Origin of the sequence: Thermomicrobium sp. 4228-Ro, assembly GCF_026241205.1 — a bacterium.
Taxonomy (GTDB): Bacteria; Chloroflexota; Chloroflexia; order Thermomicrobiales; family Thermomicrobiaceae; genus Thermomicrobium.
The window spans coordinates 912248-1142933 of the sequence record NZ_JAPFQM010000001.1; the positions used below are offsets into that span (position 1 = coordinate 912248).

Below are 230686 nucleotides of genomic sequence, written 5' to 3' on the forward strand. Positions count from 1 at the left end.
CGAGCCGCATTCGGCAGGCGCTGATCGAGGGGCGCCAGAACGAAGTGATGTATCACGTGGGACGGCCCGGCGAAGACGGCTTCATGGAGCGCGTGCTCTGGTCGTGGGGTGTCGATGGGCACAACTCCCATACCAACGTCTGCTCCTCCGGAGGGCGGTTCGGCTACGCCGTCTGGATGGGAGCAGACCGCCCATCGCCCGATCACGCCAATGCGCGCTTCATCTTCTTGGTGAGCGCGCATCTGGAGAGCGGTCACTACTTCAACCCGCATGCCCAACGCATCATGGAGGCGAAGCAGCGCGGGGCCAAGCTCGCCGTGATGGATCCGCGGCTCTCCAATACTGCAGCCATGGCGGACTACTGGCTCCCGGCTGCACCGGGAACCGAGGCTTTCGTGCTCCTGGCCATTGCCAACGTCCTCATCCAGGAAGACTGGTTCGACCGGGAGTTCGTACGCCGGTGGACGAACTGGGACGAGTATCTGCGCGTGGTCCATCCGGGTTGTCCCGTTACCTTCGAGGAGTTCGTGACTCGCTTGAAGGAACTCTACGCACGCTACACGCCCGAGGCCGCCGAGCAACTCAGCGGCATACCGGCAACGACGATCGTCGAGCTGGCGCGGGAGCTGGCACGTGCTGCACCGGCTGTCTCGACCCACAACTGGCGCGCAGCTGCGGCAGCGCACCTCGGTGGTTGGACAGTCCCCCGGGCGCTCTTCTTCCTCAACGTCCTGACCGGCAGCGTCGGGACGCCGGGCGGTACACAACCCAATATTTGGGATAAGCACGTACCGCGACCGTTCGCTGAACCGCCACGCCAGAAGGTCTGGAACGAGCTGACCTGGCCCAAGGAGTACCCACTCGCTCACCACGAGATGAGTTTTCTCCTGCCCCACTTCTTGAAAGAGGGGCGAGGGAAACTCGCGGTCTACTTCACGCGGGTCTACAACCCGGTCTGGACGAACCCTGACGGCTTTACCTGGCTCGAAGTGCTGCAGGACGAGTCGCTCATCGAACTGCACGCCTGCCTCACCCCGATCTGGAGCGAGACGGCATGGTACGCGGACTACGTGTTACCGATGGGCCACGCGCCGGAGCGGCACGACACGCATTCCTACGAGACGCACGCCGCCCGCTGGATCGGCTTCCGTCAGCCCGTTCTGCGAGTCGCGCGGGAGAAGCTCGGTCAGCCGGTGCGGACGACCTACGAAGCGAACCCCGGTGAGGTGTGGGAGGAGAACGAGTTTTGGATCGAGCTCTCCTGGCGCATCGATCCGGACGGCTCGCTCGGCATCCGGCGGTTCTACGAGTCACCCTACCGGCCAGGTGAGCGAATCACCGTGGACGAATACTACCGATGGATCTTCGAACATTCCGTGCCGGGGCTGCCGGAAGCAGCGGCAGCGGAAGGGCTCACGCCCCTCCAGTACATGCGCCGGTACGGCGCGTTCGAACTCGAGAAGCAGCGGTATCGGCAATACGAGGACCCGGTTCCGGCGGAGGAGATGGCGCAATCGTGGGTGGATCCCGAAAGTGGACGAATCTGGACGACAGCCCCCGCGCCACCGACCAGCAACATCGTTCCCGTACCAGGGGTGCCACCGGGTCCGCAGGGACGTTGGGCAGGCGTCATGGTCGATGGCGAGCCGAAGCGCGGATTCCCGACCCCCTCGGGGAAGCTCGAATTCTTCTCCCGGACGCTGTGGGAGTGGGGCTGGCCGGAGTACGCTGTTCCCTGCACCATCGAGAGCCATGTCGGCCCCAGTCAGCTCGATCACGCAGCGGGTGAGATGGTGCTCCTCCCGAACTTCCGCGTGCCCACGCTGATCCATACCCGCTCCGGCAACGCCAAGTGGCTCAACGAACTCACCCACTCCAACCCCTTGTGGCTGCATCCGAGCGATGCCGAGCGGATCGGCGTGCAGACCGGCGACCTGGTGCGGGTGGAAACGGAGATCGGCTACTTCGTCGATCGGGTATGGGTGACAGAAGCGATCCGACCAGGGGTGGCAGCCTGTTCGCATCACCTGGGACGCTGGCGCCTCGCCGAGGGGACGGGCGGCGAGCGATGGTCGACAGCATTGGTCGACATCGAACGCTTGCCGGACGGCCGCTACCGCTTGCGACAGCGAGCGGGAGTGCGTCCGTTCGCGAGCGAGGATCCCGACTCGCAACTCGTCTTCTGGAGCGATGCGGGTGTGCACCAGAACTTGACCTTTCCGGTGCAGCCTGATCCGATCAGCGGACAGCACTGTTGGCACCAGAAAGTCCGCGTGGTCAAGGCCGGTCCGGACGACCGGTACGGCGACGTCGTCGTCGACACCAGGAAATCGATGGAAGTCTACCGGCGCTGGCTGGCCCTGACGCGTCCAGCGCCGGGGCCAGACGGGACACGTCGCCCCATCTGGATGCTGCGCCCGTACAAGCCGGACCCGAGCGCGTACCGGATCGATAGCCCGACGGGTCGGGGCGACGGCCCGCGCCCCCTGTCGAGTGGCTAGGAATCGTCCGCTGCATGCCGGCCGTCTGGGATGAGGGTGCTGTGAGACTGTCTTCGCATCATGGATCTCAACATCGCCAAAGCGTGGCGGAAGGCGAGGAGCGCACGGCGCGCGAAAGTCGGCCGATGCAGCTGCCGTTCGGTGACGACTGGACCGACGGCGCGTGACCACTCGAGCCGGAGCGGGGCGCGAGTGCACGGCACGAGTGGTCGGATCAAGAGGAAACCCGTTGACGGTTGACCAGTCAGCTGATATACTGAGGGCGAATCCCACTGTTGGGTTTGGGGCAGATGAGGGGTACTGTACCCGAGTAGGGTGCAAGCAGAGGAGACGACGGCATGGCGGACGTGTTGCAGCCGGACCGGGTGCTCGATTGCAGCGGTCTACTCTGTCCGCTTCCGGTCATCCGGACTTCCAAAGCGATCAAGGAGATCGCGATCGGTCAGGTGCTGAAAGTGATCGCGACCGATCCCGGTGCGCCTGCCGACATGGAAGCGTGGGCACGCCAGACTGGGAATGAGCTCCTCGATGCCCACGAGGAAGATGGCAAATATGTCTTCTTCTTCCGACGCGTGCGCTAGTGGCGAGAGGAGGGAACCATGGCCCGCCGCGATCCAGAAGCACCCCGACGTCTCGCCATCATCGCGAGCAAGGGAACGCTCGACTTCGCCTATCCCCCCTTCATTCTCGGGTCGACCGCTGCCGCGATGGGCTGGGAGGTCGGGATCTTCTTCACCTTTTATGGGTTACCGCTGCTCCTCCGCAATTACGAGCCGAAGGTGAGCCCGCTCGGGAACCCGGCCATGCCGCTCAAGATGCCCTTCGGCCCGCCAGCCTTGCGCGAGGTCTCCTGGCCGATCCCCGCGCTCGTCGAAGCGCTGCCCGGTTTTTCGCATCTGGCAACGACGCTCATGCAGCAAACCTTCAAGGAAAAGGGAGTGCCGTCGCTCCTCGAGTTACGGCAGTTGTGCATCGACGCTGGCGTCAACCTGATCGCTTGTCAGATGACGATGGACGTTTTCGGCTTCAAAAAGGAGGACTTCATCCCCGAATGCACCGTCGGCGGTGCAGCGACGTTCCTCGAGTTCGCCGCCGACGCCGATGTGTCGCTCTTCATCTGACGGCCGGTGGAGGAGCCAGGCATGAGCGAGGAGACCAAGAAGATCCTCTACGTCCAGACCCACGGCGTGGATACACCGGAGCGGAGTGCCACCCCCTTCTTTCTGGCAGCGGCTGCCGCAGCCATGGAAATCGAGGCTGCCATCTACTTCACGATGAACGGACCGACGCTCCTCAAGAAGGGTGTGCCGGAAACGTTGGTCGTCCCGAAAGCCGGGGGCGGAGGGGCGAAGCTCAAGCACTTCATCGACCAGGCGCTCGATCTCGGTGTCAAGCTCTACGTGTGCCAACCCTCTCTCGACCTCCACGGCCTCACCATGGACGACCTGATCGACGGCGTGCAGATGATCGGTGGCGCAGCCTTCAACCTGATGGCGCTCGAAGCGGATGCAGTGGTGGCGTTCTGATGTCGCGCGGTACGCCCGCTTACGCGATCGTGCACAGCTGCATCCTCCCGCTCGACCTCTTCTACCGCGTCGAGCACCACCAGTGGGTGCGGGTGGAGACTGATGGCGTCGTCACGCTCGGTTACACCGATGTCGCGCAGACGGTCGCAGGACGGATCCTCCACGTTACGTTTCGCCCCGCCGGTCGCTCGTATGCCCGCGACGCGACCGTCGCTGTTGTCGAGAGCGCTAAGTGGCTCGGTGCCTTTCGCACGCCGATCGCTGGCGAACTCGTGGAGACGAATGCCGCTCTCCTCGCCGATCCGGAGTTAGTCAACCGCAGCCCCTATCGGCGCGGCTGGCTCGTCCGGATGGTACCGGAGCAGCTGGAACGTGACCTGGCCGGGCTGCTCACCGGGCAGGACGCTGTCGTGGCCTACGATGCCTTGATGACCCGTCGTCACCTCGATGACTGTGTCCACTGTGAGGGGTACGAGTTGCCATGACGCGCTTGCGGCTCTTCACGCACCCGATCTGTCACGGCTGCACCGAGGCTGTGGCGGTCATCCAGCAGCTAGCGAGCGAGGAGCCGTCGCTCGTCGTCGAAGTGGTCAGCCTGGCAACGCCCGCGGGCCGGGCAGCAGCACAGGAAGCCGGAGTCGTCGTCGTGCCGACGGTGGTGATCGACGGCGAGCGGATCGAGGGTGTCCCGGACCTCGAGGAACTCCGGGCTCGTCTCCGCGCGACCAGTCGAACAGGAGGTCGACCGTGAGTGCCGTGACCTGGAGCCCGACCAAGAGCGGACAGCGATACGCGGACGTTCCGGAAGCGGAAAAGCGGGCGCTCTTCGAGGAAGTGAAGAGCGATCCCCGGTATCCGGACTTTTTGTACGGCTGCTACGAGTGTGGCATCTGCGTGTCCGCTTGCCCGTCGGCTCGTTTCTACGACTTCAGCCCCCGGGTCATCGCCCAAGCCCTCGCGCGCGAGGACGTCGATCGCTTCTATGAGATTCTCATGGAAGATATCTGGAACTGTGCGCAGTGTTTCTCCTGCGTCCGTTGTCCACGCGGCAACAATCCGGGTGGGCTCGTCACCCTCATGCGCGAGGTCGCTGTCCGGCATGGGCTGGAGCGTGCCCAGCAAGCGCTCCAGGGGTATAGCCGGGTGATCTACAAGATCATGCTCAAAGGCAACCAGGTCTCTCCCGACATGCTGCAGCCGGACTTCTTCCCCGACTGGGGTCCCTGGGTGCGCGAGTTCAGCCGCAACATGGCCGCTTGGCGCAAGGCGATCCCGGTCGACACCTTGCGCAACGTCACCGACGCCGCCTGGCGGACCGACGACAAGACCCTCCGTGAACTCTACAGGATCTGGTTCGAGACCGGGAACATGGAGGTGATCCGCGAGGTCGACGAAGGCCTCTACGAACTGCTGGTCGAGATCATGGAAGAAGAACTGGAGGCAGGGTCATGAGCGAGCAGATGATCCCCCTCACGGAAATCCGCGAGAAGAAGGCACGTGGCGTCCGTCCGAGCCCCGAGGAGGCACCACATCCCGACCTCCGCGAGGAACTGTTCGAGCTGGAGGCCCGCGGCGAGCTGATCGTCCAGCGCGTTCCCGAACCGTACGTGGAAGTCACGACCAAGTTCGGGCGGACGAAGAAGGTCCCGATCGATCATTTGTGGCATCATAAGTCGTGCGGTCAGTGTGGTCACATTCCAGGCTATACGACATCGATCCTCTGGCTCAACCGGCAGTTCGGGATCGACTACCTCGATCCGACCGATCAGACGTCCTGCACCGGTTGGAACTACTACGCCTCGGCGACCTCCAATGCGGTGGCGCAGCTCTTGGTGATGTGCCGCAATTTCGCCGCAGCCTACGAGACCGGCTACTATCCGTTGATCCACTGTGGAACGAGTTACGGCCACTACAAGGAACTGCGCGAGCAGCTGGTGCACCACAAGGAGTTGCGCGACCAGGTGCGTCGCGTCCTCGACAAGCTCGGGAAGCCGCTCGTCGTCCCGGAGGAGATCGTCCACTACAGCGAATGGGTGCACGTGATGCGGCACCGGATCGCCGAGCGGCAGGTCATCGACATGCGCGGGATCACGGCCTGCGTCCATCCAGCCTGCCATTACTACAAGATCGTCGCCGAGGACGCGATCTACGACCCGGATATCTACGGCGGCCAACGGACCGCCACGGTCACGGCGCTCCTGCAAGCGCTCGGGATTACCGTCGCTGACTACTCGACCTGGTTCGATTGCTGCGGCTTCGGTTTCCGCCACATCCTCGTCCAGCGTGACTTCACGCGCTCCTTCGCTGTCCTCCGCAAGATCGAGGTCATGAAGGACGAGGCGAACCCGGACATGACTGTCACGCACGATACCGGTTGCGTGACGACGCTCGACAAGAGCCAGTTCGCAGCCCGAGCCCATCAGCGCCGAGTCGGCGTGCCAGTTCTGGCGGACTCCCAAGTCGCGGCACTTGCCATGGGTGCCCATCCTTTCCGGGTCCTCCAACTGCACTGGCACTCCACCGACTGGCGTCCGCTTCTCGAGAAGCTGGGCATCGATTGGCAGAAGTACTGGGCCGAGTTCGAGGAGGACCTGGCTGCGATCGAACGCGGCGAGAAACCCGGCCTGACCTGGGAAGATGCCGAACAGCCGATCGCGATGCGGTGAGGAGGGAAGGCTGTGCAGGACACGATGCGACCGATCCTGGTCATCGGCGGTGGCCCGGGAGGGCTCGAAGCGGCACGCACGGTCGCCGCGCTCGGTCACCCCGTCGTTCTGGTCGAGCGCCGGCAGCGCCTCGGCGGCACGCCGGATGCCGAGCGCTACGCGAAGCTCACCCATCACTTCCGCGATGCCGAGGAGGCGATCGGCGAACTGGTCGCCAGTGTGACGGAAAATCCGCTCGTCGAGATACTGACCAGAAGCGAAGTCACCGGTTGCGAAGGAGAACCGGGTCATTTCCGCGTCACACTCACCACACCCTCGGGGGCACAGGAGCGAGTGTTCGGTGCGATCATCGTCGCTACGGGCTTCCAGCACTTCGACCCCGGTCGCGAGACGCAGCTCTATAACTACTACTCGTTTCCCGACGTCGTGACCCTGAGCGATATGGAAGCGATGCTCAAGGCGCACCAGGTCGTGCGCCCCTCCAATGGGCAGCCTCCGGAGCGCGTCGCCTTCATCCAGTGCGTCGGCTCGCGCGACCGGCAGATCGGGAACGAGTTCTGTTCGAAGGTCTGTTGTGGTATCGCCTCGAAGCAGGCGATCGAAATCAAGCAACAGCTGCCGGATGCGCGTGTCTTCATCTTCTATATCGACATGCGCATGTACGGCTACTGGGAAAACGAGCTGTATTGGCCCGCGCAAGAGCAATACAAGGTCAATTACGTGAAAGGGATCGTCAGCGAGATCCTGCCCAAAGGGGATCGGCTCCTCATCCGTGGTGAGGACACGACGATGGGCCGGCCGATGGAGGTCACTGTTGACCTCGTCGTCCTCTCGGTCGGTATGGAACCGAGCAGTGGCACGCGCCAGATGGCCAAGTTGCTCGGGCTGGCGCAGAACAAGTACGGCTACATCGAGGCTGGGGGTCCGACAGGGCTCGACCCGGTCGCGACTTCCCGACCCGGCATCTTCGTCGTCGGTGCCGCGGCACGGCCCGCTGATCTGGACGATACCTTCGCGACGGCAGGGCTGGCCGCGGCACGGGCCATCGCGACCGTTCGACAGGCAGCGGTGGTCCGATGAAGCTGGACAGTCACGACACCCGGGTGAGGACGGACCATCGACGAGGGAGGTGGGACAGCATGGCTACACCGAAGAGTCAGAATCCGTTCGTCGCCTTCATGGCGAGCGGTGCCGGTCGCCTGCTCCGCGCTGTCGCCGGAGTCGTGCTCATCCTCATCGGGCTCCTCGTCGTGAAAGGGACGTGGGGCTGGGTCCTGACAGTTGTCGGGCTCGTTCCGCTCGCGGCCGGGCTGTTCGACTTCTGCTTGCTCGGACCCCTGTTCGGAGCCGGTTTCTGGGGGCGGGATATCCGGCGCGCCCGGTAGGAGGGAGCCGATGAAACAGCCGAGTCGCCCCAGCCATCTCATCAAGCCGAAGACCGGTCCGGAGGATCCGGAGTTGCAGGAGACCCTGCTCGAGGGTCTCGGGCAGGTCGCGCCGGACGACGTGGAAGCGATCGCCACCGAACTCGCGGCGCGGCGCGAGCGATTGGCCCCACTCGTGGATGCCGTGACCAGCGGCGGAGCAGGAGAACCCGACTTCTGGCATGAGCTGACCCGGGCAGTGACCGCAACAGCACGCCAGGCGGAGGCACTGTGCGATCCAGCAGCAAGCGAGCGCACACGTGCAGCTCTGCCATTGCTCGTCGCGGAAGGAATGCCCGTGGAGGAGCGCCTCGAAGCGTTCATCGCGCGTTGTGGCCTCGATACTCGGTTGGCTCTCGAACTCGCCACGGGCGTGCTTCACCTCCGAGCCCCCTGGCATTACTGGCTGTGGACCCGCTGGCTTTGGGACGCCCGCTATGGCACCGGTATCCTGCCGCTGCTGGCCTCATCGAGTCATGCCCTGGAGGGGCAGAGCATCGGTGTCCAGTATCGTCAGTTGCGTCCGCTCATTGCCTTAGGGGCCGAGTTGGGGCGCAACAGTGGGCTGATCTGCGCCGACCTCGCTGACGATCCCCATATCGGTCCCTTCGCGACAGATGCATTCCTCGCTATCGCCTACAGCGTCTATCTGTACGGGATCACCAACTGGCGCTTGAGTCGGGAGTTCAACCGGTTGCTGCCATCGGTGCCGCAGCTGGCACGACGCTTGCTCGGTTTACCCAAGCTCGCTGAGTCTCGGCCATGAGAGGAGTCAGCGATGGACCCCAGCCTGGAGAAGGTGCAAGAAGTCTGGGAACGTGAAACAGCGATCGTCGAAGGGGTCGATATTTCCGGCCCCTGGAACCGGATGTTCGGACAGCGGGTGATCTGGGACTACACCCCTGACCTCATCGAGGAGATCGCCCAGCTTCCCGGCGGCGAGTCGTTCGCCTGGTGCTACCAATGCGGCAAGTGCGTCCCGGTCTGTCCGGTCGATGTCGTGGGCGACTATGGCCCGCGCAAGTTGTACCGTCGGGCACAGACAGGGATCAGTCTCCTCGATTCGCCCGATCTCTGGCTGTGCACGACCTGCGCCAACTGCCTGCGGGTCTGCCCGAAGCAAGTCGATATGATCCAGATCATGCCGGCGGCGCGCGAACAGGCGATGCTGAGCGGTCGATCGATTCCCGCCGAGCTCCAGGAGGCGCTCGAGAACACCGCGAAGTACGGGAACCCGCTCGGCCAGCCGGCACGAAAGCGCGAAGCGTGGGTCAAGGACGCCGGCGTGCCGGTGCCGATCCTGCACCAGATTCAGCGCCCGGTGGAGTGGTTGTGGTGGGTCGAATGTTACCCCTCGTATCACCCGCGCGGGATCGACGCCTCCATCGCGCTCGCTCGCATCTTCCACGCTCTCGGTCTCGATTTCGCCATCCTCGGTCGTGAGGAGAAGTGCGCGGGCGATTCTCAGCGGCTGGCTGGTGAGCGCGGTCTCTTCGAAATGCTGGCGGAGGAGAACATCCGCACGCTGTCCAAGTATGAGTTCCAGCACATCGTCGTGACTGACCCGCATGCGCTCAATGCCTTCCGCAAGCACTATCCGAAGTTCGGTGGTCACTACGACGTCTGGCACTATACGACGCTCCTGGCCCGGGAACTGCCGCGTTTGCGACCGCTGTTGACGCGAGCGCTCCCGTACCGTGTGACCTTCCACGACCCCTGTTATCTCGGACGGCACAACGGTGAGTACGATGCGCCGCGCCAGCTCATCCAAGCGCTGCCGGGTGTGGAATTCGTCGAAATGCTGCGCTGTCGTGAGAACTCCTACTGCTGCGGTGGCGGTGGTGGCGGGATGTGGCTGGACAGCTTCGCAGCCGGTCGCCAGCGGCGGCGCCTCTCCGAAGAGCGCGTTCTCGAAGCGGTGAGCACCGGTGCCGACACGCTGGTGGTGTGCTGTCCGTACGAAGTCTCACGCTTCGAGGATGCTGTCAAGGCCACCGGCAACGAGGGACGGCTTCAGGTGCGCGATATCGCTGAACTACTCGCCGAGGCGATGGGGCTGAGCGGGGAGGCAGCAGAATGACCATCGCAGTCATTCTCGAGCAGGTTCCGGACGTTGTCGAGGAACTGGAGATCGCACCCTCGGGAACCGATCTCGACCGGGATACCGTGACCTACGTGCTGAACGAGTACGACGATCATGCGCTCGAGGAGGCTCTCCTGCTGGCCGAAGCGAGCGGGGACACCGTCGTCGCGATCGGTATCGAGACGACAGGCGAGATCGACCAGGCCCTCTATACCGCGCTGGCCAAAGGCGCACACCGTGCCATCAAGCTGGTGGGCGACTTCGAGGGAAGCTGGCTGAGCACGCGGGCGACCGCCGAACTGCTCGTCCCGGTGCTGCGCGACCTCGCGCCGCAGCTCGTCCTGACCGGCGTGCAAGCGCCTGACGACCTCGACGGTCAGCTGGCACCAACGCTCGCTGCCCTGCTCGACTGGCCGCACGCCAGCGTGGTGATCGGTACCGAGTTCGCCAACGGGCACGTGCGGGCACGCAAGGAACTGTGGGGCGGCATGACACTCACCGTTGAGTTCGTACCGCCCGCAGTTCTCGGTATCCAGGCTGCTCGCCAAGCACCGCGCTACGTACCGGTGAGCCGTGTTCGGCAGGTCATGCGGGAGGCGACGATCGAAGAAATCGAGGTCGCGTTGCCACCCCATGCCTCCATCACGGTCGAACGCCTTTATGTGCCGGAAGCATCAGGCCAAGCTGAGCTCCTCACGGGAAGCCCAGCCGAGATCGCCGATCGCATCCTCGAACTCTTGCGTACGCGCGGACTGCTGTGAGCGAGGAGGGAGACGATGGGCCAGCGAATCGTCGTTCTCGTCGAACACCTGGCAGGCGAAGCGACCGACGTCACCTATGAGCTGCTGGGCCTTGCGCGTCGCATCGCCAATGCCGACGGTGCGGTGGTCGAGGCGGTGGTCCTCGGCGAAGCGGTCGGCCACTTGGCGGAGCGTCTGCCAGCCGATCGCGTTCTCCTCCTCGAGCACCCATCGCTCCACTTCCTGGCCCCGGAGCCGGCTGCACGAGCGCTGGCTCACGTACTCGGGAGTACCCCACCGCGGTTGACCATCGTCCCCAACACCTCACTGGGGATGGACGTCGCAGCCTGGGTCGCCACACGCCTGGGGTGGCCGCTCATCAGCTACTGCCGAGCACTGGAGCACCGGGATGGCCGCTGGGTAGCGACCGCGCAGCTCTTCGGTGGAAAGATCCTGGCTGACGTCCCGCTCGGTGATGAGCCGAGCGTCGTGGCCATACTCGCCGGAGCCTTCTCGGCTGACGCGGTCGAGCCCGGATCCCCGGGAACGATCGAACGGGTCGCTGCACCTGCAGAACTCGAGCAGCTCCGGAGCCGGGTCGTCGCGCTCGAGCGCCCGGAAGCAGCCGACGTCGATATCACACGGGCGGAAAAGATCGTCGCGGTCGGGCGAGGTATCGAGAGCAAAGACAACGTGGAACTAGCCGAACAGCTGGCGCAGGCACTCGGTGCCGTCCTCGCTGCCTCGCGCCCGCTCGTCGATGCTGGTTGGTTGCCGCGCTCACGCCAAGTAGGGAAATCGGGACTCAAGGTCAAACCGAAGCTGTACATGGCGCTCGGTATCAGCGGCGCTCCCGAACATCTCGAGGGGATGAAGGACGCTGAACTCATCATCGCGGTCAACAAGGATCCGAAGGCACCGATCTTCACGGTCGCCGACTATGGAGCGGTCGCTGACCTGTTCGACGTTGCCGAGGCGCTGCTCGAGCGACTGGAGGGTTGAACCTGTGCTGAGTACACCGGAACGGCTGGCGTTCGTTCTCCTCGCCCTGACCTCGCTCCTGCTGGCGGCCCACGGGGTCTCTCGCATCGTGCGTGCGATCGGACGCGGGTATGGGCGACCGCGCTGGTCGCTGTTCGTGCGGCGGGTGGTTCCGGTGAGCATCGACATCCTGCTGCAGCGGCCGATCTTCCGAACTCGTCCGCTCGTGAGCCTGCTCCATGCTGGCGTCTTCTTCGCATTTGTCTTTTACGGTCTCGTGAACGTGCTCGATCTCCTGGAGGGGTTCACGGGATTCACCACGCTCCATCGTGGCGGTCTGTTCGCGGCCTATAACCTGGTCGCCGATCTCCTGAGTGTCGCTGCTCTCGCCGGCATGCTCGGTCTCCTGTTTCGCCGGTTCGGCCTACGACCGTTCCGCTTCAACGAGCGCGTGCTGCTCCTGCCGAGCGTTCGCTTCGGGATCGCGCGTGACTCCGCCATTGTCGGCGGTTTCATCCTGCTCCATGTGGGATCGCGCTGGATCGGTCAGGCGGTGCGCATCGCCGAGAGTGGTCAGCCTGACTGGAGCCAGCCGACAGCGAGTGTCGTCGCGACACTGTTCGACCGGTGGTCACCGGAATCGTTGACGGTGGCGAGCCATGTGACCTGGTGGCTCGCGCTCGGGCTCATCTTGGCATTCCTCCCCTATTTCCCGTACTCGAAACACATCCACCTCTTCATGGCACCGATCAACTTGATCCTCCGGGAAGAGCGCCCGCTCGGCCAACTCGAGCCACCGGTTGCCCGCGATGGTCAGCTGGGAGGCGAACGCCTCGAGCAGTTACGCTGGTTCCAGCTCCTCGATGCCTACGCCTGCATCATGTGCAACCGGTGCCAGGATGTCTGCCCGGCACACGGTACTGGTCGGTCACTCAGCCCAGCGGCACTGGAAATCAACAAGCGCTACTACTTGAACCGGAACCTCGCAACCTTCGCTGGCGGTACGAGTTCTCCCCCTCTGCTCGAGATCGTGACCTCGAAAGATGCGGTCTGGTCTTGCACTACGTGTGCTGCCTGCGTTCGCATCTGCCCGGTCGGCAACCGTCCCATGCTCGACCTCATCGATATCCGGCGAGCACTGATCAGCCAAGGGGATCCGCTCGATCCGAACCTGCAGGCAGCACTCGAGAGCTTGGCACGCTACGGGAACTCGTTCGGCAGGCCGGCTCGTCAGCGAGCCCGCTGGGCTAAGGAACTATCCTTCCCGATCAAGGATGCGCGGAAGGAGCCGGTCGAGTATCTCTGGTTCGTGGGCGACTTCGCCTCGTTCGACCCCCGCATGCAGGAGAATACGAAGACGGTCGCCCAACTTTTCCACGTAGCCGGACTCGACTTCGGCTTACTCTACGAGGACGAACGGAACGCGGGGAACGATGTCCGCCGGGTCGGCGAGGAAGGACTGTTCGAACTCCTCGCCGAACAGAACCTCCGCGCGTTCGAGAAAGCGCAGTTCCGCGCCATCGTCACGACCGATCCGCACAGCTACAACGCGCTCAAGAACGAGTATGCGGCCTTCGGCTTCTCGGTACCGGTCTACCACTACACGGAACTCTTGGCTGAGCTGTTGGAGTCCGGCCGCTTACCGCTTCGGCGAGCGGTCGATGCTGCCGTGACCTATCACGATCCTTGCTATCTCGGCCGCTACAACCGGATCACTGCCGCGCCGCGGCGCATCCTGCGTGCGCTCGGTGCCGATCTGCGGGAGATGCCGCGCCATGGTGAGAATACCTACTGCTGTGGTGCCGGTGGTGGGCAGATCTGGATGGACAGTGGCGGGCAGGAGCGACCGAGCGAGCAACGGATCCGCGAAGCGGTGAGCCTGGGTGAGGACGTCCGTTACTTCGTCGTCGCCTGTCCCAAGGACATGGCCATGTACAGCGATGCGGTCAAGACGACCGGCTACGAGGGACGCCTCGTCGTCACCGATATCGCGCGCCTGGTGGCGGCCGCCGTCGGACTCGAAGGAGCGACGACCCCAACAGTGGCGCAGGAGGTCTCGTGAACAGCAGCGCACGGTTGGCTCACGAATTGGCGATGCGCTTCCGCGTCGTGGCTCGCGCCCTCGATCGGCTCGATCGCTTGGAAGGCGAGCGTACATTTGCGGGCTGGCTCCAACAGGTGGGAGAGCGCCCGGATGTGCTTCGGGCAATCAGCGAGGCCTTGCTCCGCCAGACACTGCACGCCGCGAGCGGTGACGTGAACCTCGCGCTGTTGCGCCAGCTCCGACTCGATGAGGCGGCACCCCTCGCGACGCTTGCCGGAGCGGTCGGCCTCGACCGGCTCGCGCTCTACCTTCGCTTGGGGGAACTGGCGCATGCGGGCCTGGTGACGCTGGAGCTGGAGCGGGAGGCGGCACGCCTCACCTCGCTCGGCGAAGCGACGCTGGCTTGGCTCGACGAAGTCCTGCGCTGCACGGAGGAACGGATCGCGGAGTGGTTGGAGCTGGTACGGAGCACTCAACCATGAGCACGCAGTGCCCATATTGCGACCTGTGCACCGATCGCAGCACGCTCCATGCCCATCTCGCCGAGGAACATGGCGATCGGCTCGCCTTCAGCTGGCACGAGCGTTCCGGTTATGCCATCGCGACGGTGACGTGTCCGATCTGTGGCGCGAGCTGGGATCAGCCGTTGCGCAAGGCCCGACGCGATCCACGCTTTCTCGACGAGTTCGCGTACGAGATCAGGCTCGTCCTGTTCGATTTGCTTCTCCATCACATCCGCGGGGAACACGAAAAGGGAAGGTGAGGCGGAGGATGACGGAGATCCGTGGCTGCTCGATTCCCGAGGATCGCTATTACTGGCCCGAGAAACACGTCTGGGCTCGCCCAGAGCCCGACGGGACAGTGACGATCGGCATCACCGATGTCGCGCAGCACCTGGCGAAGACGATCATCAGTGTGACACCGCGCGGGGTTGGACGCAAGGTGCAGCGCGGCAAGAGTGCCGGGACGCTCGAGAGTGGTAAATGGGTGGGGCCAGTCACCTCGCCCATTTCTGGGGAGATCGTCGCCGTCAATGAGGCAGCGATCGCCGATCCGAAACTCCTGAACGAAGACCCGTACGGGGCAGGCTGGTTCGCGCGCCTGCGCCCGGACGATTGGGAAAACGAGTCGAAGCTACTCCTGACCGGCCAAGAGGCCGTCGAAGCCTATCGTCAGGTGCTCGAGCAAGAGGGGATCTCGTGCACGTGAGCCTCATCGAGTCGACCCGTGTCTACCGCGGCTGTGTCATTCCACTCGACCTCCTCTACGATGTCGACCGCGACGTTTGGGTCCGTCTCGAGGGCGAGGTAGCGACGCTCGGCATGACCGACCCGGCCCAAACGAGAGCCGGCAAGCTGGTCGCGATTCGTTTCCGGCGCCCTGGTACCGTCGTCGAGCAGGGACGCGCGCTGGCGACGATCGAAAGCGGCAAATGGGTTGGCCCGTTCCCCGCACCGTTTCGTTGCGAAATCGTCGAGACCAACCAGGCTGCATTCGAGCGCGATATGCTCATCGCCAATCGCGATCCGTATGGCGATGGATGGTTAGTACGGGTACGCCCGCTCGCTCCCGAACAGCTCCAAGAGCTCGTCACCGGGGAGGAAGCGTTCGCGCGCTATCAGAAGCGGATCGATCAGCTCGACCTCCATTGCTTCCGGTGCGCAGAGTGAGAAGGAGCGTCGCATGCGTCTCCGTGTGGTCGATCTCGGCCTGGTCAGTCCTGTCCGCTCGCAGAGCGTGTACCATGCGGTCGGGTACGCCTTCCACCGGGAGACCCCTCCGACGATCCTGCTCGTTTCGACGACGTCACCGTACGTCTCGATCGGGTTCCATCAGGATGCCGAGCGGGAAGTCGATCTCACCTACTGTCAGCGCGAGGGACTGCCGGTGATCCGACGTGAGGTCGGCGGGGGTGCCGTGTATCTCGACCACAATCAAGTCTTCACCCAATGGATCTTTCCCCGTGACCTCGTACCACTGCGGCTGGAAGAGCGTTTCGCCTGGTACGTGCGTCCACTGATCGAGACCTACCGGCAGTGGGGCATCGACGCCACCTGGCGACCGATCAACGACATCCACGTGCGCGGGCGCAAGATCGGTGGAACGGGAGCAGCCAGCATCGGTGAGGCAGAAATCCTCGTCGGTAGTTTGATGCTCGACTTCGATACGCAGCGCATGTCGCGTGTCCTCAAGGTCGCGTCCGAGAAGATGCGCGACAAGCTGTTCGAAAGTCTCGAGGAATACATGACGACCATGCGTCGGGAACTCGGCACGCTCCCGGATCGCGATGCGGTCGTGCACACCTATCTGGAGTGCTGCGCGGCCTGGCTCGGAGCTGAACTCGAGGTCGGATCGCTGACGCCGGACGAAGAAGCGATAGCAGCGGAACTCGATGAGCGTTTCGCCTCCGAGGAATGGCTGTATCAGAAGGGTGGACTCCGTCAGCCAGGAATCACGATCCAGGCTGACGTCCGCCTGCACGAAGCAGCCCTCAAGGTGCCAGGCGGTCTCATTCGCGTCATCGTGCGCACGCACCGCGGTCGCATCGACGACGTCAGCATCAGCGGCGACTTCACGCTGCTTCCCGCGCTCGGGCTGGCCGCGATCGAACAGGCACTCCGTGGTTTGCGTGCGCGGCGCGAGGAGCTGGCCGCTCGGGTCCGCGAAGTCTATCGCGCGCTCGGTCTCCAGTCCCCCGGTGTGAGTGCGGACGATTTCGCAGCTGCCGTCATGCTCGCGCTGGAGAGCAGGAGCTGAACAACCGGCCGTGACACGGCAGGTGGAATCGGCCGGCCACTCCGGTCGTGCACGACCACGGCCATTCGGTTCTCCCCTTTCCGGCAGCCCCATGCACCAGTGAGCAAGCGCTGACGAAAGACTGATCATGTACTGGGAGCGCTTCCTCGACATACTCGAGGAAGAGGCTCCATGCGGCAGGTGCACAGTGTCGTTCTCTCCGCAGCGCACCGTCCCATCGAGCTGATACCCGATAGGGTTTCTGGAAGGAAAGCCTCATGACGGATGCGCGCGAACCTCGATCGCCCCGCCCTGTGCACCGGTTCAGACGGAACGTGATAGCGAGCCTGCTCACCGTCACCCTGCTCGTCGTCATGCTCGGCATCTCGCCTGTGCCAGTGGCTGCGGCAAGCTGTGCGACCAGTGGTCCGGCGAGCGGCACCTACATCGTCACCGTTTGCTTGACGCAACCGGTGAGCGGTGCGCTCGTGTCCGGCGACGTGACGGTGACAGCCAGTGTCACGACGAGCGGTGCCGCGCCCCTCGTCCAGCGGATGATCTACACCCTGGACGGGCAGTACCTCCTCACGGAGTTCTCCGCACCCTACCGCTTCACGTTGCCGACCGCGCAGTTCGTCGACGGACAGCATACCCTCTCCGTCGCTGCGCTGATGAGCGACGGTTTCACGACCGGCTCGACCAGTAGCACGCTCTTCTTCCAAAACGGCATCACGGCACCACCACCCATTCCGAGCGGCTTCCAACCTACGAGCGGATCGGCACCGCCGAGTGGGCAACCGTTCCGTGTCGTCGCGGTCGGTGACGGCGGTGACGATGGCACGTACTCGGCACAAGTCGCCCAACTGATCGGTTCGCAGGCACCGAACCTGGTCCTCTATCTCGGTGATCTCTATGAAGAGGGGAGTTACACCGAGTTTCTGAACTACTACGGTAGTGCTGGCCAGCTCTTCGCTGCCTACCGCTCGATCACCAATCCAGTCGTCGGGAATCACGAGTACGAAGGCGGGATCGCCGCAGGCTACCTCCGCTACTGGCAGTCACCGCCTGACTACTATAGCGTCGATGCCGGCGGCTGGCACGTCATCGTGCTCAATTCCAACAGCCGGTTCGGACAATACGGACCGGGCTCACCACAATACGAGTGGCTCCTGCGTGACCTCCAGACGCACCGAGATGCTTGCACGATCGTCGCTTTCCATCACCCACGCTTCAGCATCGGCCCGCAAGGGGACACGCCAGCGCTCCAAGCGATGTGGGAACTCTTGTACCAGTTCGGCGTGGAACTCGTCGTCGTCGGGCATGACCACAACTACCAGCGCTGGGTTCCGCTCGACCGCAACGGGCAGCCGGACCCGAACGGCATCGTCCAGATCGTTTCCGGTACGGGCGGACACGGCATCCGTGCCTTCGTACGGAGCGACGCACGGGTCGCTGCGGGGTACGACCAGCCACCCGATGGGTTCGGAGTCCTTGTCGCGTCCCTCGCTACCGGCCGAGCTGACCTCTCTTTCGTCGACCTGAGCGGCCGCGTCCGCGACACGACCAGTCTTACCTGCCACGGCCCAAACGATACGACTCCGCCGACTGCGCCGACCGGCGTGACCGCGAGCCTGATCTCGAGCCAGGAAGTGGCAGTGTTTTGGGCACCAGGAACCGACGATTACGCAGTCACCGCGTACGAAGTCCTGCGTGACGGGTCCACCGTGGCCACGGTCTCGGGTACCCAGCGTACGTTCGTAGACCGGAGCCTACAGCCTGCCCGCACCTATACCTACCAAGTGGTCGCACTCGATGCGGTCGGCAACCGCTCGGCAGCGAGTGCGCCCGTGACGATCTCGACGGACACCACCGTCTTCCTCGACGATTTCGAGAGCGGGTCACTCGGACGCTGGAGTACCGTGAACGGCCTCACCGTGACGAACCTCCAACCCCGAAGTGGACAATACGCCGCGCAGGCACAATCGACGCAACGGACGGCCGCTTATGGAGTGGCACACTGGCCCTCGGCACTGACTGACGGCACGGTGGAGAGCTGGGTGTTCATCGCCGCGCGCGGCAACCATCAGCTGACTCTCCTCCGCATGCGTGCGCCCGATGGGACAGGACTCGGTAGCGTCCAAATCAACACGAACGGGCTCCTCGCGTTTCGCAACGAAGTGGCGGGCACAACGACGACGACATCCGTATCGGTGGCCATGAATTCGTGGCATCGGATCGTGCTCCATCTCAGCACTGGCACGAACGGTCGCGTCGACCTCTGGTACGACGGAACACAGCTCATCGGTCGGGCGCAGAGCTTCGGGTCCTCCGCGATCGGCCAGCTCCAGATCGGGGACCACGTGACCGGTCGAACGTTCGACGTCCGCTTCGACGACGTGCGTGTCACCGCGGGAGCTACCTCTCCACCGGACACCTCGCCTCCTGAGACGACCCTCACCAGCACACCACCGGCTTCGACGGACCAGACGTCCGCGACCTTCGCCTTCACGGCGAGCGAGCCCGCGACCTTCCGCTGCAGTCTCGACGGGGCACCAGGGCAGCCGTGCACGAGTCCGGTCAACTTTAGCGGGCTGGCAATCGGGACACACACGTTCAGCGTGGTAGCAGTCGACGCCGCAGGGAATGTCGACCCCACGCCCGCCTCGTACGCGTGGGACGTCATCGCACCTGCGACACCCGAAACGACCCTGCTCTCGACTCCGCCGGCACTCACGAACCTCGCCAGTGCGACCTTTACATTCAGCTCGAGTGATGCAGCGGCAACCTTCGAATGCCAGCTCGACAGCACGTCGAGTGTCGTCTGCTCGACTCCCTGGACCGTCAACGGCCTCGCTGAGGGGACACATACCTTCACCGTCCGGGCGATCGACGGTGAGGGCAATCCGGATCCGACACCAGCGAGCTGGTCGTGGACGGTCGACCTCACCCCTCCGACGCCGCCTCCGAGCCTCACTGCCACGCCATTGAACGGCACGCAAGTGAGTCTCTCCTGGTCCAGCGTCAGCGATGCGAACGGTATCGCCGGGTACGACGTCCTCCGTGATGGCAACCTGCTCTTCCGCCTTGGGCCCGTCACGAGCGCCACCGACGCGACCGTCCAACCGGCGTCGACGTACCGGTACACGGTCCGTGCCCGCGACAACGCTGGGAACCTTTCGGGCGAGTCACCCGTCGCGACCGTGACCACTCCGAGTCTCCGCTTGTTCGAGGACGACTTCGAGAGCGGCACGCTCGTCCGCTGGTCGAGCGTCAATGGGCTCACCGTGACGACCGAAGCGCCGTTCTCTGGCAATTACGCGGCCCGTGCGTTCTCGACAGCCGGAACTGCCTCCTACGCGCTCGCGACACTGCCGCGCTCGGTGAGCGACTTCTCCGTTCGTATCCGGTTCCAGGTTGTCAGCCAAGGTGCCAACACGGTGTATCTCGTCAAATGGCGCAGTGGCACCAGTTCGCTCGGTGGCGTCTATCTCACGAGTACCGGACAGCTCGCTGTCCGCAACGATATTGCAGCGCAGGGATCGTCAACGACGACCTCGATCACGTCCGGCACCTGGCATACGCTGGAAGTGCACGTGCGCACAGGAAGCGACGGTTTCGTCGAAATCTGGTACGACGGGACACGCATCCACCAGAGCTTCCAGAATTTCGGCACTAACCAGGTGACGGGGATCCAGCTCGGGGAGAACAGCACTGGCCGGCTCTTCGACGTACGGTTCGACGAGGTCGTCGCCGATACCGGACCGATCGACGCGCCAGCCGATACGACTCCGCCCGAGACGACCCTCACCAGCACCCCTCCAGCTTCGACAGCTGTCTTCGCCTTTTCGGCGAACGAACTCGCGACCTTCCGCTGCAGTCTGGACGGCACAGCAGCCCAACCGTGCACGAGTCCAGTCTCGTATACGGGACTCACGGCGGGCATCCACACGTTCAGCGTTACAGCCGTGGACCTGGCCGGCAACGTCGATCCCACACCCGCAACCTTCAGCTGGGAGATCACGGCGGCACCGGCAGCTCCGGACACGGTACTCACCACGACACCGTCCGCGCTGACCAATAGCAGTACGGCGACGTTCGCGTTCGCCTCGGACGATCCGAACGCCACGTTCCGCTGCCAGTTGGACGGCGCGACGCCGAGCACCTGCACCAGCCCGCTCACACTCGAAAACCTCACCGAAGGCGCGCACACGTTTACCGTCGCAGCGGTGAACTCGGCAGGCGTAGCCGATCCTTCCCCGGCGAGCTGGACTTGGACGATCGACCTGACCCCACCGCCAGCACCGAGTAGTCTGACCGCCGTCGCTGGCAATGGCCGCGTCACGATCACCTGGCAGGCGTCGAGCGACCCCAATGGCATCGCCGGGTACGACGTCTATCGCGACGGCACGCTCCTCGTCTCGCTCGGCGATACGACGAGCTACGTCGACACCACGGTACAACCGAACTCTACGTACTCGTATGCTGTCGCGACACGCGACCAGGCCGGGAATGCATCGCCACCCAGCACACCGGTTACCGTCACGACCACCAGCTTCGCCCTCTTCGCTGACGACTTCGAATCGGGAACGCTCGCCGACTGGTCGACGGTCAGTGGCCTCACGCTGACGAACGAACAGCCGTACAGCGGCCAGTACGCTGCCCGCGCACTCTCGACCAGCGGCACAGCCGCCTCTGCCTCCGCGATTCTCCCCAGCACGACGAGCGACGTTTACGTCCGCGTCCGCTTCTTCGTCTCCTCGCAAGGAGCGAACACCGTCTACCTCCTGAAGTTACGGACTGCGACGGGTGGTTCGCTCGGTGGCATCTTCCTCTCGAGCACGGGTAAGCTCGGTTTCCGGAACGACGTGGCTGGGCAAAGCACGACGACGACAACCGGCGTGACACCCGGTACCTGGCACACGCTCCTGCTCCACGTCGTCGTCGGCACGAACGGAAGCGTGGAGATCTGGTACGACGGAAACCAGATCGCGACGATCAGTGGGAACCTGGGAACTGACCCCGTCGGACGCTTCCAGCTGGGCGAGAACAGTACCGGTCGGACCTTCGATATTCGCTTCGACGAGGTCGTCGTCGATACGCAGCTCATCGCAGGCTGAAGGAAGGCAGCGTCGCTCCGATGCGAGGAACAGGTCGCCTGGGGCTCATGCTTCTCGTGCTCGCGCTCTTCGCTGCGTGCACGGCCAGCCACGCGAACTCGTTGCCCCCGACATCCCCAGTCGAGTCAGCAACTCCCGCACCGACAGTAGACGTGCCAGCGATCCTTTGGGCCGTCGGCGACGCCGCGACGTGCCGGTCGCAGAACGACGATGCAGTCGCCGCTTTCCTCGCGCAACAGCCGGGAACCATCGCCCTGCTCGGTGACGTCGTCTACGAGCGCGGGACGGCCGAGGAGTTCCGGAATTGTTTCGATCCGCTCTTCGGCTCCGTGAAGGAGCGGATCCACCCTGCGATCGGGAACCACGAGTACGGATCGCGCGATGCCAGACCGTACTTCGACTACTTCGGCGCGAGCGCTGGCCTTCCCGGTCAGGGCTGGTACTCCTACGATCTCGGCGCTTGGCACGTCGTCGTCCTGAACTCGAACTGCAAGCCCGCCGGGGGCTGCGACGAGACCTCACCGCAGTATCAGTGGCTCCGTGCCGACCTCGCGGCGCACCCCACCCGGTGCACGCTGGCGTACTGGCACCATCCGCGGTGGAGTTCCGGTGAGCATGGGAACTTCGAGTCCATGCAACCGATCTGGGAACTGCTCAGCCGCACAGGTGTAGACCTCGTTCTCAGTGGGCATGACCACGACTACGAGCGGTTCCAGCCGCTGGATGCCAACGGTCATCCCGATCCGGAGCAGGGCATCGTCCAGTTCGTGGTCGGTACCGGCGGGCGCAGCCTCCGTCCGATCCAACACCGGTTACCGACGAGCGCCACCGCGACGGATCAGGCGTACGGCGTGCTCCGGCTCGAACTGTTCTCCGATCACTACACGTGGCAGTTCGTCACAGTTTCCGGTATCCCCTTCACCGACAGCGGGCGCGCTGCCTGCCACTAACGCCCGAAAGCAGGAAGTCACACTGAACAGAACTTGAACACTCTCTGCTCAAGGTTCAACGTCAGCCGTCCGGTATCGTTACCGGGTCGTGCCGTGAAGAGCGAACGAGGTTCGCGATGTATGCGACGTATGTACTTCGAACGATGGACCCAGCGACTCGTGTCTCGACGCTCGAGCGTGCAGCGGAGGAATTCTGGCCGAAGCTGCAAGAGGCACCAGACTTCCGGCACTTTTTCCTCCGTCCAGCAAGCCGACGACCAGACGCTCGGCATCATTCTGTGGGAAAGCGAAGAGATGGCGCATGCCTTCATGCCGGTACTCGACGACTGGCAGATGACGCTGGACAGTCTCGGCCATCGTCGGATCGCATAGGGTCGTGGTCAGGTGCTCGAGATGTGAGCGGTACCGGAGGGAGGGCGGATGCGTTTTGCTCGACGCTCGTGATCCGTCCATCCGGGGCGCCGGGTACGAGCACACTCGTTTCGTCGAAGACCGCCAGTGTGCGGAGCGAGGTCGGCGAGGCGACCACGCGAAGGGAGCCGGTTCATGGACGGAACGATCGTTCATCTGCAGGCGAAGCCCGGTCGAGAGGCTGCGATCCGCCAGCTGTTCGAACTCTGGAATCGCGAGCGATCGCCCCGGGTACAGGGTTTCCGCGCCAGCTAGCTCTTCAAGCCGGACCGGACGAGCGACGAACTGATCGGCGTGGCGACCTTCGACGATCGGGAGAGCTATCGCCGGAACGCGGACGATCCTGAGCAGGATCGCTGGTACCGTGCACTACGGGCATTGCTCAGCGAGGACCCGTACTGGGAAGATGGCGAGGTCATGCAGGCGATCCTGGCGACGGAGTGACCGTCGTCCGTACCGCACCAGTCGACCTTCGGTGGTTCCACTGGGCCATGAGGGTCGGTTGGTGCGTGCTGCGTTCGGAGTGAACTCCCAAGAGCCCGAGGGTCGGAGCTGGCTGAGCTACTGTGCCTGAGGATCGCCCGTCAGCCCGAGACTGGAGCGGCCTCCTCGGTTCGTCCTCGCGTGCAGGCGCGACACCGTGCGCTCGACGCGCTACAATCCGCTGCGGGAACGGAAGGGGCGGACGATGGGCTTCATTGGGATGCAGCCAGAACCATTGACACCACGTGGCAAGGCGATCGTCCTCACCGCGGTGGTCCTCGCGCTCCTCTTCATCGTCGTCTGGGGTGCCGGGATTGTGCTGATGCTCCACAATCCGGGGCAGGGATCGGTGTGCCTGAGCGGCCGGTGCTGGTAGCTGTGTTCATTCGTGCCAGGATGCACGTTCGCCACGGCGCTTCTGCATGAGGACGCCGTGGCGGTTGCGTCCATAATAGTGCCGGATCTCCGCGACGGGTACGTAGCCGAAGCGACGGTAGAGTGCGAACGCGGGTGCGTTCTTGTCCTCGACCATGAGCGTGTAGAGATCGGCAGCGAGCTCCTGCTCGAGCGCTGCCAACAAGACCGTACCGATGCCTCGCCGCCGCCAGGCCGGACTGACGCAGAGATTCAGCACCCGGGCATGTCGCCCCCGGCGATCCCCGACAATACTCCCGACCAGCTCGTCCCCAACTCGCGCCACGAGCACACGCACGCCGGGCCACAACCACAGGACGAGAAAGGCGAAAAAGCTATAGGCCTGGCGCGGCTCAAAGCACGCGCGCTGCAAGCGAGCGAGCGCCCACAGATCGCGGAACGTCGCCGGGAGAACCCAGAGATCCCGACCGGCGAGACGCTGGATCGCGACGAGACGTACCGTGTGCCCGGCCACTGTCCCTCCTCTGCTGGATGATGATACCGTGCCCAACGGGCACGATCACCGGTGCTCCAACGACGGCTCCACGGGCGATCGCGCTCTCTGCATGGTTTCCCGTTCGTTCCCGACGAGCGAGACGCCGTACTGCTCGACCAGCCGTTCCAGTGCCGCCACGCACTCGACATCCAATCGGGTGCCAGCCTCTTGGCGCAGGAGCGCGAGCGCTTCTTCGACGCTCAACGCCGCACGATACGGCCGCACCGAAGTGAGCGCATCGAACACATCAGCGACAGCCAAAATGCGCGCATCGAGCGGGATCTCTTCCCCGCGGAGACCGTCCGGATGGCCGCTGCCATCGAGCCGCTCGTGATGCCAGCGGATGGCGGGGAGCATCGGCGCGAAGGAGCGGATCTGGCGAGCGATCTCCCAGCTCCGCACCGGGTGCTCGCGCACCAGTGCGAACTCCTCGGCAGTGAGCCGGCCCGGCTTCTGGAGGATCGCATCGGGAATACCGATCTTCCCGATATCGTGGAGGATCCCCGCCTGGTACAGGATACGCTCGCGCTCGGGTGGCAGCCCGAGTTCCTGCGCGATCGAGGCGGCGAGCCGCGCGACGCGCACGCTGTGCTCCTTGGTGTAGCTATCCTCGGCTTCGACCGCTGCCGCCAGGGCCGCGACGACCTCGGTGGAGCCACGTTCGAGGTGCTCGAGCGCATCGCGCAGGAGTAACCCTTCCAGTACGCCGCGCCAGGAGCCTGACCGCGCGTACTCGCGGACGAGCCCGCTGAGTGCGGCCAGGGAGCCAGCGAGCAACAGAACGTGATACTCCCACCAGCTCAGGTGCCACACCGGCGCGAGCAGCAGCGCGATCCCCGCCTGCACGAGAAACGGGCAGGCTCCCAGGAGTCCCCAGACGAGCGGAGTCGCCCAGCGTCGCGCCACACGCCAGTAGTGGGCGAAGGCGAGCAGCGAAAGGGCGAGACTCGCCAGGCCGAGCACCAGTGCGGTGCGTCCACCGCCGATCGTGGTGGCGAGCTGCTCGAGCGTCCGCAGCCCGCTGAGCCGCGCACCGGCTTCAGTTGCGGCTGCACGCTGGAGAACGAGATCGCTCACCGCCACGCTTCCGTAGGCGACGAGCAGGAGCGCCGTCCCCAACGCGATCCACCCGCGATAGCGCAGGAGCGTCCGGTGTACTGCGATAGGCGACTCGAGCGCGCTGGCGGCCAGGAACCAGGAGCCCCCGAACAGGGCGAGACGAGCCGAAGCACCGACCCACCCATTCACCCCCGGCGCGATGACGCCCGGGGTCGCCAGGCCGTGGATCGCGAAAAGCCCGCTCAGTGACACGATCGCGAGCGCCAGCGCGAGGACACGCACATCGGCGATCTGGACCGCTGCCGCGAGTACCAGCGCAGCGATCACAAACGACAGGACAGAGATGAGGGTGACGACGATGAAATGCCCGCGCGGCACGACCAGTGCATGATCAGGAAGGATGTCCAGAAGGAAAGCGAAGAGGACGAACAGCGGAACGGCCGCACCGAGGAACCACCACCCCTGTCGCTGTCGTCGCTCGTCCATCGCCGACCGCTTCGCTCATCCGCTGGTCGCGTCCCCCTGGGCACTGAGCACGACGAGTTCGGCGCAACACTTGCCGCACCGCTTCGCCCGATAGAGCGCTTGGTCGGCAGCGAGGAGCAGCGTGCCGCTGTCCGGTAACGGCGAGCCAACCCCGAGCGCTGCACCGACCGAGACGCTGACCCGTGCAGCTGCGACCTCGAAAGCGATCGGTTCGGCCAGCGTCGCGATCAACCGCTCAGCCACACCGCGCACCTCGTCAGGATCGGAAACACCTTCGAGCAGCACGGTGAACTCATCGCCAGCGAACCGGGCTACCGTGTCACCGGCCCGCACACTCCGGGCCAACCGGTGAGCCACCTCCTGCAGCACGAGGTCACCGGCTCCATGTCCCCACGTGTCGTTGATCCGCTTGAAGTCGTCCAGGTCGACGAACAGGACAGCGATGCCTCCGTCCCGCTCGGCCCGCGCCAGCGCGTGTTCGAGCCGGTCGAGAAAGAGCAACCGGTTCGGCAGACCGGTCAGCGGGTCGTGGAACGCACGGTGACGGAGCTCTTCCGTTTCGCGCCAATGCTCGAGCGCCAGCGCAGCGATCTGCGTGGCCAGCTCGAGCAGCCGCTCCTCCTCCGGCCGCGGCGCGCGTGCCTCGCTCGCATAGAGCGCCACCGTACCGAGGACGTTGCCGTGTGCATCACGGATCGGCGTCGACCAGCAGGCACCGAGATCGAACCGCTCGGCGAGGTGGCGCCAGTCCGCCCAGCGGGGGTCCGTGCGCGTATCGCTCACGTAGACCGGCTGGTTCAGGTAGGCAGCCGTCCCACAGCTTCCGGCCAGCGGTCCGATCGCGAGACCGTCGATCGACCGGACCGCTTCCGGCGGTAGGCTCGGCGCAGCACCGTGGCGCAACCGGCCGTCCGAACCGAGCAGCAACACGGAACAGCGGAGGCCTGGTGCCTGGTCCTCGACGAGACGGCACAGGAGCTCCAGAACACCGCTCAGCGGTGCTCCCTCGGCGATGAGTCGCAGGAGCGTCGTCTGGGTGACCAAGAGCTGTTCGGCGCGCTTCTGTTCGGTCACGTCGATCAGGAGACCGTGCCAGAAGAGCGGCTGGCCCTGCGCGTCCCGCAACATCACTGCCCGGTTCTCGAGCCAGACCCAGCGACCGTCCTTGCGCTGCCAGCGGAAGGTCACCTGGAACGGCTCACCCGTCTCGTCGGTCTGCTGCGCTTCCACGAAGACACGCGGCTGGTCCTCGGGATGCATGCGACTGAACCAGAGACCGGGCACCGTTTCGAACTCCTCCGGTGTGAAGCCGGTCACCTCTTCGATCCGTGGGCTCACATAGGTAATGGGATAGTGGAGGGTCCCGTCCGGGAGCAAGACTGGCTGCGCCGCCGTCACGATCACCGCGGCCGGAATCTGCTCGACCAGCGAACGGTAGCGTTCCTCGGCGACCCGCAGTTCGTTCTCGATGCGCTTGCGCTCGGTGACGTCGAGCATCACCCCTTGCCAGGCGACCGGCTTCCCGTCCGCGTCGCGGATCAGGCGCGCGGTGCTTTCCAGCCAGCGGACGCTCCCGTCGCGGTGCGCGATCCGGAACTCGCTGTGGAAACGGCCGGTCGCCCAAGCCTCCCGCGTCTCCTGCCGCACCCGCTGGTAGTCATCCGGATGGATCGCCCGCTTCCAGAGCGAGCGGTCACGCTGGTGCGCCTCAGCCGAGTGACCCGTGAGTTCCTCGATCCGCGGGCTCACGTAGAGGAGCGGCCGATCGAGCCGGCCGTTCGGATGGCGGACCGGTGTGACCCCCTCGACGTAGACGACGGCTGGCAACTGCTCGACGAGGTTCCGGTAGCGTTCCTCCGCCTCGCGCAGCGCTCGCTCGGCTTCCTTTTGACGCGTGATATCGAGCATGAGGAGGTGCCACTGCAGCACCGATCCGTCGGCCCCGCGGATCGGCCAGATGTCGAGCCGATGCCAGACGACCCGCCCGTCTTTGCAGACGAACCGGTACTCGAGACTCGCCGGCTCGCCGGTCGCCTCGACCCGTTGCATGAACTCCAGCAGCGCTGGCCGGTCGTCCGGATGAGTCGATCGGGCAAGGATGCCGAGTTGCGCCCACTCCTCCGGCGTATAGCCGGTGAGGTCGAAGATGCGCGGGCTGGCATAGAGTGTCCGATACCCGGGTAGTCCGTCCGGGAGCCAGTGTGGATGCGGATCCAGAATAACCAATGCAGCAGGGATCTGTTCGACGAGCATGCGGAACCGCTCTTCGGCCGCCCGCAACGCTTCTTCTATCCGCTTCCGTTCGGTCACGTCCAAGAGAACGGCCTGCCGGGCTTCGATCGCCCCATCCGGGCCGCGGATCGCACGTACCTCGTGCCAGAGCCAGACCGTCTCACCGTCCTTGCGCAGGAAGCGGTACTCGAGACGCAGTGGTTCACCGGTCTCCTCGTGCTGCCAGAACTGCTCCAGCACCCAGTCGCGATCCTCCGGATGGAGCTGACGCGCCCAGATACCTGGTTGCTTCCATTCTTCTGGGCTGAAGCCCGTGACCGCCTCGATCTGTGGACTGACGTAGCTCGTCTCGTAGCCCGGTAGACCGTCCGGCAGCCGCTGGGCATGCGCTGCGACACGGACGACTGCTGCTGGCAGCTGCTCGACGAGCGTGCGGTAGTGCGCCTCGGCAGCCCGCAGGGCTTCCTCGGCTCGCTTTCGCTCCGTGACGTCGGTGAGCAGGACTTGCCGGTAGAGTGGCGTCCCGTCAGCCGCCCGGATGACATGCGAGATGCTCCAGACCCAGACGACCAAGCCGTCCTTCCGGAACAGCCGGTACTCGATCGAAATCGGTGCGAGTTGCCGATCCGCATCCAGGATGCTGGTGAGGACGCGCTCCCGATCCTCGGGATGGAGTTGCTGCACGAACCGTTCCGGTGTCCATTCCTCGGGCGAGAAGCCGGTCAGGCGTTCGATCGCCGGACTGACATACCAGTTCGACGGCATCTGCTCATGCGTCGCTCGATCCAATGCGAGAGGCCGTATCAGTACGGCACCCGGTAGTTGCTCGACGAGCGTCCGGTAACGCTCCTCAGCCAGGCGGAGCTGCTCGAGGAGCTCGCGCTGCTCGGTGATATCGAGCGTGATGAGGTAGAGATAACGCGGCTTCCCGTTCGCATCGCGGACGAGTGCGCCGTCCTGCCGGAACCAGACGAGCCGCCCGTCTTTCCGACGGAAACGGTATTCGAGCGGCTCGGACGGCCCGACTGTGTACCAGCGACGGGCTTCGGCCAGGACACGCTCTCGGTCCTCCGGATGGATATTGCGCATCCAGACACCGAGCTCGCTCCACTCCTCGGCGGTATACCCGGTGAAATCGACGATGCGCGGGCTCGCATACTGAGTCCGCCAGCCGAGCGTCCCGTCCGGTAGCGGCACGGGCTCCGGTTCGACGATCGTGACAGCAGCGGGATGGTGCTCGGCGAGCAAGCGAAACCGCTCCTCCGCCTCCCGGAGCGCCTCTTCGGCCTGCTTCTCGGCCGTTCGATCGAGGAGCAGCGACTGCCAGTAGAGCGGTTCGCCCGCCTCGTCCATGATCAGGGTCGCCTCGTGGCGAATCCAGATCGTCTGTCCATCGGCACGGATCAATCGGTACTCGACGCCGTGGCTCTGCCGGCTTTCGAGACAGCGTTCCAGACAGCGCAGGACGTGCTGCCGGTCGTCCGGGTGCACGACGCGGAGCCAGAGCCCGGGCTCGTACCAGGCAGCGGCGGGATAACCGGTCAGTCGCTCGATCTGCGGGCTGGCATAGAGGAACTCGAACGCCGGGGTACCGTCGTCGAGCCACGTCGGCACGGCACGAGCCACCAGCAGGGCCCCCGGTAGTTGCTCGACCAGCCGCCGGTAGCGCTCTTCGGCTTCCCGTAAGGCCTGCTCGGTTTCCTTTTGCTGCGTGACGTCGACGATCAGCCCCTGCCAGACGGCCGGCTTTCCCTGCTCGTCGCGGAGGAGCACGGCGCGCTCGCGCACCCAGATCACCCGGCCGTCGCGCCGGACCAGCCGGTACTCGAGGTCGAACAGTTCGCCCGTCTCGTCGGTACGCAGCGCCTCTTGCGCGTAGCGCGCACGATCCTCGGGGTGAACGAGTTCCGCGTAGAGGCCTGGCTGCTCGTACAGCGCCGACGCTGGATAGCCGGTCAGTGTCTCGAAATACTCGTTGACGTAGCGGACTGAGTAGGTCGGCACACCGTCCTCGCGCACGACCGGCACCGCATCGACGACGAAGACGACCGCCGGCATCGCGGTGACCAGCGCAGCCAATCGCCTCTCGGCCTCGGCGCGGGCCAGCTCGGCCTGCTTGCGCTCGGTGATGTCGAGCATCACCCCGTGGATGAACCGGCCACCGCGATCGTCTCGTTGGACGCGACCCCAGTCCTGTACCCAGACGACCGAGCCGTCGCGCCGCACCATCCGGTATTCGAGCGAGAACTCTCGACCGCCGGCGACCGCCTGCTCGATCGCTGCGACGACCCGATCGCGGTCGTCCGGGTGGAGGTGGCGGTACCACATACCCGACTGGGCAAGCCACTCCTCGACGGTGTAGCCGAGCAGCTGCTCGATCTGCGGGCTCACGTAGCTCGTCTCGGCGATCGCATCGGCCGGCGCACGGTAGACGACGACAGGGAGGAGCTCGACCAGCTCGCGGTAGCGTGCCTCGAAGGTGGCGGCCCGTCGCTCAGCTGCTCGACGCTGGGTGATATCGCGCAGCCGGATCACGTGGGCGACAACTCGCTCTTCTTCGCGCACCGGTACATAGTCGATTTCGACGACAAGGCCGTCGCGACGCTCCAGCTCGAGCTGGCGCACCGGCTGACCATGTTCGATCGTCTCCCGGAGCGCGCTGGCAGCGATCGGGCCCTCGACGAAGGTCGCCGCCATGACCTGCTCGAGGGCCTCGAGCCTACTCCCGACCGGTAGAGCGACGGTGTCTCCGGCCAGCAACCGTAGAGCGACCGTGTTCCGGTACCGGAGGTAGCCTGCACGGTCAAAGATCAGCGACCCGATCTCCACCTGCTCGACGATGAAGGCACCCAGCCAGCGCTCGAGCTCCCGCTCGTCCTCCCAGGGCACCTCGGCCGGCTCTGGGAGTGGATGGAGAAGCCACGCACTGGTTCCGAAATCGCCCGGAACCGCGCCGCACTGGTAGCGACGCGCCCGGCCATCGAGGGCGAGCGTGACCTCGCTCCACACTGGCTGGCCGGCGCGCAGCGTGGCCAGGAGCGCTTCGACGTGCGCTCGCTCGGCCGGTACGACGAGATCGAACACCGTGCGCCCGGCTGGCACAGCACCGTCCGGAGAGACGGCCACGATGCGGCCGAGCCCATCCAGGCGAAGCAGTACCTTCTCGGTAGTGATCGCGAGATTCCTCACGTCGTTGACCCCGTCGTCGTTCGAGAAACCGACCAGCAAGTATACCCGGCCACTGATCCGTCCCTCTGTGAAGTGTCGACGGAATCCTGTGCCAGCCAGGTCACCGATTCGTACCAAATCGACGAGCCACCGAGGGGCCGTATCAGCACAGCTGAGAACGAGGAGGGAAAACAACCGAACGGACCCCCGACACGTCTCTCTCCTACTCCCGAGATGCCCATGCAGCGACCACGACCGGTCCTGCAAAGACGAGGCGCCCACCTCGGGTACAATGGCAGGGTGTGTCGGGAGCGTGTGGGATGACCGAACGGCGTCCGACGAGTCTGGAGACCGAGCTCGACCGTTCCGTCCTCGAGCGGTTACCACCCGCCTTGCGGGATATCAACGACCGTCTGGCGCGCGTATTCACCGCAGCCGGGCACGAGCTGTATCTCGTCGGCGGTGTGGTGCGCGACCTGTTGCTCGGGCGCCCGGTTACCGATCTCGACTACACGACTTCGGCGCATCCTGAAGAGACGAAACGGCTTGGTCAAGAAGCTGGAGCCGACAGTCTCTACACGGTCGGCGAAGCGTTCGGGACGATCGGTCTGGTCTTCGCCGGGGTGACGGTCGAGATCACCACCTACCGGACCGAGTGGTATCCGACAGCCGACCGTCGTCCGAGCGTCCGCTTCGGCGAGAGCCTCCTCGAGGATCTGGCGCGCCGCGACTTCACGGTGAACGCCATGGCCGTCCACGCAGTGACCGGCGACCTGGTCGACCCCTTCGGGGGACTCCGGGACCTGGAACGCCGCCTCATCCGGGCAGTCGGTGACCCACGTGAGCGGTTCGGTGAGGACCCGCTGCGGATGTTGCGCGCCGCTCGCTTCGCGGCCCAGCTGGGCTTCGACGTCGAGGCCGAAACGCGTGCCGCGATGCGCGAGCTGGCCGCCGAACTCCAGCGCGTGAGCGTCGAGCGGATCGCGATGGAACTCAACCGGCTGCTGATCGCGCCGGAACCCGATCGGGGGCTGGAGCTCTTGCGCGAGACTGGGCTGCTCGCCTTCGTGCTCCCCGAACTCGTCCCGCTCGCCGAGGACGTAACCGACCGGCGGCACAAGGACATCTGGCGGCACACGCTCCAGGTGGTCCGGCAGAGCCCACCGCGGCTCGCGGTACGCTGGGCTGCCCTCCTGCACGATGCCGCCAAGCCGATGACGCGGACGATCGACGAGCACGGCGAGGTGCACTTCTTCGGCCACGAGGTGAAAGGGGCAGAACTCGCACGCAAGGCGCTCCGCCGCCTGCGGCAAGAGAAAGCGCTGACCGAGCGCGTCGCCCGGCTGGTCGAACTGCACCTGCGTCCGGCAGCCTACGACGAGACGTGGACCGATTCGGCTGTCCGCCGCTTGATGGTCGAAGCGGGCGACCTCCTCGAGGACCTCCTCGATCTGGTCGCGGCCGACGTGACGAGCGCGCGTGCCTGGCGACGCCGCGAGGCCCGCGAGCGGATGGAACGGCTCCGTGCGCATATCCGCCGGCTGGAAGAGGAAGCGGCGCTCGCTCAGATCAAGAGCCCGCTGGACGGCAACGAGCTGATGGCGATCTTCGGCCTACCGCCAGGCCGCTGGATCGCCGAAGTCAAGAACTATCTCCGCGACCTGGTGATCGAAGGCCAGCTTGCCCCGGGAGACAAGGAGACAGCACGCCTTCTGGCCGAGCGCTGGGTCGCCGAGCATCCGGAGGTCATCGCTGCGGCGCGAGAACGCCCTGGCCGACGTTGACTCCGGCCGTCTGGTCCGTCGAACCTGTGTTGTCGAGAGGGCGAAAGGCCTGGGCGACACGGGTAAGTTGTCCAGCGGCATCGGCAAGCGTTTCCGCCACATCTCGGACACTCTCGGTTTCAGCCTGGAGCTGTGCGATGAGCGTGCCGAGACTCTCGGCCGCCGCGCTCGTATCACGGCTCGCTGCCGCCACCTCATGGACTTGTCGTGTGACCCGCTCCAGGGTGACCGCGACTTCTTCCGTCGCTGCGGTGTGACTTTCAATAACCCGGGTGACGCGCTCGAGCTCGGCAACCAGTTCGTCTTTGGCACGCGTCATCGTCGTGCTCGCATGGCCGACCGCTTGCATACGCTCACCGATCTCCCGCATGCCGGTCATCAAGCGCTGGAGTGCCATCTCGGCAGAACCGGCGAGCGTCACACCTTCCTCCACCTCCTGCACCCCAGACGTGGTCACGGCAACGACCTCGTCCAGCTTTGTCAAGACGTCATCGACAAGCCCGCGAATCTCCTGGGTCGTCGTACTGGAACGTTCAGCGAGCTTGCGCACTTCTTCGGCGACGACGGCGAAACCCTTTCCAGCTTCCCCAGCTCGCGCTGCCTCGATCGCGGCGTTCAGGGCCAAAAGATTGGTCTGGCGAGCGATGTCGTCGACTGCTTCGACCATTTGCGTGATCCGCCGCGAGAGGGTCGCCATCTCGGTCACCCTCGTGCCGATCTGCTGCATAGCCTCGCCGGATCGGCGGAGCGAGCTGATCGCTCGCCGGACTGTCTCGGAGCCTGACGCTGCCTCTTCGCTGTTCCGCTGAGTCGCGCACGCTCCTTCGTGGGCAGTCGTCGCGACTGCCTGGATGGCCGCCGCGAGCGTCTGCGCGAGTTCGGTCAAGCGCTGTACCGCGCGCTGCTGCTCCGCTGCGCCGCCAGCGATAGCAGCGACGGCACGCTGCACCTCGTCGATCGCCCGCGTCGCTTGTTCGAGCAGTTCGCTCTGCCGGACAGAGCCGCCAGCGACGACCTGAACGGCCTGTGCCGCCTCGGTCGCAGCCTGAGCGAGGTCCTGGCTCACGGCATCGAGCCGTGCACTGGCACTGCCGGCGAGTGCCGTGACCAGCTGCAAACCGCGGATAGCCGAAAGTACCCCTTCTTTGAGTTCCCGGTATCGGTCGGAGAGGTCGTCCTCCGGTCGCTCCGGCACGACGGCAGCGAGATCGAAACCGACCGAGTCGAGGTACTCGAAGAAGAAAGCATCGACGACCGCCTGCTGGTCGAGATTGAAAACCTTGGTGAGTGCACGCTCAACCCGCCACACGCGCCACGGCTGGAGAGGATACCTGCGGCGGAGTTCAGCACGCACGAAGTCGAGATAGCGTCCGTAACTGCCCAGATACCACTTCATCGGCAAGTCGATCACGTTGTGGCGCACGCCGATGCGCAGGCGCTGTCGAAAGTAGGCGAGATCGTAGCCCTGCTGGGCAGCTCGGAAGATCTCGCGAAAGTAGGCTGCTTGTGACTGCTCGAGCCGGCGACGCACTTCGGCGAGCGGCATCCCGTGCGCCTGCGCATAGCGCTCGAAGAAGCGGCGAGTCGGCTCGAAGGCGAACTGAAAATCGTAGAAGCGCTTGGCTATGGAGTCCGCCACCCGCTCGGCCCAAGGCAGCAGGCGCGCGAGTTCGCGACGCTCTCGGTCAGTGAGGCCGAGGAAAGAGAGTCTCAGGCGGAGTCCCTCTTCCGTCAGTCGCATCGTCTGAGCGAGCGAATCGGCCCGCTGATCCTGTGGTGTGCGCATCTCGCCTGACCTCCTCCGGTAGATCCCCCGATCGCATGATTCACAGTGCGTTTCTATATTAAAATGGTGAACAAGTGACCCATCCAGCCGTTTTGCCTCGCTTTCCCAGATCGCTCAGGATGGAAATATCGCAAGAACGCAGCGTTCCCTGAAGGTTTCTCTCCTAGGACAAAAGTCGGATCGCGCCGGTACGGCCGTCTATTAGACTGGGACACGAGGGAGACGGTGCAGGAAGAGTTTTCGCTCACCAGAACGATCGACGAGTGGCTCGCCGGTCGTCCCGCTGCAACGCGTCGCGCGTATCGCCACGACGTTCAAGAGTTCCTGGCTGCGCTCGGAGGAGACCTGGGTCGTTTGGACGAGCCGGCGATCCGTCGCTGGCTGGCGACGTTCGATCACCGGCGTCTCGCCCAGGCGACCGCCCGGCGCAAGCTGGCCGCTGTCCGGTCGTTTCTCCGCTTTCTCCATCAACGCGGACTCGTCGCTCACGATCTCACTCGCGCCGTGCCGACAACGCTGCAGGTCACCGAGTCTCCCGTACCGATCGTGCGTTCGACCGAACGCGGGCGGCTGCTCGCCGCCTCGCTCCGCGTCGCCGATCCACGCCTGCAGCTCCTGCTCTGGCTCGCCGGCTGCGGCTGCCCACTTCCGGTCGTCGCTCGTCTCCGCTGGCGCGATCTCCATCCCTACGATGGGGAAGGGATCGCCGTCTGCTCGGACGAGCAGAATCGGCTACTCCGGTGTGTCATTCCAGGCATGATCTGGCGCTCGCTCCAGCCGTTGCTCGCCAAAGAGCACCCTGACGCTCCCGTATTCCAGAGCAGCGACGGTAGCGCGGCGCGGCCGGAAGATCTGGCCGAGGCGATCGGCTGGGTGCTCGACGAGACGGCAGACAGTCGCCTCGGTGCGGAACGCGATCGCGACCGACTGCTCACGCTGACCGAGATCGCGCGCCGGCTCGGCCTACCAGAAACGACGGTTCGGTACTACCGCGACCGGTTCGCTCCCTACCTCCCGGCTGTCGGCAGCGGCCGTGCGCGCCGCTATCCACAGCAGACCGTCGAGCGGTTGCGCTGGATCGTCGAACAGCTTCGGGCTGGCGCCTCGCCGCACGAGATCGAGGCACAGCTGCGCTCCGCCCCGCCTGACCTCGCGACACACGCCCCTGCTGCTGACGCGCAATTGACCGATTCTGTCGGCCGCTTGAGCCAGCGGATTCGAGAACTGACTGAAAGCTTGCAGCGACTGTCCCAGATTCTCAGCGAGCTGCGTTCCATTGCACCGGACAAGTGAGTTCGCTGGCGCTGTCATGCCTCACCACGAACGCCCCGGTCACCCCACGGCCAGTAGCGTGGTGACTCCCGGCAGACAGCTGCGGCTCAGTCGGACACCGCCCGGGCCGCCCAGATGGAGCCAGGGAAGCGCTCGCGTAGCCTAGCCCAGACCCGATCGAGTTCGGTGCGCGACCGCGTCACCAGGTACACCGCAACACCCCACCAGTAGTGTGCCTCGGGTGCCCAAGGACTCACCGGGTCCCGCATCGCGACGTGCCCGAACAGGCGCAAAGCATCGGTGAAGCGTGCCCAGTGGAGGGCGACGTGCCCTTCACCCAGATCCAGCAGATCGAGGAACAGCTCCGGCGGCAGGAAGTCCGGGCTCTGGTAGCGCACGGCACCGCGCCGGTCGAGGAAGAGCACAGTCGGCGTCCAGATGACCCCGAGCGGGCGCAGCCACTCCCGCGGATCCCGGAACAGGTCGAGCGAGAGCGGAACGAAGCGCTGCTCGACCGCTGCGCGGACACGCTCGTCGCTGAAGGTCACGGCTTCCAGCCGTGCGCACCCGCGTCAGCCGTCTTTCCAGACATAGGTCAGCACGGGCTTGCGCTCGTGTTGCGCGCGTTCGAGAGCATCCGGCAGCGAACGACGCCAGGCGATCATGCGGGCCTCCTCCAGTCTATGCGCAGTATCGTCTCCTTCAGCAGAACAGGCAACTGAAGCAGCGACCTGTCGCTTTTAGCGGTGCTGTTGCTCCCGCAAGAGTTCGACGATCGCCTCGGGTGGGCGCGGCCGAGCGATCGCGAATCCCTGGCCATAGTCGCACCCGAGCGAGCGGAGGAGCACGAGCTGACGCTCGTTCTCGATTCCCTCGGCGGTGACCGAAAGCCGCAGGGAACGCGCGAGTTCGAGGACCGACCGGACAACTGCCTCGCTCGTTGCATTCTCGTGGATGTCCGCAATGAGCTGACGGTCAAGCTTGATGCCGTGCACCGGTAAGCGCTTGAGGTACCCGAGCGACGAGTACCCTGCGCCGAAATCGTCGATAACGACAGCGATACCGAGCGCACGCAGGCGTTCGAGACGTTCGCGCGACACTGCAGGATCCAGCATCGCCGATTCGGTCATTTCCAGCGTCAACCGTTCGGGCGGGAGACCGATGACGTGGAGAATGTCCTCGGCGAGCTGTGGGACGTCGATGTGCAGGAAGTCGGTCGGGCTAAGATTCACGCTGACGGTCAGGTCCGGAGCGAGACCGAGGCGCAGCCAGCTGCGCAGCTGCCGGCAGGCCTGCAAGAGCACCCACTGGGTGAGATGCGAGATGAGTCCAGTTACCTCCGCGAGTGGAACGAAGACCGCAGGAGAGACAGCACCGCGAGTCGGGTGGTACCAGCGGACGAGCGCTTCCACACTGACGATGCGACCAGTCGCGAGGTCCACGACGGGCTGGTAATGGAGATGGAGATCCCCTTGCTCGAGCGCTCGTCGCAGGTCACGCTCGAGCGCCTGTCGGTCGACACTCGCCTGGTAGAGCTCCGCGTCGAAGACAGCCAGGCGCTCGCGTTGCTGGCGCTTACTGGCCTGGAACGCGATCTCCGCACGCCGGAGCGCCTGGACCGGGCTATCGTCCGGCTCGACGAAGGCGAGACCACCACGCATGCTGAGGTACACTTCCTCACCACCGACGTCGTACCAGTCGCTCGAGTGCTCGAGCAGCGCGGTCGCCAGCCGAACGAGGTGCTGGCGGTCGTCGGCACGCAAGAGGACCGCGAAGCGATCTGCCTCCAGGCGGGCAGCGATCAGCGCTTCCGGAACGCCGCGCAAGCGATCCGCCACAGACCGGAGGGCAGCGTCACCGGCCTCCCAGCTGATCGCATCGTTCAAGGCTGAGAACCGCTCGAGATCGCAACAGAGGACACCGAGCACACCGTCCTCGGCGGACGAGCGGAACGCTTCGAGTGCCTCGAGAAAGCCGAAGCGATTCGCGAGACCGGTCAGCGGATCGCGCGTGGCTCGCTCGCGCAACAGCTGTTGCGCACGGTGCCGCTCCGTCACGTCCCGGATCGAGAGCACGACCCCGCCGATATGCGGGTCGTCCACGAGGTCGACACCAGAGATCTCGACGATCCGTGACGGTCTGTCCTTGAGACTGAGCTCGATCCGGGTCGTCCGATCGGGCACGAGTTCCTCCGCGAGCCAGCGCTGCAACCGCTCGGGATCAGCGATGAACTCGGTAAGCCGGTGTCCCACGGCTGCGCCCGCCTCGATCCCCAGGACCCGTCCACTGGCCGGCGAGGCGAAGCGGACGATTCCCTCGCCATCCAGTACCAGGAGCGCATCCGGGGAAGCGAGCACGGTCGCACGCAGCCAGGCGTGGTGCTGGGCTTCGACCTGCTCGGCCCGGCGCTGGAGGACGGCTGCCATGATCAGCTGACCGACGAGCGTCAGCAGATCGATCTCCTCCTCGCTCCACAACCGTTGCTCCCGCTGTTGCGCGGCGACGAGGCAGCCGAGCAGCTGACCGGAGGTGGAGAGCGGCACAGCGACCAGCGAGCGGACACCCAGGTGTTGGAAGACGGTGCGCTCAGCTTTCGCTTCTTCGGGTAGTTGTTCGAGCCTAGTCAGCAGGACGAGCTGCCGCTGCTCCAATCGCTGGCGCAGCCAGGTCAGTTCGGCGACCGTCCGGTCGTCCGGCCACTGTGCAGAAAGCGACTGACCACTGGCCTGCCAGCGAGCGAGCAGCGTCACACTCTCGTTCTGGAAACAGAAGAGCACGAGCGCATCGACGGCGAGAAACTGTCCGACATCGGCCAGGATCGTGGAGAGCGCCGTTTCGAGTCCCTCGCTCGTGACCGCGACCAGGTTGCTCGCGATCCCGAGCAGTACATTATGGAATGCGAGTTCGCGTTGGAGGCGTGCCTCGATCCGCTTCTGCTGCGTGACGTCCGTCAAGATCCCGTGCCAGATCCAGGGGCGACCACCCTCGTCCGTCACCAGGATCGCTTCGTCGCGCAGCCAGACGACTCGCCCATCGCCGGTGCGGAAACGATACTCGACGCGGAACGGCTCGCCCGAGCGATCGGTCTGCTCCTCCTGGTGGAGGACCCACACGCGGTCCTCGGGGAGGACAAAGCGCTCGTACCAAGTCGCCCGATCGACCTGTAACTGCTCCGGCGACCAGCCGAGCAGGCGCTCGGCAGCGGGGCTGACGTAGACCTTCCGGTGTGGCGGCGCGACTTCCTCCGCGTACACGACAGCTGGGAGTTGCTCGATGAGCGCCTGGTAGCGCCGCGCTATTGCCTCGAAATCGGGAAGACGCGCGAGGACCTCTCCGAGATCGTGGACAGTCGAGCGCAGAAACGTACGCCCCCCGACCTGGACCGGCGCCGTCACGACTTCGACCAGCCGGATCTGGTGGTCAGCGAACCGGTGCAGGAACACGAACCGCCCGGTACTTCGCTGGAGCACTTCGCGCATGCGGGCGACGATCTCCGGCCACGGCAGTACGTTCAGCCGATCGATCCGGAAGGTCCGGAGCGTCGCCCGCGGCCAACCGTAGAAGCGGGCTGCTGCCTCGTTGGCGTCGACGATCCGACCGTGCTCCGGATCGATGAGGAGCTGGGGCTCGTCCGGCCCATGGAAGCCAGCCAGCGAAGAACCGATTGACTCCCCGTCATCCGGTCGCGCGGCGCACTCCCCTCGGAGCGAGGAAGATGCGGCACTGCGTTGTGCCGGTTGACGCTCGCGCCCCTCCACCCTGTCCCCCTGTTCCAGCGAGGACATGCTCAGTGTTCTGTAATCGGCAAACAGACGAAGAATCTGAAGGGGAGTTGCCTTCTCGCTGCGTTCTCGGATGGCGACTGACTGCACTCGGGCAGGCACGTGCGCCGGACGTACCTCGCGTGCCAGCACGCGTACAAGGTCCGGTCGCTGCCCGGCTGCGGTAGCCCGCTGCGCGACCACCCGGAGGTTGGGCCGGCGGTGCTCGACCGTCCACAGATCCGCTTACCCGAACGAGCCCCGTACCGACGAAAGCCGCCCGGGATCTTCCCGGGCGGCGCATAGTACACGGGTCACGCGCCAGTGCAGATGCAGGACTCGGTCCTGGCGATCACTGCGGCCCTTCCCACTCGAAGAGTGGCGCGTAGTCGGGGCCAAGCTGGTGCTTGACATCGTCGAGCTCGCCAGCGCTGACCGCTTCCTGGATCACGCTCATCACGGCGCGCGCCCAAAAGGCTGCTTCCGGCATCGGCGCATGCAACCGCTCGGCGATCCGCTCGTAGAACTGCTTGAGCGACATGTGCCGGCCTTCGCCAGCATGCGGGTATTCGAGGATATAGTCCTTGACGATCATCGGCAGCTGGGCAGCGAGATCCTTCGCTTCCCCGCCAGCGAGCCGCTCGGCGAGCGTTTCCAGCACGGCCCGCGTCACCCGCTCGGCCTCGCCACGCGAAGCCAACCGCGCTCGATGCTGCACCTTGCCGATGAACTCATCGAACTGCATGACACTCCCTCCCCGTCTCGATCGAAACCGACGACCATACTATGCGACAGAACGTGCGACCGCGCAAGAGTCGCGCCGCGCGGGCGGGGTGCGGCGGCTGCCTCCAGCAGCGAGAAGCACGCTGGAACGGCTTGCCCTGGTCACTCCGCTCGCACCCGTGGGGAAGGATGGTGGACAAAGCGCGAGCCGTGGCAAGACCAGGGACGGCGATACCTTTGTACACGGCAGCAGCCGTCGCGTGGCTCCTCATCGACGCCTCAACCGGCGGGACGATCGTCGACCGGACGATCCCCGCGCCTGGCAGCGCGGCCGGGCGAGGCGCGCAGAGCCGACCTGCACCTAATCGACCACCGTTGTCGCTGTAGGGATCAGGCGTGCCTGAGCCGCCCGGCCTGATCGGGCCGGAAAACCACCGTTCCCGCGCCTACGGTGCGGACGGGCGAGGCACGCCTCGCCCCTACAGGGGAAAACGCGGACGGGGGAACTACGCGTGGCGAGGCGAGGATGCGGGTATTCAGATGGGCACCGCTGCACCTTCGGTGGTGCCCGCGCCATCCGGCGCGGCCGGGCGAGGCACGCCTCGCCCCTACCGGGGCAACGTGGACGGGGTGCCGGGCGTGTGCCCGGCGGGGATCAGGGATGCCCCACCCGGCGCTATACTGCTGGCCGGACGCGACGCGCGAAAGGGGCGACCATGCGGATCGGGCTCGTCTTCCCGCAGACCGAGATCGGTAGCGACCCGGCGGTCATCCGCGAATATGCTCAGGTAGCCGAGGGGCTCGGCTACACCCACCTCCTCACCTACGAACACGTCGTCGGTGTCGACCTCGCCCGCTACCCGGGCTGGCGGGGACCCTACCACGCTGGCCACCAGTTCCACGAGCCGTTCGTCCTCTTCGGTTACCTCGCGGCGGTGACGGAGCGGATCGAGCTGGTCACCGGCGTCGTCATCCTGCCGCAGCGGCAGACGGTGCTGGCAGCCAAACAGGCAGCCGAGGTGGACGTCCTCTCCGGCGGGCGGCTGCGGCTCGGGGTCGGTGTCGGTTGGAACGAGGCGGAGTACGTCGCGCTCGGGATGGACTTCCACACGCGCGGTCGGCGCGAGGAGGAGCAGATCGAGGTGCTGCGCCTGCTCTGGACGCAGCCGGTGGTGACTTACGAGGGGCGCTGGCACCGCCTGCCAGCCGTCGGGATCAACCCGCTGCCGGTGCAGCGCCCGATCCCGATCTGGCTGGGCGGCATGTCGGAGGCGGCACGCCGCCGGGCGGCCCGGCTGGCCGACGGCTGGATGCCGCAGTGGCGGCCGACCGCCGAGCTGCGGGCGATGGTCGAGGAGCTGCGCGAGTGGGTGGCGGCAGCCGGCCGCGATCCAGCGTCGTTCGGGATCGAGGGGCGGCTCACGCTCGCCCAGGTGCCGACGTCCGAATGGGAAAAAGACGTCCAGGCCTGGCGCGGCCTCGGTGCGACGCACCTGTGTATCAACACGATGGGGATGGGACTGGCCGGGCCGCGCGAGCACATCCGCCTGATCCGCGAGCTGGCCGGCGTCTTCGGCGTGGAGCCGGATGCGTGAGCGAGGCGCCGCTCGCGCAGCCGCCGCGGGCCGAGGCGGTGGGAAGCACCTGGGCGTGAGGAGAAGCGCAGTGCGAGCTGGGTGTTGGTGGGTACTCCTGGTAGCCATCGTGCTCGCCGGCTGTGCGGGCACCCCGGCCTCGACGGCGACCGGGCCGGCGGCGAGCGCGCCCGTCGTCCAGCCGACCGCGGCGGCCACGGCGACCGCAGAACGGCTGCCGACCGCAGTACCGGGCCAGGAGACGGTGTTCCTGGCGACGACGACGAGCGTGCAGGACAGCGGGCTCCTCGACGCGCTCCTGCCGCGCTTCCAGGAGGAGACCGGCTACGTGGTGCGGGTCACCGCGGTCGGGACGGGGCAGGCGCTGGAGCTCGGGCGTCGCGGCGAAGCGGACGTCCTGCTCGTCCATGCGCCGGATGCCGAGGAGCGCTTCATGGCCGAAGGGAACGGGAAGCTCCGCTGGCTGGTTGCGACCAATGATTTCGTGGTCGTCGGGCCGGCGGACGACCCGGCTGGTGTGCGCGGCACGACGTCGGTGCTGGCATGCCTGCAGCGGATCGCCGCCGCGGGCGCGACCTGGGTCAGCCGGGACGACCGCTCGGGGACCGACCTCCTGGAGAAGCGGTTGTGGAAGGAAGCGGGGATCGACCCGTCCGGGCAGCCCTGGTACGTCACCTCCGGCCAGGGGATGGGGCGGACGCTCGTCCTCACCGACCAGAAGCGGGCCTACACGCTGAGCGATCGCTCGACCTATCTGGCCTTTCGGTCCAGGCTCCAGCTCGAGGTCCTGTGTGCCGGTGACCCGAAGCTGGTCAACCAGTATCACGTCATCACGGTCAATCCGGAGAAGTTCCCGCACGTCAACGCGGCTGGCGCCGAGGCGTTCGCGCGCTTCCTGGTCTCACCGGAGGCACAGCAGATCATCGCGCGCTTCGGTGCTGACCGGTACGGTGAGCCGCTGTTCCGACCGGCGATCGAGCCGAGGGCGACACCGGCGCCCTGAGCGAGGAGCGCGATGGAACTCTTCTGGGACGGGCTGGTCGGTGCAGTCCAGCTGATCCTGCGCGGGGACCCGCAGCTGCGCGAGGTCGTTTGGCGGACGCTGGTCGTCTCCGGCTGCGCGACACTGCTGGCCGTGGTCGCTGGGGTGCCGCTCGGTGTGGCGCTGGCGGTCGGGCGCTTTCCGGGCCGGGAAGCGCTCAGCCTGGCGGTGAACACCGGTATGGGCTTGCCACCCGTGCTGGTCGGGCTGGTGGTCACGATCTTGCTCTGGCGGAGCGGGCCCTTCGGCTTTCTGGGGCTGCTCTACACTCCGGCCGCGATGATACTCGCCCAGTGGATCGTCGCCTGGCCGATCGCGGCCGGTGTCACGCGCACTGCGATCGAGGTGCTCGACCAGGAGCTGGTGGACGCGCTGCGGGTCTTCGGTGCCGGGCCGTTCCGGACCGGCTGGGAGCTGGTGCGGGCGGCGTTGCCACAGGTGGGATTCGCCGCAGCCGCCGCCTTCGGGCGGGCCATTTCAGAGGTCGGCGCCTCGATCATGGTCGGTGGGAACATCCTGGGACAGACGCGGATCCTGACGACGGCGATCGTTTTGGAGACGAACCGCGGCGAGTTCGCGCTGGCGCTCGCGCTCGGTTTCGTCCTGCTCGCGCTCGCGCTGGTGGTCAATATCGGGGCGCGGGCGCTCGTGCTCCCGGCACGCTGAACAGTGACGCCAGCAGGTAGCGTGGTCAGCACGGCATCCGGTGGCGCGTGTCGAATTCTCCGGCTCACCGGAGCCAGCGGGTGATTGCACTCCGTCCGAGCATGCCCCTGCTCCACCGCACTGCGACCGGCCGACTTCGCTGCGGAGGAAAGGGCGGTGCCACCTTGGCAACGACTTCTGTCGAGTGGTATCCTTTGTCTTGGCGGGCGGGAGCACCCCCGCTACCCGGCCCGCACCCCAATCCCTTCCCTTCCCTTGGCGCGCGGAGCGCTCCGTCCCCCAGTGCTCCGCGCGTTTTTCTTTAGGCGCACTCGGTGTACCATGCCCGCGAACACACTGACCGGCGAGGAAAATCGGATACCCCGCCGGTCAGTGACCCCCTTTTGCCGCGACGGGCACGAGCGACCATCCGGGCGCGATTCGGCGGGCGGCCCGCGCGAGAGGGCAAGAGGACGGCCGGCCAGCTCGCCCGCTCTGGCGGCTGCCCGGCGGTACTCGCTCCCGCTGCGCTCGCCGTCCGTGAAACCGGCGGCCCGTCTCGCTTCCATCGCCCGCCTCTCCGCCGGCCATGTCGTGCACCGACGCGTCCGTGCACTGGCTATGTACGACTTCCAGAGTGCAGTGTCTGTCCGTCGTTCGGGGGATGGAGGGAGCTGGACGTATCCGCAATTCGGGGGACAGCGGTCGAGCGGTCCGATCGGGCGGACGGCCAGTGTCCGTCGTTTGACGGACACGGTCGGCTGGAGAAAGAATAGGGTCGTATCGGTCGGCTCTCCGGCACGTGAAGGGGCAGGCTGGAGTGCGGGAGCCGGGTCGGGCAGCTCTCGGGCTCGGGTTGGTCTTCGCGTGGCTGCTCTTGGTGCCGCTCGGTCCGGCCGCTGGTGCCGCGACCGGCTGGGTGAGCGGGGCCGCGGTCGCCCACGGTCTGGGGTTGCTCGTCGCTGGTTGGACTCTCCGGCGCTGGGGGACACGACTCTGGCCGGTCATTGCGGTGTTCGGTGCCGCCGCGCTGGTGCAGGCGCTCTGGCCAGCTGGGCGGGGTGCGTTCCTGGTGGTCGCTGGGGCGCTCGCGGCCGTGCCGGTGCTGGCCTGTGCCGGCGCGCTCGCCGCCTTGTCACCGCGCCAGCGCCCGTGGGCAGTGGCCGCCGGTGCCGCGTTGGCCAACCTGCCGCTCCTGGTGCTGCACGCGGGGAGTTCGCCGCTGCTGCTCCGGGCTGGTGCCGTCGCGGCGGCGCTGATCGCCGTGCTCGGCGGGTGGCTCGTGCGCCCTGCCACCGGCGCGCCGGTCGGGCCGCTGCCTCCGCGGCTCGTGGCGGCCGTCGGTGCCACCTACCTGGTCGGGGGCATCACCTATGGCCTGGTTCTGCCCGGACTCGGTGGCAACCCGCTCGGGGTGGTGCCGTACCTCGTGCTGCTCGGTGTTGCTGCCTGGCTGGCTGACCGGTTGGGGCGCGGGACGACCATCCGGATAGGGCTGGCGGCGCTCGGGCTGGCAGCCCTGGGCTGGGGACTCGGTTGGTCGCTGCTCGGCCCGCTCCTGGCGGCGCTCCTGGTCGGTTGCTGGGCGTTCGTCGACGTCGGCTGGTGGGCCCGGCTGGGTGACGAGCCGGACTGGCCGACGAGTTACGGCGCGGGGCTGGCGGCGATGGCCGCTGCGATCGGTCTGGGTCTCGTGGTCACGCCGCTCTTGGGCGGTGTCCATCCGCCCTCCGGTGCGGCTCTGGCGCTGGCAGCGCTGCTGGGCGCAGCGTTGCTCTTGCCGGGCGAGGTGTACGCGCAGCCGAGTGTACCGGTGTCAGCGGAACCACGGCAGCCAGTACCCGGAGCAGCCGAGCCGGAACGACCAGCAGATCCCGCACCGGTGGTGCGCTTGAGCCCGCGCGAGCGGCGGGTGCTGGAGCTGGTCGCCCGTGGCGCGAGCAACAAGGAGATCGCCCAGGAGCTGGGGGTAAGCGAGGCAACGGTCCGTACGCACCTGGAGCGGCTCTACCGCAAGCTGGGGGTACGCTCACGGACCGAGGCGGCTGCCTGGTACTGGCGGATGCTGGCCCGGGAGATGCCGGAGGCGGAGCGCGAGCGACAGCCGCGGGGTGGCGCGCGCGAGTGAGAAACGCGCCCGGTCGGGGTCGGGCAGGCCCGACCCGCAGTCTCCTCATCCCCCGGCCCCTGCCCCGCGATCGTGGGAACGGAGCCGAAACCCCGTAGGGAGCCAGGCGTGCCTGACCCGCCAAGCCCCCCGTCCCCCTCTCCCGCACCGCGCGGGAGAGGGGGTGCCGAGCGGAGCGAGACGGGAGTGAGGAGTGTCCGACCGGGCGACGCACGCGTCGCCCATCCAACGAACGTTGGGCGCCGCACGCCGCGCCCCTACGATGTGTGGCGGTCAGGGCCGGTGGCACACGCACTGCCCACCGGCCCGCATCGACGACCGCCATCCCATAGGGGTCACGCGTGCGTGACCCGTCGGGTCGGGTGTGCCCGACCTGTCCGGGCCGTCAGGCCCGGGAAACCCGCCACGTTCCCGCACCTCGCGGCGCGACACGCCGCGAGCCCCCTCACCCTCGGCCCCTCTCCCGCGGTGTGCGGGAGAGGGGTGCCGCACCAGCGGCGGGGGTGAGGGGTGTCCAACCGGGCGACGCACGCGTCGCCCCGACGAAAATGGGTCATTCGGCCACGGTCGCCTGCCGATCGCCCACCGGCCCCCATCGACCACCGCCATCCCGTAGGGGTCACGCGTGCGTGACCCTCCGGGTCAGGCGTGCCTGACCCGGCCGGGCCGTCAGGCCCGGTACGGCCGGGGCAGGCGAACGTTCGGGCGCGGCGTGCCGCGCCCCGACAGGGGGAGCGGGCCGGCGTGCCGAGCGCCGGCGCCGGGGTCAGGGATGTGCCTCCAGGTGCGGCATGCGTCGACCCGACCGGGGAATCGGCCAGGCGGACGACTGCGGTTCGCCGCATCGCTGCGCGGCAACGGCCTGGCCGCCGGTATACTGCTCCTCAGACGCGACGCGCGAAAGGGGAGGATCGCGGATGCATACCGCCTGGCGCGACCCGGAAGCAGAGCAGCGGATCCTGTCGGCGATCAGCCTGGAGGAGCCGTGGGCGGCGGTCGAGACGTTCGCTCAGCTGGTACGCCTTTCGGGGAGTCCGGAGGAACGCGAAGCGCTCGACTACCTCATCGAGCGGCTGGACCGCTGGGGCGTGCCCTACCGGGTCTTCTGGCCCGTCTGTCTGGTTTCGACGCCGGTCTACGCGACGTTGCGGGTCGTGTCGCCGGAGCCGCGACCGATCCGGGCCAAGACGCTCGCCTTCTCTCCCTCGACGGACGGGGCGGAAGTGGTCGGTGAACTCGTCCCGGTCACGGCCGAGCAGGCGGCTGGGCTGGAGGGGATCTTCGGCGGCGCGGTGCCTGGTGCGTTGCCCGACTTGCGGGGCAAGGTGGTGCTGGTCGATGGCTTCGGCTTCGCCGCGCAAGCGGTGCGCTGGGCGGCGACCGGGGCAGTCGGGGCGGTCTTCGTCCATCCGGGCGAGGCCATCCACGAGGGGATCGCGACGACCTCCTGGGGCTCGCCTGACCTCGATGCCGAGGAGACGGTGCCAGCAGTGCCAGTGGTGACGATCGCCCGGCCGGACGGGGAAGCGCTGCGGGAACTGGCCGCTCGCGGCCCGGTGACGGTCGCCTTCTCGACCGCCGTCGAGACCGGCTGGCGGCCGATTCCGGTGCTGGTCGCCGAGATCCCGGGCACGCAGGCGGCCGACGAGTTCGTGCTCCTGCACGCGCACCTCGATTCCTGGCACGTCGGGGTGGGCGACAACGCAACCGGTGACGCGACGCTGCTCGAGCTGGCCCGCGTCTTCTGGCAGCACCGGGACCAGCTGGTGCGGACGCTGCGCATCGCCTGGTGGTCAGGGCACTCGCACGGTCGCTACGCCGGATCGACCTGGTACGCCGATGCGCACGCGCAGGATCTCGTGCCCAACTGCGTGGCACACGTCAACTGCGACTCGCCCGGTTGCCGGGGGGCGACCGAGTACCGCGACGTGGCGGCGATGGCCGAGGCGGCGGCGCTGGTGCGCACGGTGATCCGCGACGTGACCGGACTGGAGGCGACGATGGCCCGGCCACCGCGAGCTGGCGACTATTCGTTCACCAACCTCGGGATCACTGGCTGCCTGATGCTCTCCTCCACCATGCCGGAGGAGGTGCGGCGGGCCAAGGGGTACTACCCGGTCGGGGGATGCGGCGGCAATATCGTCTGGCATACCGAGGAGGACACGCTGGAGGTCGCCGATCCGGACGTCCTCTTGCGCGATATGCGCGTCTACGCGGCGGTCGTGCTGCGCCTGCTCAACGCGCCGGTGCACCCGTTCGATTTCCGCGCGACGGTGCGCGAGATCGAGGCGCACGTGCACCGATACCAGGAGGCGGCCGGGGAGGCGTTCGATCTCCGCCCGGCCCTGCAGGCGGCTGGGATGCTCCTCACGGCGCTCGACCGTTTCTACGAGCATACGGCGACGTTGCTCGACCGACCGGCCGACGATCCCGAGGTGCGGCGGGTGAACGCGATGCAGCGGGGACTGGCGCGGCATCTGGTGCCGGTCGACTATGTGCGGCGCGGTCGGTTCCGGCACGATCCAGCCGAGCCGATCCCGCCGGTGCCGGAACTGGCCCCAGCGCTGGAATTGCCGCACCTCCAGCCGGAAAGCGACCGCTGGCACCGGGTGCGGACGCACCTCGTACGCGGGCAGAATCAGGTGGTCTGGTCGCTGCGCCAGGCCCACCGCCGCATCGCCGAGCTACTGGCGTGAGCGACGCTGGGGGAGCGACCAGGCGCCCTGTGGCGGCAGGCCGGTCGGGTGTTCGGGCTGCAGAGACGGTGCGCGCCAGCTCTCCTCGTGGCTGACCCATGGAGCAGACGCATCGCCCAGGACACGTGCCCGTTTGGGCGTTGCGGGCAGTAAATCGCGGAAGATCACCGTGCTCGCCTGCTGCATCCGAGCGGCACGGCGGAACGGATATGACCAGCTCGGTTTCAAAGGCGCACGGCCGTTCCGGAGACGGTAACCATGAGCATGTTGCTGCCACCCATGTCGATCGTCTCGTAGTCGATATCGACACCGATCACCGCGTTGGCGCCGAGCTGGCGGGCGGCCTCGGCCATCTCCTGGAAGGCGATCTCGCGTGCCTTGCGCAGCTCCTTCTCGTAGGCGCCGGAGCGGCCGCCGACGATGTCGCGGATACTGGCGAAGAGGTCGCGGAAGATATTGGCACCGAGGATCGCCTCGCCGGTCACCACCCCGAGATACTGCTTGACCGGCCGGCCCTCGACGACCGGCGTCGTGGTGATCAGGAGATCGGTCGTCGTCATCTCCGGTCCCCCTTTCCCGATCCTCGTGCTCACCTGTCGTATGGTAGCAGGTCGGCGGTCGGGACAGCGCTGTCCCGGTTCCGGGGCAGCGTGTTCGGGACGAGTGACCACGGCCGATCCCCGTCGGCGCGACGCCTGCGTGACCTGCGAAGCCCCCTCACCCGAGGCGTGCGGGAGAGGGAACGCCGAAACGTCCCGTCGGGGTCGGGCGTGTCCGAACCGCTCGGGCCGCCAGGCCCGGTGAACCTGGCCCTGTTTCCGCGCCTGCGGCGCGGACGGGCGAGGCACGCCTCGCCCCTACCGGGTCTGGTCGGCTGGCGACGGTCGCCGATCGCACGGCTACCGGCGCCCCTGCGATCCACCGTCGCCCCTGTAGGGGTCACGCGTGCGTGACCCAGCCGGCCCATCAGGGCCGGGAACAGGACCACCGACCCGGGACGCATGCCCACGCGCGGCAGGCATGCACCCCTCACCCCCCCGGCCCCCTCTCCCGCACACCGCGGGAGAGGGGGTGGCGAGCGCCAGCGAGCCGGGGGTGAGGGGTGTCTCCTCGGGCGCGGCACGCCTCGCCCCGACGAGGAACACGCGGCGAGGGTGCCGCGGAAGCGGCGGGGGTGAGGAGGGTCTTCGGCCGGGCGCGCTGTGTCCCGGCTGGTGCAGGGCCTGTCGCCTCAGCTCGTGACCCAGGCGTTGAACCGCTGGACGACCTCGTCCAGGTGGTCGGCCCACCACTGGTAGTCCGGGTAGACCTGCAGCTTCTTGTTCTCCGGCGCGCTCGGCAGCACCGCGACGCCGTCGGGTGGCAGCGCCTCGAACGCCCGCTGGTTGGCTGGGCCGTCCGGATAGATCATGGCGAAGGCACGCTGCACCTCCGGCCGCAGCGCGAAGTTGATGAAGTCGTGCGCCACGTCGACGTTCTTGGAGCCGCGTGGGATGACGAGCGAGTCGCTGGAGAGCCGCCCCTGGTTCCAGGTGTACCCGAGCTGGGTGTTCCCCTGCTCGATGAGGAACTGAATGCGGGCGATCCAGGCATCGGTCAGGTCGACCTCGCCGTCCGTCAGGAGCTGGGCAGGTTGTGCACCGGATTCCCACCAGACGGTGATGTGCGGCTTGATCCGGTCGAGCGAGCGGAAGGCACGGTCGATATCCAGCGGGTAGAGCTGGTCGATCGGGACGCCGTCGGCCAGGAGCGCCGCCTCGATCGGCCCCCATTGCGCGTACTTCTGGAAGGCGCGCACGCCGGGAAAGCCCTGGACGTCCCAGAAGTCGGCCCAGCTGTTGGGCGGCTTGTTCGGGAACTTGTCCTTCCGGTAGCCAAGACAGGTGGAATAGTAGTAATACCCCACGCCGTGCTCGAGGACCAGTTCGGGGAAGATGTCTTTGGTGTCGATCTTGCTGTAGTCGAGTGGTTCGAGGAGGTTGAGGCGCCCCATCGGGATGACCGACTCGGTCCCCACGTCGACGACGTCCCACTGGACGTTCCCCGACTCGACCATGGTGCGCAGCTTGGCCTCGTCGGTCGTATCTTCGACGATCTGGCAGCCGGTCAGCCGGGCGAACGGCTGGTAGATCGCCTTGCGCAGGGCGTCCTGGAGCGCACCGCCCCAGGAGGTGACGACCAACGTCCGTCCCTTCCAGCGGTTGGGGTCGTCGTAGCCGGGGACGGTGAGCTCGCCGGATGCCGCGGTCGCCGGCGTCGGCGTCGCTGCTGCGCCAGCAGTCGGCGTGGTGACGCTCGGTGTCGGGGTCGCTTGGGACTGTCGGCAAGCAGCGAGAGTGGTGGCGGCGAGCACACCACCGAGGAAGGCACGTCGGCGCAGCCGGTGTTGCTGGCTGAAGAAGCGGAGCAGTGCATCGGAGCGGTCGGGCATGAAAGCACCTCCTCTCGCCGGTCGGGAGCTGTCGTCGCTACCGGCTTCGTGGTCTGTATCGGTTCGCGCGTCGCCCGCTACCGCGTCGGGAAGGGCAGCGCGATCGCGTCGCGCACCTTGCCGGGCTCGCGGAAGCGATCGAGCCGGATCTCCTCGGCCGGGAGCTCGCTGACGCGCTCGTCGAGGACGAGCTCGGCCATCTTCATCCCCAGTGCTGGGCCCCACATCATCCCGTGACCACCGGCAGCCAGGACGTAGAAGCCGTGCCGCGGCTCGTCGATGATGGGGAGGTGGTCCGGCGTGTAGTCGATCGAACCGGTCCAGGCGCGACCGACCGGGAGCCCTTTCAGGGCCGGGATCGTCGCTTCCCAGTCCGGCTTGAGGCGCTCGAAGTAGTCCCAGTCGAACTCGAGCAGGAACCGTTCGGTCGGATCGGGCTGCTCCTCCGGATTGCTCATGCCGAGCAGCACGCCCTGCTCGTCAGGCCGGAGGTAGTATCCCTTGGCCAGCACGAAGAGCATCGGAAAGTTCGCTGGCAGCTCGGCAGGGCGAGTAGGGAAGCTGACGATCTGGTGACGGGCGGCCGAGACCGGTACCTCGATGCCGAGGAGCTCGCCGATGCGGCGTGCACCGCGCGGTCCGGCCGCGTTGACCACGCGCTCGGCCTCGAAGGTGCCGCGCGTGGTACGGACGCGATAGCCGCTAGGGAGCGGCTCGATCTCCTGCACCTCGCACTCCTCGAAGAGCGCGACGCCAGCGCGCAGGACCGCGTAGGTGATGTTGCGCGCAACGATGTGCGGGTAGACGAAGCCGTCGTCCGGTGTGTAGGTCGCACCCAGGTAGCGGCTCCAATCGACGAAGGGAAGTCGCTGGGCCAGCTCGTCCGGTTCCAGCCAGACGTTCTCGATACCGCAGCGCCGGCGCAGCTCGACGAGGTCGAGGAAGGCGGCACGTTCCTCGGGTGTCGAGGCGAGGACATAATAGCCGACCTCGACGAAACCGCTGCCGAGGCCGAGCTCGCGCCCGAGCTCCTGGTAGAGCTGGCGCGACCACTTGCCGAGCTTGACGGCCGTCTCCGAACCACCTTGCTGGCGCACGATGCCAGCCGAGCGCGTGGTGGCGCCGAAGCCGGCCCAGTAGCGCTCGCAGACCGCGATCCGCTGCACGCCGCGCTTGGCGAGGTGATAGGCGGTCCAGAGGCCGAGGTTCCCGCCACCGATGATGAGGACATCAGAGGAAGGCATCAGCCACTGCTCCTTTCACTGTTCCCGAACCCGGCGGAGTCCACCAGACCATTCCTCACGCGTCCTCGCCCAGCTGCGCCAGCACCCAGTCGTTGAAGCGCCGGATGTGCGACTCGATCGGCGCGAAGATGCCGCCCTCCGCGTAGGCCCGTGAGTGCATGCTCGCCTGGCAGCGCTCGCACATCGCCCAGTCCTGGCGGTTCACGAGGTCCCAGAAGTCGACCGCATCGCTGGGGTCGAAATCGGGTGATTCGACGACATCGGGCGCGAAGAGCCAGTCGCAGACGATGCGCGTGCGCCCGACGTCGAGCGGCTCCAACCGGTGGATGAGGACGTAGTCCGGGTGGAGGTTGACGAAGACGTTCGGCAGGAGGACCATGCCGTAGTAGGTCCGGTCGTCCTCCGGCCGGAGACCGGGCAAGAGCGGCCGGGTGCGCTTGCCGGTGAGCGTCAGTGTTTCCACTCCCTCGGCAAAGGTCGCGCCGACGCCGTGCTGGTAGGCATAGCCAGCGCGGAAGCTCGGGACCAGCTGGCTCAGTTCCGGGTGGACGACGGCGCAGTGGTAGCACTCCATGAAGTTCTCGACGACGAGCTTCCAGTTCGCGGCCACGTCGTAGGTGACGGTCGCGCCGATCCGCAGCTCGCCGATACCGTAGCGCCGGAAGATCGCCGGGTCGCCGAGCCGCTCGACGACACGCGGCAGGAGCTGGGACTCGACCGGGGGCGGGTCGCTCGCGAGGTTGACCCAGATCATCCCTTCCCAGACGGCGAGCGCGACCGGAAGCAAGCCGTAGGCACTTGGCGAGAATCCTTCAGCGTCGCGCATGTTCGGCGCACCGATCAGACGCCCGTCGAGCGCGTAGCTCCAGGCGTGATACGGGCACTGGATCACCCGCGATTCCAAGCGCCCGCACGGCTCGGTGCACAGCCGGGCACCGCGATGCCGGCAAACGTTCAGGAAGGCGCGGAGCTGGCCGTCCTGCCCGCGGACGACCAGGATCGGCTCGCCGGCCACTTCGGTGGTGAGGTAGTCACCGGCTTGCGGGAGTGCTGCTGCCAGGCCGACACAGGTCCACAGCTGGGCGAAAATGCGCTCCTGCTCGCGCCGGTAGAGTTCCGGGCTCGCGTAGAAGCGACCTGGTAGGGTGGGGACGATCGGGGATGCCTGAACGTTCATCGACGGCTCCTCTCGCGAGTGATCGGACCGGTTCCGATCGATCCCTTCGTCGAACTGACCGTTTCGGGTATCCTTTGTCACGTATACCCGGTCGATCGGTGACATGCAATACGTCGAGCGTCTAGCCTCTGCTGTGCGCGTTCAGACAACTGTATGAAGCCCCAACGACGGATGTCCGGTGAGGTGCAGCGATGCCGATCACGGTGCGGGAATTGCTCGAGCGGCCCGATCTCAAGACGCGCCTGATCGCTGGCGCAGGTGGGGTCGATCGTGTCGTGACGTGGGCGCACGTCTGCGAGCTGGAGGACCCGACAGTCTGGCTCTGCGGAGGCGAGCTGGTCATGACCGTCGGGATCGGGCTGCCGCGCGATCCAGCGGGGCAGGTCGCCTATGTGGAGCGGCTGGCACGAGCGCAACTAGCTGGCCTGATGATCTGCGAGGGAATGAAGGCGCCACCGCTCTCACCGGAGATGCTTTCTGCTGCCGACCGGCTGGCGTTGCCGGTCATGCTGACGGCCTACGAAGTGCCGTTCGTCGCTGTCTCGCGGGTAGTCGCCGACGCTAACCTCGAGGAAGAGCACCGGCGGCTGCGCCAAACGGTACAGGTGTATGATGTGGCGCGCCTCGTCGTGCACGGCGAGTTAGACGAGACCGAGCTGATCGGCCGGCTGGAACGGATCGTCGGTGCCCGCCTGGCGGTCGTCGACCCGGCCTCGGGTCGCGTCCTGATGCCGAGCGACCGGGCCGGTGATGCGGCGTTCGTCCAGCCGCTGCGGCGGGTCATCGAGCGGTATCCCCCCGGACAGCTGCCCGCTGTGCTGCAAGTGAGCGAGGCGGGCGCAGGGACAGTGGCACTGGCCGTGCCGACGCACCGGCCAGTGTTCCTCGTCGTCCCACAGCGCATGCCGGTGCAGCGCGATATCGTCACGCTCCGGCACGTCGCGACGGTGCTGGCGCTCGCCCTGGAGCGCGAGCGCGCCGAACGAGAGCGGCAGTATCGTTTCGGAAGTGAACTGTTCGCGCACCTCGCGGACGGGCGCTTGCCGAGCGAGTTGGCACTGGAGCTTCTCCGGCGCGAGCACGGATTCCCCGAGCCACCCTACGTCGTCGTCGCGGTGACGGCTTCCGATCGCGTGCTGCCGGAACTCCAGGACGAGCTGGCGGCGCTCGGTATACCGCATGTGGCGTTGCGCCGCGACAGCCTGGCATATCTGCTCCTCCCCGAGCCTGCGCTCGTCGCCATCGAGCGAGTGGGTACGGCGGCAGGGATGGGGGCCAGTCAACCGGTGCGGACACTGGCGCGCGTTCCCGAAGCGATGGTCGAGGCGCGCTGGGCGCTCGAGCGTCTCGCAGACGGGCAGCGGCTCGCACGCTTCGGCGAGGGGGTGCTCGGTGCCGGACACTGGCCACTCAGCGTGGAGGCAGCCCGCGAGCTGGTCGACCGGGTACTCGGCCCGCTCGAGGCGCACGATGCGCGACAGGGGACGCAGCTGGTGCGGACACTCGCGACCTTCCTGGCACACGATGGATCGTGGAGCGCGACGGCACGGGCACTCGGTATCCACCGGCAGACGCTGGTCTACCGGGTGCGGCGGATCGAGCAGCTGACCGGCTGCCGGGTCGATCGGGTGAGCGAGCTGGCCACGCTCTACCTGGCGCTGGAAGCGGCGCGGGCCCTGGGCCGGCTTTCGCCGGACAGCAGTGGCCAAGGGTTGGCTGCGTCCGAGGACACGGCAGCAGTGTCCGGGAGCGAGGCCAGGCGGGGCGCCGAGGCGAGGGAGCTGGTCGGACGGGCGCGCGCCTGAGGGGCACCAGAAAGGCGGAACGGATCGAGGAGTCTCGTCCGCCTGGGGTGGTCAGCGCAGCGAGCGTCGGCGGGTCGGTGCGCGGCTGGATCTCGGTGTACCGGCAGGGAGGTGGTGACTACACGGAGCGGAGTCGAGGGAGCTGGTGCGGAAGCGACGAGCGGGAGCAGCGTCGGCGGTTGCGGCGGTGCGGGCGGTGGGCAGAGGGGGGCTTGCCGCCGGTCGACGCGACAGGATCGGTGCGGCACAGCAGCGAGATCCTGACGGGCGCGCGAGCGGTCGATCGGGAGCGGAATATCGGGAAAATCGGGTATACTTGGAAGAGGCTCGCCCGAGCCTCGTGAGCCGGCGTGGCGGAACGGCAGACGCGGCGGTCTCAAAAACCGCTGGGGGCAACCCCGTGTGGGTTCGAGTCCCTCCGCCGGCACCGCCAGGACGAGGAAACTGACCGGGAAGGGCACCGCTCTCCCGCACGCCCCGGAGCGAGAACCGGGGGTCGAACGGTGGTCAGACACCCGTTCGAACCGAACCCCCCGCCGGCGACACGGCCAGCGGACGCCGCCAGCCCTGGGCGCGTGCGTCGAGTTCGCGATCGAGTTCGCAACCAGCGCGTGGAGGCGTGCGGCCGCCTCGCGTGCCAGCGTCGGCTCGACGGGTGAGTCCGTGTCGCGGGTGGTCTGCCCGATGCTGCGCATCGAGCAGCTGGCCAGCGAATCGGGGGAGACCCGGCCGAGGACGAGAGCACCAACGCCTCGCGGGAGCGGCTGTGCGACGCCCGAACCGCTCTCCACCGAGACTCCCAGCGGAGCGAGCGGAGCCGCGCTCGCGATCGGCTGTTTCGGCGCGTAGCGGACCGTCTGGGGGCCCGAGCCTCGACCTGGGGAGTGAGGCTCTCGTCTCAGGGACCAGCGCTTCGGGTATCCGACGACTGCCCTCCATTCTCGACCACCGCCGCTTCGGTCGTTTCCGACTGGAAGGTCTCGTGTGAGCTGCTTGCGCTCGCGCGGAGCGTCTCCGGTCTCTTTCCCGTGTAGCGTCGAATGATGCACCGAGTCCGTCGATCCCGCTGTCGCTGGACGGACCGGCGGTGGTTCCCGTGCTGCCCGCGACGAGCTGGCGATCGCGGCCCCCGGCTGGATACAGCACTCGATCGGCTTCGAGTCGCCCCTCGCTGCAGGACAGCCGACGTTGCTTCCCCGTTGCCCGGGTGAGTCGTTGTCTGCCCGGAGCGTGCCGCGACGACTGGGGGTAGGTTTCGCCGCGCAGGGGCACACGACCGTCGTGCGCTCGACCGCTCTGCCGGCATCGCATCGCTGGCCGGCTGGTCGCTGATCGGATGGAGCTGCCATGCACGATCCGGCCCTGCACGCTCGATCGGAAGCGCCGGTGAGCCTCGAGCGGGCAGCACCCGGCACTGGTCGCACAGCCCTGCATATGGCTATAACCAGATGCCGGCGAGGAGAGACATCGACGCGCGCCGCCTCGCCGTTGAAACAGCTGCTCGAGGGGTCACGAGGTGGAAGCGCGTGCGCAGGGAGGAACTCGGGTCGTGTGTTGCCAGGAGGCAGACTGCCGGTTCCGGTGAACGCCTGGCTACAGGAAGGGAGTTCATAGTGGCGGACGAGCGATTTCCTGCCGCCTGCCGAGCACGTCTCGCACACACTCTCCCCTTCTGGCGCTCGGGGCGCTGGGCACGACTTTCCCCTCTCGGCATGGCCATTGCGGTCGGTGTCATCGCTGCGGTCATCAGTGCCGCCGGTTTGCACCAGCGAGGCGGCTACGCCGGTGATTTCACCTGGGCCTGGCGCGCCGCTCGCTTGCTCGCCCAGGGACAGAATCCCTATCGCGATCCAGGGCTCGACCCGATCTTCCCCTACCCGTTCGATGCGCCGCTGCTCTATCCGTTGACGGCAGTCGTCATCGCCGCTCCGTTCGCACTGTTCCCAGCCTGGCTCGCCGGATCGCTCTTCTTCGGCTGCAGTGCAGCGCTCCTCGCCTACGGCATCGCACGTTCGCGGCGCTGGTACCTCCTACCGCTCTTCCTGAGTGCCCCGTTCTACGTCGCCGCGACGGTCGCCCAGTGGTCACCGCTCGTCGTGGCCAGCGCGCTCGCTCCGGGTCTCGCCTTTCTCGCTGTGTGCAAGCCGAGTATCGGCCTACCGGTTCTCCTGACGCACGGTGACCGCCGGAGCTGGCAACAGGCTGCGCTCTTCGTGCTCCTCACGCTGGCGCTCTTTCCGCTCTGGCCGCTCGGCTGGCTGCACAACCTCCGCACCGAGCACGGCTATCCCGTGCCGCTGACTGTCTTCCCGGGCGTGTTCCTCCTGCTCGCGCTCCTCCGCTGGCGCGACCCGCGTGCCCGGTTGCTCGTGCTGATGGCGTGCTTCCCGCAGCGCCTGTGGTTCTACGACCAGTTGCCGCTCTGGCTGGTCGTGCGGAACGGGCGGGAATCGCTCCTCCTCACGGTCGCGAGCTGGATCGGTTACTGGGGATGGCGGCTGGCGTCCGAGTCGCCCGTCCGGAACGGCTCGAATCCGGCCGACGCGCCGGTATGGGTCGTGACGTGCATCTATCTCGTGGCGCTCGGTATCGTGCTCTGGCCGAGCGTCCGCCGTGGGTGGGAGGGCGTCCGAGCGTGGTGGCAAGACCGCATCCCTGTCACGGGATCGACGATCCTCCCGCGTGCTGAAAGATGATCGCCCCCGGCCCGTCGTACACCAGGCGGTAGTCCGGACTCCGGAGCAACTCGCTGATCAGCGCCCCGAAGCGCTCGAAGCGACGCCCGTCGATCCAGTACGGCTGCCGGGCAATGTAGACGAAGTCGTAGGTCATGCCCCGGCTCTCCGCCCAGTGCTCCAGACAGGCACGCCCGGCGCTCGCGCAGAGCTGCAGCGCCGTTGCCGCTTCGATCCGCTCCGAGAAGTCGCCGAGCCATTCGTATCCCTGCACGACAGCGAGGTTCACTCGCCCGGTGAGGGCGGGGAACCATTCGGCGACGCGGTCTTGCCCGAACCAGGTCTCGCCCGTCAGGACGAGGAAGCGTGCTCCCGACGGCGTGTGCTCGGCGACCCAGGCCATGGCTGCGCGGTCGTCCGGCGTCAGCCCAGTGAGCAGCGGCCGGTAGGCTGGCGCCGTCGCGACCGTCGACTGGAGGATGACGGCGAGGAGCGCGAGCTGGACGACCCACCACGGTACTGGATGCAGGCTGCCCCCGTCCGGCAGAGCGTGCGTGCGCAGCCGGTGATTCGGGCGGAGCCGGTCGAGTGGCAGCCGTGCCTGCCCCACGAGCGGCAACAGGACCTCGCTCAGCCCGATACCGGCCAGGAGCGCGAGCGGGATCACTGCACGCTGGTCGAAGGCACGGGCTTGCAGCGCTGGGATCACGACGAGCCACAGCGGCAAGAGATACCGCCGCTGCCCGAACTCGTGCAGCACGCCGAGGAGCGCGAGCATCCCCAGCACCGGAAAGACCGGCTCGCGCGTGACGTCGAACAGGGCGAGACGGCCGAGCCCGCTCAGGAAAGACCAGCCGGAGTCGTGCAGCGGCCGGAAGACCGCTGTGCCGTGACGCGCCACGACCGTCACCAGCCACGGGCTGACGAGAACGACCGCGCCGAGCGCCGCCAGGAGCGAGGACAGGAACGTGTCGCGTCGCCGGCTCAGGACGAGCCAGAAGAACGGCACGCTGTAGGCCAGGAACCAGCTCGCTTCCGGATGGCTCAGTACGGTGGCTGCTGCGCTGAGGGCGAGGCCGAACACCGGCCAGCGACCGCCACCGGTGTACAGCCGGTAAGCGCAGAGGAGTGCCAGGATGGAGAACAGCTGCCCGAACGCCCGGGTGACACCGCCGCCCATGATCGGCCAGGCGAAACTCATCGGCAAGAGCGCGAAGGCCACCGTCGCCGCCGCACTCGCCCGCCGCGAGCTGAGGATCCGATGCGCGAGCGCGGCGAAGGCGGCGACGCTGCCCACGGTTACCAGGGTCGGTAGATACCGGAACAGATCGAGCCGAGCGAATCCAAGTTTTTCGAGGAAGGCCACGACGTAGAGCCCGAGCGGCGGGTAAACGAACGGGATGCGCGCCTGGTTGTAGCTCGTGAAGACCGGTAACCGGAACTGCGCGCGCTCGAGGTCGTCGACCATCGCCCAGAAGAGCCCACCGTCGTTCAAGGGGAAGGAGGTCTGGTGGACGAACCAGAGGCGGAAGACGAGCGCGAGGAGCAGCGCTTGTGCCAGGATCACCGGATGCCAGAGCGAGCGACGCACTCGTTCTGGAGCGGGATCGGTGCGCGTTTCCGGCGCTCGTTCGGGAGCGAGTACCATGTCGCGTCCTACCCCTCGAAGCGCACTGGCTCGCTCCATACCCAGTCGTCGAGCGTCGCGTCGCGGCGAGGCGGTCGCTCGGCTCGATCCGCTCGAAGCCGGCACGCTGGCTGCCTGGAAGGCTCTCGGCCGCCCGCGCCAGCCGGCCAGCAATCCTACGTCGCGGGGAGGTGCACTGCACAGAGACCGCACCGCGAGACATCCGCGAGCGGTGGTGTCGAGCGACCAGCCGCGTGGCGAGCCCATCCGGAACACAGAGCGACTCGGCTACCTCCTCGTGCAGTGCACGAGAACGAGGGGTTCGCGGAGCGACTCTGGATGCTGCGCGTCGGCTCCGCGCTCAGTTGCTCACCGGGCGGGTGCCGATATCCCGCTGGATCGCCCGCAGGGCGACGGCGAGGAAGAGCACGCTGTACACGGCGAGGACGAGCGTGGCTCGCCAGGGGTGGAGGTCGGGGGCGGCCGCTTGCCCGCTCAGGTCAGCCGGCAGGAAAGCCCGCGAGTTGAGCGACTGGAGCGCCGAGGCGTTCTGGCCGAGCAACGTCCAGTCCAGGACAGTGAAGATCCAGGAGAGGCTCGTCCCCTCGACCGAGGGGCGCAGCAGCTGCAGGATACTGAACCCCACCTGCTCCACGAAGACGTAAGCCAGCACGATCCCCATCGCCAGTGCGGAAGAGCGGAAGAGGAGAGCCAGGGCGATCGCGCCCAGGATGTAGGGGACGGTAGCCCAGAAGGAGCGCAACAGCGACAGGAGGACGTCGCCCCACTGCTCGGTGAGCCAGCCGAGCGGCACATGTCCCAGGTGCAGCTGCGACGCGACGGCTCCGAGGAGGATGCCGACGAGCACCGTCACGAGGAGGTAGGCGACCGTCATGACCAGGAGCGCGATCACCTTCGCGGCGACGAGTTGCGACCGCGAGGCACCGCGCGAGAGGAGCGGGACGATGGTGCCCCAGGCGAACTCGGTACCGGCATTGCTCGCTGCCACGACGAGCACGCCGAAGATACCGATGCTGGGGATGAAATTGAACGTATCGGCGAGCGCACCCGGCAGCGTGACCAGATTTTCGAAGAGGTCGCTCGCCATCGCCTGGTCCTGCCCAGCGGTCGGCAGGGAGACGAAGGAGAGGGCGATCAGCAGGCCGCGCAGCGTCACCATGATCGCCACCAGGATCACCAGCGTGATCCAGGTCATCGGCCGGCGCAGGAGCTTGAAGAACTCGGCGGCCAGCAGGTCTCCCACCCCTCACTCCCCCGTTCTTGGCGCCGCGCGGCTGGTCAACTCGACGAAGGTCGAGACGAGGTCCCCCTCGACCGGCCGCAGCTCGCGGAGGTAGAGCTCGTGCTGGACGAGGAAGGCGCTCAGCTCCGGCACCCGTTCGGCCGGCAGGTGGACGACCAGGTGGTCGTCGTGCCGGTCGACGCCGGTGATCCAGTCCGGACGCGCCGGCCCGCTCAGCAGGACGAGTGCCCGGTCGTCAGCGACGGTGCGGACGAGGACGCGCAATTCGCCTGGTCGGAGCAGCCGCTCGACCGGACTGTCCTCCAGAACCTTGCCGCGATGGATGATGATCACCCGCTGACAGAGTTCCTGGACGTCGTGCAGGAGGTGGCTCGAGAGGACCACCGTCTTGCCGCGGGCAGCCAGGTCCCTGAGCAACTGGTGCACCCGCTGCTGGCCGAAGGGATCGAGCCCGTTGGTCGGCTCGTCGAGGAGCAGCAGATCGGGGTCGCCCAGCAAGGCGTTGGCGAGCGAGAGCATCTGGCGCATCCCCTGCGAGTAGGTCCGGAACGGGCGGTTCGCGTGCTCGGTGAGTCCGACCTGCTCGATCAGGGGATCGATCTGGCGGTGGTCGGCACCGTAGACGTGCGCCATCACCCGCAGGTTCTGCCGGGCATCGAGATAGGGGTAGAAACTGGCGACTTCCGGCATCAGGCCGACCCGGCGGAGCACGCGCCGGTCCGCATCGAGTGGGCGCCCGAACAAGACGATCCGGCCCGCGGTGGGCCGGACCAGTCCTGCGATCATCGAGAGCGTCGTCGTCTTCCCTGCGCCGTTGGGGCCGAGGAGCCCGACGAGTTCACCGGGGCCGAGCGTGAAGGAGATTCCATCGACTGCCGTTCGCTCACCGAACCGCTTCGTTAACTCATGAACTTCGAGGACGCTCGCATCCCCCATCCCCCCGTCCTCTCGTTCGAGCTACCACCGGTCTGGGCGCCTCACACGTCGAAGAGCGAGGTGGCTGCGGCCTCGGGCTCGCTCTCTTCGCCGGTGCTGCCGTCGTAGTGGATGCGCCCGCGTAGCTCCGGGGCAGCCTGCCGGATCCGCTGCTCGATCTCCCGCATGAGGTCCGGATTGGCTTTCAGGAACGCCTTGGCGTTCTCGCGGCCTTGCCCGAGCCGCTCCTCGCCCAGGTAGTACCAGGCACCGCTCTTGCGGATGATGCCGAGGTCGGTCGCCACGTCCAACAAGTTGCCAGCCACCGAGATCCCCTCGTTGTACATGATGTCGAACTCGGCCTGGCGGAACGGTGGGGCCACCTTGTTCTTGACCACCTTGACGCGGACGCGCGTGCCGACCGTCTCGTTCCCTTCCTTGATCGCATCGACCTTGCGGATATCGAGGCGGACCGAGGCGTAGAACTTCAGCGCGTTTCCGCCCGTCGTCGTCTCCGGATTCCCGTACATCACGCCGATCTTCATGCGCAGCTGGTTGATGAAGATCACCGCCGTCTTCGAGCGGCTGATCGCACCAGTGAGCTTCCGGAGTGCCTGGCTCATCAGGCGCGCTTGCAGCCCCACGTGCGCATCCCCCATCTCGCCTTCGATCTCGGCACGGGGGACGAGCGCGGCGACCGAGTCGATCACGACCACGTCGACCGCGCCGGAGCGGACCAGCGTCTCGGTGATCTCCAGCGCCTGCTCGCCGGTATCCGGCTGGGAGATCAGGAGGTTGTCGAGATCGACACCGAGACGCTCAGCGTACACCGGGTCGAAGGCATGCTCGGCATCGATGTAGGCCGCAATGCCGCCCATCTTCTGCGCCTGAGCGATGACGTGCAGCGCCAGGGTCGTCTTTCCGCTCGATTCGGGGCCGAAGATCTCGGTGATCCGGCCACGCGGGATGCCGCCGACGCCGAGCGCCAGGTCGAGCGCGATCGCCCCCGTCGGGATCACGTCGACCTGGAGCTTCGAGGCGTCCTCCCCCATGCGCATGATGGCGCCCTTGCCGAAGGTGCGCTCGATCTGTGAGATCGCCAGTTCCAGTGCTTTCTGCCGGTCCATCCGTCTCGCCGCCTTCCTGATATGCTCAGGGTAGAACCCATGTTCGAGTCTCGCTCAATCGTACCCGGCGAGGTCCGTCCTGTCAATCGTCCCCGATCCGCTCGAGTCGTTCGACCGGTAAGACGAAGACGGTGGCGCCGCCGATCTCGACCTCGAAGTTCTCCGGCATCCAGAGCAGACCGGGCTCCATCGCTGGTGCGTACGGGACCACGACCTCCTTGCGCCGGCGACAGGTCCGTCGGATGACGGAGAGGACCCGCAGGACGTCGCGATCGTCGACTCCCACGAGCAGGCTGACGTTCTCGCGACGCAGGAGCGCCCCACTGCTCGCGATCCGCGTGACGCCAAACCCCTCGTCGACCAGTTCGCTGACCAGGCGGTCAGCATCGTCGCTCTGAACGATCGCGATGACGAGTTTCACTGGCCCATCCGTTCGATCGTTTCGACGTCGTCAGTATACCCGATCGCGCCCAGCAACGGCCCGCGACGCGTACCGGGGGCCGGGATCGACCGCTGCCGCAGCGCGGCCGGGCGCGGCACACCTCGCCCCTCCACCGGGAGAACCCGGAGGGGGCGCCGAGCGGAGCGAGGCGGGGTGAGGGGTATTCGACCGGGCATCCTGGCACCACGGTGCGATCCCCGCGCCTGGCGGCGAGGCGGGGCGACGCACGCGTCGCCCCGACCGGGTGTGGTCGATCGCCGACGGTCGCCTGCCTCATCGTCCACCCGCAGCCGATCGACCACCGTCGATCCCTGTAGGGGTCGGGCGTGCCCGACCCGCCCGGCCCGCCAGGCCCGGGAATCCGACCCTGTTCCCACACATTGCGGCGTGGATGGGCGAGGCACGCGCTGGAGCCCCCCTCACCCCCCGGCCCCCTCTCCCGCACGGTGCGGGAGAGGGGGTGCCGCGGTAGCGCCGGGGGTGAGGGGTGTCCCATAGGCGATACACGCCTCACTCCTACAGGCGAAGCGAGGAGAGGGGGTGGCGAGCACTCGCGAGCCGGGGGTGAGGGGTGTGCGACCGCGTGCGGAAACGTGGGCGGTCGACTGCCGTGCCTGTGGCGCGGCCAGGCGCGGCACGCCTCGCCCCTACCGGGGAATCCGGACGAGGCCAATCGACGACGGTCGCCGATCGCACGTCCACCGACGGGCAAGACCACAGCCGCCCGGCCCGGAAGAGCGGTGCTCGAACGGGCCCAGCAGGCTCCGTTCGTCTCCGGAACGCTGGGGATATTGACACCGAGTGAACGGCGCAGTAGGATGGGGGTAGTTCGAGACCCGGAACAGCGTTCGCGATAACGAACGACACGACGAGGAGCGGTCGGATGCCTGCACGTTCGCCAGCTGTTTTCCGGGCGGTCGCTACACTCGATGCACTGGCACGCGCGAGCGAAGGGCTGACGCTCAGCGAACTCGCCCGCGAGACCAGCGAGCCGAAAAGCACGCTCCATGCGGTCCTGGCCACGCTGGTCGAGGCGGGCTTGCTGGTGCGGGACGGAGCGACGAAGCGGTATCGCCTGGGACCGCATCTCCTCGCGCTGGCCGGCGCCTATGCGCGGCAGAGCGACCTCCTGCGGGCGTTCGGCGAGGTCGCCCGACCGCTGGCCCGCGAGCTCGGCGAGACGGTCCAGCTCGCGATCCTGCAGGGCCGCGACGTGCTCTATATCGGGAAGCAAGAAGGCACGCAGTGGGTGCGGCTGGCGTCGGAGGTCGGGACGCGGCTCCCGGCACACGCGACGTCCCTGGGGAAGTGTCTCCTCGCCTGGCTTCCGCCGGAGGAGCTGGAACGCTTGCTCGCTGCCGGACCGCTCGTCGCGCTGACACCGCGCACCATCACCGATCCTGACACGTTGCGAAGCGAGCTCGCCCAGGTGCGCCAGCGCGGCTATGCGATCGACCGTGGGGAAACACTCCCCGATGTCTGGTGTTTCGGTGCGCCGGTGCGGGACGCCCAGGGAACCGTCGTCGCGGCGCTCAGTATCTCGGTGCCGGTCACGCGGATCGCGCCGGAGCGGATCGACGAGCTGACCGCCGCAGCCCGGCGGGCGGCCACGGAGCTGTCGCTTCGCCTCGGGTACTATGACATGGTAACGGCAGAGGGCGCTGAGGTGATCGAGGATCTCGAGAGGAGGAGGGTCGCGCCATGAGGATGCTCTCGCGTCGACGGTTTCTGGGTGTCTCTGCTCTCGCCGGGTCGGCGTTGCTCGCCGCCTGTCGCGGCGGCCAGCAGGCGACGCCGACTCCCGCGACGACCGGTGGAACAGCCGGCACCGGGCAGCGTTTCGACGGCGTCGAGGTCAACGTGATCACCTTCACCGGACCACAGATCGCTGAGCCGCTGCAGCGACGGGCTCCGGAGTTCCAGAAACTGACAGGGGCCAAGATCAACGTGATCACGGTACCCTTCGCCGACCTCTACCAGAAGATCCTCACCGACTTCACGACCGGCACGAACAGCTACCACGTGATCGTCTTCGCACCGCAGTGGATGGCTGACTACGTCGAGCCAGGGTATCTGGAAGACCTCACGCCGCGCGTCGAGGCCGATCCCGCGTTGCAGTGGGACGACATCGCGCCCTTCTTCCGCAACTTCAGTGCGACGTACGGTGGGCGCATCTACACCATTCCGCTCGACGGCGACTTCCAGATGGCCTACTACCGCTCCGACCTCCTGGAAGCCGAAGGGCTCAAGCCGCCCGAAACCTGGGAGGACTACCTGGCGATCGCCCAGCACTTCCACGGCAAGGACCTCAACGGTGACGGCGTCCCCGACTTCGGCTCCGGGATCGCCAAGCGGCGCGGTGCCCAGAGCTACTGGATGTTCTGGTCGATCGCCGCCTCCTTCCTCCAGAGCCAGGGGACGCAGCAAGGCGCGTTCTTCGACGTCGACACCATGGAGCCCTTGACCAACAACCAGGCGCTGGAACGCGCACTGGAAATCTACAAAGAGACCGGGAAGTACGGCCCGCCGGACGAGCTGAACTGGGACGTCGGCGACAGCCGCTCCGCCTTCGTCACTGGTCGTTGCGCGCTGACGATCGACTGGGGCGATATCGGTACGCTGGCGATCGATCCCGAGCAGTCGAAAGTCAAGGACAAGGTCGGCGCGATCATCCTGCCCGGTACCAAGGAAGTGCTCGACCGCAAGACCGGCAAGCTCGTCGCCTGTGACCAGAACACCTGCCCGCACGCGATCAACGGCGTGAACCACGCACCCTACGCAGCCTTCGGCGGTTGGTCGGGTGCGATCAACAAGAACGCGCCCGCCAAGGTGAAGGACGCCGGCTACGCGTTCCTCTCCTACATGAGCCAGCCGGCTCAGGCCAACGTCGACGTCACGATCGGGAAGACTGGCTTCAACCCCTACCGGATCTCGCAGTTCGAGAACCTCGACCTCTGGATCAAGGCGGGTATGAGCGAGGCGGCTGCGAAGAACTATCTCGGAGCGATCAAGGAGAGTCTGAACAGCCCGAACATGGTGCTCGACCTCCGGATTCCTGGCGCACAACGGTACCAGGGCGTGGTGCTGGACACGGTCCTCTCGCGTTACCTCGCTGGCGAGCTGACGACGAAGCAGGCCATGGAAGAGCTGACCAAGGGGTGGAACGAGATCACCGACGAACTCGGTCGCGAGAAGCAGAAGCAGGCCTACCGGGCGAGCTTGAGCATCCGTTAGGAAAGGCTCGGCCGTGCGCGACACGCGACCTATCGAGACGACGCCTGCGCGTGGGGATGCGGCGGTGCAGGCAGCCCGCCGCGTCCCCCTCACCCGTGACCGCCTGGTGACCTGGGCGGACCGCCAGGCTGGGGCAGTCCTCGTGCTTCCGGCTGTCCTGGTCATCCTGGCGCTCTCGGTTTTCCCCTTGCTCTTCTCCCTATACCTCTCGCTGGCGCGCTTCCAGCCGGTCGCCGGCGGTTTCCGTTTCCGGTTCGTGGGGCTGCTCAACTACCGCAAGTTGTTCGTCGGTTCGGAACAGGAGCACTTTCTCGGCCGGCTCGGGAACCTGGGCCTGGCCGGCTGGCTCGTCTTCCTCGCGCTGGCTACGGTCTTCGTCTTCCTGCTCTGGCGTTCGCTCCGGGCCGAGCCGGTCACGCCCCTCCGTCTCCTCGGGCACAGCATCGTCGCGGTCGCCGGACTGCTCGCGCTCTGGCTCGTCGTGCGGACGACCGCCACCGGTGGGCGTCCGGGGACGCTGGTCGTGACCTGGGTCTACGTCTTCGGCGGTGTCGCGCTCCAGTTCCTGGTCGGGCTCCTCCTGGCTGTCCTCTGTGCCCAGCAACTCCCGGGACGACGCTTCTTCCGCGTCGTCTTCCTCTTGCCGATGATGATCACCCCGGTCGGCGTCGCCTACACCTTCCGGATGCTCACCGATACCGGCAAGGGGCCGTTCGCGCCGGTCGCCAACTGGCTCGGCTATGCGAACGTGAGTTGGGTGAACGATCCCTGGGGGGCGCGGATCGCGGTGATGATCGGCGATCTCTGGCAGTGGACGCCGTTCATGTTCATCGTGCTCCTGGCTGCGCTCGAGAGCCAGTCGCCCGAGCCGATCGAGGCCGCGATCGTCGACGGTGCCAGCCCCTGGCAGATCTTCTGGCACATCACGCTGCCGCAGATCGCGCCGGTGGCCAGCACGGTCGTCCTGATCCGCCTCATCGAGGCGTTCAAGATTTTCGACATGCCGCAAGTGTTGACCGGTGGCGGACCTGGTACGGCGACGGAGTCGCTGACGCTGCATGCCTACGTGCTCTGGCGCTCGCTCGACTACGGCACCTCCGCAGCGGTCGCCTATTCGCTCCTGTTCGTCGTCACCTTCATCGGCATCGCCTACGTGCGCGTGCTCCACCGGCGCTTGACGACACTGGGTTGAGGGAGGACCGGCATGGCACTGCGCTGGCGCACCACCCCGACTCGACCAGGGCCACTGGCACTCGTCGTCTCCTATACGGTCTTGCTCCTCTGGGCCCTCGTCGTCCTGTTCCCCCTCTACTGGCTGGCGATCACCGCCTTCAAGCTGCCGATCCACGTCAACGAGGGACCGAGGTACGTGCCCTTCCTCGACTTCCAGCCGTCGCTCCACGCCTGGCGCTATATCCTGGTCGATCTCGGCAACGACACCTTGCGACCCTATCTCAACACCGTGATCGTCGGTGTCACGAGTTCCGTCCTCACGCTCCTCCTCGGTGCTGCCGCCACCTACGGCCTGAGCCGGTTCACCTACCGGGTCCGGCTGGCGAGCGTGCTCGCCTTCCTGGCTGGGGCGGTGCTCGCCGCGGTCGCCATCGAGTTCGGCATCCCGTGGCAACTGGCCGTCGCCGGTGGGCTCGGCGCGTTCGCGCTGGCCTGGGCGACGGCACTGCGGCGAGTCGGTGGGCCGAGGTTGGGGAACGCCGACATCGCCTTCTGGATGATCTCCCAGCGCATGCTCCCGCCCGTCGCGGTCGTGATCCCGATCTACATCCTGTTCCAACGACTAGCCCTGCTGGACACGCGGACGGCGCTCGTCATCGCCTATGTCGCGGCCAACCTGCCGATCGCCGTCTGGTTGCTCCGCGACTATTTCCAGACGATCCCGGTCGAGCTCGAGGAGAGTGCGGCGATCGATGGCGCCAACCGCTACCAGATCCTCTGGCGGATCGTCCTGCCGCTGGCGCTCCCCGGGCTCGTCGCGACCTTTCTCTTCATCTTCGTGCTCGCCTGGAACGAGTACCTCCTGGCGCTCTTCCTGAGCAGCGCCAAGGCCCAGACGATGCCGCTGCTGGTGGCGGCCCAGAACGCGACGCGCGGTCCGCAGTGGTGGTACATGTCGGTGCTCATCCTGCTCATGATCGGGCCGGTGATCGCGCTCGCCATCGTGCTCGAGCGGTACATCGCCCGCGGGCTGTTGCTCGGAGCCGTCCGCGGCTGAAGGAAGGGGTTTTCGCGTATGGAACTCCACGACCGGGTCGCCGTCGTGACCGGTGCCGGCTCGGGGATCGGTCGAGCGATCGCCCACCGCTTCGCGCGAGCGGGCGCGCTCGTGGTCGCAGCCGACCTCGATCTCGAGGCAGCGGAGGCGACGGCGCAGCTCGTACCGGAACGGATCGTCCCGCACGGAGTCGATGTCCGCGACGAGGCGAGTGTGCGGGCACTCATGGCGGCGACGCTCGACCGCTTCGGCCGCATCGACATCCTGGTCAACAACGCCGGCATCGGGACGACGAAAGACCTGGTCGAGACCGACCTCGAGGAGTGGGAGAACGTCTTCGCCGTCAACGTGCGCGGGGTGTTCCTCTGCTGCAAGTACGCCCTGCCCAGCATGCTGGAACGCCGGTCGGGTGTGATCGTCAACATCGGGTCGGTCGCTGGCCTCATCGGCATCCCGAAACGGGCCGCCTACTGCGCGAGCAAGGGGGCAGTCGTCACGCTCACCAAACAGATCGCGATCGCCTACGTCCGCCACGGCATCCGCTGCAACTGCATCTGCCCCGGTACGGTCGATTCCCCTTGGGTCGAACGGCTGGTCGCGCAGGAACCCGACCCGGTCGCTGCGCGCCGCGCCCTCGAAGCGCGCCAGCCGATGGGCCGGCTGGTCAGGCCGGAAGAAGTGGCTGCGGCAGCGCTCTACCTGGCCTCCGACGAAGCAGCGGCCGTCACCGGGAGCGTCTTCGTCATCGACGGTGGCTGGCTGGCCCAGTGAGGAGGCGCAGCGGTGAAGTGCTACGGTCTCACGCTCTGCCTGCGCGACGATCCGGCTGCCATCGAGGCCTACGTCCGCTACCACCAGGCTGTCTGGCCGCAGGTCTGTGCCCGCCTCCGGGAGGTCGGTATCCACACGATGCGCATCTTCCTGCGCGGGCGGCGCCTCTTCATGTACATCGAAACGGACGATACCTTCGACCTCGCGCGGGATTTCCCACGGGTGAACGAGGATCCGGTCTCGGCGGAGTGGAACCGGCTCATGGCGACGCTGCAGGAACGCGCTCCGGAAGCGGACCCGGACGAATGGTGGGCCCCGATGGAGCTGGTCTTCGACCTCGACTGGCCACAGCACCGGCACCAGCCTGGTACCGTACCGGAGGTGACGCCGTGACGACGCTCCCGCGCCGCACGCTCGGCCGGACCGGTCTCGAGGTCAGCATCGTCTGCGCTGGTTGCGCGCCGCTCGGCGACATGCCGGAAGCCTTCGGCTATCGCGTCCCGGAAGAGCAGGCGCTGGCGACGCTGCGCGAGCTCTTCCGGAGCCCGATCACGTTCCTCGATACTGCCGCGGCATACGGGGACGGCGAGAGCGAGCGCCGGATCGGCCTGGTCCTGCGCGAGCTCGGCGGGCTCCCACCGGGTTACGTCCTGGCGACCAAGGCCGACCGCGACCTGGCGACTGGCCGGTTCGATGCCGACCAGGTACGCCGTTCGGTCGAGCGCAGCCTCCGACTCCTCGGTCTGGAGCGGCTGCAACTGGTCTACTTCCACGATCCGGAGCATGCCGGGCTCTCGGTGGCCGAGGCGATGGCGCCGGGTGGCCCGGTGGAGGCGCTCCTCGCTCTCCGTGACCAGGGGGTGATCGAGCACGTCGGTATCGCCGCCGGGCCGATCGACATGCTGATCGAATACGTGGAGACCGGCGTCTTCGAGGTCGTCATCACGCACAACCGCTACACGCTGCTCAACCGGACCGCTGAGCCGCTCGTCCGCCGCGCGCACGAGCTCGGTGTCGCCGTCGTGAACGCGGCACCGTACGGCAGTGGCCTCCTGGCCAAGGGACCGTCGGCTTTCCCACGCTATGCCTACCGGGCGGCGCATGCCGAGGAACTGGAGCGGGCACGACAACTCGAGGCGATCTGCACGCGCTACGGAGTCCCGCTCGCCGCGGTCGCACTCCAGTTCTCGCTGCGCGAACCGCGCATCACCGCGACGATCGTCGGGATGAGTCGTCCAGAGCGCGTGGCGGAGACCGTGCGGCTGGCGACCTGGCCGATTCCCGAGGCGCTCTGGGACGAGGTCGCGACGGTTGCGCCGCTGCCGTACGATCCTCAGACCGGGCAGGTGCTGAGGCTGGAGTGAGGACGGGGAGAACGCGATGCCGATCGGAACGGTACCGATCACCGATACGCACGTCCACTTCTGGGACATCGAGCGTTCGGACCTCTACTGGATGACGCCCGAACTGGCCGAGCAGCTGAAACCGCTGCGCCGGAGCTTCGGCCCCGAAGACCTCGACCCCGAGCGGCGCGCGGTCGGTGTGGACCGGATCGTCATCGTCCAGGCAGCCCGCTCCGACTGGGACCACGCGTGGTGGTTCTCGCTCTGCGACCGGTATCCCTGGATCGTGGCTGTCGTCGGCTGGGTCGATCTGGCAGCGCCGGACGTGGGCGAGCGGCTCGACCGTTCGGCTCGCCATCGCGCTTTCCGTGGGGTGCGAGCCACCGCCGAGAACGAGCCGGACCCCGACTGGCTCGTGCGCCCTGAGGTCTGGCGGGGTATCGCAGCGGTGGCGGAACGGGGTCTGACGCTCGATCTCCTCGTGCGGGTCGAGCATCTCCCCCACGTGCCGCGACTCGCCGAGCGGTTCCCGGAGCTGACCCTGGTCGTCGATCACCTGGCCAAGCCTCCGATCGCCAGCGGCGACCTCGCGCGCTGGCGCGACCGCATGGCCGCGCTGGTTCCATATCCGAACGTCTGGTGCAAGCTGTCGGGGCTCCTCACCGAGGCAGGGCCCCAACCGACTGTCGAGGCGTTGCGACCCGTGGTCGCGTTCGCGCTCGAGCGCTTCGGCCCGGCCCGCCTCCTCTGGGGCAGCGACTGGCCGGTCGCGACCCTGGCTGCCGATTACCGGACGACCTTCGGTGTCTACCAGCAGCTCACGAGCGACCTGAGCGAAGCCGAGCGCGCTGCCGTGTTCGGGGAGAACGCGGCGCGGGTCTACCGGCTCCCCGGCTGACGACCGCTCGGCAGGCCGCGCCCGGTCGGACACCCCGCACCCCCGGCTCGCTGGCGCTCACCACCCCACGTCCGCGTCTTCCATTGTCGGGGCGCGGCGTGCCGCGCCCGAACGTCCGTCCGTTCCCGGGCCTGACGGCCCGGCCGGGTCGGGCACGCCCGACCCGATCGGGTCACGCACGCGTGACCCCTACAGGGATGTCGGTGGTCTTGCACGCCGGTGGGCGATGGGCAGGCGACCGTCGACGATCGGCCGCGCCCGGACGTCCGTTGTAGGGGCGACGCGTGCGTCGCCCGTCCGCGCCGCAGGCGCGGGAACGTGGCGGGTTTCCCGGGCCTCGCGGCCCGGCCGGGTCAGGCACGCCTGACCCGAAGGGTCACGCACGCGTGACCCCTACGGGGATGACGGTGGTCTTGCACGCCGGTGGACGTGCCATCGGCGACCGTCGCCAACCGACCATACCCGGTAGGGGCGACGCGTGCGTCGCACGTTCGGACACCCCTCACCCCGCCTCGCTGGCGCTCGGCACCCCCTCTCCCGCACGGTGCGGGCGAGGGGGCCGGGGCGCGGGTGGTCTCACCGCCCGCGGGCGACGCGCGGGCGCCAGTCCTCCTCGTCCAGCAGCGCCGCCAGCGCCGCGCTCACCGCCAGGTCGTCGTGCGGCTCGCCCCACCAGCGCAGCAGCCGGCCCGGCCCCGGCGCGACCACCGACCGCAGGCTGGCCAGCTCGGCCAGGAACGCCTCGCCGAGCGCCGCCAGGTCTCCCGGCGTCGCCGCGTCGACCGCGTAGTCCCGGTACCGCCCGCTCTCGACCAGCCCGACGAACGCCCAGCCCAGCTCCGACTTCACCCGCGGCGAGAAGACGACCCGCCGCACCCGCTCCCCCAGCGTGTGCTCGAGGAAGGCGGCCAGTCCCGCCCCCACCCCGCTCGCGTCGACGACCACCCGCTCGGCCCGCCAGGCGCGCGCCAGCTGCACCAGCGCCTCGTGCTGCCGCACCTGCCGCGCTCCCACCCAGCGGGCCCGCCAGACCGCTTCGTAGCGCGGCAGCGTTCCCGGCACCACCCGCACCACGGTCAGCGCGGTCGCGTCGCGCCGGGCACCGGGATCGTCGCGCAGCTCCCCGGCGCTCGCCTCGTCCTCCCCCGCCACGTCGACCGTGAGCGCGTAGCGCTCGCCGGCGCGCGGCGCCAGGAGCGCCGGGTGGTCGCCGCGCACCAGCGCCAGCCGCTCCGGCGGGAAGAGCCGACCCTCCCCGGCCAGCTCCTCCAGCCCGTACTCGGTGCGGACGAACGGGTGCCCGGCCCCCAGCTGCGCCACCCGCTCGCGCACGTGGTCGCCGTAGGCCGGGAGCTCGGCCGCCACCGCCGTCCAGGGCACCCGCCAGACGCGCCGCTGCCCGTCCTCCCGCTCGAGCGCGGTGAGGTACCGCAGCTCGCGGGCCAGGAGCGAGTCGCTCCCCCAGGGCGTCCCCAGGTAGAGCGCCGGTGCACCGGTCGAGGCGGCCATCGGCGCGAAGGCGCTGTCCCAGCGGTCGGGCGCGATGTCCTGCGCCTCGTTGGCGACCAGGAGCAGCGAGGCGGTCAGCCCCCGCACGTTGGCGCTCGGCCCGGCCGACGCGTAGCGCACCACCGCGCGCCCCAGCGCCACCCGCGCGCCCGCCACCTCCGGCGCGAGCCCCAGCCCGGCCAGGAGCGTCGCCAGCCGCGGCGCAGCCAGCACCGCCAGCAGCCGCTCGCGGGCCAGCGTACCCTGCGGCCGCCAGGAGGGGAGCGCCACCACCACCTCGCCGCCCCGGCGGTGGAAGCGCAGGAGGAGCCAGGCCAGGAGCTGGGCCAGCGCCTCGTCCTTGCCCGACTGCCGGCTGAAGAGCCAGAGCTGGGCGTGCGGCCCGCTGCGGTCACCGCGGGCGCGGGCCAGCACCATCGCGGCAGCCGCGGCGACCGGCCCCGCCTGGTAGCCGCGCAGCGCGCGCTCGGGCAGGAGCAGGCGCGAGAAGCCGAGCGGGTCGCCGAGCACCCGGCGCAGGAGCGCCCGGGCCGTCATCCCCGCTGCGTCGAGAGCTCGCGCCGCAGGAAGCGGGCGGTCTCGTAGGCGCCGCTCGCCCCCAGGCCCAGCAGCAGCGTGGCCACCGCCCAGCGGGCGAACGGCGCGAGCTGCGGCAGCACCGGCGCCGCCTCGGCCAGCGCCGCGACCAGCCCGGCCGCGACCAGGGTCGCCAGCGGCGCGTAGCGCACCGGCATCCCGGCCCGCTTGGCCGCCTCGACCAGGAGCGGCACCAGCACCACGGCGGGCACCCCGCCACGGCCAGTGTCTCGACGAACGTCCCTCCGACCATCGCGACCTCCTTCCGTCGTGGAAAACCGCAGGACGGCAGCCCCTGCGCGCCCGCGGCCCGCGCCCGTTCCGTCGGGGTCACGCGGGCGTGACCCGCTGAGCCCCCCCTCGCACCCCCGCCTCCCTCTCCCGCGCGGTGCGGGAGGGGGTGCCCGAACGTCCCGGAGGGGTCAGGCGTGCCTGACCCGTCCGGCCCGGGAGGGCCCGGGAACGGACGTTCGGGCGCGGCACGCGTCGCCCCTACACGGAAAAACGGGCGACGCACGCGTCGCCCCTACTACGGACGTTCGGGCGCGGCCAATCGTCGACGGTCGCCGGCCCATCGCCGACTCCCACCCCGAGATCACGGTCGTCCCCGTAGGGGTCGGGCGTGCCGACCCGTCCGGCCCGACAGGGCCGGGAACGTGGCCACCGTCCCGCGCCTGACGGCGCGGACGGGCGACGCACGCGTCGCCCCTACAGTGTTACAGGGCGCGGGACGGTGTGCCGACCGTGAACGATCGTCGGTCGCGGTCGCCGTCTTAACCGGCCGTTTTCCCGTAGGGGTCAGGCGTGCCTGACCCAGCCGGCCCGACAGGGCCGGGGAACGTGGCCACCGTGCCGCGCCTGACGGCGCGGACGGGCGACGCACGCGTCGCCCCTACAGGGTTACAGGGCGGGGACGGTGTGCCGACCGTGAACGATCGTCGGTCGCGGTCGCCGTCGGTACCCGCCGTTTTCCCCGTAGGGGTCAGGCGTGCCTGACCCGCTGAGCCCCCCTCACCCCCCGACCCCCTCTCCCGCGGTGTGCGGGAGAGGGGGTGCCGAGCGCCAGCGCGGCGGGGGTGAGGGGTGTCCAGCCGGGCGACGCACGCGTCGCCCCTACTACGGACGTTCGGGCGCGGCCAGGGCCGCCTGCTCGGCCGCCACCCGCGCCAGCTCCGCCTCGGGGTCGAGCGCCCCCAGCTCGCGCGCCGCCGTCAGGCGCGAGCGGATCCCGGCGCCGACCAGCGCCACCTGCACCCGGGCCGCCCGCTCCTCGTCGACCGGCAGCACCGGCCCCCACACCACCTCCACGCCGCGCGCCCCGCCGAAATCGGCCCCGCCGAACCGCTCCAGGAGGTCGAGCACCCGCCAGGCGCGCTGCCGGAGCGCCCGCTCCCAGCTGCGCCGCTTGCGCTCCACCTTGTGCACCAGCGGCTGCAGCTCCAGCTCGAGCGCCGCGCCGGAGAGGTCGCGCCCCTGGTCGCCGAAGGCGGCCCGCGGCACCTCGGCCAGGTCGTGCAGCACCTGGAAGAGCAGCCGCACGTACTCCAGGTGCAGCGCCACGCCGCCCCCGCTCAGCATGTCCAGGAGGTAGGCCCGGCTCCCCTCCGGCAGCTCCCAGACCGCCCCCTCCTCGGCCCGGATCCCCTCGCTGGCCGTCACGTTCTCCAAGACCACGATCGGGTTGCCGGAGACCTGCAGGATGCGCGAGAGCACCGTCAGCCGCCGGTTCAGCTCGCGGCAGACGTCCAGGAGGTCGGCCAGGTCGCTCTCGCCCCACACCCCGCCGGGCGACGGGGTGTTCGGCACCAGGACGTAGGGGATCCAGCCGTAGGGGTTCTCCCCCGCGTGGAGCGTCTCCCCCGCCACCACCAGCCGGTAGGTGGCGTCCGTCCACTCCTCGCGCACCGTCACCCGACCGTCGGGGCCGAGCCCCGGCAGCGCCACGCCGTAGACCTGCTCGACCGCCCCGGCGGCCAGCGGGTACTCGTGGGCCAGGGCCACCAGCTCGCGCGGGTCGTCGGGGCGCGCCGCCACCACCAGCTGGGCCGGGTCGACCGTGGTCAGGCGGGGGCGCCGGCGGGCGGCGTCCCAGGTCACCTTGAAGGCGGCGTCGCCCAGCACCGCGGTGTCGAGGGCGGCGGCGTAGTCCAGCCCGTGCCAGTCGTCCTCGGTCGCCAGCTGGGCCAGCGCCCGCTCGGCGGCCGGCGAGTCCGGCACGCTGTAGCGCACCGGGCGGGAGAAGAGGACGCTGGTGACCTTGCGCACCAGGGCGCGGGCGTAGTTGAGGGTGAGGCGCGTCTCGCCCGGCCGGGGGCGCGCGTCCCACTGGCGGCCGTCCCAGAAGGCCAGGTAGTCGCGGTAGCGCGCCCAGCGGGCGCGGTCGGCAGCGGTCGGCTCGAGTCGCGTCGCCAGCTCCACGGTCACCCCCTCGCGGCCTCCGGCACGTGTCCCCTTCCACGGAAGGACACGCCGCGCGACCGGCGGAGGCGGACAGCGCCCGGCGGCTCGAGCAGGGGGCCGGGGCGGGCCAGCGCCCGCATGTCCGTCGAACGTCGGACATGCCGGAGCCGCATGTCCGTCATTCGTCGGATACCGGCGAGCCGTGCCGATCACTAGAATGGGGTCGACGACCGAACGAGCGGGACGGTTCCTCCGCGGGAGGAGGTGAAGCCGACCGATCGGTGTCGCCCTGGCTGCCCAGGGATGGAGCGCGACGTCCGCAGTATCCGCGCGGGGCGGCCCAGGGAGGGAGTGGGCACATTCCGTCGGGTGTGGACCGCACCGGGGGTCGTGGGGTGCGGAGGCACTGGTGCGTACTCCGGTCGGCTCCGTGCGGTGCGGGACGATTTCGTGCACGGTCGTGCGGTGCGAAACGAAAGGAGGGTCTCCGTGGCTGAACGGTTTCGCAGTCGGGCACGCCTCGTCCGGTAGTTGGTCGCGCTCGCGCTCGTGGTGAGCGGCCTGGCCGGGCTCGCCGTCACCCCAGCCAGCGCGGCGTCGACGATCACCGTCGGACCGGATGTCCGGAACGGGTACGACACGAACGATGGCTGCTCGCTCGAGGAGGCGTTCGTCCTGATCCTCGTCCTCCAGGTAGGTGGTTCGGAGACGAACGATTGCGGGAGCACGAGCAGTCTTTCCTGGCCGGTCACGGTCTCGCTCGCGCCGAATTACACCTATACGATTAGCGACGTGGACGAGCTCCCCTGGAGCCGGACCGACACTGCGTTCCCCGAGTTGAGCGGGAGTTCGACCGACGTCACCATCCAGGGCAATGGGGCGACGATCGAACGGGCGTCCTCGGCCACGGACGACTTCCGCTTCTTCTACGTGTCGAACGGCGCGCGGCTCGCGCTGAGCGGCCTCACCCTGGTGAACGGTGACGTGCGCTTAGAGCTAACGTCGCGCGGTGGGGCTATCTACGCGGACGATGCCCGACTCTCGATCGCGAGCAGCACGTTCAGCGACAACTTCGCCGACGAGGGCGGGGCGGTCTACACCGAGTTCGGCACCCAACTCTCGATCGCCAACAGCACGTTCAGCAACAACTACGCCGGCGAGGGCGGGGCGGTCTACGCCGGGTCCGGCACCCAACTCTCGATCGCCAACAGCACGTTCAGCCGGAACGTTGCGAACAACGGGGGCTGGGGTGGAGCGATCTACACCTACGGGCAGCTGTCCATCGTGGACAGCACCTTTGCCGACAACTGGGCCGACGAGGGCGGTGCGATCTACGTCAGCGCTTCCGCCCCGCAGGTCACGATTTCCGGGAGCACCTTCACCGGCAACACTGCCCTCGAGGGCGGGGCCGTCTACGCGGCGAGCGACTTCTCTGTCACCAACACGACCTTCAGCGGGAACAGCACGACGAGTCCGGACAGCGGCAGCGCCATCTATCTGGCCAACAACGCGACCGCTGACCTCGCCTTCGTCACCTTCGCCGACCACACCGGTTCTGCAACGCTCGCGGTCGGGTACAGTGAAGCCGGTACGTTCCGCCTCAAGAACGTCGTCCTGGCCGACCCGGACGTGGACGAATGCGAGAACGACCCCGCTCTCACCGTCCAGACCGCCGGTGTCGTCCTGGCCGACGACAGCTCCTGCTCCGGCGCGACGGTCGTCCCCACCCTCCGCTCGACGCTCGGGCCGCTCGCCAGTAACGGCGGGCCGACACAGACGCACGCGCTCCTTCCTTCCTCCCCGGCCATCGGTGCCGTCCCGAGCGGTGCCTGCACCGACTGGGACGGCAACGCCGTCACGAGCGACCAGCGCGGCCAGCCGCGCCCCAACCCCAGCGGTTCCCCCTGCGACGCCGGCGCCTACGAGAGCGACCTGGGCCCGCCGAGCGGCGGCATCGACCTCCTGGTGACCGGCCTCACTGTCCGCAAGCAAGGACGCCTCACCTGCGCGACGGCCACCGTCAAGAACCAGGGGAGCGCCCCCGCGCCCAGCACCAGCCTCCGCCTGGCCCTCTCCTTCACCGCGAGCGGCGGCACCCCGGTGGCCACCAGCAGCGTCCCCGCCCTCGGCCCGGGCAGCACGGCGACGCTCACCCGCTGCCTGAGCCTGCCCAACGACACCCGCCAGTGGCTGGTCGCCACCGTCGATCCCTCCAACACGGTCGCCGAGACGGACGAGACGAACAATACCCGCGCTGTCCGCTTCCGCTTCCGCTGAGCGCGTCGGCGCCCGGGGAGCCCGCTCCCCGGGCGCGCTCAGGTCATGCGAAGAGAGGAGAGGGTGCGATGATCGACGACACCACGGTGCGAACGGTGGAGCAGGCGCTCCCCACGCTGGTGCGCGCCACCCTGGAGCAGCCGGTTCCCCCGGACGTCGCCGAGCGCCGGTTGGGATAGGCGCTCGCCCTGGCGCGCCTGGAGGCGCAGCTCGCGACCGAGCCGCCCGAGCGCGGGCTCGGGCTCCTGGACGAGGGCCTCCCAGCCGTCACCCGCGGAGAGCGGATCGGCGACCGGCCGGCGGTGCGCGAGCTGCTCGAGCGTCTGCTGGAGCGCGTCTGCGCCCTCCTCCGGGCCGGCCAGCCGCTGGCCAGCGCGGTCGAGACGGCGCTCCGCGAGTTCTTCGACGAGATCCGGCGGCTCCTCGGCGCCCTGGCTGCCGGCGCGGTGGCTGCTGCGGTGGCCCCGGGGCTGGCCAAAGTGCTGCTCGCGGCGCTGGTCGCCTACCTCGTGGCCGTGGTCTACCGGGCGGTCACTGCTGGCCTGTGCGGCCCGCTGCCGGTGCCACCCGACCCGCTGCCGCCGCGGCCTGAACCGGCACCGGGCGCCTGAGCGGAGGCGCGCGGAGCCCCGCGTCCGCGGACCGGACCGAACTCGTCGGGGGTGCGGACTTGTCGGCACGGACGGTTCTTGAGGGAAGGAGGAACAGTGTGCGGACCCGAACGCTGACTTTCGTGCTCGTGCTCGTCCTCGCCTTGCCCGCTTTTCCGCTGCTGGCCCGTCCCGCCTGGGAGCGGGCAGCCCAGCCGCTACTCGACCGCCTCACCGCAGCCCCTGCGCCCGTCCTCCCCTTCGAGCTCGCTCCACCGGGCGCGCCGGACGGTGTCGTCGCGACGCTCAGCGGGACCGGTGATGCCGCGCGCCTGTGGGTACGGGACGACGGCGGACTCGTCCTGCAGGCCGGGCCAGGCACCGTGCGCATCCGACCGGTCGCCGGAAGCGGCACCGTCGTCGCCGGGCCACCCAGCCCGACCGTAGTCCGCCGCTACACCGGCCCGCCCGACCAGTGGCGCGATCCGGTGCCGACCGCCCAGTGGCTGGAGCTGCGGCAGCTCTGGCCCGGCGTCGACCTGCGGCTCGTCCCGCGGCCCGGCGGGTTCGAGAAACTCCTCACGCTGGCGCCCGGCAGGGGAGCGGAGGGGGTCGCCTTCGAGGTGGCCGGAGCCACGCCCCAGCTGGACGCCGACGGGACGCTGGCCCTGACGACCGAGGAGGGGACGGTGTTCCGGGTGGCCCCGCCCCAGGCCTTCCAGCCGCGGGCGGACGGCGGGCGCGACCCGCTCCCGGCCGCCTACTGGGTGGCGGGGCAGCGCTACGGCGTGCAGCTGCTGGCCCCGCCCGACCCGACCCGGCCCCTCGTGATCGACCCGCTGGTCAGCGCGACCTTCCTCGGGGGAAGCGGGTTGGACACCGTGGGTGATGTCCGCCGCCTGAGCCGGCTACCGGACGGCCGGCTGGTCGTGGCCGTCTACACGCAGTCGCCGACCTTCCCGGGCGCCGGTGGGCCACGGCCGGGTGGGCCGGGCGACGCCGTGCTGGTCGCGCTCGACCCGGCACTGACGACGGTCAGCTGGGCGACCTACCTCGGCGGCAGCGGGGACGACATCGTCTGGACTGTCGATGCCACGAGCGGCGACGTCTTCGTCGTCGGCTCGACCACCTCCTTCACCGACTTTCCCGGCACGCTGATCGGGCCGGGCGGCGGCTCCCAGGACGCCTTCATCGCCCGCCTCGCGGCCGACGGCGCGCTCCAGTGGGCACGCCGCATCGGTGGTGCAGCGAACGTCTACTTGGAAGAGTTTGCCGGCGTGCGGGTAGCCAGCGGGGCGGTCTATGCCGTCGGTTCTACCGACTCCGACTGGCAGGCGGCCAGCATCCCCAACGGGGCGTACGACACCTCGTTCGACCGCTCCGGCACCACGCCGCCGCTCGGGGCCGCGGTCGTCGCCCGCTTCGACCTGGACGGCAACCTGACCGCCTGGACGTACGACTCCGTGCCAGGAAACAACTCCTACGCCTTCGACCTCGTCGTCTGGGACAGCGGGCTCGCGGTCGTGGGTAATGCGTGCGGCATCCACACGACGTCCGGCGCCTTCCAGCCGAACTGCCAGGGCGGTGGAGATTTCGGCGACGGCTGGCTGGCCGTCTTCAGCCTCGACCTGCAGACCCTGCAGTACGGCACCTACCTCGGCTCGCCCGGCAGCGATGTGGCTTTGACTGTCGTCCGCGACCCTGCGAGAAGCTTGCTCTGGGTCAGTGGCTACACCGACGGCGCCGCGTTCCCCACGACGGCGGACCGCCTGCAGGGCTGCGGGAACGGCGGCTACGACGCCTTCCTGGTCGCGATCGCCCCGGTCGGTGCCGGCGCGAGCGACCTGCGGTACGGCACCTGCCTCGGCTCCTCCGGCGACGATCGGGGGATAGCGCTCACCCTCGACTTCCCGGTGCTGGGGCTCGCCGCGACGGTGTCAGGGCCGGTCGGGCCAGGCTGGACGCCCGCGGGCAGCGCCTTCTTCGACGAGACCTACAACGGCGCCAGCGGCACGGTCAACGACTACCTCGCCCTGCTCGAGCTGGGCGGCACCGCCACCGCGCCGACCGTCACCCTGCGGGCCTGGAGCTACCTCGGCAGCGACCGGAACGGCAACCCATCTGCCAGCGGGCTCGTGCTGTGGGACGAGTCGGTGTGCGAGGGTGACACCTGTGTCGACCGCTACTTCCTCGCCCGGTCGAACCGCCAGGACGGGCAGCTGCTCGACGGGCTGCCGCGCAACCTGCCGGTCGGCCCCGCGGTCATCCTCCAGCCCGAACCGGCCGGTGACCAGGACGCCTACCTGGCAGTCTGGGAGGCGGGGTCACGGATCGAGTACCCCAGCTCGGTCTGGCAGGTACCGGCGGCGCGAGCCTCGAGCGCGCAGCTGACGGTGGTGGGGCAGGGGAGCGTCGTCTCGAGCGTCTGGGACTGGGACGGGACGACCGCCCTCCGCTTCGCCCAGGCAGGGCCGGGCACCCAGTCGATCACGACTGCGAGCCAGCGGCCGTTCCTGAACCAGCTCGTCTGGCTCGCCGCCACCCCCAGCCCGGGCTGGACGTTCCAGGGCTGGTCGGGCGACTGCACCGGCACCACCCCGACGGTCCAGGTCACCGTCGACCAGGACTTCGCCTGCACCGCCACCTTCGTCCCGAGCGGCGGTGGCGCCGACCTCGTGGTCGCGAGCCTGCAGGCGACACCGCAGGGCGGCTCGACCTACGCGGTCATGGCCCGCGTGGCCAACCAGGGTACCGCCGCCAGCCCGGCGACCAGGATCCGCTTCGTCCTCAACGCCACCGGTGCACCGGCCGGGCGGTACGCCGCGGAAGTCCCTGTCGCGGCCCTCAACGCGGGGCAGTCGCTGACCGTCACCGTCCGGGTCACGCTCCAGGGTAGCGAGCGGTTCGTCGTCGCCATCGTCGATCCACTCGACCAGGTGCCGGAGACGAACGAGGCGAACAACCACCGCTTCCTCCGCCTGCGTTGATCGCTCGCGGGGGTGACCGGGCTCGCTCGTCCGGTCACCCCCGCCGTGCTCCCACCGGGCGCCAAAACCACTGAGCCGCGGTCGAGTGGTGACGGGGGTTTCCGCCGCCGAGGGGAAACCCTGACCGCCCCGGCCAGCGGCGTCGGTCGCCCGGGTATGCTCGCGCTCGCCCGACCCGCCTGCGGGTGGCCGCAGCTGGCACGCCAGGGGCTGCTGGACGCGGGACACGCCTCGCGAGTCGCCGCCCAGGAACCGGCCCGGTCCACCCGCCTCTCCGCCGCAGCGCGTCGCGGCGCGCGGGCGCCGCCGCGTGCCCCGCCCCACTCGCAGCTGGCACCGCAGCCGCGCCTCGGCCGACCGTGCGCGGCGCGCCGCGCTCGGCAGCTGCGGTGGCGCGCGCAGGACGTTGGCAGCGGGCGCGCCCCACGAACCCTTCCGTAATGTGCCGGAGGCGCGGCGCCGACCGGAACCGTCCGTCGCGCCGCGCACCCCGGCCACTGCAACCAAAGACCGGGGCCGGGCCCCTGGGCCCGGCCCCGGTAACCCGCTCAGTCGAGCTTCATCAGCTCTCGCTGAGCGTCAAGGTGAGGGAGTCGATGAGCGGCTCACCGGCATCGTGGACGCCGTTGCCGTTCTGGTCCCAGTACAGCTCCACGACGACCGTGTCGTCCGTGCCGTCGTCGTTGTAGTCGCAGGCGTAGACGTCGAACGGCGTGCTCGCGGCGTTCACGGTCGCGTCCGTGCTGTTCTGGTCAGGCTGGTTGCACGGTGCGAACGAGGCGTCCACCGGGTTCGGCGTGGCCTCGTTCAGCACCAGCACCACCGGCACCGACGCTGCGGACACAGTGCGGTTCACCGCCACCGTCCAGTCGCGGATCGTGTTCCCGACGCCGGTCTCCGGCGCGTTACCATTATTAGCCGGGAACGTCTGCGCGAGCGTCAGGCCCACCCAGTCCTTCGACACCACCGCGTACGGCTCGGTCGCCTTGTCGCAGACGCCGTTGTCGTTGAGGTCGGCGCAGACCAGCACGTCGTCGTGATGCGTGTCCGTGCCTGTGTCTGTGCCTTCGATGATGAACTGGGCCTGACCGTCGGCATCGGTCGCCTCGATGGCGTCATCGTCGCCGGAGAGCTGGAACGTCAGGTCGGCCGGGCCGCCGTCGACATCGGCTCCGTCATGCAACGACCCGTCGAGGATCTCGAACAGGATGTTCGTGCCCTCGACCGGCTCGCCACCGAACGTCAGCGTCGCGGTGATGGTGTGGTCCGGGCAGTCAAACGTCAGGTTGCCGTTCTGGTCGCGCACCGGCTCGCAGACGTTCACCGCGCTCATCGGGTCGACCGCGAGGTTGTAGGTCGGCGCGGGCACATCGATCGGTGGCGTGAGGAAGCAGTTGTAGGTGGCCGAGCCGTCGTACTGGACATCGTAGTTCACGTTGTTCGAGACACAAGCCACCGGTCCACCCTGGACCACCTGCATCAACACCGAGCCACGGAAGCCGTTGGGCATCTCACTGTACCACGGCGCGTAGAGGATCGCCCCACCCTTCGGCTGGAGGTCGATGACGATCGGCGTGCTCAGGGTCGGCGCGACCAGGAAGCCGGCACCGTCGTAGAACCAGGCCTCTACCCGCGCACCGCTGTTGCGGTTCGCATTGAAGATGGCGATCCCGCTGTTGTCGTTCTGCTGCGTCAGCCCATGCTGCTTCTGGAAGAGCGCGACGGACAGCGTGCCCGGGATGTCCTCTGGGCCGTTCACCTGGGCGAACGTTCCTTGCTGCGCGAGGTACCCGGAGGCCTGCCCGACGTCCCGGTCAGCGCCAGTGTACTTCACGTAGTCGACAGCGGCCGCCAGGTTGCGCCCGTTCGTCGAGCGGATCACCGCTTGCGCGAGCGAGTTGGTGCCGATGTCGGTGTTCGCCGGCAGGTAGATGTACTCCATGCCGCGCGGCTCGATCGACAGGCTGTCGGCGAAAACGATCGACCCGTCCTTGTTGTAGAAGGTGATATCCACTTCATTGTTGGCCGACGGATCGAGGTTCGCGACGCTGATGCCTGTGTTCCAGCCGTTGTACGCCTGGTAGACGAGTGGCGCGTAGACCTCGAACCAGTTCCCCACAGTCGGCTGGGCGACGTTCGTGATTGCCATGTTCACCGGCGTACCCCAGGGCTGGGTTGGCTTCAGGCGCTCGGCAGTCGCGCCGATCGGGCAGTCGGCCGTCACGAAGGCCGTGCCGACCCAGCCAGTCGGCCAGTTATACTCGTGGACGAGATCGATCTGCCAGGTCTCGCCCACGCCCAGCAACTTGGAGAAGTGGCCGTCCGATCCGTGGGACGAACCTTCGGTCGCCGCGTAGAGGTCGACGTTCACCGAGCAGTTGCCCGGGCCGGGATTGAAGTTGGTGATGAAGAGCACCGTGTTCCAGCCGTTGTTCGTCTGGACGATCGGGAAGCTCCAGCTCCAAGCGGGCAGCAGCACCACGTCCGAAGCCGGCAGCGAGGTGTAGCCCGTCACCGACTCGTGCGCCTTCGAGGTCCACACGGCATCGTGGAGGTCGGCCGGCGACGCTTCCTTGACCACACCGCCGATGCGTGGGTGCACCGCGTTCCCGCACGTGACGGAGACCGTGTAGGTCGAAGCCGGTCCCGGCTCGTCAGCCAACGGACCAGCCGGGGCCCAGCTGATCGTCAAGATCGACCCGGTCTGGAACCAGAAATAGTCCTCAAGACTCTGGAACGTCGTGGCGCCCTGCGTCACGGTCACGCTCGCAACGGTGCAGGAACCGACGTCGATATCGTCGCTCCCGTTCGGTGTCGCTCCACGCGTGACCGTGAACACAATCGGACCGTTGATCGTCCGCGCGACCGCGTAGACCCCACCGCCCGACTTGTCACCGAAGAGCTGTGCAGCCGACCAACTCTTCGAGGCGTGGGGCTGGAAGTTCACACCCGAAGAGGGCGTTATCCGGGTTCCATCCGCCTTGTAGATATCGACTACGATGCGGAACGGCTCGATGTTTTGGATGGTCAAGGAACCGTACCACGGCCCCATGTTCCCGTATTCCTCGCCGTTGGGGAGGAACGGGAAGTAGATCTCGTTGCCGAGGTCCTCGACCACCGCCCCCGCCGGCGCGACGGCGAGCGAGGCGAACGCGCTCACGGCCAGCGCCAGCGCTGTGAGCAGGCTGATCAACCGCTTACCCATACCGAAAAACCCTCCTCGCGTCATCGGCGTGTCCACACGTCGACGACACATCCGCACCGGCCGGACCGCCCGGCCGGCCGCCGCGCTTCCGCCCCTCCCGGGGCGCGGGGGCGGCTCCCCGTCTCGTCCGCTGCCGCGCGTCGCGGCGCACTGCCCTTCCCCTGGCGCTTGCCCCCTTCCCAGTCCGGCTTCCCTTCCCTCGACGCGCCGCCGGGTCTCGGCCCGGCGCCCGCGCGCTCCGTCGGAGGCAGCCTTCCGGGCGCGCCGCTCCCGGAAGGCCGCCGGGCGCAGTCTACCAGCCGCTGGGCTGTCGCGTCCACTCCCGCCGGGAACGCCACCCGACGGGCAGCCCCACCGGGGACTGCACCCATAGGGAATAACGAACGAAGGGGGCCAGCGGTTGCGCGGGTGACGCGGGTTCGCCCTGAACCCCGTACCGTCTCCCGCGGCGTGCGGGAGAGGGGTGCCCCAGCGTCCCGTAGGGGTCAGGCGTGCCTGACCCGCCGAGCCCCCCTCACCCCCGGCCCCCTCTCCCGCGACGTGCGGGAGAGGGGGTGCCGCGCCAGCGGCGGGGTGAGGGTGTCCCCGCGGGCGACGCACGCGCCGCCCCGACCGGGTGTGGGCGGTTACCGGCGGCGGCCTGCCTGTCGACCACCGTCGTCCGATCGACCACCGCCGTCTTCGTAGGGGTCAGGCGTGCCTGACCCGTCCGGCCCGAGAGGGCCGGCAACCGTGGCCACCGTCCCGCGCCTGACGGCGCGGACGGGCGCGGCACGCCGCGCCCCTACAGGGAAAAACGCGGACAGGGGTGCCGCGCCAGCGAGGCGGGGGTGAGGGGTGTGCAGACGGACGACGCACGCGTCGCCCCGACCGGGTGAAACGGGCCGGGGGCACCGCGCCAGCGAGGCGGGGGTGAGGGGTGTCCCGCGGGCAGACCCGGCCCTCACCCCCACAACCGCACCAGCAGCTCCAGCAGGATCGCCCCGACGACGGTGGTGAACAGCTGGTCGACCCGCCGCCGCACGTCGGCCACGTCGCGCGCTAGCTGCTCGACCATCTGTCGCGTGAGGAGCTCGTAGGCGCTCCCCGGCTCGGCGCGCAGCCCACCGCGCCGGGCCACCACCTGCCGCAGCCGGGCGGCGCCGGGTCGCGAGACGTCCACGCTCCACCTCCTTCCGGTAGCCGGATGGCGGCCGTCGCCCCGCCCGCCCCCGGGCAGGGGCGAGCGGGGAGGACGCCGCCGCGTCGCGAGGAGGGTCGGACTAGTTGGCAGCGATCCCTTGCAGGCGGGCGACGGCGACGGTCGAGAAGAGCGCCAGCCCCACGTACCAGCGCACCCGCCAGCGCCGGGCGTTCTTGGTCTCCAGCGCCCCCACCTCCTCGACCACGATCCCGCCGTTCTCCAGCCCCATCAGCCCGCTCGGCCCCCACTTGACGGCGTAGATCGAGGAGAGGCCGGTGCCGGTGCCGAGCGTCTCGTTGTCGGGCACGAAGTCGTCGACCAGCACCGGGATGCCGTCGTAGGAGAGGACGCGCTGGCCGAACTGGTCGACGTCGCTCTCCAGCACCGCGCCGCTCGCCCGGCGCAGCTGGCTGAGCTTGCGGCGCGTCCGCTTCGACATGAGGAGCGCGTCCGGCTTGCCCGGCTTGACCAGGTCGACGAGCTGGTCGAGGAGTTCGAGCGTGAGGCTGCCGCCGTTCGGCCCCGGCTGGATGGTCTGGCTGGCCGGTACCAGCTTGCGCAGCCCGTCGAACTGGCGCGGGTCGGCCGTGGCGTCGCCGCTGTAGAAGGCGGTGAGGAAGGCGTGGGCCACCGCCTTGGCCTTGCTCTGGATGACCACCGCCTCCAGCTCGTTGGGGTCGCGGTAGGTCTGCAGGAGGAAGTGGTCGATGTCGGCGTCGCCGCCGAGGATCTTGAGGCCGGTCGTCACCTGCTGGAAGGTGGGAGTCGATTCCGTCCAGGTGTCGCCGACGTCGTAGAAGTCGGCGGCCGGCAGCGTCGCCTCGCGGTTGTAGGTGAGCCCGGTACCGACGACCTCCATGAAGGGGAGGCGCTGCAGCACCGGCGATTCCATGACGACCGTCTCGATGACGCCGCGCAGCAGCAGGTCGTCGGTCAGCTTGGCCGCTTCCACCTTGGTGAGTGCCATGGATGTCCCTCCTCTGCACGAGAAGACTGTCCGACGGTCCGCGACCGCCGAGCCGGTGTGCCGCCGTCTCCGTAGGGTTCAGGCGTGCCTGACCCGCGGAGCCCCCCTCACCCCCGGCCCCCTCTCCCGCCCGCCGCGGGAGAGGGGCACCCAACGTCCCGCAGGAGTCAGGCGTGCCTGACCCGGCCGGGCCGCGAGGCCCGGAAACCGGACCCCGGTTCCCACGCCAGCGGCGCGGACGGGCGACGCACGCGTCGCCCCGACAGGGCGGGACACGATAGGGCGACCGGGATCGGTCGTCGGTCACGGTGGCTCTTGCCGTGCCGCCGTTCCCTGTGTAGGGGTCAGGCGTGCGTGACCCGCTGAGCCCCCCTCACCCCCCGACCCCCTCTCCCGCGCGGTGCGGGAGAGGGGGTGGCGAGCGCCAGCGAGGCGGGGGTGAGGGGTGTCCGACCGGGCGTGGTGTGTCGCGCCCCGACCGCAAAAACGTGGACAGGTGTGTCGCCGGAACGACCCGGGGTGCGCGGTGTTCCGCGGGCACCCCGCGTCCCTACGGGTCGGTAACGTGGCGGGGCACGGTGCGCACCGTGCGCGGCAGGGCCCGGGCCGCCCGCTCGCGCTCGGCCCGGGCGGCGGCCAGCGCAGCGACGAGCGGCCCGGTCGGTCCCTGGCGGCGGGCCTGGTGGGTGAGCCCGGCGGCCAGGAGCGCCTCGCGCGCCGCCGCCAGGACGAACGCCTCCTCGGAGGCGTCGGCCAGCGGCAGGGGGTCGGTCGGCGCGCTCGGCAGCGTGCGCGCGAGGAAGCAGCGCACCTCGAGCGCGCCCTGCACCGGCTCGCCGAGCAGGAGCTCGCCCGCCCAGACGCCCCAGCCAGCGAGCGGCACCCCCTCGCGCAGGACGGCCAGGACGCGCCGCACCCCGGCCGGGAGCGGGAGGCGATCGGCCCCACCGGCCGCCAGCGCGACCCTCCCCGGCCAGGGGACGAGCGCGTCCAGCTGGGCCAGCGCCGCGGCCAGCGCGCCGTCGAGGTCGGCGTCCGACCAGGCGGCCGGCGCAGCGGTATCGGCGAGCGCGCGGCGCAGCGCCGTGCGCGCCGCCGCGAGCGTGAGCGCCATCGGTCGAGCCTCCTTTCCTCGTCCGCCGATCGCGCCCGCTCAGGCGAGTGACCGGCAGCCCCGCAGCTGAGCACGGGCAATCGGCGTGTACCATCAGGCGTGTCGCGTGACGCGGGGTCGGCCCATCGCTCCGGGGGTGCACCCCTCACCCCCAGCCCCCTCTCCCGCGGCGTGCGGGAGAGGGGGCGCCGAGCAGCGGCGAGGCGGGGGTGAGGGGGGATCGTTACAGGAGGGTAGGCAAGCCATGGACGAGCGACGCTCGGAACGGTCGCTGCAGCGGCGCCTGCTGCGGCGCTACCAGACCCGCGCGGAGGAGCGCCTGTGGGCAGCGATCCGCGGTCGCCAGCTGGACGGTTGGAAGTTCCGGCGACAGCACCATATCGGTCCGTACGTCGTCGACTTCGTCTGCCTGGCTGCCCGGCTCGTCGTCGAGGTCGACGGCCCGGTCCACGCCGAGCAGCGCGACTACGACGCAGCGCGCGACGCCGAGCTGACTGCGCTCGGGTACCGTGTCCTCCGGCTGGAGAACGTGCTCGTCCTCGAGGACCTGCCGCGCGCGCTCGCTGCGATCCGGCAGGCGCTGGCCGATCCGCCCCGCTCGCCGAACCGCCCATGACCGACACGACCCCCGCGGTGCGGTGTACCGGCACGCCCCGCCGCGCCCCTACAGCGCCAGCGTGGCGCGCAGGCGACCGAGCCAGCGGCGCACCGTGCGCGGCGTCACCCCCAGGCGGGCCGCCGCCTCGCCCGGCCGGTACCCGGCGGCCAGCAGCTCGACCAGCGCCCGGTCGGTCGGGTCGAGCCCGGCGACGAGCTCGCAGCGCCCCAGCTCCTCGGCCGCGACGGACGCGGGACGCGCTGACCGGCTGCCGGACGGGTGGGCACGCTGGGAGGAGCGTGCCCCCTCGAAGCGCCGCAGCGCCGCCGCGAGGCGCGGCGCGAAGTGGGCGAAGACGTACCCGGCGAAGCTGCCGCGCTCCGGCCAGCCCGCGACCAGCTCGCAGAAGACGAGGAACCCCTCGTGCCGCACGTCGTCCAGCTCGGCCAGCCGCACCCAGTGGCGCGCGGCCAGCCGGCCCGCCACCCGCTCGCAGAACGGCTCGAACCGCCGGTAGAGGGCGTTGCGGGCAGCCGGGTCGTGGCGGGCCAGGCGCGCCAGCCCGTCCAGGTACCCTTCGGTCACCGCGTCGAATGCGAGCGGGAGCGACCCCGCCCGCCGCGCCCGCTGCCGACCGTCCTGCCACCCGCTCCGGCCCCGCTGCTCGTCCGCCACCGCCGACCCCTTCCCGGTACAACGAACGTTCCGCACAGATGTTCGCATTGTAGAGGTGGAGCGCGGCCGTGTCAAGGGGCGCCGCGCGCGCAGGACACCCCACACCTGGACGCGGCACCCCCGGCCTGCCTCACCCGGTCGGGGCGACGCGTGCGTCGCCCGTTTTCCCCGTCGGGACGCGGCGTCCGCGCCCGCACACCATCCCCTCACCCCCGCCTCGCTCCGCTCGGCACCCCTCTCCCGCGCCGTGCGGGAGAGGGGGACGGGGTGAGGGGGCACCGTCCTCTCACCCCGCCTCGTCGGCGTCGCCGAGGCCCAGCTCGCTCGCCAGCTGGGCCAGCAGCCCCGCCAGGTCGTCCCCCTTCGTCCCGGCCAGCAGGCGCTGCGCCCGCAGCGCCCGTACCTCCACCTCGACCAGCCGCGCCACGTGGCGCACCAGCTCGCGCGGGTCGGGCTCGGCCAGCAGCACCTCGCCCAGCACCTGGCGCAGCGCCTCGATCTCCCGCCCGAGGTCCCCCGCCGCCCCATCGGCCCGCAGCAGCGCCAGAATCCGCTCGGCCAGCGCCGCCCGCTCCGGCGGCACCTCCCGCTCGGCCGGTGGGTCGCGCCGCTGCCGCCCGCGCCCGCTGGCCCGCGACCGGCCTCTCGTGCGCCCGCTCACCGCTCCCCCTCCTCCCGCGCCAGCGCGAGCGCGCCCAGCCGCCGCAGCAGCACCTGCCGGCCCGGCGGCAGTTCCTCGTGGCGCTCGAAGCAGGCGCGCTCGAACCACTGCACCCAGTGCGCGTGCCCGTCCTCGCAGGCCTCGCGCCGCTCGCCGGTCAACGGGTAGCCGAAGAGTTCCAGCCCGCCGCGCCCTTCCCAATAGGTGAGGAAGTCGCCGCGTACCCACTGCCCGGTCTCCGGGAAGAAGCGCCCCGCCCCGTCGAGGAGCTGCCCCACCCGCGCGCGGAAGGCATCGAACCCCTGGGCCAGCAGGCGGCGCGGGCAGGTCTTGCCGCTCCAGTGCTGGTGGGGCACCACCCGCTCCGGCCCGAGCCCGAAGGCCCGGCAGAGCGCCGCCACCAGGCGCGCCCCGTGCTCCTGGGTGCGCGACCAGTCGCCGTCGCGGTTCACGCAGAGCTCGATCCCGATCGAGGCCCGGTTGCCGGTTCCGTTGACGCCGTCCCCGGCGTGCCAGCCGTTCTCGGTGGTCGGGAGGAGCTGCACCGCCTCGCGGTCGTCGACGACGAAGTGGAAGCTCACTCCCTCCGGCCCGCCCCCGGCGTGGACGAAACGCCGGTGCGCCTCGGCGTCGGCTCCCGGGTTCTCGTTGGCCGTCTCGTGCGCGGTGACCCAGCCCGGTCGCAGCGGGTAGCCGGGCCGGTTGGGCGCGCCCGGCGGCAGGAGCGCGAGGCGCAGCGATAGCCCCGGCACCGGGTCGCTAGCGTGCTGGGCGATGAAGGCGCGCACGGCTGCCGCGTACGCGGCCGGGTCGTTCCCGTCGCTGGCCGGGGCCCAGAGCGGGACGATCCGCTCGACGGTCGCCGCCCCCTGGCGGCGGTAGACGAAGTCCGGGTCGACCAGGCGGCGCGCGAGGTCCCGGAACCCCTGCGTCCAGGTGGGGTAGCGCCAGAACTGGCCCCGCCCCGGCACGGCGACCGGTTGCCCCACGCCGGTGCGGCTGGTACGGGTGGCGCCCGGGTTGCGCAGGTCGTGCGCCGCGACCACCCCGGCGGTGCCGCAGCGGGACTCGTGCCAGAAGACGGCCAGGGCGAAGAGGGGGTCGACTCCCTCGGCCGCCACCGCCGCCCAGCAGGCGCGCGCTTCCGGCGCCGCCGGTGAACCGGCCGCGGCCAGGACGGCCGCGAAGCGGTCGGGGTCGACCCGCGGCAGGACGCCGGTGACCAGGAGTTCCTCGGGCATGGTCGTCCTCCTCTCGGAACGGTCTCGTCGGCCTGGGGCGTGCGGTGCCCGCGGGCACCCCTTGCCCTCCGCTGCGCTCGCGCGCGGCACCCCGGGCGCATGACCCTGTCGGGGCGGCGCCTGCGGCGCCCGCGGGGACACCCCTCACCCCCGCCGCTCGCGCGGCACCCCTCTCCGCGGCGTGCGGGAGAGGAGGCCAGGGGGCATTGTCGCGTGCCGCGCCGCAGGCGCGGGAACCGGGGTTCGGTTTCCCGGGCCTGACGGCCCGGCCGGGTCACGCACGCGTGACCCCTACACGGACGACGCCGGTCGATCAGGGGCCGGTGGGCGACCGGCAGGCGACCGTTGTTGTTGTGTACCGGTACGACACCCCTCACCCCCGCCTTGCTCGCGCTCGGCACCCCTCTCCCGCACCGTGCGGGAGAGGGGTCGAGGGTGAGGGGGCTCATGGGGTCACGCACGCGTGCCCCCTACGGGACGTTCGGGCACCCCTCTCCCGCACCGCGCGGGAGAGGGGTCGGGAGGCTCCGACCGCGCCGCGCCCGCAGGACACCCCCTCCCCTGAAACCGTCCGCGGGGGTCGTTCGTTCTCACTCATGAGAGCCGGACGGCCGCACGGCTCCGCCTGCCGGTACGTCGGCCCCGATCGGAGAGGGAAGGAGGTGCGACCGTACGCAGGGTTGACAGGGTGCGCCTGAACCGCTATACAGGGTGCAGACGGACGCGGCAGCGCGACCACGGAGGACGGTCGGTGCGTCGTGTTGCCAGGACACCGAGGAGGTGAGGGATGAGTTCCCTTCGACCGTTACGACTGTTGCGGAGCCTGACGCCCCGGGCGCTCTGGCGCCGGACGGGCCGCCCGGTCCCGCTGCGCTGGGCTGGCCTCCTGGCGGCGCTGGCGCTCGTCGTCGGCCTGACGCTCCCCGTGCTCGCCCAGCAGTGGGTCGGCGCCGGCCACCGCATGCCCGAGGCGCCGCCCGACTGGGCGGTCGCCCCAGCGACGCCCAAGCCGGGCTGCATCTACTTCCCGGAGACGCAGCACAACCTCTGCGGCGGCTTCCGCCAGTACTGGGAGACCTACGGTGGGCTCCTCATGTTCGGCTACCCCTTGACCGAGGAGTACTTCGCCCCCGAACTGGGCCACGAGGGGCATAACGGCGTGGTCACCCAGTGGTTCGAGCGGGCCCGCTTCGAGTGGCACCCGGGCGAGATCCCGCAGCGGTTCGACGTGCTGCAGGGCCACCTGGGCCGCGAGATCCTGGCCATGCTGACCGCCCCGACGCCGACGCCGACGGCGACACCGCTCCCGACCGCCACGCCGACACCCACGCCGACCCCGACCGCCACGCCCACGCCGACCTCCACGCCGACACCCACGGCGACGCCTACGCCGACGCCGACGAACTCGCTCACCCTCAGTGCCACACACGACATTCCTCTACAACGGTGATCCTGACGGTGCCGGGAGCTTAAACAACAACCAGTTTATGGTTACAGCGACGGTCATTCTCGGCGGGAGTCCAGCAGCGAGTCGTTGGGTGCGCTTCGTACTTACTCCGTCGAGCGGAGATTCGGTCTCACTAGCGGGCCCAGTCACCCAGCAAACCACGGGATCGGGCGTGGCAGCGATCGGACCTATCTCCTTCACCGACGGTTCAACCGACGGGGGTTCGGTGTTCATTTTCGCTTGCGTCGATCAGAACCTGGATAGCACATGCGACGGCCCCTCCAGCACACTGACCCTGTACTTCCTGCAGGCGCCTGCTAGCCCGCTCTCGGTTAGCGTGGTCAGTGCATGCGATGAGTCAGGGCAGATCGCTGACAACTGTGTGCCGGGAGTTGGCAGTCCTCCCTCCGGCCAGCCAGCTGGCAAGGATGCGACACTGACACTCATGCTCAACGGTCCGGCCAGCAGCGCGCCCAGTCTACCCGTGGTGGCGGTTATTACCGATAGCTCCCCACCGAGCGGCACAACGGCGAGCGCTTCTTTCGCGACCTGCCCAGCATCCGGTGACGGTACGGACGTGCAAGCGAAGTCGACCTCTTTCGATTCATCCAACCACGTAGCATCGTGGGATCTCTATGTGTGCGGGATCAACAACGACGGCACTAACGATGACACCTTCACAATCAGTGTGTACTGGGACGTGGACAGCAACAACGCCTATACACCCGGCGTCGATGTGCAAATCGGTACCCTCGTGACAGTGACTATCAACGACAACTAGCCTACGCAGCCAATCACCAACCAGTTGGCCCGGTACCCTTTGTTGGTACCGGGCCATTCCGCCTTCTGTGTGTTTTCTATACACTGCTGTGGCTTCGTAACCCCGTGGATCCGTGACGCCTATTGCCAACTCACGCACTTCTACTGCTGTTTCGGTCGATATACCTATCCCGCCACGGAACTCTCTGTAGAATCTGTCTCCATCCCCTCACCTGAGATCCGTTTGCGGTGGCCGCCGGTGCAGCGAGACTGGCCCTCGAAACAGCTCTTGATCGGTCTCGAAAAGCCGCTTCGCTCGATACTCAAAGACCGAGAAGCGGAGCGTGACTCAGACCCCAAAGGACCCTCTACAACTGTTTTGTTCTTTCCTCGTTCGCCGCTCCACTGTAGACTCTGCTAGCCTCGCTTCAGCAGGGGGCAACTGCTAAGTTCGATCCGTGCGGAACCGATGGACTTCGACCGTAAAGGTACAGCCCGCACTGGGCAACGCGCCAGCACAGGCATACTCACCGACCCTGCCGTACCACAATGGCAAAGTCATGGCAACTTCCACGCTTCCCGACACCGCGAGGACACCCCTCGCCCGTGCTCCGCTCGCCACCCCCTCTCCCGCGGCGTGCGGGAGAGGGGCTCCTCGCGTGTCGCGCCGCGAGGTGCAAGAACCGGGGGTCGGTTTCCCGGGCCTCGCGGCCCAGCCGGGTCACCCACGCCCGACCCGACGGGTCACGCACGCGTGACCCCTGCGGGGATGGCGGTGGTCTTGCCCGTCGGTGGACGTGCCGTCGGCGACCGCCCTGGATCGACCACACGCGCATGACCCTGTCGGGGCGACGCGTGCGTCGCGCGTGACGGCACACCCCTCACCCCCGGCTCGCTCCGCTCGCCACCCCCTCTCCCGCGACGTGCGGGAGAGAGGTCGAAGGTGAGGGGGCTGTCCGCCGCGGGAGAGGGGGCCAGGGGGTGAGGGCAACCACCCCCCTCACCCCACCTCGACCAGCTCCAGCTCGAGCCGCCGCGCCTCGCCCGGCGCGGTGCCCCCCAGCCGCTCCTCCAGCGCCACCAGTTGCACCAGCTGCGTCGTCCCCGGCGCGGCGTCGACGTCGCGGAAGGCGAGCGGCGTCCCGCTCCGCCAGGCGTCCCAGAGGAGACCGGCCAGTGCGGCCGGCTCGCGCGCGTCCACCGCGCCGTCGTCGCGCGGGAGCAGCGGCCCCAGCTGCACCGCGAAGCGCCAGCGCCGGCGCGGCAGCCACACCGCCTCGCTCGCGCCGCTGCCCCCCGCGCTCGCCCCCGCAGCGGCAAGTCCCCACAGGCCCACCACCGCCGGCGACCAGTCGCCCGTGCCGCTCACCCGGACCTGCACCTGCAGCGCCGCAGCCTCCAGCGGCAGCGGGAACCGCTCCTCGAGGACGACGAACCCGCTCGCGGCCCCGCCCACGCTGCGCGCGGCACCCCAGCTCCAGGTGGCTCCGGCGTCGCTGCTCCAGCCGAGTTCGGCCGTCACCGGCGCGCCGCCGCCCTCCAGCCAGGCCAGCGCCGCGCCCGCCCCCAGCCAGGGGACGCGCGCCTGCGGCACGGCGGTGCAGAGCCCGCTCGTCACCTGGAAGCTCGCCCGCAGGCCGGGAAAGCCCGGGCGCGGCTGCGCCTGCAGCGCCAGGAGCCCGCTCGCCCCCGCCCGGGCCAGGAAGAGGTCGAGGTCGGGATGCCGCCCGCCCACCGCGACCGGCCAACCGGCACCGGCGTCCGTCCACTCCTCGACCAGGTACCAGGGCTCGGCCCGCTCCCAGTCGAGCGCCAGCCCCTGCAGCGTGGCCAGCCGCCCCGGCGTCGCCCAGAGCTGCCAGCGCCCGCTCGCCGCCTCCTGCACCACCACCCAGAGGAAGCCGCCCGCACTGGCTGCCCCGCGCGTCGCCAGCCCGCCCGGGCCGACCGGTGTCCAGCCGCGCACCGTGCCGGTCGTGTCGCAGCGGTGCACCTGCCCGGCCAGCCAGGTGTAGAGCGCCGTGCCGTGCCCGGTGAGGAAGGCGCCGTCGTCGTCGGCCAGGAGCGGCGGGTGGGTGAAGAGGAGCTCGGCCGTCGTCCCCTTGACCCGCCACAGGGCGGTGCGGGTGAGCGCCCAGACGGAACCGGCGTGGCTGGCCAGGCGCCGCACCGGCGCGTCGAGCTGGAGTGTCGTCGCGCTGGTCGCCGCGGTGTAGCGCAGCAAGCGGTCGTCTTGGCCGGTCGCGGTCGGGACGAGATACCCGGCCTGGCCGTCGGTGGCGATGAGTCTGGCGGTGTTCTGATAAAAGCCGGTCGTGTAGGTGCCGGCGGCCAGGTCGACGCTCGAGACCTGGGCGGCTGCGCCGTGGGCGAGCAGGAGCCGCGTCCCCAGCTGGCAGGCATCGAGCACGCTGGCGGCCAGCGTGCGCACCTCGCTGAGCCCGGCGGAGGGGCTTCCGGCCGTCCCGGCCAGGCGCCACTGGCGGTTGCCGGCGACCAGGTGCACTTCGGGTGCCAGGATGCCGCTCCAGGCTGGGCTGGCGAGCGGCCAGTTGGCCGGTGCGGCGACCGGGCGCAGTGCCGGCCCGGCGCGCAGCCCCTGGCCGTCCCAGACGGGGAGCGCACCGAGCGACCGCCAGTAGCGGTCGGCAGCCCGCTGGAGCGCCTGCCCGCCGCCGGCGAAGCTGCGCACCGCGACGCGCACCGGCCCGGCCGGGCGGCGCCCGTCGCTCTCGCGGCGGTAGCTGCCGGGGAGGACGACCAGGGGGATGCCGGCCAGTTCGACTTCCACGGCTCAGCTCCGCTCGCGCCCGAGCGCCCGGGCGATCTTCTCGAAGGGGGAGAGCCGCCCGGCCTCCGGTTCGGCGAGGTGCCGCGGCGCACCGGCGCTGACCGGCGGGAGGGCGCGCTGCGCCTCGGCCAAAAGGCGCGCCCGCAGGGCCACCGCCCGCTCGGCGCTCGCCACGAGCGCCTCCAGCGTGTCGCCGCTCACCAGCTCCGGCAGCGCCTCGGGATAGGCGCGCAGCACCAGCGCCCGCAGCGCGTCGAGCGGCACTGGCGTCGCGGGTAGCGGTGGGGCCGGTTCGCTCGCCGGCCCGGCTGGAGCCGGGACGTCCGGGGCCGCTGCCTGCTCGGGGTGCTCGGCCGCCTCCGGTGCGCTCGGGGCAGCCGTGTCGAGCGCCGGCTCGGGGATCTTCGGGTCGGTCATCCGTCGCCTCCTCTCGTCTGCCTCCACCGGGAGGACACAGCGCGACCGGCCCGAAAGCGGACACCGCCCGCCCGGCGCCGTCCCCCTGTAGGGGTCGGGCGTGCCCGACCCTTCCGAGCCCCCGACCCCCTCTCCCGCGCCGTGCGGGAGAGGGGGTGGCGAGCGCCAGCGAGCCGGGGGTGAGGGGTGCCCTGTGGCCGACACGCATCGTCAACGGTCGCCTGCCCATCGCCGAGCCCCACCCCGAGATCACCATCACCCCCGTAGGGGTCAGGCGTGCCTGACCCGTCCGGCCCGACAGGACCGGCAACCGTGGCCACCGTCCCGCGCCTGACGGCGCGGATGGGCGACGCACGCGACAATGCCCCCTCACCCCCGACCCCTCTCCCGCGGCGTGCGGGAGAGGGGTGGCGAGCGCCAGCGAGCCGGGGGTGAGGGTGTCGCACCGGTACACAACAACAACGGTCGCCACCGCATCGTCCACCGGCCCCCAGAGATCACCGTCACCCCCGTAGGCGTCGGGCGTGCCCGACCCGGCCGGGCCGCGAGGCCCGGAAAACCGGACCCGGTTCCCGCGCCTGACGGCGCGGACGGGCGACGCACGCGACAATGCCCCCCTCACCCCCGACCCCCTCTCCCGCGGCGTGCGGGAGAGGGGGTGGCGAGCGCCAGCGAGCCGGGGGTGAGGGGTGTCGCACCGGTACACAACAACAACGGTCGCCACCGCATCGTCCACCGGCCCCCAGAGATCACCGTCACCCCCGTAGGGGTCAGGCGTGCCTGACCCGGCCGGGCCGCGAGGCCCGGAAAACCGGACCCCGGTTCCCGCGCCTGACGGCGCGGACGGGCGACGCACGCGACAATGCCCCCTCACCCTCGACCCCTCTCCCGCGGCGTGCGGGAGAGGGGGTGCCGAGCGCGAGCGAGGCGGGGGTGAGGGGTGTCCCCGCGGGCGACGCACGCCGCGCCCCGACGTGGGGATGTGCGGTGCCCGATCGCTGCCGGTGGCCCGCGCATCGTCCACCGGCACCCCGACGGCCACCGCCGGCTCCGTAGGGGTCGGGCGTGCCCGACCCGACGGGTCACGCGTGCGTGACCCGTCCGGCCCGGTAGGACCGGGAACCGTACCGCAGGGTGGACACCCGCACCCGCCACGCAGCCACCCCTGCCGCAACGCGCGCGTTTGCCGGGCAACCGCGCCGTGCGGTACCATCGTGGTGCGCGCCGGTGCGCGATGCCCCCGTAGTTCAGTGGACAGAACGGCGGCCTTCTAAGCCGCATGTCGCAGGTTCGAATCCTGCCGGGGGTGCCGGTCCGTGCGCCGGTGGTGTGGTGTCTCCTGGCGCTGCCGCATCCGGAGCCGTCCGCTCGCGGTGCGGCGAGGACGATACCGGCAGCGAGGGTCGCGATGGGCAGGCGTGCCGACCGTCTGTGGCTCCTCTTTTTCGTCCCCGGCGCGAGTCTCATCGCCGGTCACCTCGTCCTGACGCGCCTCTTCGGCGTAGTGCTCACCGACGGGGCGAGCGCGGTGATCGGATTGTTCGGGGTCGGGTTCCTCCTGCTCAGCCTGCTCACCCAGCTGTCGCTGCCGCGGCGGCGGACTCGCCGTGACCAGGGAGAGAAGAGGTGAAGGCACCCATGCGCGTCACCGTCCGCTATTTCGCGGTCGTCCGCGAGCTCCTCGGCCGGGACAGCGAGGAGCAGGAACTCTCCGAGGGGACGACGGTCGGGCAACTCTGCGAGCAGTTGATCGCCGAGCAGCCGGTCCTCGACCGGCTGCGCCGCTCGCTGCTGGTCATGGTCAACCGGCGCTACGCGCGCCCCGACCAGCTGCTCCGCGACGGCGACGAGGTCGCCCTCATCCCGCCGGTCTCCGGGGGGAGCCAGCGCTTCCGCGTCGGGCCGGAGCCGCTCGACGTGCGCGCGGTCGAGCGCCTGGTCGCGCACCCCGGCGCGGGCGCGATCGTCACCTTCGTCGGGACCGTGCGCGAGCAGGCCCGGGGTAAGCGCGTGCGCTCCCTCGAGTACGAGGCCTACGCCGAGGCTGCCGAGGAAGCGTTCGCGGAGATCGCCAGCGAGATCGCCCAGCGCTGGCCGGTACTCGGCGTCGCCATCCACCACCGGACCGGCCGGCTGGAGGTCGGCGAGGCGAGCGTCGTCATCGCGGTCGCTAGCGCCCACCGGGCCGAAGCGTTCGAGGCTTGCCGCTACGCGATCGAGCGCCTCAAGCAGGTCGCCCCGATCTGGAAGAAGGAAGTCTACGAGGACGGCGAGGTCTGGATCGGGAGCGAGGCGCTCTATCAGGAACTGTTCGCCCGGCCGGCCGCTGACCCGCCTGCGTCGGAGGAGTGATCACGACCGGGCCGCGAGCCCGCGTACCGGGCCGCGCAGGACCGCCGACAGGCGCTCGCCCACGCGGTACGGTTCGGCCCGCGGTGGGACGACGAGGTAGGCGTTGGCGCCGACCGCCGAGAGGAGCCGCGCCGAGGCCTGGGGGCCGGTGTTGCGCGCCCGCAGCACGCCGTCGGCGTCGCAGCGCACGGCCGCCCGCTGGTACTCGATCCGGTCGCCCGGCTCGATGTCGTGCTCGAGGACGACCGTGACGAGCTCCGGCTCGACCGGCTGCTGGCCCGTCATCGCCCGCAAGGCCGTCGCCACGAAGAGCTCGAAGCCGACCAGCGCCGAGACCGGGTTCCCCGGCAGGCCGAACAGGAGCGTCGAGCCGGCCGTCACGAAGTGGAACGGCTTGCCAGGCTTCATGAAGAGCCGCTCGATGTGCACCGTCCCGAGCCGCCGCAGCGCCGCGCTGATGAGGTCCCGCTCGCCCACCGACACACCGCCCGAGGAGACGACGACGTCGCTCTCGGCGATCCGCTCGCGCAGGAGCGCGGTGAGCTGCTCGACGTCGTCCGGCCCGCGACCGGACCAGACCACCTCGGCACCGGCCTGGCGCGCAGCGGCGACCAGCATGAAGCGGTTCGAGTCGCGGATCTGCCCCGGACCGAGCGGGGCGTCCGGCTCGACCAGCTCGTCACCCGTGCTCAGGACGGAAACACGCGGGCGGCGCGCGACCGGCACCGAGGCGATCCCGAGACTCGCCAGCAGGCCGATCTCAGCCGGGCCGAGCAGCGTGCCAGCAGGAATCACCAGCTCGCCGCGGCGGATATCGACGCCCACCGGCCGCACGTTCTCGCCCGGCCGGACGTCCTCGCGGCGGATCACCACGTGGTCGTCGACCAGCTCGACGTCTTCGACCGGGACGACCGCGTCGGCACCGGGCGGCAGCGGCGCGCCGGTCGTGATGCGCACTGCCGTACCGGGGGTGACCGTCACGTCGATGACGTGACCCGCGAACTGCTCACCGATGATCTCCCGCCACGGCGAGGTATCGTCGTGGACCACCGCGAAGCCGTCCATCGTCGCTGCCGGGAACGGTGGGTGGTCCTCGGGCGCCACGACCGGCTCGGCGAGGACGCGACCGGCCGCCTCCAGGAGCCCGACCCGTTCGGTCGGGAGACGCTGGACCTGCCCGAGGATGATGTCCAACGCTTCGCGAGGTGTGAGCATCCGCTTCGTCTGCTGCATCGTCCACGCTCCGCCTGCATCGCTATCCGAACGAAAGCGCCTCAATCGTACCACCGGGCCGCCGCGAGCGACGCCGCCCCCGGCACGCTCCGCCGGTGCGAACGCTTTTGCCGGACCGGCATGCTCGTGTACCGGAACGACGCGGGCGGCAGGCGTACCGCTGCCGCAACAGCTGATCCGTGCGGTGCAGGATTTTCCGGATTGCGCGAGGGTACCGTCCGCTCGTATCATATTAGAGAGAAAGCACACCCTCCGACAGGACCTCGCTGGTCGAGCGAACGAGGCAAGATGGTCACTCCCGTACCCCGCGAGAGCGGTTACCAGGACGAGCCCATCCGGCAGGCGGGCGTTCCGGCGGTCGTCGGTGACGCGCCGGCCTGGGAGGAGGTGGCGCCCGAACTCGAGAAGCGGCTGCCCGGCGCCGACCTCGACCTGATCCGCCGCGCCTACGAGTTCGCGCGCGCCGCCCACGCTGGTGCCCGCCGGCGCTCCGGTGAACCGTACCTGTGCCACCCGCTCGCCGTCGCGCTCATCCTGGCCGATATGCAGCTCGACCAGGAGACGGTCGCCGCCGCACTCCTGCACGACGTGCTGGAGGACACCGACGTCACGCTCGAGCAATTGCAGGAGACCTTCGGCCCGCGGGTCGCCCGGCTGGTCGATGGCGTGACCAAGCTGAGCAAGATCCGCTGGAGCCCGGAGGACGAGCCGCTGAGCCTCGAGCGGGAGAAGGTCCGCCAGGCCGAAAGCCTGCGCAAGATGCTCCTGGCGATGGCCGAAGACGTCGGTGTGGTGCTGATCAAGCTGGCCGACCGGCTCCACAATATGCGGACGCTCGAGCACCTGCCGCCGGAAAAGCAGCGGCGCATCGCCCGCGAGACGATGGAGATCTACGCGCCGCTCGCCAACCGCCTCGGCATCGGGCACCTCAAGGCGGAGCTGGAGGACCTGGCGTTCAAGTACCTGGAGCCGCAGACCTACGAGGCGATCGCCAAGGCGCTCGAGTCGCGCGGGCACGACCGCGAGCGCTACCTCCAGCAGGTGATCGCGCAGGTCAAGCAGGCGCTGGCCGAAGCGGGTATCCGGGCCGTCGTGACCGGGCGCGAGAAGCACATCGCCTCCATCGCCCGCAAGATGCGCCAGAAGCAGCGCAGCTTCGACGAGATCTACGACGTGCTCGGCATCCGGGTGATCGTCGACGAGCAGCGGGACTGCTACGCAGCGCTCGGCGTGATCCACGGCATGTGGCACCCGATCCCCGGGGAGTTCGACGACTACATCGCGACACCGAAGGAAAACCTCTACCGCTCGCTGCACACGGCGGTGATCGGTCCCGGTGGTATCCCGCTGGAAGTGCAGATCCGGACGCACGAGATGCACCGGGAGGCCGAGTACGGCATCGCTGCCCACTGGCGCTACAAGGAACAGCTGCGCGCCGACAGCGGAGACCGCTCGATCGAGGCGAAGATCGCCTGGTTCCGCCAGATCCTCGAGTGGCGCGACGAGTTGCTCGACGCCCAGGAGTTCGTCGATTCGGTCAAGCAGGACCTCCTACCGGAGATGATCTACGTCTTCACGCCGAAAGGCGACGTGATCGAGCTCCCGGCCGGCGCCACACCGATCGACTTCGCCTATCGCATCCATACCGAGGTCGGCCACCAGTGCATCGGCGCCAAGGTGAACGGGCAGATCGTCCCGCTCAACTACAAGCTGCAGAACGGGCAGGTGGTGCAGATCATCACCTCCAAGTCGCGCACCGGCCCGAGCCGGGACTGGCTCATCCCGAGCAACGGCTACGTGACGACCGCCTCCGCCCGCGAGAAGATCCGGCAGTGGTTCCGCAAGCAGGAACGCGAGGAGAACATCGCCCACGGCCGGCACTTGCTCGAGCAGGAACTCCGCCGGTTGGGGATCGACATGAAGCCGGAGGAGGTCCTCAAGCTGTTCCCGCGCTACCAGAAGCTCGAGGACTTCCTGGCCGCGATCGGGTACGGGGCGATCACGCCCCAGCAGCTCGCTGCCCGCATCGCCGAGCACGAGGACCAGAAGGCGCGCGCCGCTGCGACCGCCACGCCGGCGGCACCCCCGCCGCTGCAGGTCACCGGGCTGCGCGACCTGCTCACCCGGCTGGCCAACTGCTGCAAGCCGGTCTACGGTGACCCGATCGTCGGCTTCATCACGCGCGGGCGCGGCATCACCGTGCACCGGGCCGACTGCCCGAACGTCCTGCACACGAGCGAGCCGGAGCGGATCATCCCGGTCAGCTGGGGCGAGACACCCCAGCACTATCCGGTCACGGTCCGCATCGAAGCCTGGGACCGCGTCGGCCTCCTGCGCGACGTGACGACGCTCGTCGCCGACGAGGGACTGAACGCGCTGTCGGTCCTCACCAACGTCCACGACGACCGGACCGTGACGATCCTCATGACGCTGGAGGTCGCCAGCGTCCAGCAGCTCAGCCGCGTCCTGCAGAAGCTCGAGCAGGTCAAGGACGTCTACGACGTCCGGCGCGTCACCGACGGCGAGGCGGCCCCCACCCGCTGAGCGTCCCTCACTGCTCCCCGATCTCTTCTTCCGGTTCTTCGAGGAGACCCGCCCGCTTGAGCAGCCGCTCGCGCTTGGTCAGACGGCGCCGGCGCGGCGGTGTCCGCTCGGCCTCGGCCAGCTCCGGCTCCCAGACCAGCTCGCGACCGGCCACCTCGACGATATCGCCCGGCTGGATGCCCAGTGCACTGAGCCGACGCGAGATGCCCCAACGTGCCAGCAAGCGCTGGTAGCGCTCGGCCGCCTCGGGGTTGGAGAAATCGGTCATCAGCGTCAGCCGCTCGATCTTCGGGCCGCGGAGCGCGAACCGGTGCGGCGCCAGCCGGACCGCTTCCCACCGTTCCTGCGAACGGTCGAGCGTGTAGACGCGGTGCGTCCGTACCGGCGGCGCGACCCGTTCCGGCTTCGGGATCTCGCGGAGGCGGCGCCAGGTGGCCAGGACGAGCTCGCCGACGCCTTGACCGGTCGCCGCCGAGATCGGGTACACCGCGTAACCGAGCGCGCGGAGCGCCTCGGCCAGGCGCGGCCAGTTGGCTTGCGCCTCCGGCAGGTCCATCTTGTTCACGGCGACGATCTGCGGCTTGCCCGCCAGCGCCGCTGAGTAGGCCGCCAGCTCGGCGTTGATCGTGTGGAAGTCCTCCAGCGGGTCACGCCCCTCCGGCCCACCGGAACCGTCGAGCACGTGGATGAGCAGGCGCGTCCGCTCGACGTGCCGGAGGAACTCGTGCCCGAGCCCGGCCCCGCGCGAGGCACCAGCGATGAGACCGGGAAGGTCAGCCAGCACGAACGACCCACCGTCCCGTCCGGGTACGCTCACGACGCCGAGCATCGGTTCGAGCGTCGTGAACGGGTAGTCGGCGATCTTCGGCCGCGCCGCGCTCACCGCCGCCAGGAGCGTCGACTTGCCGGCGTTGGGCAAGCCGACGAGGCCGACATCGGCCAGCAGCTTGAGCTCGAGCCGCAGCCAGCGCTCCTCGCCCGGTTCGCCCTTCTCGGCGAACCGCGGTACTTGCCGGCTCGGCGTGGCGAAGTGCCAGTTGCCGCGCCCACCCAGTCCACCGCGCGCCACGAGCAGCACCTCGCCCGGCTCGACCAGGTCACCCAGCACCTCGCCCGTCGCTTCGTCGATCACGACGGTTCCAGGCGGGACGTCGATGTAGAGGTCGGCGCCGTCGCGACCGCTCTTCCGGTTGCCCTGACCGGGCTGCCCGTTCTCCGCCCGGAAGTGCTGCTGGTAACTGAACGGGAGCAGCGTGTTGAGCGACGGGTCGACCCGGAGATAGACGTTCCCACCGCGGCCACCGTCGCCGCCGTCGGGACCACCGCGCGGCACGTACTTCTCGCGGTGGAAGCTGACGGCACCGTCGCCTCCGTTGCCTGCTTTGACGGAGATCTTCGCCAGGTCGTAGAACATGGTTCCCTCCACCGGGGCGAGCCCGGTGCGTCGCGTTCCGGTCGGTCGTGGACGACCAGCTGGTGCTCATTCGAGAAAGTCGCGGAGCGCTCGTGCACGCAGCGGGTGGCGCAACTTCCGCAGAGCTTTCGCTTCGATCTGGCGCACCCGCTCACGGGTGACCCCGAAGGCTCGCCCGACCTCTTCCAGTGTATACGTTTGGCCGTCTTCGAGGCCGAAGCGCATCGCCAGCACGCGTCGTTCCCGCTCGCTCAGCGTCGCCAGCAGCGCCTGCACGTGCTCGCGCAGCAGCGACAGCGCCGCAGCATCGAGCGGGGCGACGGCCCGCTCGTCTTCCAGGAACTCGCCGAGGGTGCTCTCGTCCTCCTGGCCGACCGGCATCTCCAGCGAGACCGGCTCCTGGGCAGCTTGCAGGAGCTCGCGGACACGTTCGATCGGGAGGTTCGCGGCAGCGGCCAGCTCGGCGGTCGTCGGCTCGCGGCCGAGTTGCTGCGTCAGCTGGCGAGCGATGCGGCTGAGACGGTTGAGCGTGTCGACGAGGTGCACCGGAAGCCGGATCGTCCGCGCCTGGTCGGCCAGCGCGCGGGTGATCGACTGGCGGATCCACCAGGTCGCGTAGGTCGAGAACTTGAATCCCTTGTGCGTCTGGAACTTTTCCACTGCACGGATGAGCCCGATGTTTCCTTCCTGGATCAGGTCGAGGAGCGTCAACCCCCGGCCGACGTACCGCTTGGCGATGCTCACCACCAGGCGCAGGTTCGCTTCGGTCAACTTGCGCCTGGCCTCCTCCCCCTCTTGCTGAATCCGCCGCCAGTGCGCAGCGAGGTCGTCAGGAGAGAGGCCGAGTTCGGCGAGGGGTGGCTCGGGTGGTAGCAGCCGGTCGCACGGGTCGATCCAGTCGCGGAGCGGCAGCGGGAGGAGCGCGAACTCGAGCCGGCGACACCGGAGTGCATCTTCCAGTTCTTCGGCACGCTGCCCGAAATGAGCCAGCGCTCTACGCAGGGCGGTGGGTGGGTGCGCGCTGAGCGGCACGACACGGTCGAGCAACACGCTGCGGGACCGCTGCTCGACTCCGACGGCCGCCGCGAACTCGGCGACGACCGGCCAGCCAGCGGAGAAGCGCGTCCAGACCGTCCGGAGCAGGGCGACCGGATCCTCGCCAGCGACACGGCGGCATTCGGCGAGATACTCGCCGAGTTCGACCGCACGCCCGAGCTGCACCTCCTGGTCAGCCGTGAGCAAGGGGACGCGCCCGATCTCAGCGAGATAGAGCCGCACCGGGTCCTCGACCAGCAGGTCGGGGTCGGGTTCTTCCCCTCCTTCCCAACCAGCGACCTGTCCGTCGAGCGGCTGACCGTCCTCGAGCGGGACCGCCACCCCTTCGGCGAGCAGCTCAGCGAGGACCGTATCGGCAGCATCCGGTCCTACAAGGTCGACCAAGGTCTGGAGTTGTTCGCACGACAGGCGACCGTGCCCCCGGGCAGCCGCGAGGATCGTTGCCGCATCAGCAGCGACAGGGAGGTCACCTGACCCGTTGACCTCGGTCATCGCAACACGTGACCGCTTGGTCCTTCCGCGCCGTTCCGCCTTGGTCACTGCGCGCACTCCTCACGGCCGACTCGAATCCGAACCGACTTCTTGCGGCAGCCCAGTGATACTACGAAGGTCCCAGGAATTCAACATCGTACCACCGTGTACGAGCGTTTCCCACCGACCGATCGCGCTTCCCCATCGTGACCAGCTCGAGCCGGCGCGTGACACCGCAACGACTCCACGCACCAGTCACGACATTCCGCAGCGGACCAGGGAAGGGCGCGAGACACCGGGCAGCAGCGCGAGGACAGTACCCTCATGCCCGATCACCATCGCGCCCGAACAGTTCATGCCGGATACGGTCGTCTTCACCCCGGTTCGACCCCGAACGCAGTTTGCTGTCAGGCCATCGGCAACACGAACACGAGTATAGTTATCGACTCGAAAACGCGCCAAGCCAGTGGCGCGAGCGAGGGAAAGCGTATCCATGCCGGAAACGATCCTCACGGTCGAGGACGTCGCCAAGTCGTACGGAGCCCACACGCTGTTCACCGGCGTGCGGTTCCAGGTGCTCGAACGCGAGCGCGTCGGTCTGGTCGGACCGAACGGCGCTGGCAAGAGCACGCTGCTCCGCATCATCGCTGGAGAGGAAACGCCCGATGACGGGAGGATCGTCCTCCAGCGCGGACTCCGCCTCGGCTACGTCCCCCAAGAGGGATCGGTTCCTCCCGGTTGTACGGTGCTCGAGGCAGCCCTGGAGGCATGCGCGCCGGTCCGCGCTCTCGAAGGCCAGCTCTTAGCACTGGCAGAGCAGCTGGCAGCAGCGCGGAATCCGGAGGAGCAAGCCCAGCTCCTCGCTGCCTACGAACGGGTGAGTCTCCGCTTCGAAGCCGCCGGTGGCTACGACCTGGAGGTCCGCGCACGGCAGGTCCTGGCCGGGATCGGGTTCGGCGAGGAGCAGCTCGCCAGGCCGGTCGAGCAGCTGAGCGGCGGGCAACGGACACGCCTCGCGCTCGCCCGTGCCTTGCTCGCCGATCCGGATCTCCTGTTGCTCGACGAGCCGACCAATCACCTCGACCTCGCTGCCCTGGACTGGCTCGAGACCTTCCTCCAGCGCTGGCGCGGCGCGGTACTCGTCGTGTCGCACGACCGCTACTTCCTCGACCAGGTCACCAGCCGCACGCTGGAGCTGGCGTTCGGGCGGCTGGAGGAGTATCCGGGGAATTACTCGCGGTATCTGGAGCTGCGCGCCGAGCGGTTCGCTGAACGACTGGCGGCCTACGAAGCGCAGCAGGCCTATATCCGCAAGGAAGAAGCCTTCATCCAGCGCTACCGCGCCGGGCAGCGGGCCCGCGAGGCACGCGGCCGTGCGACGAAACTGGCTCGGCTGGAACGGCTCGAACGACCGCGCGAAGCGGAACGCTTGCAGCTCACGCTGCGGGCGAGTAGGTCCAGCAGTCGCACCGTGCTGACCACCACGCCGCTGACGATCGGCTATCCCGGTCGCCCCCTCTTCCGGACACCCGAGCTCGCTGTCCAGCGGGGTGATCGGATCGCGATCGTCGGTCCCAACGGGGTCGGCAAGAGCACTTTGCTCCGTACCCTGGTCGGGGAGCTTCCGCCGCTGGAGGGTTCGCTGCGCTATGGCAACAACGTCAAACCGGCCTACTTGGAGCAGGAACCGCGACTCGACGAAGAGCGCACGGTCCTGGAAACGCTGATGCGCCGCCACCTCTTCAGCGAAGCGGAAGCCCGACGGTTCGCTGCGCACTTCCTGTTCGAGGGAGACGACGTCTTCAAGCCAGTCGGTGCCCTCAGCGGCGGTGAGCGCCGTCGCCTGGCGCTCGCGCTGCTGACGCTCGAACGAGCCGACCTGCTGCTCCTCGACGAGCCGACCAATCACCTCGATCTTCCCAGCCGCGAAGCGCTCGAGACGGTCCTCGACGACTTCGCGGGGACGATCGTGTTCGTCTCGCACGACCGGTATTTCATCGACCGGCTCGCGACTGCCGTCTGGGCGATCGAGGACGGGCGGCTCGCCGTCTCGCTCGGGAACTACAGCGACTACCAGCGAGCGACGCAACGGCAGTCCTCGCTGCTGCCCGAGGAGCGGCCGGCCCACCAGCGCCAGACGGTACCGGCCCCATCCCGGCGTACCCGCTCACCACGCCAGATCGAGCGCGAGCTGGCCCAGGCCGAGCGAGCGATCGAAGAACTGGAGGCTCGACTGCGCCAGCTCGCTGACGACCTCGACGAGGCGACCGCGCGCCAGGACGTCGAGGCTGTCGCCGAGCTCGGTGCCACCTACGAGCGGCTGCAGGCAGAGATCGACCAGGCCTACGCGCACTGGGAACGGCTGCAGGACGAACTCGCCGCACTGCAGGTCGGGGGAGAGCTGTGACGCGGAAACGCCCGTACGTGATCGGGATCACCGGGAATATCGCGTGCGGCAAGTCGCTGGTCGTCCGCGAGCTGGCCGCATGCGGCGCCGAGACGGTCGATGCCGACGAGGTCGCACGCGAGGTGACCGGACCAGGCAGCCCTGTCCTGGCTGCGATCGCCCAGGAGTTCGGTGCCGAGGTCCTGCGGCCGGACGGTTCGCTCGACCGGCGCGCGCTCGGTGCGATCGTTTTCCGGGACCCCGAGGCGCTCCGACGACTGGAGGCGATCACCCACCCAGCCATCGTGGCCGAGATCCGCCGGCGCGTGGCCGAGAGCAGGCGACCGGTCGTGGTCATCGACGCGATCAAATTGTTCGAATCGAGTCTCGCCCGCGACTGCGATGAGGTCTGGGTCGTCACCTGCCGACCGGAGCAACAACTGGCCAGACTTATGGCACGGAACGGTTTGAGCGAGGAAGAAGCACTGACGCGCATCCGGGCACAGCCGCCCCAGGAGGAGAAAGTCGCTCGAGCGGACCGGGTCATCGACAACAGCGGATCGATCGAAGAGACCCGCCGCCAGGTCGCAGCGCTCTGGCAGGACGTCCTCGCCAGGATCGGGTGCACGGACGACCCGGCGCTTGCTGGGCCAGCGGCCCCCTCGTACACTGCCGCCGAGCAGCGCAGCGATCGAGAGGAGAACGGCCGCGATGCCTCGGCGGAAACCGACCCTGACCCCTGAGGAAGCCCGTGCCCTGCACGCCGAAGCGCTCGTCATCGATTCCCAGCAACCGCCGATCACGACCGGTGCCCTCTTCACGCCCCGCATGCGGGCGCTCGTGCAGGAATACGCCCGGCTCGGTCGCACCCGCGCCGAAGTCCAGCCCGTCCTCGAAGCGCTGGTCGTGCGCGAGCTGCGCGAGTCCGCCGACGCCAGGGCAGCCTATCTCGATCTCTGGAACCGTTCCGGGGTCACCGTCGCCTGCGGGACCTTTTCCGGACCAGGGCCGATCAGCCAGGCCTTCGAGCAAGCGGTGCGGCGGATCGCCCAGGCCCACGCCATCGTCGATATCCTCGCCGACCAGCTGCTGCTCGTTCGCGAAGCCGCCGATATCGAGCGGGCGCACCGCGAGGGGAAGCACGGGATCGTCATCGATTTCCAGGACACGCTCGCCTTCGCCGACGACCTCGATCGGATCGAGCTGTTCCACAATCTCGGCCTGCGCATGGTGCAGCTCACCTACAACTTGCAGAACCTGGTCGGCGATGGCTGCACGGAGCGCTACCAGGGCGGGTTGACGACCTTCGGCATCGAGGTCGTCCGGCGCTTGAACGAGCTGCGGATCCTGGTCGATATCAGTCACTGCAGCGAGCAGGTCGGATGGGACGCGCTCGCGGTCTCCACCCAACCGGTCGTCGTCTCGCACTCGGCAGCGAAGGCGCTCTCCGGGCACCCACGGGCGAAGTCGGACGAGCTGGCTCGTGCCGTCGCCCAACGAGGTGGGTATTTCGGCGTCGTGGTGGTGCCGGGATTCATCAGTAGCCAACCCCGAGCGACGCTGGACGATTTCGTCCGGCACGTCGAGCACCTCGTCGACGTCTGCGGGATCGACCACGTCGGCATCGGCACGGACAAGATGGGGCCGCCGAGTTCGCGGACCGGTTCGCTCATCGAGTATCCGCCGGAGATGCCTGCTGCGCTGCCCGGCGCGTTCGACTGGACCGGTTTCCGGCTGGCCGAGCACCGCTTGACGCCCGAATACCGCCTCGAGGGCTACGAGACGTTCGCCGACTGGCCCAACTTGACGGTCGCGCTCGCGCAGGCCGGCTTCACCGAAGAGGAATTGCGGAAACTCCTCGGCCTCAACTTCCTCCGCGTCTTCCGGGAGGTCGTCGGGTGAAGGCGATCCGGCCAGTGTTAGGATTGACCGGGATCGCGACCGGGAAACGAGCATCGAGGGCGGAGCCCCCGGGACGCGAATGCCCACCACGCGAGGAGGACATCCGTGGAAGCATCGATTCGTTTGGGCCGGATCCGTGGCATCGAGATCGGGTTGCACTACAGCTGGCTTCTCGTTTTCGCTTTGCTGACCTACTCGCTCGCTGCTGGTGTGTTCCCGAGCTGGTACCCTGGCTGGAACCCTGGAACCTATTGGGCAGTCGGCGCCCTGTCGAGTCTGCTGCTCTTCGCTTCCGTGCTCGCCCATGAGCTCGGGCACTCGCTCGTCGCGCAATCGCGCGGCGTACCGGTCGTCAGCATCGTCCTCTTCATCTTCGGTGGTGTTGCTCAGCTGGCTGACGAGGCACGGCGTGCCCGCGACGAGTTTTTGATCGCTGTCGCTGGCCCGCTGGTGAGCCTGGTCATCGGCACGGGGTCGATCCTGCTCTGGCAACCGGTCGAGGGCGTCAACCAGCAACTCGGAGCGGTTCTCGAGTACCTGGGCTGGGCCAACCTGATCTTGGTGGCATTCAACTCGATCCCGGCCTACCCGCTGGACGGCGGTCGCGTGCTGCGTGCCGTCCTGTGGGGGGCGATGCGCAACGTCCTCCGGGCAACGCGGATCGCTGCCGGCATCGGGGTCGCGATCGGGTTCCTCTTCATGGCCGGTGGGCTGTTCCTGGTGTTCCGTTCGCCGCTATCCGGTATCTGGCTCATCGCTCTCGGCTGGTTCTTGCAGAACGCGGCCCAGCAGTCCTACCAGCAGCTGGTCATCCGGCGCTTCTTCGAGGGTGTCCGTGTCGGTCAGCTGATGGATCCCGACCCGCCGACCATCGCTCCCGATCTCACGATCGATCAGCTGGTCGACGCGTTGCTCGCCTACAACGTGCGAAGCTTCCCCGTCGTCGAGGACGGCCGGCTGGTCGGTATCGTGACCCTGACCGACGTGCGCCACGCACCGCGCGCGGAGTGGCCGGTGCGTCGTGTCCGCGACCTGATGACGCCACGCGAGCGCTTGATCACCGCGACACCTGACGACGACCTCGAGCGCGTGTTGCGCTTGATGGCAGCGCACGAGATCCATCAAGTGCCCGTCGTCGATGACAGCCGACTCCTCGGCCTCCTCACGCGCAACGCCTTGCTGCGCTTCCTGCAACTCCGGCAGGAAGTCGCGCGCACACCGGACGAAGTGGCCGCGATCTACGCCGAGCAGCGGCGCGCACGCAACCTGCCGCGGATTACGGACTGATCCCGAGCGGGGTCACGAGGTCGACCGGCTGCTGCTCGATCCGCCCGTCACGCTCGACCAGGACAGCGGGGAATGCAGCGCCATCGAAGGTCCGCGAGAGGAACGGCGCACTGCGGAGGTAGCCGACCCCCGGCCGAGCCGGGACATCGACGTGAACCGGTATACCGTCCTCGAAGGGAACCGGCTCCAACGGTATCCCTTGAAAGCTCCGGGAGGACACGAGAGCGACCGGACGCTCGACGCCGACGCTGTCTGCCCGGAGCAGGGAAACCCAACGGCCGTTCCGTTCCTGCAAGAACGCGAAGAGCGGGTGCGCGAGCGGCAAGCGACCGAAGCCTTCCACAAGAAGCAGGCCGAAGGAGAAAGACCAGACGGCCTCGCGCGCCTCCAGTAGCGTGCGCAGCCGCTCGTCCGCCCGCCCCCCGACGAACGGTTCCAGCGCGCTCACCGAGATGCCGCCGACGATGACACCGGCCGCGCCGACTTCTTCGAGTCGCCGCAACACAGCGCTCCCGACTGTCATGCCAGCGAGAACGACCGCACCGCGACACCGCTCGTCGAACTCCTCGATCGGCAACTCGCGATCCGGTCGATCCGCCAGCACCACCAGTGGCCCAGCACACTCCGGGCCGAGCAGCACCGTGCCGTGCACCAGGTCACCGACGACGGCGATCTCGACCGTGTCGTCCTGCACCGCACGCACCTCACCTGCGACCAGCGCGCGGACCGGACGGCGCGGCGCTTCGGCGACGACGAGGAGCGAACCGGTCTGCTCGTCGAAACGCTCCAACCGGCCGGTGATCGGGCTCGTGACCTGCTGTGTCCGCAAGCCACGCCGGCGCGCTGCCACGACTTCGCCTGCCTCGACCCGCTCCCCGAGCGCCCGCACCAGGCATCGAGCGGCTTCCTGCGGTGGCACCCCCAGCTCGACCGCCACGGCGATCTGGACCGACCGTTCCACACCAGCGGCCGCGACTGCGACCACCGTCTCCGGCTCCACGAGTTGCGACGCGCTAACCTGGAACTCTGGGGTGATGAAGCGTCGCCGGACACAGCACTCGGCATCGACCGCCACGAGCGGGAGACGCGCGACGCCGTTCATGGCAACCCTCCCACCGGATATCCCACGTCAGCGAGCCAGGAGCGGAGCCGCCGCGCACGAGCGGTCGGATCGGACGGCAACGTGATCGGTCGTCCACGCGCATCGATGACGATTCCGAGACGCGTCCAGCCCAGAGCAGCTGGGCCAGTGAACCGCAGCGCGACTCCCGGATCGAGCGTGCCGATCCGTATCTGGGATTCCGGCTCGAGCGTGAGTTCCACCGTCGTCCCGAAGGGAACGGCGAGCGTGTGCAGGCTTCCCCATGGGACGGAAAACCGCCGGATCGACTCACCGATCCGTACTTCCCCCCGCACCGCGATCGCACCGTCGATCCCGTCCCCGGTCAACACCACAGCGTGAGCCAGCGGCAGCAGCCCATCGCGTTCCAGAAGAGCGGCAGCGTACCCGCTTCGTTCCTCGGCCAGCGCCCCGCTGGCCACCAGGAGGTCCGCCTCGTCGAGCGCGATACTGAGCATCCCGTTCGCCGGAATCGGCTGCAACCCATCGAGCACGCAGAGCACTGCCAGCGCTGCAGGCAAGGTGGCGAATGCCGGGCCGAGCGTCACCAGCGTCACGTCCTCACGCAGAGCCGGTTCCTCGACCGCTGCTGCGCTCTGCTCGAGAAGCACTCGCAGGATAGCCGCCAGCAGCACCTGGTCGCGTGGATCGAGCAGCACACCCGCCGGTCGCACGGCACGATTCGCCAGCCAGTCCGCGATGTCGTCGTCGCTCGCTGCCCAGGGTGTCCAGCGACGGACCGCCTCGCCATCGACTTCGATGAGCGACAGCGCCTCCGGGCCGAGGTCGCGATCGGCTTGGAAGAGCGTCAGCATGCCGTCGGGACGAGCCCAGAGGGTCAACGTCCCGAGCTCGAAGTCGAGCACCGTGAGCCGTTGTTCCGCTCGGCGAACCAGGAACGCAGCCGCACGCTCGAGCGCCGATAACCGATCGACCACTCGTTCAGCGAAGTCGGAGCCGATCTCGTCGCGCAACCGTGCAACGGAGCGAACGCGGAACTCGGTCACGATCGCCCGGATCACCTCGGCCGGAACGAACGCGGTCGGATCGACGCCCATGAGTTCGAGATGTTCGCCGAGATACTCGGCCACACGCTGCTGGACCGCCTCCGCGGCGACGACGATACCCAGCTCGGGACGCAGCTCTCCGCCGAGGGCACTCGCGATACCAGCCAGTACCGGATCCCAGCGAGTCAGGTCTTCCGTACCGGCGAGCAGGAGGAAAGCAGGTTGCACGGTGCGCAGCTGCTGGGCGAGCATCGTCGGACTCAACGAACCATCCGCATCGATCCGGTGCACGCGAACGAGCGAAGCACGCGCTGCGCGGACAGCCAGATCGACCAGTGGATGCGCCCCATCGACAGCGACGAGCACCAGGGTCGGTAGGGTGGCCGGACCACCGACGACAGCCCAGGCATCGGCACCGTCGCCCAGTGCACGGCGTGGCTGGATCGGGTGCCCTTCCTCGAGAAGCAGACGACCGAGGCTCCGCTCGGCCTGGCGAATAGCGTCGCTGAGGTGACGGCCAGGAACGCAGACACTGGCGAGCAAGCGCGGCTGCCCTTCCACACGGTCAGCGATGACGACGCGGGAACTCGATCGCCCGAGCGACACGATTACCGCGCTGTGCATCGCCCTTCCTCCGTTCCCGGAGCGATCGGTCGAACGTTCACCGGCTCACCCAAACGATGTACACCGCCACGCCGATCAACACGGCGAGCGCGAGAATGAGCGCGATCCGAGCCACGCTGCGCTCGCCGGCTGGCGCACGCGCATCCGCGCTCGCGGGAGCCGCTCCCGTCACACTGATCTCCGGTACGAGCAACAGCGGCAGCGGCTCGAAAAGGTGCAGGGCAACAGCTTCCGGCGCAGCTGGCTGACTCCACACTGCCGCGACCGGTGGAAGGACGAACGTCGTTGCAGGTGGGACCGGTTCGACAGAAGGACTTTCCGGCACGCTCGACTCGCGGAGCCACTCCGGAAGATCGAGATCGCTCAACAGCGCGGGCTCACGGCCTGCCGCTTCCGTCTCCGGCACACGCAACCAGTCAGGCAGTTCCAGACGACCAGCATCGACTCCAGTCGGCTCCGCTTCACCGAGGCCGAGCGCAGCGAGATCGAGCGGCAGGACAGCACCGCACTGCCGGCAATACGTGTCGTCGGGCGCGCGCGCAGCACCACACTGCGGGCAGGTGCTCGTGCCGGAGACCTCACGCGGAACGGCCGCGCCACAGGTCGGACAGACCGACTGCTCGTCGCTCATCCGTTGACCGCACTGCGGGCAATACACACGTGCCCCCATTGTGCTCGACGCCCTCAGCGCCAGTGTAGCACTCATCCGCGCTCGAACAGGGTACCAGAAAGTCCTAGTCTTCTCCTGTGCCGCGGAGTTCGGCGCTGTCGAGCCAGATCGTCACCGGGCCGTCGTTGACCAGCTCGACGTCCATATGGGCCCCGAACACACCTGTCTCGACCGGGACGCCGAGCTGACGCAGGGCATCGGCGAACGCATCGACGAGCGGCCGTGCCTCCTCCGGCGCAGCGGCTTCGACGAAGCTCGGTCGGCGCCCCTTGCGCACGTCGGCGTAGAGCGTGAACTGCGACACGACGAGCGCTTGCCCGCCGACGTCGAGGACGGAGCGGTTCATCTTGCCAGCCTCGTCCTCGAAGATGCGCAGGTTGGCGACCTTTTGCGCCATCCATTCGGCCGTCGCCTGGTCGTCACCGCGACGGATGCCGACCAGCAGCAGCAGCCCTGGCCCGATCGCCCCGACGATCTGCCCATCGACCGTCACGCTCGCCCGACTCACCCGCTGGAGCAGGACACGCACCCTCCACCCCTTTCAGCTGGTACGCTCGCTGACTGCTCGAACGGTCGCCACAGCGAGCGCTGCGATCCCCTCACCGCGACCGACGAACCCGAGTCGCTCATTGGTCGTCGCCTTGAGACTCACCGAGGAGACCGGTAGTTCGAGCGTCACAGCGATCCGCTCGCGCATCCGCTCGCGGTAGGGGGCGATCCGTGGGATCTCCGCGATTACCGTCGCATCGATGAAGACGACCTGCCATCCCGCCTCCTGGACGAGCTGGTGAATGATGCGGAGCAGCTCGACGCTCGAGCGATCACGCCAGCGCTCGTCGTCCGACGGGAAATGCACGCCGAGGTCTCCGAGTCCAGCCGCACCGAGCAACGCATCGCCGATCGCGTGCAAGAGAACGTCGGCATCGGAATGGCCGGATAACCCGATCGTGCTGGGAATCTCCACCCCACCGAGGACGAGTCGCCTTCCCGGTACCAGCGGATGCACGTCGTACCCCAGACCGACTCGGATCATCCTCGCCTCCTTCGCTCGAGCAGGAATTCAGCGAGCGTGACATCGAGCGGTGTCGTCACTTTCAGGTTCTCGGGATCGCCGGGAAAGACGTACACCGGGAACCCTGCTCGTTCCAGGAGCACGGCTTCGTCGGTCGCCGCCGCCAGTCCCGTTCCGACACGCCGGTACGCCTCGTGCAACCAGTCCAGGCGGAAGACCTGCGGCGTCTGTGCCGCCACGAGACTCGCCCGATCCGGGGTGGTCACGACCCGTCCGTCGAGCGCCACCTGCTTGATCGTGTCCACGACCGGGACCGCAGCGACCACCGCCCCGTGCCGCTGCACAGCCTCGACTGCCCGTCGGATCAACTCCGGTGTCACCAGCGGACGTGCGGCATCGTGCACCAGCACGAAACGCCGATTCGGCTCGAGCGCTTCGACCCCGGCCCGGACGGAAAGTGCCCGCTCGGCACCCCCGAGAACGATCCGCACCGGCACCGTGAGCCCGAGCGAGCTACAGAGCGCTTCGACTGCTGCACAGTTCGCCTGGTTCGTCACCACCACGACCGTATCGATGACACCCGACCGATCGAGCGCCTCGAGCACCCAGGCCAGTGCCGGACGCCCAGCCAGCGGAACGAGCGCCTTGTCCCGACCGCCGAGACGCTGGCCACGCCCGGCGGCTGGCACCACCGCACCGCAGCTCATCGTGCTCCACCTCGATCGACGAGATGGGCGAAGATCAGGCGCCCTCCTGCAGTCTGGAGCGTCCGCGTGACCTCGACCGTGACATCCTCGCCGATGGAGTCGCGTGCGCGCTCCACGATCACGAGCGTTCCATCGTCCAAATAGCCGACGGCCTGACCGGCTTCGCGACCTTCCCCGACCAGTCGAAGCGTCAAGCGATCACCGGCATGAACTGGACTGCGCAGGGCTTCGGCCAGCTGGTTCGGATTGAGGACGACGATGCCGCGAACACGCGCGAGGTCGGCCAGCTGTTGGTCACAAGTCAGAAGCTTGCCGCCGAACTCGCTACCGCATGCGATGACCGCGTCGTCAGCGGTCCGGTGCGGAACCGAACCCGGAACGACCTCCAGCCGGGCACCGAGATCGTCCCGCAGGCGGCGGAGGAGATCGAGACCGCGTCGCCCGCGCGCGCGCCGTGACGGATCGCTGTGCTCGGCAAGCAGCTGCAGCTCGCGGAGGACTTCTTCGGGTACCAGCACCCGACCATCGAGGAAACCGAGGCGAAACAGATCGCGCACTCGTCCATCGATGAGGACACTCGTATCCAGGACCAGCACTGGCCCGTCCGCCGGTGCGCGTCGCCGGAAGAGCGACAGGATTTCGCCTTGCTTGGTATGCGCGACCGACGCGCCGATCAGCGTCAGCAAGGCCGCAACGACTGACGGCACGAGCTGCCCAGCGGGTCGAGGCAGGAGCGCCAGCGGCCAGGCCAGCACCAGGCCGAGCAGCGCACCGACGAACGCGCCCGAGCAGCTGACGAGGAGTGCCTCGATCGTCAAGCGCCGCAAGCGACCGACCACGGCATCCACGAGATCGAACACGATATAGGGTGTCACGAGAAAGCCTAGACCAGCCAGGACAGCGGCGAGAAAGAGTTGGGAGGCAGCGACGAGTTCCGGCCGGGCAGCCAGCGCACCGCCGAACGACCAGCCGACGAGCGCTCCGATGAAGAGCCCACCGTACCGGAGCAATCGGCCGAACGGCGAACCGGCTCGCTCGAGGCGTACCTGTCGCCGGTTGCTCGGCGGCTGCGATCGTGCCTCGTGCGGTTCGACGACTCGTGCTGTCTCACGGGAAGAATCGGCCACCGGCATCTCGCTGTGCCACTCGTCGAGTACCACGGCCCTTCACTGGAGAGGCAGTGTAGCAGGACGATCACCGTCACGACGAGCACATGCCACGAGTGCCTCCACAACTGCCGGTGGGACATCGACGGCACCGAGCTCGCGACCAGCGCGGAATCCTGGGCCGTGATAGTCGCTGCCACCTGTCGCGATCAGGCCGTAGCGCTCGGCGAGCGCGGCGAGGTCGCGCTGCTGGTCCGGCGAGTATTCGCCGTACCAGGCTTCCAACCCAGCCAGACCGGCAGGGATCAGCTCGGCGAGCGCCCCCTCGAGATCGTCCACGCTCAACGGATGCGCCAGCACGGGCACACCACCAGCCGCGCGCACGATCTCGACCGCCTGCCGCGGGCTGGGATAGCTATGCGGAACATAGGCCGGGCGGTTGCGACCCAGGTAGCGATCGAACGCTTCGTCGATCGACGACACGTAGCCCTTCACGAGGAGCAACCGCGCTGCGTGGGCACGGGTGATCGTTCCGCCCTGGGCGATCGCTTCCAGCTCTTCGAGCGAGACCGGGAAGCCGAGCGAACGGAGCTGCTCGATCAAGCGGACCGCACGCTCGCGGCGTGCCGTATGGAGACGATGGAGATGCCGCGCGAGATCCGGATGCTCCGGATCGATGAAGTACCCGAGCAGATGGAGCTCGCCGCGCTCGACTGCCGTGCTGAGCTCGATCCCTGGTACCAGCAGGATCCCGTACTCCTCGGCAGCTCGCTGCGCCTCCGGAATGCCAGCGACCGCATCATGGTCGGTCACCGCGAGCACGCGGATGCCACGCTCCGCGGCGAGCTGGACCAGCTCGCGCGGTGCAAAGAGTCCATCGGACGCCGTCGTGTGCGTGTGGAGGTCGACCGTTCCCATCGCACGAGAGTGGGAGAAAGAACGAGCCCCCGGTCAGCTGACCGGGGGCTCCGAACGTTCAGCGCGGCTCGACGATCAAACGGATCGCGGTCCGATCCTCGTTGCCGATCGTGACCGTGATGAACGACGGCAGGCAGACCGCATCGATGCCAGATTCAGCGAGGTAATCGCGCGCGATCGCGACCGCCTTGATCGCCTGATTGGCCGCGCCCGCGCCGATCGCCTGTACCTCGGCTCGACCGACCTCACGGACGACTCCGGCGATCGCACCCGCGACCGCACTCGGCCGCGAGCGGGCCGAGACCTTGAGCACCTCGCTGCGTCGCCGCTGACCAGTCTTCGCCTGACCCTCCGCGCGCTCTTGCACGTCGTACGCCTCCTCCTCGGGCGGGAAGCTCGCCTCAGCACCGATCTTAATTTCACGCAAATCGAGCTTGCTGAAGAAGCGCTCCATCCTGAACTCCTCCGGTAGGTGTGGGTCACTGCCACGCGAGTTGCCGAGCCAGAATCCGAACCGAGCAGCGTGTCCGATCCTTTGCGCTGTCCCCCCACTCCTCTCGCTCGGCAGGAACCGATCGCAGCATCGTACAAGCGACCACCGTCGCGACGGCTCAGCCAGCGGCTGCAGCCGCCTGTAGGCGTACCATACGCTGCACGAGACGTCAATACCGTCGCCGCTTCTCGCCTGCCGCTCCTGCACCGGCACGGACTCCTGACGAGAGCAGCTGGTCAGACAAGCACTGGCCGACGACTCCACGCGAGGAAGAACGACAGCCGGCGTCCCGTAGGACGCCGGCTGTCTCGTCAGCGTGCGTAATCGACCGCGCGCGTTTCGCGGATGACCGTGACCTTGATCTGCCCCGGATAGTCGAGCGTGTCCTGAATCTTCTTCACCACGTCGCGAGCGAGCCGCAACGCTCCGTAGTCGTCGATCTGGTCTGGCTTGACCAGGATGCGCACCTCGCGTCCTGCCTGGATCGCGTACGCCTTCTGGACACCGGGGAAGGACGTCGCGACGCTCTCGAGCGCTTCCAACCGCTTGATGTAGGCCTCGAGCATCTCGCGCCGCGCGCCCGGCCGCGCCCCGCTGATCGCATCGGCAGCCGCCACGATGAAGGCTTCGACGGTTCGCGGCTCTTCCTCACCGTGGTGCGCAGCGATCGCGTGCACGATCTTGGCGGAGCGACCCAGGCGCCGCGCGATGTCGGCACCGATCAGCGCGTGCGGCCCTTCGACCTCGTGGTCGACCGCCTTGCCAATATCGTGGAGCAGCCCCGCCGTCTTGGCGACGTTGACATCAGCACCCAGCTCAGCAGCCAAGGCTCCGGCGATCAAAGCCACCTCGATCGAGTGCTGCAGCACGTTCTGCCCGTAACTGGTGCGGAACCGGAGCCGGCCGAGCAGGCGAATCAAGTCCGGATGCAGTCCCTGCACGCCAGCCTCGAGCGCAGCCCGCTCCCCCTCTTCCCAGATGATCTGCTCGACTTCTTGCCGCGTCTTTTCGACGACTTCTTCGATCCGCGCTGGGTGGATCCGACCGTCCTGGATGAGCTTGAGGAGCGCCCGCCGGGCGATCTCCCGTCGCACCGGATCGAACGACGAGAGCGTGACCGCTTCCGGCGTATCGTCGACGATGAGATCGACGCCGGTCGCCTGCTCGAGCGCGCGGATATTGCGCCCCTCGCGACCGATGATGCGCCCCTTCATGTCGTCGCTGGGGAGCTGAACGACCGTGACCGTTGCTTCCGCAACGTACTCGGAGGCGATACGCTGGATCGCCGTCGCGAGGATCATCCGGGCACGCTGCTGCGCCTCCTCGCGCACCTGCTGCTCGAGCTCCCGCACCTGGCGATTGAGGATCTCTCGTGCTTCCTCGGTCGCCTGCTGGATCACCAGCTGCCGAGCTTCCTCGAGCGACAGCTGCGCGACGCGCTGAAGTTCTGCCTGCCGCTCTTGCTCGAGTCGTGCGATCTCCTCCAGGCGCTCTTCGATTTCCTTCTCGCGAGCCTGAATCCTCCGCTCGCGCTTCTCGAGGTTTTCCAACCGGCGGTCGAGCTGCTCCTCCTTGGCCTGAAGCCGTCGTTCCATTCGTTCGACTTGCTGGCGGCGCTGTTGGTACTCCTGCTCGAGTTCCTCACGCAGCTTGAGCGCCGCGTCCTTCGCCTCCAGGAGGATCTCCCGTTGTCGTGCCTCCGCCTCCTCCAGGAGTCGCCGGACTTCGTCCCCGGTCGCGCGCAGGCGCGAGCGTGCCGCTCTCTGCAAATACACGTACGTCCCAATCATCGCGGCGATCGCGGTCACCACGACAGCCGCGGCGACGATCAACACCGTTTCCATCTCCGCGCCTCTCCTCGATGCTTCGTTTGGTAATGTGCTGCGTCGTCACGCACAATCGCGGACGATCACCAGCATGGCGGGGGTTGCCCGCCTTCAAGGATACCCCTCAGCCAGAGAACCCGCCAAACCGCTCACTCCACCAGCGATCGGTCGGTCGCGCTCCACCGTTTGGAGCCCGTTCGCTGCCTTCCCGACGAAGTGCCGCTGTCCGGTCGTGCAGAGTGCCCTTGACAGCACCGAACACCCGACCGCAGACTAGCCACGTCGGACGAGTCGACGAGGAGGAGACACCATGGACGAGCACCGATCGACCTGGCTCTCCGCAGCGCTGCACCGTCGTTCGTTCCTCCGGCTCACTGCTCTCGGTGCCGGAATCGTCGGTGCAGGGCTGCTCAGCGCCTGCCGGGGCACACCAGCGTCACCGACCCCCTCGGCAGCAACGCCCACGGCACCAGCAGGCACGACTCCGGCTGCGCAAACCTCTCCCGCTCCACCCAGCGGGGCCGGTGGTACCTTCGTGATCGCGCGCTTGACCGATACCGTGACACTCGACCCCTCGCGCCAGTACGAACTCACCTCACCCATCGTCATGGGCGCGTGCTACGAGCGACTGGTCACCATCGATCCACCGGATATCCGAACGGTCCGCCTCCATTTGGCCGAGAAAGTCGATATCAGCCAGGACGTCACGACCTACACCTTCACGCTCCGCCAGGGCATCCGTTTCGCCTCCGGCAACCCACTGACGTCCGCCGATGTCGTCTTCAGCTTCAACCGCCTGCGCGAACTCAAGGACAATCCCTCCTGGCTCGCCGATATCATCCAGTCGATGGAGACACCGGACGCGCGCACTGTCCGGATCACGCTCACCGAACCGAACGCGGCGTTCCTCGCCATGCTGGTCTCCCCGAACTTCTCGATCCTCGATTCGGCTGTCGTGAAGGAACACGGCGGTACCGACCAGCCGGGCGCTGACAAGAGCGATAAGGCGACCGAGTGGCTCAACCAGAACTCGGCCGGCTCCGGCCCCTTCGTCCTCAAGGGCTGGGTCAAAGAGCAAGAGATCGTGATGGAGCGAAACCCGAACTACTGGGGACAGCCCGCCCCGCTCGAGCGCGTGGTCATCCGCCACGTCCCCGATCCGACCACGCAGCGACAGCTTCTGGAAAACGGCGATATCGACGCGGCTCACAATCTGGATGCCGACCTCATCGCCGAGGTCGAGCAGGCCGGTACAGCACAGATCGTTCGCGGTGACACGCTCGACACCGAGTACTTCGCGATGCACACGAGCCCCGAGGTCGGCAAAGAACTCGCCGACAAGCGCGTGCGGCAGGCGATCGCCTACGCCATCGACTACGACGGGATCATCCAGCAGCTCCTGCGCGGCGCTGCTGTCCGCCCGCCCTCGGTCATCCCCAGCGGACTCCTCGGCGTCGAGGAAGCAGAGAACGCACGGTACCGCACCGATCGCGAGCGCGCTCGCCAGCTCTTGGCCGAAGCAGGGCTCGCGAACGGCTTTACCCTGACCTTGACCTACAGCAGTGGCGGCACCGAGGTGGGCGGCGTCTCGTCCGAGGTCCTCGCCAGCAAGATCGCTGACGACCTGAGCAAGGTCGGTATCCGCGTGACGCTCGACCCCCGTGCACCGGACGTCCGGCTCGCGGACTATCGAGCAGGGAAGCTCCAGAGCACGATCTCCGGCTGGACACCCGACTTCCTCGATCCGCACGGTTGGGCGATCCCCTTCGGTGTGCCCGGCGAGGCTGCAGCACGTCGTGTCGCCTACAACAACGCGCAAGTCGCCGATCTCTTCCAACGTGCCGCACGCACGGCCGATCCGCAGGAACGCGCGCGGCTCTACGCCGAAGGGCAGCGGCTCCTCAACGAGGATGCACCCTTCCTCTGTCTCTACCAGCCCAAGGCACAGATCGCTGTCGGTAAGACCGTGCAAGGGTACGTCTTCGATCCAGTTATCGGTGTCGACCTGAGCAAGGTGCGGAAGGGCTGATCGCCAGGAGGGACAGCGAGGAGCGCGAGCGTGCTCGGCCAGTTCATCCTGCGGCGCCTCATCGTGACGGTTCCCCTGTTGCTCGGGGTCACGCTGGTGACCTTCATGGTCTCGCACGTGATCCCCGCCGACCCCCTCATGGCGATCCTTCCGGAACGAGCGGCCAATGACCCCGAAATCGTTCGCATGTACCGCGAGCGCTGGGGGCTCGACCGCTCGCTGCCGGAGCAGTACCTGTTCTACCTGCGCAACCTGCTCCGCGGTGACCTCGGCGAGTCCTACACGAGCCGACGACCGGTCGCGCAGGATCTCCGCGAGCGCTTTCCTGCCACGGTCGAACTCGCACTCGCCGCGATGCTGTACGCCGTGGCAGTGGGAGTGACGCTCGGTATCGTCTCGGCCGTCTGGTACGAGCGCTGGATCGACCACCTCGCTCGCGTTATCGCCCTCGTCGGGGTGTCTCTCCCGGTGTTCTGGCTCGGGCTGCTGGCCTTGCAACTCTTTTACGCCAACCTCAGACTGCTGCCTGGGCCAGGGCGGATCGACCCGCGCCTCACCGCTCCGCCGTTCCGCACCGGCTTCTACACGATCGACAGCTTGCTCGCTGGCGACCTTGCGTTGTTCGTCAACGTCATCTCCCACCTCATCCTCCCGGGGATGGTGCTCGGAAGCTACGCGATGGGGATCATCGCGCGGATGACCCGTTCGGCGCTGCTCGACGTCCTCCAGGCCGATTACATCCGCACTGCGCGAGCCAAGGGTCTCGCCGAGCGCCGTGTGGTGCTCGGCCATGCCTTGCGGAACGCGCTCATCCCGACCGTTACCGTTATCGGGCTCACCTTCGGGAGTCTGCTCGCCGGAGCCGTTCTGACGGAGACGATCTTCGCCTGGCCGGGCATCGGCCGCTACGCCGTCGATGCTGCCATGAAGCTCGACCTCCCTGCCGTACTGGGAGTCACGCTGCTCATCGCGGTCGTCTACGTGACGATCAATTTCGTGACCGACATCTTGTACGGTGTGCTCGACCCACGGATTCGCGCCCAGTGAGGAGTGGTGCCCGTGACGGCAACGGCGCGCACGGCAAATCGACTCGCTCTCCGCACCCGCTGGCGCGAGCGCCCCGCCTGGCAGGCCGTGTGCGCGCTCCTCGGCCGCCCATCCGCTCTCGTCGGACTCGGTATTCTCCTCTTCTGGATCGGTGTCGCACTGACGGTGAGCTTCGTCGTTCCCTTCGATCCACTGGCGACCGACGTGAGCGCGCGCCTCCAGCCACCGACCCCGACGCACTGGTTCGGTACCGACGACTTGGGTCGCGATATCTTCCGCCGGACGCTCTACGGAGCACGGATCTCGCTGCCGGCCGGATTCCTCACCGTCGCCGGTGCACTGGTCATCGGCTCGGTCGTGGGAGCAGTCGCTGGTTACACCGGTGGATGGGTCGATACGATACTCATGCGAATCGCGGATATGGTGCTGGCCTTTCCGTCGATCGTCCTGGCGATGGCCATCGCCGCAGCGCTCGGCCCGGGTCTCAAGAACGCGCTCATCGCCATCGTCGTCGTCCTCTGGCCAGAATACGCGCGGCTGATGCGCGCCCAGGTTCTCGCTGTCAAGGCGCAGGAGTACGTGACCGCTGCCGAGGCGCTCGGTGCGAGTCGGCTGCGTCTCTTCCTCGTCCACATCCTGCCGAACACCCAGGCACCGCTCGTGGTCAAAGCGACGCTCGATGTCGGCGCCGCGATCGTGCTGACCGCCGGCCTTTCCTTCATCGGACTCGGCGCCGTACCGCCAGAACCGGAATGGGGTGCCATGATTCGCGAGGGACAACGTCGCTTCAGTCAGTGGTGGATGGCGACCTTCCCCGGCCTCGCGATCTTCAGCGTCGTCATGGCACTCAACTTTCTCGGCGATGGACTCCGCGACGCGCTGGATCCGCGTCGTCGCAACCGCTGACGATCGAGCAGCTCGATGCCGGACATCCACCGGTCGGGATATCTGGCCTGCGGTACACCATCGTCGAGCGGACCAATCCGAACGAGGAAGGACTCGCCCATGCGACGGCTCGGACGCTTGGCCCGATGGATCGCACTCGCTCTCATCGGGGCTGCGCTCTACGAGCAACTGCGCCGCCCCGCACACGAGCGCACCTGGGCGGGCCGGATCGGCCCTGTCCCCTATGACTTCCGCCTACCGACGCTCGACCGCGTCCGGGAACGTCTCTGGAATCCGAACGACCCTTCGCTCCTCACCCCGACCGTGTGGGGCATCGGCTGGTCGGTCAACCTGGCGACGATCTCCCAACGACTCCGCCCGGCTCTCGGTACACTGCTGCAGCGCGTCACCCGTTCCGCCAGCGCACGATGACCTGCCAGATCCCCGCCCCAGCCAGCAGGACTCCCAGACCGAACAGGACGGTCGTCACGCCGAACGCATCGGCGAGCGCCCCGGCACCGAAGACCGGCAAGAACGCGACGCTGTTCGAGACCGTGAAGAAGACCGCGAAGACCCGTCCACGCGCCTCCTCCGGCGCTTCCTGCTGCAGGAGTGTCTGAGCGGGCGCCCGGACGAGCCCGTCGGCCATCCCGAGGGCTGCCGCCAGGGCGATCGCCGCGACGAGCTGGCTCTGCGGTGTACCGAACAGGTCGGGCAAACCAGCGAGCGCGACGAGCAGGAGGCCACCGATCGCCAGCGCCCCGTCCGCTGTCCGCTCGATCCCCAACCGGCGCGTGACCGGATCCACGATCAGCGTCCCGACGACGACGCCGAGTCCAGCCGGAAGCACCAGATAGGCGATGTCCTCCTTCGCGAGATCCAGCACCTGTGTCACGTACCCCGGGCCGAGCGCGGCGATCACCAGATAGGTCGCTGTCGCGACGGCGAGATAGACGATCGCCTTGCGCAGCGTGCGACGCCCGCCGGCGAGGCGGAGCCCTTCGACCATCTCTCGGAGCACGCCCCGAGCGACGTTCCCGAGACCGGTCGGCCGCCGCGTTCCGGCTTGCGCCGCACGCGGCAGCGCGACACTCAAGACTCCACTGAGCGCGAACAACACCACTGTCGCACCCAAGACCGCACGGACACCGACCAGCTTGACCAGCAAGGGCCCAACGACCGCGAATCCAGCGAGTTGCGAGGCCGTGAAGGTCAGGTTGAACAGTGCGTTCGCCTGGACCAGTCGCCCATTGGGAACCACTGTCGGCACCATCGACCAGAGTGCAGGGCCGAAGAACTGGCCGACCGTCCCGGACGCAAAAGCGAGCGCATAGATCACCGCGAGCGAGACCAACGGATCCCAGCGCGCTTCCACGAACAAGAGCCCGATGACCGCGAGACCGCGCAGCAGATTCGTCACGATCAGCAAGCGGCGGCGGTCGAAGCGGTCAGCGACGACACCGGAGAGCGGACTGACGAGGACGGCGGGAACCGAAAAGCTGAGGACGGCGAGCCCGATCGCCGTGTTGGCTGGGATCGCCGCGGCCCGCTCGATCACCCCCTGGACGAGCACGAGCAACCCGAAATTGACCGCATTCTGCGAGGTCTGCGACAGCGTTTGAATGAGCCAGAGGACGAGGAATGGGCGGTGCCGGAGCAGCGTGCCGTGCAGTTGCGCCGTCTCCTCCGGTATCGGATCGAGGGTACGCGTGTTACTCATCGGCTGTCCTCGGGGGAATCAGGAAAGGCGGTTTCTCCGAGCGAGCGACGACTGTCTTCAACCGTCGGCGGAACTCGTGCCGCGGTAAGAGCACGCGCCGGCCACACCCGAGACAGCGTAACCCGATATCGGCACCGACTCGGACGACGACCCAGTCGGTCGATCCGCACGGATGCGGCTTCCGCAGGCGCACCACATCGTCCACACGGATATCCAGCGTCATCGTCGCCTCCCGCGAGCGAGTATAGCCGGGCACCTCGTGACGGACGGACATGCTAGACTGCCGCGGGAGGGCTCGGATGCGCGTACTCGGACGGCTCGCTCTCGCGATCGTCTGGCTTTCCGGAAGCGCGACCACCTGGAGCCTCGTCCTGTGGCTCGTCATCACGCGCAACGTCGGTGCGATCGCCGATTTTTGGGCACCGGAACGGCTCCTCGCTTACGCGCTCTTCGTCGCTGCGCCAGCGTTCACGTTCGCACCGTTGGCACGACTCGCCCGCGTCCCTTTCCTGGAGATCGAAGCGATCGCTGGCTGGTCGACGAGTCTCTACGTCTGGACATTCATCGACCCGAGTCGCGTCGACGGTGCGCTGGCGATGCTGGTCATCTTGCTGCCGCTCCTCGTCGCCATCTCGTCGGTCTACACCCTGTTGGTCGCCTCGATCAGCCGGCGTATCGCGATACGCCGGGGGCAGGAGCCCGATCCGCTCGTCGCCCGCCGGCGCGGGTACGTACTCGGGTTCTTCACCGTGGGATGCGTGCTCCTCCAGTCGCTCCAAGCGTTGACAGCCCTCAATGCCGGGCTTCTCGGGCTCATCGCACTGTTCGTCGAACTTCTGGCGATGACCTGGTTCGCACCGGTGCGAGCAGGAGGAGAGCCGGGCCGTGGTACGTCTGGGAATCGACGTCGGTGGAACGAATACGGACGCGGTGCTCCTGGACGGGGCTGACGTCCTCGCCTGGGCCAAGCACCCGACGACGGCGGACGTGAGCAGCGGGATCGTCGGAGCAGTCCGGCGCGTCCTCGACCAGGTACGGATCGCGCCGGGCGAGATCGGTGCCGTGATGCTCGGCACGACGCACTTCACCAATGCGGTGGTCCAGTGCCGGAACCTCGCCCGTATCGCAGTGTTACGACTCGGCTGGCCCGCGACGCTCTCGATTCCTCCGCTCGAGGACTGGCCAGATGACCTGCGGGACGCTGTCGCCGGCTACCTGACCATTCTTCCCGGCGGTCACCAGTTCGACGGCCGCGAGATCAGCCCGCTCGACTGGACTGCGCTGACTGCAGCAGCCGATCGGATCGCTCAGGAAGGCATCCACTCGGTCGCTGTCAGTGCCGTCTTCTCGCCGGCCGTCGCCGCGCACGAGGATGCGGTCACCCGCTTCCTGCACGAGCAGCTGCCGCACCTCCGGATCACTCGTTCGCGCGACATCGGGCGGCTCGGCTTGCTCGAACGCGAAAACGCCGCCGCCCTGAACGCCTGTCTCGTCCCGCTCGCCGAAGAGACGATCGCAGCGATCCGCTCGGCACTCGCCGCACTCGGCCTGGAAGCGCCGCTCTACCTCAGCCAGAACGACGGCACGCTGATGACTGCCGAGTTCGCTGCTCGGTATCCGGTCCTCACCTTCGCCTCCGGGCCGACCAACTCGATGCGCGGAGCAGCGTTCTTGAGCGGACTGCACGATGCGATCGTCCTGGACGTGGGCGGCACGACGACAGACGCCGGAGCGCTCGTCCACGGGTTTCCCCGCGAGGCCTCGTTCGCCGTGAGCATCGGTGGTGTCCGCACGAACTTCCGCATGCCGGACGTCGTCTCCATCGGTCTCGGTGGCGGCAGCATCGTCAGCCCGGACGGTACGAGGATCGGCCCCCAGAGTGTCGGCTTCCGGCTCAGCGAGGAAGCGCTCGTGTTCGGTGGCCCGACCCTCACGGCGACCGACATCGCGGTCGCTGCCGGCCGCGCACGGCTGGGCGATCCGGCACGCGTCGCGCGCCTGCCGCGCGAGCTCGTCCAGCGCGCCCTGGCCACGATCGACCAGCGACTCAGCGAACTCGTCGATAGCCTGAAGACGACAGCTGCCCCTGTGCCGGTCGTGGTCGTCGGTGGCGGCAGCATTCTCGTTCCCGACCAGCTCGAGGGGGCGAGCGAGGTTATCCGACCGCCCCACGCAGCCGTCGCCAACGCGATCGGAGCAGCCATCGCGCAAGTGAGCGGCGAGATCGACCGGATCGTCTCGCTCGAGCACCAGACCCGCGAGCGTGCACTGGAAGCAGCACGAGCGGACGCCTGCCGGCTCGCGATCGAGGCAGGGGCTGACCCGGGCAGCGTCCAGATCGTCGAGGTCGAGGAGGTGCCGCTCGCGTATCTCCCCTCCAACGCAGTGCGACTCCGCGTTAAAGCAGTCGGTGATCTGCGGGAGGACTGACCGTGCCCTGGGAACTCGACGAGACGAAACTGGAAGCGCTCGCGATCGGAGCTGGGATTCTCGGCACGGGTGGTGGCGGCAACCCGTATTACGGCAAGCTCCATGTCCGCCGGCTCCTGCGCGAGGGTCGGCGCGTACGGATCGTCTCCCCCGACGAGGTGCCGGACGAAGCGCTCGTCGTCTCGGTCGGCGGGATGGGTGCCCCGACGATCGGCATCGAGCGGATCCATCGCGGCGATGAGCCGCTCGTTGCCCTGCGCGCGCTGGAGCAGCACCTGGGCCGGCCAGCGACGCATCTCGTTCCGGGCGAGATCGGGGGCGCGAATGCGCTTCGCCCGATGGCGGTCGGCGCACTGGCCGGTCTACCGGTCGTCGACGGCGACGGAATGGGCCGCGCCTTTCCGGAACTCCAGATGGATACCTTCGCGATCTACGGTGTGCCAGCTACCCCAGCCGCGCTGGCCGACATCTATCAGAACGTCGTAGTGTTCCCCCGGCTCCGCGATGCTGTCACGCTGGAGCGCTACGCGCGTGCCGTAACCGTCCAGATGGGTGGGGCCGCTGGTTTCGCGTTCCCAGCCATGAGCGGTCGCGAACTCCGCCGCGTCGTCATCTCGTACACAGTCACCCTGGCGGTCCAGCTCGGGGAAGCGATCCTCGCTGCTCGGCGCCAGCACACCGATCCGATCGAGGCAGCGCTGGACGTGACCGGCGGTCGAGTCCTCTTCCGGGGAAAGATCGTCGACGTCGAACGGCGGCTGACCGCTGGCTTCGCGCGCGGCACCGTTCGACTCGAGGGGCTGGCCGAGGACCGCGGAAGCCAACTCCTGATCGACTTTCAGAACGAGAACTTGATCGCGCGACGGGACGGAGAAGTCGTCGCAGTCGTCCCCGATCTCATCTGTCTGGTCGATCTGGACACGGCCGAACCGGTGACGACCGAAGTGGTCCGGTACGGCCTGCGTGTCGCCGTGCTGGGGATTCCGGCTCCGGCTATGCTGCGGACGCCGGAAGCGCTGGCAGTCGTGGGACCAGCCGCCTTCGGTTATGCCGACGTGAACTACCGCCCGCTACCCGGCACCTATGGTGGCGACCGGATCGCCGCTCACCGCGCAAGACTGTGAGCCACCGATCGGGGACAGCGACGAACTCCCCGAAAGGAATCGAGAGGTTCCGAGAGCGTGACGATGCACCGGAAGGTGCCGACGCAACGCACTCACGACACCGCGTTCATGAGCATCATCCGCAAGAGGGAGATGAGCAGCAGTGCGACCAGCGGCGAGAAGTCGATGAATCCGGTGCGCGGCATGACCTGGCGGATCGGCGCGATGATCGGCTCCGTCAACTGCACGAGAATCTGCGAGACCGGCCAGCGAGCGCCCGGGTCGAACCAGGAGAGGATCGCGCGGGCGATGATCGCCAGCTGCATGATCGACAGGAATGTCAGCAAGATGTTGAGAACCAGTGCCACGGAGCGTGTCCTCCTACTTCGAATACTCCTCGAATGGTACTCCCAGCCCAGCGGTACCGTCAATCCGGGTGGCGCTGGCTCGGGGGGCTCCGTTGCGATCGCGCACCGAGCGAAGCCTGCTGCGGTCCGCTTCGCGTCCGACTTGAGGATCGTCGCGTGCAGGAGCGCACCGTTCGCGTAGAATGGCTGCGGCTGTGCCACGGTCGGCTGTCCGATCAGGGGAAGGGAGCGAGCGCGCACGATGGGCAAGGACGTGCTGGTCCTGACCTGGAAGTACTTCTCGGCCCGCGAGGAGATCAAACGGTTCCTCGAGGAGCGGGGTTGTCGGTTCGTCGAGCGGGAGATTCGGTATCCCGTCGATGAAGACCAGCTCTGCGAGCTCGTTCGGGACATCGACGGGCTCGTCGTCGGGCTGGAACCGGTAACGGCCCGGGTACTGGCCCACGCCAACCGGCTCAAGGTCATCAGCACGAGCGGGGTCGGGTACGACAACATCGACGTCGCCGAGGCGACACGACGCGGCATCGTGGTCGCCAATTGCCACGGTGCCAACGAGCACGCGGTGGCGGAACTCGCACTCGGTCTGATGCTCACGCTCGCACGACGCATCCACATGGGCGACCGGGCCATGCGCGAGGGCCGGTGGGAGCCCTACTTCGGCGTCGAACTCTGGGGCAAGACGCTCGGCGTGGTGGGCCTCGGCCGCACCGGCCGCGCCGTCGCGTTGCTCGGTCGCGGTTTCGGGATGCGCGTGCTCGCCCACGACATCGTCTGGGACACGACCTTCGCCAACGCGCACGAGATCAGCTATGTCCCGCTCGACAAGCTCTTGCGCGAGTCGGACTTCGTTTCGCTGCACGTCCCGCTGACGCCGGAGACGCGGTACCTGATCGACGAGCGCGCGCTCTCGCTCATGAAGCCGACCGCGTTCCTCATCAATCTGGCCCGCGGACCGGTCGTCAAGCAGTCGGCACTGGTCGAAGCGCTGCGTCGCGGGCAAATCGCTGGAGCTGGCCTCGATGTCTTCGAGGTCGAGCCGATCCGCGACAACCCGTTTGTCGAGTTCGAGAACGTCGTCATGACACCGCATCTCGGCGGTTCCACGCAGGAGGCTCGGGAGCGCACGCTCTACATCGCCTTGACCAACGTGTGCAACGTCCTGAACGGTCGACCGCCGCACGCACAAGTCAATCCCGAAGTTCGGATCGGGCAGTGAGGGGGAGCGATGCTCAGCGAGGAACAGAAAGCGTTCCTGCTCCGCTTGCTCGAAACAGCGAGCCCTTCTGGTTTCGAGGAAGCGGCAGCACGCGTCTGGCGCGAGGAGGCGAGCCGTTTCGCCGACGAGGTATGGGTCGACCACAATGGGAACAGCTTCGCCCGGTTGCGCGGGAACGCCCCGACCGTCCTCGTCGAAGGGCACATCGACGAGATCGGCCTCATGGTCACGCATATCGACGAGCAAGGGTTCCTCTGGTTCCGTGGCATCGGCGGCTGGGACGACCAGATCCTGACCGGCCAGCGCGTTCGCATCCTGACGCGCAACGGGCCAGTGTTCGGCGTCGTCGGCCGCAAGCCGGCGCATCTCCTCTCGGAGGAGGAAAAGGGTCGAGCCAGCCGCATCAAGGACCTCTGGATCGATATCGGAGCTCGCGACGGGAACGAGGCGCGTGGCCTCGTCCGTGTCGGCGACCCCATCGTGATCGAGCAGCCACCGCTGGAACTGCGGAACGACCGGCTCGTCGCGCGCGGTCTCGATAACCGGATGGGTGCCTTCGTCGCGCTCGAGACGCTGCGTGCGCTGGCCCGCGAGCGCCCACCGGTCGATGTCGTCGCGCTCGCCGCGACGCAAGAGGAGATCAGCTTCCTCGGTGCTCGCGCCGCAGCGTTCGCGCTCGAGCCGGCCGTCGCTATCGTCATCGACGTGACCCACGCGACCGATCACCCGGAGGCCGACAAGCGCGGTGGCGGTGACGTCCGTATCGGCGGTGGCCCTGTCCTCGACCGGGGATCGATGGTTCATCCGCTCGTCTTCGAGCGACTGCTCGCTGCCGCGGAAGCGGAAGGAATTCCAGTGACAGTCTCCGCTGCACCCATCCGCACCGGGACGGACGCCGATGCGATCGCGCCAGCCCGCGCCGGCATTCCCTGCGGACTCGTCTCGGTACCGAACCGCTACATGCACTCGCCGAACGAGCTGGTGAGTCTGGAGGATCTCGACGCGGCGATCAGGCTGATCGCCCGCTTCGTACGTGACCTCGGGCCGAATCCGGACTTCCGGCGGCTGTAGTCGGTGTCAGGCAGGCGTCCAGAGTTCGACTTCGATGTCGTCATAGTCGCGCGTCCGTGCACCGTCGCCGAGCTCACCGCGCAAGCCGCGCTCGACCGGTCGGCGTGCCTGCTCCAGGCGGTCGAGTGCGGCTTCCCACGCCTGTCGCTCGGGCACCACGATGGCGAAACGGACGAGACCGCGGCTGCCGGGTGGAGCCGGTTCGGCCCGACGGCTGTGCCAGACATTGAGACCGAGATGATGGTGATAGCCTCCAGCGGCGACGAACAACGCTCCTGGATACGACCGCTGCATGACCTCGAATCCGAGCAGCTCGACGTAGAACCGCTCGGCGAGTTCGAGGCTGGAAACCTGGAGGTGCACGTGCCCGATCCGGGCTGTGGGCGGCATGGATGTCCACGGTTCCGGACTCGTGTCCAGCTCGCGCAGGAGGTCCCGCGCGTCGAGCGGCTCGGTGACCATCGCGATCGGCTCGCGCGGCGAACGGGGCCAGCGCTCGCGGGGACGGTCAGCGTAGATTTCGAGGCCGTTTCCCTCGGGATCGGAGAGGTACAAGGCCTCACTGACCCCGTGATCGGAAGCACCAGCGAGCGGCCAGCGCTGCACCGCGAGATGCGCGAGCACACGCGCGAGTTCCGTGCGATTCGGCAAGAGGATCGCCGCGTGGTAGAGACCAGGGGCCCGGGGCGACCGGGGCGGTGCTGTGGGGTCCCATTCGAAGAGGAAATGCGGGGTCAGCGAGCCACGAGGCAGCGCAGCGAGGAACCCGTCCGCGCGCCCGGCCACATCGTACCCGAGCACACCCTGATAGAACGAGCGGATCGACTGCTGATCGGCGATCCGCAACGTCACCGGCCCGAGCCAGGTGTCGGTTGGGAGCGGGGGAGCCTTCACGTGGTCGCTCCTTTCGGCGTCGCCCGATCGCTGCAATCATAGCAACCGGAGAACGATCGCCAGCACGCGTCCGCGACGGGAGGACAGGGTGATCCGACTACCGACGACCGAGCGCGTCACACCGGACAGCTGGGCGCTCCGCGTGACGTTCTGGCAGAGTCTCGCCGCGTACCGCTGGGCTTGCACGCAGGCGCACGGCAAACGCGTCCTCGACGTCGGCTGCGGCGACGGATACGGGGCAGCTGAGCTTGCGAGTGTCGCTCGCTGGGTCGTCGGGTTGGACAGTGACCGGAGTGCCCTGCGCCACGCGGCTCAGCGCTACCGGACACCGAACCTGTCCTGGGTTCAGGCCACAGCCGAGCGGCTGCCGTTTCGGAGCGGGAGCATCGACGTCGTCTGCTGTTTCCAGGTGCTCGAGCACCTCGCCAACCCGGCGCACTTTCTCGCCGAGGTGCGTCGAGTCCTCGCACCCGGGGGCCTCCTGCTCCTGACGACACCGAACCGCGAAGCGGTGTTGAGCGGACTCAACCCGCATCACGTCCGCGAGTACGATGCGGAGAGCCTCCGCAACCTCCTCGCCTCGTTTTTCGAGCATGTCGAAGGACTCGGCGTCTTTCCGAGCGCACGGGTCCGCACCTACCGCGAGACGAACCGGCAGGCAGTCGAGCGACTCCTGCGACTGGATCGCTTCGGGTTGCACCAGCGCTTGCCGCCGGAGCTGCGTGCACGCCTCCATGCGCTCGGTACGCTCCTCGTCCGGCGCTGGATCAACCGGCACACCCGCCAGCTCGTCGAGTCGATCGGCGTCGCCGACTTCGCGATCGGCCCAGGTGACCTGTCACACGCGATCGACCTCGTCGGCATCGCGCGAAGACGAGAACCAGCACCGAACCAAGAATTCCCTCTTGACGAACGGGTACTTCAGGACTGAGAATGAAGAGGAGCGATTCGCAACGACGCGAGATCGTCGGAAGCGGGCACAGCGGTAGGGAAGGGGTTCGACGATGGTCCTCAGTCGAATGGTCGGGGCTCGTGTCCGTCGCAAGGAAGACCCGCGTCTGATTACCGGTTCGTCACAATACGTCGATGATCTCCAGCTCGGCGGCATGCTCTACGCTGCCTTCGTCCGCAGCACGTATCCGCACGCAATCATCAAGAAGATCGACCCGTCGCCGGCCCTGGCCATGCCGGGTGTCGTCGCCGTCATCACGCACAAGGAACTCGGGGAATGGCTGAAGGGGTCCGTCCAGCTCGGCGGCGGTGAGGGAGAAGGCGAGGCACCAGCCCAGCAGGAAGGTCAAGCTGGCCCGCCGCAGCACGAACTCCTGGCCGTCGACCGCGTCCGGTATGTCGGCCAGCCGATCGCCGTCGTCTTGGCGACCGAGCGCTATCGCGCCTACGACGCCGCCGAGGCTGTCCAGGTCGAGTACGAGCCGCTTCCGGCGGTCGCCGATCCCGAAGAAGCGATGAAAGACGGTGCGCCCCAGCTCCACGCGACGCTCGAGAACAATATCGCGATGCACACGAGCCACCAGCACGGCGATGTGGACAAGGCCTTCGCCGAGGCGGACATCGTTATCAAGCAACGCTTCTACCAGCAGCGGCTCGTTTCGGTGCCGATGGAGCCACGCGCGGTCGCCGCTGCACCCGACCCGCTGACCCGCGGTGTCACCGTCTGGAGCTCCGCGCAAGCGCCGCACAATAACCGGAACACGCTGGCCCAGGCACTCGGCCTCTCGCACGGGCAGGTCCGCGTGATCGCCCCGGAAGTCGGTGGCGGGTTCGGTGCGAAGATCGGTGCCTATCCGGAGGACATCATCCTGGCCGCCATCGCCCTGCATACGCATCGACCCGTCAAGTGGTACGAGACGCGTTCCGAGCACTTCATCGCCACCAACCAGGGTCGCGGCCAGGTCGCCTACTACGAACTCGCCGCGACCAAGGAAGGGCGCGTGCTCGGCCTGCGCCTGAAGGTCATCCAGGACCTCGGCGGCTACCCGAAAGTCATGCTCCTGGCTCCGCTGACGGCGATGATGTCGGTCGGCGTCTACGATATCCCCAACGTCTCGATCGAGACCTACAGCGTCTGCACGAACAAGACACCGATCGGTGCCTACCGCGGCGCAGGACGTCCGGAGGCAGCCTACTACATCGAGCGAATGATGGACCTCTTGGCTCGTCGCATCGGCAAGGATCCTGTGGAAGTTCGGCGTATCAACTACATCCCGCCCGACAAGTTCCCGTACCAGACGCCCGCCGGCGCCCGGTACGACTCGGCGGACTACGAGAAGACACTCAACAAGGCACTGGAGATCTCGCGCTATTCCGAGTGGCGTCAGAAGCAGCAGGAACTCCGCCAGCAGGGGCGCTACATCGGCATCGGTCTGGCGAGCTATACCGAGATCTGCGGCTTCGGACCGTACGAGAGTGCTTCGATCCGCGTCGAGCCGACCGGTGCAGTGATCGCCTACACCGGTACCTCACCGCACGGTCAGGGCCTGGAAACGGCGCTCGCGCAGATCATCGCGGACGAGATCGGCGCTGATTTCGACCAGATCGTCGTCCTGCACGGCGATACCCAGAGCGTGCCGGAAGGCGTCGGCACGATGGGGAGCCGCAGCCTGGCTGTCGGTGGCGGCGCGATGCTCATCGCGGCGCGGCGGATCCGCGAGAAGGCGATGCGCATCGCGGCGCACTTGCTCGAGGCAGCCGTCGAGGACATCGAGTTCGCCGATGGCACGTACCGCGTCAAGGGTGCACCCGACCGCGCCGTGACCCTGGCCCAGATCGCCCAGGCTGCCTACAGCCCGGGTCTTCCGGCCGACATCGAGCCCGGTCTGGTCGTCACCGACTACTACGCCCCGCCTGGGACGCTCTTCCCGTTCGGGACGCACGTGGCGGTCGTCGAGGTCTTCCCCGACACCGGTGCGGTCAAGCTCCTCGAGTACTACTCGGTCGACGACTGCGGCCCCCGCATCAACCCGCTCCTCGTCGAAGGCCAGGTGCACGGCGGCCTCGCCCAGGGGATCGCCCAGGCCCTCTGGGAAGAGGTCCGCTACGACGAGACCGGCCAGCTCCTCACCGGCACCCTCATGGACTACGCGATCCCCAAGGCCAGCATGTTGCCGAGTTTCGTGACCGACGAGACGGTGACACCGAGCCCGCTCAACCCGCTCGGCGCCAAGGGGATCGGCGAGGCAGCCACGATCGGCTCGACCCCGACCATCGCCAATGCCGTTATGGACGCGCTGGCTCCCTTCGGGATCGAGCACATCGACATCCCCTTGACCCCGGAGAAGATCTGGCGCGCCATCCAGCAGGCCAAGCAAGCCTGACCGAGCGACAACCGAATGATTTGGCTCCGGGCCCGCGCCGAGGCGCGGGCCCGTTCGTCCGTGGGTGGGCAGGGGTGGAGACACTCGCTCTTGACATCGATCGAAGCTTCGGCGACTGTATCGGCGAGAGAGACGGCAACGCTTCGGTCACTCGCGAGGGAGGTCGACGATGGTGATCAGCCGATACGTCGGAGCGCGCGTCCGCCGCAAGGAGGATCCTCGTCTCATCACTGGCTCGTCGCAGTACGTGGATGACATCAAGCTCCCCGGCATGCTCCACGTCGCCTTCGTGCGGAGCAGCTACCCGCACGCTCGCATCCGCGGTATCGACACGTCGGCAGCGCAGGCGATGCCGGGTGTCGTCGCTGTCTTCACCGGTCCCGATCTGGCTGCACAGTTGAAGGGGAAGCCGGAACTCGTACCGGGCGAGGCACCGCATCCGGAGGAGCAGAAGCCAGAGGGCATCCCGGTGCCGCCGGAAGAGCCGATCGCCGTCGATCGGACACTCTACGTCGGCCAACCGATCGCGGTGGTCGTGGCGACCTCAGCAGCGACTGCCCGCGACGCAGCGGAAGCCGTGACTGTCGACTACGAGCCGCTGCCGGCTGTCATCGACCCCGAAGAGGCGATGCGGGAAGGCGCTCCCCAGCTCTACCCCGACATCCCGAACAACATCGGTGAACGCTGGGAACGCAAGCACGGTGACGTCGAGTCCGCGTTCGCCCAGGCACACGTGGTGGTCGAGCAGCGCTTCCGCCAGCAGCGACTCGCTGGGATCCCGATGGAGCCGCGGGCGATCGTCGCCGCCCCCGACCCGTTGACCCGTGGTGTCACCGTCTGGAGCTCGACGCAGGCGCCGCACTGGAACCGCAATGCGCTGGCGGCCGCTCTCGGTCTGGCGCACGGCCAGGTGCGGATCATCGCACCGGAGGTCGGCGGTGGCTTCGGCGTCAAGATCGGCGCGTACCAGGAGGACTTCATCCTCGCTGCACTCGCCCTCAAACTCCACCGGCCAGTCAAATGGGTCGAGACGCGCGCCGAGCACCTGATGGCCACCAACCACGGACGCGATCAGGTGGTCGACTATGAACTGGCAGCCGATGCGAACGGCCGCCTTCTCGGACTCCGTGCGCGGATCGTGCAGAACCTCGGCGCGTACCCCCGCGGTCTCTATCTCCCCTCGACGACCGGGCTCATGTCCTGTGGCTGCTACGACATTCCGGCTGTCGATATCGAAGCCTACGGCGTCTATACGAATACGATGGCAGTCGGTGCCTACCGCGGCGCGGGCCGGCCGGAAGCTGCCTACTACATCGAGCGGATGATGGACCTCTTGGCCCGCCGACTGGGGAAGGACCCGGCCGAAGTCCGGCGCATCAACTACATCCCGCCTGACAAGTTCCCCTACACCACTGCAGCCGGTGAGAAATACGACACCGGCGAGTACGAGAAGGCGCTCGACAAGGCGCTCGAGGTCTCCCGCTATTCCGAGTGGCGGCAGAAGCAGCAGGAACTCCGCCAACAGGGTCGCTACATCGGCATCGGCCTCGCTAGTTATGTCGAAATCTGCGGTTTCGGCCCCTACGAGAGCGCCGTCGTCCGGGTCGAGCCGAGCGGAGCAGTCACCGTCTACACCGGAACCTCACCGCATGGACAAGGACTCGAGACCGCACTCGCCCAGCTCGTCGCCGAGCACCTCGGTGCCGACTTCGACCAGATCGTCGTCCTCCACGGCGACACGCAGAGCGTGCCGGAAGGGCACGGCACGATGGGGAGCCGGAGCCTGGTCGTCGGCGGTGGGGCCGTGATGATCGCTCTCGAGCACATCAAGGAGAAGGCTCGGCAGATCGCTGCACACCTCCTCGAGGCAGCAGCAGAAGATGTCGAGTTCGCCGACGGCAAGTGGCGCGTCAAGGGCGCCCCCGACCGCGCCGTCACCCTGGCCCAGATCGCAGAAGCGGCCTACGCCGGGAATGTTCCCGAAGGCATGGAACCGGGCCTGGTCGCGACCGACTTCTTCGCACCGCCCGACGAGGTCTTCCCGTTCGGCACCCACGTGGCGGTGGTCGAGGTCTTCCCCGACACCGGTGCGGTCAAGCTCCTCGCCTACTACTCGGTCGACGACTGCGGGCCCCGCATCAACCCCCTCCTCGTCGAGGGCCAGGTCCACGGCGGCCTCGCCCAGGGGATCGCTCAGGCCCTGTGGGAAGAGGTCCGCTACGACGAGACCGGCCAGCTCCTCACCGGCACCCTCATGGACTACGCGATCCCCAAGGCTTCGATGCTCATCGACTTCGTCACTGACGAGACGGTGACACCGAGCCCGCTCAACCCGCTCGGCGCCAAGGGGATCGGCGAGGCAGCCACGATCGGCTCGACCCCGACTATCGCCAATGCTGTCATGGACGCCCTGGCTCCCTTCGGGATCGAGCACATCGACATCCCCATGACCCCGGAGAAGATCTGGCGCGCTCTCCAAAAGGCCAAGCAGGTCTGACCGGTACTCCGACCACCCGCCCGGCAGCACCCACATCCGGGTGCTGCCGGGGTTGCTCTTCCCTACCTGATCTGCGGCGCGCAGCAACACAGTCGTTCAGGCGAGGAGATCAGCGACGCGGATCTCGACGTCAGGGAAGGCCAAGGGCGCGATGCGCTCGTCACGCGCCAGCTGGTCGACACGGGCGTAGCGCCCTGCTCCGGGATCCGGGTCGCCCAAGACGAGCAGACGGTCGTGCCGGAGGTCGAGGATCCAGTACTCAGCGACAGCTGCCGGCGCGAACCACGGCGCTTCGACCTCGTGGTCGTACGTCACGGAGGCGCCCGTCACCTCGACGAGCAAGAGCACAGCCTCGGGTCGGGCATCGACGGAGGCAGCGGAGTCCGCCCGGGGACGCGAGAGCACGAGATCCGGCTGCGGTTCGGAAACGTGACTCAGCCGCACCGGCCCCTGGATCCGGACGATCGCGCGCCCAGCCAAACGGGTCGAGAAGAGCGCCGTCATCCTGTCGAGACACGCTTGGTGCCGCCGGCCGATCGGGCTCATCTCGACGACTTCCCCCTCGATCAGCTCGACCCGGTCATCCGTGCCGAGAATCCCTGCCTCGGCCATGCGGTGATAATCATCGACGGTGAAGAGGGGCGACGCGTGCGTCGCATCGACCAAGCGCCTTCGGTCGCCGACGATCGCCCAGCGATTGGCCACCCGCCCCCGATCGACTACCACCATCCCCTGTGGGAGTCACGCGTGCGTGACCCAGCCGGGCCGTCAGGCCCGGGAACCGCAACATGGTGCCGCGCCTTGCGGCGCGGACGGGCGAGGCACGTCTCGCCCCTACAGGAGAAACGGCCAGGGGTGCCGCGTCAGCGGCGGAGGTGAGGGCTGTGTGACCGGGCGTCATGGCACCGCCGTTCGATGCCCGCGCCTGCGGCACCGCGGTGTCGTACGAGGATCTCTCGTGTCATGTCGCGCCCCTGTCGCTGGACGATCGTTCGCGAACTCGACTGTAACGCAGGCGGACGTACCGTGCTGAAGTCCGCCTTCCTTCCGGGCGACAGAGTGAGGCACAGCCAGCTCGAGGAGGGCGGCGGGCGCCCGCGCGCTCACCGGTCGCTCAAGCCCTCACCGGGGCGCTCGTAGCGGATGCCGACGAAGTCGTTCCCGCGGCGGACCTCCACCCGCGGTGCACTCGTCCGACTGACGACCCTCCCGCGCTTGACGCACCAGAGGGCCGGGGCGAGCATGCGCAGCGCGTCTCGCTCGGTCGCCGCGTCGAAGATGACGAAGTCGGCCGGTTTCCCGACCTCGATACCGTACCGATCGAGGATGCCGAGCGCCCGCGCCGCGTTCGTCGTGACGAGGTCCCAGACCAGCGGGATCTCCTCGTACCCTGAGAGCTGCGCCATGTGGAGCCCCAACCAGGCTGCATGGAGCATGTTGCCGGTACCGAGCGGATACCAGGGATCCATCACCGAATCGTGCCCGAACGCGACGTTGATCCCGTACTCGAGGAGTTCCTTGACACGCGTCAGGCCGCGGCGCTTCGGATAGGTATCGAACCGCCCCTGGAGGATCGAGTTGTCCGGCGGATTGGCGATGATGCTGAGGTCGGCACGCTTGAGCCAGCCGAAGAGCTTGAACGCGTACGCATTGTTGTACGAGCCCATCGCTGTCGTATGGCTGGCGACCACCCGCCCGTGCATGCCACGACGGATCGTCTCGGCCGCCATCACCTCGACGAAGCGCGATTGGTCGTCGTCCGTCTCGTCGCAGTGGGCATCGAGCGGCCGGTCGTAGCGCTCGGCGAGATCGAACGCGATCCGGAGCGACTCGACCCCCATCTCGCGCGTCGTCTCGTAGTGCGGGATCGCACCGACGACGTCGCACCCCATGCGCAGGGCCTCTTCGAGCAGTTCGGCTCCGCGCGGATAGGAGAGAATCCCCTCCTGCGGGAAGGCGACGAGCTGGAGATCGACGAGGTCGCGCATCGCTTCCCGTACCTCGAGCAAGGCACGCAGGCCGACGAAGTTCGGATCGCAGACATCGACGTGACTGCGGATAACCAGGGCACCCTGGCTCGCGTACCATTCGATCGTTCGCCTGGCTCGCTCCTTCACCGCCTCGACCGTGAGCTGCGGCTTCGTCTGCGCCCAGCGCTGGATCCCTTCGAGGAGGGTGCCGGTCTGGTTATGGCCCGCCAGCCCTTCGGTCAGGGCAGCGTCGAGGTGGCAGTGCGGTTCGACGAGGGGCGGCGAGACGAGCCTCCCGGCCGCATCGATCGTTTCCGGTGCCTCGCCCTCGATCCGCGACTCGATCGCGACGATCCGCCCGTCAGCGACACCCAGATCGACCAGGCGTCCATCGCGGAGACGGCCATTGCGGACGATGAGGTCATACGGCATCATCGATACCCCTTCCTGCTCAAAAGACGAATGGCCAGGGGGAGACGCCCACCCGGCATCCGGCCCCAAACGTCATCTTCGCGGGATAGAGAAACGGCTCGCCACTCCATTGTCAACCGGTGAGGCGCGCGCGGAGCAGACGCGTCAATGCCGTGAACTCGTCCACGCGCAACAGCTGCATCAGCAACGCGTAGGAGACGGCACCGATGCCAACCCCACCAGCGACGAGTACGATCCGCCATAGCAGGCCGCTCGTCTCGGGCGGGCGCCACGAGCCAACGAGCAGCGCGAATCCGCCGACGACCAGCGCCATGACCAGCGCGGCGAGCGCACAGGCTCGCAACGTCCGCCCGACCGTTCCGTCACCGACCCGGCCGAGCCAGCGTCGCAAGACCCACCACATGACGAGTGCGTGCCCGATGAACTGCGCAGTGTTCCCGAGCACGAGCCCGAGCATGCCGAGCGGACGAACTAGTGCGAGCGCGACGAGGAAGTAGACACCGACGGAGAGCACACCCACCAGCACCGGCGTGCGCGTGTTCTGCCGCGCGTAGGCGGCGAAGATCAGCACCTGATCGAAGGCGGCGAACAACGTCCCTGGCAGATACCCGAGCAGCGCGATCCAGATCGCGCGCGCTCCCTCCAGGTCGGTCGCACCGTGGTAGAAGAGGAGCGTCACGATCGGCCAGCCGAGCGCCGCCATCCCGAACGTCGCAGGAAAGATGAGCAGCGACACGAACTTCAGGCCGAGCGCGAGCGTGCGCTGGTAAGCCGGTTCGTCACCGAGCGCTGCGTGACGGGAAAGTGTCGGCAAGGCCGCCAGCGATGTCGCCGCTGCGACCAGTCCGAGGATCATCTGGTTGAGCGCGGTCGCATAGCGCATCGCGCCGAGCGCGTGGGGATCGACACCCCATGCCAGGTTGCGGTCGATCGTGAGTGCCACGGTGTTCGCGAACAGGCCAAGGAAAATCGGAAGATACAGCGCGAAGATACGGCGGATCGCCGGGTGCCAGAGCTGGAGGTTCGGCTTCGGAAGACAGTCGCGCAACCCCCAGAGCTGCAGCACGGCGAGACCGAACGCTCCCAGCAGGACACCGACGACGAGACTCGCGACACCGAGCGTGTGACCGAATGCGAGCGCGCAGGCGACGATGGCAGCATTGCGGACGCTGAGGGCGAGGGATGGCTGGGTGAAGCGTTGCAGGGCATAGAGCGCTCCCATGAGTACGGTCGAAAAGGCGAGCAAGAGCACGGCCGGGACGATGAGCCGGACGAGCCGGATCGTGAGGCGAAACGTCTCGGGGCCGCGCGCCGCTTCACCACCGCCGAGCGCGGTCAGCGCGAGCACGACCCAGGGAGCCGCGACGGCGACCACCACGACCGTCGCCCCGACGACCAGTACCACCCAGACGAGCAACGCACCGACGATCCGCCGGAACTCCTCGCGGCGCTCCGGCGTCGCATAGGCGCTGAGGACAGGAACCAGCGCGGCTTGCAGCATCCCGCTGATGACGAGGTCGAACAGCATGGTGTGGACGTTGTCGGCGATGGTGAACGCAGCGACAGCGTCGGTCGTACCCCAGAAGTAGGACGTCACTTGCTCCCGAGCGAGACCCAGTACCCGGCTGAGCACGACACCGAGCATGAGAACACCCGCGGCACGAGCGACCTGCGCCCGCTCGCTCCGCGCTGCCGCTTCACCACTCGGCTCGACCCGAACCGGACTGGACTCGCTCGCCGCCACCTCGCCCTGCCCCTCCACCGCCGCGAGACCAGGAGGAGTGTACTGGGTCGAGCGATCCGGCGGACGGCGGGCGCAGCACGCAGCTCGTGAGGGTGGTGACACAGTTCCACAGCGCGAGAACAGGCGTCGCTGCTGGACTGTCGCTGGGCTCACCGCTCAGCCTCGCCTGGAGGCTGCAGGTGCTCAGCGCAGCCGTATGCCGTGAGGATCCGGCGGACGAGGGCTGTCGTCGAATGCTCCGGCACGAGCGGGAGCAAGACCACGTCGCCACCGAGCGCGCGGACGACCGGAGCCTCCGGCAGCGGCTGCTTGCCACGAGCGAGGTCTTCGGGCGTCAAGCCATAATCGCCGCCTTTGACGTAGACGTGCGGGCGGACGATTCGGATGACCTCTTCCGCGGTGTCGCCGGGAAAGATCGTCGCATAGTCGACGCAGGCCAAGGCAGCGACCAGTTCGACCCGTTCCGCTGCAGGCACGAGCGGACGAGCCGGTCCCTTCCTGCGCCGCGTCGAGGCGTCGTCATTCACCGCGACGATCAGCACATCACCCAGCTGCCGGGCAGCCTGGAGATACCGGACATGACCGATATGCAGGAGATCGAAGTGGCCGTTGGTGAGGACGATGCGCTTGCCGGTCTCGCGAAGCTGCGCACCGAGCGATGCCAGCGACCCGTACGGGACGACCTTCCCCATCGATTTCTCCTTGCTCACATGACCGCAACGCCGGATCGGGCGAGCGCCTCGCGGAGGCGGCGCGCATCGGCGACGGCGTGTGCGAAGGCGTCATTGTTGAAGTAGACGTAGCCCGGGCGATCGGCCCACTCCGCGAGGCGACTCGCCAGTCGCTCGATCTCGTCGTCAGTCAACCCGATATCGAAGAGACCGCTGTGTACCCGTACGTAACAGAGCGGGCCAGGAGGGACGAAATCGCCCGGTGTCGGGTGTCCTCCACCGTACGCGAGCACGACCGTACCCCCCGCGCCAGCGATCAGGTCGCTGACCGCCGGGACGAACCAGCTCGGATGCCGGAATTCGAACGCGAACGGGTGGCCAGCCGGAAGCAGTGCGAGGAACGCCTGCAGCCGAGCGAGGTCACAGCGCAACCCTGGCGGCAGTTGGAAGAGGAGCGGGCCGAGCGCTGTGCCGAGGCCGTCGATCGCCTGGAGAAACTGCTGGAGCTCGTTTGCAGCATCGACCAGCCGGCGCACGTGCGTGATCGTCCGCGGCGCCTTCACCGCGAAGACGAAGCCGGGACGCTGGGCAGCGACTCGTGCCCATTCCTCGAAACGCTTCCGCGAGGGAAGCCGATAGAAGGTGACGTTCAGTTCGACTGTGGCAAACTCGCGGATATAGAACGGAAACCATTCCCACCGGGAGAGATCCGGGGGATAGAAGCGCCCACGCCAGTGCTGATACGACCAACCGGAGGTTCCGACGACATACATCGCTGCACCCGGATGCCGACAGTTCGTCCAGTCCAGGGTACCAGTTCGCACGGGAGGTGGGGAGACCGATGAGCGCACACGATGAGTTCGTCCATCTCCAGGTAATCGTGCCGGGACAGCGCGTCTACCTCGGCCCGATTCGCCGCGAGCTCGCACCCGTTTACCAACGCTGGATGAACGACTTGGAAGTCTCTCGGACGCTCACTGCGCATTGGCGGGTCCCGTTTACTGTCGAAGACGAGATCGAATGGTTCGAGCAGGCACGGCGGGATCCGACCCGACGCGTCTTCACGATCTACGAACGGCCCGACGACCGTCCGGTCGGAAACGCGGAACTCTTCGGCATCGACTTCGCCGTCGGCACCGCTGAAGTCGGCATCGTCATCGGCGAGCGGAGCGTCTGGGGCCGAGGATACGCAACCGAGGCACTGCAACTGCTCCTCGACTTCGGCTTCACCGTGCTCGGACTGCACCACATCTGGCTCCGCTACTACGCATCCAACGAGCGGGCGCGGGCGGTTTACGATCGAGTCGGGTTTCGCGAAGTCGGTCGCCTGCGGCAAGCGACCAAGATCGGGCCGCACCGCGACGACGTCGTGATCATGGACATGCTCGCGAGCGAGTTCCGTAGCCCGGTCTTGGCTGCCAAGTTGCATCTCCCATCGTCCGACGACTGAACGACGACCCCGCCTGGCAGGGTATACTGGCAGCAGATCCAGGGGCAGTCAGCAGGGCACTGCTGCCGTGATTCCCTGGAACCGTACCCGGTCGAACCGGGTCGAACGCGAGGTGACCGGCGCGATGCGAGTTACAGAACTGTTCCAGCCTGCGCCGGACGCCGATTCCGAGGAACAGCTCTGGCTCGGATGCCCGATGTTGAAGAAGCTGACCTACCAGCCGAAGCGAGGTCGCAAGCGAGTGACGGTCATGCGATGCGCCCTCGGGTATGCACTCAACACACCGGAGGCGATCGAGCGTTGCCGGCAAACGCCTGGTCCGCATCGGTGCTGGCAGTGCCAGGAACAACGCGAGGCGATGCTGATTCGCGATCCGGAGGGCAGTCGAGCCTGAACCCGGAGTCTGGCTCCGGCGGATCACCGAGCAGCCGCCTGTTGCGCAACAGGCGGCTGCTCGTCCATTCGTGAGGGACTTCTGCAGTCCGAGCAGGAAGCGCTGTGCGTACTCTGCCACTCATCGTGGTGATCGAGCCCGAATGGCCGACACGCTCGTATCTCCGTGCCGAGCTCGAGGAACTCGGCTACGAGGTTCTCGTTTTCGAGAACCCCAGCGACGCAGCGCGTGCGCTCGCCCACTGGGGATTCCAACCGACCCTCTTCCTCATCGATCTGAGTCGTGACGGCTCGCCCCTTCCGCACGTCACCGAGCTCCTGGCGCAGTCACCCGAGGCACCGCTCGTCCTCATCACGAGCCCCCTGCGGCCCTTACCCGAACGGATCCGGAACCGAGCAGTGCGGATTCTCCAGCGCCCTGTATCGGTGCGTGAGATCGTCCGGACGGTCAGCCGGCTCGTTCCACCGCCGTTCATCGAGCGTTAAGGTTCTGGGAATCTCCGCTTAAACTCCGCGGACTACACTGCTCGCAGAGAGCAACGGAGGCCGTGTCGTGCAGCGAGCGGTCGAGTCGAGCGCGATGACCGAACAGGCAGTACCGAAACAACGTCGAGTTCTCGTCGTCGAAGATGATCCCACGCTGGTGCAGATCCTCACCTATAGCCTGCAGCAGCGAGGGTACAGCGTCTGGTCGGCACAGGAAGGCCGACAGGCCATCATGCTCGCCCGCACAGTTCGACCAGACGTGATCGTCCTCGACCTCATGCTGCCGGGTATCGACGGCCGCGACGTCTGCCGACTCATCCGCAAGTGGTCGAATGCGCCGATCCTCGTCCTGACAGCCCGCGACAGCGAAGACGATATCGTCGCGCTCTTCCAGGCTGGCGCGGACGATTACGTCACGAAGCCGTTCCGGACACGGGAGCTGTTCGCGCGTATCGAGGCGCTGCTCCGCCGCTCCGGCGAGACACCACCGGGTACGGTACTGACGGCAGGCAACCTCGTCATCTTTCGCGACGAGCATCGGGTGGTCTTTCGTGGGCGCGAGATCCGGCTCGCCCCGCGCGAATTCGCCTTGCTCGCCGCACTGGTCGAGCGCGCCGGTCGCGTCTGCACCCGGCAGGAGTTACTCGATCTGGTATGGGGACAGGATATCGTCGATCTGCGCAACGTCGACGTCCACATTCACCGGATCCGCGAGGCACTGGGAGGGGAGGAGGATGGATCGCGCCTGATTCGCACGGTTCACGGAATCGGCTACCGATTCGTACCGGAATTCACGGTCGACGAGATGGTGATCGAGGAGGGATCGAACGATGACACAGGCACTCACTAGACGAGAACTGCTCGCCCGGCTCGCAGCCTTCGGGCTGGCTGTCCCCGCAGCGAGTGCGCTGATCGCCGCCTGCGCGGGCAGTAGCGCGACCCCCACGCCAGCGATGACCTCGGAGGGCCAGACACCGGTAAGTGGCGCCACGCCAGCGAAGCCGACAGTTGCGACGCCGACAAAGCCGGCTGCGGATCTCAGCGGCACGATCGCCATCGATGGATCGAGCACGGTTTTCCCGATTTCGGAAGCCGTCGCCGAAGAGTTTCAAAAGCAGTACCGGAATGTCAAAGTGACTGTCGGTATATCCGGTACCGGCGGCGGTTTCAAGAAGTTCTGCAACAAAGAAACCGACATTTCCGATGCCTCGCGCGCGATCAAGGACTCGGAGCTACAGGCCTGTGAGCAAAACGGACGCGAGTTCATCGAGTTGCCGGTCGCCTTCGACGGCTTGGCAGTCGTCGTCAACCCGCAGAACGATTGGGTCGACCACCTGACCGTCGAGGAACTCAACCTGATCTGGAAACCGGAATCGCAAGGGGTGATCACCCGTTGGAACCAGGTGCGACCGAACTGGCCCGATGCACCGCTCAACCTTTATGGAGCCGGTACCGACTCGGGCACGTTCGACTACTTCACCGAGGCGATCAACGGCAAGTCGGGAGCCAGTCGCGGCGACTACACAGCATCCGAGGACGACAATGTCCTCGTCCAAGGAGTGAGTGGAGACAAGTACGCGCTCGGATACTTCGGGCTGGCCTACGCGATCGAGAATAGTGGCCGCGTCAAGATCGTTCCCATCGTCAATCCCAAGACGGGTCAACCGGTCGAGCCGAACCTCGAGACGGTCAAGACGGGACAGTACCAACCGCTCTCCCGCCCACTCTTCATCTATGTGGCACGCGACCAGGCCGATCGGCCGGAGATCGAAGCCTTCGTCGAGTTCTACCTTCAAAACGCGGCTACGCTCTCGCAGGAAGTCGGCTACATTCCGCTACCGGACGAGGCGTACCAGCTCGCGCTGGAACGCTTCCGAGCACGGAAGACCGGATCGGTCTTCAAGGGGGTCGAGGTCGGCGTTTCGATCGAGGACGTTCTCAAGCGTGAGGAATAGCTTTCGAGTCAGGCACAAAGGCGAGTACAATCCGCGAGGAGGAGACGAGCCGTTGTCTCCTCCTCGCACCGATCGCTACCCCGTGGGGTGAAACGGTGACGACCGAGCCGACTCCAGTAACGATGCCAACGCCGATCGACCGGCGAGCCTGGGTGGAACGTGTCCTGACCGGAACGCAGCGGATCGACCGCATCCGCCAGGTTCGCGAGTCGATCGTTCTCGCTGTGCTGTTCCTCGCCGCGCTGGTGTCGATCGGAACCACGCTCGGCATCATCTATACGCTGGCGATCGAGACGTTCCACTTCTTCCAGCGGGTGTCGATCGTTGACTTTTTGACCGACACCCAGTGGACACCGCTGTTCACTGAGAAGCACTTCGGCATCTGGCCGCTCCTCACGGCGACGCTCGTCGTCTCGGCGATCGCGATGCTCGTTGCCCTCCCATTAGGCCTCCTCGCGGCGATCGGGCTCTCCGAATACGCATCGCCCCGGCTGGGAGCGATCGTCAAGCCGATTCTCGAGATCCTGGCTGGCGTTCCGACGGTGGTCTACGGCTACTTCGCACTCCTCTTCGTCACGCCGCTCTTGAAGCGGTTCATTCCCCAGCTCGAGGTCTTCAATGCCCTCTCCGCCGGCCTGGTGATGGGTATCATGATCCTTCCGCTCGTCGCCTCCCTCTCGGAGGACGCGATGCGTGCCGTCCCGCAGAGCTTGCGGGAAGGTGCCTACGCACTGGGAGCGACCAAGCTCGAGGTCGTCTGGCGGGTCGTGGTGCCGTCGTCGCTTTCCGGTATCGTCGCTGCTTTCATCCTCGCCGTCTCGCGAGCGATCGGCGAGACGATGATCGTGGCGATCGCAGCGGGGCAGGTCCCGCGCTTCACGCTGAACCCGCTGGTCGCGATGGAGACGATGACGGCCTATATCGTCCAGGTCAGCCTCGGCGATACCCCACACGGCACGCTGGAATACCAGACGATCTTCGCTGTCGGTACGACGCTCTTCGTGATCACCATGGCCTTGAATCTCTTGAGCTACCGCTTCCTCCAGCGATTCCGGGAGGTCTACGAGTGACTGCCGAACGCTCGATCGACCGCGAATTCGAACCGCGACTCGCCCTCCGCAGGCGATTGGGGACGCTCTTCGGCATCCTCAGTGCTGCGGCGATCGTGATCGGCCTGACGGCGCTGGCCGTTCTCATCGCCGATGTCGTCCGCGACGGCTGGCATGTCCTCTCGTGGGACTTCCTGACCAGCTTCCCCTCGCGACGCCCCGAACAAGCTGGTATCCGATCAGCACTGGTCGGAACGCTGTACCTCCTCGTGCTGGTCGCGATCATGGCGTTTCCACTGGGCCTCGCCGCAGCGCTCTATCTGGAAGAGTTCGCGCCGAAGAACCGGCTGACCGCCATCATCGAGGTCAATATCTCGAATCTCGCAGCTGTCCCATCGATCGTGTACGGTCTCCTCGGCCTCGGCGTGTTCGTGCGCACGTTCATGCTCGGCCGTAGTCTCATCGCTGGCGCATTGACCTTGAGCCTGCTCGTCCTCCCGATCATCATCATCGCCGCGCGCGAAGCACTGCGCGCTGTCCCGCCGTCCATTCGCGAGGCCGGACTCGCGCTCGGTGCGTCACGGTGGCAGACGGTGCGACACTTCGTACTGCCGGCCGCCTTACCCGGCATCCTCACCGGGACGATCCTGGCCCTGGCCCGCGCGATCGGCGAGACGGCACCGCTCATCACGATCGGCGCGCTCACCTACGTCGCCTTCACGCCCAAGAGCATCTTCGATCCGTTCACGGTTCTCCCGATCCAGATCTTCAACTGGATCTCGCGTCCGCAACCGGCCTTCCACGAACGGGCAGCGGGTGGGATCATCGTGTTGCTCGTTGTCCTGCTGGTGTTCAACGGCCTGGCGATCGTTCTGCGTGCTCGCTTGCAACGCCGTATCCGGTACTGACGAGGAGTGCACCGATGACCGTCACCGAACAGGCCCAGCGCTACATCGTGCGGCCACGCGAGCCAGCTGCGCTCCGGATCGAGCGGTTGAGCGTCTGGTACGGCCGTCACCAGGCGATCCGCGACGTCACGTTCACGATCCCAGCTCGCCGTATTACCGCGATCATCGGCCCCTCCGGTTGCGGCAAGAGTACGCTGCTGCGAGCGCTCAACCGGATGCACGACCTCACACTGGAAGCCCGTGTCGAAGGCTCCGTCAGGTGGGGCGACATCGAACTCTATGCGCCGTCGACCGACCCGGTCTGGGTGCGTCGGCATATCGGGATGATCTTCCAGAAGCCGAACCCCTTTCCGAAGAGCATTTTCGAGAATGTCGCGTTCGGCCTCCGCATCAACGGGTATCGTGGCGACCTCGCGGCCCGCGTCGAGGAAGCGCTCCGCAAGGCAGCGCTCTGGGACGAGGTGAAGGACAAGCTGAACCAGAGCGCGCTCGCCCTGTCAGGCGGGCAGCAACAGCGTCTGTGCATTGCCCGTGCGATCGCGCTGGAACCGGAGATACTCCTGATGGACGAACCGTGTTCAGCGCTCGATCCAGTCGCCACGATGCGGATCGAAGACCTCATGCTCGAGCTCGCCGATACGTACACGATCGTCATCGTGACGCACAATATGCAGCAAGCTTCCCGCGTCTCGCACTACACGGCTTTCATGCTGGCCGGCGAGGATCGCACGGGCGAACTCATCGAGTATGCGCCCACCCGTGAGCTGTTCCTGCGGCCACGTGACCGACGGACAGAGGACTACATCACTGGCCGCATCGGCTGAACCGGAAGCGACGGAGGCCCCGATGTCCGACCCGATCACGACCCTGACGAACGCGCAGGCAGCCCGGGCAGGTGCGGCGCGGGAAACGGCTGCAGCAGTCAACGCCGCCAGCATGGAGGTGGAGCACCTCTCGGCCTTCTACGGGCGCTTCCAGGCACTCGACGACATCACGCTCCCCATTCATCCTGGTGCAGTGACGGCAATCATCGGGCCATCCGGTTGCGGGAAATCGACGTTCATCCGCTGCCTGAACCGGTTGCACGAACTGACTCCGGGCGCACGGGTGACCGGCAGTGTCCGTCTGGAGGGGATCGACATCTACCAGCCAGGGATCGACCCGGCCCGCGTGCGGCAGCTCGTGGGAATGGTGTTCCAGAAGCCGAATCCGTTCCCGACGTTGTCGATCTACGACAACGTCCTGGCTGGCGTGCGGCTGCATCGTCCGCGCCTTTCACGAGCCGAAGCAGACCAAATCGTCGAGCGGAGCCTGCGAGCCGCGGCGCTCTGGGACGAGGTAAAAGACAAGCTCAAGGCACCTGGCGGATCGCTTTCCGGCGGACAGCAGCAGCGCCTCTGCATCGCCCGGGCACTGGCGGTCGAGCCACTCGTCCTCCTGATGGACGAGCCGACCAGCGCGCTCGACCCGATCGCAACCTACCGGATCGAGGAACTCATCTGGGAACTCAAGCAGCGGTACACGATCGTCATCGTCACGCACAACATGCAGCAAGCAGCCCGCATCGCCGATTACGTCGCCTTTTTGCTCGCCGGGGAGGAACGAACCGGTCGTCTGATCGAGTTCGACACGGCACAGCGCATCTTCACCAATCCGAAGCGGAAGGAAACGGAAGATTACATTACCGGCAAGATCGGCTAGGAATACGGATCTCGTTCCGGTACACTTCTCTCACTCGGTGTCTCCTCGAGACCCACGCGCGCTTCCGGTTCGTGTACCTTGACGAAGGTGAGGCGAGGCCATGGCGATCAGAGCCCGCGCAGAGTTCGAACGCGATCTCCAGCTGCTCCGCCAGGATGTCCTGAACCTGGGCAGTATGGTCGAGAAAGCTGTCGAGCGTGCGGTGGAAGCGCTCAAGCGGTACGACGTCGCTCTGGCCCAGAACGTGATCGACCACGACCGCGAGATCGACGAGCGGAGTTATGCGCTCGAGGAACGAGCGCTCCTCCTCATCGCGACCCAGCAGCCGATGGCGACCGATCTCCGCATCATCGCAGCGACCTTGTTCATCATCAGCGAGCTGGAGCGGATCGGCGACTACGCGGAGGGACTGGCGAAGATCGCCATCCGGTTGAGCGCCTGGCCACCGCTCAAGCCGCTGATCGACATCCCCCGTATGGCCGAGATCTCGATCGATATGCTGCGGCAGGCGCTCGACGCGTTCATCGAGATGGATCTCGAGCGATGCCGCGCGATCTGGCGGCGCGACGACGAGGTCGACGGGCTCTACGACCAGGTCTACCGGGAACTCCTCACCTACATGATGAGCGACCCGCGAACGATCGAGCGGGCGACTCTCCTGCTCTGGGCAGCCCACAATCTCGAGCGGATCGCTGACCGGGTAACCAATATCTGCGAGCGCGTCGCGTTCGTCATCACCGGTGATCCGCGTGCTCTCGTCAGCCCAGCCGAACCGGATTATCCTGGTGAGCGTGAAGCGGAGTACGACGTCGAGTGACGAGAGGAGTGCGCGATGCTGTGGGCCGCGGTCATCAGCTACGGGAACCCGGAGAAGATCCAGGAAGTGCGCCCTACCCACCGACAGTATCTCGCTTCGTTGCGCGAGCAGAGGAAACTCTGGGCTTCCGGCCCTTTCGAGGACGATAGCGGAGCGCTCATCATCTACCAGGCCGATTCGGAAGAGGAAGCCCGCAAGCTGATCCAAAGCGACCCGTTCTACGAAGCCGGTGTCTTCCAGGAGATCGTGCAGCTCAAGCCCTGGCGGATTGTCTTCACGCCGCCTCCTGCATGACAGGCTCGCTACCCCACGCAACGGGCACAGCACCGGACGATGCGAAGGAAGTCGCTCGGCGAAAACACGCTACCTGGAGGACGTCGATGGCAACCGAAACGGGTATCCGGGTGTACCAGCTCCTGATCGATGGGCAGTTCGTTCCCGCCGCGAGCGGTGAGACGTTTCCGACCTACAATCCGGCCACCAACGAGGTCATCGGCTACGTCGCCAAAGCTGGCCGCGAGGATGTCGACCGGGCTGTCCGTGCCGCCCGGCGGGCCTTCGACGAGGGCCCGTGGGGACGCATGACACCGAACGAGCGTGCTCGACGGCTCCGCAAGGTCGCCGAGATCTTGCGCGAGCGGCTCGACGAACTAGCTCGGCTGGAAACGCTCAACTGCGGCAAGATCATCGTCGAGTCTCGCATGGATATCCTCGCAGCGGCCAACTGCTTCGAGTACTACGCGAACCTTACCGGCCAGATCTGGGGCGAGACGATCCCGATGAACGGCCCGCTCCTCGACTATACCGTTCGCGAACCGTACGGTGTCTGCGGGCAGATCATCCCCTGGAACTTCCCGATCCTCATGGCCGCCTGGAAGCTCGCCCCCGCGCTCGCTGCGGGGAACACCGTGGTGCTCAAGCCAGCGAGCTATACCCCGATCACTGCGCTCGTGCTCGGCCAGATCTGCCTCGAAGCCGGCATTCCGGAGGGAGTCGTCAACGTCATCACGGGCCCGGGCAACGAGGTCGGAGCAGCCATCTGCGAACACCCGCTGGTCGATAAGATCGCCTTCACCGGCGAGACGGAAACCGGTCGCGAGATCCTGCGGTTGAGCGCTGGAACGATCAAGAAGGTCTCGCTCGAGCTCGGTGGCAAGTCACCGAACATCGTCTTTCCCGATGCCGATCTCGAAGAGGCGGTCAACGGCTCGCTCTTCGCCATCTTTTCCAACGCTGGCCAACGGTGTACCGCACGCACGCGGCTCTTGCTGCACGAGTCGATCCATGACCGGTTCATGGACGAGTTCCTCCGCAAGGCCGCCCAGCTCCGCATCGGTGACCCGCTGGACGAAAACACCCAACTCGGTCCGCTCGTCTCGCGCCGTCAGTGTGAACGGGTGTTGAGCTACGTCGAACGCGCCAAGTCCGAAGGGGCAACGCTGCGGCTCGGCGGCAAGCGACCGGACGATCCCGCGCTCCAGCGAGGGAATTTCGTCGAACCGACGATCTTCGACGAAGTACAGCCCCACATGACGATCGCGCGGGAGGAAGTGTTCGGCCCCGTCCTGTCGGTCATTCCGTTCCGGAGCGAGGACGAAGCAGTCGAGATCGCCAATGCGACGATCTACGGGCTGGCTGCCACGATCTGGACGAACGACATCAAGCGGGCGCACCGGCTCGCAGCACGGATCAAGGCCGGCAACATCAGCATCAACTACCCGGTGGTGAATCCGCCCGAGGCACCCTTCGGCGGCTTCAAGCAGAGCGGCATCGGCCGCGAACTCTCGCGCCATGCGCTCGACTTGTACACGCAGGTCAAGAACGTGGTGGTCGGACTCAGCGAGCAGCGGTTCGACTGGTACGGTAACTGGCCACCCGGGCGCTGAATCTCCGCTCGAGGCTGCTCACGGAGCCAGGAAGGCCGGCCAGCCTGCCGCCGCGAGGCGCTGTTCGCGCTCGAGGTAGCGCAGGACCGTGTGAATGTACGTCCCGTGACTCCAGCTGAGCGGGCTGACCGAAAGCGGTTCACCCGTTTCCGGATGCACTTGCTCGGCCAGCACGCCGCTCGGGAGCGCATGTCGCGCTACCCACTCGAGGAGTTCCAACGCCCGGCCCAACTCGCTCGGAGAATTCGCCCGCGCGATGTACCAGTCGGCGAGCCACAGCGTGCAGATGAACCACGGATTTCCCGGAATCCGTTCGAGGTCCCGGCTCATCTGGTAGTAGTAGTCGTCCTCGTAGCGGGCGACCCCGCCGATCGGCGTCTTCACCCACAAGCGCTCCTCGATCGCGCGCATCGTTGCGGTCATCCGTGGATCTCGAGCCGGCAAAACATCGAAGAGAAAGAGGCCAGCCAGGCTCGCGTCGAGCGTCGGGTCGGGATGAACCACACCATTCGGTGACACGGTCAGCATGCGGACGAAGCGGCCGAGTTCCGGACGATAGAGGAACCGCTCCGCTGCCGCGCGGATATCCTCGGCCGCTCGCCGCCAGGTCTCGGCGAACTGATCGTCGCCGAAGATGCTCGCCAGCCCGGCCGCAGCGCGCAAGCCAGCGACGACCGACGCGACCGTGAAGGCATGGATACCACGCCGCTCTTCCCAGAGGTCATAGGAGGGCGCGGGAAGCCCTGTGACCGAATCGCGGTAGGAAGCGAGAAAGCGCGCACAGGGAACGACGACCGGGCTGTACAGTGACCGCAAGAGTTCGAGGTCACGCGTCTTCCGGTAATACGACCACAGTGTGACGAGGACGAGCGCTGTGCTGTCTTCCTGAATCGGGAACTGAAGTTCGCCGTTCGGCCCTGCCCAGGGATGCCAGCTCGAACCGGCTGATCCGTCCGGGTTGTACTTGTGGAGGAAGAACCCGTACTGCGTGACCAGTTCTCCCATGAAGAGAAGAAAGCGACGGGCCAGCTCTGGATAGCCCGCTTCCAGGAGCGCATTGGCGATCAGCGCGCCGTCGCGCGGCCAGACGTAGCTGTAGGTATCGCGACCGAAGTGCAGGATGTCGGAGTCGTTCGCTGCCAGAATCGCTCCACCATCGTCGATCTGTGTCCGCAGGATCAGCAAGCTCTGACGATACAGTCGCTGGAGTGCTGGCGGGAGCGTCTCCAATCGCGGTGGATCCGGCTGCACCCAGCTCTGCCAGTAGCGGCGGACCCGTGTGAGCAACTGCTCCGGCCCCTGCTGCAGGACGACCTGATGGATGCGAGAAACGTCGGCGAAACGCAAGCCAGCAGCCATCCAGAAGGTCGCCGTTGCACTCCCATGAGCAGGCACCTCCAGTTCCAATCCTCCGATCGAGTCGACCGATCCCTGAGCGATCGGATTCCCGCTCAGTTCGCCGTCCTCGGCATCGCGCCAGGCTCCTTCATGCCCGCGGAACGCCTTATTGCCGCACGCAAAGAAGTGGTAACCCGGCTGCTCGCCGGCCCAGCCGGAGAACCAGAAATACCGCTTGCCCTTGTAGTGAACGAGGGCTCGCGCCGCTGGCTCGTAGTAGGCCGTCTCGCCGTCTGCATAGCCCCAGAGATAGCCATCGAAGTGCAGGAAGAGCCGGACGCAGCGATCGGCTCCCCGCTCATCGTGCACCTGTACCTGGCGGATCCAGAGGTCGTGCTCCAGTGCGACCGCATCATGGCACACCAGAGTGAGGCCGAGGCGAGGATGGCACAGGCGGACATCCGTGACGAGCGTGCCATCCTCGTAACGCAGCTGCCGTTCCCATCCGTCATCGGATAGCCAGTCAAATTGGCCGTCGCACCAGATACCGAAGCGATTCGAACGGCCTTGCGTATGGTTCTCCTGGCCCACGCGCGGGTAATAGACGTCGCGCAGGGTATAGGTGCGGTCGAAGGCGAGCAAGAGCCGCCCGTTTCCGACCGGTACATCGCGTGGCATCGTGCCTTCTCCTCGGTTTCTCCGAGCATTACGAGAGCGGCGGTAGATGGAGTACCGCCTCGGCAGCGAAGCGCAGGCTGCTCGTCAGCGCCATCACGATGAGCGCGCAACAGCCGGACAGGAGTGCCGGAACGGGCGCGTCTCCCCAGCTCCCGAGACGCTCCAGCCGGCCAGTCAGCAGGAGAACGAACGGCCAGGCGAGCAAGGCGAGCGTCAGCACCGCTGCTGCGACCAAGCCGAGCGCGACGATCGGGTAGAGCGTCACCGGCCCCACATGGACGAGCCAGCCGAAAGCGACCAGCCCAGCTCCGAGGACAGGGAGGTCACGGCCGAACTGAAAGACGCGCTCCGCTGTTCGCCGAGTCGCGATCCAGGACGTGGAGACGAACACCCACCAGAGGAGAACACCGAGCGCGACTCCCGTCCAAGCACCGGTCACGTAGCGGACGGTGTTGTGGGGCTCATACAGTGTGGGCAAGCGAAGATCCCAGACCAGCGCGTTCGCGCCGTCCACCGCGAGGACAGCAACTCCGCTGGCCAGGAGAACCACCGAGCCAGCACTCGGCGGCGCACTCGCTCGCCCAGCACGCCAGGCGAGCCACAGGAGTGTGAACGACGAGCCAGCGTAGATGCCGGTCATCCGTGCATCGAACGGCAAACGATAGGAACCGAACCAGAACGAATGACTCGGTCGTTGCGCACAGAGACCATGGAGCGCTGCGATCGTCACGCGTTCCGTTCGCGCCGGACCAGCGAGCCAGAGTGCCACGAGCGCGAGCAGGAGCACCGCCAGTGCCAGGGGAAGCGCCAGTTCCCTGGCCAGCCGGCTGTGCATCGCCGAGCGAGCGCGGAGCCATCGCACCACGACCGAGCCCTTCCACAGCCCTCCAGCATACCACCGTTCCAGCCGAATGCTTTTCCTAGGAGGATCGGGGGTGTACGGTCGCATTGACCGTACACCCCCTGGGGCGTACCATTGCGGCGGTGCCAGTCCGGAGAGGAGGGCACCATCGAGGGGGACGCGATGCGGGGGTTACGCCTGACGCGACGGACACTCTTACGCATTGCCGGTGGAGCGATCATCGCAACGGTGACGGAGTTCCGAGGAGTTCGTGCCGCAGCGAGCCGCATTCGACGGACTACCTGGATGGTCGAGGCCCCTTTTCCCCGTGCTGGCCAACTGCTCACACCGGTCTACCCGCTCCCCTACCCCTTTACGAGCGTCGAGGTAAGCTGGCAAGCGTCGGCCCCTCCTGGTTCGCTCTTGACCATCGCACTTCGACTGGCCGGTCATGACGGCTCGTGGAGCGACTGGATCACGCTCGACAGCGATCCGCACATGCCCCCGCGCCAGAATGACGGGTGGGTGTACGCGCCACCGGTTCTCGCACGCGGTCAGCAGGTACAACTCCTCGTCCGGTGTGAACCGGGGCCGGACGGCACGGCGCCGGAGCTTCGTACCCTGCGCGTGACGGCAGTCGAAACGTTCGAGGCCGATACCCAGTGGCTCGCGACACCCGATCTCATCGACGGGTGGATCGTGCCACGCGCCGGATGGGGCGCGGACGAATCGCTCCGCTTCGACGAAAACGGCGAGGAGATCTGGCCACCTCGCTACGCGCCGATCCAGAAAGTGATCGTTCATCACACCGTGACGAAGAACGACCCGCCCGATCCGGCTGCGACGATCCGGGCGATCTATGCGTACCATGCAGTCACGCTCGGGTGGGGCGACATCGGCTACAACTTCATCGTCGATTGGCAGGGGCGGGCCTACGAGGGACGGTATGGTGGTCCGAACGTCGTCGGTGCCCATACTGCTGGATACAACACGGGCACGCTCGGTATTGCTGTGCTCGGCGACTTCACCTCGACCGCACCACCGCAGTCAGTACTGGACGCGCTGGCCCGGCTGATCCGGACGCGGGCGGGCAATCTCGATCCCGCCGGCATCAGTCCCTTCCGGGACCTCCTCGATGTCCCGAACATCGGCGGCCACCGCGACTACAACATCACCGAGTGCCCTGGCGACCAGCTGTACGCCCGCATCCCTGTCCTCCGGGGCATGCTCAAGGGTACCGGGCCCATCGTCTTCCCGAACAAGCCGCGGCGGCTCGAACCGAAGGCCGAACTCGTGAGCGTCACCTTCACGCCGGCGAGCGAACTCTACGCCGGCACGCTCGTGCGGGTCGATGCCGTGGTGCGGAACGTCGGACCGATCGAGTTGCCGACGCAAGGTCCGCCGCCGGGTTTCATCTACGAGGAAGGGCAAACCTTCGACACCGTCGGCTATCCCAAAGAGGAGGGAGCCTTCCGCGTCGGCGTCGACTTCGAGGGAAACGACGGAATTCCGAATCCGTTCCGCTGGGGTTTGCCGGGGCCGCTCCCACCCGGTGAAGCGGTCACCGTTACCGGTTTTATTCGCCTTCGCTCGGTACGGAAGTGGAAGCTCAGCGCGAGTCTCGTCCGCGAGTTCGTCCGCTACGAGCAGCAAGGCGTCTTCCCGCAGGAGCTGCAGACCCTGCCACCACCGACTGCACCGGTACCGCCGAGCAGCGATCCCGATATGGTCTATTTCGACGTCACCGGACACAACGTTCCTGAGGTTTTCTATGCCTTCTGGAAAGCGAACGGCGGGCTGGAGCGCTTCGGCTACCCGCTCACCGAGCCGTTCGTCGAAGTCTCGGCAACGGACGGGCACCAGTATCTCGTCCAGTACTTCGAGCGCGCCCGCTTCGAGCACCATCCGGAAAACGCGGGAACGCCGTTCGAAGTCCTCCTCGGGCTCCTCGGTGTGGAGCGCACGCGGGGCCGCGAGAACGAGCCGCCGTTCCGCCCGGTCGAGCGACCGGACGACCCGCGCATCGACTATTTCGTCGAAACACGGCACACGCTCGGGCCACCTTTCCAGGAGTATTGGTGGAGTCGTGGCGGTGCGGCCGTTTTCGGGTATCCGATCAGCGAGCCGTTCGAAGAAGTGAGCAAGACGGACGGCCGGCGCTACCTCGTCCAGTACTTCGAGCGCAATCGCATGGAATATCATCCCGAACTGGCCGGGACAGCGTTCGAAATCTTGCTCGGCCACCTCGGACGGGAGACCTTGATCGATCGCGGGTGGCTTCCGGGAGCCTGAAGCGTCCTGACGTGCGGATGCACCTGAGCTGCTGCCGGAAGCGCGACCCTGTCAGATCGCCCGGTACCAGAAAGCCACACCGTTTGCCGTGCCGCCCCAGTACGCGAGCCTCCGCCTTTCTGGGACGAGCCGATCAGCTGTTGGGAAAGCCCAGGCCGAGTCGCCGGAGCGAGCAGAACCGCCCGTGGCCGATGACGAGATGGTCGATGACCTCGATCCCGAGCAGCTGCCCAGCCTGCACGGCGCTCCGCGTCAGCTCGATATCGGCATGCGACGGTGTCGGATCTCCCGAAGGGTGGTTGTGCAACAGGACGATCGCTGGCGCGTTCGCTCGGATCGCCTCCCGGAAGAGTTCAGCGATGCGCACCTGTGCGCCATTCACGTGCCCCTGGGCGACCGTCACCGTGCGGAGCACGCGATTGCGCGTGTCGAGCAGCACGACGCGCAGCTGTTCCTGCTCGAGCAGGGCCATCTCTGCACCGGCGACCGTGTACACATCTTCCGGTGTCCGCACGACTGGCCGCTCTTCCGGCTGGGCCAGTGCGAGACGACGGCCGAGTTCTAGCGCGGCTTTCAGCTTGGCGGCTTTGGCCTCGCCCAGACCGTGGAACTGCTGCAGCGTCACGAGGTCAGCTCTCGCCAGACCGACCAGCCCTCCGAAGCTGACGAGGAGCCGTTGTGCGAGATCGAGTACCGATTCGCCGCGCGTGCCGGTGTTCAGGATCACCGCCAGGAGTTCGGCGTTCGTCAGCACGTCTGCTCCGAGCTGACGCAAGCGCTCGCGTGGCCGCTCGCTCGCAGGGAGTTCCTTTACCGAAATGTGATACTCCCCCGGTGCGCGATGCATGTCCCCTCCCTGTCTGAGAAGCGTCGGTCGTGACGAGTGTGCCGGTTCACCCTGGGTTCGTCAACGATCCGGTCACGGCGGAAGGGGAGAGGACAGCCAAACGCTCCCGCGCATCCATTCGCTCTGACCGGGCGATCCTCACATCGAGCTATTCGATGAAGGCCGAGAGAACGCAACACGAACGGGTATACTTGTCTCCGGCGCCGTGGCGACCGCTGCGGCGCCACACTCCAGGGAGTGGATCCCGTAGACCGAGGAGATGACCGTGATCTTCAGTCGCTTCTTCCGCCGGCGTGCTCCGGCGACTCCCCAGCTCGAAGCAGGCCTGAAGCGGAGTCGCCAGGGCATCTTCCGGCAGATCGTCCAACTGTTCGAGCGCAATACCGTCGACGAAGAGCTGTTCCAAGATCTCGAGGCGTTGCTCATCCAGGCCGACCTCGGCGTGGCGACGACCGAGGCATTGCTCGAGCGCTTGCGCGAACGCGTGCGTCGCGGCGAAATCCGCGATCCAGCCGAGGCACGCGAGGCCCTGCGTGACGAGATGGTCGCGCTGCTCGATGCAGCGATGCGGAATCGCCGCGTCAAGATCTACCAGCGCGGCGTGCCGTTCGTGTCGCTCGTCGTCGGTGTCAACGGCACCGGGAAGACGACGACGATCGCCAAGCTCGCCCGCTACCACCTCGATCAGGGGCGGTCGGTCTTGCTCGTGGCAGCCGATACGTTCCGGGCAGCAGCGATCGACCAGCTCAAGACCTGGGGCGAGCGCCTCGGTGTGCCAGTGATCGCTCATGCACCCGGAGCGGATCCTGGCGCCGTCGTGTTCGACGGAATGCAAGCTGCCCACAACCGTGGGATCGACGTGCTCTTGATCGATACGGCTGGCCGCCTGCACACCAAGACGAACCTCATGGCGGAGCTCGCCAAGATCCGGCGGGTCATCCAGCGGCAGGTGCCCGAGGCACCGCACGAGGTGCTGCTGGTGATCGACGCGACGACGGGTCAGAACGGACTCAACCAGGCGCGTGTCTTCACCGAAGCAGCCGGTGTCACCGATATCGCGCTGACCAAGCTGGACGGAACGGCCAAGGGCGGTATCGCCTTCGCCATCGCCCGCGAGCTGGGTATCCCGATCGCCTACGTGGGTACCGGTGAGAAACCGACCGATTTCGCCGAGTTCGACCCCGAGTCGTACGTCGACGCCCTGTTCTTCGGGGACGAGGAGGAATGAGGCATGTTCGAAGCATTGACTGACCGCCTCACGGCAGTCTTCGAACGGATCGGGCGCAAGGGGCGTCTCACGGAACAGGACGTCGACGAGGCGCTGCGCGAGGTGCGCCGGGCGCTGCTGGAAGCGGACGTCCACTACACGGTCGTCCGCGACTTCATCGCCGCGGTGCGAGAGCGTGCGATCGGTGGAGAAGTCCTCAAGTCGCTGACACCGGCCCAGCAGGTCATCGCGATCGTCCACCAGGAACTCGTCCGGGTGCTCGGGAACGAGCGTGTCCCGCTGCAGTGGGCACCGCAGCCCCCGACGGTCATCATGCTGGTCGGTCTGCAGGGTTCCGGGAAAACGACGCAGGTGGCCAAGCTGGGATACCACCTCCGGAAGGAAGGACGGCGCCCGCTGCTCGTGGCAGCGGACATCTACCGGCCGGCCGCGGTCGAGCAGCTGCGGACACTCGGTCAGCAGCACGACCTCCCTGTCTACGACGAGGGGGCGAAATCGGATCCGGTCGAGATCGTCAAGCACGCAGTCAAGCTGGCTCGTGATCAGGGCTACAACCCGGTCATCGTCGACACGGCTGGTCGGCTGCAGATCGACGAACCGATGATGCAGGAACTCGAGCGGATCGAGGAAGCGGTGCGCCCGACCGAGATCCTGCTCGTCGCCGACGCGATGACCGGGCAAGAGGCCGTGAACGTGGCGCAGGAGTTCCATCGCCGCCTGCACCTCACCGGCCTCATCCTGACGAAGATGGATGGTGATGCACGCGGAGGCGCAGCACTCTCCATCCGGGCGGTCGTCGGCGTCCCGATCAAGTTCATCGGTACCGGCGAGCGGGTGGATGCGCTGGAGCCGTTCTACCCGGATCGTTTGGCGACGCGCATCCTCGGGATGGGGGACGTCATCTCGCTGATCGAAAAGGCACAGCAGCAGATCAGCGAGGAAGAAGGAAAGAAGCTCCAGGAAAAGATGCTGACCGGCACCTTCAACCTGGAGGACTTCCTCCACCAGCTCCAGCAAGTGAAGAAGATGGGCCCGCTCACCCAGTTGCTCGAGATGATTCCCGGTATGGGCCAGCTCCTGCGCCAGCAGCAGGTGCAGATCAGCGACGACGAGTACAAGCGGGTCGAGGCGATCATCCTCTCGATGACTCCGGAGGAACGGCGCAATCCGGACATCATCAACTACAGCCGGCGCCGGCGTATCGCCCAGGGAAGCGGAACGACGATGGCCGAGGTTTCGCAGTTACTCTCGCAGTTCAAGCAGATGCAGCGGATGATGACCGAACTCGGCCAGCTGGCGGCTGGTCGTGGCCGCGGCGGTCTCCGCGGACTGCTCGGCGGAGCCAATCCGTTCGCCGGATTCCCAGGTTTCGATGGGATGTCGACCGGGGTAGGCCCAGCCCGTCCAGCAGCGATTCCGCCAGCTCGCCACGCCAAGAAGAAAAAGAAGAAGCGTCGCTGAGAGCCGTTGCGGATTCGAGCAGTGACACCACGTTTTCGCACACCGCCTGCGCGTGTCGTCCGACGACTCTTGCACCTTCCGATCTTCTACAAAGTGCTGGTCGCCAATTCGCTCATCGTCGTCGTCGGAGCGATCGTCGGGACCACACTGACCCTTTTGAGCACCGGGAATACGGAGCACCTGCCGGAACTCGTCGCGCTCTTCGCGGTTACCGGAACGCTCCTGTCCGTGCTCATCAACTGGATCGTCCTGCGCGCGGCGTTCCGGCCGATCGAGGTACTGGAGCAGACAGCGGATGAAGTCCGTCGCGGCAACTTCCACGTTCGTGCGCCAGCCGTGACGTTCAGCGATCCGGATCTGGACAACCTCACCTCGACGTTCAACGCGATGCTGGACACGCTGGTCGGCTATCAGGAGCGACTCCGTGAACTCTCGCAGCGGGCACTGACGGCTCAGGAGGAGGAACGGCGCCGGATCGCACGGGAGCTGCATGACGATCCGGCCCAGAGTCTCACCGCACTCCTCGTCCTGCTCAAGATGGTGCACGACCGACAGCAACTGACCGATGGCACGGTACTGCGCGAGCTGATCGACCTGACGAGTTCGGCCCTCGAGTCGATTCGAGCCATTGCCCAGGAACTCCGCCCACCAGTGCTCGACGATCTCGGCCTGGTCGCAGCACTGGAAGGCCTGGCAATGCAATACCGGCAGCGTTTCGGCTTGACCGTCCAGGTCCAGATACGGGGACAGTGCCAGCGACTCGCCCCCGAGATCGAGCTGGCGCTTTACCGAATCGCCCAGGAGGCGCTCACCAACGTCGCCAAGCATGCGGGAACCGATCGAGCGACGCTGGAACTGGCCTTCGAGGCCGACCGTGTGGCACTGAGTATTTCCGATCGGGGCAAGGGCTTCGATCTCAACGAAGTGCTCGGAAGCGGAGTGGGGCTCTTCAGCATGCGCGAACGCGCGCAATTGGTCCATGGCACACTGGAGGTAAAAACGGAACCAGGAGCCGGAACGCGCGTCGCGGTCACGGTACCGCTCCGTCCCGCTGACCAGCTCCCGGATGGAACCGAGGGAGAACAATGACGTCGGAAGCGATTCGCGTCTTGCTCGCTGATGACCATCCCGTCGTCCGGGTTGGGCTCCGTGCGCTGCTGGAAGGCGAACCGGACATTCGGGTCGTCGGGGAGGCCGGTAGCGCTGACGAAGCGGTCGAACTGGTACGAGAACTCCAGCCGGACGTCGCGGTGCTGGATATCAGCATGCCGGGAAACGGGCTGGAAGCCTTGCGACGGATCGCGGCACTCGGCGTGCCGACGCGTATCCTGATCCTGACCGTCCACGCCGAGGAGCGGTACCTCCTGCCGGTCCTACAGGCAGGGGGATCCGGTTACGTGCGCAAGTCCAGCCTCCACACCGATCTCATCGAGGCGATCCGGACGGTCGCACGCGGTGAAGTGTTCATCGACCAGGCAGCGGCACGGACGCTCCTGCAGCGATATCTCGACCGCGCGCAGGCGGGCGAAGTCCAGGACCCCGCACAATTGCTCTCCGAGCGCGAGCGCGAGGTGCTGCGGCTCACGGCAGCCGGCTACACCGCGCAGGAGATCGCCGATCAGCTGTTCCTTTCACCGAAAACGGTCGAAACCTACCGGCACCGCGTCATGCAAAAGTTGGGATTCTCGCGCCGGTCGGAGCTGGTGCGGTTCGCGTTGCGGATCGGCTTGCTCGATCCCCAAGCCGAGTGAGGCAACCAGACACAGTAGGCCTCGCTGCACGGGATGGCAGGGACCGGACACTAGGGCACAGCGCATCAACCGTTCTCCGTGCTCCTCCGGCAGGACGCTTTCGAACAGCTCCGGCGCGACCCCGCGACTTCATGCGTTCGTACGCGACCCTCTTGCAGCGCATCCTCGGCGGTGCTAGACTGTTCTCAGGCTGTACGTACAGCAACGACTCCGAACGAGTGAGTCGCACATGTGACCGGAAGACACATCTGGACAGTGCCGGCGGGTGCGACTACACTAGAGCTTGGGCCGGAAGCCGGCGATCGACGCAAGATCTAGTGGTGAGGGGTTCGACCGGTCGTCGTTGCGCCGGTCTTCCATCGAGGAAGGGATTGTGGGGGCGGTCATGGTGACGGAGCGAGCGAACACCGGTGAGGGGCGACAAGGCTTGCGTATCCCGCGCTTCTACACGCGACCGGGCGAGGATCCGTACGCGAGCGTCCGCTGGACGCGACGTGCGTCGCGCATCACCAACCCGGACGGCACCGTCGTCTTCGAGATGACCGATGCCGAGGTACCGGAACACTGGTCGCAGGTCGCGACCGACATCGTCGTCTCCAAGTATTTCCGCAAAGCGGGCGTGCCGCAGTACGACGAGAACGGTCAGCCGATCCTCGACGAGCACGGCAATCCGGTTCTCGGCCCCGAGCGGAGCGTCCGGCAGGTGATCCGTCGCCTCGTCGGCTGCTGGCGCGATTGGGGCGAGCGATACGGCTACTTCGCGACACCGGAGGACGCGCAGGCTTTCGAGGACGAGCTCGCCTACATGCTGCTCCACCAGATCGGCGCCCCGAACTCGCCGCAATGGTTCAATACCGGGCTCTATTGGGCCTATGGCATCACCGGTCCTGCTCAGGGACACTGGTACGTCGACCCGGAGACCGGTGAACTCCGCCAGTCGCCGGACGCCTACTCGCACCCCTCCGCGCACGCCTGCTTCATCCAGTCGGTCGAGGACGACCTCGTCAACCCGGGCGGTATCTTCGATCTCGTCCTCCGCGAGGCACGCGTCTTCAAGTACGGCGCTGGCTCGGGAACGAACTTCTCCAAGATCCGCGCCGAAGGCGAACCGCTCTCCGGCGGGGGAACGTCCTCCGGTCTCATGAGCTTCCTCAAGGTCTTCGATCGGGCTGCTGGCGCGATCAAGAGCGGCGGGACGACCCGGCGTGCAGCCAAGATGGTCGTCGTCGATATCGACCATCCCGATATCGAGCAGTTCATCCGCTGGAAAGCCGAAGAAGAGAAGAAGGTCGCTGCGCTCGTTGCCGCGGGGTATTCAGCCGACTTCAACGGTGAAGCCTACGCGACCGTTTCGGGACAAAACTCGAACAACTCGGTCCGCGTCCCGGACGAGTTCATCCAGGCTGTCCTCGAGGACCGCGAGTGGCACCTGCGTTGGCGGACCGACGGCCGTATCGCCAAGACCGTCCGCGCTCGCGATCTCTGGCGTCTGATCGCCGAGGCCGCCTGGCAGTGCGCCGACCCAGGTATCCAGTACGACACCACGATCAACGACTGGCACACCTGCCCAGCGTCCGGACGGATCAATGCCTCGAACCCGTGTGTGACCGGTGACACGCTGATCGCGACGACCCAGGGCTATCGTCGCATTGCCGATCTCGTCGGTCAGACCGTCGAGATCATCGCGGGTGACGGGCAGCCCTCTCTCGTGACGCGGGTGTTCCCTACCGGAACCAAGCCAGTCTATCGACTGCACACCCGTGCTGGTTACACGCTGGATCTCACCGCAGATCATCGTGTCTGGACAGTCAACCGGGGAGACGTTCCCGCCATCGAACTCCGACCGGGCGATCGGGTGCAACTCCGCGGAGCCGGGTTCGGTACGCGGAGCCTCGATCCAGCGGTTGCAGAAATCATCGGGCTGGCGGTAGGAGACGGATGCCTGACTGGAAGCCAGGGGCACCTTTTCATCACGGTCGGCAAGGACGAGCAAGCACTGGCGGCAGCGCTCGCGACCACCCTCAACGACTTCACAGCCGCAGCGGAGGACGGTCGCGCTCGTCGGGCCAAGAGGGTGATCGAGACACCCACAACGCTCCGGGTCGGAACATCAGCACTGCCGGTACGCACACTCGTTTCGCGGTACGCAGTGCTTGACCAGGGTGCAGCTGCTAAGCGCTTTACCGATGAAGTCTTCACCCTCGACCGGGACTCGCAAGCAGCGCTCTTGCGAGGACTGTTCACTGCTGACGGCACCGTCGCGGACTACGGTGAAAAGTCCCAGTACATCTCCCTCGAAAGCACGTCACTGACGTTGCTGCAGCAGGTTCAGCTGCTGCTCCTCTCGTTCGGTATCAAGTCCAAGCTCTATCGCAATCGCTCGCTTGGCGGTCTCAACCGTATGCCCGGCGGCACGTACGAGCGCCAGCCGGTGCACTCGCTTCGGATCAGCCGTTCCTCCCGCGTCCGCTTCGCCCAAGAGATCGGCTTCATGCCGGAGAGTCCGAAGGCCGCCAAGCTGGCAGCCCTCAACGATCGCGTGGGCGTGTACCAGGAGCGACTCGAGGATGAAGTAGTCGGGCTCGAATACCTTGGAGAGCAACCTGTCTTCGATTTGACCGAGCCGCGCACCCAGCATTTCGTCGCCAACGGGATCGTCGTGCACAATTGTTCCGAATACATGTTCCTCGACGACACGGCCTGCAACCTGGCCTCGCTCAATCTGCTCAAGTTCTACGACCCGAAGACCGGCCGCTTCGATATCGCGGCCTTCCGGCATGCAGTGCGACTCTGGACGATCGTGCTGGAGATCACCGTCCTCATGGCCCAGTATCCGAGTCGCGAGATCGCCTGGAACAGTTACCGCTTCCGGACGCTCGGGCTGGGCTACGCGAATCTCGGCTCCCTGCTCATGACGATGGGACTCCCCTATGACTCCGACGAGGCGCGCGCCGTCGCTGCAGCCATTACTGCGATCATGACCGGCGAAGCCTACGCGACCTCGGCCGAGATGGCCGCCGTCCTCGGCCCGTTCCCGGCCTTCCCGGAGAACCGCGAGCACATGCTGCGCGTCATCCGCAACCACCGGCGCGCGGCCTACGACGCGCATCCCGAGGAGTACGAGGGGCTCCACATCGCACCGCAGGGGCTCGACCCGACCCACTGCCCACCCGATCTCCTGCGCGCGGCACGCCAGGCCTGGGACCGCGCACTCGAACTCGGCGAGCGCTATGGCTATCGGAACGCCCAGGCCACGCTCCTCGCCCCGACCGGCACCATCGGGCTCCTGATGGACTGCGACACGACTGGTATCGAGCCCGACTTCGCGCTCGTGAAGTTCAAGAAGCTGGCGGGCGGTGGCTACTTCAAGATCGTCAACCGCTCGGTCGCACCAGCGCTCGAGCGACTCGGCTACGCCCCCGAGCAGATCGAGGACATCTTGCGCTACGTGCTCGGCACGCTCTCGTTCGAAGGAGCACCGCACATCAATCGAGAGACGCTGCGCGCGCGTGGCTTCACTGACGACGACCTCGCCCGGATCGAGGCTGCACTGCCGGGCGTCTTCGAACTCCGCCACGCCTTCTCGCCCTACGTGCTCGGTGAAGCGGCCATGCGGCGTCTCGGCTTCACACCCGAACAGTGGAGCCAACCTGGCTTCGACCTGCTCACCGCCCTCGGCTTCACACCGCAGCAGATCGAGGAAGCCAACGACGTCATCTGCGGGTGGCAGACGGTCGAAGGCGCACCGCACCTCAAGCCAGAGCACCTGCCGGTCTTCGACTGCGCCAACAAGTGCGGGAAGCACGGCACGCGCTTTATCCACTACATGGGGCACATTCGGATGATGGCAGCCGTGCAACCGTTCCTCTCGGGAGCGATCTCGAAGACGATCAACATGCCGCACGAGGTGACGGTCGAGGACGTCGCCAACGCGTATTTCGAGGGCTGGCGCCTCGGTCTCAAGGCACTCGCTATCTACCGCGACGGCTCCAAGCTCTCCCAGCCACTCGCGACCCGATCGAGCGACGACAGGGGCAAGAAGGGCGAAGGAACCGAGCCAGCTGGCGAGCCCGAGAAGCAGGTACAGGTCGTGGTCGTCGAGCGGCCGCGGCGACGGCCACTGCCAGCCAAGCGTCGCGGCATCACCTACGAGGGACGCATCGGTGGGCAGAAGGTCTACCTGCGCACCGGTGAATACGAGGACGGGACACTCGGTGAGATCTTCGTCGACGTCGCGAAGGAAGGTGCCGCCTTCCGGAGCCTCATGAACTGCTTCGCGATCGCCGTCTCCAAGGGTCTGCAGTACGGCGTGCCGCTGGAAGAATTCGTCGACACGTTCACCTTCCAGCGCTTCGAGCCGCAGGGCATGGTCGAGGGTCATCCGAACATCAAGATGGCGACCTCGATCATCGACTACATCTTCCGCGTCCTCGGCTACGAGTATCTCGGGCGTACCGATCTCGTGCAGGTGCCGCCGGAGGATCAGGGCAATCGCTCACCCGCTGCTAACCTGACGCGGCCGGAGGTAGCCTCCGCAACCGCTCAGCCGGAAGGGGCGAGTCAGCCAACGGAGCAGCCAGCGCATGCTGCCAGCGAACTGCCGCAGTCACGAGCGAACGGACAAGCTGAGCTCGCAGCTGCACTGGCGACGGTCGCCGCTGCCGCCAACGGTGCTGCTCGCCCATCGGTGCTCCGCGACGCCCTGGACGAGCAACTGTCCCAGCTGATGGGTGACGCACCGTTCTGCGACGTGTGCGGGCACCTCACGGTGCGCAACGGTTCCTGCTACAAGTGCCTGAACTGCGGGAACAGCCTCGGCTGCAGCTAGCGAGCGCGGGCCAGAGCGAACAGCGTGTGAGGGGAGCGACTTCCTCGCTCCCCTCTGCCTGTCCGAACAGATCGAGTACGAGTCCGACTAAAGACCTATGGCCTCCTTATGACTCCGTGCCGTACAAGTGATAGAGTCTGTGCGACACGGCCGGCTCGTGGGTCACCCCGGCTGCTCGGCTGGCGTGCAGGGAGAAGCGCGGGATGGGTAGGCAGCGCTACGCGAGCCGCTCGGTACAGCAGGCTGATCCCAACAGCACCGATCGCGACGGTGCCGGCTGGTTGCCCGCAGCCATCGCCTTCGGCTGCGCAGCGACCGGTCTCCTCCTGGTCGCAACGGCTCCGTTCCCGCTTCCCATCGTCCTCTTCACTGCCACGTGTGCGGTCGCTGTCGTCGCAGTCGGCTACGCTGCGAGACCGGAGCAGCGGGACTGGAAGCGCTTCGCCCTCCCCCTCGGCGCAGGAACCACCTTCGCCGCGGGTGTCGCGGTGGCGGGCCTGTTCGATGGTCGGTCTCTGTTCTCGTCATCCTTTCCGCGTACGCTTGTCGCCGCTGCATACCTTCTCTTCGGGTTGGCGCTCCTGACTCCTTCCCTCGGTAACCGCTCACCACTCCGCTGTCTCTCCGGAATGAGTGGATCACTGGGCGGCATCACCGCGCTGCTTCTCCTCGCCGCCCAGTTCACTCGTCTCGACGCACTCCGGATCCTCGAACCCTCCTCCCTGCTCCGCTGGGCGCTCGGTCTGCTCGTCCTCACAGCAGGGTCGCTCGTCTTCGCTACCGTACGGGCTGATCGGAGCCAGCAGCAGTCACCGCTCCGTTGGGTACCGTGGGCCGCGCTCGGTGCCGGCTCGCTCCTGACGATCGTGTCCGTCATCGTTCTCGAGCACTGGCAGACCACCGTGCTCCAGACGCAGACACGGACGGAAGCTGTTGCGGCAGCCAATCAGGCTGCCACACTACTCGACAACCGCTTGCAGCGGCTGCAACCCGAACGTGTCCTCCGTCTGGGTGTCGATGACCAGAGTGTCCCGGGACTCCTGTGGTACGGGCAAGTCCCACCGTTCACGACGAGTCCGCTCTTCGTCGCCCCGGAGTGGCGAACGCGCGAGGGAGAGATCCGCAGGCTCATCCAAACGGCCGCTCGCCTCGGTCCGGACATCGCCTCGCCTGCCTTGGCGCGTCTCGATGGGCCGGATGGGCGCCCCCTCCTGCTCGTCGCCTGGCACGACCGTGATCCGACCTTCGGCGCGGTCATCGATCCAGCAACCTTCTTCGCACCGGCGATCCAGGCAACCGTGACGCGTGGTGCAGCACTCACCCTGATGCTGGACGACGAGACACTCGTTTCCAGCGGCCTCCCTGCGGCCGGAGTACCGGCTGAGACTGCTCTCGTGCCGAGCCGGACAACGGGTTTCGGGATCCTCCGAGTTCGCGTGCAACTCGCGCCGGAGCGAGCCAGCGTGCTCGCGACACCGTTCCCCAAGACGATCGCGGTCCTCGGGATACTCGCCACCTGCTTCTTGACCGTCGCATTGATACTCGGCTGGCGAACGAGCGAAGCCAACCGATCCCTGCGGCTCTTCAGTCAGCAACTGCAAGAGGAAATCGACGAGCGCAGGACGATCGAGCGACTCTTGGCCGAGCGCGAAGCACGTCTCCAGGCTCTGCTTCGCCAGCTCCCAGCGATCGTCTGGACAGTCGATCGTGACCTCGTCTTCACCTCGAGCGAAGGGAGCGGGCTCCAGCAACTCGGCTTGCAGCCGGGGCAGGTGGTGGGACAGACGCTGTTCGAGTACTTCGGGACCGAGGATCCCGACTACCTGCCGATCCGGCTGCACCGCCGAGCACTCGCTGGTGAACCACAGGAGTACGAGTTCGAGACGAACGGACGGCACTACCGAGTGCGCCTCGAACCATTGCGGAACCAGAGGGGCGAAATCGCTGGAGTCGTCGGTATCGCCTTCGACGTGACGGAGCAGGTCCAGGCACAACAGGAGCTGGAACGGCTGGCAACGACCGATCCGTTGACGGGACTCGCCAACCGCGCAGCCCTCATTGATCGGTTGGACGAACTGCGGCGAGCCGGCCGCCCGTTCGCGGTTCTTCTCATCGACCTCGACGGGTTCAAGTCGATCAATGATACGCTCGGCCACTTAGCTGGCGATGCGCTCCTCCGCCAAGTTGCCGACCGGCTCCGCCACACGGTCCGCAGCGGCGACACGGTGGGCCGCCTCGGCGGTGACGAGTTTCTCGTCATCGCTCCGTTGCAGAGCCAGGAAGCGGCGCGAGAACTCGCCAGGCGTCTGCTCGTTGCGCTGTCGCAACCGCTACGCATCGAAGACCGATCGGTCTCGGTCGGTGGGAGTATCGGCGTGGTTTTCTGCGCCGACGGTAGGTGCTCGGCACGAGACGTCCTGCGGGATGCTGACCTCGCCCTGTACGAAGCCAAGCGGCAAGGCAGGGGACGCATCGTGTTCTTCCATCCGGCACTGGCAGAGGCGGCGACGCAGGAGCTCGCACTCGAGCAGGCGCTCCGCCAGGCGATCGACCACGAGGCGATCGTCTTCCGCGGACTCCCGATCGTCCATCTGGCGAGCCGTCAGCTCTTCGGTATCGACCTTTCCCCGTCTTGGGTCGATCCACACGGAACAGTGCAGCGCGCCGATAGCCTCGCCCGCCTGGCCGAGCGAGCTGGCGTCGATGTCGCCCTCGCCCAACGAGCGATAGCCGAAGCCGTCGCCTGGCTCAGCGAGCTCCCGCACAGTTGGGCCGTCGTGCTCGGTTTCCCGAGCCCGGCAATGCTCGATGAGGCGGTCACCGAGTTCCTCGAGCAGCAGCTCGCCTCCCGACCCGAGTGCGCAGGAAGGCTCTGGTTGGACCTCCCAGCGAGTGCCCTCGCCACCCCCTCGTCTCGTCAGCGGCTCGCCGCGCTCAGCTCTCACCGGATCGGCATGCTCGTGCGCGATCCCGTGCTGAAACCGGAAGGCATCGACCCTCTGGTCGAACTCCAGCGAGCCGGTATCCGGATTCCGAGCGGGTTCGTACGGTCGTTCTTCATCGACCCGCGCGCTGCCACCCTCGCACGAGCGCTCATCCAGGTCGCGCAGGACCTGGGAGCGGTCAGCCTCGCCGACTCGATCGACGAGTTCGCGGTGTACGTCGCACTGGCACGGAGCGGTTGCACGTTGGGGCAAGGATCGCTCTTCGGGTGCGAACTCGACCGGCAACGAGCGGTCGCCATCGCACCGCAGGTGCGCCACTGGCGCCAGTTGGTCGTCGCGCTGGCGGAGACGGAGTCGATGACGGTGCAGCATGCTGCTTCTGGCCAGGAAGGGCAACGCTGACGTCTGGTGTATCATCGGTCCGAGCCGACTAGCCGCGCAATGAGGCCATGCCGGGAGCGAGGCGATGCCGATCGGACCGGGTCAACAGCTTCCCGACTTCGACGGGCAGACGATCGAAGGGCAACACATTGCGACGCGCCGGTATTACCTCCGGTCGGGGCTCGTGCTCGTCTTCACCCACGCCTGGCCGTGCGCGGGCTGCCGGGCGTATCTCTCGGAACTCGACCGACACCTCGCGGATTTCCGCGCCGACCGGATGGAAGTGCTCGCGGTGGTCCCGCTGGAACACACGCTCGTCGTGGACTGGCGAGACGGTTCGCCGCACTTTCCGATCGTGCTCGCTGAAGGCGACACCGTTCATCGCCGGTTCGGATTCCTCAGCCCGGTTGGATCGCCCGAAGCAGCAGTGGTCGTCACTGACGACACGGGGACGATCTGGCAGGCGTGGCCAGTCGGCATCGCGCACGGATTCCCGCCTGTCCAGGAGGTTCTCGCCTGGGCACGGTACGTCTCGTACCAGTGTCCGGAATGTTGGGAGACCGACCGCTGGTGAGGACGATGCCCAACGCAGGTACGCAGCGAGGCTGGAAGGTTGTCGTTTGCTCTTCGACACGCAGGGAGAACGAGCGATGGAAGACGCAGCGTTCCTGGTCGTCCTCGCCAGCCGGTGCGTCGGAGCCTGCGACCGGTTCTTCGATGCTGCCCTCAGCGCGGCGATCGAGGGTGCACTCGCCACGATTGCGATCGTGGGGCTCGTGTTCGGTTTTCGACAATGGCTCCGCGCGACGAAGTGGAGACGGCTCCGGGCGGAGACGGTGGCGGGCGCTCGAGCCAGTCCGGTGAACCGGAGCGTCGAGCTTACCGGACGGGCGACCAGCGACGCACCGCAGCGTGCGCCGCTGAGCGGCATCGAGGCTGCCGGGTACCGGCTGCAGGTGAAGGCGTTGTGGCGGCGACGCGACCTCCTGTCGAACCAACCGTACAAGTACGAGCGCATCGAGAGCGAGGACGCGTACCTGGACAGCATCCTGCTCGACGACGGCACAGGACGCATCCGGGTCGACGTCACAAATGCCCAGTGCTACTGGCCAGAGCGTGAGGCCGAATGGGCGTTCCACGAAGCACCGGAATGGGTGCTCGCTCGGTACCGGGAAGCGGAAGAGCGGCAAGCCGAAAGGATCCGAAGGCTGAACGAGTTCGGTTACAAGCCGCTCCGGATCTCCGTCTCCGAGGAGGTGCTCCCGCTCGGCAGCGAACTGTACGTCATCGGTCGCTTGACCGATCCGGACACGCTCGTCGCTGAGGTCGCCAGCACTGGCGGTGAGCAGGCGACCCGGCGCGCACTTCGTGCGGAGGCAGTGACGGCGTGGCTCCTCGCGATCGTGGCGACCTGGTTCGCGATTCGCCTCCTCCCGTGGCTCTCTGCGGAGTGGGCAACGTACTCAGCGGGCGAGCCGTACCTGGGGTGGCGAGTCATCGACTACGGTCTCCTGCTCGTGCTGCTCGGGTTCACCGCGTTCGGTGCTGCCGTCTTCGCGCTCCTGCCCGCATCCGCGATCGGGCGATACCTGACCTTCCGAGGCAACAGGAATACCCCACGATACCCATAACGTCTCCGCCGGAGCGTAGGCTTCCCGTGACGAGCGTTCAGGCAGGGAACGGCACCTCGTATCGCTCAGCGATCTCGCGGAGCTTCTCGAGCACCGCCGGATGCACCGGAATGCCATTGGCACGCCGCTCTTGCTCCGTTTCGTACTCGAGGTCACCAGGCACGAGCACGCGCTCGGCCCCCTCGGCCGGGCGAGCACGGCGGAGGTCCCCGAGCATATCGTCCATATCGGCGAGGAACTCCTCGAGCGGTCGGAAGACGTCGATGCGGATCGCCAGGAACGCATGGCCAGTCCCGGACGGTCCGAGCGTCTGCGACCGCGAGCCGCCGACGTACTTGGCCCAGACACCACCAGCCAGCTGGCCGCACAGCGTTTCGACGAGGAGGGCCAGCGCATACCCCTTGTGACTCCGGAGTTCGGGAAAGGCACCGAGCGGTGTGAGGTAGCGGGCGGCGAACGGATCGGTCGTCGGCCTCCCCTCGGCATCGAGTGCCCAACCGAGCGGGATCGGCTCGCGCTTGCGGCGCGCGATCTCGATCTTGCCCCAGGCGACCGTACTGGTCGCGCCATCGAAGACGAGCGGCCGCTCCTTCCCAGCTGGTATCGCGAAGGCGATCGGGGCAGTGCTCAGGTAGGCATCGCGGGCGAAGGGTGGGACGACGAGCGGGGTCGCGTTCGTCATCGAGACGCCGATCATGCCCGGCTCGTCGAGCGCCATCGTTGCATAGTAGCCAGCGATCCCGTAGTGATTGCTGCGCCGCACCGTTGCAAGGCAAATGCCGCTTTCCTTCGCCTTCTCGAGGCAGCGCCGCATCGCCCGATAGCCGCTGACGAAGCCGATCGCGTTGTCAGCATCGAAGACGACGGTCGCTGGTGTTTCCGCAACGGCTCGGATAGCCGGGCGCACGTTGATGGCGCCAGCCTCGAGCCGCCCCACGTAGTAGTCGAGGCGGGCGACCCCGTGGGAATCGAAGCCACGGACGTCGGCGGCGACGAGGATTTCCGCACTGATCGCCGCGTCCTCTTCCGGCAGGCCAGCCCGGGTCAAGACGGTAGTCACGAACCGCTGCAGCTCCTCGACCGGTATGCGTGCCGTCACTACTCCCCCCTTCGCGCCCTCGAACACCGCTCACGAGCGGATGATAGCGTACCGCGCCGCCTCCCGGAGCGCGAACGCTGCACGCTGTTCCCCCGCTGACAGAGCAATGACTACATGTTATGCTGACGTCGCACCGCCTCTCTTTCTGTTTTCTGCGCGGGGATGGGCTGTCGTCAGTGTGCCGGTGGATCCGAGCGGAGGGAAAGGACGGGAAGAGATGATCGCATCGGTTGTCGTTCCACTCGATGGCTCCGAGCTCGCCGAAGCAGCCCTGCCGTACGGTAAGGCGCTGGCTGAGCGGTTCGGTGCCAAGCTCTATCTGGTTCGTGTCGTCGACATCGACGCGCCGGCCGATGTTGCCGCAGCTGCGCGCGACTACCTAGCCCAAACGGCGCAGCGCTTGGGTATGGCGGCAGACATCGCCGTACGCTACGGTGACCCGGCTGCCGAAATCATCGACCTGGTGCTCGAGCTACCCGATCCGGCGATCGCGATGACCACGCATGGGGGGAGCGGTCTCGGTCGCTGGCTCTACGGGAGCGTCGCTGACCGGGTCGTACGCGGAGCGGGCGTCCCCGTCTTGCTGATTCGCTCCTCGATGCCGCAGCGCGAACCTGGGGCGGTGCACGCGATCATGCTGCCGGTCGACGGCTCGGCACTGGCCGAGGCAGCGATCCCGTATGCCAAGGAGCTGGCTCGCCGCTTCGACGCGACCATCCACCTCGTCCGCGTGGCCGAAACACCCGAGATCTACAGCCTGCTCAGCGTGCCAGCCGGGGCCCCGGCTTCGGCTGACGTGCTGAACCAGCTCGCGCAGCAGCTCGTCGAGACGGCGACGGCGTACGTCAACGAACTGGCCGAGCGCTTGCGCAGCGAGGGACTCCGGGTCGAGCCGCACGTCCTCGAAGGACTCGCGCCCGAGCAGCTGCTGGCGTTCGAACGCGAGCGAGAGCCGAGCCTGGTGGTGATGGCGACCCATGGACGGAGCGGGCTGAGCCGTGTCGTCTTCGGCAGTGTCGCTGAGCGGCTCCTGCGCGAAGGGACAGTACCCTTGCTCCTCATCCGCCCACCGGAGGCGACACAGGCGAGTTGAGATTGCGGCGCAGAGCATATCGACATGGGCACGGGGCGCCTGCGGCAGGCGCCCCGTGTCATGCAGTCCGTTGGAATGCCTCACGCCCGTGCACCGGCACCGAGCAACGCCTTCGCCTCGGCGACGATCCGTTCGACGCTCGGAATCACCGCGCGCTCGAGCGGCTCGGAGAACGGGATCGGTACGTCGGGCACGGCCAGGCGGCGAATCGGAGCCTTCAGCGCATCGAGCGCGCCAGACTGGACATGGAAGGCGACCTCGCCGGTCATCCCGTAGCTCTGATAGTCCTCGTCGACGATCAGCACGCGACCGGTCTTGCGTGCTGAGGCGACGAGCGTTTCGGTATCGAGCGGGACGAGCGTCCGTAGGTCGATCACCTCGGCCGACACGCCGTCCCGAGCCAGTTCCTCGGCGGCACGCAGGCAGCGGTGCACCATGAGACCAGCCGCGATCATCGTGAGGTCGCTCCCCTCGCGACGCACCGCTGCTTTGCCGAACTCGAGCGTGTAGCGCTCCTCCGGTACTTCCTCTTCCTGCCCCTCGAACGGCAGGAACGGCAGGCCAGTCAGCAGCTTGTGGCCGAAGATGACGACCGGGTTGGGATCGCGCAGCGCGGTGATGGTGAGCCCCTTGGCATCGTAGGCGGTCGCCGGCACGACGACCTTGAAGCCAGGAACATGTGCGAACAGCCCGTAGAGCACCTGCGAGTGCTGGGCCGCGTCACCGTAGCCACCCCCGATCGCCGTGAGGATGGTGACCGGCATCGCGAACTGTCCACCGGACATGTAGTGGTTCTTGGCGATGTGGTTGTACATCTGGTCGAATCCCGCTCCGAGGAAGTCGACGAACATGAGCGATACCACCGGATGCATGCCGACCGAAGCCGCGCCGGCTGCTATCCCAAAAAATGTTTGCTCAGTGATCGGTGTATCGATCACGCGGTCGCGTCCGTACTTCTCGTGCAGGCCCATCGTGAAGCCGAAGACCGCACCCCAGTAGGTCACGTCCTCGCCGAGCACGACGATGTCCGAACGCTCGGCCATCTCCTGATCGATCGCTTCGGCGATCGCGAAGGCGATCCCTTTCATCGTCCGCGTCATCGGAACACCCCCACCAGCGCTTCTTCCGGATCCGGCAACGGGCTCTGCTCGGCAAAAGCGATCGCCCGGGCGACTTCTTCCTCCGCCTCGCGGCGCAGTCGTTCGAGCGTCGTGTCATCGGCCCAACCGAGCCTCTTGAGTCGTTCGCCGAGTCGCGGGATCGGGTCGAGCTGCCGCCAGCGCTCGACCTCCTCGCGGGTGCGGTACTCTTCGGCATCCCCCTCGAAGTGGCCCCGGTAGCGATAGCAGACAGCCTCGATCAAGCTCGGACCGTACCCGGCACGAGCTCGCTCGATCGCGTCTTTGGCCGCTCGCCACACATCGATGAGGTCCATCCCGTCGACCAGATAGGACGGGACGTTGAAGCCGAGCGCGCGCTGGAACTGGTGCGGCTGGGCGAGCGCCTGCCACTTGGGCGTCGAATCGGCGTACATATTGTCCTCGATGACGATCACGAGCGGGAGCCGCCAGAGCACCGCGGCGTTCAGCGTCTCGGCGAGTGTCCCGTGATTGGCAGCACCTTCACCCGCGAACGCGACAGCGACGTGCGGCTCGCCGCGGTGCCGGAACGCGAACGCCGCACCAGCCGCCTGTGGGAAGGACGCACCGACGATGCCGCTGCACGAGAAGCGATGCTCGGCATCGAAGAGGTGCATGTGCCCACCTTTGCCGCGGCAGAGACCGGTGACCTTCCCGAAGATCTCGGCGGCGAGCTTGTCGGGCGGAACGCCCTTCGCCAGCGCATGGTGATGCGGCCGGTGCGTGCTGACGACAGCGTCCGGATCGCGGAGGTGCGTTCCGACGCCGACCGCGACCGCCTCCTGGCCGACCGCGAGGTGCATCTCGCCGCGGATCGGGCCGGCGGCCATGTTGAATTGCGGCGTCTTGCCGATGTAGTACCGGTCGGCGATCGTCTCCTCGAACGACCGGATGAGACACATCTGCCGGTACGCCGCGAGCAGGATGTCCGGCGTCAAGCCAGCCTTCTCGACGGTGTACCGCAGGTCAGCGAGACTCGGCTCAGGCTTCCACATGCCGCACCTCCCTCACTGCACCGCGGCCAGTTCAGTTCGCGCCTCTGTTCCCAGCGTAGGAGTCATCGAGTCAGCTGTCAAGAGGGTGAGCCGATAGCTACGGAGCTGCCTTGGAAGGGAAACGATAAAGGGGTCGAAAGGTCGCGAGGAGGCTGCTGGCACCGCGCAGAGAGCGCCCACCGGAGTCATCGCTGGGCTCGTGGCCGCGCCGCGAGTCGGACAGCGACGGGTGCGTGGAAAGAGCAGCGACCTCCTGCTCCCACCCACTCGACCGCCTCAGCTGCTGGCGAGCGACTCGGCCAGCTGGCGTACGGCGTGGAGCATACCGATATAGGCGAAGGTACAGGCCGGCCCGATCGTCGAGCCCGGTCCGGGATAGGTGCGGCCCATCACCGACGCAGTTGTGTTCCCGGCCGCGTACAGCCCGGGGATCGGTTTCCCGTCCTCGCGCAGCACGCGCGCCCACTCGTCGGTGAGGAGCCCACCTTTGGTACCCAGATCCCCTGGATAGATGGCCGTGGCGTAGAACGGCGGGCGATCGAGCGGCCCGAGGTTCGGATTCGGCCGCACCCGCGGATCTCCGTAAAAACGGTCATAGGCACTGTCGCCGCGATGGAAGTCTTCGTCCTTCCCAGCCGCCGCCATGCGGTTGAAGCGTTCCACCGTGCGCTCGAGACCATTGGGATCGATACCGCAGCGGAGCGCGAGTTCGCGCAGCGTCTGCTCCCGGACGAGGAATTGCTGGCTCGTCATCGATCGCGGTGTGAGCAGCGGTGGGACGAAACCGAATGGGTAGTAACGACGGTGCTTGGAATCGATGATCAACCACGCTGGGATCGCTGGAACTTCGCGATGTCGCTCGTACTGGGCATGGCCGCAATCGACGTAGGACGCCGACTCGTTCATGAAGCGCTGGCCACTCGAGTCGACGATGATGCCAAAGGGCAAGGAGCGTTCCCAGAGGACGAAGAGCGGTCGGCCGTTCGGCATGATCGCTGTCGGGCCCCACCAGGCATCGTCCATGAGCGCGACCGCTGCGCCGATGGCTTGCGCCGCACGAATCGCATCACCTGTGTCGCTCGGGGCCGCGCTCGTCCATTCCGTGGTGATCGGGTGGGGGTGGTAGCGCTCGCGCATCTCCCGGTTGTGCGCGAATCCGCCAGCCGCCAGTAATACACCGCCCCGCGCGCGGATACGAACGCGCCGTCCCTGATGGTCGACGACCGCACCGACGACGGCCCCGTCTTCCGTCAAGAGATCGACGAACGGGCTCTCCAGCCAGATCGGGATGCTGCGCTGGAGGCAGAGAAAGAGGAGCTGCCCGATGAGCGTGGCTCCGAGCGTGAGCGGCACGCGGCCGCGCAGGCGGTAGGACAGGAGTCGCCAGAGGACACGCGCTGCCGTCAGGGCCCCGCCGGGCGTTCGGAGGACGAGGGCGAACTGACTCGCTTCGTTCGTATGAAGCGGCACACTCGGCAGATTGGGATACCGATGCAGGCGGGACAGCCAGGGACCGAGCTGTCTGCCATCGAAGAGGGCTCCCTCGATCGACCGGCCGAAGGTCGAACTACCCGGCTTCTCGGGATAATAATCGGGATAGCCGAGCGATGGCCGCCAGCGGAAGCCCAGCCGCTCCAGGAACTCGACCATTTGTGGGCCGTACTCGAGGAAAGCGCGCCGGCGCTCTGGCGAGGAGGCAGGCCCGACATCCCCGATCACCTCGTTCATATACCGGAGCGCTTCATCGAAGGAATCGCGTAAGCCAGCTCGCCGACTCACCGGGTTGTTCGGAATCCAGAGCCCCCCACCCGACCAGGCGGTCGTCCCGCCGACGTACGCTGTTTTCTCGACGACCAAGGGCTCGAAACCGTGTTCTGTGACAACCAGCGCACCGACCAGCGCTGCACCGCCGCTCCCCACGATCAGGACATCGGTCTGATAGTCGAAATCCGGCATGGCACCCTCCCTGCCGCATCGATGGTGCGCGCCCCGATGTCCGTACTCTGCCAGCGATCGACCGATTCGTCAACCGCTCGAGCACAGGAGTTCCCGTTCCGGGAACCGGACAGACTCGTTGCCTCGACCAGCGGCTTGCGAGAATGAGCATCGTCTGACCCTTGCTCACGTCGTGTTTTCCCGTATACTACAGTGAGCGCATCATTGCGCGACCGCAGTCGATGCCGAACCGTAAGGAGGGAACGAGAACGATGAACCAGTACACCGCCTCACGAGTCGACCAGCGTGTCGTCTTCTTTACCGCGGCGGTGGGCTTCGGTTCCGGTTCGGGTTGCGGTCACGGCTCCAGTAGTCCCTCCGGTTCCACTCGCAGCGGTTCCGGTCGCCACGGAGACGCTGTGACGATCCGTTCGCTTCCTGTCACCGGCAGACGTGAACCGGAGGGGATCCATGGAACGGCAAATACGGCTCGCCCTCGATCTTGACGGTGTCCTGACGGAGCATCCGGCGCCCTTGGCCCAAGCGGCCAACCGGGCTCTCGGGATGCAACTTCCCGATCACGCATTCGTCGATTCCCACGGCTGCAACGTTCCCGAGGCTGTCCGCCTCTGGGTCTACGGCCCCGGCGGACCAGCGACGTTACTCGATCCTGCCCCCAACGCACCGCAGCTCCTGCGCGACGTGCTGCGCGCACTCGGGAGCGATCGTGTGGTCATCATCACGGCGCGACCGGAGCGCTCGCGCGCGACGACGGAGGAGTGGCTGCAGCGACACGGCTTTCCCCAGTGCCGGATCGTCTTCACCGACGACAAGGTGGTGGCTGCCCGTGAACTCGGCGTGACGCATACCATCGAGGACAGCCTGCGGCACGCGACATGCTATGCCGAAGCCGGTATCACCTGTTTCCTCTTGACGAACGAGCCCGCACCACCCGGCGAGTCGCCCTTCGTTGTCCGCGTGCCTGATCTGACCGCTGCCGTCCAATCGGTTCTCCGTCTCGTTGGGGCACCGCTCCCGACTGCCAGCAGCGACGGGATGCTGCCGCGTCGGCGGCGCATCGTGGTCAGCGACGTGATCGACCAGCGTGCCCTCGAGCGGCTGGCCGCTGAGGCCGAGGTGATTGAGGTCGATGGCCGCGACAAGGAAGCGCTCTACGCAGCACTGCGCGACGCGGACGCCTTGATCGTCCGCAGCGAGACGCAGGTCACCCGCGAACTCCTCTCCCACGCACCGCGTCTCCGCGTGGTCGCACGCGCCGGTACCGGCGTCGACAATATCGACCTCCAGGCAGCGACGGAAGCCGGAATCATGGTCCTCAACGCACCCGGTGCCAACGCGGTCTCAGCGGGTGAGCACACGATCGCCCTCATACTCGCCATCTCGCGCTGTCTCATCGAGGCGAACGCAACGACGCACGCCGGACGCTGGGAACGCAAGCGCTTCCGCCCATTCGACCTCAAAGGCAAGACCGTGGGCATCGTCGGGCTCGGTCGTGTGGGATCAGTCGTTGCCCAGCGGCTCCGCGCCTTCGAGGTCCGCTTGCTCGGCTACGACCCGTACATTACCCGCGAACGCTTCGCTCAGCTCGGTGTCGAACCGGTCGACTACGAGACGCTGCTCGAGCACAGCGATATCGTCACGTTCCACGTCCCCGCGACGCCAGAGACCCGCCACATGCTCGACGCCCGGGCGATCGCCCGGATGAAGCGCGGTGCGATCGTCATCAACTGCGCGCGCGGCGAGATCGTCGATGTGTACGCACTCGCGGAAGCGCTGAAGAGCGGGCAGATCGCGGCAGCCGGTGTCGACGTGTTCCCCGAAGAGCCAGCGTACGAGAGCCCGCTGTTCGGCCTCCCGAACGTGGTGCTCACGCCCCACATCGGCGGCTCGAGCCGGGAAGCCCTCCAGGCGGTCGGCGAGATTATCGCCACGACGACGCTGGCTGCCCTCCGTGGCGAAGTCGTCCCGAACGCGGTCAACCTGCCAGCTGCTTCGCTCCATGCACCGGAACTGCTCCGCCTCACCCAAGTGGCTGAGGCAGCCGGGCACCTCATCGCCGTGCTCCAGCCATCCCGCCCGTCGCACTTCCTCGTGACTGTTCACGGCCAGGTCGCACCGGATATCGCCGAGCATGTGACAGCAGTGGCGCTCGCAGCGGCACTCCGGCGCTGGACGGTACGACGCGTGACACCCGTCAATGGCCGGCTGGTCGCCCAGGAACTGCACCTCTTCGTCGACGTGCGCTTCGATACCGGCGCCTCGTCGGTACCCGAATTCAACTTCGAGGTCGATGGCGACCCGCCGCATCACGTCATGGTGCGCTGGGATCACCGCCATGCCGGCATCATGGAAGTCGACCGCTTCTCGCTCGAGCGACCGCTGGCCGGACACATGCTCATCACGCATCACCGCGACCGACCCGGCATCATCGGCCGCATCGGGACGATCCTCGGCCGCTATGACGTGAACATCGCGGGCATGCAGGTCGGGCGGCGCGAGCGCGGCGGCGAAGCGATCATGGTGCTGAACGTCGACGACCCGATTCCGGAAGCAGCCTTGAACGAGATCCTGCAGGTGCCGGACGTGTGGACAGCTTATGTTGTCTCGCTCCCGGATCCTGTCGATGCACCGGCACCCTTTGCACCGGCTCTCGCTGACGACTGAACGGGCAGGATCACACCAAACGGCGATAGAGGTCGAGCGTGCGCTGGGCGACGGCACGCCAGCTGAAGTGCTGTTCGACCCGCGCACGTCCGTTCCGACCGAGTCGCTCGCGGAGCTCCGGATCGTCGACGATCCGCTGGATCGCGGCTGCCAGGTCGCGGGCGAAGGTGTCCGGATCGACCGGCTCGCCGCGTTCCGGATCGACCTCGACGTGCACCAGGATCCCGGTCTCGCCGTCGACGACCACTTCCGGTATCCCTCCGACGTCGGAGGCCACGACCGGGCACTCGCAGGCCATCGCCTCGAGATTGATGAGGCCGAACGGCTCGTAAATCGAGGGGCAGCAGAAGACAGTCGCGTGCGAGTAGAACTGGATGACGTCGGAGCGCGGCAGCATCTCCGGGATCCAGACGATACCGCGCCGTCGAGCACGGAGCTCAGCCACCCGCGTCTCGACCGCCTGCGCGAGTTCCGGGGTATCCGGCTGCCCAGCCAGGAGGACGACCTGGACGTCAGGGCGGAGGATCCGTACCGCATCGAGCAGGTGCACGATCCCCTTTTGGCGCGTGATCCGGCCGACGAAGAGGACGTACGGCCGGCCGAGGTCGACGCCAGCACGCTCGAGAGCGCTCGTCTCGCTCGTCTTGCGATAGAGGTCGATATCGATCCCGTTGTGAATGACGTGGACGCGCTCCGGCGGTATCGCGAAGAGGTGGAGGACATCCTGGCGCGTCGCGCCGGATACGGCGATCACGGCATCGGCCGCCTCGATCGCTGTCCGCTCCATCCAGGAACTCAACCGGTAGGCGGTCCCGAGCTGCTCGGCCTTCCAGGGACGGAGCGGTTCGAGCGAGTGGACGGTCAAAACATACGGCCGCTCCCAGAGAAGTCGGCCCCAGAGCGCTGCCAGGTCGGTGTACCAGGTGTGCGCGTGGATGACATCGGCATCGATCGGATCGCGTACCATCAGGAGGTTCCGCGACAAGGCATCGAGGGCCGACCAATGGCGGCGGTCTCCACCGCGCCGGATCTCTTCCCATCCCAGGTAGCCGCGGACGCGCAGGTTGGGCTGCTCGGTGTCCTGATCGCCGAAGCAGCGCACTTCGACCGAAACGGAGCGAGCGAGTTCGCGGGTGAGGTACTCGACATGCACGCCAGCACCGCCGTACACGTGCGGCGGGTATTCATTGGTCAGTACTAACACCTTCGAGACATCGCCCATGTCGCCCCCGGCAGCCCATCGTATCACGCCGGCGCGACGGCATCCCCGATCCGCGAGGACGCTGCACTGGGACGGAAGGCAAGAAGCCGCAAGCCGTTGAGGACGACGACGATCGTGCTGCCCTCGTGACCGACCACCGCGAGCGGCAGCGGCACGCCGCGTACGAGAATACTGGTGACGAGAATCACGATCACAGCGAGAGCGATCGCCAGGTTCTGCACGATGATGCGCCGGGCAGCGCGCGACAGCTCGATCGAGTAGGGCAACTTGGTCAGATCGTCGCTCATCAGGACGACATCGGCCGTCTCCAGCGCCACGTCCGTTCCTGCCGCGCCCATCGCGACCCCCACATCGGCAGCCGCGAGCGCCGGCGCATCGTTGACGCCGTCACCCACCATCGCGACCCGGAAGCCCGCCGCCTGCAACTCGCGGACGACCGCGACTTTCTCTTCTGGCAAGAGATCGGCTCGCCACTCGTCCAGACCGACTTCCCGGGCGATGGCTCGCGCAGCACGCTCGTTGTCGCCAGTCAGCATGACGATCCGGCGGACGCCGAGCGCGCGCAGGCGCTCGACCACCTCCCGCGCGACTGGTCGGACGGTATCCGCGATACCGAGCACTCCCAGAACGCGCCCGTCGACCGCGGCATAGATCGCCGTCCGGGCACGCTCGCGGAGTGCCTGGGCGACCTGTTGGAGATCCGCGGGGACGGCGACTCCATGATCGTGCAGTAGTGCCTCGTTCCCGATGAGGACGTCCAGACCGTCGAGTTCAGCCCGGACTCCTCGCCCCGGAATGGAGGTTAACGAGGTCACGCGATCGATCAGCGTGCGGTCGAACGCGTGCGCTGCTTCCGCGTGCGCAACGACCGCCAGCCCGAGAGGGTGTTCCGACCGATACTCGACCGGTGCGACGATGCGCAGCAATTCGATCGGGTCGACACCCGGTGTCGGTATCACATCGGTCACCCGCGGCTTGCCGACCGTCAGTGTCCCGGTCTTGTCGAAGACCACGGCATCGACCACACCGATCGTCTCGAGTTGCAACGCTCCCTTGAACAGCACGCCGCTCCGGGCCGCATTGGCGAGCGCCGAGAGGATCGAGGCCGGCGTCGAGATGACGAGTGCGCAGGGAGAGGCAGCGACGAGGAGCGTCATCGCCCGGTAGAAACTCGTCGCAGGGTCAGCGCCCAACGCGACCGGCAACCCGAACGCGAGCAGCGAAACCACGATCACACCTATCGCGTATTTCCCCTGGAACGCTTCGGCGAACCGCTGAGCGTGCGACTTCTGTTCTCGCGCTTCTTCGACGATCCGAATGATGCGCGCCAGGGTGCTCTCATCGACCGGCCGATCGACGCGGATTCGGAGCAGGCCGGTCGTATTGAGTGTCCCGCTGAAGACCTGATCCCCCGGTCGCTTGTGCACCGGCAGCGACTCACCGGTGATCGCCGACTGGTCGACACTGGAATCTCCCGCGACGACCGTGCCGTCGATCGGGATACGTTCGCCTGGCCGAACGATGACTTCGTCACCGGGCACGAGTTCCTCGACCGGGAGGACGACTTCGTTATCGTCGCGGATGGCGAGTGCGGTATCCGGTCGCAGCGCGATCAGCGAACGGATGGCCCGATGCGTCCGGCCGAGCGCGTAGTGTTCGAGCGCGTTCCCGAGAGAGAAGAGAAATAGCAGGATGCCGCCTTCCGGCCAGGCACCCAGGACAGCGGCACCGGCTGCTGCCAGGATCATCAGGAGATCGATATCGACGGTCTTTTGGAGAAGCGCTACGACTGCGCGGTAGCTGGCGTACGCTCCGCCGGCGAGGTACGAAGCCAGATAGAGGGCGAGCGGGAGCCAACCACCGAATCCAGCCCGCTCGGTAGACCAGGCCGAGAGCAGGAAGACACCGGTCGCAGCAGTCGTGAGGAGGAGTCCGTGCTGCTGCCACCAGAGGACCCGTTCCTCGCGGCTCCATCCTTCGGGTCGTCGAACGGGGACGACGAGCGTGCGCAGCTGCTCACCGCCAGCTAGACCGTTCCCGACGACGAGCGGGTCACTCGTGCTGGAACAGCGTGGACAGCTTCCGCCATGTCCAGCGCAATGATCGGCGAGACGTGCTGCGACGGCACGGGCGCGAGCATGAACCCGGTCTGCAGCGGCATCGTGCCGGTAGCGCACGACCAGCTGGTGCTGGTCAGGGTAGTAGGTCACTCCGACGATTTCGCCCTCGCTGGTGAGCTCCTCCAGGAGCGTTTCGCATTCGCTGCGTGTCGTCGCGGACAGTACCATACGACCGAACCTCTTTTTCGAATTTGAGAATGAGTCCTATTCGCAACGGTCGAAGTGTACCGCGAGACGTCCGGGGCGTCAAGGACCACCACCCCGCACCGGACCGTCAGTGGCTGGATCGGCCAGCGATCAGTGGCGCAGCCCTTCGCTGTGCTTCACGGTCAGGATCTCGATCGTCATGTCATAGAGCACGATGCGGTCGAGGTACGGGTAGCCAGGTTCGAACAGCGAGGGATCGCTGTACGTCTCCAGCAGCCGGTCGAAGAACCACGTCTTCGTCTCGTCGTCCTCGACGATGCGCACGCGCCCGAAGGCGACGACACTGGTGTAGACGAGTGCCGAGTTACAGGCGTACGGTTTCCCAGGATGGAGCGGCCCTATTTCGGCAGCCTCGATGCAGACTCGGGGATCGCGGCGAATATTGGAAAGAAAATGTCCTTCCTGCGCGCCGGTGTGGAAGTACAACGTCTCGCCACCTGGGTAAAAGAACACAAGGGGAACGACAGAGGGCCAGCCGTCCGAACCGGTCGTCGCAACGTGGATGACCTGTTGCTGTTGCAGCCATCGACGCCCCCGGCATCAGGCATCGAGCGCTTGACACGTCGCACACGGCCCCGGTAGTCAGCCGCACGCTGAGGCTCTTGCATCGCTCGTCCCTCCGTTCCCTCGAGCTCGTCCGGTGGCGACGTCGGACGAGTAGAGATCGTAGGATACCGACATACCATATCGACTGGCTCTTCCTCGCTCGCACACGGTGACACGCTGGCATAGAGCGGAGCGCGCGACAGCGCTGGTGTGGATGATGGCTCCGCTTGCTGTGGATAACCGGCTCGCTCATCCACATCCATTGCGTCTCGCTGTGGGTATCGACATCTCCTGGCGCGGACAGGCAGTGGACGGAGGCTCGCGCAGTGCCAAACGGGCGTGCTGCTTACCCACAGGACGTCGGTTCCGACCAGGCAGTATCCACAGGAACGCTCCACGACGTTGGGCCCCGTGATCGCGGTTTCGTCACTCTCCCCACGATCCACGCCCCCGACTACGGTGACGGATTCTCCCCAGCGCGTTATGGACATGGACTCTCCACCACGTGTGGGACGTGCGAGAATCGGGAGTGTGAACGTGAGGGAGAGCAGGGAACCACCAGGAAGAAGGGACACAGGCAGATGCAGAGTGCTGAAGTCGTGATCGTTGGCCTCGGGATCATGGGCACGGCCGCTGCTGCAGCATTGGCCCGGCGGGGTCATCGTGTCCTAGGGCTTGAACAGTATCCACCGTTCCATACGCGTGGATCCTCGCACGGGAAGACGCGAATTATCCGGGAGGCCTATTTCGAATCACCGGAGTATGTCCCACTCGTGCAGCGAGCGTATGCGCTCTGGGAAGCGCTCGCCGAGCGAACCGGGCGCACGCTCTTGCGGGTGACCGGCGGCATCAGCGTGGGACGCCCGGAGAGTCCGTTCATCACCGGGGCACGCGAGAGCGCGCTCCGCCACGGACTCGCCCACGAGCTCCTGGATGCTGCGGAGGCGAGGAAGCGGTTCCCGGCTCTCCAGGTGCCCGACGACTTTGTTGCCCTGTATGAGGGCAGGGCTGGGATCCTGTTCGCCGAGGAATGCTGGCGGGCGTTCATCGAGGACGCGGTGGCGCACGGTGCCCGACTGCACTTCGGGGTACGAGTGACCGGTTTCGCGCCGGAGGGGAGCGGCGTCGCGATCGAGACGAGCGAGGGGACAGTACGAGCCGATCGTCTCGTCGTCGCCGCGGGACCGTGGGCGCCGGAGGTGCTGGCCTCGCTGGGGTTGCCCTTGACGGTGCGGCGTGTTCTCGTCGTGCACGTCGAGCCGCGGCGACGCGAGCTGTTCGAGTTGGGACAGCTGCCCATCTTCTTGCTCGACGTACCGGAGGGCGAGTACTATGGCTTCCCGTGGCTCCCGGAACAAGGGGTCAAGTTCGGTCGGCACGACGATGGCGAAGCGTGCACGGCGGAGACGGCACGTCGGACGATCACCGAGGCAGAGACCGCACACATGCTCGCGGTGCTGGGGCGATATCTGCCGGAGGCCGCTGGGGCACTCCTGATGCCGGTCACTTGCCTCTATACGATGACACCCGACGCGCATTTCGTCGTCGATCGGCATCCGGAGTGGCCACACGTTGCCTTCGCCGGCGGCTTTTCTGGTCACGGATTCAAGTTCGCACCGGTGATCGGCGAGGCGCTGGCGGATCTGGCGATCGATGGGCGTTCCGAACTGCCGATCGGTTTCCTCGGGGCAGCCCGGTTCGGGACACGGCATCAGTAAAAGCGTGTCCGGGTACGGTGGTACGGCGGTGCATCGGGCGGCAACGACTGGCCGAGTTGCCAGAGAGCCCAGTCGACTTGCCAGGCAGCTGCAACCTGGCCCTGCGCGTGCAGGCGAGCGACGAGTTCGTCGACGGCGCAGACGGTCGCGGCTCGGATCTCGACTTCCTCGGGGGAACCAGCCGGGATCTCCTCGCGTGCATCGATGCGGCGTGCCAGGGGTTCCGCGTATCGGAGCGCACCGTAGAAGCGGAGCACTTGGGGAAGCTTGTAGTCAGCGAACGCGGTGAGCGCATCGAGGTCGTGGAAGGAGCCGAGGTCGCGACCCTGGAAGGCGCCGGCGAGGTCGGTGCAGAGCAGTTGCGCACGCTTGGAGAACGGCACGACGAGACCAGCGTAGGAAGCGAAATCGCGGAAGGAGGGGAAGAGCTCACTGACCAGACGCACTAACGCGGCGGCGCTCCCGGCTGCACTGCGCACGAGATGCGCAAACTGGCCGTCGCAAGCTGTGAGAAGACCCTGTGCGACTTCCCGGACATGCTCGATACGCCAGCTGAGCAAAGGGATCGTTCCCTCGCCAGCGAACAGGTCGGCGATCTGGTCGTCGGTGAGCTGAGCGAGGTACCTGGCATCGTAGAGCGGTTGACCGCGTTCCAGTGCGCGTCGCAGGGCAGCTGCGAGGGCCCAGTAGCCGTCGTAGAGCTGGTCCCGATAGCGGATGCGCCAGCGCGGTTCTCCCCAGAAGCAGAAGTTCAGCGCATCGAGGAGGAGCACATAGTTCGCAGTCTGTTCCGGCGTCCCGCGCCAGTGGAGTGGGTGATCCCAGTCCGGGAGGTCGGGGAGCGGGGTGGGAAGAAGAGTGAGTATACGCTCGATCCCGCCTGGATCGAGCTGCACCCAGCGAGCGCGTTCGAGGACGATGCGCGTCGCAGCGCGGATGCCGAGAGGGTCGGGTAGGGTTCGGTATGCAGACAGCATCGAGACGCTCGCCTTCCGGAGCGCGCAGACGCCGAAAATGGGAGGATCCGGCTACACAGGCGCCGAACCCGCTCCAGTATACTGGCGGTACGATGCCGCTCGCTGCCGTGCATGGGGGACGAGGATGAGTGCCATTCCGCTGGGCGAAGCTGTGGAGAGAGCTCAGCGCGCGATCGGGGAGGGGCGACTGGACGTAGCCAAAGCGATCGTCGAGGCGATCCGTTCGGCCGCACCGGAAGCAGCGATCACGCAGCGGCTGTGGAGCCAGGTTCTGCTGGAGGAGGACGCCGAAACGGCCGAGCGAGTCCTGGTGCGGGCGGTCGAGATCGATCCGGAAGATGCCGACGCGTGGGCCTTGCTCGCGGAGACACGGCGACGCCAGGGTGATCGCGACGCTGCGCGCCGGTTGCTGCAGGTCGCCTGGGAGTCGGCGCCCTGGCGCAGGGAGTTCGCCGAGCGGCTGCTCGAGTGGTACCGGGAGGACGGACAGGATGGCCAGTTGTGGCTGTCCCGAGCGGGGCTGTCGGCGGTGTATGTTGCCCAGGGGTGGTGGACGCGCGCCGGCGAAGAATGCCGGGCGGTGCTGGAGGTAACGAGCGAACGGTGGGATCTCCGCCAACGGTTGTGCCTGGCCTTATGGTGGCTGGGTGCGCGCGAGGAAGCTGCCGCAGAGGCGGAGCGGCTGTTGGCGGAGCGCCCCGAGATGGTGGGCGCGCTCATCGTGGCGACATTAGCAGCCCGCGAACGGGGAGACGAGTCGACGGCGCGACGACACCGCGAACTCCTCTGGACGCTCGATCCGGTGGGTGAGTCGATCGCTCGGTGCGTTCCGGTGGAGCGATGGGAGGAACGAGCCTGGTTGCGAGCGCCGGAACAGGTGCTGGTGGAGGAACGCTGGACGGTTGCGTCGCTCGGCGTGACAGCGCTGCTCTGGGACCTGCCGACGGACGAGGAGCTGGAGGCGGCTCGGCCGAGTGGCCAACCGATCGAGGAAGAAGCACTCGGGGTGGAGATGCTGACCCTCGCCGAGGAGATGGCGGGAGAGAGCGAGAGCCACGCTGGGGAGTTTGCGAGCGAGGTGGCAGAGGAGGCACCAGCCGGGGGAGAGACGCTCTGGGAACTGCCGAGCGATGAGGAGATCGAGGCAGCGCGCCCGGCGAGCGAACTGGAACGCGGATGGACGAGCCTCCTCGAGGAACTCGGCGCGAGCGGAGTGGAGCCGCTCGTCATCGAAGAAGCCGGGGAGGGCCCTCCGGTGAGCGCGGTGGTGGAGAGAGCGAGCGAGACTCCAGGCGAGGAGGCGGTGAGCGCGGAAGCGGGAACATGGCTCACCGCGGGAAGAGGAGCCGAGGAGGGTGGCGTCGGGCAGGTGGAGCGGTTGGCAGGGACGGAAGACGTCGAAGCGGCGAGAATCGGATCGACGGCAGGGGAGACGGAGCACTGGGAACCGAGCGCACCGGCGGTCAGCGGGGTGAGCGATCGGACAGCGGGTGCGGAAGTGGAAGTTGGCTCGATCGTCGTGGAGTTCGAGCGGCTGCTTGCCAGCGGGGCGGTCGGAGAAGCGGTACGGTTGGCCCAGCGGGTTGTCCATCGCGGGGGAGAGGACGCTGAGGCGCTGGTGCCGCAGCTGGAGCGGCTGGTCGCGGAGGGCGGGCCAGGATCCCGGCAGGCGGCGATGGCGCTGGGTGCCTTCTACCGGCGGCGAGGGGAAACGGGCCGAGCGGCGCGGTACTACGAGTTGGCGCTCCGGCTACGCGGTGAGTAGGCTACAGGATAGGTGAGCGGAGTGGAAGCGGGCGCGCGGGCGCCCGTGTTCGTTGCCGGAGGGTAGGAGCGTGGAGCGATCGTTGATCATCGTGAAGCCGGATGCAGTGCAGCGGGGCCTGATCGGGGAGATCTTGCGACGGTTGGAGCAACGGGGTCTCCGATTCATCGGGCTGAAGCTGATGTGGATCGACCGGGAGCTTGCGGAACGACACTATGCGGAGCATCGCGGGAAGGCGTTTTTCGAGGAGTTATTGTCGTTCATCACCTCGGGGCCAGTGGTCGTGGGGGTGGTGGAAGGGCCGCGCGCGATCGAGGTGACGCGCAAGACGATGGGGAAGACGGATCCGGCGGAGGCTGAGCCGGGGACGATCCGGGGGGATCTGGCGCTGTCGATCGCGCAGAATGTGATTCACGGCTCGGACAGCCCGGAAAAGGCAGCGTACGAGATCAGCCTGTTCTTCCGCGAGGACGAGCTGGTGAGCTACGAGCGAGCGATCGACCGGTGGATCATGGGCTGAGCGGTGTGTTTCACGTGAAACACGGGGGCACCAGTGCGGTGCCCCCGTGTTGCGTTGCGTCAGCTGTCGCTCTGCCGGATGATGAGCGGGTGCTTGTGCCAGGCGGCGAGCAAGCGCGCGAGCTCGTCGCGCAACTCGATATCGGAGATACTCGGGTCGATCTCCTCGCTCTCCTCGTAGGGCTGGCCGCCGAACCACTCCCGCCCAGCGGACGTGTGCACGAGCGTGCGATGCAGGATTCGCTCTCGCCGCACGACCGTCCTGTCCCCTTCGCGGACCACGTACAGACCGAAGCCCGGTGCGAGTGCGATCCCGACGACTCCGTGGTCGGGATCATCCACCAGGCCCGGATACCCCGGTGCGGTTCGGTCCGCGAGTTGCTCGGCGACCCGCCGCAGCATGGGCAACAGGCGCTGACGCAACGAAACGAAACTGTCTGGCGTCATCATCGATCACGCTCCCTCGTTGTTCCTCCGGTAACCCTGTGCGTCGAGACCGAAGAGATAAAATCCGAGGCGCACAGCTGGCCCGACCGTCAACGCGACGACGATCGTTCCCACGCCGAACGATCCACCGAGAACGATTCCGGCTATCGTGACCGAAACCTCCAGTGCCCACCGGACCCAGCTGACCGACCACCCGGTCCGACGCGCCAGTGCCAGCATGAGGCTATCACGCGGTCCAGCACCGAAGTCAGCCCCGCTGTACATCCCGGTGGCGATACCCAGCAGAATCACGGACAGTCCGACTTCGATCGCACCGCCGACGAACGAGGTGGCTTCGGGAACCCAGCCGAGCCACAGCAACACATCCATGAACACACCGATCAGCACGAGGTTGGCCAACGTTCCGATGCCCGGGGGCACGCCGAGCAGCCAGCTGACCCCGACAACGATGGCACTCACCGCGATGCTCGCCTGCCCGACCGTCAAGACCGTGTGCCGGGCAAGTCCGTCCTGGAAGACGACCCAGGAATAGGCACCCAGGCCACTCTGAAGCCCCAGCACCAGCGCGAGTGCGAAGAGAAACAACCCAGAGACCAGCGTGACCCACCGCCTGAGCATCGACTGGTGCCGCTTCGACTGTCCCAAAAGAACGCATGACATCCGTGACATCATAGACGCCTGCTTCGTCTTCTCCTCGCAACGATCCATCGACCTCTTGCCCGAACGAAGGTGGACGTCCGATTGCCTCGGCACTACCACGTTCGTTTGCCGCGACACCCGTTCTCCCTGCCTTTCGCAGTTTCCTATCCCTCACAGCGACCTCGCCACTCAGGGGGCACGTTCGGCACACTCTACCTGGTGTGTGTCGAGCGCAGCACGCGCTCGGCACAGTCGGCCAATTCGGAAAGGAGGTACTGTGGCTGACGAGCCGCTTCGGATCCTCGGCATCCCAGGGAGTCTCCGACGTCAGTCGTACAACCGGGGGCTGCTCCTCGCCGCGCAGGAACTCGCACCCCCTGGGGTCACGATCGGTCTCTACGAACTCCACGATCTACCCCTCTACAATCAGGACCTGGAGGAGGCTGGTCCCCCCGAGTCCGTCCTGCACTTCAAGCGCGCGATCGCGGAGGCGGATGCGCTCCTCATCGCCACGCCCGAATACAACTGGAGCGTTCCCGGTCCGCTCAAGAATGCGATCGACTGGGCTTCCCGACCACCAGCGACGAGCCCATTGCGCCGGAAACCGGTGGCGATCATGGGGGCCACGACCGGCCTCTTCGGGACCGTTCGCGGCCAGCTCGCGCTGCGTCAGGTCCTTCTCTCGACCGAGTCGTACGTCCTTCCCAAGCCAGATGTCCTGGTACGCGACGCGGCCAGCCTCTTCCGGGAGGGTCGACTGGTCGACGAGCCCACCCGGCAGATGATCCGCCAGCTCGTGGAAGCGCTGGTCGCCTGGACGCTCCGTTTCCGCGATTAGTCGCGTCGCTTCGTGAACCAGCCGGGTTGGATCGGCAGGCCACGTGCCCGCAAAATGTCGATCGCTGCGAGCACCCGCTCGCACCGCAGTGGATCCCGCGAGGCGGTGAACAGCCGGAGCCGGAGCGCCCGCTCGCTCGATACACCCACCCGCACGCCGAGCAGTCGCACCGGCTCCCGCTCCTTCGCTAGGAGCGTGCGCACGAGTTCGCAAGCGACCTGCCCGACGACTGCCCGGTCCGCTGACGCTTCTACCGGTGCTCGCTGGCGCGTCACGGTGCGGAAATCGGCAAAACATACCTTGACCGCGACGATCCGCCCCTGCAGGCCGGCCGACCGCAGCTCGCTCGCTACCCGGTCAGCCAGTCGAAACGTCGCCGCTGCGACCTGTCTCGGATCGGTGAGATCCTGCGCGAACGTCTCCTCGTGCCCGAGCGACTTGGGCCCCTTTCGCCCGAAACCGACCGGCCGGAGATCCCGGCCGGCCGCCAGCTCGCGCACCAGCTCGGCGCGTCGCCCGAAGACCGGCTCCAGGAGATGGGAAGGGGCTGCTGCTACCTGTCTGAGCCGCTCGATTCTGAGCCGTCGAAGTTCCGTGGCAGCTCGCGGCCCGATACCAGGCAGGACCTCGATGGGAAGCGGTGCGAGGAACTCCTGTTCCGTTCCCGGCTCGATGAGACGAAAGCTGTTCGGCTTGGCTAGTTCCGCCGCCACCTTGGCCAGAGTCCGGTTGGTCGCTACGCCGATCGTCGCTGTCAGCCCGAGTTCCTGTGCCATGCGAGCGCGCAGCTCCTCGCCGGCGCGTCGAACCGTATCAGGCCGGCCGATGTGCTTTCCGAGCTCGAGACACGCTTCGTCGATACTCAGCATCTCGATCCGATCGGTCAGCCTTCCCAGCAGCTGGCGAAAAGACCGCGAGAGTCCCCGATAGTACGCGCTTTCGGTTCGCAGGACGATCGCTTCTGGGCACCGGCGGCGCGCCTCGACCAGCGACCGATCGGATACCGAACGCTGGTGCTTCGTAGCTCGCTGAGGCAACGACGGCACGCGGCCCATGACCGGCGATCAGGACGGGACGCCCCCGCAGTTCCGGACGTCGTCGGTGTTCACCGGCGACGAAGAACAAATCCAGGTCGATGTGCAACACGGCTCCCTCGACGGTCATGATCGGCGTGAGTACCTCCGGATCTGTTCCGGGAGAAACGGCAGTACTGAACCTCTTCGCCTCCGTACTCCGCCCGAACCGGGCAGCGCTCCGCAAATCGTGTTAGCTAGCCCATCTAGGAATGATGCACCAGGACCCAGGCCCCCCCGAAATCGTAACACCCTCTTCACCCTCTCTCGGCCTCCTCCCAACGTACCAGCCGGGCCGATTTCTTCTCTCGTCGGTCGGTGATGGAGCCGGCCCGGGAGAGGAAACTACGATGCTTCGTCGGTTCGCCATTTGGACGACGGTCGCTGCTGTCGCCTTGGTTACGCTCCTTTCACTCGCCCCCAGTGCAGCCGCGGCGAGCCCGACTGGCTACGAGGTCGCGCCGGTGTTCCGGGATTTCTACCAGCGCTACGGTGGCGTTCCGGTCTTCGGTTTTCCCCTCGGCCCAGCGACGTTCGAGAACGGCTATCTCGTCCAGTACTTCGAGCGTCAGCGATTCGAGTATCACCCCGAGTATGCCGATACCGAATACGCCGTGCTTCTCGGTCTGCTCGGCAAGGAAGCCGCCGTCCGCGAGGGACGCGATCTCCGAAGGGTTGCGCCGATTCCGGGTCGACGCTACATCGCCGAGACCGGCCACAACATCGCGCCCGAATTTCTTTCCTACTGGGAGAGCCGCGGTAGCGTACGGCTGTTCGGGTATCCGATCACCGAACCCTTCTGGGAGAACGGGTTGCTCGTCCAGTACTTCGAGCGCGCACGCTTCGAATATCACCCGGACCTGGCTGGTACCGAATGGGCTGTCCTCCTCGGCCGCCTCGGGGCCGAGATCTGGGCGGAGCGGCAACGTGACGTCGCCTATCAGGGCAATTCGCTGGCACTGCAGCTGGCCCAGCTGATCAACGACCGCCGTCGTGCTGCAGGCATCGCTCCACTGACGCTCGACGCGACCTTGACCGCGATCGCCCAGCAGCGCAGCGACGATATGGCTCGTCGCGGGTATTTCGCGCACGTCTCTCCAGAAGGGCGGACGGCCTTCGATCTCATCGCGGCGACCGGCATACCGTGGCGTTACGCTGGTGAGACCTTGCAGCGCAACAACTACCCGTTGGCGCAGACCGCGGCCGAGGCAGCGCGCTCGCTCTTCGCGAGCCCCTCGCATCGAGAGATCCTGCTCGACCCGCGCTTCACGCACTTCGGCGTCGCCGAGGCGACCGCCAGCGACGGTATGCACTACTACACCGTGGTCCTGATCCAGCAATGACCGGGAGGGAGGCCGCTCGCGGTACGCTTTCCAGCACCTGCGAGGGTGACGCGCTGGTAGCCGCCGATCCGCACCTTCGGGACTGCTTCACTGGCCACGATCGAGCCTGCTGCAGCTCAGAAGTTCGGACTGCGCTTCTCCAAAAACGCGCGCACCCCTTCGCGGTAGGCTTCTCCGCTGTACACGCTGTCCAATAACTCCCGGTACCGCTCGTCCCGCTCGTCGCCCCCACTCGTCGCCAGCTGCAACACAGCCTTGGTCGCCCGGATCGTGTCCGGTGAAAGCGCGGTCAGACGTTCCACCCACTCCCGAACTCGTGCCTCCAGTCGGTCGACGGCGACGACCTCGCTCACGAGTCCGAGCCGGTGGGCTTCCTCTGCATCGACCAGCTCACTGCGCAGGATCAGCTCGACGATCTTCCCCGGCGGCAGAAGACGCAGGAGCGCCCGGCACTCGCCGAGCCCTGGCATGACGCCGAGCCGGGCGATCGGCAGTCCCAACCGAGCATCCTCGGTCGCGATCCGGAGATCGCACGCCGCAGCCAGCTCGAGACCACCGCCGACCGCGATACCGCGGATGACGGCGATCACTGCCTGCGGCGCCTCTATGATGGCGCGGAGTGCCTCCGCGACAGCTGCATCGTATGTTGCAGCTGCCGCACCGCCGGTCCGCAACACCGGAAACTCGTGAATATCCGCACCGGCGCTGAAGGCACGTTCCCCTGCACCGCGCAGGATCAGCACACGGATATCCCGATCGGTGCTGAACGCGCGAACCAGCCGTGCCAGTTCCCGCCACATCGCGAAAGTCAGCGCATTCAACGATTGCGGCCGGTTCAGCACGATCGTCGCGACTGGTCCACTGCGTTCGACGAGCAACTCGTTCATCGGGCAGCTCGCTCTCGCGTCACTGGTCCGAGCACGACCGCGCCTTCCTGAGCCAATGCGGCGATCGTCGCCTCGTCGTACCCGAGCTCCGCCAGAATCTCCGCAGTGTGTTGGGCGAGCAGCGGCGGAGAGTGGCGGATGACCGGCGGTGTCTGGGACAAGTCGATCGCCGGTCCGACCAGCCGGATCTGACCGGCCAGTGCATGCTCGACAGTCCGCACGATACCGAGGTAGTGCACCGGCTCGCTCTCCAGCGCCTGTCCGACTGTCCAGATCGGTCCACACGCCACACCGGCGCGACTGAGTCGCTCGACCCAGCTCGCGACCGTGTCGTGTTGCAGCTCTGCCTCGAGCGCCGCATTGATCGCCGCGCGGTTGGCTACCCGGTCGGCGTTCGTCCGGAAGCGCGGATCCTCGACCCACTCGGGATGGCCGACTTCCTCGGCCAGTCGTCGCCACATTTGCTCGTTCGCGATCGCGATGTTGATGTAGCCGTCCGCGCAGCGGAAGGTCCCGTAGGGCGCTGCGACCGGATGATCGTTCCCCTCCAGACCCGGCTCGCTCCCGTCGGCGAGATAGCGTCCAGCCTGGAAGGTGAGGACACCGATCACGGCTCCGAGCAGCGACGTATCGACCCGCTGCCCGACACCGCTGCGCTCTCGCTCGTAGAGGGCTGCCAGCACGCCGTAGGTCGCGAACAAGGCGGCCAGGATGTCAGCGATCGCGATACCGACCCTGACCGGACCGCTCTCGGGTTTCCCGGTCACGCTCATCAGGCCCGACATCCCCTGCGCGACCTGATCGAAAGCCGGTACATCGGCCCAGGGCCCGCGCGGTCCGTAACCGGTCACCTGACAGTAAATGAGCCGCGGGTTGATCGCGCGCAGGGTCGGCTCGTCCAACCCGAGACGTTGCATGGCGCTCGGACGGAAGTTCGTTACCAGCACATCCGCGCGTGCCGCGAGGTCGCGCGCGAGTTTCGCTCCGTCTGGATGCTTGAGGTCGATCACGATGCTCCGCTTGTTCCGGTTGACCGAAAGGAAATACGGGCTCTCGCCCGCGACGAACGGCGGGCCGTACCCGCGAGCGGGATCGCCCTGTGGTGGCTCGATCTTGATGACGTCGGCTCCGAGATCTCCCAGCAGCATCGTACAGAGCGGGCTCGACACGGCCTGTCCCAGCTCGATGACCGTCAGCCCATCGAGTGGCAGGTGTCGCGTGCGATCAGCGGTCATCGCTGTCTCCCTCCTCATACTGCCCATGTTCTTGTGCCGACTGGATCGTCACGGCGAGATGGTAGAGCTCGCGTCGCGGTAGTCCGGTTTGTCGAGCCAACTCGCGTGCCACGACGCTGGGTGCCTCGCCAGCCGCGATGCGGTCCGCGATCAGACGGCGAATCGTCTCGTCGCTCGGGGGCGCTGGTCGCGTAACCGGCGCTGCCACCACGAGCACGAACTCGCCGCGCGGCTCGTGGCGCTCGTAGAACAGGACTGCTTGGCTGAGCGTCGTCCGCTGTACCTCTTCGAATCGCTTCGTGAGTTCACGGCACACGGCCACCGGTCGGTCGCCAAGCACGTCCAGTGCGTCCTTGAGCGTTTCGCGGAGCCGATGCGGTGCCTCGAACAGGATGAGCGGATAGGGCACGCTCGCCAGCTCGGCCAGTCGCTCGCGCCGCTCCTTCTGACGCCGCGGTAAAAAGCCGGCGAAGACAAACCCGTCCGAAACCAGGCCAGAGATCGCTGCGGCAGCAGTGACTGCTGAGGGGCCGGGTACGACGACGACGGGATACCCCGATCGGGCGGCTGCCTGGACGAGCTCCGCTCCGGGATCGGAAACGCCCGGCATACCGGCGTCGCTCACCAGAGCGACGTCTCCCTCAGCGAGGGCAGCCAACAGCTGGCGGAGACGAGCCGGGCCACTGTGCGCGTGGAAACTCACCACTGGGGTCGTGATGCCGTAGCGGCCCATGAGCTTTCGCGTCTGCCGCGTGTCCTCCGCCGCGACGAGCCGCACCTCCTTGAGGACGCGCAAAGCGCGCAGCGTGATGTCTTCGAGATTTCCGATCGGTGTGCCGACGAGATAGAGTGTCCCCATTTGCCTGCCCGGCACCGACTCCGTATGCTTAGCCGTACGGACGCTCGCGGTGCAGCACCGCTCTGGAGAGGCCCCACGATGGACTCGACCCGCGAGATCACGCTGCAGTCCGGGTCATTGTACCGGAAGTACCGGCCGCAGACGTTCGACGAGCTGGTCGGTCAGGAAGCGATCGCTCGGACCCTCCGCAATGCGGTCGCCCTCGGCCGGGTGGCTCATGCCTACCTCTTCTGTGGGCCGCGCGGTACCGGGAAGACGAGCACGGCGCGTCTACTCGCGAAAGCGGTGAATTGCCTCGCTCCCGATCCCTGGCAACGTCCGTGCAACCAGTGCGCGGCCTGTCGGGCGGTCGCGAGCGGTGCTGCGGTCGACATCGTGGAGATCGACGCAGCCTCCAACCGCGGAGTCGATGATATTCGCGACCTCCGCGAGAAGGTCAAGTACGCACCGGTCGAACTGCGCACCAAGTTCTACATCATCGACGAAGCGCATCAGCTCACCCGCGATGCGTTCAATGCGTTCCTGAAGACACTGGAAGAGCCGCCGCCGCACGTCGTCTTCGTGCTGGCGACGACCGAGCCGGACAAGCTTCCCGAGACTGTCGTCTCGCGCTGCCAGCGCTTCGACTTTCGGCGTCTCCCGATCGATCGCGTGGTCGAGCGCCTCCGCTTCGTCTGTGCACGCGAGGGTATCGCTGCCGACGATGCAGTCCTCACGCTGGTCGCGCGGCGTGCGACCGGGAGCCTCCGCGACGCGCTCGCCTTGCTCGAACGCCTCGTCGTCTTCGCTGGTGAGCAAGCGGCCAACGCTCCGATAACCCTTGAACTGGCGCTCGACGTTCTGGGTGGTAGCCAGCAAGAGCGGCTCGTCGACGTGGTGAGCGCGATCGCCGACCGCGACGCTGGGCGAGCGCTCCGGGTCATCGCGGCTGTCGCTGATGCCGGTGACGACCTGCAGCAGTTCGGCCGGGATCTGGTCTCCTTCGTCCGCAGTCTCCTCCATATCCGGGCTGGCGGTGTCGATCCGCTCCTTCCGGAGGAGAGCGCGCAGCTGGCCCATCGCTTCTCGTTGTCCGAACTCGCTACGGTACTCCGCAAACTCACCGGTTTCGAGGTGCCGGTACCACGTTCGGGAGTCGATCCGCAATTGCTTCTCGAGTTGACCGTCGTGGAATCGATCCTGGCCCTCGACCAGGTACACGTCCAGGCACCAGCCCCGCTCACCAACCAACCAGGCTCTCTGCTCCGGCCAGCACCTGCAGCCCCGGCACAGGCGAAGCCAGCTGCACCACGCGGAGACGGCCGAGCGCCCGACGCATTCCCGCCGTCTCCCAGCGGGCCATCGGGCAACCAGCCTCCGGCCGCGGCGAATGAGGATGCACTGCTCGAACAGCTCGTTCTCCGCTGGGCAGCGATCCGCCGCGAGTTGCGGAGCGCCAACAGTAAGGCGGCCGCACTCCTGGCCGATGCCGAGCCGCGCCTCGTCCGCGGTGAAGAGGTGATCCTCGTGGCGCCGTACGAGTTCCACCGCCGGCGGATCAACGAGGAGAACGAGTTGCGCCGGGTCATCGAGCGGGTTCTCGCACGTCACCTCGGTCGCCCGTGCCGCGTTGTCTGTGTCGCGCCGGAAGAGGTCGCGGCACTGCGCAAGCCGGGCACGAGCGAGGATACCAGCGACCGCGGTGCCGAGGGGACCGAGACTGCTGAGACGCGTAGCGATGAGGACGACCCGTCGGCACTCCGATCGCTGAGTCCAGACGACCGCCGCCGTCTCGAGGCCGCCAAAGCGATCTTCGATGCCGTCGAGCTACCGTGACGACTCGATGGCTGTACGCTGTGCAACGGGAGTGCTTGACCGATGAGCACGCGATCCTTTCCGGAATCGTTCCTCTGGGGTACCGCTACCGCGGCATACCAGATCGAGGGTGCGGTGCAGGAGGATGGCCGCGGGCCCTCGATCTGGGACACCTTCAGTCACACGCCGGGGAAAACGTTTGCCGGGCAGACCGGGGACATCGCCTGTGACCACTACCACCGCTGGCCGGAGGATATCGAGCTCCTGCGCCAGCTCGGAGCGCCGGCCTACCGGTTCTCGATCGCCTGGCCACGGATCTTTCCCGAGGGTAGAGGCGAAGTGAACGAGCGTGGACTGGACTTCTACGATCGTCTGGTCGATGCTTTGCTCGAGGCCGGCATCGTTCCCTTCGTGACGCTCTATCACTGGGATCTCCCCCAGGCTTTACAGGATCAGGGCGGTTGGGCCGAGCGTGCCACGGTCGAGGCCTTCGTCACCTATGCCGAGACCGTCGTTCGGCGGCTCGGCGATCGCGTGCGCTACTGGATCACGCACAACGAGCCGTGGGTCGTCGCCTATCTCGGCCACTACCTCGGCGAGCATGCGCCGGGTATCAGGGACCTCGCAACGGCCGTGCGGGTCAGTCACCACCTGCTCGTCTCTCACGGGTTAGCCACGCGGGCTATCCGGGCTCTCTCGCCGCATGCCCAGGTCGGCATCGCGCTCAACCTCTCGCCGGTCGTTCCGGCATCCGATTCCGACAGCGATCGAGCAGCTGCCCAGGCCTACGACGGTATCCTCAATCGCTGGTTCCTCGACCCGCTCTTCGGGCGAGGCTATCCACGGGATACCCGCCAGCTTTTGGCCCGGTTCTTCGAACCGCCGGAATCCGACTGCGATACCATCGCGGAGCCGCTCGACTTTCTGGGCGTGAACTACTACACGCCAGCGTTCGTCACCGCAGCACCGGAGGGCTCTCCTCAGGGCATTGGCCTGCGTCTGCTCTCGCCCGAGGAACTGCGGGCTCGCGGATACGAGCTGACCGATATGGGCTGGGCGATCGTTCCCGATGGTCTCGAGCAGCTCCTCGTCCGCCTGCAACGCGAGTACCGGCCGCCGGCGATCGTCATCACGGAGAACGGGGCTGCCTTCCCGGACGAGCCGGTCGATGGTCGAGTCCAGGACGATCAGCGGATCGCGTACCTCGCGGCGCACGTCGCTGCCGTGCACCGAGCCCTGGAAGCCGGCGTACCGGTTGGCGGCTATTTCGTCTGGTCACTCCTCGACAATTTCGAATGGGCTCATGGGTACAGCAAGCGGTTCGGCATCGTCTACGTGGACTACACGACGCTCGCCCGCGTGCCCAAGGCAAGCTTCGACTGGTACCGGACGGTGATCGCGAACAGAGCATTGCCGGACGGTTGAGTCACGACGTGCTACACTGCGGCCCGGCAGAGGGGAGGAGTCGCGATGCGGCTGAGCCGGGAGATCGTTGACCATGTGGCGATGCTCGCCCGACTCGGGTTGACGGAAGAAGAGCGCGAGCTCATGCGCGAGCAGCTTTCCTCGATCCTCGAACATGTAAGTCGTATCCAGGAACTGGACACCGAAGCGATCCCGCCGACGGCGCAAGTGATCACGCTGCAGAACGTGTGGCGTGACGACGAAGTTCGTCCCTCTCTGCCGGTCGAGGCGGTGCTGGCGAACGCTCCGGAGAGCGAGGACGGTTTCTTCCGCGTGCATGCGGTGCTCGAGCAGAGCTGAAGGGGTGACGCGGTGACGAGCGAACTCATCCGTCTGACTGTGGCGCAAGCCCGGGTCTTGCTCGATCAGCGCGAGGTGAGCGCGGTCGAGCTTCTCGAGGCGCATCTGGCCCAGATCGAGCGGCTCGAGCCGCAGCTCCATGCCTTCATCACGCTGACCCCCGACATCGCTCGCCGGCAGGCTGAGGAAGCCGACCGACGTATCGCCCGCGGTGAGGCTGCTCCCCTGACCGGGATTCCGATCGGGCTCAAGGACAATCTGTGCACGGTCGATGCCCCGACGACGGCTGGCTCCCGCATTCTCCAGGGGTTCCTGTCGCCGTACGACGCGACGGTCGTCGCGCGACTCCGCGAGCAGGGAGCGGTCTTCCTCGGCAAGACCAATACCGACGAGTTCGCGATGGGTTCCTCCACCGAGAACTCGGCCTATGGGCCGACCCGGAATCCGTGGGATCGGGAGCGCGTTCCCGGTGGCTCGAGCGGCGGCTCAGCTGCAGCCGTTGCCGCTGGGGAAGCCATGCTCGCGCTGGGTTCCGATACTGGCGGCTCGATCCGGCAGCCGGCTGGATTCTGCGGTATCGTCGGTCTCAAGCCGACCTACGGTCGCGTGTCCCGGTACGGGCTCATCGCATTCGCTTCCAGCCTCGACCAGATCGGGCCGTTCGGCCGGACGGTCGAAGACGTCGCCGTTCTCCTGCAGGTGATCGCTGGGTACGATCCGGCCGATTCCACATCGGTTCCGGTACCGGTACCGGACTACCGTGCCGCTCTCACTGGCGACATCCGCGGTCTGCGCATTGGCATCCCGGCCGAGTATCGGGTTGCCGGGATGGATCCGGCTGTCGAGCAGGTCATCGACCAGGCGCTGGCAACCCTGCAGGAGCTGGGCGCCGAGTTGGTTCCGGTTTCGCTCCCCCACACCGAATACGCGCTCGCGACCTACTACATCATCGCACCGTCCGAGGCGAGTGCGAACCTCGCGCGCTACGACGGGATCAAGTACGGGTTGAGCCTACCTGGCGAGACCCTCCTGGAACGCTACCTCCGAACGCGCGGGGAAGGGTTCGGTCCCGAGGTCAAGCGCCGCATCATGCTCGGTACCTATGCGCTCAGCGCTGGGTACTACGACGCGTACTACGTCAAGGCGCAAAAGGTGCGGACGCTCATCAAGCGGGATTTCGATCAGGCGTTCGAGCGGGTCGACGTCATCGCTGCGCCGACGTCACCGACCGTCGCTTTCCGTCTGGGTGAACGGACTGCTGACCCGCTGCAGATGTATCTCTCCGATGTCTTCACCATTCCGGCGAACATGGCAGGGCTTCCCGCCATCGCTGTCCCGTGCGGCTTCGCGCACGGGTTGCCAGTGAGTCTGCAATTCATGGGACGCCCGTTCGACGAGCCGACTCTGCTGCGTGTTGCGGACGCGTACGAGCGAGCGACTCCCTGGCATACGGAGTGGCCGAAGCTCGCAGTCGAGGCCTGAGCGATGGTCTCTTCACTCGCCTGGCTCCGCAATGCGCTCGTCGTCGCGATCGCCTTCGCGATCGCCCTCTACTTCGTCGTCGCCTTCGGTCAGCAGGCCTGGCGGGCGCGGCAGCTCGAGGCGCAGGTCGCCGAGCGGCGGCAGGCACTGGCGGCGCTGGTGGCCGAACGGGACGAACTCGCCCGGCAGCTCGCCGATCTCGAGGGTGACCGCTATCGTGCGTACGTCGAGCGTACAGCGCGCCGGGAGCTCAATCTTACCTATCCCGGCGAAACAGTGCTCCTCGTCGAGTGGCAGGATGCTCCGCGCCCTGTCACAGAGCCGACCGTCGTCCCGACGCCGACACCGCAGCCGAACTGGGCAAGGTGGCTGGAGCGACTCCGCTTGCCTGAACCGTGACGCTCAGGCGTCAGTGGCCGACCGATGGTCGAACAGGAACGGCTGCTGCAGCACGCCGTTGGCGAGTGCGAAGATCGCCGCTTGCGTCCGATCCTTGACACCGAGCTTGTCGAACAGCAGCGAGAGGCGATTCTTCACCGTGCTCTCGGCCAGGCAGAGCGCCTCGGCGATCTCCTTGTTGCTGAGTCCGGAGGCGACGAGCTGCAAGAGCTGCGTTTCCCGGCGCGTGAGCCGCACGCCTGGTTGGGTCTCCTGAAGGACACTCCAGCGCTGCACCTCGCGCAAGAGGAGACCGCTGTAGCTCGCGCTGGCGTAACTCTCACCCCGGAGTACGGCACGCAGGGCCTCGATCAGCTCGTGCACGCTCGCTTCTGATGCGACCAGTGCATCCACCCCTGCCCGAGCCAGCGCGAGAACGTACTCCTTGTCCCCGCCGAGCCCGTAGACCACGATCTTCGGCGATGGGCGGCCGTCTACAGTGGGCACCTGTGGAATGCGTCGGATCGCTCGGACGAAGCGGACCAGTGGCGCGCCGAAGTGGGCCGATACGAGAACCACCTCCGGGTGCTGCCAATCGACGAGGCTCGCAAGGCGGGCCAGCTCACCGACTTCCGCGACGACACGCAATCCTTCCGTCGCTTCCAGGAAGTGGCGCAGGCTCTGGCGTACCGCGGCCTGTGGGTCCGCTACGACCAGCGCCGGAGTCGGTTTGCGTTGTTCCTTCCGATTCGTGCTCGCCGCCAAAAGCGAATACCTTCCAACAGATGTCCGATCCCTCCTTCTGGTGTAACGGCCCGTTCGTGAGAAGCTTACATAGGACTTTCGGTCTACTCGCGAGACTGGAGGGGTGGGCAGCACGGCGCGCTGGTGCGGAGTCGTCCACGCGGCTCCGACGCACACGCTGCCCCGCATGCTGCTGGACAGCCCGCTCCGCTGTCGGGTACCGTTCCGGCAACGAGAGGATGGCTGCGGTCCCATGGTCGCGAGCGATCCCGATGCGACACTGGTCGCAGCGGCGCAAGCCGGTGACCAGACGGCATTCGCGACACTGGTGCGGCGCTACCAGGGCCTCGTCTTCGCTCTGTGCGTCCGTCTCCTCGGTGATCGTGATGCAGCTGAGGACATCACACAGGAAGCGTTCATCCGTGCCTATCTCTCACTGGATCGCTTCCGGGGTACGAACTTCCGTGCCTGGATCTTGCGGATCGCTCACAACGCTGCGCTGGATCATCTGCGCGCTGCTCGCCGTCATCCTCATCTCCCGCTGGAGCGAGCCCCGGAACACCCGAGCCAAAACGAGCCGGCGTTGCAGGTCGAGCAACACGGGCTGGTCGCTGCGCTGGAGGCGGCACTCGCCGCACTACCGACCGAGCAACGGGCGGTCGTGGTGCTCGTCGATGTCGAGGGGCTTTCGTACGAGGAAGCAGCGGACGTGCTCGACGTTCCAGTCGGAACAGTGAAGTCGCGGCTCGCCCGGGCACGGGTGCGGCTCCGTGCCTCGCTGGAGGCTGACCCGCGCGCGAGGGAACTGCTCGTGCTTACGGGACGTCCTCCTCATGACGTCGGGTCAGCAGGGCAGAATCCGGCGTCGGATGCAGAATGAGGTGGGTTGACGATGACGCTCGGAACCAACCATCTCTCCGACGAACAACTGGCACTCCTGGCGACCGACGTACCGGAACCGGCGCTCGCTACTCACCTCGAGTCATGCGCCGCATGCCGCGCACGCTTGGAGCAGTACCAGGCCCTCGTGAGTGCGCTGCGGACGCTTCCGCGACCAGCGTTGCCACGCGATTTCGTGTTCGACCCGCAGTCAGTAGCCAGGCTCCGCTCCGCGCCCTGGTGGTGGCGCTATCGTTTCCCGATCCGGGTAGCGACCCTGCTCGCTGCCACGTTTCTCCTCCTGCTCGTCACCAGTGCAGTCGTGCTCGTTCCATCGGGTACGCCGTCGAACGAACGCGTCGCGATCGAGGAGCGTTCGCCGGCAGCAGCCGCAACGGACGTGGGGTCGACACCGACCCTCACCGAGGCAGGTGCTGGCGAGGAAGTCGCACCTGCGATTCAGGCGCTTGCAGCTTCTCCGACAGCGTCGAGTGAGCGGACTGCGACAGTGCAGACGAAGGTGCCCTCAGCTACTCCGCCTCTCGATGAACACGAGACGAGCGTGCTGCTCGGAGCGTTCGGCCACCTGCTCCTGTACGGTGCGATCGGTGCCCTGGCGATCGTCACGATCCTCGGCTTCGTCATCGGTTTCGTGCTTCCGCTCGTGCGGCGACCGCCGCAGTCGTTTCGGCTGCCGTGACCCGATCGGAACCGAGAGGAGCTCTCGGACGTCTTTCTCTCGGAACAGGAACGGAGTCGTTTCGAGAGGATGGCAGGTATGACACGAAGGTGGCTCGCTGGTATCGTCGCGCTCGTATCGCTGGCTGTGCTCGGGTTGGTTCTCAACGTCTTCAGCTCCTTGCCGGCGACGGACGGAGCGGCTGCCCAGGGAACCGCGACGAACGAGCGCGTGATCAGTGTTTCGGGTGAGGGGAGGGTGACGGTCGCACCGGACATCGCGACGCTCACGCTTGGCGTGGAGGTGTTCGACAGGGACGCGGCCGTTGCGCAACAGGCCGTGGCTGACCGGATGACCGCTGTGCTTGCGGTGTTCCGGCAGGCCGGAATTCCGGACAACTCGGTCAAGACTGTCCTCTACACGATCTCGGTCGAGCGCGACTGGCAGCAACCCGCTGCACCGGTCACCGGCTATCGCGTCACGCAGCTCATCGAAGTCCAGGTGCGACCGATCGATCGGGTGGGCCCACTCTTGACGGAGGCAGTCCAGGCTGGGGCGAACGTGGTGCAGCAGGTGAGCTTTTCGCTCGCGAACCCAGCTGCTGCGCTCCGTCAGGCTCGCGAACTCGCTGTCCGTGACGCGCACGACAAGGCAGCGCAGCTCGCTCAGCTGACGGGTGTCGGTTTGGGCGAGCCGGTACGGATCGTCGAGTCGGCGGCGGCGCCGCCAGTTCCCGTGCCGGCTGCCCGGGAAGCGCCGGGGGCTGCTCCGGTTCCTGCCGGTGAGGCGGTGGTCACGGTCTCGGTCTCGATCGACTACGCGATCCGCTGAACGCTCCGGGTAGGATTGAGCGGGCGACGAGCGGAACGAGCCGCTCTCGCCCCATCGCGTGCTGGACTGTTCCGGTGAACTGGAGCGGCGATGCAGCTGACGCGGCGCTCGTTCCTATTCGGGATCGGTGGGCTCATCGTGGGTGGCTGTCGGCGTCGTGTCGCTGCTGTGTCGCTGGCGCCGGCGGCGACTTACCCAGGTGGCCGGTATCTCATCGAAGTCAGTGAACTCCGCGATCGTCTCGGTGAACCGGGGCTGATCGTCCTGGATGCGAGTCCGTTGCGTGACTTTCTCGCCGGCCACGTACCCGGTGCTCGTCACGTCTGGTGGCAGGACACGGTCGAAGTGCACAACGAGGTCTATGGGATGCTGGTCGGCGAACCGCGACGCAGTCAGCTCTTGCACGAGATCGGTCTGGATGCGACCGACGAGGTCGTCGTCTACGAGCGGGGAGATGGTCGTGGTGCCTGTCGCTGGTTCTGGTTCCTGCATGCGGTCGGCTTCGGCCGCGTCCGGTTGCTCCATGGTGGCTTCGCTGCCTGGGTCGCGGCAGGCTTGCCGGTCTCGCGCCGTCTCCCACCCCGTGCACCGGCCGGGACGTTCCAGGCTACGCTCCGCTATGAGGTGCTGGCTGAACTTCCCGATGTCCTCGCTGCACTCGAGGATCCAGCAGCTCGGATCCTGGACAACCGGAGCGAGACGGAGCAGGCGGAGACGTGGCAGGGGCGCTTGCGACGTGGGCGTATTCCTGGGTCGGTCTCCGTTCCCTGGCCGTCGTTGCTTGCCGGTGACCCGCCGGTCGCGTTTCGCCCACCGGAGGAACTCGCCGCGCTGTATCAGGCAGCTGGTCTCCAGCACGAGCAACGCGTTCTGGTGACCGGTCTCCACAGTCCCAATGCGGCGATCAGTTACGTGTCGTTGCGCCTGCTCGATGTTCCGAACGTTCGGGTCTACGACGGATCGTGGGCACAATGGGGTGCGATCAACGACCTGCCGATCGAGCCGCTGACTGCCTCGAGGCCGTGATCGAAGATCCAGCCGGTTCGCTCGTCCGGCACATGTACGATCCGGCCAGCGGGACGTGGCGCACGTTCCCGCATCCGCACGCGAGGCGTCCCTGGCCGGCGAACTATGGCTACCTCGTGGGCACGTACAATCCTTCCGACGATGACGCGCTGGATGTCATCGTCCTCGCCGGTGAGCCGCTACCGACTGGAACGCGGGTGACCGTCCGACCGGTCGGACTGCTCCGGCGGGCCAGTGGCGATGACAAGATCGTCGCTGTACGGTGCGACGATCCACGGTATGGCTCGGTGCGGCGACTCGCTGAGGTACCAGCTGAAGATCTCGACCGCATTCTGGGCTGGTTCGCAGATTGGGAGCAGCCACCGCCGGAGCTGGCCGACGAACAGGCTGCCTGGGCGACCATCGAGGCCGCACGCTGCTCGTGAGGAGGAGATCGCAGGATGTCGTCCTTCAGAGTCCTCGTAACGGGTGGAGCTGGGTACGTCGGCTCCTTCACCGTGCGGGCGCTTCAGGAGGCCGGGTACGAGGTCATCGTCTACGACAACCTCCAGCAAGGCCACCGCGCGGCCGTCTGCGCGCCGCTCGTCGTCGGCGAACTCGTCGACCGGGAAGCGGTGTTCGCCTGTTTCCGACGCTGGCGCTTCGATGCGGTGGTGCACCTGGCTGCCTACACCTCGGTGCGCGAGTCAGTGGAAAACCCCAAGAAGTACGTCGTCCACAACGTCGGTGGATCGATCGTCTTGCTCGATGCCTGCCTCGCTCATGACGTCCCATACGTCGTGTTTTCGTCGACTTCGGAAGTCTACGGCGAGGCGCGCTACTTGCCGCTGGACGAGGATCATCCGACCGAGCCGACGAACCCCTACGGTGCGACGAAGCTCCAGGTAGAGCAGTATCTGCGTTGGTACGATGCTGCGTATGGCCTGCGCTCGATCAGCTTGCGCTACTTCAATGCCGCTGGAGCTGCGCTCGATGGTTCGATGGGCGAAGACCACCGGCCGGAGGAACACCTGATCCCGAATGCGATCCGCGGTGCACTCGGCTTGCAGCCATTTCGCCTCACTTCCGCGCCAGTCGAGACACCCGACGGCACCACGATCCGCGACTACGTCCACGTCCTCGATCTCGCCGAAGCGCATGTCCGAGCGCTCGAGGCGCTCCGTCGGGGCTATCCGACGGACGTGATCAATCTCGGGAGCGGTGTCGGCTATTCCACGCGCCAGATCGTCGAGCTGGTGCAGGAGTTGACCGGTGTCCGCTTCCCGATCGAGCGGGGCGAGCCGCGTCCGGGGGAGCCCCCCGTCAAGTACGCGAGTTTCGCCAAGGCGGAACGGGTGCTCGGCTGGCGACCCCGTTACGGGATCGAGGAGATCATCGCCTCAGCGGTTCGCTGGCACACCCGCTTCCCCACCGGATATCCCGATTGAGCGGTGAGCGACCGATGGGCATCCGTCTGACCCGTTTATCCGTCATCGGGTTCAAGAGTTTCGCTGATCCGCTCGAGCTGGTCTTCGATCCCGGTATCACCGCGATCGTCGGCCCCAACGGATCCGGCAAATCGAATCTGGCCGAGGCGATCGCTTGGGTACTGGGCGAGCAGAGCAGTGCGGCTGTCCGCAGTCGCCGGGCCGAGGACGTCATCTTCGCTGGTGGCCCGGGACGGGCTCCGCTCGGTATGGCCGAGGTAACGCTCGTGCTCGAGCAGGACAACGAGGAACTGGGCCTGCCCTTCCGCGAGGTCAGCCTGACCCGTCGAGTGTTCCGCGATGGGGAAAGCCAGTATCTCATTAACGGGGCACGTGCTCGCTTGCGTGACGTCCTCCGTATCGCTGCGACGCTTCGCGCCGACTGGATCATCGTGCGGCAAGGTGCGGTCGATGCGCTGCTCGACCAACGGCCGGCGGAACGCCGCGACTACCTGGAACACGCAGCAGGCCTCTCGGCTCTCCGCTTGCGTCAGGCCGAGGCGCGCCAGCAGCTCAGCGAGGCCGAGCAGCACGCCCGGCGACTGGAGGATCTCCTGCACGAACTCGAGCCGCACGTGCAGGCCCTGGCCACAGCTGCTGAGCGAGCACGCGAGGCGCTCGCACTCCGCGACACGCTGCGCGAGACGACTCTCCGCCTGTTCGCAGCCCGCTGGCGGCATGTGCAGCGCGAGATGGAGCACCTGCGCGAGCGCCTCGCAGAACTGGAAGAGCAACGGCGCGCGTTGCAGCCCCTGCTCGAGGATCGAACACGTTCCCTGGCTGCCCACCGTGCCGAGTGCGAGACGCTCCGGATGCGATACGACGAGATCGCTCGACTCCGGCACGAGCGCGAGCGTGCCGTGGAGATGCTCCAGCACCGGGCGCAACTGGCCCGAACGCGAGCGGCGGCGCTCGCCGCACAGCTTCAGACACTCGCCGGCGATCGTGATCGGGTGGCTGAAGAGCTGGAGATGCTCCGTGCGGAAACGCAGCGGCTCGAGGCCCTGTCGCGCACGATCGGCGACGATATTTCCCGAGTGCAGGATGCGCTCGATCGGCAGGAACAGCTTCTCGCTGAGCGACGAGAACGAGCCCGCGTGGTCCGTGCTGAGCTGGCGGCACTCGAGCAGGAGTTGCGACGGGCTGCCGTGGCCCGCGAGCAGTGTGCCCGCGAGCAGGCTGCGCTCGTCGCGGCAAGTGAGGCTCGCCGCCAGGAGCTGGCGCGGCTCGAGGCGCTGCACCGGCAACTCGAGGAGGAATGGTCAGCTCGAGAACGGGAACGGACCGAGCTGGCGAACCGCTCGGCGGTGCTCGAGGCGCGTCTGTCCGCCGCACGTGCCGACGTCGAACGCTGGTCAGCACAGGTGGCGCAGCGCCGCACGGAACGCGAACAGCGACAGCAAGTGGTGCAGGAGCTGGAGCGGGAGCTGACGGTCACGCGAACCAGGCTCGAGGCACTCGTGCATGCGCTGGAACACGAGCTCGTCGCCCACTCGACACGGGCGGTGCTCTCGGCAGCGAAACGCGGCCAGCTGACCGGCGTCGTGGGCACGCTTGGCGCGCTCCTGGACGTTCCGGCCGAGCTGGAACAGGCGATCGAAGCCGTGCTCGGTGGCCATCTTTCTGACCTCGTCGTCGAGCGCTGGGCCGATGCTGAAGCTGCCATCGCCTTCCTCAAGGAGAACCGGGCTGGTCGTGCGACCTTCCACCCGCTCGATACCGTACGCGCCGTTCCACCCGGCCGCGCGCCGCTCGTGCTCGGTGAACCCGGGGTCATCGGTGTCGCTGCGGAACTGGTGTCGGCGTCGCCCGAACTCGGCCCGATCGTCCAGTCGTTGCTCGGGCGGGTGCTCGTGGTCACCGACCTCGCGACGGCGCGGCGGGTGCTTCATGACCTACCACCTGGCTGGGTAGTCGTGACGCGCGAAGGCGAGCTCGCTCGCCCGACTGGCGCAGTAACCGGCGGGGCTGGCCGGCCTCGCGACCGTGGCGTACTCGCGTCGGCGCGCGAGCGCCGTGCGTTGACTGCCCGCATCGATCGCCTCGCGGCGCACCTCGCTGAGGCCCAACGCGAGGCCGAGTCGGCTGACGACGCGTACGAGCACGCCCGTGCGTGCGCGGCGTCGGCCGAGGATACCCTCCGTGCCCTCGAGCACGAGTACCGCGAGCTACTCGCGCAACGGGAGCGTCTGGAGCGGGAGCAGCGCGCCTTCTGCGAGCCTCTCCGGCAGCAGGAACAGACGATCGAGGAACTGCGCACGGTCGTCGAGCGAGAGACACAACGGATCGCCGAACTGGCTGAAGAGGAAGCGGCGCTCGTTGCAGCGCTCGAGGCGCTGGAGAGCCGGCAACGTTCCCTGACTGCCGAGCTGCAGGCTGTCGAGGCGCCGGATCCCGACCGAGAGCGACTCGCTGCGACACTCGTGACACTGCGCGAACGCCTGGAAGCTGTGACGCGCGAGCATGCCCAGATCGACCGGCAGATCGCTCGCCTCGAGGCGACGGTCGCTGAATACGAAGCGCGTGCTGCTGTACTGGTGCGCGAGCATCTGGCGGCGCTCACCGAGGCGGAGCGAGCGGAAGAAGAGGCGTCCGCGCTCGCGGGCGAACTCGCTCAACTCGAACTCCGCTCCGCGGCACTCGGGGACGCACTGCGCCAGTACGAGCAGGAACGCGCCGCGCTCGCGACGGCATGCAGCCAGCTCGAGCACCAGCTTCGCACGGTCGAAAGCGAGCTCGCCCAGACGCAGGCGGCCTACGAGCGCGCGGCCGAAGCCGAACGGGTCGTTTTGGAGAATGCAGCGTGGGAGCTTTCCTGGAGCGAGGATCGCTCGCGCCTCGCCGATGAACTCCGCGCAGTCGCGGCATCGGTGATCGATCCGCCCGAACGCCTGGAGCGGCGCATCACCGAACTCCGGCGACGCTGGCAAGAACTCAGCCGCTTCGGTGAAGCGGCGATCGCGCACTACGAACGAGAACGCGCTCGCCATGACCGACTCCGGGCCGAACTCGATGATGTTCGCACGACGATCCGGACACTGCGCAAACTCTCAGCCGATCTCGACCAGCAGATCGAACGGGGCTTCGCCCGCTCGCTCCGCGCACTCGACCGGGCACTGGAGAAGACTTTCGGGGAACTCTTCGGTGGCGGGCGAGCCCACCTCGTTGCGCGGGACGGCACCGGTGCGATCGAAGGCGTGGAGCTGGTCGTCCAACCGGCCGGCAAGCGCGTGCGCTCGGTCCAGCAACTCAGCGGTGGCGAGCGAGCCCTGACAGCGATCGCCCTGCGATTCGCATTGCTCGAACTCGATCCCCTGCCGTTCTGTGTCCTCGACGAGGTGGATGCGGCGCTCGACGAAGCGAACGTCCTCCGCTTCCGCAGCGTGCTCGAGCGGCTGGCCACGCGTACGCAGTTCCTCGTCATCACGCACAACCGGGCGACGATCGAGGCTGCGGGTACGCTCTACGGCGTGACGATGGGAGATGACGGCGTTTCCCGGGTCGTTGCCCTGCGGCTCGCCGATTATGTCCAACCCGATCGTTAGGCCAAATCGAGTGGCCAGATCGGGCGGCGAATATGCCGGAACGGAAGACGACGGAGATCGCTTCCGGTGATTCCCGGACCCTCGACGAGAACGATCCGTTCGGCGATCGGCTCGAAAGCGGCCCGAAAGTGCCCCTTCCCCTTGAGCGCCACCACGCGTTGCTCGGTCGGCTCGATCCCGTGGGCGCGGAAAACGTTGAGGTCGATCGGCGACTCGGCTCGCTCGGTTACCAGGACGTCGATGCCGTCGACCCGGAGGACGACGGTGCGGCCGAGATCGACGGTGACTCCTGCATGCATCGGCCCAGCGTTGACGTAGCGACCATCCGAGAGCAGCTGAATCGTGCCTCGTACTGCGAGCGGCGGACCGTGCAAGTCGTCTGTTTTACCTCCGAGCGAGACCTCGACGGTTGCGCCGACACCAGCGCGGTAGCACTGCTCGACGACTTCGGGATCCCGCACGAGGGCGAGCGCCGCTGGCCGCACACCTTCCCGTAGCAGGAAACGGAGGAGTTCGACACTGTCGCCGGGGCCGCCGCTCCATGGGTTGTCGGCGATATCGACCAGGACGAGTGGCCCGCGCCGGATCGATCGGATCGCGTCGGCTGCTTCCTCCCAGCTCGCGACACCCCCGAGAAAGCCGGATCGGAGTTCCCACGCTAGCGCAGCGAGTTCTTCAGCGAGCTGCCTGGCTAGAATCGGATCGTCATCGGTCGTGATGAGAACGCTCAATCCGGCTTCCGGTACGTCGGCTGGCGGGAACCCTCCAGCAATCGTCACGTCGAGGACACGACGGTCCCGTTCCAGCTCCGCGGCGCGTTCCATGAGCGTCCGCATCGGTGGCTGGTCGGTCGTCATCCGCTGCGAGGTGGGCAGCATCGGCGGCTTGACGAGCGCAGCGGTGGGCCGGATCGTTCCGTGCAGGAGGCGAACCAGGAGATGCCCGGCTTGCCGGCCACGCTCCCGTTGGTCCAGATGCGGATACGTGTGGTACCCGATGAGGATATCGGCCTGCTCGACCATGAGTGGGCTGATGTTCGCATGCAGGTCGAGGACAGCGAGGACTGGAACGTGCGGACCGACCGTCGCCCGCACGCGGCGCAACAGCTCGCCATCCGCATCGAGGACGTGTTCCGCGACCATCGCTCCGTGGAGCGAAAGCAATACTCCATCGATCGATGCGGCTGTGTGCAGTCCCGCGATGAGTTCACCGACGAGCGTTTCGTACGCTTCCTGAGTGACCACACCGGCCGGAGTGATCCAGACGGCCAGGAGCGGGACGAGTTCGAAGCCCAGCTCCTCGGCGGCATCGATGAACCCGGCAACCACCGTCGCGGTCTCCCGTGCGCGTGCGATCACCGCAGGACCACGTACGATCCCGCAGCGTTCGGCGAAAGCGAGATCGACCCGTTGTGCTGCGAACGCGTTCGTCTCGTGCGAGAGCTCAGCGATGGCGATGCGTGGGCGCGGCATCTCCTGTTATCCCTGGAAAGGCGGCAGACCGAGGAGCGCGCGTGCCTCGCTGGGTGAGGCCGGTTCGCGGCCCAGTTCGCGCGCGATGCGAACGATCCGGGCGACGAGCGGCGCGTTCCCTTCGGCGAGGACACGGTAGGAGTAGTAAATGTTGTCTTCGAGTCCGGTTCGCACGTGGCCACCCATGACGAGCGCCGCGACGTTCATCGGGAGCTGATGGCGACCGATGGCGCAGACGGACCAGAGCGACCCGGCTGGAAGCTGGCGCACCATGTGGACGAGCTGCTCGACGGTCGCTGGCGCACCGCCCCGGACGCCCAATACCATCTGGAACCAGTATGGAGGCTGGATGAGTCCTCGCTCGATGAAGCGCTTGGCCGTTTCGATGAAGCTGCTGTCGAAGCACTCGATCTCGGGCTTCACACCGTGAGTCTGCATCTCCCGTGCCAGTGCCTCGAGGAACTGCGGTGAGTTCGCGAAGACCCGGTCGCCGAAATTGAGGGAACCGGCATCGAACGACGCGATCTCCGGGTGCAGGCGAACCGGAGCGATCCGCTCCTCGTCCGGAACGATCCCGGCACCACCGCCAGTCGAGAAGTTCAGGATGATGTCGCAGCCCTGTTCCCGGATGAGGTCGCGGACGCGCGCGTAGCGTGCTGGGTCGCTGGTGACGCGCCCCTGCTCGTCGCGGACATGGATGTGGACGATCGCCGCCCCCTCACGCCAACAGCGGATCGCTTCGGCAGCGATCTCTTCTTCAGTGATCGGGACGTATGGCGTCTGTTCACGTGTCGTCCAGCTCCCGGTCGTCGCAACCGACACGATGACTTTCTCCATCGCTCCCTCCTCAGCTGAGGGAAAACCGTTCGAAGGGCTGACGGCACGGTTGACCGGCAGCGACCCAGATCTCCCGCTCCGTCACGTTCACGATCAGCGCAGCAATGGTCCGCGTGGTCATCCCGTTACCCTCTGGATCGAGGTGCTTACAGATCGAGTTGGGGCTGTTGGCGTGGTCAGTGAGGATCTTTTTCACCGTCTCGACCGAATGCTGGCCGATCCCGAGTTCGAGAAGCCGCTGCGCACGGTTGCGGCGGAGCTGGGAGTCGAGCGTATCGCCTTCCTCGATCTGCCGGAGCTCCGGGGCGAGCACGTGGTTCGTGTGGGCGAACGGCTGGTTCCCGATGTATTGGAGCGCGGCGTGTCGGCCGGAGACTTCGACGTCGTAGATCTCTCCCTCGGCAGTCGCGATGAGATGGTTGTTCCCGTTCGCTCGTTCCGGGAGCATGGTCGCCCGAATCGCTCCAGCCAGCGAGGTAGCGCGTAACACTTCGCGGTAGAGAAAGAGCTTCGGGACACCGATACGGATATCGTTCCAGAGCAGCGCGTTCCCTGTCGAGCCGATACCGAGCTCGTTGACGCCTTGATACAGGAAGAGCCCGCCGTAAGCGAACGCCACGAAGGCGGGCTCGCCGGCCGGCCGGCAGCGCACGACGTAGACCTGCTCGTGGCGGTTCGGGAGTGCGTCCTCGTTGTGCGCGAGCAGGATGCTTCCATCAGTCGTGGTTGCTGCCGGGAGCGCCAGGCTCGTGCATCCCTCCGCGAGCGGAAGCCGTCGTGCGAGAAACAGTATTTCCTGCAGCGCGTTCAGACTGACCAGCGCATCGACGTCGATGGCTGCAGCGCGAGCGACGGCGTGCATCTCCTCCGCGGTGCGCGGCAAGGCCTCTTCCAGATCGGCCCGACAGCGGCGCGCGATATCGAGTGCGAGTTCCCACGCGATACCCTGTGTCTCTAGGTAGCGACGGTGTCGCGCCACTGCCTCCGGAAGGATCGGGCGCAGTGCCTGACCGATCGTTTCCCCGATCGCGCTCGCTGACCCGCTCGCCTCGATCAGGAGCATCGGTGCCATCCTCAGCCGTCTCCGCGGAGCGCTCGTTCGCGAGCGCGTCGTGCTTGGGCGGGTTCCCAGTAAGCGGGTTGTGGCCCGATCCGTTCCTGCCCTCCCATGTACGGGCGCAGGACTGCCGGAATCTCGATGGTTCCGTCCGGTTGCTGGTAGTTCTCGATGATCGCGATGAGGGTTCGCGGGAGCGCCAGGCCCGATCCGTTCAAGGTGTGGACGTACTGCGGTCGTGCGCCCTCGCTGGGTCGGAAGCGGATATTCGCGCGTCGGGCCTGGAAGTCGCGGAAGTTCGAGCAGGACGAGACCTCGAGCCACTCCTGAGAACCGGGTGCCCAGACTTCTAGGTCGAACTTCTTGGCTGCAGTGAAGGACAGGTCACCCGTACACATCTGGACGACCCGGTAGGGGAGGTCGAGCCGACGCAGCACGTCTTCAGCATCAGCTACCAGGCGTTGCAGTTCCTCGTCGGAGCGATCTGGCTCGACGAACTTCACCATCTCGACCTTTTCGAACTGGTGTACCCGCTTGATGCCGCGCACGTCGCGACCAGCCGACACTTTTTCTTTCCGGAAGCAGGGTGTCGCGGCGACGAGATAGATCGGGAGGGAGCCTGGTGGGAGGATCTCGTCGCGGAACAAGTTGGTCACTGGCACCTCGGCGGTCGGAATCAACCACAGATCGGTTTCCTCGTCGTGGTAGAGGTTGTCCCCGAACTTGGGGAGGTTGCCAGTGCCGATCATCGCCTCGCGCCGGACGAGGAAGGGAGGATAGACCTCGAAGTAGCCGTGTTCGTTCACGTGCAGGTCGATCATCCAGGTGATGAGTGCCCGCTGGAGCCGGACGAGGTCGCCGCGCAGCACATAGAACCGGCTGCCGGCGATCTTGACGCCGCGCGCGAAGTCGATGAGTCCCAGTTCTTCGGCGATCTCCCAGTGCGGCTTGACAGGAAAGTCGAACTGACGCGGTTCGCCCCAATGCCGGACGACGACGTTGCCGCTCTCGTCGGGGCCGACCGGAACGTCGGGATCGGGCAGGTTAGGAACCTCGAGCAGCAGTGCCTGGAGCGGCTCTTCGACTGCAGCGAGTTCGCGGTCGAGTTCCTCGATGCGGTCGCCGAGTTGACGCATCGCGGCGATCGCCGCCTCCCGTTCGGGTCCCGGCGGCATCTGACCGATCCGCTTCGATTCGGTATTGCGTTGGGCTTTGAGCCGTTCGACCTCGGCGACCAGCTGCCGTCGCCGTTCGTCGAGTTCGAGGATTTCGTCGATCGGCGCCTCGGTATTGAGCTTGCGCAGTGCTTCACGGACGAGATCCGGTTGTTCGCGAATCAGCCTCAGGTCGAGCATCTCTCCCCCTACGGCAACGAACGAGTGAACGGTGCACCGGGCGGGCGCACTGTCGGAACGAGTTATCGACTGCGGCGACTCGTGACGTCAAGCTCTGGCAGGAATTTGAGCCAGCTCTCGTGCACCGGCGTCCGGAGCAAACGCTCGACGAGGTAGTATCGCCCCGGCCGCGGCTCGAACGGCTGTCGCAACAGGTGCATCCGTGCTTCGGCCAGGGATTTGCCCCCTTTGCGGTGGTTGCAGGCCCGGCAGGCACTGACCACGTTCTCCCACGTATGCGGGCCACCACGCGAACGGGGAATCACGTGATCGATCGTCAGGTCGTGTGTGCGGATCCCGCAGTACTGGCACGTGTAGTTATCGCGTGCGAACACCTCGCGCCGCGTCAGGCGAACGCGAACCGGCGGACGCTTGACGAGCGTGAAGAGACGGATGACTGATGGCGCTGGGAAGCGCTGGTGTGTCGAAGCGACGTCCTGGTCGTAGGTCTCGAGAATTTCGGCTTTCCCGGCGAGCCATAATACCAGCGCCCGACGCACGGTCGCGACATGCAACGGCTCATAGTTCTGGTTGAGAACGAGCACCGGACGGTGGCCATTGTGGGACGCCAGAGACCCGTTGGATGCTCCGTCCAAGGTGAAGTGACCGTTGTGGCGTTGGAGAGGATCGGTATCGAGCACGGTCGTGCAACCTATCGCTTCCTCACAGAGCAGTGGCGAGTTGCCACCCCCTGACAGTTCTCCGGATCGCATTCAATGATACCGCTTACCGTGTGCATGCTACCACGACAACGGGGGAGCTTAGGCGCTCGCTTCGCCTCCCTACGGCGTTTCGTGTCTGGACAAACCATGCGGGGCCATCGAGTCCAACCCCCCATCGATCGGCGGAAAAGCGCTTTCTGCAGTGACTGCTGGTTTCGTTCGCCGAGGACGTGTCCCCGAGTGCGCTGGGGCAGAAGTGCTCAGCCAACGGAGATCGCGGGGGTCGCTCGTTGCAAAACCCGTCGTAAAGCTTGTCCCGTGTAGGAATGCTCGATCGCGGCGATCTCTTCCGGCGTGCCGGTAGCGATCACGTATCCACCGGCTGCGCCACCCTCGGGGCCGAGGTCGATGACGTAGTCAGCGCACTTGATCACGTCGAGGTTGTGCTCGATCACGATCACCGTGTTACCGGCATCGGTCAACCGCTGCAGCACAGCCAGTAACCGCTCGATGTCGGCGAAGTGCAAGCCGGTGGTCGGCTCGTCGAGGATGTAGAGCGTGCGTCCGGTGGCGCGCCGGCTGAGTTCCGTCGCCAGCTTCACGCGCTGTGCCTCGCCACCCGAGAGCGTCGTCGCCGGTTGCCCTAGCTTGATGTAGCCGAGGCCGACGTCGGAGAGCGTCTGCAGTTTCGCTCGGATCGCCGGGAAAGCGTCGAAGAACTCGAGTGCCTCGTCGACGGTCATCTCGAGCACGTCGGCGATGCTCTTCCCGCGGTAGGTGATCTCGAGCGCCTCGCGGTTGTAGCGTCGCCCGTGGCAGACCTCGCACGGTACGTAGACATCGGGGAGGAACTGCATCGAGATCTGGATGACGCCCTGCCCCTCGCAGGCCTCGCACCGGCCACCCTTGACGTTGAACGAGAAGCGTCCCGGCGCATATCCCCGTGCCTTGGCCTCCGGAAGCGAAGCGAAGAGCTCGCGGATCGGCGTGAACACGCCGGTGTAGGTCGCCGGGTTGGAACGGGGTGTCCGGCCGATCGGGCTCTGGTCGATGTTGATCACCTTGTCGATGTGCTCGATCCCCTCGATCACGTCGTGCGCCCCGGGACGCTCCTTGGCCCGGTAGAAGAGTTGAGCGAGACGCCGGTAGAGCGTATCGACCACCAGCGTGCTCTTGCCCGATCCGGAGACGCCCGTCACGCAGACGAAGCAGCCGAGCGGGAAGGCGACGTCGATGTTCTTGAGGTTGTTTTCCCGAGCACCCCGGACGACGAGCCACTTGCCGTTTCCTGCTCGTCGTCGCTCCGGTACCGGAATGCTGCGGGCGCCGCTGAGATACTGGCCGGTCAGCGAGTCGGGCGCGCGGACGATCGCCTCGAGCGGCCCAGCAGCCACCACCCGGCCACCGTGCTCGCCGGCACCCGGGCCGATATCGATGATCCAGTCGGCGGCACGGATCGTCTCCTCGTCGTGCTCCACCACGATCACCGTGTTGCCGAGGTCGCGCAAGCGCAGGAGCGTGCGGATGAGGCGCTGGTTGTCGCGCGGGTGCAACCCGATGCTCGGTTCGTCGAGCACGTAGAGGACGCCCATGAGACGACTGCCGATCTGCGTCGCCAGCCGGATCCGCTGGGCCTCGCCACCCGAGAGCGTCGCCGTCGGGCGGTCGAGCGTCAGGTAGTCGAGCCCGACGTCGACGAGGAAACCCAGGCGCTCGCGGATCTCCTTGAGGATCTGGTGGGCGATCCGCCGCTCCCGCTCGCTGAGCGGTGTCCGCGCTTCGTCGGCAAGCATGTCGAAGAACGCGAGTGCTTCGCCGATCGACAGTCGCGTGACCTCGACGATCGAACGACCGGCGACCGTTACGGCCCGGCTTTCCCGGCGCAACCGCGAACCGCCGCAGTCCGGGCACGGGTGCGCCGACATGTATTGCTCGATCTCGGCCCGCACGTAGTCGGAGTTCGTACTCTCGTAGCGGCGACGCAGGCTCGGGATCACCCCCTCGAAGGTGACGAGATAGGAGCGCTCGCGTCCGCTGCGTCCGGCGTAGCGCAGCGTGACGGAGCGGCCTCCGTCGCCGTAGAGGATGAGCTGCTTGACGCGCTCCGGCAGCTCGCGCCAGGGAACGTCGGTACGGAACCCCTCGGCTCGCGCCAGGGCACGCAGCATGGCCAGGTACCAGGCGCTGCTCTCTCGTCCCTCCTTGAACCAGGGGGCGATCGCTCCCTCCTCGAGCGACCGGTCAGGGTCGGGCACGATGAGGTCGGGGTCGAATTCCATCCGGCTACCGAGCCCGTCGCAGGTCGGGCACGCTCCGTGCGGGCTATTGAAGGAGAAGCTGCGCGGCTCGAGTTCCGGCAGGCTGATCCCGCAGTGGACGCACGCGTTCTTTTCCGAGAAAACGATCGGTTCGCCCTCCAGCGGCTGGACGACGGCGAGTCCGCCACCCAGCTTGACCGCCGTCTCGAGTGCCTCGACGACACGCAGATGGAACGCGTGGCTCTCCTCGTCGTCGCGCGCCCGCACCACCAGGCGGTCGACCACTACCTCGATCGTGTGGCGCTTGTTCTTGGCCAGCGCGATCGGCTCGTCGAGCTCGCGGAGTTCACCGTCGATCCGGACGCGGGTGAAGCCAGCGCGCCGGAGTTCTTCGAGGATGCCCTGGTGCTCTCCCTTGCGGTCCTTGACGACCGGCGCCAGGATGTAGAGTCGCGTTCCCACCGGGAGGGCCTCGACCTGCTCGGCCATCTGCTGCACGGTCTGGGCCTGGATCGGACGGCCGCACTCCGGGCAGTGCGGTTGACCGATCCGCGCGTAGAGGAGGCGGAGGTAATCGTAGATCTCGGTCTGCGTACCGACCGTGGAGCGCGGGTTGTGACTGGCTGCCTTCTGGTCGATCGAGATCGCTGGGGAGAGCCCCTCGATCTGGTCGACGTCGGGCTTTTCCATCAAGCCGAGGAACTGCCGCGCGTAGGCTGAGAGCGACTCCACGTAGCGCCGTTGCCCTTCGGCGTAGATCGTGTCGAACGCGAGGCTCGACTTCCCCGAACCGGACAAGCCGGTGATGACGACCAGCTTGTCGCGTGGGATCTCGACGTCGATGTTCTTGAGGTTGTGCTCGCGGGCGCCGCGGACGACGATCTTGTCGCTGGCCATGGAACTCCCCTGCCCGTGTCCGGACACAGGCACCGGACTATTGTAGCAACCGGGCGCGGCTGGTTGACTCGCTGGCACGGGCTGACGGGAGACGGAGGCGCGTGTGTTCCTCGATCGATCCGTTCTGTGCGGTCACTGCGAGCTTGTAACGAGCGTACCCCCACTCGGCTACTCGTCCAGCTCCGCGCCATACTCACTCGCTCTCTTGTCAGTGCGGCCCCGGTCTCAGCGACCGGGGCACGGGCAGTCGATCGGCCGAGACGAGGCCGAGCACCCTCCAGGATCACGGTCGTCCGTTGCTCTCCTCCGGACCGCTTGCCGTACTCCGGGATGAACTCGCCCTTCCACGCTGGGGGACGGGGCCGGAGGCGAGTGCCGCGGGGTAGTTGGACGATCGGAGACCGGGGAACCCGAGTGCTTCGAGTTCCCCGGTCTCGCTCGGTCGCAGTGACGCTTACGGGGCCCAGCTCATCGACTGGCTCACCTGGGGCTCGCCGGGGTCGCACAAGGTATTCAGGTTCAGGTCCCAGCAGACTGTCACCGGGACCGTCGTATTCGTTCCCCAGAGCTCGATCGTGGCGACCCCGAACAGCGTCGTCGTGACGGTCTGCGGGCTCGGCCCGCCGTTGATCGTCAACCCAGGGCCAGTGACGATGAGCTGTTGCGCTGGCATCTGCACACCGTTCTCGTCGACCGTCTGGGCCACGATGAAGGTGTGGACACCGTTCTTGAAGCCTGGGCCGGGGCCGTAGTCGACGCGCAGTGCCCGACCAGCCGTGCCGACGTTGTAGGCGGACGAGCCGTCAGCCTGCACGTCGTAGTTCACGTTGTTGGTGATCGCCACCATTTGACCGCTCCCCGGTGCATGCGTGACGCGCACCTGACCCTGGAAATCGCTCGGCAGGGTCCCCTGGCTCGGCGCATACACGGTGATGGCTCCCCGCGGCGCGATACCAGCGAGCGTCAGCGGCGAGGGCGGCTGCGCGGTGCCGGTCGCGTCATAGAACTCGACCGTGACCGTCGCGGCGGTGGTGGTGCTCGTGTTGAAGAGCTGGACACCGCTGTTGTCGTTCCCGCTCACCCCCGCCTTCTGATAGAGCGGGACGCGCAGGACGGGCGCAGTGACCGGTGCGTTGATCCCCATCGAGGTCAGGGCCTGCCCGACGTCCTGCCCACCGCCGGTGTACTTGACGGCGTCGACCGAGACGATGACCGGCTGGCTGCTGCTGAGCACTGCCTGGGCGAGCTGGCCGCCGCTCCCGCTGAGGTAGTCGAAGTTCATGCCGTTCTGCGGTACGGAGAGGCTCTTGGTCGTGATCAGGCTCCCGTTCGGGGCATAGTAGTCGATCGTCACCGTCGCCGGTCCCCCACCGACGTTCGTGATGGCGATACCAGTGTTCCAGTCGAAGTACGCCTGGAAGACCAGCGGGACGTAGACCGTGTTGCTCAGCACCGCGCATGGCAACGCGAGGTTGGTCAGCGCCATGTTGACCGGCGTACCCCACGGCTGCGATGGCTTGATCCGGTCGACCGAGGCAGCGAGGAAGCAGCCGGGACCCTGGATACGCGCGGTGCCGAGCCAGTTCTGCGGGAGACCAGCTCCGACCAGGTCCAAGTTCCACGTCCCGCCGGCCGCGATCGTCTGCGTGAGGCTGTGCGTCTGGGCGCCGCTCGGATGCTGGTAGAACAGGGCCGTCGCCGGACACGAGCTCCCGCCGAAGTTCGTGATGTGCAGGACCGTCTTCCAGCCGTTGTAGTCGGCTTGCGCGATCGGCACCGCCAGGTCATTGGCGAGCGCCTGCTGCTGCCCGAGCCCGCTGTACCCGCTCACCATCAGGTGGCTGGAGCTGGTGCGCCCGTTGCTCGAGGGGGCTGGCGCGACCAGCTTGACGGCGACGCTGAGGCGGGCTGGCCGGCAGGGGAAATCGTAGGCGACGATGACCTGGTAGTTGGAGTTGACCGCTGGTTCCGCTCCGGCAGGGGACCAGTTGACGTTCAAGGTCGTCCCGACCTGGTTCCAGTTGTAGACGCCAGGTGCGTACCACGTCGTACCCTGGCTGACCGAGACGTTGGTGACGTTGATCCCAGCCGGTACGCTGAGCGAGACCGTGTCAGCAGAGTTGATCGGAGCGTTTCGCTTCACCGTGTACGACTGCACAGCTTGGCTGGCGCAGGCGCCGGTCTCGCGTCCGAAGATCAGGAGGCCTCCACCCGGATTGCTGCCGAAGAGCGCCGCGGCGGCGATCGCGGTGGTGCCGTTCCCCGCGATGTTGACCGAGGTGATGGGCGTCCCGTCCGCTTTGGCGATATCGGCTGCGATCGGGAACTGGCTCGCGTTGGCGATCTGGACGACGCCGTGCCAGGGGCCGGTGCCGGCGATCGTCTCGTTGTTCGGGACATAGGGGACGACGATCTGGTCATCGACTTGCCAGGTGCTGCTGACCGGAGTCAGGGCTGTCCACGTCGCGGTTACTGGGAGTCCCCATGCGAGGCTGCTCGCGACGATGAGGATCATCGCAAGAAGGGTACGCCGGATTCGTCGTGGCATGGCCTGCTCCTCTCTACAGACTCTCGCACTTCCGAAGCGGGGTCGCTGCGGCGCAGGGTCTTGGACCCACCCGGCGAGAAGCGCTGTTCTGGCTGGCTCTCCCTCCTCTCGCGGTCACCCGGGACCGCAAACTGGCGAGTCCTGCATCCTCACGAGATCAGGGAAGCCCTCCGGCTGTCGAACGGCTCGGAATCCCCAAGCCTGCGGCACTCGCCTCCTCGGCGCTGCGGTGGAGCGATACCCCCAACTGTACTCGAAGCGAGACTCTCGGTCAAGCTCCAGTTTCGTTGAGCTGCCTCGAGCGCCGGTGCGCGCAGCTCGTTCGCAACCGGGTCGTTCCTGTCTCTCGTAAGACAACGGACGAGCCCGCTCCGCGGTTACAACTCGGGGAGCGGGCTCAGCCACCGTAGGCACGAGCCGGTTCAGCGAACCAGCAGGAGCATCGGGTGTTCGAGGAGGTGTCGCACCGTCTCGAGGAAGCGGGCGGCAGCGGCACCGTCGGCGACGCGGTGGTCGACCGAGAGGGTCAGGCGCAGGCGGCGGACCGGAACCGGCTCGTCGCTTCCCTCGCGATAGACCGGCTCGCGAAGGATGCTGCCGACGGCGAGGATCGCTGCCTGCGGCGGATTGATGATGGCGGTGAAGTGCTCGACCAGCCCGAACATCCCGAGGTTCGAGATCGTGAAGGTGCCGCCCTGGTATTCCTCGGGACGCAGCTGCTCCTCGCGCGCCCGGGCGATCAGGTCTTTCGTCAGGCGAGCGATCTCACCGAGCGGCTTGCGATCGGCGTCGGGGACGAACGGTGCGATCAGGCCGTGCTCGGTCGCGACCGCGATGTTGATGTCGATGCGCTTGTAGACGCGCAGCTGGTTGGGCGCGACGAAGCTCGCGTTGAGCGTCGGATGCTCGCGCAGCGCGAGTGCGCAGGCCTTGATCAGGAGATCGGTGACCGAAACACGCTCTTCCTCCGGCACCTGGGCGTTGATCTGCTCGCGCAACGCCAGAAGGTCGTCGATCTCGACGACTGTCGTGACGAAGAAGTGTGGGGCTTGCTGGAAGCTCTCGGCCATCCGCCGCGCGATCGTCTGACGCATCCGGCCGAGCTCCACCACCTCGAATTCCGGCAGGCCAGGCGGCGGTGGCGCGGGAGGAGCAACCGGTGCTACCGCTGGAGCCGCTGGTGCTGCGGCAGGTGGAGGTGGTGCAGGCGGTGCCTCCGGTGCGCGTGGTGCGGTGATCAACGGCAGGATGTCCTCCTTCACGATGCGCCCACCTGGCCCGCTCCCGCGGATCTTCGTGAGATCGATGCCGTGTTCGGCAGCCAGACGTCGCACGAGCGGAGAGGCACGCACGCGCTCTCCGGGCGGCGGCGCTTCCTCCTCGGGAGGAGCGCCCGGGGCGGCACCCGGGGGTGCCGACGGGGCTGCAGGCGCCGCTGGTGCAGCAGCCGCGCCCACGGTCGCTCCCGCTGGTACCGCTTCTTCCGCGAGCTTCTCACCCGGCTCGCCGATGAGCGCGATCGGCTGACCGACCGGTATCGTCTCGCCCTCTCTGGCGAGCAGTTTCAAGATCACGCCGGAGGCGAACGACTCGATCTCGATGTTGACCTTGTCCGTCTCGATCTCGGCGATCGGCTCGCCGCGCTCGACGTACTCCCCTTCGTGCTTCAGCCAGCGGAGAATCGTGCCCTCTTTCATGTCATACCCCATCTGGGGCATGACGAGTGGTCGCGCCATAGCGATCCCTCCGTCCTCAGGCACCCGGCGCTAGCGAGCGACCGGTACGAGGGTGCGCTGGTAGAGCACCTCGCGTACCGCTTCGATCACCTTGTCCTTGTTCGGCACCACCAGGCGTTCCAAGTTACGCGCATACGGCATCGGCACCTCGACGCTGGCCACCCGCGCGATCGGCGCGTCCAGATAGTCGATCGCACGCTCCTGGACGGATGCGGCGATCTCCGCGCCGACGCCGAAGGACTTCCATCCCTCCTCGACGATGACGAGGCGGTTCGTCTTCTGGACCGAGCGGACGATCGTCTCGATGTCGAGCGGTCGCAGGACGCGGAGGTCGATGACCTCGCACTCGATTCCTTCGCGGGCAAGCTCCTCGGCGGCACCGAGCGCGAGATAGTAGCCGCGCAGCCAGGAAACGATCGTCACATCGCGCCCCTCACGGCGGACTTCCGCGCCTTCCAAGGGCAAGAGGAAATCCTCGCCGTCCGGCACCTCACCGCGGTTCCGGTAGATGAGCGAGTGCTCGATGAAGATGACCGGATCGTTGCCCCGGATCGCTGCTTTCAAGAATCCCTTGGCGTCCTTCGGGACTGCCGGAGCCACGACCCGCAGGCCCGGCACGTAGGCGAAGTAGTTCTCGAAGAACTGCGAGTGCGTCGCCGCCAGCTGCCCGAATCCCTCGACCGTGCGGACGACGACTGGTGCCGTGAACTGTCCGTTGAACATGTAGTAGATCTTCGCCAGGTGGTTGACGATCTGGTCCATCGCGAGGAGCGAGAAGTTGATCGTCATCAGCTCGACGACCGGCCGAAGTCCGCCGATCGCAGCACCGATTCCCAGGCCGACGATACCGAGCTCAGCGATCGGTGTATCGCGGACGCGTTCCGGGCCGAATTCCTGCAGAAACCCGCGCGTGACGGCGTACGATCCACCGTACGCGCCGATATCTTCACCCATCAAGAAGACGCGCTCGTCGCGATACATCTCCTCGCGCAGGGCCTCGCGCAACGCGTCGCGGTAGGTCAATTCACGAGCCATTCTGGACCCTACCCCTCTCTAGCGCACGGTGATCGGGTCAGCGTAGGCGTACTGCGTCAGCGTCGCCGGATCCGGCTCCGGACTCTCCTCCGCGAAGCGGACTGCCTCGGCGACTGCTTCCTCGACCGCCTGATCGAGCGCCGCCAGTTCCTCCTCGGTCGCCACGGTGTGGGAGAGCAACTTCTGGCGGAAGAGCACGATCGGATCGCGCTGACGCCGCCACTCCTCGACTTCCTCTTTGGAACGGTAGGTCTCGGGATCGGCCATGGAGTGGCCGCGGTAGCGGTACGTCAGTGCCTCGATGAAGTAGGGGCCGTTCTCGCTCCGGCAGTGCTCGAGTGCGCGCTTCGTCACTTCGTAGACAGCGAGGACATCCTGGCCGTCGACCTGCTCGGCTGGGATATCGTAGGCGCAGGCCTTGCGGTACATCTCGCGCACTGCCGAGGCATGAGCAACCGCCGTACCCATACCGTACTGGTTGTTCTCGCACAGGAAGAGCACCGGGAGCTTCCAGAGAGCGGCGAAGTTGAGCGCCTCGTGGAACGCACCGTTGTTCGTCGCGCCATCGCCGAAGATCGCGACCGCGACGCGGCGCTGGTTCAGGTATTTGCTCGCCAGCCCCAGCCCGGCTGCGATCGGCAGGAGTCCAGCGACGATCGCATAACCGCCCCAGAAGTGCTTGGAGGCGTCGGCGAAGTGCATCGATCCACCGCGGCCGCCGACCAGCCCGGTCGCTTTGCCGAAGAGTTCGGCCATGCATCGGCGCGGGTCGAGCCCGAGCGCGAGGGCATAGCCGTGGTCGCGATAGTGCGTTACCAGGTGATCCTCGGGGTCCATCGCTCGGATCGCACCGACGGCGACTGCTTCTTCGCCGATGTACAGGTGCAGGAACCCAGCGATCTTCCCCAGCGCATACTGCTCAGCTG

At 67.2% G+C, this 230686-nt stretch carries 185 protein-coding genes, 2 tRNA genes and 3 pseudogenes (2 of these 190 cut by a window edge); 109 read left to right on the forward strand and 81 right to left on the reverse strand.

The features are described 5' to 3' along the window. The 25 genes from OO015_RS04565 to OO015_RS04685 all read left to right on the forward strand — a co-directional run. A protein-coding gene (locus tag OO015_RS04565; RefSeq protein ID WP_265940049.1) for a molybdopterin-dependent oxidoreductase crosses the window boundary here: on the forward strand, positions 1-2501 show its 3' portion. The gene continues 427 nt to the left of window position 1, outside the view; the window shows 2501 of its 2928 coding nt (coding positions 428-2928); its start codon lies off the left edge, out of view; its stop codon occupies positions 2499-2501. A gap of 338 nt (positions 2502-2839) precedes the next feature. Next, a complete protein-coding gene (locus OO015_RS04570) occupies positions 2840-3082 on the forward strand; it encodes a sulfurtransferase TusA family protein (protein WP_265940050.1) in 243 nt (80 codons plus the stop codon). Between the two features lie 18 nt (positions 3083-3100). Next, complete coding sequence (locus tag OO015_RS04575) at positions 3101-3622, forward strand: DsrE/DsrF/DrsH-like family protein (RefSeq protein ID WP_265940051.1); 522 nt, start codon at positions 3101-3103, stop codon at positions 3620-3622. A 21-nt stretch (positions 3623-3643) separates the two neighbouring features. Further along, the gene (locus OO015_RS04580) at positions 3644-4027 is read left to right on the forward strand and encodes a DsrE family protein (RefSeq protein WP_265940052.1); all 384 of its coding nucleotides are present in this window, start codon (positions 3644-3646) and stop codon (positions 4025-4027) included. After that, positions 4027-4512 carry a glycine cleavage system protein H gene (locus tag OO015_RS04585; protein ID WP_265940053.1) on the forward strand — a complete coding sequence of 162 codons (486 nt, stop codon included), beginning with the start codon at positions 4027-4029 and terminating at the stop codon, positions 4510-4512. Before OO015_RS04580 ends, OO015_RS04585 begins: the two co-directional genes overlap by 1 nt. Next, a complete protein-coding gene (locus OO015_RS04590; protein WP_265940054.1) occupies positions 4509-4778 on the forward strand; it encodes a thioredoxin family protein in 270 nt (89 codons plus the stop codon). The genes OO015_RS04585 and OO015_RS04590 overlap by 4 nt, the downstream gene beginning before the upstream one ends. Further along, on the forward strand, positions 4775-5479 hold the full coding sequence (locus OO015_RS04595; RefSeq protein ID WP_265940055.1) for a 4Fe-4S dicluster domain-containing protein: 705 nt from the start codon (positions 4775-4777) through the stop codon (positions 5477-5479). Before OO015_RS04590 ends, OO015_RS04595 begins: the two co-directional genes overlap by 4 nt. Continuing rightward, positions 5476-6693 carry a heterodisulfide reductase-related iron-sulfur binding cluster gene (locus tag OO015_RS04600; protein ID WP_265940056.1) on the forward strand — a complete coding sequence of 406 codons (1218 nt, stop codon included), beginning with the start codon at positions 5476-5478 and terminating at the stop codon, positions 6691-6693. Before OO015_RS04595 ends, OO015_RS04600 begins: the two co-directional genes overlap by 4 nt. Before the next feature lie 12 nt (positions 6694-6705). Beyond that, entirely contained in the window at positions 6706-7773 is a 1068-nt protein-coding gene (locus OO015_RS04605) for a CoB--CoM heterodisulfide reductase iron-sulfur subunit A family protein (protein WP_265940057.1), read from the forward strand. Between the two features lie 59 nt (positions 7774-7832). Next, positions 7833-8078, forward strand: a complete 246-nt coding sequence (locus tag OO015_RS04610) for a DUF2892 domain-containing protein (RefSeq protein ID WP_265940058.1) — start codon at positions 7833-7835, stop codon at positions 8076-8078. A gap of 10 nt (positions 8079-8088) precedes the next feature. Next, positions 8089-8883: a hypothetical protein gene (locus OO015_RS04615; protein ID WP_265940059.1), complete on the forward strand. Its 795-nt coding sequence runs from the start codon at positions 8089-8091 to the stop codon at positions 8881-8883. A gap of 12 nt (positions 8884-8895) precedes the next feature. Then, entirely contained in the window at positions 8896-10197 is a 1302-nt protein-coding gene (locus tag OO015_RS04620) for a (Fe-S)-binding protein (protein WP_265940060.1), read from the forward strand. Then, positions 10194-10961, forward strand: coding sequence for an electron transfer flavoprotein subunit beta/FixA family protein (locus tag OO015_RS04625; RefSeq protein ID WP_265940061.1), 768 nt, complete (start codon positions 10194-10196; stop codon positions 10959-10961). The genes OO015_RS04620 and OO015_RS04625 overlap by 4 nt, the downstream gene beginning before the upstream one ends. Before the next feature lie 15 nt (positions 10962-10976). Next, the gene (locus OO015_RS04630) at positions 10977-11942 is read left to right on the forward strand and encodes an electron transfer flavoprotein subunit alpha/FixB family protein (RefSeq protein WP_265940062.1); all 966 of its coding nucleotides are present in this window, start codon (positions 10977-10979) and stop codon (positions 11940-11942) included. Positions 11943-11946: 4 nt separating this feature from the next. Beyond that, positions 11947-13983: a (Fe-S)-binding protein gene (locus tag OO015_RS04635; protein WP_265940063.1), complete on the forward strand. Its 2037-nt coding sequence runs from the start codon at positions 11947-11949 to the stop codon at positions 13981-13983. After that, on the forward strand, positions 13980-14447 hold the full coding sequence (locus tag OO015_RS04640) for a hypothetical protein (RefSeq protein ID WP_265940064.1): 468 nt from the start codon (positions 13980-13982) through the stop codon (positions 14445-14447). Before OO015_RS04635 ends, OO015_RS04640 begins: the two co-directional genes overlap by 4 nt. After that, positions 14444-14728: a hypothetical protein gene (locus OO015_RS04645; protein ID WP_265940065.1), complete on the forward strand. Its 285-nt coding sequence runs from the start codon at positions 14444-14446 to the stop codon at positions 14726-14728. The genes OO015_RS04640 and OO015_RS04645 overlap by 4 nt, the downstream gene beginning before the upstream one ends. Positions 14729-14736: 8 nt before the next feature. Then, positions 14737-15174 (forward strand): glycine cleavage system protein GcvH, encoded by a 438-nt coding sequence (gene gcvH / locus OO015_RS04650; RefSeq protein WP_265940066.1) that lies wholly within the window; start codon positions 14737-14739, stop codon positions 15172-15174. Continuing rightward, positions 15165-15635 (forward strand): glycine cleavage system protein H, encoded by a 471-nt coding sequence (locus tag OO015_RS04655; RefSeq protein WP_265940067.1) that lies wholly within the window; start codon positions 15165-15167, stop codon positions 15633-15635. Before gcvH ends, OO015_RS04655 begins: the two co-directional genes overlap by 10 nt. A gap of 13 nt (positions 15636-15648) precedes the next feature. Beyond that, positions 15649-16722: a lipoate--protein ligase gene (locus OO015_RS04660; protein ID WP_265940068.1), complete on the forward strand. Its 1074-nt coding sequence runs from the start codon at positions 15649-15651 to the stop codon at positions 16720-16722. Between the two features lie 314 nt (positions 16723-17036). Beyond that, entirely contained in the window at positions 17037-21818 is a 4782-nt protein-coding gene (locus OO015_RS04665; protein ID WP_265940069.1) for a fibronectin type III domain-containing protein, read from the forward strand. 20 nt (positions 21819-21838) lie between these two features. Then, positions 21839-22768, forward strand: coding sequence for a metallophosphoesterase family protein (locus OO015_RS04670; protein ID WP_265940070.1), 930 nt, complete (start codon positions 21839-21841; stop codon positions 22766-22768). A gap of 120 nt (positions 22769-22888) precedes the next feature. Further along, positions 22889-23140 carry a hypothetical protein gene (locus OO015_RS04675; protein WP_265940071.1) on the forward strand — a complete coding sequence of 84 codons (252 nt, stop codon included), beginning with the start codon at positions 22889-22891 and terminating at the stop codon, positions 23138-23140. A gap of 333 nt (positions 23141-23473) precedes the next feature. After that, a complete protein-coding gene (locus tag OO015_RS04680) occupies positions 23474-23623 on the forward strand; it encodes a hypothetical protein (RefSeq protein ID WP_265940072.1) in 150 nt (49 codons plus the stop codon). Between the two features lie 244 nt (positions 23624-23867). Further along, positions 23868-24038, forward strand: a complete 171-nt coding sequence (locus OO015_RS04685; protein ID WP_265940073.1) for a hypothetical protein — start codon at positions 23868-23870, stop codon at positions 24036-24038. A gap of 6 nt (positions 24039-24044) precedes the next feature. Here OO015_RS04685 and OO015_RS04690 read toward each other — a convergent pair whose 3' ends face one another. From OO015_RS04690 to OO015_RS04700, 3 genes are read right to left on the reverse strand one after another with little or no spacing between them, the layout of a single operon-like run. Further along, positions 24045-24551: a GNAT family N-acetyltransferase gene (locus OO015_RS04690; protein ID WP_265940074.1), complete on the reverse strand. Its 507-nt coding sequence runs from the start codon at positions 24549-24551 to the stop codon at positions 24045-24047. A gap of 45 nt (positions 24552-24596) precedes the next feature. Further along, positions 24597-26117, reverse strand: a complete 1521-nt coding sequence (locus OO015_RS04695) for an HD-GYP domain-containing protein (RefSeq protein ID WP_265940075.1) — start codon at positions 26115-26117, stop codon at positions 24597-24599. A gap of 15 nt (positions 26118-26132) precedes the next feature. Continuing rightward, on the reverse strand, positions 26133-31538 hold the full coding sequence (locus tag OO015_RS04700; protein ID WP_265940076.1) for a PAS domain-containing protein: 5406 nt from the start codon (positions 31536-31538) through the stop codon (positions 26133-26135). A 299-nt stretch (positions 31539-31837) separates the two neighbouring features. Here OO015_RS04700 and OO015_RS04705 point away from each other — a divergent pair, with 299 nt between their 5' ends. Further along, positions 31838-33301 (forward strand): CCA tRNA nucleotidyltransferase, encoded by a 1464-nt coding sequence (locus OO015_RS04705; protein ID WP_265940077.1) that lies wholly within the window; start codon positions 31838-31840, stop codon positions 33299-33301. Here OO015_RS04705 and OO015_RS04710 read toward each other — a convergent pair. Beyond that, positions 33264-35087 (reverse strand): globin-coupled sensor protein, encoded by a 1824-nt coding sequence (locus OO015_RS04710; protein WP_265940078.1) that lies wholly within the window; start codon positions 35085-35087, stop codon positions 33264-33266. The two genes, OO015_RS04705 and OO015_RS04710, sit on opposite strands and share 38 nt — an antisense overlap. 225 nt (positions 35088-35312) lie before the next feature. Between OO015_RS04710 and OO015_RS04715 the strand changes: the two genes are divergently transcribed. Continuing rightward, positions 35313-36380 carry a site-specific integrase gene (locus tag OO015_RS04715; protein ID WP_265940079.1) on the forward strand — a complete coding sequence of 356 codons (1068 nt, stop codon included), beginning with the start codon at positions 35313-35315 and terminating at the stop codon, positions 36378-36380. An 86-nt stretch (positions 36381-36466) separates the two neighbouring features. Here OO015_RS04715 and OO015_RS04720 read toward each other — a convergent pair whose 3' ends face one another. From OO015_RS04720 to OO015_RS04730, 3 genes are all read right to left on the reverse strand, one after another. Further along, positions 36467-36907 (reverse strand): hypothetical protein, encoded by a 441-nt coding sequence (locus tag OO015_RS04720; RefSeq protein WP_265940080.1) that lies wholly within the window; start codon positions 36905-36907, stop codon positions 36467-36469. Positions 36908-37099: 192 nt separating this feature from the next. Further along, on the reverse strand, positions 37100-40117 hold the full coding sequence (locus OO015_RS04725) for an EAL and GGDEF domain-containing protein (RefSeq protein WP_265940081.1): 3018 nt from the start codon (positions 40115-40117) through the stop codon (positions 37100-37102). Between the two features lie 355 nt (positions 40118-40472). After that, the gene (locus tag OO015_RS04730) at positions 40473-40865 is read right to left on the reverse strand and encodes a DUF2267 domain-containing protein (RefSeq protein ID WP_265940082.1); all 393 of its coding nucleotides are present in this window, start codon (positions 40863-40865) and stop codon (positions 40473-40475) included. Positions 40866-41559: 694 nt separating this feature from the next. Between OO015_RS04730 and OO015_RS04735 the strand changes: the two genes are divergently transcribed. The 5 genes from OO015_RS04735 (at position 41560) to OO015_RS04755 (ending at position 48949) form a co-directional block, all read left to right on the forward strand. Next, the gene (locus OO015_RS04735; protein ID WP_265940083.1) at positions 41560-42438 is read left to right on the forward strand and encodes an LLM class F420-dependent oxidoreductase; all 879 of its coding nucleotides are present in this window, start codon (positions 41560-41562) and stop codon (positions 42436-42438) included. Positions 42439-42508: 70 nt separating this feature from the next. Then, positions 42509-43441 (forward strand): substrate-binding domain-containing protein, encoded by a 933-nt coding sequence (locus OO015_RS04740; RefSeq protein ID WP_265940084.1) that lies wholly within the window; start codon positions 42509-42511, stop codon positions 43439-43441. Between the two features lie 12 nt (positions 43442-43453). Further along, positions 43454-44146: an ABC transporter permease gene (locus OO015_RS04745; protein WP_265940085.1), complete on the forward strand. Its 693-nt coding sequence runs from the start codon at positions 43454-43456 to the stop codon at positions 44144-44146. A 799-nt stretch (positions 44147-44945) separates the two neighbouring features. After that, a complete protein-coding gene (locus OO015_RS14070) occupies positions 44946-46253 on the forward strand; it encodes a helix-turn-helix transcriptional regulator (protein ID WP_323053842.1) in 1308 nt (435 codons plus the stop codon). A gap of 917 nt (positions 46254-47170) precedes the next feature. Next, positions 47171-48949, forward strand: a complete 1779-nt coding sequence (locus OO015_RS04755) for a M28 family peptidase (protein WP_265940086.1) — start codon at positions 47171-47173, stop codon at positions 48947-48949. A 224-nt stretch (positions 48950-49173) separates the two neighbouring features. Here the strand turns inward: OO015_RS04755 and OO015_RS04760 are convergent, their stop codons facing one another. From OO015_RS04760 to OO015_RS04775, 4 genes are all read right to left on the reverse strand, one after another. Beyond that, positions 49174-49509, reverse strand: coding sequence for a heavy metal-binding domain-containing protein (locus OO015_RS04760; RefSeq protein ID WP_265940087.1), 336 nt, complete (start codon positions 49507-49509; stop codon positions 49174-49176). A 671-nt stretch (positions 49510-50180) separates the two neighbouring features. After that, complete coding sequence (locus tag OO015_RS04765) at positions 50181-51380, reverse strand: ABC transporter substrate-binding protein (protein WP_265940088.1); 1200 nt, start codon at positions 51378-51380, stop codon at positions 50181-50183. Positions 51381-51457: 77 nt separating this feature from the next. Then, a complete protein-coding gene (locus tag OO015_RS04770) occupies positions 51458-52624 on the reverse strand; it encodes an NAD(P)/FAD-dependent oxidoreductase (protein WP_265940089.1) in 1167 nt (388 codons plus the stop codon). A 55-nt stretch (positions 52625-52679) separates the two neighbouring features. Next, entirely contained in the window at positions 52680-53801 is a 1122-nt protein-coding gene (locus OO015_RS04775) for an aromatic ring-hydroxylating oxygenase subunit alpha (protein ID WP_265940090.1), read from the reverse strand. 191 nt (positions 53802-53992) lie between these two features. Here OO015_RS04775 and OO015_RS04780 point away from each other — a divergent pair, with 191 nt between their 5' ends. The 3 genes from OO015_RS04780 to OO015_RS04790 all read left to right on the forward strand — a co-directional run bounded on the left by OO015_RS04780 (position 53993) and on the right by OO015_RS04790 (position 58302). Beyond that, positions 53993-55606: a PucR family transcriptional regulator gene (locus tag OO015_RS04780; RefSeq protein ID WP_265940091.1), complete on the forward strand. Its 1614-nt coding sequence runs from the start codon at positions 53993-53995 to the stop codon at positions 55604-55606. 344 nt (positions 55607-55950) lie between these two features. Next, positions 55951-56033: transfer RNA gene (locus OO015_RS04785), tRNA-Leu, on the forward strand. A 1186-nt stretch (positions 56034-57219) separates the two neighbouring features. After that, positions 57220-58302: a hypothetical protein gene (locus OO015_RS04790; RefSeq protein WP_265940092.1), complete on the forward strand. Its 1083-nt coding sequence runs from the start codon at positions 57220-57222 to the stop codon at positions 58300-58302. Here the strand turns inward: OO015_RS04790 and OO015_RS04795 are convergent. The 6 genes from OO015_RS04795 to OO015_RS04820 form a co-directional block, all read right to left on the reverse strand. Beyond that, on the reverse strand, positions 58265-59929 hold the full coding sequence (locus tag OO015_RS04795; protein WP_265940093.1) for a hypothetical protein: 1665 nt from the start codon (positions 59927-59929) through the stop codon (positions 58265-58267). The genes OO015_RS04790 and OO015_RS04795 overlap by 38 nt on opposite strands. Positions 59930-60269: 340 nt before the next feature. After that, the gene (locus OO015_RS04800) at positions 60270-61172 is read right to left on the reverse strand and encodes an ABC transporter permease (protein WP_265940094.1); all 903 of its coding nucleotides are present in this window, start codon (positions 61170-61172) and stop codon (positions 60270-60272) included. A 3-nt stretch (positions 61173-61175) separates the two neighbouring features. Continuing rightward, on the reverse strand, positions 61176-62108 hold the full coding sequence (locus OO015_RS04805; RefSeq protein ID WP_265940095.1) for an ABC transporter ATP-binding protein: 933 nt from the start codon (positions 62106-62108) through the stop codon (positions 61176-61178). A gap of 41 nt (positions 62109-62149) precedes the next feature. Next, positions 62150-63214 (reverse strand): recombinase RecA, encoded by a 1065-nt coding sequence (gene recA, locus OO015_RS04810; protein ID WP_265940096.1) that lies wholly within the window; start codon positions 63212-63214, stop codon positions 62150-62152. Positions 63215-63296: 82 nt separating this feature from the next. After that, positions 63297-63635, reverse strand: coding sequence for a cyclic-di-AMP receptor (locus OO015_RS04815; RefSeq protein WP_265940097.1), 339 nt, complete (start codon positions 63633-63635; stop codon positions 63297-63299). Then, positions 63632-63754, reverse strand: a complete 123-nt coding sequence (locus OO015_RS04820; protein ID WP_265940098.1) for a hypothetical protein — start codon at positions 63752-63754, stop codon at positions 63632-63634. The genes OO015_RS04815 and OO015_RS04820 overlap by 4 nt, the downstream gene beginning before the upstream one ends. A gap of 785 nt (positions 63755-64539) precedes the next feature. Here OO015_RS04820 and OO015_RS04825 point away from each other — a divergent pair. The 8 genes from OO015_RS04825 to OO015_RS04860 are packed head-to-tail and all read left to right on the forward strand — an operon-like array spanning position 64540 to position 72132. Beyond that, complete coding sequence (locus tag OO015_RS04825; RefSeq protein ID WP_265940099.1) at positions 64540-65361, forward strand: IclR family transcriptional regulator; 822 nt, start codon at positions 64540-64542, stop codon at positions 65359-65361. Continuing rightward, positions 65358-66890, forward strand: coding sequence for an ABC transporter substrate-binding protein (locus OO015_RS04830; protein WP_265940100.1), 1533 nt, complete (start codon positions 65358-65360; stop codon positions 66888-66890). The genes OO015_RS04825 and OO015_RS04830 overlap by 4 nt, the downstream gene beginning before the upstream one ends. Before the next feature lie 13 nt (positions 66891-66903). Continuing rightward, on the forward strand, positions 66904-68082 hold the full coding sequence (locus tag OO015_RS04835; protein WP_265940101.1) for a carbohydrate ABC transporter permease: 1179 nt from the start codon (positions 66904-66906) through the stop codon (positions 68080-68082). A 12-nt stretch (positions 68083-68094) separates the two neighbouring features. Continuing rightward, the gene (locus tag OO015_RS04840) at positions 68095-69120 is read left to right on the forward strand and encodes a carbohydrate ABC transporter permease (RefSeq protein WP_265940102.1); all 1026 of its coding nucleotides are present in this window, start codon (positions 68095-68097) and stop codon (positions 69118-69120) included. An 18-nt stretch (positions 69121-69138) separates the two neighbouring features. Further along, on the forward strand, positions 69139-69891 hold the full coding sequence (locus OO015_RS04845) for an SDR family NAD(P)-dependent oxidoreductase (protein ID WP_265940103.1): 753 nt from the start codon (positions 69139-69141) through the stop codon (positions 69889-69891). 12 nt (positions 69892-69903) lie between these two features. Then, complete coding sequence (locus OO015_RS04850; protein ID WP_265940104.1) at positions 69904-70284, forward strand: L-rhamnose mutarotase; 381 nt, start codon at positions 69904-69906, stop codon at positions 70282-70284. Next, positions 70281-71255 (forward strand): aldo/keto reductase, encoded by a 975-nt coding sequence (locus OO015_RS04855; RefSeq protein ID WP_265940105.1) that lies wholly within the window; start codon positions 70281-70283, stop codon positions 71253-71255. The genes OO015_RS04850 and OO015_RS04855 overlap by 4 nt, the downstream gene beginning before the upstream one ends. A 16-nt stretch (positions 71256-71271) precedes the next feature. Beyond that, positions 71272-72132 carry an amidohydrolase family protein gene (locus tag OO015_RS04860; RefSeq protein ID WP_265940106.1) on the forward strand — a complete coding sequence of 287 codons (861 nt, stop codon included), beginning with the start codon at positions 71272-71274 and terminating at the stop codon, positions 72130-72132. Positions 72133-72708: 576 nt separating this feature from the next. Here the strand turns inward: OO015_RS04860 and OO015_RS04865 are convergent. The 3 genes from OO015_RS04865 to OO015_RS04875 all read right to left on the reverse strand — a co-directional run bounded on the left by OO015_RS04865 (position 72709) and on the right by OO015_RS04875 (position 76635). Then, complete coding sequence (locus OO015_RS04865) at positions 72709-74178, reverse strand: hypothetical protein (protein ID WP_265940107.1); 1470 nt, start codon at positions 74176-74178, stop codon at positions 72709-72711. Further along, positions 74175-74420, reverse strand: a complete 246-nt coding sequence (locus tag OO015_RS04870; RefSeq protein ID WP_265940108.1) for a hypothetical protein — start codon at positions 74418-74420, stop codon at positions 74175-74177. The genes OO015_RS04865 and OO015_RS04870 overlap by 4 nt, the downstream gene beginning before the upstream one ends. Before the next feature lie 913 nt (positions 74421-75333). Further along, positions 75334-76635 carry a phage portal protein gene (locus OO015_RS04875; protein WP_265940109.1) on the reverse strand — a complete coding sequence of 434 codons (1302 nt, stop codon included), beginning with the start codon at positions 76633-76635 and terminating at the stop codon, positions 75334-75336. 513 nt (positions 76636-77148) lie between these two features. Here OO015_RS04875 and OO015_RS04880 point away from each other — a divergent pair. From OO015_RS04880 to OO015_RS04890, 3 genes are all read left to right on the forward strand, one after another. Continuing rightward, complete coding sequence (locus OO015_RS04880; RefSeq protein ID WP_265940110.1) at positions 77149-78894, forward strand: choice-of-anchor Q domain-containing protein; 1746 nt, start codon at positions 77149-77151, stop codon at positions 78892-78894. A 302-nt stretch (positions 78895-79196) separates the two neighbouring features. After that, on the forward strand, positions 79197-79505 hold the full coding sequence (locus OO015_RS04885) for a hypothetical protein (RefSeq protein ID WP_265940111.1): 309 nt from the start codon (positions 79197-79199) through the stop codon (positions 79503-79505). A gap of 98 nt (positions 79506-79603) precedes the next feature. Beyond that, positions 79604-82471, forward strand: coding sequence for a CARDB domain-containing protein (locus OO015_RS04890; protein ID WP_265940112.1), 2868 nt, complete (start codon positions 79604-79606; stop codon positions 82469-82471). Between the two features lie 562 nt (positions 82472-83033). Here OO015_RS04890 and OO015_RS04895 read toward each other — a convergent pair. The 4 genes from OO015_RS04895 to OO015_RS04910 all read right to left on the reverse strand — a co-directional run bounded on the left by OO015_RS04895 (position 83034) and on the right by OO015_RS04910 (position 88940). Next, positions 83034-85235 carry a hypothetical protein gene (locus tag OO015_RS04895; protein WP_265940113.1) on the reverse strand — a complete coding sequence of 734 codons (2202 nt, stop codon included), beginning with the start codon at positions 85233-85235 and terminating at the stop codon, positions 83034-83036. A 1384-nt stretch (positions 85236-86619) separates the two neighbouring features. After that, positions 86620-86838, reverse strand: a complete 219-nt coding sequence (locus OO015_RS04900; protein WP_265940114.1) for a hypothetical protein — start codon at positions 86836-86838, stop codon at positions 86620-86622. Between the two features lie 100 nt (positions 86839-86938). After that, on the reverse strand, positions 86939-87826 hold the full coding sequence (locus OO015_RS04905; RefSeq protein ID WP_265940115.1) for a major capsid protein: 888 nt from the start codon (positions 87824-87826) through the stop codon (positions 86939-86941). A 550-nt stretch (positions 87827-88376) separates the two neighbouring features. Next, the gene (locus OO015_RS04910; RefSeq protein WP_265940116.1) at positions 88377-88940 is read right to left on the reverse strand and encodes a hypothetical protein; all 564 of its coding nucleotides are present in this window, start codon (positions 88938-88940) and stop codon (positions 88377-88379) included. 244 nt (positions 88941-89184) lie between these two features. On the opposite strand from OO015_RS04910, the gene OO015_RS04915 reads away from it, so the two are divergent. Beyond that, positions 89185-89556 (forward strand): endonuclease domain-containing protein, encoded by a 372-nt coding sequence (locus OO015_RS04915; protein WP_265940117.1) that lies wholly within the window; start codon positions 89185-89187, stop codon positions 89554-89556. Between the two features lie 48 nt (positions 89557-89604). On the opposite strand, the gene OO015_RS04920 is transcribed toward OO015_RS04915, so the two are convergent. The 3 genes from OO015_RS04920 to OO015_RS04930 form a co-directional block, all read right to left on the reverse strand. Beyond that, positions 89605-90249 (reverse strand): RNA polymerase sigma factor, encoded by a 645-nt coding sequence (locus tag OO015_RS04920; RefSeq protein ID WP_265940118.1) that lies wholly within the window; start codon positions 90247-90249, stop codon positions 89605-89607. A gap of 250 nt (positions 90250-90499) precedes the next feature. Next, entirely contained in the window at positions 90500-90874 is a 375-nt protein-coding gene (locus OO015_RS04925) for a hypothetical protein (protein ID WP_265940119.1), read from the reverse strand. Further along, the gene (locus OO015_RS04930) at positions 90871-92115 is read right to left on the reverse strand and encodes an N-acetylmuramoyl-L-alanine amidase family protein (protein WP_265940120.1); all 1245 of its coding nucleotides are present in this window, start codon (positions 92113-92115) and stop codon (positions 90871-90873) included. The genes OO015_RS04925 and OO015_RS04930 overlap by 4 nt, the downstream gene beginning before the upstream one ends. A 787-nt stretch (positions 92116-92902) precedes the next feature. Between OO015_RS04930 and OO015_RS04935 the strand changes: the two genes are divergently transcribed. Then, positions 92903-93565 carry a hypothetical protein gene (locus OO015_RS04935; RefSeq protein WP_265940121.1) on the forward strand — a complete coding sequence of 221 codons (663 nt, stop codon included), beginning with the start codon at positions 92903-92905 and terminating at the stop codon, positions 93563-93565. A 169-nt stretch (positions 93566-93734) separates the two neighbouring features. Continuing rightward, positions 93735-94343, forward strand: a complete 609-nt coding sequence (locus tag OO015_RS04940) for a hypothetical protein (RefSeq protein ID WP_265940122.1) — start codon at positions 93735-93737, stop codon at positions 94341-94343. Positions 94344-95321: 978 nt separating this feature from the next. Here the strand turns inward: OO015_RS04940 and OO015_RS04945 are convergent. Beyond that, positions 95322-97112, reverse strand: a complete 1791-nt coding sequence (locus tag OO015_RS04945; RefSeq protein ID WP_265940123.1) for a hypothetical protein — start codon at positions 97110-97112, stop codon at positions 95322-95324. 3 nt (positions 97113-97115) lie between these two features. Next, on the reverse strand, positions 97116-97529 hold the full coding sequence (locus OO015_RS04950; protein WP_265940124.1) for a hypothetical protein: 414 nt from the start codon (positions 97527-97529) through the stop codon (positions 97116-97118). 1236 nt (positions 97530-98765) lie between these two features. Here OO015_RS04950 and OO015_RS04955 point away from each other — a divergent pair. From OO015_RS04955 to moaD, 3 genes are all read left to right on the forward strand, one after another. Further along, positions 98766-98838: transfer RNA gene (locus OO015_RS04955), tRNA-Arg, on the forward strand. Between the two features lie 99 nt (positions 98839-98937). Then, entirely contained in the window at positions 98938-99159 is a 222-nt protein-coding gene (locus tag OO015_RS04960) for a hypothetical protein (RefSeq protein WP_265940125.1), read from the forward strand. An 8-nt stretch (positions 99160-99167) separates the two neighbouring features. After that, positions 99168-99881: a molybdopterin converting factor subunit 1 gene (gene moaD / locus OO015_RS04965; protein ID WP_416236589.1), complete on the forward strand. Its 714-nt coding sequence runs from the start codon at positions 99168-99170 to the stop codon at positions 99879-99881. Here the strand turns inward: moaD and glp are convergent, their stop codons facing one another. Continuing rightward, positions 99882-101114: a gephyrin-like molybdotransferase Glp gene (gene glp / locus OO015_RS04970; protein WP_265940127.1), complete on the reverse strand. Its 1233-nt coding sequence runs from the start codon at positions 101112-101114 to the stop codon at positions 99882-99884. Positions 101115-101402: 288 nt separating this feature from the next. Between glp and OO015_RS04975 the strand changes: the two genes are divergently transcribed. Then, complete coding sequence (locus OO015_RS04975; protein WP_265940128.1) at positions 101403-103658, forward strand: RelA/SpoT family protein; 2256 nt, start codon at positions 101403-101405, stop codon at positions 103656-103658. A gap of 7 nt (positions 103659-103665) precedes the next feature. Here the strand turns inward: OO015_RS04975 and obgE are convergent, their stop codons facing one another. From obgE to OO015_RS14175, 3 genes and pseudogenes are all read right to left on the reverse strand, one after another. Next, positions 103666-105072: a GTPase ObgE gene (obgE, locus tag OO015_RS04980; protein WP_265940129.1), complete on the reverse strand. Its 1407-nt coding sequence runs from the start codon at positions 105070-105072 to the stop codon at positions 103666-103668. Positions 105073-105138: 66 nt separating this feature from the next. Beyond that, positions 105139-105927 (reverse strand): annotated as a pseudogene (gene rpoD, locus OO015_RS14170) (RNA polymerase sigma factor RpoD); the annotation flags it as partial. Between the two features lie 342 nt (positions 105928-106269). Next, a pseudogene (locus tag OO015_RS14175) lies at positions 106270-106620 on the reverse strand (sigma-70 factor domain-containing protein); the annotation flags it as partial. Positions 106621-107092: 472 nt separating this feature from the next. Between OO015_RS14175 and OO015_RS04995 the strand changes: the two are divergent. From OO015_RS04995 to OO015_RS05010, 4 genes are all read left to right on the forward strand, one after another. Continuing rightward, positions 107093-109006 (forward strand): ABC-F family ATP-binding cassette domain-containing protein, encoded by a 1914-nt coding sequence (locus OO015_RS04995; RefSeq protein WP_265940130.1) that lies wholly within the window; start codon positions 107093-107095, stop codon positions 109004-109006. Continuing rightward, positions 109003-109728, forward strand: coding sequence for a dephospho-CoA kinase (gene coaE, locus OO015_RS05000; protein ID WP_265940131.1), 726 nt, complete (start codon positions 109003-109005; stop codon positions 109726-109728). Before OO015_RS04995 ends, coaE begins: the two co-directional genes overlap by 4 nt. Continuing rightward, positions 109697-110887 carry a dipeptidase gene (locus OO015_RS05005; protein ID WP_265940132.1) on the forward strand — a complete coding sequence of 397 codons (1191 nt, stop codon included), beginning with the start codon at positions 109697-109699 and terminating at the stop codon, positions 110885-110887. Before coaE ends, OO015_RS05005 begins: the two co-directional genes overlap by 32 nt. 105 nt (positions 110888-110992) lie before the next feature. After that, positions 110993-112174, forward strand: coding sequence for a site-2 protease family protein (locus OO015_RS05010; RefSeq protein ID WP_265940133.1), 1182 nt, complete (start codon positions 110993-110995; stop codon positions 112172-112174). On the opposite strand, the gene OO015_RS05015 is transcribed toward OO015_RS05010, so the two are convergent. From OO015_RS05015 to rny, 10 genes are all read right to left on the reverse strand, one after another. Then, positions 112164-113276, reverse strand: coding sequence for a hypothetical protein (locus OO015_RS05015; RefSeq protein WP_265940134.1), 1113 nt, complete (start codon positions 113274-113276; stop codon positions 112164-112166). The two genes, OO015_RS05010 and OO015_RS05015, sit on opposite strands and share 11 nt — an antisense overlap. Further along, a complete protein-coding gene (locus OO015_RS05020) occupies positions 113273-114925 on the reverse strand; it encodes a hypothetical protein (protein WP_265940135.1) in 1653 nt (550 codons plus the stop codon). The genes OO015_RS05015 and OO015_RS05020 overlap by 4 nt, the downstream gene beginning before the upstream one ends. 37 nt (positions 114926-114962) lie before the next feature. Then, positions 114963-115595 (reverse strand): zinc ribbon domain-containing protein, encoded by a 633-nt coding sequence (locus OO015_RS05025; protein ID WP_265940136.1) that lies wholly within the window; start codon positions 115593-115595, stop codon positions 114963-114965. A 64-nt stretch (positions 115596-115659) separates the two neighbouring features. Further along, positions 115660-116124: a D-aminoacyl-tRNA deacylase gene (gene dtd, locus OO015_RS05030; RefSeq protein ID WP_265940137.1), complete on the reverse strand. Its 465-nt coding sequence runs from the start codon at positions 116122-116124 to the stop codon at positions 115660-115662. Positions 116125-116136: 12 nt separating this feature from the next. Next, a complete protein-coding gene (gene ispF, locus OO015_RS05035) occupies positions 116137-116628 on the reverse strand; it encodes a 2-C-methyl-D-erythritol 2,4-cyclodiphosphate synthase (protein ID WP_265940138.1) in 492 nt (163 codons plus the stop codon). Next, complete coding sequence (ispD, locus tag OO015_RS05040) at positions 116625-117314, reverse strand: 2-C-methyl-D-erythritol 4-phosphate cytidylyltransferase (protein ID WP_265940139.1); 690 nt, start codon at positions 117312-117314, stop codon at positions 116625-116627. The genes ispF and ispD overlap by 4 nt, the downstream gene beginning before the upstream one ends. Further along, positions 117311-118441, reverse strand: coding sequence for a PIN/TRAM domain-containing protein (locus OO015_RS05045; protein WP_265940140.1), 1131 nt, complete (start codon positions 118439-118441; stop codon positions 117311-117313). Before OO015_RS05045 ends, ispD begins: the two co-directional genes overlap by 4 nt. 39 nt (positions 118442-118480) lie before the next feature. Beyond that, positions 118481-119338, reverse strand: coding sequence for a PHP domain-containing protein (locus OO015_RS05050; RefSeq protein WP_265940141.1), 858 nt, complete (start codon positions 119336-119338; stop codon positions 118481-118483). A 58-nt stretch (positions 119339-119396) separates the two neighbouring features. After that, positions 119397-119792 carry a stage V sporulation protein S gene (locus OO015_RS05055; RefSeq protein WP_416236567.1) on the reverse strand — a complete coding sequence of 132 codons (396 nt, stop codon included), beginning with the start codon at positions 119790-119792 and terminating at the stop codon, positions 119397-119399. Positions 119793-120142: 350 nt separating this feature from the next. After that, a complete protein-coding gene (gene rny / locus OO015_RS05060; RefSeq protein ID WP_265940142.1) occupies positions 120143-121675 on the reverse strand; it encodes a ribonuclease Y in 1533 nt (510 codons plus the stop codon). A 292-nt stretch (positions 121676-121967) separates the two neighbouring features. On the opposite strand from rny, the gene OO015_RS05065 reads away from it, so the two are divergent. From OO015_RS05065 to OO015_RS05080, 4 genes are all read left to right on the forward strand, one after another. After that, on the forward strand, positions 121968-123686 hold the full coding sequence (locus tag OO015_RS05065; RefSeq protein ID WP_265940143.1) for an ABC transporter substrate-binding protein: 1719 nt from the start codon (positions 121968-121970) through the stop codon (positions 123684-123686). A gap of 30 nt (positions 123687-123716) precedes the next feature. Next, positions 123717-124733: an ABC transporter permease gene (locus OO015_RS05070; protein ID WP_265940144.1), complete on the forward strand. Its 1017-nt coding sequence runs from the start codon at positions 123717-123719 to the stop codon at positions 124731-124733. A gap of 12 nt (positions 124734-124745) precedes the next feature. Then, the gene (locus OO015_RS05075; RefSeq protein WP_265940145.1) at positions 124746-125639 is read left to right on the forward strand and encodes an ABC transporter permease; all 894 of its coding nucleotides are present in this window, start codon (positions 124746-124748) and stop codon (positions 125637-125639) included. 99 nt (positions 125640-125738) lie between these two features. Further along, positions 125739-126050 (forward strand): DUF5808 domain-containing protein, encoded by a 312-nt coding sequence (locus OO015_RS05080; RefSeq protein ID WP_265940146.1) that lies wholly within the window; start codon positions 125739-125741, stop codon positions 126048-126050. Here OO015_RS05080 and OO015_RS05085 read toward each other — a convergent pair. Together OO015_RS05085 and OO015_RS05090 are read right to left on the reverse strand one after the other, a co-directional pair. Continuing rightward, positions 126025-127338 carry an MFS transporter gene (locus OO015_RS05085; RefSeq protein ID WP_265940147.1) on the reverse strand — a complete coding sequence of 438 codons (1314 nt, stop codon included), beginning with the start codon at positions 127336-127338 and terminating at the stop codon, positions 126025-126027. The two genes, OO015_RS05080 and OO015_RS05085, sit on opposite strands and share 26 nt — an antisense overlap. After that, on the reverse strand, positions 127331-127561 hold the full coding sequence (locus OO015_RS05090; protein ID WP_265940148.1) for a DUF951 domain-containing protein: 231 nt from the start codon (positions 127559-127561) through the stop codon (positions 127331-127333). Before OO015_RS05090 ends, OO015_RS05085 begins: the two co-directional genes overlap by 8 nt. A 76-nt stretch (positions 127562-127637) precedes the next feature. Here OO015_RS05090 and OO015_RS05095 point away from each other — a divergent pair, with 76 nt between their 5' ends. From OO015_RS05095 to OO015_RS05105, 3 genes are read left to right on the forward strand one after another with little or no spacing between them, the layout of a single operon-like run. Next, complete coding sequence (locus OO015_RS05095; protein ID WP_265940149.1) at positions 127638-128288, forward strand: hypothetical protein; 651 nt, start codon at positions 127638-127640, stop codon at positions 128286-128288. Continuing rightward, positions 128224-129768: a hydantoinase/oxoprolinase family protein gene (locus tag OO015_RS05100; protein WP_265940150.1), complete on the forward strand. Its 1545-nt coding sequence runs from the start codon at positions 128224-128226 to the stop codon at positions 129766-129768. The genes OO015_RS05095 and OO015_RS05100 overlap by 65 nt, the downstream gene beginning before the upstream one ends. A gap of 2 nt (positions 129769-129770) precedes the next feature. Then, positions 129771-130892 (forward strand): DUF917 domain-containing protein, encoded by a 1122-nt coding sequence (locus tag OO015_RS05105; RefSeq protein ID WP_265940151.1) that lies wholly within the window; start codon positions 129771-129773, stop codon positions 130890-130892. 92 nt (positions 130893-130984) lie between these two features. Here the strand turns inward: OO015_RS05105 and OO015_RS05110 are convergent, their stop codons facing one another. Beyond that, a complete protein-coding gene (locus OO015_RS05110; protein ID WP_265940152.1) occupies positions 130985-131239 on the reverse strand; it encodes a YggT family protein in 255 nt (84 codons plus the stop codon). Positions 131240-131480: 241 nt separating this feature from the next. Between OO015_RS05110 and OO015_RS05115 the strand changes: the two genes are divergently transcribed. Both OO015_RS05115 and OO015_RS05120 read left to right on the forward strand, forming a co-directional pair. Next, entirely contained in the window at positions 131481-132455 is a 975-nt protein-coding gene (locus OO015_RS05115; RefSeq protein WP_265940153.1) for a phosphoglycerate dehydrogenase, read from the forward strand. Positions 132456-132464: 9 nt separating this feature from the next. Continuing rightward, positions 132465-133526: a M42 family metallopeptidase gene (locus OO015_RS05120; RefSeq protein WP_265940154.1), complete on the forward strand. Its 1062-nt coding sequence runs from the start codon at positions 132465-132467 to the stop codon at positions 133524-133526. Positions 133527-133532: 6 nt separating this feature from the next. Here OO015_RS05120 and OO015_RS05125 read toward each other — a convergent pair whose 3' ends face one another. Further along, positions 133533-134420 carry a VOC family protein gene (locus tag OO015_RS05125; protein WP_265940155.1) on the reverse strand — a complete coding sequence of 296 codons (888 nt, stop codon included), beginning with the start codon at positions 134418-134420 and terminating at the stop codon, positions 133533-133535. An 88-nt stretch (positions 134421-134508) separates the two neighbouring features. Here OO015_RS05125 and OO015_RS05130 point away from each other — a divergent pair, with 88 nt between their 5' ends. The 3 genes from OO015_RS05130 (at position 134509) to OO015_RS05140 (ending at position 140252) form a co-directional block, all read left to right on the forward strand. After that, the gene (locus tag OO015_RS05130; RefSeq protein ID WP_265940156.1) at positions 134509-135351 is read left to right on the forward strand and encodes a class I SAM-dependent methyltransferase; all 843 of its coding nucleotides are present in this window, start codon (positions 134509-134511) and stop codon (positions 135349-135351) included. A 73-nt stretch (positions 135352-135424) separates the two neighbouring features. After that, complete coding sequence (locus tag OO015_RS05135; RefSeq protein WP_265940157.1) at positions 135425-137755, forward strand: xanthine dehydrogenase family protein molybdopterin-binding subunit; 2331 nt, start codon at positions 135425-135427, stop codon at positions 137753-137755. Between the two features lie 169 nt (positions 137756-137924). Then, positions 137925-140252, forward strand: coding sequence for a xanthine dehydrogenase family protein molybdopterin-binding subunit (locus tag OO015_RS05140; RefSeq protein WP_265940158.1), 2328 nt, complete (start codon positions 137925-137927; stop codon positions 140250-140252). A gap of 96 nt (positions 140253-140348) precedes the next feature. Here OO015_RS05140 and OO015_RS05145 read toward each other — a convergent pair whose 3' ends face one another. The 5 genes from OO015_RS05145 to OO015_RS05165 form a co-directional block, all read right to left on the reverse strand. Then, the gene (locus tag OO015_RS05145) at positions 140349-140957 is read right to left on the reverse strand and encodes a Uma2 family endonuclease (RefSeq protein ID WP_265940159.1); all 609 of its coding nucleotides are present in this window, start codon (positions 140955-140957) and stop codon (positions 140349-140351) included. 398 nt (positions 140958-141355) lie between these two features. Beyond that, a complete protein-coding gene (codA, locus tag OO015_RS05150) occupies positions 141356-142654 on the reverse strand; it encodes a cytosine deaminase (protein WP_416236590.1) in 1299 nt (432 codons plus the stop codon). A 112-nt stretch (positions 142655-142766) separates the two neighbouring features. Next, positions 142767-144398, reverse strand: coding sequence for a murein biosynthesis integral membrane protein MurJ (gene murJ / locus OO015_RS05155; protein ID WP_265940161.1), 1632 nt, complete (start codon positions 144396-144398; stop codon positions 142767-142769). 149 nt (positions 144399-144547) lie between these two features. After that, positions 144548-145090 (reverse strand): adenylyltransferase/cytidyltransferase family protein, encoded by a 543-nt coding sequence (locus OO015_RS05160; RefSeq protein WP_265940162.1) that lies wholly within the window; start codon positions 145088-145090, stop codon positions 144548-144550. Positions 145091-145104: 14 nt separating this feature from the next. After that, on the reverse strand, positions 145105-145842 hold the full coding sequence (locus OO015_RS05165) for a DUF72 domain-containing protein (protein WP_265940163.1): 738 nt from the start codon (positions 145840-145842) through the stop codon (positions 145105-145107). 68 nt (positions 145843-145910) lie between these two features. On the opposite strand from OO015_RS05165, the gene OO015_RS05170 reads away from it, so the two are divergent. The 12 genes from OO015_RS05170 to OO015_RS05225 all read left to right on the forward strand — a co-directional run bounded on the left by OO015_RS05170 (position 145911) and on the right by OO015_RS05225 (position 155714). Then, positions 145911-146519, forward strand: a complete 609-nt coding sequence (locus OO015_RS05170) for a GNAT family N-acetyltransferase (protein WP_265940164.1) — start codon at positions 145911-145913, stop codon at positions 146517-146519. Positions 146520-146643: 124 nt separating this feature from the next. Continuing rightward, positions 146644-146913, forward strand: a complete 270-nt coding sequence (locus OO015_RS05175; RefSeq protein ID WP_265940165.1) for a hypothetical protein — start codon at positions 146644-146646, stop codon at positions 146911-146913. 104 nt (positions 146914-147017) lie between these two features. After that, the gene (locus tag OO015_RS05180; protein WP_265940166.1) at positions 147018-147398 is read left to right on the forward strand and encodes a hypothetical protein; all 381 of its coding nucleotides are present in this window, start codon (positions 147018-147020) and stop codon (positions 147396-147398) included. Between the two features lie 67 nt (positions 147399-147465). Further along, entirely contained in the window at positions 147466-148248 is a 783-nt protein-coding gene (locus OO015_RS05185) for a response regulator transcription factor (protein WP_265940167.1), read from the forward strand. Next, positions 148229-149353, forward strand: a complete 1125-nt coding sequence (locus tag OO015_RS05190) for a PstS family phosphate ABC transporter substrate-binding protein (protein ID WP_265940168.1) — start codon at positions 148229-148231, stop codon at positions 149351-149353. The genes OO015_RS05185 and OO015_RS05190 overlap by 20 nt, the downstream gene beginning before the upstream one ends. A 95-nt stretch (positions 149354-149448) precedes the next feature. After that, on the forward strand, positions 149449-150423 hold the full coding sequence (gene pstC / locus OO015_RS05195; RefSeq protein ID WP_265940169.1) for a phosphate ABC transporter permease subunit PstC: 975 nt from the start codon (positions 149449-149451) through the stop codon (positions 150421-150423). Next, the gene (pstA, locus tag OO015_RS05200; protein ID WP_265940170.1) at positions 150420-151310 is read left to right on the forward strand and encodes a phosphate ABC transporter permease PstA; all 891 of its coding nucleotides are present in this window, start codon (positions 150420-150422) and stop codon (positions 151308-151310) included. Before pstC ends, pstA begins: the two co-directional genes overlap by 4 nt. Positions 151311-151324: 14 nt before the next feature. Then, complete coding sequence (gene pstB, locus OO015_RS05205) at positions 151325-152134, forward strand: phosphate ABC transporter ATP-binding protein PstB (protein WP_265940171.1); 810 nt, start codon at positions 151325-151327, stop codon at positions 152132-152134. Between the two features lie 22 nt (positions 152135-152156). Then, a complete protein-coding gene (gene pstB, locus OO015_RS05210) occupies positions 152157-153011 on the forward strand; it encodes a phosphate ABC transporter ATP-binding protein PstB (protein ID WP_323053844.1) in 855 nt (284 codons plus the stop codon). A 100-nt stretch (positions 153012-153111) separates the two neighbouring features. Then, positions 153112-153828 carry a phosphate signaling complex protein PhoU gene (gene phoU / locus OO015_RS05215; RefSeq protein ID WP_265940172.1) on the forward strand — a complete coding sequence of 239 codons (717 nt, stop codon included), beginning with the start codon at positions 153112-153114 and terminating at the stop codon, positions 153826-153828. 15 nt (positions 153829-153843) lie between these two features. Continuing rightward, positions 153844-154122 (forward strand): YciI family protein, encoded by a 279-nt coding sequence (locus tag OO015_RS05220; protein WP_265940173.1) that lies wholly within the window; start codon positions 153844-153846, stop codon positions 154120-154122. A gap of 86 nt (positions 154123-154208) precedes the next feature. Continuing rightward, entirely contained in the window at positions 154209-155714 is a 1506-nt protein-coding gene (locus tag OO015_RS05225; RefSeq protein ID WP_265940174.1) for an aldehyde dehydrogenase family protein, read from the forward strand. An 18-nt stretch (positions 155715-155732) separates the two neighbouring features. On the opposite strand, the gene OO015_RS05230 is transcribed toward OO015_RS05225, so the two are convergent. Together OO015_RS05230 and OO015_RS05235 are read right to left on the reverse strand one after the other, a co-directional pair. Continuing rightward, entirely contained in the window at positions 155733-157730 is a 1998-nt protein-coding gene (locus OO015_RS05230) for a glycoside hydrolase family 15 protein (RefSeq protein ID WP_265940175.1), read from the reverse strand. Positions 157731-157758: 28 nt separating this feature from the next. Continuing rightward, a complete protein-coding gene (locus tag OO015_RS05235; RefSeq protein WP_265940176.1) occupies positions 157759-158595 on the reverse strand; it encodes a DUF2085 domain-containing protein in 837 nt (278 codons plus the stop codon). 159 nt (positions 158596-158754) lie between these two features. On the opposite strand from OO015_RS05235, the gene OO015_RS05240 reads away from it, so the two are divergent. Next, positions 158755-160863: an N-acetylmuramoyl-L-alanine amidase gene (locus OO015_RS05240; RefSeq protein WP_265940177.1), complete on the forward strand. Its 2109-nt coding sequence runs from the start codon at positions 158755-158757 to the stop codon at positions 160861-160863. 133 nt (positions 160864-160996) lie between these two features. Here OO015_RS05240 and radC read toward each other — a convergent pair whose 3' ends face one another. Beyond that, positions 160997-161710 (reverse strand): RadC family protein, encoded by a 714-nt coding sequence (radC, locus tag OO015_RS05245; RefSeq protein WP_265940178.1) that lies wholly within the window; start codon positions 161708-161710, stop codon positions 160997-160999. A gap of 265 nt (positions 161711-161975) precedes the next feature. Here radC and ftsY point away from each other — a divergent pair, with 265 nt between their 5' ends. The 8 genes from ftsY to OO015_RS05285 all read left to right on the forward strand — a co-directional run bounded on the left by ftsY (position 161976) and on the right by OO015_RS05285 (position 175935). Continuing rightward, on the forward strand, positions 161976-162938 hold the full coding sequence (gene ftsY, locus OO015_RS05250; RefSeq protein ID WP_416236591.1) for a signal recognition particle-docking protein FtsY: 963 nt from the start codon (positions 161976-161978) through the stop codon (positions 162936-162938). Positions 162939-162941: 3 nt separating this feature from the next. Further along, positions 162942-164399, forward strand: a complete 1458-nt coding sequence (gene ffh / locus OO015_RS05255; protein ID WP_265940180.1) for a signal recognition particle protein — start codon at positions 162942-162944, stop codon at positions 164397-164399. Between the two features lie 21 nt (positions 164400-164420). Next, a complete protein-coding gene (locus tag OO015_RS05260; RefSeq protein ID WP_265940181.1) occupies positions 164421-165488 on the forward strand; it encodes an ATP-binding protein in 1068 nt (355 codons plus the stop codon). Continuing rightward, positions 165485-166150 (forward strand): response regulator transcription factor, encoded by a 666-nt coding sequence (locus OO015_RS05265; RefSeq protein ID WP_265940182.1) that lies wholly within the window; start codon positions 165485-165487, stop codon positions 166148-166150. The genes OO015_RS05260 and OO015_RS05265 overlap by 4 nt, the downstream gene beginning before the upstream one ends. Positions 166151-166535: 385 nt before the next feature. Further along, positions 166536-170978: an LAGLIDADG family homing endonuclease gene (locus OO015_RS05270; RefSeq protein ID WP_265940183.1), complete on the forward strand. Its 4443-nt coding sequence runs from the start codon at positions 166536-166538 to the stop codon at positions 170976-170978. A 203-nt stretch (positions 170979-171181) separates the two neighbouring features. Continuing rightward, positions 171182-174325 carry a putative bifunctional diguanylate cyclase/phosphodiesterase gene (locus tag OO015_RS05275; protein ID WP_265940184.1) on the forward strand — a complete coding sequence of 1048 codons (3144 nt, stop codon included), beginning with the start codon at positions 171182-171184 and terminating at the stop codon, positions 174323-174325. Positions 174326-174389: 64 nt separating this feature from the next. After that, entirely contained in the window at positions 174390-174878 is a 489-nt protein-coding gene (locus OO015_RS05280) for a redoxin domain-containing protein (RefSeq protein ID WP_265940185.1), read from the forward strand. Positions 174879-174954: 76 nt separating this feature from the next. Then, on the forward strand, positions 174955-175935 hold the full coding sequence (locus OO015_RS05285; RefSeq protein WP_265940186.1) for a hypothetical protein: 981 nt from the start codon (positions 174955-174957) through the stop codon (positions 175933-175935). A gap of 37 nt (positions 175936-175972) precedes the next feature. Here OO015_RS05285 and OO015_RS05290 read toward each other — a convergent pair whose 3' ends face one another. Then, complete coding sequence (locus OO015_RS05290) at positions 175973-177034, reverse strand: Ldh family oxidoreductase (protein WP_265940187.1); 1062 nt, start codon at positions 177032-177034, stop codon at positions 175973-175975. 217 nt (positions 177035-177251) lie between these two features. Between OO015_RS05290 and OO015_RS05295 the strand changes: the two genes are divergently transcribed. Continuing rightward, on the forward strand, positions 177252-178127 hold the full coding sequence (locus OO015_RS05295; RefSeq protein WP_265940188.1) for a universal stress protein: 876 nt from the start codon (positions 177252-177254) through the stop codon (positions 178125-178127). An 80-nt stretch (positions 178128-178207) separates the two neighbouring features. On the opposite strand, the gene OO015_RS05300 is transcribed toward OO015_RS05295, so the two are convergent. The 3 genes from OO015_RS05300 to OO015_RS05310 all read right to left on the reverse strand — a co-directional run bounded on the left by OO015_RS05300 (position 178208) and on the right by OO015_RS05310 (position 182217). Next, positions 178208-179227 carry an alpha-ketoacid dehydrogenase subunit beta gene (locus tag OO015_RS05300; RefSeq protein WP_265940189.1) on the reverse strand — a complete coding sequence of 340 codons (1020 nt, stop codon included), beginning with the start codon at positions 179225-179227 and terminating at the stop codon, positions 178208-178210. Beyond that, a complete protein-coding gene (locus OO015_RS05305; protein WP_265940190.1) occupies positions 179224-180261 on the reverse strand; it encodes a thiamine pyrophosphate-dependent dehydrogenase E1 component subunit alpha in 1038 nt (345 codons plus the stop codon). Before OO015_RS05305 ends, OO015_RS05300 begins: the two co-directional genes overlap by 4 nt. A gap of 276 nt (positions 180262-180537) precedes the next feature. Further along, a complete protein-coding gene (locus tag OO015_RS05310; RefSeq protein WP_265940191.1) occupies positions 180538-182217 on the reverse strand; it encodes an FAD-binding protein in 1680 nt (559 codons plus the stop codon). A gap of 450 nt (positions 182218-182667) precedes the next feature. Here OO015_RS05310 and serA point away from each other — a divergent pair, with 450 nt between their 5' ends. Then, positions 182668-184881, forward strand: a complete 2214-nt coding sequence (gene serA / locus OO015_RS05315) for a phosphoglycerate dehydrogenase (RefSeq protein ID WP_265940192.1) — start codon at positions 182668-182670, stop codon at positions 184879-184881. A gap of 10 nt (positions 184882-184891) precedes the next feature. On the opposite strand, the gene glgA is transcribed toward serA, so the two are convergent. From glgA to OO015_RS05330, 3 genes are all read right to left on the reverse strand, one after another. Further along, a complete protein-coding gene (glgA, locus tag OO015_RS05320; protein ID WP_265940193.1) occupies positions 184892-186103 on the reverse strand; it encodes a glycogen synthase in 1212 nt (403 codons plus the stop codon). 23 nt (positions 186104-186126) lie between these two features. After that, a complete protein-coding gene (locus OO015_RS05325) occupies positions 186127-188391 on the reverse strand; it encodes a heavy metal translocating P-type ATPase (protein ID WP_265940194.1) in 2265 nt (754 codons plus the stop codon). 129 nt (positions 188392-188520) lie between these two features. Further along, on the reverse strand, positions 188521-188952 hold the full coding sequence (locus tag OO015_RS05330) for a pyridoxamine 5'-phosphate oxidase family protein (RefSeq protein WP_265941018.1): 432 nt from the start codon (positions 188950-188952) through the stop codon (positions 188521-188523). A gap of 605 nt (positions 188953-189557) precedes the next feature. On the opposite strand from OO015_RS05330, the gene solA reads away from it, so the two are divergent. Continuing rightward, positions 189558-190694 carry an N-methyl-L-tryptophan oxidase gene (gene solA, locus OO015_RS05335; RefSeq protein ID WP_265940195.1) on the forward strand — a complete coding sequence of 379 codons (1137 nt, stop codon included), beginning with the start codon at positions 189558-189560 and terminating at the stop codon, positions 190692-190694. On the opposite strand, the gene OO015_RS05340 is transcribed toward solA, so the two are convergent. Continuing rightward, complete coding sequence (locus OO015_RS05340; protein ID WP_265940196.1) at positions 190688-191671, reverse strand: queuosine 5'-phosphate N-glycosylase/hydrolase; 984 nt, start codon at positions 191669-191671, stop codon at positions 190688-190690. The genes solA and OO015_RS05340 overlap by 7 nt on opposite strands. Before the next feature lie 124 nt (positions 191672-191795). Here OO015_RS05340 and OO015_RS05345 point away from each other — a divergent pair, with 124 nt between their 5' ends. Both OO015_RS05345 and ndk read left to right on the forward strand, forming a co-directional pair. Then, complete coding sequence (locus tag OO015_RS05345; protein WP_265940197.1) at positions 191796-193436, forward strand: tetratricopeptide repeat protein; 1641 nt, start codon at positions 191796-191798, stop codon at positions 193434-193436. Positions 193437-193506: 70 nt separating this feature from the next. Then, positions 193507-193956, forward strand: a complete 450-nt coding sequence (gene ndk, locus OO015_RS05350) for a nucleoside-diphosphate kinase (protein WP_265940198.1) — start codon at positions 193507-193509, stop codon at positions 193954-193956. Positions 193957-194015: 59 nt separating this feature from the next. Here the strand turns inward: ndk and OO015_RS05355 are convergent, their stop codons facing one another. Together OO015_RS05355 and OO015_RS05360 are read right to left on the reverse strand one after the other, a co-directional pair. After that, positions 194016-194405: a hypothetical protein gene (locus OO015_RS05355; RefSeq protein ID WP_265940199.1), complete on the reverse strand. Its 390-nt coding sequence runs from the start codon at positions 194403-194405 to the stop codon at positions 194016-194018. Positions 194406-194408: 3 nt separating this feature from the next. Further along, a complete protein-coding gene (locus OO015_RS05360; RefSeq protein ID WP_265940200.1) occupies positions 194409-195020 on the reverse strand; it encodes a YczE/YyaS/YitT family protein in 612 nt (203 codons plus the stop codon). Between the two features lie 298 nt (positions 195021-195318). Between OO015_RS05360 and OO015_RS05365 the strand changes: the two genes are divergently transcribed. Next, positions 195319-195879, forward strand: a complete 561-nt coding sequence (locus OO015_RS05365; protein ID WP_265940201.1) for an NADPH-dependent FMN reductase — start codon at positions 195319-195321, stop codon at positions 195877-195879. Here the strand turns inward: OO015_RS05365 and OO015_RS05370 are convergent. Together OO015_RS05370 and OO015_RS14180 are read right to left on the reverse strand one after the other, a co-directional pair. After that, the gene (locus tag OO015_RS05370) at positions 195876-196934 is read right to left on the reverse strand and encodes a Y-family DNA polymerase (RefSeq protein WP_265940202.1); all 1059 of its coding nucleotides are present in this window, start codon (positions 196932-196934) and stop codon (positions 195876-195878) included. The two genes, OO015_RS05365 and OO015_RS05370, sit on opposite strands and share 4 nt — an antisense overlap. Next, positions 196882-197043: pseudogene (locus tag OO015_RS14180) on the reverse strand (DNA polymerase IV); the annotation flags it as partial. The pseudogene OO015_RS14180 and the gene OO015_RS05370, both read right to left, overlap by 53 nt. A gap of 259 nt (positions 197044-197302) precedes the next feature. Between OO015_RS14180 and OO015_RS05375 the strand changes: the two are divergent. Continuing rightward, the gene (locus tag OO015_RS05375; protein ID WP_265940203.1) at positions 197303-198295 is read left to right on the forward strand and encodes a CAP domain-containing protein; all 993 of its coding nucleotides are present in this window, start codon (positions 197303-197305) and stop codon (positions 198293-198295) included. A 116-nt stretch (positions 198296-198411) separates the two neighbouring features. On the opposite strand, the gene OO015_RS05380 is transcribed toward OO015_RS05375, so the two are convergent. From OO015_RS05380 to rsmI, 3 genes are read right to left on the reverse strand one after another with little or no spacing between them, the layout of a single operon-like run. Beyond that, positions 198412-199182 (reverse strand): enoyl-CoA hydratase/isomerase family protein, encoded by a 771-nt coding sequence (locus OO015_RS05380; RefSeq protein ID WP_265940204.1) that lies wholly within the window; start codon positions 199180-199182, stop codon positions 198412-198414. Further along, entirely contained in the window at positions 199179-200417 is a 1239-nt protein-coding gene (locus OO015_RS05385; protein ID WP_265940205.1) for a CaiB/BaiF CoA transferase family protein, read from the reverse strand. Before OO015_RS05385 ends, OO015_RS05380 begins: the two co-directional genes overlap by 4 nt. Then, the gene (gene rsmI / locus OO015_RS05390) at positions 200407-201291 is read right to left on the reverse strand and encodes a 16S rRNA (cytidine(1402)-2'-O)-methyltransferase (protein ID WP_265940206.1); all 885 of its coding nucleotides are present in this window, start codon (positions 201289-201291) and stop codon (positions 200407-200409) included. The genes OO015_RS05385 and rsmI overlap by 11 nt, the downstream gene beginning before the upstream one ends. Before the next feature lie 63 nt (positions 201292-201354). On the opposite strand from rsmI, the gene dnaX reads away from it, so the two are divergent. From dnaX to OO015_RS05415, 5 genes are read left to right on the forward strand one after another with little or no spacing between them, the layout of a single operon-like run. Next, positions 201355-203091 carry a DNA polymerase III subunit gamma/tau gene (dnaX, locus tag OO015_RS05395; RefSeq protein ID WP_265940207.1) on the forward strand — a complete coding sequence of 579 codons (1737 nt, stop codon included), beginning with the start codon at positions 201355-201357 and terminating at the stop codon, positions 203089-203091. Positions 203092-203133: 42 nt separating this feature from the next. Then, positions 203134-204495, forward strand: coding sequence for a GH1 family beta-glucosidase (locus tag OO015_RS05400; protein WP_265940208.1), 1362 nt, complete (start codon positions 203134-203136; stop codon positions 204493-204495). 45 nt (positions 204496-204540) lie between these two features. Continuing rightward, entirely contained in the window at positions 204541-204834 is a 294-nt protein-coding gene (gene gatC / locus OO015_RS05405; protein ID WP_265940209.1) for an Asp-tRNA(Asn)/Glu-tRNA(Gln) amidotransferase subunit GatC, read from the forward strand. A 12-nt stretch (positions 204835-204846) separates the two neighbouring features. After that, the gene (gene gatA, locus OO015_RS05410) at positions 204847-206316 is read left to right on the forward strand and encodes an Asp-tRNA(Asn)/Glu-tRNA(Gln) amidotransferase subunit GatA (protein WP_265940210.1); all 1470 of its coding nucleotides are present in this window, start codon (positions 204847-204849) and stop codon (positions 206314-206316) included. Positions 206317-206319: 3 nt separating this feature from the next. After that, complete coding sequence (locus tag OO015_RS05415; protein ID WP_265940211.1) at positions 206320-206715, forward strand: FtsB family cell division protein; 396 nt, start codon at positions 206320-206322, stop codon at positions 206713-206715. Between the two features lie 3 nt (positions 206716-206718). Here the strand turns inward: OO015_RS05415 and OO015_RS05420 are convergent, their stop codons facing one another. After that, positions 206719-207459, reverse strand: coding sequence for a response regulator transcription factor (locus OO015_RS05420; protein ID WP_265940212.1), 741 nt, complete (start codon positions 207457-207459; stop codon positions 206719-206721). Positions 207460-207562: 103 nt separating this feature from the next. Between OO015_RS05420 and OO015_RS05425 the strand changes: the two genes are divergently transcribed. The 7 genes from OO015_RS05425 to smc all read left to right on the forward strand — a co-directional run bounded on the left by OO015_RS05425 (position 207563) and on the right by smc (position 215864). Further along, the gene (locus OO015_RS05425; RefSeq protein WP_265940213.1) at positions 207563-208318 is read left to right on the forward strand and encodes an RNA polymerase sigma factor; all 756 of its coding nucleotides are present in this window, start codon (positions 207563-207565) and stop codon (positions 208316-208318) included. Positions 208319-208330: 12 nt separating this feature from the next. After that, positions 208331-209017: an anti-sigma factor family protein gene (locus tag OO015_RS05430; RefSeq protein ID WP_265940214.1), complete on the forward strand. Its 687-nt coding sequence runs from the start codon at positions 208331-208333 to the stop codon at positions 209015-209017. Positions 209018-209095: 78 nt separating this feature from the next. Then, complete coding sequence (locus OO015_RS05435) at positions 209096-209827, forward strand: SIMPL domain-containing protein (protein ID WP_265940215.1); 732 nt, start codon at positions 209096-209098, stop codon at positions 209825-209827. A gap of 90 nt (positions 209828-209917) precedes the next feature. After that, entirely contained in the window at positions 209918-210853 is a 936-nt protein-coding gene (locus tag OO015_RS05440) for a sulfurtransferase (RefSeq protein WP_265940216.1), read from the forward strand. Next, the gene (locus OO015_RS05445) at positions 210850-211278 is read left to right on the forward strand and encodes an inorganic diphosphatase (RefSeq protein ID WP_265940217.1); all 429 of its coding nucleotides are present in this window, start codon (positions 210850-210852) and stop codon (positions 211276-211278) included. The genes OO015_RS05440 and OO015_RS05445 overlap by 4 nt, the downstream gene beginning before the upstream one ends. 15 nt (positions 211279-211293) lie before the next feature. Then, complete coding sequence (galE, locus tag OO015_RS05450; protein WP_265940218.1) at positions 211294-212280, forward strand: UDP-glucose 4-epimerase GalE; 987 nt, start codon at positions 211294-211296, stop codon at positions 212278-212280. 14 nt (positions 212281-212294) lie between these two features. After that, positions 212295-215864 carry a chromosome segregation protein SMC gene (gene smc / locus OO015_RS05455; RefSeq protein WP_265940219.1) on the forward strand — a complete coding sequence of 1190 codons (3570 nt, stop codon included), beginning with the start codon at positions 212295-212297 and terminating at the stop codon, positions 215862-215864. On the opposite strand, the gene OO015_RS05460 is transcribed toward smc, so the two are convergent. The 10 genes from OO015_RS05460 to pdhA all read right to left on the reverse strand — a co-directional run. Beyond that, on the reverse strand, positions 215861-217336 hold the full coding sequence (locus OO015_RS05460) for a M81 family metallopeptidase (protein ID WP_265940220.1): 1476 nt from the start codon (positions 217334-217336) through the stop codon (positions 215861-215863). The genes smc and OO015_RS05460 overlap by 4 nt on opposite strands. 6 nt (positions 217337-217342) lie before the next feature. Then, complete coding sequence (locus tag OO015_RS05465; protein ID WP_265940221.1) at positions 217343-218173, reverse strand: 3-keto-5-aminohexanoate cleavage protein; 831 nt, start codon at positions 218171-218173, stop codon at positions 217343-217345. 10 nt (positions 218174-218183) lie between these two features. Then, a complete protein-coding gene (locus OO015_RS05470) occupies positions 218184-219245 on the reverse strand; it encodes a C45 family autoproteolytic acyltransferase/hydolase (RefSeq protein WP_265940222.1) in 1062 nt (353 codons plus the stop codon). Positions 219246-219247: 2 nt separating this feature from the next. Then, positions 219248-220585 carry a serine--tRNA ligase gene (serS, locus tag OO015_RS05475; RefSeq protein WP_265940223.1) on the reverse strand — a complete coding sequence of 446 codons (1338 nt, stop codon included), beginning with the start codon at positions 220583-220585 and terminating at the stop codon, positions 219248-219250. A gap of 62 nt (positions 220586-220647) precedes the next feature. Further along, positions 220648-221169, reverse strand: coding sequence for an HNH endonuclease (locus OO015_RS05480; protein ID WP_265940224.1), 522 nt, complete (start codon positions 221167-221169; stop codon positions 220648-220650). 377 nt (positions 221170-221546) lie between these two features. Further along, entirely contained in the window at positions 221547-224441 is a 2895-nt protein-coding gene (gene uvrA / locus OO015_RS05485) for an excinuclease ABC subunit UvrA (RefSeq protein ID WP_265940225.1), read from the reverse strand. 454 nt (positions 224442-224895) lie between these two features. Then, positions 224896-226989 carry a hypothetical protein gene (locus OO015_RS05490; RefSeq protein ID WP_265940226.1) on the reverse strand — a complete coding sequence of 698 codons (2094 nt, stop codon included), beginning with the start codon at positions 226987-226989 and terminating at the stop codon, positions 224896-224898. A 422-nt stretch (positions 226990-227411) separates the two neighbouring features. Continuing rightward, positions 227412-228725 (reverse strand): dihydrolipoamide acetyltransferase family protein, encoded by a 1314-nt coding sequence (locus OO015_RS05495; RefSeq protein WP_265940227.1) that lies wholly within the window; start codon positions 228723-228725, stop codon positions 227412-227414. 30 nt (positions 228726-228755) lie between these two features. Then, positions 228756-229760, reverse strand: coding sequence for an alpha-ketoacid dehydrogenase subunit beta (locus tag OO015_RS05500; protein WP_265940228.1), 1005 nt, complete (start codon positions 229758-229760; stop codon positions 228756-228758). An 18-nt stretch (positions 229761-229778) separates the two neighbouring features. After that, positions 229779-230686, reverse strand: the 3' portion of a protein-coding gene (gene pdhA, locus OO015_RS05505) for a pyruvate dehydrogenase (acetyl-transferring) E1 component subunit alpha (RefSeq protein WP_265940229.1). Its footprint extends 106 nt past the window's final position; only the last 908 of its 1014 coding nucleotides appear in the window; its start codon lies beyond the right edge, outside the window — the gene reads right to left on this strand; the stop codon is at positions 229779-229781.

Excerpts from the sequence above, each read along its gene's own strand:
- OO015_RS04570 (WP_265940050.1), top strand. The coding sequence starts at position 2,840 with ATGGCGGACGTGTTGCAGCCGGACCGGGTGCTCGATTGCAGCGGTCTA.
- OO015_RS04575 (WP_265940051.1), top strand. The coding sequence starts at position 3,101 with ATGGCCCGCCGCGATCCAGAAGCACCCCGACGTCTCGCCATCATCGCG.
- OO015_RS04580 (WP_265940052.1), top strand. The coding sequence starts at position 3,644 with ATGAGCGAGGAGACCAAGAAGATCCTCTACGTCCAGACCCACGGCGTG.
- OO015_RS04585 (WP_265940053.1), top strand. The coding sequence starts at position 4,027 with ATGTCGCGCGGTACGCCCGCTTACGCGATCGTGCACAGCTGCATCCTC.
- OO015_RS04590 (WP_265940054.1), top strand. The coding sequence starts at position 4,509 with ATGACGCGCTTGCGGCTCTTCACGCACCCGATCTGTCACGGCTGCACC.
- OO015_RS04600 (WP_265940056.1), top strand. The coding sequence starts at position 5,476 with ATGAGCGAGCAGATGATCCCCCTCACGGAAATCCGCGAGAAGAAGGCA.
- OO015_RS04610 (WP_265940058.1), top strand. The coding sequence starts at position 7,833 with ATGGCTACACCGAAGAGTCAGAATCCGTTCGTCGCCTTCATGGCGAGC.
- OO015_RS04615 (WP_265940059.1), top strand. The coding sequence starts at position 8,089 with ATGAAACAGCCGAGTCGCCCCAGCCATCTCATCAAGCCGAAGACCGGT.
- OO015_RS04620 (WP_265940060.1), top strand. The coding sequence starts at position 8,896 with ATGGACCCCAGCCTGGAGAAGGTGCAAGAAGTCTGGGAACGTGAAACA.
- OO015_RS04625 (WP_265940061.1), top strand. The coding sequence starts at position 10,194 with ATGACCATCGCAGTCATTCTCGAGCAGGTTCCGGACGTTGTCGAGGAA.
- OO015_RS04630 (WP_265940062.1), top strand. The coding sequence starts at position 10,977 with ATGGGCCAGCGAATCGTCGTTCTCGTCGAACACCTGGCAGGCGAAGCG.
- OO015_RS04645 (WP_265940065.1), top strand. The coding sequence starts at position 14,444 with ATGAGCACGCAGTGCCCATATTGCGACCTGTGCACCGATCGCAGCACG.
- gcvH (WP_265940066.1), top strand. The coding sequence starts at position 14,737 with ATGACGGAGATCCGTGGCTGCTCGATTCCCGAGGATCGCTATTACTGG.
- OO015_RS04660 (WP_265940068.1), top strand. The coding sequence starts at position 15,649 with ATGCGTCTCCGTGTGGTCGATCTCGGCCTGGTCAGTCCTGTCCGCTCG.
- OO015_RS04670 (WP_265940070.1), top strand. The coding sequence starts at position 21,839 with ATGCGAGGAACAGGTCGCCTGGGGCTCATGCTTCTCGTGCTCGCGCTC.
- OO015_RS04675 (WP_265940071.1), top strand. The coding sequence starts at position 22,889 with ATGCGACGTATGTACTTCGAACGATGGACCCAGCGACTCGTGTCTCGA.
- OO015_RS04685 (WP_265940073.1), top strand. The coding sequence starts at position 23,868 with ATGGGCTTCATTGGGATGCAGCCAGAACCATTGACACCACGTGGCAAG.
- OO015_RS04695 (WP_265940075.1), bottom strand. The coding sequence starts at position 26,117 with ATGGACGAGCGACGACAGCGACAGGGGTGGTGGTTCCTCGGTGCGGCC.
- OO015_RS04705 (WP_265940077.1), top strand. The coding sequence starts at position 31,838 with ATGACCGAACGGCGTCCGACGAGTCTGGAGACCGAGCTCGACCGTTCC.
- OO015_RS04710 (WP_265940078.1), bottom strand. The coding sequence starts at position 35,087 with ATGCGCACACCACAGGATCAGCGGGCCGATTCGCTCGCTCAGACGATG.
- OO015_RS04730 (WP_265940082.1), bottom strand. The coding sequence starts at position 40,865 with ATGCAGTTCGATGAGTTCATCGGCAAGGTGCAGCATCGAGCGCGGTTG.
- OO015_RS04735 (WP_265940083.1), top strand. The coding sequence starts at position 41,560 with ATGCGGATCGGGCTCGTCTTCCCGCAGACCGAGATCGGTAGCGACCCG.
- OO015_RS04745 (WP_265940085.1), top strand. The coding sequence starts at position 43,454 with ATGGAACTCTTCTGGGACGGGCTGGTCGGTGCAGTCCAGCTGATCCTG.
- OO015_RS04755 (WP_265940086.1), top strand. The coding sequence starts at position 47,171 with ATGCATACCGCCTGGCGCGACCCGGAAGCAGAGCAGCGGATCCTGTCG.
- OO015_RS04760 (WP_265940087.1), bottom strand. The coding sequence starts at position 49,509 with ATGACGACGACCGATCTCCTGATCACCACGACGCCGGTCGTCGAGGGC.
- OO015_RS04765 (WP_265940088.1), bottom strand. The coding sequence starts at position 51,380 with ATGCCCGACCGCTCCGATGCACTGCTCCGCTTCTTCAGCCAGCAACAC.
- OO015_RS04770 (WP_265940089.1), bottom strand. The coding sequence starts at position 52,624 with ATGCCTTCCTCTGATGTCCTCATCATCGGTGGCGGGAACCTCGGCCTC.
- OO015_RS04775 (WP_265940090.1), bottom strand. The coding sequence starts at position 53,801 with ATGAACGTTCAGGCATCCCCGATCGTCCCCACCCTACCAGGTCGCTTC.
- OO015_RS04780 (WP_265940091.1), top strand. The coding sequence starts at position 53,993 with ATGCCGATCACGGTGCGGGAATTGCTCGAGCGGCCCGATCTCAAGACG.
- OO015_RS04795 (WP_265940093.1), bottom strand. The coding sequence starts at position 59,929 with ATGGTACTCGCTCCCGAACGAGCGCCGGAAACGCGCACCGATCCCGCT.
- OO015_RS04805 (WP_265940095.1), bottom strand. The coding sequence starts at position 62,108 with ATGGGGGATGCGAGCGTCCTCGAAGTTCATGAGTTAACGAAGCGGTTC.
- recA (WP_265940096.1), bottom strand. The coding sequence starts at position 63,214 with ATGGACCGGCAGAAAGCACTGGAACTGGCGATCTCACAGATCGAGCGC.
- OO015_RS04825 (WP_265940099.1), top strand. The coding sequence starts at position 64,540 with ATGCCTGCACGTTCGCCAGCTGTTTTCCGGGCGGTCGCTACACTCGAT.
- OO015_RS04830 (WP_265940100.1), top strand. The coding sequence starts at position 65,358 with ATGAGGATGCTCTCGCGTCGACGGTTTCTGGGTGTCTCTGCTCTCGCC.
- OO015_RS04840 (WP_265940102.1), top strand. The coding sequence starts at position 68,095 with ATGGCACTGCGCTGGCGCACCACCCCGACTCGACCAGGGCCACTGGCA.
- OO015_RS04845 (WP_265940103.1), top strand. The coding sequence starts at position 69,139 with ATGGAACTCCACGACCGGGTCGCCGTCGTGACCGGTGCCGGCTCGGGG.
- OO015_RS04860 (WP_265940106.1), top strand. The coding sequence starts at position 71,272 with ATGCCGATCGGAACGGTACCGATCACCGATACGCACGTCCACTTCTGG.
- OO015_RS04865 (WP_265940107.1), bottom strand. The coding sequence starts at position 74,178 with ATGACGGCCCGGGCGCTCCTGCGCCGGGTGCTCGGCGACCCGCTCGGC.
- OO015_RS04905 (WP_265940115.1), bottom strand. The coding sequence starts at position 87,826 with ATGGCACTCACCAAGGTGGAAGCGGCCAAGCTGACCGACGACCTGCTG.
- OO015_RS04910 (WP_265940116.1), bottom strand. The coding sequence starts at position 88,940 with ATGGCGCTCACGCTCGCGGCGGCGCGCACGGCGCTGCGCCGCGCGCTC.
- OO015_RS04915 (WP_265940117.1), top strand. The coding sequence starts at position 89,185 with ATGGACGAGCGACGCTCGGAACGGTCGCTGCAGCGGCGCCTGCTGCGG.
- OO015_RS04930 (WP_265940120.1), bottom strand. The coding sequence starts at position 92,115 with ATGCCCGAGGAACTCCTGGTCACCGGCGTCCTGCCGCGGGTCGACCCC.
- OO015_RS04935 (WP_265940121.1), top strand. The coding sequence starts at position 92,903 with ATGAGTTCCCTTCGACCGTTACGACTGTTGCGGAGCCTGACGCCCCGG.
- OO015_RS04950 (WP_265940124.1), bottom strand. The coding sequence starts at position 97,529 with ATGACCGACCCGAAGATCCCCGAGCCGGCGCTCGACACGGCTGCCCCG.
- OO015_RS04960 (WP_265940125.1), top strand. The coding sequence starts at position 98,938 with ATGGGCAGGCGTGCCGACCGTCTGTGGCTCCTCTTTTTCGTCCCCGGC.
- moaD (WP_416236589.1), top strand. The coding sequence starts at position 99,168 with ATGCGCGTCACCGTCCGCTATTTCGCGGTCGTCCGCGAGCTCCTCGGC.
- glp (WP_265940127.1), bottom strand. The coding sequence starts at position 101,114 with ATGCAGCAGACGAAGCGGATGCTCACACCTCGCGAAGCGTTGGACATC.
- OO015_RS04975 (WP_265940128.1), top strand. The coding sequence starts at position 101,403 with ATGGTCACTCCCGTACCCCGCGAGAGCGGTTACCAGGACGAGCCCATC.
- obgE (WP_265940129.1), bottom strand. The coding sequence starts at position 105,072 with ATGTTCTACGACCTGGCGAAGATCTCCGTCAAAGCAGGCAACGGAGGC.
- OO015_RS04995 (WP_265940130.1), top strand. The coding sequence starts at position 107,093 with ATGCCGGAAACGATCCTCACGGTCGAGGACGTCGCCAAGTCGTACGGA.
- OO015_RS05005 (WP_265940132.1), top strand. The coding sequence starts at position 109,697 with ATGCCTCGGCGGAAACCGACCCTGACCCCTGAGGAAGCCCGTGCCCTG.
- OO015_RS05015 (WP_265940134.1), bottom strand. The coding sequence starts at position 113,276 with ATGAACGGCGTCGCGCGTCTCCCGCTCGTGGCGGTCGATGCCGAGTGC.
- OO015_RS05020 (WP_265940135.1), bottom strand. The coding sequence starts at position 114,925 with ATGCACAGCGCGGTAATCGTGTCGCTCGGGCGATCGAGTTCCCGCGTC.
- OO015_RS05025 (WP_265940136.1), bottom strand. The coding sequence starts at position 115,595 with ATGGGGGCACGTGTGTATTGCCCGCAGTGCGGTCAACGGATGAGCGAC.
- ispF (WP_265940138.1), bottom strand. The coding sequence starts at position 116,628 with ATGATCCGAGTCGGTCTGGGGTACGACGTGCATCCGCTGGTACCGGGA.
- ispD (WP_265940139.1), bottom strand. The coding sequence starts at position 117,314 with ATGAGCTGCGGTGCGGTGGTGCCAGCCGCCGGGCGTGGCCAGCGTCTC.
- OO015_RS05050 (WP_265940141.1), bottom strand. The coding sequence starts at position 119,338 with ATGGGAACGGTCGACCTCCACACGCACACGACGGCGTCCGATGGACTC.
- OO015_RS05055 (WP_416236567.1), bottom strand. The coding sequence starts at position 119,792 with ATGGAGCGCTTCTTCAGCAAGCTCGATTTGCGTGAAATTAAGATCGGT.
- rny (WP_265940142.1), bottom strand. The coding sequence starts at position 121,675 with ATGGAAACGGTGTTGATCGTCGCCGCGGCTGTCGTGGTGACCGCGATC.
- OO015_RS05065 (WP_265940143.1), top strand. The coding sequence starts at position 121,968 with ATGGACGAGCACCGATCGACCTGGCTCTCCGCAGCGCTGCACCGTCGT.
- OO015_RS05080 (WP_265940146.1), top strand. The coding sequence starts at position 125,739 with ATGCGACGGCTCGGACGCTTGGCCCGATGGATCGCACTCGCTCTCATC.
- OO015_RS05085 (WP_265940147.1), bottom strand. The coding sequence starts at position 127,338 with ATGAGTAACACGCGTACCCTCGATCCGATACCGGAGGAGACGGCGCAA.
- OO015_RS05090 (WP_265940148.1), bottom strand. The coding sequence starts at position 127,561 with ATGACGCTGGATATCCGTGTGGACGATGTGGTGCGCCTGCGGAAGCCG.
- OO015_RS05095 (WP_265940149.1), top strand. The coding sequence starts at position 127,638 with ATGCGCGTACTCGGACGGCTCGCTCTCGCGATCGTCTGGCTTTCCGGA.
- OO015_RS05115 (WP_265940153.1), top strand. The coding sequence starts at position 131,481 with ATGGGCAAGGACGTGCTGGTCCTGACCTGGAAGTACTTCTCGGCCCGC.
- OO015_RS05120 (WP_265940154.1), top strand. The coding sequence starts at position 132,465 with ATGCTCAGCGAGGAACAGAAAGCGTTCCTGCTCCGCTTGCTCGAAACA.
- OO015_RS05135 (WP_265940157.1), top strand. The coding sequence starts at position 135,425 with ATGGTCCTCAGTCGAATGGTCGGGGCTCGTGTCCGTCGCAAGGAAGAC.
- OO015_RS05140 (WP_265940158.1), top strand. The coding sequence starts at position 137,925 with ATGGTGATCAGCCGATACGTCGGAGCGCGCGTCCGCCGCAAGGAGGAT.
- codA (WP_416236590.1), bottom strand. The coding sequence starts at position 142,654 with ATGCCGTATGACCTCATCGTCCGCAATGGCCGTCTCCGCGATGGACGC.
- OO015_RS05160 (WP_265940162.1), bottom strand. The coding sequence starts at position 145,090 with ATGGGGAAGGTCGTCCCGTACGGGTCGCTGGCATCGCTCGGTGCGCAG.
- OO015_RS05165 (WP_265940163.1), bottom strand. The coding sequence starts at position 145,842 with ATGTATGTCGTCGGAACCTCCGGTTGGTCGTATCAGCACTGGCGTGGG.
- OO015_RS05170 (WP_265940164.1), top strand. The coding sequence starts at position 145,911 with ATGAGCGCACACGATGAGTTCGTCCATCTCCAGGTAATCGTGCCGGGA.
- OO015_RS05175 (WP_265940165.1), top strand. The coding sequence starts at position 146,644 with ATGCGAGTTACAGAACTGTTCCAGCCTGCGCCGGACGCCGATTCCGAG.
- OO015_RS05190 (WP_265940168.1), top strand. The coding sequence starts at position 148,229 with ATGACACAGGCACTCACTAGACGAGAACTGCTCGCCCGGCTCGCAGCC.
- pstB (WP_265940171.1), top strand. The coding sequence starts at position 151,325 with ATGACCGTCACCGAACAGGCCCAGCGCTACATCGTGCGGCCACGCGAG.
- pstB (WP_323053844.1), top strand. The coding sequence starts at position 152,157 with ATGTCCGACCCGATCACGACCCTGACGAACGCGCAGGCAGCCCGGGCA.
- phoU (WP_265940172.1), top strand. The coding sequence starts at position 153,112 with ATGGCGATCAGAGCCCGCGCAGAGTTCGAACGCGATCTCCAGCTGCTC.
- OO015_RS05220 (WP_265940173.1), top strand. The coding sequence starts at position 153,844 with ATGCTGTGGGCCGCGGTCATCAGCTACGGGAACCCGGAGAAGATCCAG.
- OO015_RS05225 (WP_265940174.1), top strand. The coding sequence starts at position 154,209 with ATGGCAACCGAAACGGGTATCCGGGTGTACCAGCTCCTGATCGATGGG.
- OO015_RS05230 (WP_265940175.1), bottom strand. The coding sequence starts at position 157,730 with ATGCCACGCGATGTACCGGTCGGAAACGGGCGGCTCTTGCTCGCCTTC.
- OO015_RS05240 (WP_265940177.1), top strand. The coding sequence starts at position 158,755 with ATGCGGGGGTTACGCCTGACGCGACGGACACTCTTACGCATTGCCGGT.
- radC (WP_265940178.1), bottom strand. The coding sequence starts at position 161,710 with ATGCATCGCGCACCGGGGGAGTATCACATTTCGGTAAAGGAACTCCCT.
- ffh (WP_265940180.1), top strand. The coding sequence starts at position 162,942 with ATGTTCGAAGCATTGACTGACCGCCTCACGGCAGTCTTCGAACGGATC.
- OO015_RS05265 (WP_265940182.1), top strand. The coding sequence starts at position 165,485 with ATGACGTCGGAAGCGATTCGCGTCTTGCTCGCTGATGACCATCCCGTC.
- OO015_RS05270 (WP_265940183.1), top strand. The coding sequence starts at position 166,536 with ATGGTGACGGAGCGAGCGAACACCGGTGAGGGGCGACAAGGCTTGCGT.
- OO015_RS05275 (WP_265940184.1), top strand. The coding sequence starts at position 171,182 with ATGGGTAGGCAGCGCTACGCGAGCCGCTCGGTACAGCAGGCTGATCCC.
- OO015_RS05280 (WP_265940185.1), top strand. The coding sequence starts at position 174,390 with ATGCCGATCGGACCGGGTCAACAGCTTCCCGACTTCGACGGGCAGACG.
- OO015_RS05285 (WP_265940186.1), top strand. The coding sequence starts at position 174,955 with ATGGAAGACGCAGCGTTCCTGGTCGTCCTCGCCAGCCGGTGCGTCGGA.
- OO015_RS05295 (WP_265940188.1), top strand. The coding sequence starts at position 177,252 with ATGATCGCATCGGTTGTCGTTCCACTCGATGGCTCCGAGCTCGCCGAA.
- OO015_RS05300 (WP_265940189.1), bottom strand. The coding sequence starts at position 179,227 with ATGACGCGGACGATGAAAGGGATCGCCTTCGCGATCGCCGAAGCGATC.
- OO015_RS05305 (WP_265940190.1), bottom strand. The coding sequence starts at position 180,261 with ATGTGGAAGCCTGAGCCGAGTCTCGCTGACCTGCGGTACACCGTCGAG.
- OO015_RS05310 (WP_265940191.1), bottom strand. The coding sequence starts at position 182,217 with ATGCCGGATTTCGACTATCAGACCGATGTCCTGATCGTGGGGAGCGGC.
- serA (WP_265940192.1), top strand. The coding sequence starts at position 182,668 with ATGGAACGGCAAATACGGCTCGCCCTCGATCTTGACGGTGTCCTGACG.
- glgA (WP_265940193.1), bottom strand. The coding sequence starts at position 186,103 with ATGGGCGATGTCTCGAAGGTGTTAGTACTGACCAATGAATACCCGCCG.
- OO015_RS05325 (WP_265940194.1), bottom strand. The coding sequence starts at position 188,391 with ATGGTACTGTCCGCGACGACACGCAGCGAATGCGAAACGCTCCTGGAG.
- solA (WP_265940195.1), top strand. The coding sequence starts at position 189,558 with ATGCAGAGTGCTGAAGTCGTGATCGTTGGCCTCGGGATCATGGGCACG.
- OO015_RS05340 (WP_265940196.1), bottom strand. The coding sequence starts at position 191,671 with ATGCTGTCTGCATACCGAACCCTACCCGACCCTCTCGGCATCCGCGCT.
- OO015_RS05345 (WP_265940197.1), top strand. The coding sequence starts at position 191,796 with ATGAGTGCCATTCCGCTGGGCGAAGCTGTGGAGAGAGCTCAGCGCGCG.
- OO015_RS05355 (WP_265940199.1), bottom strand. The coding sequence starts at position 194,405 with ATGATGACGCCAGACAGTTTCGTTTCGTTGCGTCAGCGCCTGTTGCCC.
- OO015_RS05360 (WP_265940200.1), bottom strand. The coding sequence starts at position 195,020 with ATGCTCAGGCGGTGGGTCACGCTGGTCTCTGGGTTGTTTCTCTTCGCA.
- OO015_RS05370 (WP_265940202.1), bottom strand. The coding sequence starts at position 196,934 with ATGGGCCGCGTGCCGTCGTTGCCTCAGCGAGCTACGAAGCACCAGCGT.
- OO015_RS05375 (WP_265940203.1), top strand. The coding sequence starts at position 197,303 with ATGCTTCGTCGGTTCGCCATTTGGACGACGGTCGCTGCTGTCGCCTTG.
- OO015_RS05380 (WP_265940204.1), bottom strand. The coding sequence starts at position 199,182 with ATGAACGAGTTGCTCGTCGAACGCAGTGGACCAGTCGCGACGATCGTG.
- OO015_RS05385 (WP_265940205.1), bottom strand. The coding sequence starts at position 200,417 with ATGACCGCTGATCGCACGCGACACCTGCCACTCGATGGGCTGACGGTC.
- dnaX (WP_265940207.1), top strand. The coding sequence starts at position 201,355 with ATGGACTCGACCCGCGAGATCACGCTGCAGTCCGGGTCATTGTACCGG.
- OO015_RS05400 (WP_265940208.1), top strand. The coding sequence starts at position 203,134 with ATGAGCACGCGATCCTTTCCGGAATCGTTCCTCTGGGGTACCGCTACC.
- gatC (WP_265940209.1), top strand. The coding sequence starts at position 204,541 with ATGCGGCTGAGCCGGGAGATCGTTGACCATGTGGCGATGCTCGCCCGA.
- OO015_RS05415 (WP_265940211.1), top strand. The coding sequence starts at position 206,320 with ATGGTCTCTTCACTCGCCTGGCTCCGCAATGCGCTCGTCGTCGCGATC.
- OO015_RS05430 (WP_265940214.1), top strand. The coding sequence starts at position 208,331 with ATGACGCTCGGAACCAACCATCTCTCCGACGAACAACTGGCACTCCTG.
- OO015_RS05435 (WP_265940215.1), top strand. The coding sequence starts at position 209,096 with ATGACACGAAGGTGGCTCGCTGGTATCGTCGCGCTCGTATCGCTGGCT.
- OO015_RS05440 (WP_265940216.1), top strand. The coding sequence starts at position 209,918 with ATGCAGCTGACGCGGCGCTCGTTCCTATTCGGGATCGGTGGGCTCATC.
- galE (WP_265940218.1), top strand. The coding sequence starts at position 211,294 with ATGTCGTCCTTCAGAGTCCTCGTAACGGGTGGAGCTGGGTACGTCGGC.
- smc (WP_265940219.1), top strand. The coding sequence starts at position 212,295 with ATGGGCATCCGTCTGACCCGTTTATCCGTCATCGGGTTCAAGAGTTTC.
- OO015_RS05460 (WP_265940220.1), bottom strand. The coding sequence starts at position 217,336 with ATGCCGCGCCCACGCATCGCCATCGCTGAGCTCTCGCACGAGACGAAC.
- OO015_RS05465 (WP_265940221.1), bottom strand. The coding sequence starts at position 218,173 with ATGGAGAAAGTCATCGTGTCGGTTGCGACGACCGGGAGCTGGACGACA.
- OO015_RS05470 (WP_265940222.1), bottom strand. The coding sequence starts at position 219,245 with ATGGCACCGATGCTCCTGATCGAGGCGAGCGGGTCAGCGAGCGCGATC.
- serS (WP_265940223.1), bottom strand. The coding sequence starts at position 220,585 with ATGCTCGACCTGAGGCTGATTCGCGAACAACCGGATCTCGTCCGTGAA.
- uvrA (WP_265940225.1), bottom strand. The coding sequence starts at position 224,441 with ATGGCCAGCGACAAGATCGTCGTCCGCGGCGCCCGCGAGCACAACCTC.
- OO015_RS05490 (WP_265940226.1), bottom strand. The coding sequence starts at position 226,989 with ATGCCACGACGAATCCGGCGTACCCTTCTTGCGATGATCCTCATCGTC.
- OO015_RS05495 (WP_265940227.1), bottom strand. The coding sequence starts at position 228,725 with ATGGCGCGACCACTCGTCATGCCCCAGATGGGGTATGACATGAAAGAG.
- OO015_RS05500 (WP_265940228.1), bottom strand. The coding sequence starts at position 229,760 with ATGGCTCGTGAATTGACCTACCGCGACGCGTTGCGCGAGGCCCTGCGC.